The following is a 223,276-nucleotide window of genomic DNA, read 5'->3' as shown; positions in this document are numbered from 1 at the left end:
CGCCCTCGCCGAGGTGGTGGGCCAGCTGGTCGGCGGCCGCGGCGAAGGCGATGACGTAGGTGAGGTCGTAGAGCAGCTCGAGCGGAGTCGGGGCGCGATCCGCCTGCCGCGGGTCGCGCCCCGACATCGGACGGAGTCTGTGACGCAGCTGCTCCTTCAGGTGGGCGGCGAGAGACGGATCGTCCACGGCATGGCCCTCCCCGGTCACCGACCCTGACGCTTCTTGTACGGCTTGGGCTGACCCTTGACGATCGGGGCGCGTCCCTTGCCCTTCGAGGCCTTGGCCTTGCCGCCGGCCGGAGGGACGGGCTTGCTCGCAGGCGGAGGCTCCGCGGCGATGCGCTCGCGTGCTTCGACGAGCAGCAGGTCGCCGGCAGGAGTCAGTCGCGTCTCGCCCTCGCGCCGGAACAGCGGCGCGCCGACGTCGGCCTCGAGCTTCTCGATCGACGAGTACAAGGCCGGAAGGGGGATGCCGAGGGCATCGGCCGCGCGGGGAAAGTGGCGGTGCTCGGCGACGGCGACGAATCGCACCAGCTGAGTGATGTTCACATCGACCTCTTCCGTCGTCCGATGCGGCGAGGCATCCAGGCTATCCGTGGTCAGGCCGGCGGATGCTCCGCGAGCCAGGCGTCGGCCAGGCGCCGCGGCGCACGGTCGAGCCATGCGTCGACGATGAGCTCCTCGAGCTCGTCGGGATCGATGGCGGCGAGGCGGATGAGGACGGCGGGGTAGCCGTCGAAGTGGGAGACGGTGAAGAAGCGATCGGGCCCCGAGACGAGCAGCGCCTGCTTAACGCCCTCGTGCTCGACCCGTACCGCCGCGATCTCACCGCTGGGCGCCGGGGTGCCGAGCTCGTCGAGCTCGGTGCGGCGCAGCGGCCGCTCCCACACGAACCCCCTGTCGTGCACGCGCCACATGCGCATCCCCCACGCCGGCTTCATGATCACGTCGGGAAGGGACTCGGCGATGCGCACCACGTCGTCGAGGGTCGCCATGGCGACAGCGTAGGCGACGTCGCGGTCGGCGTCTGCCCGGTCAGGTCGAGACGTCGTTCTCGATCTCTTCCGCGAGGTCGTCGATCGACTCCGGGCGGAGGTCCACGCCGACCTCATCCAGCCGCTCTTCGAGCACGTGGGTGACGTCGTCTTCGACCTGGCCGTGACGCACCTCGTCGCGCACGTCCTCGACGACGCGCTCGACGGTCTCGGCCTCGTCCCGCTCGGGGGTGCTGTTGTCGTTCGCATCCGTAGTCATACCTCGATGCTCCGTCACCGCCGTCGCCGGAGGATGCCCCTTGACGCGCGCGCCGCCGGCGTCCTCACCCGGGGAGGCTCAGGGTCCCGAGCGCGGGGCGGGGGAGGGCGGGTGCGCGGCGAACGACATCGACGAATCTCGGATGCGGCCGAACGTGCGCGAGCCCGGGGGTGTCCACAGCAGCACGATCAGCGCCAGCACGAACGCGCCGGTGATCGCCGCGCCGAGGTCGCTGACGTCCAGCCCGATCCACAGGGCGGCATCCAGCAGCAGGATCGCGCCGAGCTCGACGGTCGCGATCAGGCGGGACAGGGCGCTGCCGCGTCGCAGCCCTGTCGCCACAGCGAGCAGGAGCAGCCCCGCGAGGGTGATGCCCGCGCCGATCATCGACACCGCGAGGATCTCACGATCGGTCGTCTCGCCGTACCGGTCGAGCAGCACCAGGATGCCGAGCCCCGCGGTGAGCAGCCCTGTGGTGTAGACGAGCACGGCGACCACGGTCGCGATCGCCCCTCCCGCGCCGCGGTGCGGCCGCGCTGCGACGGCGGTCGCTGTGGCGCCGCGGCCGAGGACCAACCGGTGGTGGGCGAACCGCACGACCTCGATGCCGGCGACCATGACGATCGCGATGCCGGTGAGCGCCGCGGCGAGTCGGGGGCCGGGGTCCACCAACTGGAAGAACTGTGTCGCGAACGGGATCGTGAACACGCCCACGAGGCCGATGAACATCGCTCCGACCACGGCGACCTTGTAGCGATTGAGGGGGCGCGACAGCACGGACAGCACCCAGATGCCGACGACGGCGAGGATCACGGTCGCCCCGGTGCGCAGCTGCTCCTCCTCCACGTCCAGCCCCTGGGCGACGAACGTGTACCAGGTCAGGCCGAGCGCGACGATGATGCCGGCGGGGATCGCAAACGACAGCGACCGGCGGAGGAAGCCGGGGATGTAGCGCTGCGTGTTCGGAAGCAGGGCGAGGAAGAACGCCGGGATGCCGATCGTCAGCCCGTCGGTGATCGACAACTGGCGCGGCAGGAACGGGAACTCCAGCACGAGGGCGCCGAACAGGAGGGCCAGCCCGGTGGCGTAGACGGTCTTGGTGAGGAACAGCATCGAGACGCGCTCGATGTTCGCGATCGCCTGCCGGCCCTCGGCGACGACATCGGGAAGGTGCGCGAAGCTGCTGTCCAGCAGCACGAGCCGGGCCACGGCCTTGGTCGCCGCCGACCCGGAGTTCATCGCGATGCCGATATCGGCCGTCTTGATCGCCAGGGCGTCGTTGACCCCGTCGCCGGTCATCGCCACGGTGTGGCCGCGGCTCTGCAGCGCCCGCACCATCCGCTCCTTCTGCTCGGGGGTCACGCGCCCGAAGACGCTGTGCTGCTCGAGCACCTCAGCCAGCTCCGCGTCGTCATCGGGGAGTGTGCGCGCGTCGAACCCGTCGGCGACGTCCATGCCGACCTCCCGCGCGATGGCGGCCACCGTCCGCGGGTTGTCCCCGGAGATCACGCGGATGCCGACGTCCTGCTGACGGAAGTACGCCAGCGTCTGCGCGGCATCCGGGCGTACCTGTTCCTGGAAGGTCAGCACCGCCACCGGCTCCACGCCGCCGGGCAGACGCTGGGCGTCGACGTCGTCCTCGGTGAGGCTCTCCGCGGTGCGGGCGAGCACGAGCGTACGCCGCCCGGTATCGGCCAGGCGCGTCACCGTGCGGCCGAGCTCGGTCGTGCCGGAGGTCGCGGCATCACCGAAGACCATCTCGGGCGCCCCGAGCACCCACGTGCCGGCGGTGGAGGAGAACGACACCGCGCTCCATTTGCGCGCCGAGGAGAACGGGATGTACTCCGCCGCCTCGAGCGGTGCGGCGACGGGGTAGGCATCGCGCATCGCCCGGGCGGTGGCGTTGGCGTCGGCGGATGCCGCGTACCACGCCAGCGCCGCCTGCCAGCCGTCGACCGGCGCGAGGGGGTGGGCCTCGTCGAACCCGATCTCGCCGAGGGTGAGCGTGCCGGTCTTGTCGAGGCAGATGACATCGACGCGGGCCAGCCCCTCCACCGCGGGGAGCTCGTTGACGAGCACCTGACGTCGAGCGAGCTTCACGGCGCCCACGGCGAACGCGATGCTCGTCATGAGGACGAGACCGAGCGGGATCATGGCCGTCAGCGACGCGATCGTGTTGACGACGGCCTGCACCCAGGCGCCGTCGGTGAACACGGTGCCGTATCCGCCCGCCACCTGCACCTGCGCGTTGAAGACCAGCAGCCCGATCGGGCCGATGCCCCAGCCCACCCAGGTGAGAACGCGGTTGATCGACGTGCGCAGCTCGCTGGCCACGAGCGAGAAGCGTCGGGCCTCCCCGGCGAAGCGGTTGGCGTACGAGTCGGCTCCCACCCTCGTGACGCGGGCCGTTCCTTCCCCCGCGACGACGATGGAGCCCGACAACGCCTCGTCGCCCGTCGACTTGGCCACCGGGTCGGACTCTCCGGTCAGCATCGACTCGTCGATCTCCAGGCCGCGGCCGCCGATCATCTCGGCGTCGGCGGGCACCTGATCGCCCGCGCGCAGCACGAGCACGTCGTCGAGCACGACATCGCCGGGTGCGATCTCGGCTTCTTCGCCGGAGCGCAGCACCCGCGCGCGGGGCGCATTCAGAAGAGCGAGGCGATCGAGGGCGGCCTTCGCGCGGAACTCCTGGACGCATCCGATGATCGCGTTCGCGAACGCGGCGAACCCGAACAGCGCGTCCTGCCAGCGGCCCACGAGAAACAGCACGAAGAAGCATCCGAAGACGATGCCGTTGAAGAGCGTGAAGACGTTGGCGCGCACGATGTGCCAGGCACTGCGACTGGAATCGGGCGTGAAGGCGTTGGTCTTCCCGGCCGACACGCGCTCGGCTACCTCGGCGGGCGAAAGTCCGGTCGTCGGCGCGAGTACCTGATCCACGCGCTCAATCTATCGACCGGGTCGCCGTCGCGTCGGGGATCCGGACTATCGTGCCGACATGGCGATCGACGACGCTCTCCTGGCCTGGCTGCTCGGAACCGACCCTGCGCTGCGATGGCAGGTCGAGCGCGACCTGGCGGGCGCGCCGGCGGAGGTGTGGCAGGCCACACGCTCGCGCGTCGTGCGGGAGGGTTTCGGCGCGCGACTGCTCGCCGCGCAGGACGCGGACGGTCAGTGGGCGGGCGGCGCGTACTTCCCTGCCGGTTATCTCGACAGCCCGGAGGCGAACGAACCGGGCCAGCCGTGGATCGCCACGACCTGGGCGCTGCATGATCTTCGCGAGTGGGGGGCGGATGCGGCGGCCCTCGGCGATACGGCGGAGCGACTGGACCGCAACAGCCGGTGGGAGTACGACGATCTGCCCTACTGGGGCGGGGAGGTCGACGTCTGCATCAACGCCTGGACGCTCGCCGCCGGCGCGTGGCTCGGCGCGGACGTCTCGCGTCTGGTCGGATGGTTCCCGGCGCATCGCCTGGCCGACGGCGGTTGGAACTGCGAGGCGGAGGAGGGGAGATCCGACCGGTCGTCGTTCCACTCGACCCTGAACGCGCTCCGCGGGATGCTGGCGTACGAGCGGCTCACGGGGGAGGGGTCGGTGCGGGAGGCCCGACTCCGCGGCGAGGAGTATCTGCTCGAACGGCGCCTGATGTACCGGTCGAGCACCGGTGACGTGGTCGGCGACTTCGTCACGCGCTTCGTCTACCCGAACCGGCACCGCTACAGCGCGCTCGCCGCGCTCGACTACTTCCGGGACGCGTCCCTGCTGGACGGGCGCACTCCCGACCCGAGACTGACCGAGGCGGTCGAGGTCGTGCGGGCTGCGCGACAGCCTGACGGCACCTGGCTGCAGACGACCCCGCTGGCCGGACGCACCTGGTTCGACGTCGACGTGGCAGAAGGGCTCCCCTCGCCGTGGCTGACGCTGCGCGGCACCCGGGTGCTCGAATGGTGGGACGCGGCTAGAGCGAAGTCATGACCGCGGTCGCGACGGCGAAGGCTGCCCCCGCCAGCAGTGCGGCACTGACGAGCAAGCCGCCCAGCATCGCCAGGGCGGTGCCGCCGATCGCGAGAAGACCCGCGGCGAGCGGCGACATGGGCCGCCGGGCGGAGACGGGCGAAGGGGCGGTGGCAGTGGCGTGCATCACACTTCGACGGTAGGAAAGGCCCGATTGCGCCGCATCCGTCCGGAGTCTCGATCGCCTACATCCGCAGGATGACGCACGACGCCGCAGGGCCGGCGTGTTACGCCCCGCGACGCGGACCGTGCAGCCCTCCGGCGTCCCTGGCTGAATGGAGGACGCCCCGAGCTCACGCGCCCCCGCGCGCGAGCGACACACAGCAGCCAGCCATCGGAGTCCCGACATGACTGAACCCACTTCCAGCCGTTCCGAGATCGACGCGCACCTCGCTTCCCGGCGCTCCCGCCGGCGCATCGGCATCATCGTGGGAGCGGTGGCCGTCGCCGTCATCGCGGCCGCCGCCATCGTGTGGGCCGTCGTCGCGAACTCGTCGTCCAGCAGCGCCACCGCGGGCGGTGAGGCCGAGCTCATTCCGCTCCGCATCGCCGACACCGCCCAGAGCGACTTCCAGGACGCGATCGTCGAGGTCGGACGCGAGAAGGGTCTCGCGATCGAGTTCATCAACTTCGACGACCCCTACCTGCCCAACACCGCGCTGGTCGAGGGCGAGGTCGATGCGAACTCCTTCCAGCACGTCGCCTGGCTGAGTCAGTTCAACAAGGAGAACGACGCCGACATCACGCCGGTCTTCTCCACCGTCATCAGTGCGTGGGGGCTGTTCTCCGATGACCACGCCAGCGCCGCGGACATCCCGGACGGTGCGCGCATCGCCGTTCCGGATGACCCGGCGAACTTCTCCCGTGCGCTGTTCATCCTCGAGACGGCGGGTGTGATCGAGGTCGCCGATGACGCCGGCGTCTTCCCGACGGAGGAGGACATCGAGGCGAACGACCGCAACATCGAGCTCGTCCGCATCGCCCACGAATCCGTGCAGACCGCGTACACCGACCCCACGATCGCCGCGGTGGTCATCGCCACCGACGACTTCGACCCCGCCTTGGAGATCACCAGTGCCGACGCGCTGCAGCTCGAAGACTCCTCCGCCTCGAGCTCCAGCCCGTACGTCATCGTGGTCGCCACCACCGCCGACAACGTCGACAACCCGGCATTCACGCTTCTCGAGGAGACCTACCGCGACGACCGCGTCGTGGCAGCGCTCGAAGAGGAGAAGCGCGGTGAGGCGACGATCGTGGAGCTTCCGGTCGAGGACCTCCGCAGCGCGCTCGCCGAGCTGACCGCGCAGTAAGCCGCGCGAAGCGGATGACCGACCGCATTCGACTGACCGGGGTCACGAAGGACTTCGTGGTCAAGGGTGTCGCGTCGCGCGCGCTCGACTCGATCGACCTGACCGTGAGCGCCGGGGAGATCTACGGCCTCATCGGCCGATCCGGGGCAGGCAAGTCGACCCTCCTGCGCATGATCAATGCGCTGGAGCGGCCCACCTCCGGCACCGTGCTCGTCGACGGCGTCGACGTGGGTGCGCTCGGCGCGGATGAGCTGCGGCGCCTGCGGCACTCGATCGGGATGGTCTTCCAGCAGTTCAGTCTGTGGAATTCGCGCACCGTGTTCGGCAACATCGCGACGCCGCTCAGGCTCGCCGGGTGGTCGAACGACGCCATCCGCGACCGGGTGGCCGAGCTGCTGGACTTCGTCGGCCTCGGCGGCAAGGCGTTCGCGCGGCCGCGCCAGCTCTCGGGAGGTCAGAAGCAGCGGGTCGGCATCGCACGGGCCATCGCCACCCGCCCGTCGATCCTCCTCGCCGACGAGGCCACGAGTGCGCTGGACCCGCAGACGACCACCGACATCGTCGATCTGCTGCGTTCGGTCAACCAGGAGTTCGGCATCACGATCGTCGTCGTCACCCACGAGATGGACGTGGTGAGCCGGCTCGCCGACCGTCTGTCGATCCTCAGCGACGGACGCGTGGTCGAAACCGGAGAGATCCATCAGGTCCTCGCGCGACCGCAGCATCCGGTGAGCGCATCGCTGGTCGGCTCCTACACGCGCACCGTGCTCACGGGTACCGAGCAGGCGGCGCTGGCGACCGCGTACCCCGGGCGCCACATCTCGGTCTTCGTCGACGAGAAGGTCGCCGCCGACCCCGTCATCAGCCGCTTGGCCCGGGCGAACGACGTCGACTTCACCGTTGTGCAGGGCGGTGTCGCGCGCGTGAAGAACCAGCCGTACGGGCAGCTGAGTCTCGCCCTGCACGGTTCGGAGACCGACATCGACCGGTTCGTGACCCAGCTGTCGGAGGAGGCGGAGGTGACGACGTGGTGACGGCACTGATCGACATCGAATCCGACGTGCCCCGCGTCGCACGGGCGCTTTTCGAGACGCTCTACATGGTGACGATCTCGTTCTTCTTCGCGGCGATCATCGGGCTGATCCTCGGCATCTTCCTCTACGCCACCCGGCCCGGCCAGCTGTTGCACAGCCGCGTCGCCCACACGCTTCTCAACATCGTCGTCAACACGCTGCGCCCGATCCCCTTCATCATCCTGCTCATCGCCCTGACACCGCTCACCCGCGCCCTCATCGGAACCAGCATCGGCCCCTCCGCGGCGATCCTGCCCCTCACGATCGCCGCATCCGTCGGCATCGCGCGCGTGGCCGAGTCGAACCTCGTAGCCGTCGACCCGGGGGTGGTCGAGGCGGCGACCGCGTTCGGCGCGCGACCGCTGCACATCCTCTTCGGCTTCGTCGTCCGCGAGGCGTTCGGCCCGCTGCTGCTGTCGCTGACGTTCATCTTCGTCGCGCTCATCGACGCCACCGCGGTGGCGGGGGCCGTGGGCGGCGGCGGCCTCGGAAACCTCGCGCTCACCTACGGCTACCAGCGATTCGACTATGCCATCATGCTGCTGATCATCCTCGTGCTCATCGGACTGGTGCAGCTCGTGCAGTTCCTGGGCAATCGCCTCGCCCGCCGGTTCATCGACTGATGGCCGCGGTCCCTCCTTCCCGCTCGCTCGCCGTCATCGGCGGGGGAGTGGTGGGACTGTCGGTCGCCGCGGCCGCGGCCGACGGGTGGCGCGTCGTCGTGATCGACGCGGCCGACGACGTGTGCGCCGTCGCCAGCGGCGCGAGCTTCGCGTGGGCGAACGCCGACGCGAAGGTCGCCGGGAGCTACGCGGCGCTGAGCCGCGCCGCGCTGGATCGTCATCGTGACCTGTCCGCCGCGGCGAGCGAGCCCTGGTACCGCCCACTGCCGGCCCGCGTCGATGGGCGGATCGTCGAGGAGGGCGGAATCGTCGAGGTGGCGGCGTTCGCCCGGTCCCACGTCGGGCGCATCCGCGCTGCCGGAGGCGCGGTCCGCACGCGAACGCGCGTCACGCGCCTCGCCCAGACGCCGAGCGGTGCCTCCCTCGTCCTCGATGGTCGGCAAGAGCTGCGGGTCGACCGGGTGGTCGTGGCCGCCGGATGCGACACGCCGAAGCTGCTCGCCGATCTCGGCGCGGTGCCGCCGGCGGTCGGTTCCGCGACCGGGCCGCGCGGCTTCGTCGTGCGGGCTCGCCGCACCGATGCCGCCGCGGTCGAGGTGCGCCTGGGCGAGCGGTTCTCGGTGCGCCCGGAGACCGATCGGCTGATCCTCCTGCAATCGCGCGCCCTCGAGCGCGATCTCGATGCCGAGGGCGTGCCCTTCTCGGCCTCGGCGGTGTGGCCCCGCATCCGGAGCGAAGCGGCCGCCGCCGGCTTCGACGTCGCCGACGCTGATCTCGTGTCCGTCGCGAGTGCGACCCGACCGGCGACCACCGACGGCCTCCCCGTCGTGGGCGAGGTGACACCGGGGGTGCACGTCGTGCTCGCGCACAGCGGGGTGACCCTCGCCCCTCTTCTGGGCGAGCTGGCCGCCGCGGGGCTCGACGATGGTGACCCGCACGCCGCCTCGCCCCTGCGCCCCGATCGACCGATTCCCCCCGATGACCTTCCGAAGGAGTTCCCCTCATGACCTCTGCCGACCGCGGCGACCTTCCCGGCGCGAGCGCCCTGCTGGCGGGCCTGCCCTCCCGGCAGGGGTTCGGCGACGCGAGCCTCATCCGCCACCGACCCGGCAGCATCGACCTGGGCGGTGGCAACCCCGACACCTCCGTGGTCCCCGTGGAGCTCTACCGCGATGCGGTCCGCGACCTCACCGAGCACCCGGGGTTCGCCGCTTCCCTGCGTTATGTGCCGGCCGCGGGCATCCCCGAGCTGCGCGCGTGGCTCGCCGAGCGGGAGGGTGTCGACGACTCGCGGATCCTCGTGACCGCGGGAGGCACACACGGTCTGGCCCTCGCCGTGCTCGCCTCGTTGGACCCGGGGGACCTGATCCTCGTCGATGACCCCGTGTACCCGCTCTTCCTCCGCATCCTGGACCTCGTCCCGGTTCGCGTCGAGCCGTTGCGCGTGCGGGACGACGGCGTCGACATCGACGATCTCGAACGGCGCCTGCGCGCGGGCCTCCGCCCACGGGCGCTCTTCACGGTGCCGACGTTTCACAACCCGACCGGCGCGTCGCTTGCGGTCGGCGGCGCGCGACGCCTGGCCGACCTGGCCGAGAGGTACGGCTTCACGCTCATCCTCGATGACCCGTACCGCGAGGTGTCGTTCACGCCCCGCCCGGGTGCGAAGCGGTCATCGGCCACCGAGTCCGACAGGGTGGTCGCCGTCAACGCCTTCTCGAAGACCCTGGGACCGGCGCTGCGGCTCGGATGGATGGTGGTGCCGGCGGACCTGAGCGAGCAGTACGTCAAGCTCCGCAACCGCCTCGACGGGCAGACGAGCGGGGTTCTGCAGGAGATGGTGCTGCGGATCGTGCGCCGTCCCGAGTACGACGCCGGCCTGCGGTCAGCCGGCGAGGTGTACGCCGGCAAGGCGGCCCTCCTCGCGGAGGCGCTCACCGACGCCTTCGCGGATGAGATCTCGTTCACGGCGCCGACCGGCGGGTTCTTCCTCTGGGCGCGACTGCACGGCGACATCGATTTCTCGCGGCTGCATGATCTCGCACAGGACGAGGGCGTCTTCTACCAGCGCGGCGAGTGGTTCGCCGTCGACGACGACGCGCACCTGCGCGGATTCGTGCGGCTGTCCTTCAGCGAGCAGTCCCCGGCCGACCTCCGGGAGGGCGTCGATCGTCTTCGTCGAGCCTGGCTGCGCGTACGCGGTTGACGTCCGACGCTATGCTCCCCGGTATGCACCGGATCTTCCGTATGCCCGTCGCGAAGGTGTATCCGCTCTACGTCCAGAAGGTGGAGCGCAAAGGCCGGACCCGGGACGAGCTCGATCAGACCATCGCGTGGCTCACCGGCTACGACGAGGAGACGCTGCAGCGCTTCCTCGACGCCGGCAGCGACTTCGAGGAGTTCTTCGCCGGGGCCGACCTCAATCCCGCCGCATCGGCGATCACCGGCGTCATCTGCGGCGTGCGCGTCGAGGACATCGACGATCCCCTCATGCAGAAGATCCGCTACCTCGACAAGCTCGTCGACGAGCTGGCCCGGGGAAAGAAGATGACGAGCATCCTCCGGTCGCCGGAGGTCGCCGCGCCGGGCGAACGACACGCGTGAGGTGAGCGCCGCGCGGTCACCGAACGCCGATTCGGACGACCGTGCCGGCTCCGGCTCGCGAGACGCACGGCATCATGCAGCTGCCGCTCGCCCGTTCCTCGGCATCGAGGATGTGATCGCGGTGCTCGATGTCCCCGGCGAGGACGGGAACCTCGCACGTGCCGCAGTCGCCCCGCCGGCACGAGTAGAGCATCGGCACGCCGGCACCCAGCAGCGCGTCGAGCATCGTCGTGCCGGCATCGACACGGATGCGCCGCCCATCGAACACCTCGACGTCGAAGGGTCGATCGCCTGCACGACCGGCCTCCGTGAATCGCTCGCTGCGGAGTCGGTCGCCCAGGCCCATGAGCTCGAGGTCCCGCAGCAGAGGACCGGGGCCGCAGGCGTAGACGGCGGCGTCGTGGAATCGGTCGGCCGCGAGAGTCTCCGTGATCCAGGACGACACGTTCCGTCGTCCGTCCCGGAGGGACTCGTGCACGACGGCATCGGGGACGAGCGCGCGCAGCTCGGCCACGAACGGCAGGTGCCTGCGCTCGCGGCCGAGGTAGAGCACTCGCACGGCCGTCCCCGCGGCCACGGCGGCGTCGATCATCGACATCAGCGGAGTGATGCCGATGCCGCCGGCGACGAAGACCGCCGCATCCGCCTGGTCGAAGACGAACTCGTCGAACGGTCCCGAGACGACGACGCGGTCGCCCGTCGTGAGATTCTCGTGCACCCATGCCGATCCGCCCCGGCCGCCGCGGTCGTGCCGCACAGCGACGCGGACACCCCCGGACGGGGTCCGGAAGACGACGGAGTACCGGCGGGTGAAACCCGCGAACGCGATCTCGAGGTGGGCGCCGGGCGGCGTCGGCGGGAAGGGTCCGTCGATGTCGAGGCCGACGATGTCGGGCGTGAGGTGATCCACGGCGACGATCTGCCGCGACCCGATCAGCTTCACCGCGCTCGCCCGAGAGCCTCGTCGGCGGCGCGCAGCAGCCTCCCGTCGGCGACGATCTCGCCGGCTGCCTGCACTCGCGGGTACAGCACGCCGTCTCGCTTGAGGTGGTCGATCGATCGGCCGTCCGCACTGCGCGACGCGCGCAGCGCAGCCACGACCGCCGATGCGGCCGCCGAGGGTCGGCGGTCGGGCTGGTCTTCGAGGCGGAGATCGAGCGCCTGCGCTGCCATCAGGAACTCGATGCCGACGACGGTCCGGATGTTCTGCACCACCTGGCGCGCGTGGCGGCCGGCGTTGTTGGCCATCGACACGTGGTCTTCCTGGTTGGCGCACGTGGGAATGGAGTCGACGCTGTCGGGATGCGCGAGGGTCTTGCAGTCGGACACGAGCGCGGCAGCCAGATACTGCGGAAGCATGTACCCGCAGTCAAGGCCGACCTGCTCACTGCGGATCAGCATGTCGGGCAGCCCCCGGTTGAGGCTGCCGTCGTCCAGGCGGAACAGCCGGCGCTCGGCGATGTTGCCGATCTCGGTGACCACGATGGAGAGGAAGTCCGCCGCGATCGCGAGGTACTCCGCGTGGAAGTTCCCGCCGGACACCGCCTTCAGCGAACGGCTCAGTTGCGGAAAGATCAGCGGATTGTCGGTGGCCGCGGTGATCTCGTTCTCGACGATCGTGCGCACGAAGGCGAGCGTGTCGACGACGGGACCGAGCACCTGCGGCACGCAGCGCAGCGAGTAGGAGTCCTGCGGGGGCTGACGTACGGGATCGACGTCGCGGCCGCCGTCGACGAGGGCGCTGCCCTCGAGCAGTTCGCGAAGACGTGACGCGACCGCGATCTGCCCGCGCTGGCCGCGGGCGTCGTGGAGCTCGGCGATGAAGGCGTCGCCGAAGCCCAGGAGCGCTTCGATCGACATCGCCGCGGCGACCTGAGCGTGGGCGAGGAGGTTCTCGGCGTCGGCGAGGGCGAGGGCGACCTGCGCGCACGAGAACGAGGTGCCGTTCAGCAGCGCCAGACCATCCTTCGCCTGCACCCGGATGCGGGTGATCCCGGCGGCGGCCATCGCTTCGGCGCCGGAAAGCGTGCGGCCGTCGTAGTCCGCTGTGCCCGATTCATCGGGATCGACGTCGCACATGACGAGGGCGATGTGGGCCAGCGGGATGAGATCTCCGGATGCCCCGAGGGAGCCGTATTCCGGGACGACCGGGGTGACGCCGCGCTCGAGCATCGCCAGCAGGCAGTGCACGAGCTCGGCGCGGACGCCGGAGGTGCCACGGGCAAGGCTCGCGGCACGAATGGCCATCGTCGCGCGCACCGTGTCGAGCGGGGCATCCGCGCCGACCCCGGAGGCGTTGGAGAGGATGAGACGTCGCGACAGCTCTGCGGCGTCGTCGGGATCCTCGAAGGCCGCCCGCCCCGCGAGCGATCCGAATCCGGTGTTGATGCTGTACACCGGCGGGATGCTCTCGCCCCGCCGCATCCCGTCGATGAGCCCATCGACCCACTGCGCGCTGTCGGCCATGGCGTCGTCGAGCTCGTGGGCCTCCAGCACTGCTCGGCCGCGCGCGACGGCGACGAGGCCTTCCAGATCGAGGGTGCTCAGTCCCACGCGCGGGAGGGGGAGGGTCTCAACGGTCATCGTTCCTGCTCTTTCGTTCGTTTCGAAGTCGGCGGGCATCCAGGTCGGCCCACTCGGTAAGGCTCTGAGCGAGATCGTCGGCGGCCCGCATCAGCGACGTGCGGGCGAGGCGGATCCACTCCGGACGGTCGCAGCGGCTCTCGGGTCCGGCGACGTTCAGAGAGCAGACCACCTCGCCGAGATACGACACCGGCACGGCGACGGACACCGACCCGGGGTCGAGCTCCCCGCGCGACACGGCCCACCCTGAGACCCGCGTCTGCGCGAGGGCGGCGAGAAGCTGGTCCCGGCGGAGGGTGCGGGCAGTGTAGGCGGGAAGGTCGCCGTCGAGAACGCGCTCGGCCACGCGAGCGGGTGCACCCGCGAGAAGGACGCGCTGGCCGGCCCCCGCGTGCAGCGGCAGCAGCTCGCCCACCGCGAAGCTGTACTTCATCGATCGATCGGGCTCCGCCCGCCGCAGGCACAGCGCATGACTGCCGACCCGGACGATCAGCACGCAGGTCTCGCCGGTCTCCTCGACGACCGCCCGCAGCAGCGCGGGGGCGGTCTCGGCGAGGAAGGAGTGCACGTAACTGCTGCCCCCGAGCTGGAGCAATCTGCGGCCGGGCCGGCACTGCCCGCCGTCGACGGCGAGGAAGCCGGCGTCTTCCAGCTGGCGGACGTATCGGTAGACGCTGCTCACGGGGAGGCCGGTCCTGTCCGCGACGGCGCGCACCGAGGCATCGCCGGCTGCCGCGACGACTTCCAAGATCGCGAGGCCGCGCTCGATCGATGATGTCGTCATGATCCCTCCTTCGCGGCCGTCGACGGATGCGCTCAGTCTGCGTGCATCCTCGTCCTCGGCCGTAACCTCATTCTCACCACGTGAGAACCGCGTTGCCGCCGTCGCGTCCGCGGCCCCTACTGTTCGGGCTTATGACCAGCGCCCCCGTCGTGACGGATGATCCCTACTCGATCGACAACCTCGTCGACCCGTACCCCCTCTTCGCGCGCATGCGCGCACTCGGCGGCGTCGTCTTCCTCGAGCGCTATGGCGTGCACGCGTTCTTCTCCGATGCGACATGCCGACGCATTCTGGAGGATTGGCGAACCTTCATCTCCGGAGCGGGTGTGGGTCCCTCCAATCTGCATCACGAGAAAGCGTGGCGGCAGCCGGGAATCCTGGAGACCGACCCGCCCGACCACACGGTGATGCGCGTCGCCATGACCGAGGTGATCTCCCCGAGATCGGTTCGCCGGCTCCGGAAGGACTTCTCCGATTTCGCCCGGACGCTCGTCGACGAGATCGTCGACCGCGGCGCGGTCGATGCCATCACCGATATCGCGCAGGTGTATCCGGTTCGCGTGTTCGGGGACGCCGTGGGGATCCCGCGGGAGGGTCGCGCCGAGAACCTCCTCCCGCTCGGCTCCATGAACTTCGCCACCTTCGGTCCGCGGACGGAGCTCTACGACCGATACTTCCGCGCGGGTGCCGGGACGTCGGAATGGGCGGTGGACAATTGCGCACCGGACAGACTCCGCGGCGACGGGTTGGGCGCGTCGATCTGGGCGCACGTCGACAACGGCGCCATCGACCCCGCGCAGGCGACTCTGCTCGTGCGAGCGATGCTCTCGGCCGGCATCGACACGACGGTCCTGGCGATCGGCAATCTCCTCGTCGAGTTCGCTCGCCATCCCGACGCCTGGCGTGTCGTCCGGGAAGACCGGACCTGGCTGCGCTTCGCCATCGACGAGATGCTGCGCCACGAGTCGCCCTTCCAGTCCTTTTATCGAACGACCGCCGCCGCGACCACGGTCGGGGGAGTCGACCTCGCTGCGGGCGAGAAGGTCGCGCTGTTCATGGGTTCAGCCAATCGCGACGTCGACCGCTGGGGCGACACCGCCGGCGAGTTCGACATCAAGCGCACAGCCGGTGGTCACCTCGCCTTCGGGATGGGCATCCATCAGTGCGTTGGTCAGCCGATCTCCCGACTGGAACTGGAGTGCATCTTCGGGGCTCTCGCCGATCGCGTCGCGGAATGGGAGGTGCGGGACGAGCCCGAGCCGTTCGTCCACACGACGCTCCGAGGGTGGGAGCACCTCCCGGTCCGCGCGGTGGCGGCCTGAGGTCGATACGGTAGAGGCGTCGGCGGCATCCGGATCGGAGGAACATCCATGGCACAGCGTCCGCTCGGTGTGACACTCGTCGCGATCATCGCCTGGCTCAACGGCCTCTTCCAGATCATCGGCGCCATCATCCTCATCATCGCGGGGCTGCTCATCACATGGCCGGCCCTGGTCGGATGGTTCAGTCTGCTGGTCGGCATCGTGACGCTGGTCGTGGGGATCGGGCTCTGGCGCGGCAACGCCACCGCACGCACGATCGCGACGATCGTGTTCATCGTGAACATCGTGCTCGAGGTGCTGGGGCTGTTCTCCGGCGAGACGCTGTGGTCGGCGATCGCCGGGTCGATCCTGTCGATCATCGGGCTGATCCTCCTCTACACGCGTCCGGCTCGCGCGTACTTCGGCTCCTAGCTGCGAGGCCCTCGTGGCCGATCTGGAGATGGTCCGCCTTCCCGGCGGGCAGGTGGAGCTCCACGACGCTCGACGGCGCACGCGCCGCACCGTCGAGCTGGAGCCGTTCGAGATCGCACGGTTCGCCGTCACCCAGGAGCAGCTCGCCGAGATGATCGGCGGAGAATCGACGCATCCCCGGCGGCCCGTTACGGATGTCAGCTGGCTGCGCGCCATCCGCTTCTGCAACGCCGCATCGGAGTGGGAGGGGCTCGACCCGGCATACACGTTCGAGGGCGAGGAGGTCACCTGGCACGTGGATGCGGACGGCTATCGCCTTCCGACCGAAGCGGAGTGGGAGTTCGCCTGCCGGGCGGGATCGACGGGGGCGCACTACGGCCCGTTGCCCGACATCGCCTGGACGAGCGCCGACGGTGTGACGCACCCGATGGACGTGGGCGGGAAGCTGCCGAACCTCCATGGCCTCTTCGACACGCTCGGGAATGTGTGGGAGTGGTGCTGGGACCATCTCGACCCGGCGCGGTACGGCGACTACCGCGTGTTCCGCGGCGGCGGCTTCGCCGATGACGCCCACAGCGTGCGTGCAGGAGTCCGCCGCGGAGGACCGCCGCGCTCGCACTCCGACGACATCGGCTTCCGCGTCGCCCGCGGCGGGTTCGACGCGGATGCCGCGGCACAGGGGTGGTCCAAGGAGGCTGACCGCCGGCGAGGCGATCTCGGCGGGCCGTTGCCCTCGGGGTGGACGCCGCGTCGCTGACCCGGTCTGTCAGCGCTCCGCGAGCGCGGCCAGGACGTCGCCGGACACCCGCTGGGTCGTCCACTCCGCCATCGGTGCGGCGCCCAGAGCGCGGTAGAAGGCGATCGAGGGGGCGTTCCAGTCGAGCACGGTCCACTCCAGGCGGCTGTACCCGCGCTCCACGCACACCGTCGCCAGCGACGCCAGCAGAGCCGTGCCGTACCCGGCGCCGCGGTGACCTTCGTCGACCCACAGATCCTCGAGCCAGACACCGTGGCGCCCGGTCCACGTGGAATACGTCAGGAACCACAGCGCGATACCGACGATCTCGCCGTCCTTTTCGACGACGTGTGCGAACGCCCGGGGATCGGAGACGAAGAGAGTGCCGCGCAGCGCCTCCTCGGTGTTCTCGACGGCGTCGGGCTCTCGCTCGTACACCGCGAGAGCGACGATGCCGGCGAGAATCCCCGCTTCGTCCCCGGGTCGGGCGGCACGCACGGTGGCGCCGTCGGGAAGTTCGCGGGGTTGCATGCCCGCCAGCCTATCCGTCGGCCGCGTGGGCCTTCGATCGGGCCACGAGAAGTGTCAGCGCGCGCTCGACGCTCTGGGAGATCACCTCCGCGGGATCACCGTCGAACTCGTGCAGCTCGGCGTCGACGGCGTCGCCGGATGAGATGCCGATGTACACCGTCCCGGCGGCGTGTCCGTCCTCCGGCTCGGGGCCACCGACGCCGGTGATGGAGACGGCGAGGTCGGCGCCCAGCGTCGCCCGCACACCGTCGGCCATCTGCATGGCGCAGCGGGCCGAGCACGGATCGATGTCGGCATCCACACCGAGCGCGCGATGCTTCGACGACACCTGGTAAGCCACGACGCCGCCGGCGAACCATTCGCTCGCGCCTTCGCCTCGCCCGATGGCGGAGCTGAGTGCTCCGCTGCTGAGCGATTCGGCGACGGCGATCGTCAGTCCGCTGTCGGCGACGACGTGGGCGAGCTCGTCGACGAGGTCCATAGCGCCTCCTCCTCCGTGAACTTCCGACCGTACGCAATGTGCGACGGGCGCCCGACGGGATTGCAACGGTTCGGTTCCGTTTGGTAGCGGGCCGCGAGACCGATCCCTAGCATCGGATCATTGCGTGCCAGGAAGGGGAGATCGTGGCTCGATCCGTTCTTCGGACGTCTCTCGGTGCAAGCGCGCTCGCGCTCGCACTCCTGCTGTCGGCGTGTGCGGGGAGCCCCGGCGCGTCGACGCCGACTCCGACGGCGTCGGTGGCGTCATCGGAGCCCGCGCCATCGCCCTCGGCGGACGTGCCGTCGCCGCCGGTCACCCTTCCGACGGACTGCAGCACGCTGGCGACCGAGCCCACCCGTGCCGAGGCGATCGGCGATCTCACCTTGCAGAGCAACGGCGAGGGCTTCGTCCGCCCGGCGCCGGAGAACGCGCAACTGGCGCTCGGATGCGACTGGATCGTCGGAGACGCCACCGGCATGCTGCTGCTGATCAGCACCGCCGACCCCGCCGCCATCACCGCCGCGGTGCAGACGCTTCCCGCCCAGGGCTACACGTGCCAGGTCTCGGACGACTTCGGCGCCGACTTCTGCGACCTCCCGGGGGCGGGACCCGACACCGAGGAGATGATCGTCGCCCGCGACGACGTCTGGATCTACCTGTCGACCGTCAACCGCAACGGCCGCGCGTTCCTGTCCGAGATCGCGCAGGGCGTCTTCGGCTGATCCGTCATGCCCGAGTCCCCAGAGGTCGAAGCTCTCGCGCTGTTCCTGCGCGAGACGCTCACCGGTGCGCTGGTCGGTGCGACGGAGGTCATCGAGTTCCGCGCGCTGAAGACCCGGTCCCGGCCCCTGAGCGAGCTGGAGGGCGCCACCATCGCCGAAGTACGACGTTTCGGCAAGCACGTCGCGCTCCTGACCGACGGCCCCGCCCTCGTGGTGAGCTTCGGGCGCGCCGGCTGGGCGTCGTGGCGGTTGGACGGGGACTCATCCACCCCTCCCGCAGGCGCTCCGCCGGTCATCGCGACGATCGACTTCCCCGGCCGCGGCGAGCTGGGGTTCACGGATCCCGGGGCCTGGCTGTCGCTCGGCCTCTCGGTCGTCGACGAGCCCGTCGAGGTCGCGGCTGTCGCGAAGCTCGGCCCCGACCCCACGGCTGACGCCTTCTCGCCGGCCGATCTCGACGAGATCGTGATCGGTCGGCGCAAGCAGCTGAAGGCGTTGCTGCAGGAGCAGGAGTCCCTTGCCGGCATCGGGAACGCCTACTCCGACGAGATCCTCCACGCCGCGCAGCTGTCGCCCGTCGAGCACGCGGCGAATCTCGACGCCGCCGAGCGATCCCGTCTCTACGGCGCGATCCGGATGATCCTCGGCCAGGCGTTCGCCGACCGCCGCGGCATCCCGATCGACCGCCAGAAGGCGGCCAAAGTCGCCGCGATGCGCGTGCACGGCCGCACAGGGGAGACATGCCCCGTGTGCGGAGGTGTCGTGCACGACGTGCCCGGATCCCAGGGCGCGGCCCAGTACTGCCCGACGTGCCAGACCGGGGGAGCGCCCCTGGGCGGGTGAGGGGACCCGCTCAGCCGGCCAGGGCCCGGTGCACTGACGCGACCGCGCTCGAGCCTTCCCCGACCGCGGCGGCCACGCGCTTCATCGAACCGCGCCGTACGTCGCCGGCGGCGAACACGCGCGGCACCGAGGTCTCGAAGGGCAGCGGTTCGCGCCCGAGACGTTGCCACGGCCCGACGAGGACGTCGGGGACGATGTCGGTGCCGGTGCGCAGGAATCCGTCCGCGTCCTGGTCGAGACCCGAGAGCCATCCCGTCGCAGGGTCGGCGCCGATGAAGCAGAACAGACCTCGCGCGTCGACATCGCCGACGGCGTCGATCCGCACGCGTTCCAACGATCCGTTGCCCTCCAGGCCGGTGACGTTGGCTCCCGTGAGGACCTCGACGCTGGCGTCCTCGTGCAGACGATCGACGAGGTAGGTCGACATGCGCGTCCCCAGGTCGGTGCCGCGGACGACCAGGCGCACGGGACACCCGTTCGACGCGAGATACAGCGCGGCCTGTCCGGCGGAGTTCGCACCGCCGACCACGACCACCGGATGCTCCTGCACATGCCGCAGTTCGAACTGCGTCGCGGCGTAGTAGATGCCCGCGCCTTCGAAGTCGTTCCAGCGGTCCAGCGGCAGACGTCGATAGGCGGCGCCGGAGGTCACGATCGCGGTGCGCGCGTGGATGATGCGCCCATCGGTCAGCGTGACCTCCAGCCCGTCGTCCGTGCTGCGCAGCTGTGCCGCCTCGCAGGGGGCGTACACCCGCACACCGAACTTGAGCGCTTGGAGGGAGGCCTGTCCGATGAGCTCTCCGCCGCTGACCCCGAAGGGGAAGCCGAGGAAGTTCTCGATGCGAGAGGTTGCCGCGGCCTGCCCACCGGGAGCGACGGCGTCCAGCAGCACCGTGCTGAGCCCCTCCGAGGCGCCGTAGATCGCCGCGGCCAGCCCGGCAGGCCCGCCGCCGATGACGACGAGATCGACCACCTCGTCGGCGTCCCCGTTGTAGCTCAGTCCGAGCCGGTCGGCGACCTCGCCCGGGGTGGCGCGGAGAAGAGGCTCCCCCTGGATGAAGGCGATGGGAAGGTCCCCCGGGGCGACGTTGTGGTGCTCCAGTTTGTAGGTGTCGCCAGGGGTGATCTCGGCGGAGGTGTGCACGAGGTCGAGCCGCTCGGCGAAGCGCTGCAGCGATTCGAACTCCTTCGTCGCTGCGGCCCCCACGAACTTCAAGGTCAAGGCGGCCGGGCCCTTGCGCAGCGACTCGCGGCGCTGCCAGAGCTCGCGCAGGAGGAGGTCGCACAGCTCGTCGTCTTCGCTCATGATGCGTCGGAGATCGGTTCGGCTGACGCGATACACCTGCCCCGACTGCGACACGCGCGCCGACAGGAACGCCCCCTGCCCGTTCAGCAGGCCGAGCTCGCCGAGGAACGAGTGGCGACCGACCGTGTTCAGCACGCTCTCGCCGAGCCACCACAGCGAGTCGCGGACGACGTCCACTTCGGCGGTGTCGACGAGGATCAGGTCGTATTCCCGATCTCCGGAGCGGAAGAGGTAGTCGCCCTCCTCGACCTGTTCGGGGGTGCCGAACGCGATGATGCGCTGCCACTGCGCATCATCGAGCGGCTCGGGCGGCGGCTGGATGGCGGTTTCGTACTGTCCCACGGTGGACAGGCTAGTCCTCCGCGCACGCGCGGGCGTCAGGGAGTCTGATCCTCGTGTTCGCCCTCGGCGATCTCCTCGATGACCTTGTCGTTGAACGCGGGGAGATCATCGGGCGTGCGGCTCGAGACGAGCCCCGCGTCGACGACGACCTCCTCGTCCACCCACGTGGCGCCGGCGTTGCGCAGATCCGTCTGCAGGCTGGGGTAGCTCGTGAGCGTCCGGCCCTCGAGCACGTCGGCTTCGGTGAGGATCCAGCCGCCGTGGCAGATCACTCCGACCGGCTTGTGCTGGGCGAAGAAGTCGCGCGTGAAGCCGACGGACGGCCCGTCCAGACGCAGGTGATCGGCGTTCACCACGCCACCAGGCAGGACGAGCGCGTCGAAGTCCGCCGCATCCGCCACCGTCGACGCGAGATCGACGGCCTGCTCGTGGCCGTTCTTCCCCGTCACCGCCCCCTCGGCCGGCGACACGAGCACGGCGGTCGCGCCGGCCCCGGTCACCGCCTCCCACGGGCTCGTCAACTCGCTGTCCTCGTAGCCGTCCGTGAGCAGGAAGGCGATGCGCTTGCCGGTGAGATCGGTCATGTCCGCTCCTCGCGTGTGTGTCGTCCCTCCACGCTAAGAAGCAGTCCGCCGCGACGCCGGGGGGTTGACGTTCGCGCGAGCGGCGGTCAGTGTGCGGGCGGCGCTCCGACGGGCTGATCGGCGGGCTTGCGGATGAGGAAGGCACCGAGGATGAGCGGCAGCGACACGATGGCGGCGATCACGAACGCCCCGCGGGTGCCCTCCGCCGCGGCCTGCGGCGCCAGCGAGCTCGAGCCGCCGGCGATGGCGGACATGACAGTGATGAGAACAGCGATCCCTGCCGCGCCGGCGACCTGCTGGATCGTGCTCACCACCGCGGAGCCATACGAGTAGAACCGCGGCTCCAACGACCCGAGTGACGCGGTGAACAGCGGGGTGAACGACATCGCCAGCCCCAGCGACAGCACCGTCTGGATCGAGAGGAGGAGCCATACCGGCGCGTCAGCCGTGGCGAAGATCGCGTACATCCAGAGCATTCCGCTCACGACGAAGGCGCCCGGGATGAGGAGCACACGGGTTCCCCACCGGTCGTAGATGCGGCCGATGATCGGCCCGGAGAAGCCCATCGCCAGGGACCCCGGCAGCACGATGAGGCCGGTCTCGGCGGGGGTCAGGCCGTGTCCGTCCTGCAGGTACAGCGGCAGAAGCGTGATCGCGCCGAAGAACGCCAGCGACATGACACCCAGTTGAGCGACGGAGAGCGAGAAGTTGAGCGAGCGGAAGACGCGTAGATCGAGCAGCGCCGCATCCGTCTGCTGCAGTCGCATCTGGCGCCATCCGAAGAGCAGCAGGGCGACGACACCGATGCCGAGGGAGACGCCGAGCGTCACCGGTGAGGGGCCGGAGTCGGGGCCCTCACCGCCGTGCCCGCCGATCTGGCTCAGGCCGAAGACGATGCCGCCGAAGCCGAAAGCCGACAGCACGACCGAGAGGACATCGATGCGGGTGCGCTCGGTCTCGCCGAGGTTGCGGATCCACCGGGCTCCGGCGGCGAGGGAGAGCAACGCGATCGGCAAGACGAGACCGAAGTTCCAGTGCCATCCGACGGTCTGGACGAGGAAGCCCGACACGGTCGGGCCGATCGCCGGGGCGAGCGAGATCACGATGCTGACGCGCCCCATCATCCGGCCGCGCTGATGCGGCGGCACCACGGTCATGAGGGTCGTCATGAGAAGCGGCATCATGATGGCCGTTCCCGACGCCTGGACGACGCGGGCGGCGATGAGCATCTCGAAGCCCACCGAGAAGAAGGCCACGAGCGTCCCCGCGGAGAACAGCGTCATCGCCGCGATGAAGACCTGCCGCGTGGTGAACCGTCGCAGCAGGAACCCGGTGATCGGGATGACCACGGCCATCGTGAGCATGAAAGCCGTGGTCAGCCACTGCGCCGCGACGGCGGTGATGCCGAGATCGCGCATCACATCCGGGATCGCGATGCTCATCGTCGTCTCGTTGAGGATCGCGACGAAGGCGGCGATGAGAAGCAGCCAGACGACGCGGTTCTGGTCGCGCGTGAGGCCCTCCTGCGCGGGGGCGGGAAGGCGGATGCTGTCGGTCTGTGTGGCGGCCACGGATGCTCCTCGTTGTGCGCAGGTGCCAGGTCGCCACCTCGGGTGATGGCAAGCCCTCACGATAACGAGGGCATCCGACAGGGTATTCCCGCGACGGCGGGGGAGAGGGCGGGGCGCACGACACCCGCTCCGCAAGCCTAGCGTGTGCGTCCTCGCGCAGACATAGGCTGACGCGCATGAGCATGCGCGGGATGGGAGGCGGGGGCGGGACCTTCCGCCCCGTCGACTCCGACGCGCAACGCCGCCGGAACGCCGAAGCTCCGCGGGTGCCGCACCTCGGACGTCGCGTCGTGGCGCTGTTCCGCCCCTACGCCGCACGCATCGCCGTGACGGCGTTCCTCGTCGTCGCCGGCGCGGCGGTCGCCGTCATCCCCCCGCTCCTCGTGCAGCGGATCTTCGATGACGGGCTCTTCCCCGTGGGCGGCGGCTCTCCCGACATCCCCCTCCTCATCCGGCTCGTCGTCCTGATGATCGCGCTGTTCCTGCTGTCGGCAGCCCTCGGGGTCGGACAGACGTGGCTGACGGCGACCGTGGGCAACCGCGTCACCGGCGACCTGCGTGTGCGTCTGTTCGAACACCTGCAGTCGATGGAACTGGGCTTTTTCACCCGCACCAAGACCGGAGTCATCCAGTCGCGCCTGCAGAACGATGTCGGCGGCGTGTCGGGGGTGCTGACCAACACCGTCACGAGCATCCTCGGCAACGTCGTGACGGTGGCGGCCTCGCTCGTGGCCATGATCCTCATCGACTGGCGGCTGACGATCATCGCCGTCGTGCTCATGCCCTTCCTCGTCCTCGTCCAGCGGCGCGTGGGTCAGGTGCGCGCGCGGATCGCTGCCGAGACGCAGGAGTCGCTGTCGGAGCTGACCTCCATCACGCAGGAGACCCTCAGCGTGTCGGGCATCCTGCTGTCGAAGTCGTTCAACCGGCAGCGCACCGAGTCCGCCCGGTTCGCCGACGAGAACCGGAATCAGGTGCGCCTGCAAGTGCGCCGGGCGATGAGCGGGCAGGGGTTCTTCGCCGTCGTGCAGGTGCTCATGTCGAGCGTCCCGGCGATCATCTACCTCGTGGCGGGGTATCTCGTCACCGGCGGAGTCGACACCATCACCGCCGGCACGATCGTCGCCTTCACGACGGTGCAGGCGCGGCTGCTGATGCCGCTCATGGGGCTGATGCGCGTCGCGTTGGACGTGCAGACCTCGGCCGCACTTTTCGCCCGCATCTTCGAGTACCTCGACCTGATTCCGGCGATCGCCGACGCCCCGGATGCCATCCCGGTGCGTCGGGCGCCCGGCCCGGTCGGGCGCATCGAGTTCCGCGACGTGGTGTTCCGGTATCCGGATGCGGCGCCCGCGAGCCGTCCGACGCTGGACGGCGTGTCGTTCGTCGCCGAGCCGGGGAGCTCCGTCGCGTTCGTCGGCCCTTCGGGCGCGGGCAAGACGACGATCCTGTATCTGACGCCCCGCCTGTACGAGGCATCCGCGGGGAAGGTGATGTTCGCCGGGGAGGACGTGCGCGCGCTGACGCAGTCGTCGATCATCGACGAGATCGGCATCGTGTCGCAGGAGACCTACCTCTTCCACGCGACGATCCGTGAGAACCTGCGCTACGCCAAGCCCGACGCGACCGACGCCGAGATCGAGGAGGCGTGCCGCGCCGCCAACATCCACCATGTGATCGCGGGGTTCGAGCGCGGATACGACACGGTCGTGGGGGAGCGGGGCTATCGGCTCTCGGGCGGGGAGAAGCAGCGCATCGCGATCGCGCGCGTGCTCCTGAAGGACCCGCCCGTGCTGCTGCTCGATGAGGCCACGAGCGCCCTCGACACCGTCTCGGAGCGCATCGTGCAGGAGGCGATCGACGCCGCCGCACGAGGCCGGACGACGCTGACGATCGCGCATCGGCTGTCCACGGTCGTCGGTGCCGACGTCATCCATGTCGTGGAGGGGGGCCGCATCGTCGAGTCGGGGACGCACGCCAGCCTCCTCGCGGCCGACGGACTCTACGCGAGCCTCGCCGCCGAGCAGCTCGCTGCCGCCCGCGTCATGACCGAGGAGGCCACGGCCGACGGGTAGCCTCGCCACTTGCGTGAATCGGCTGCCATTTCGCGCGCCGAGCCAGCCGATTCACGCAACTCGACGGGCGAGCGCGGCGGTGAGGTCGGCGAAGAACGCCGTGGGGTCGGTGAGGTCGGCCTGGGTCACCGTGAGGTAGGTCCACCCCAGGGCCTCCAGACGCCGGCGACGCGCCAGGTCGCGGCGCCACTGGGCGGGATCGCGGTGATGATCGCCCTCGTACTCGACGGCGATGCGCTGAGCGACATAGGCGAGATCGACGCGAGCGACGAAGACGCCCTCGCTGTCGTAGACCACGTGGTTCACCTCCGGCGCGGGGAGTCCCGCTTCGCACAGGAGCACCCGCAGCTCGGACTCCTTCGGAGACTCCGACCGTTCGTCGAGCAGCTCGAGTGCGCGGCGGAGGAGCGGGGCGAAGCGCTTGTCGGTGCGCGTGAGCACGGCGTGGGTGAGCTCCGTGATCGTGGCGTCGCCCCGTGCGAGGAGGCGGTCGCCCACGGCGACCAGGACCGGCAGGTCCAGGACGGACGCCAGGTCGCAGAAGGTGCGCGCGGGGGTCGTCACGCGCACGCCGTCGACGGAGGTGACGTCGCCCGCCGGCAGGTCGACCTGGTGTCCGCGCGTGGTCTTCCCCTGAGGGGCACGGCGACCCGGCGGGGTGCTGACGTGCAGGATCGGCGAGCGCTCGAGTCGCCACGGGAGCGGCAGGTCCCACAGCAGCGCGGCGGTGGCATGGCTGAAGACAGCGGCCAGCGGCAGCCGCGTCGCGCGGGCGGCGCAGCGTGACGGCAGGTCGTCGACGCCGCGCGGGAGGCGAGTGCCGTAGAACGGCGCGGCGAGGTCGGATGCGCGCGTGCGTGCCCGGGTGACGCCCTCCTTCGCGGAGCGCCGGGTCGAGAATGCCGGATCGAGGAGTCCGGGCGGAAGCTCTCCGGGGGTGCGGGACATCCCTCGACGCTGCCCGTTCTGCACGCCCCGTGCCGGACGAGCGCCATCTCGTGGACAGCATCCGTCACCACGGGGGCTGTGGAGGAGGGACGCCCCCGCCACTTGCGTGAATCGGCTGCCATCTCGGCCGAGATAGCAGCCGATTCACGCCAGACGGGCGGGAGAAAGAGTTACGCGGGAGGGGGGAGCTCGGCCAGGAACGCCTCGACAGCCTCGCCGTAAGCGGGGTCGGGATGCGTCACGGCGATCTCCCGCAGAGGCGGGACGTCGAGGGTGCGGATGAGAGCGATGCGGGCGCGCACGGCCTCCTCGGCGCCGGCGTCCCGGAGGACCTGGATGCCCCCGCGGAGGGCCGCGAGATACTCCTGCACCACCGGGAGTGCGCTCCGCTGCTGCGTGATCGAGCTGCCGTCGGCGCGCTCGCGCCACTCCACCACCACGTCGGGGATCACGTCGAAGGCGCGCGCCTGGGTGTACATCCGCTGCGCGATCACCTGGTCTTCGTACAGACGGCCCTCGGGGAAGCGCAGACCGTGCCGCTGCCAGAAGTCGGTGCGGCTGAGCTTGGACCAGGCGACGATGTTCCCGGATGCGGCCGGGTGAGCGGCCAGCGTCGTCGCCGTGCGGGCGGGATCGGTCGCGGCCGACACCCACGGCTGAACGTCCCCCGCCGCGTACCGACCGGCCGGGTCGGGGCGCAAACGGACGTAGGCGCCCGCCACGAAGTCGCTGCCGGAGGCGTCGAGCATCTCGACCATGCGCTCGAGGGCATGCGGCCGCATCCGGTCGTCCGCATCGAGGAAGCCCAGATACGGCGTGCGCACCAGGTCGAGACCGGTGTTGCGCGCCGCGGACAGACTCCGCTGCTGCCCGTGGGTGACGAAATGGAACCGAGGGTCGGCGGCGGCCGCGTCGGCGAAGATCTGCCGCGTGGGGTCGTCGGGCCCGCCGTCGTGGACGAGGACGGCCCGCCAATCGAGAAAGGTCTGGTCGCGGAGGGACTGGAGCGCTTCGGGGGCGTACCGGGCGATGTCGTGGCCGGGCACGATGACGGTGACGGTTCCGCCCGCCGTCGCGGTCCTCTCGGCGGTCACCCGGCCGATCCTACGGCCGCGACCGAGGCGGCGAGGGCGTCGGCCACCAGTGCGAGCGACTGCGAGAGGGAGCGGGGGAAGGTGAAGCGGACCGCGGTACGGGCGAGGTCGGGGTCGATGCCGATCGCCACAAGCACGTGCGACGGCTCGTCGCTCCCGGCTGCGCACGCGGAGCCGCTCGAGGACACGATGCCGCGTCGTTCGAGCTCGAGCAGGATCGCCTCGCCGCTGGTGCCGGGGAAGACGAAGCTCGCGGTGCCGGGAAGGCGGTGCACGGGATCGCCCGTCAGCCGCGCGGTGGGGAGGAGATCGTGCACGCGCGCGACGAAATCGTCGCGGAGCGCGGTGACCCGGGCGGCTGCCTCCTCCCGCTCCCGCTCGGCGAGCTCGAGTGCGGTCGCGACGGCGACGGCGCCCGCGACGTTCTCCGTGCCCGAGCGACGGCCGCGCTCCTGGCCGCCGCCGTGGAGGAGGGGCTCGAGCGGAATCCGGCCCCGCACGGCGAGCACCCCGGTGCCCTTCGGAGCGCCGAGCTTGTGCCCCGCGATCGAGAGCGCGTCGGCACCGGTCGCCCGCAGGGGCAGCCACCCCGCCGCCTGCACCGCGTCGAGGTGGAGCGGCACGCCGGCGGCGGATGCAGCGGCTGCAAGCGTCGCCGCATCCTGGATCGTGCCGATCTCGTTGTTGGCGTAGCCGACGCTGATCAGCGCCGTGTCGTCGTGCAGCAGGTCGGTGAACGCCGCGGGGTCGATGCGGCCGCCGTCGTCGACGGGGGCGAGATCGACGGTGAAGCCGTGCACCCGCCGCAGGTAGTCGGCCGATTCGAGCAGCGATTCGTGCTCGATCGCCGTCGTGACCACCCGTCGCGCGCCGCGCTGCAGATGCGCGGCGATCGCGATTCCCTTCACGGCGAGGTTGTTGGCCTCCGTGCCGCCCGAGGTGAACACGACGTCGCTCCGCCGCATCCCGAGCACCGCCGCGACGCGGGCGCGCGCATCGGCGAGGGCGGATGCAGCAGCCTCACCCACGGTGTGGTGGCTGGAGGGGTTGCCGAACTCGCGCGTGAGGTACGGCATCATCGCCTCGAGCACCTCGGGGCGCACGGGTGTGGTGGCGGCCGAGTCGAGGTAGAACATGCTCACCGGGGAACGGACTCCGCGTCGATCCCGATGTCCAGCCCCAAGTCCAGCGCGCGGGCGGAGTGGGTGAGAGCCCCGACCGAGATGACATCGACCCCTGTCTCGGCGATGGCGCGCACCGTCTCCAGCGTGACGCCGCCGGAGGCGTCGACGAGAGCCTGCCCCGCGATCCGCTCCACGCCGGCGCGAAGATCGTCGAGCGAGAAGTTGTCGAGCATGACGGTGCCCACCCCCGCCGCGAGGACGGCGTCGATCTGGTCCAGACGATCCACCTCTACCTCGACGTGCGTGGTATGCGGCAGCTGGGCGATCGCCCCCTGCAGGGCGGCGGTGACCGACACGCCCTTCTGCGCGAGCACGGCGAGGTGGTTGTCCTTGGCCATGACCGCGTCCGAGAGCGAGAACCGGTGGTTGTGGCCCCCGCCCATGCGCACCGCGTGCCGTTCGAAGGCGCGCAGGCCCGGCGTCGTCTTGCGGGTGTCGGCGATCCGCGCGCCGGTGTGCGCGACCTCGGCGACGTACTGCGCGGTGAGCGTGGAGATGCCCGACATGCGCTGGACGAAGTTCAGCGCGACTCGCTCCGCCGTCAGAACGCCGCGCGCCGGCCCGATCACAGTGGCCAGGCGCTCGCCGGGGAGGAAGTATGCGCCGTCTTCGACGTGGAGCTGCACGTCTATGCGCGGATCGGTCAGGACGAAGGCGGCCGCGAAGACCTCCCCGCCGCTGAACACCCCCGACTCGCGCGCGACGAGATCCGCGCGCGCGACCGCGCTCTCGACGAGGAGCGTCTCGCTCGTGAGATCGCCCCACGGCGCATCCTCCTCCAGGGCAGCGGCGACGACCCGCTCGATGACGGTGCGGGTCAGCATGCCGCCGCCTCGACGGCTTCGACGGCGGGGGAGGCATCTGGCGCCGCGAATCCCGCTTCCCTTTCGATCGAGGGATCCCCCTCAAGGGCCTCGTCGGAGCGGAAGTGCGCCCCGACCGAGAGGGTGCGGGCGAGGGCCGCGGCGACGACGGCGCGCGCGACGAGGAGCAGATTCGCGTCCTCGTGCTCCCGCAGCGTGCGCGGTGCCGGCAGGTCGGCCGACCACCCGGCGAGCACGTCGGCCGCGCGGCGCAGCCCGGCTCCGGTGCGCTCGAGTCCGGCATCCGTCCACATCAGCCGCTGCAGCGCGGCCCGCGAGAACGCCGTGCCGAACGCAGGCGATTCGCCCGCAACAGGAGAATCCGAGCCCGATCGTCCTGTTTCCGGCGATTCTCCTGCTGCGGGCGCGGGCCATGCACCGGATGCCGCGTCGACGACCACTGCGTCACCGGCCCGCGCCCCGAAGACCGCTGCCTCCAGCAGCGAGTTCGAGGCGAGACGGTTCGCGCCGTGCACGCCCGTGGCCGCCACCTCGCCCACGGCGTAGAGGCCGGGCACGCTCGTCCGGCCATCGAGGTCGGTGACGACGCCGCCCATCAGATAGTGCGCCGCCGGGGTGACGGGGATCGGATCGACAGCCCAGTCGAACCCGCGCTCGCGGACCACGCGATCGATCGTCGGGAAGCGCCCGGCGAGGTGAGCGGCCCCGATGGCAGTGGCATCCAGATGCACCGGGCGCCCGCCCTGCGCCGCCATCGCGCGCGCGATCGCCCGCGCCACGACGTCGCGAGGGGCGAGCTCGCCGTCGGGGTGCGCATCGAACGCGAAACGCCGCCCTTCGTCGTCGATCAGCACCGCGCCCTCGCCGCGAACGGCCTCCGACACGAGGAATGAGTCGCCCGCGGCGAGCACGGTCGGATGGAACTGGACGAACTCGAGGTCGCTCACCGCTGCGCCGGCCCGCATCGCCGCGGCCAGGCCGTCGCCGGTGGCGACCTCCGGGTTGGTGGTGTGCGCATAGAGCTGCCCCGCTCCACCCGTCGCGAGGATCACGGCGTCGGCGTCGACGGTTCGCTCACCCGAATCGGTGAGCAGGCGCACGCCGCGCACTCGGCCCTGGTCGGTGACGAGATCGGCCAGGAACGCGTGCTCGAGCACGGTCGCGCCACTGGTGCGGAGCGCGGCGACGAGCGCGCGCTCGATCTCCGCGCCGGTGGCGTCCCCGCCGGCGTGGAGGATCCGCGCGGCGGAGTGCGCGGCCTCGCGCCCACGGCTCAGCTCGCCGTCGGCAGCGCGGTCGAACGCGACGCCGCGCGCGATGAGCTCGCGGATGCGCGCCGGGGCCTCGGTCACCAGCGTCCGCACGGCGACCTCGTCGGCGAGCCCCGCCGCCGCGGTGAGGGTGTCGCGGATGTGATCCTCGACGCGGTCGTCCCCTCCGAGTACCGCGGCGATCCCGCCCTGCGCGAAGCGGGTGTTGGAGTCGGTGAGCGTGCCCTTCGTGACGATCGTCACCGCGCATCCGCTCTCGGCGGCGTGCAGCGCGGCCAGGAGCCCCGCGATGCCGCTTCCGACGACGATCACCGACGTGTTCATGACGCCTGCTCCCATGCCGCGGCCGGCGCTGCCGGAGGCTTGGCCGCCAGCATCCGCTCGAGGGCGAGGGTGGCCGGCTCGGCGACGGTCGAGGGCACCGTGATGCGGTTCACGACCTCGCCGGCGACGAGCGACTCGAGGATCCACGCGAGGTAGCCCGGGTGGATGCGGTACATCGTCGAGCAGGGGCACACGACCGGGTCGAGGCAGAAGATCTCGTGCTGCGGATGCTCCGCAGCCAGGCGCTGCACGAGGTTGACCTCCGTGCCGATCGCGAAGGTCGTGGGCTCGGAGGCCGCCTCGATCGCCTTGCGGATGTAATCGGTCGAGCCCGACTCGTCTGCTGCGTCGACGACGTCCATCGGGCACTCGGGGTGCACGATCACGCGGACGCCAGGGTGCTCGGCGCGCGCCTTCTCGATCTGGTCGACGCTGAAGCGGCGGTGCACCGAGCAGAAGCCGTGCCACAGGATCACGCGGCTGTCCTCGAGCGTCGCCTCGTCGTTGCCGCCGAGGGGGCGCCGCGGGTTCCACATCGGCATCTGCTCGAGCGGCACGCCCATCGCCTTGGCGGTGTTGCGGCCGAGGTGCTGGTCGGGGAAGAACAGCACGCGGCGGCCGCGCTCGAACGCCCACTCCAGGACGGTCCGCGCGTTCGAGGACGTGCAGACGATGCCGCCGTGGCGGCCCACGAAGCCCTTGATCGCGGCGGAGGAGTTCATGTACGTGACCGGGATCACCGGGACCAGGCCCTCGGCGTCGGGCGTGTCCAGGTCGCCGTAGACCTCTTCGAGCTGCTCCCAGCACTCCTCGACCTGGTCGATGTCGGCCATGTCGGCCATCGAGCACCCGGCCGCCAGGTTCGGCAGGATCACGGCCTGCTCCGGCCGCGAGAGCAGATCGGCGGTCTCCGCCATGAAGTGCACACCGCAGAACACGATCGCCTCGGCGTGCGGGTGGGCTTTGGCGGCGTTCGCGAGCTGGAACGAGTCGCCGACGTAATCGGCGTGGCGCACCACCTCTTCGCGCTGGTAGAAGTGGCCGAGCACGACGACTCGGTCGCCGAGCGTCGCCTTGGCGGCGCGGATGCGCTCGTCCAGGTCATCGGCGGATGCCTCGCGGTAGGCCGCGGGGAGCTCGCCCTGCCGAGGAGAGCCGGTGGGGATGACATCGCCCATCGAGGCGCCCGGTCCGTAGCCCGGGCGGGTGTCGAAGTTCCAGGGACCGGCGGCCAGGTCGGTCGTACAGGTCGCCGACGTCGACGCTCCGGCGACGATCGCCTGGATCTCGTGGTCGACCGAGGGATCGGTCGGCCGAGGCTGCAGCAGAACGGATGTGGCGGGCATGGGAGTTCCGATCAGTCGTGCGTTCGGGTACGAGGACGCGCCGCGGAGGGCGCCGGAGTGCGAAGCGGGCCGCGCTCGGCCAGCTCGACGTCGCGGTTGTAGCGGTACAGGCGGGCGGGCCGGTGGCTGCCGGTACGGAAGCGGTCGGTGGGGATGAGGGTGTCGGAGCTGTCGACCTGGCGGCGGAAGTTCGCCGGGTCGAGGCGGCGGCCGAGGATCGCCTCGTAGACCTCGCGCAGATCGGCCAGCGTGAACGCATCCGGCAGCAGCCCGTGTGCGATGCGGCTGTACCCGACCTTGTTGCGCAGGCGCCACAGCGCGTAGGCGACGATCTCGTTGTGATCGAAGGCGAGCGGCGGAAGCGACGCGGCGTCGAACCACTCGACGTTCTCGGGGGTGTCGCCGGATGCCGCCGACGCGGCGACCTGCGCGTCGACGTCGTCCGAGCGCAGCAGCGCCCAGTAGACGATCGACACGACGCGGCTGGGCGAGCGGTCGACGGCGCCGAACGCGTACAGCTGCTCGAGGTAGCTCGGCGCGAGACCGGTGGTCTCGCGGAGGGTCCGCGAGGCTGCGTTCTCGAGCTCCTCCGTCGCGTCGAGCCATCCGCCCGGGAGCGCCCAGCGCCCCTCGAACGGGTCGCGCGTCCGACGAACGAGCGGGATCACCACGCGCGAGATGTCCTCGCCGGCGCTGCGGCGCAGGCTGAAGATCACCGTCGAGACGGCGACGCGGACGGGGCCCGCTTCAGCGATGGTTTGTGTCATGGTGACCTTTACTCCGCCACCATCATAGTGTCGTGGTGACTCGAAGGGCAAACGCCGCGCGCGGGCGCCTTCTCAGCCACGCGCCGTAGCGTGTCGGATGTGCTGCTGGTCGACATCGTCCTCCTCGTGATCCTCGCGCTCGCCGTGATCACCGGCGTCCGGCGCGGACTGCTGGCTAGCCTCGGGCTGTTCGTCGGACTGGCCCTCGGGGGCGTCGCGGCCTACTGGCTCATGCCGCTCGTCGGCCTCTGGGTGCCGCTGCCGGGGTGGCGGACAGTGGCGGTCGTGGCGACGGGCATCCTCCTGCTGCTCCTGGGCGCCGCGGCGGGCTCGGCCGTCGGGCGCGTGCTGCGCCGCGGGGCGGACCGCATCCGGCTGCGGATCCCCGAGCGCATCCTCGGTGGTGCCGTGAGCCTCGTCGCCGCCGTCCTCGCCGTGTCGTTCGTCGGCGGCGCGCTGGCGGCCACGGGCACCCCCGGGATCTCCAGCGCCGTGGCCTCCTCGACCGTGCTGCGGACGATCGACGCCGCGACGCCGGCTCCGGTGCGGGCGGCGATCGCCGAGCTGCGGGGCTCGGTGTTCGACGAGGGTCTCCCCACACTCGGCCGGCTTCTGGAGCCGTCGATCCCGGCCGCCGCGCCGGATGTGGCTCTCGACGACCCCGCGCTCGCGCAGGCCGGGCGGTCGGTCGCCAAGATCACCGGAGTCGCCTACGCGTGCGGCATCACTGCGAGCGGGAGCGGGTTCGTCGTCGCGCCGGAGACCGTCATCACCAACGCGCACGTGGTGGCGGGAGTCTCGCAGCCCGTGGTCGAGCTCCCGGGTGACGTCGCTCGGGACGGACGCCTGGTCTACTTCGACCCCGTCGACGATCTCGCCGTGATCGCGGTGCCGGGCCTTCGTGCCGAACCGCTCGCCGTCTCACCCACGCTGGCGATCGGCGCGGGGGCTGTCGTGCAGGGATACCCGCACGGCGGACCCTTCACGTCCGGCGCTGCCCAGGTGCTCTCGGTGGGCGTCGTCGGCGTCCCCGACATCTATGAGTCGACGTCGGTGCCACGGGAGATCTACGCCCTCGCTGCCCGGGTGCAGCCGGGGAACTCCGGCGGGCCGCTCCTGACCCCCGACGGGAAGGTCGCGGGAGTGGTGTTCGCGCGCTCGGACGCGGGAGAAGAGGTCGGATATGCGATGACGCCGGCCGAGCTGACACCTGTGCTCGACCAGATCGACACGCTCGACGCCGTCGTCGATGCCGGCTCCTGCACGCGGTGACCGCGCGCTAAGCTGGCCGCGGAGTGCTGCTGTTCGCACGCCGATTCCAACTGAACATCGGCCACGACCCTCGCGGGAGAGCCCCGGTTCCCGGGCACCGAAGGAGCAAGCCTCCCCGCCAATCTCTCAGGTCCGCGTACCGCGCGGGTTTGGCCACTCTGAAAAGCGATCCGGATGCTGCGGCGACCGGATCCGCCGACGGTGAAAGTCGCGGCATCCGCTCGGGTGCCGTTGCGAAGCTCTCAGGCTCATGACAGAGGGGGAGTTCTCAGACACCGTCCGGTGTCTGCCCGACACGCGAACGGGAGAACTCATGACAGACCCCCGTACCACCCCGCTGCACGGGCGCCATGCCGCGCTCGGGGCATCATTCACCGATTTCGGCGGCTGGCTGATGCCCGTGCGGTACAGCTCCGACCTCGCCGAGCATCACGCCGTGCGACAGGCCGCCGGACTCTTCGACATCTCGCACATGGCGGAGTTCGACGTCCGCGGACCCGGCGCGGCCGCGTTTCTGGACTACGCGCTCGCCGGACGGCTGTCGGCACTCGTCGACGACCAGGCGAAGTACTCCCTCGTGCTCGCCGGAGACGGCGGCATCCTCGACGACGTCATCGTCTACCGGCACGCCGACGACCACTACCTGATCATCGCGAACGCGGGAAACCGCGAGGTCGTCGCGACAGCCTTCGCCGAGCGTGCCGATGGATTCGATGTCACCGTGACCGATGAGACCGAGAACACCGCGCTCCTCGCCGTGCAGGGCCCGCGCGCGGAGGAGATCCTCGGAGCGCTCCCCGGTCTGGGAGGCCATTCCGTGCCGCTCGCCGAGCAGAAGTACTACCGCATGGCGCACGCGACCTACACCCCTGCCGGTGGTGAGCCCGTGCCGGTGCACGTCGCGCGCACCGGGTACACCGGTGAAGACGGATTCGAACTCGTCGTCCCCGTCGCCGCGGCCGGCGCGCTGTGGGACGCGTTGCTGTCGGCGGGCGAGCCGCTCGGTCTCGTCCCCGCGGGCCTCGCCGCCCGCGACACGCTGCGCCTGGAGGCCGGCATGCCGCTGTACGGACACGAGCTGGGACGCAGCATCCGCCCCGCCCAGGCGGGACTCGGGCGGGTCGTGGTGGCCGACAAGGAGTCGTTCGTGGGCAAGGACGCGACGGCGGACCCGGATGCACCGGTGCTCGTGGGGCTCGTCTCCGACGGCCGCCGCGCCGGCCGCGCCGGATACGCCGTGCTCGCCGGCGACAAGGTCGTCGGCGAGATCACCAGCGGCGCGCTGAGCCCCACCCTCGGCCACCCCATTGCGATGGCCTTCGTCGCGCCGCGCGCATCCGCGCCCGGCACCGAGCTCGCCCTCGATGTGCGGGGCACCCGCATTCCCGCCACCGTGACCGCCCTGCCCTTCTACCGGAGGAAGAAATGACCGATCTCGATTCTCTTCAGTACACCGCCGAGCACGAGTGGATCGCTCTCGACGGTGACGTCGCCACCGTCGGCATCACCGACTTCGCCGCCGACAAGCTCGGCGATGTCGTGTTCGTCGACCTTCCCGCCGTCGACTCGGGGGTCACCGCCGGTCAGGTGTGCGGCGAGATCGAGTCGACGAAGTCGGTGGGCGAGCTGTACGCGCCGCTGGCCGGCGACGTCATCGCCGCCAACCAGGCCGTCGTCGACGATCCGTCACTGGTGAACTCCGACCCGTACGGTGAGGGATGGCTCGTGAAGATCCGCGTCTCTTCGGTGGCGGACGGCCTGCTCGACCGCGAGGCCTACGTCGCGCTCACGGGTGGCGAGGCGTGACCGGGTCGGCATCCTTCGCCGCCCGGCACATCGGCACCGATGCCGCCGCGCAGCGGCAGATGCTCGACGTGCTCGGGTACGACAGCGTCGACGCGCTCGTGCGCACCGCAGTGCCCGCCTCGATCCAGGCCCTCGAGCGTGCCACGAGCGACATCCCCCCGGCGGCGACGGAGGCCGAGGCGCTCGCGGAGCTGCGCGAGCTCGCCGCGCAGAACCGCACGGCACGCCCCATGATCGGACTCGGCTACTACGACACGTTCACGCCGTCGGTCATCGCGCGGAACGTGCTGGAGAACCCGTCGTGGTACACCGCCTACACGCCGTACCAGCCGGAGATCTCGCAGGGGCGCCTGGAGGCGCTCATCAACTTCCAGACGATGGTGAGCGACCTCACCGGTCTCGACACCGCCAACGCCTCCATGCTCGACGAATCCACCGCCGTCGTGGAGGGGATGCTGCTGGCCCGCCGCGGCTCGAAGTCGCGGTCGAACGTGTTCCTCGTCGACGCCGACACCTTCCCCCAGACGAAGGCGCTGCTGCGCCACCGTGCCGAGGCCGTGGGGATCGAGCTGCGCGAGGTCGATCTCGCGACCCTCCCGGGCGCTGGGCGAGCGCAGTCCGCTCCGGACCCTGAGCGAGCGCAGAGCGCTCCGGACGCTGAGCGAGCGCAGCGAGACGAAGGGGCGCCCGCGCTCGAGGCCTTCGGTGCCTTCATCCAGTACCCCGGCGCCACCGGTCGCGTGTGGGATCCGACCGAGGTGGTGCGCGCGGTGCATGACGCCGGCGGCCTCGTCGTCGCAGGCGCGGACCTGCTCGCCCTCACCCTCCTCCGCTCACCGGGGTCGTTCGGCGCCGATGTCGCGGTCGGCACCACCCAGCGCTTCGGAGTGCCGATGGGCTTCGGCGGCCCCCACGCCGGCTACATGGCCGTGCGCGCGGGGCTCGAGCGGCAGCTGCCCGGGCGCCTCGTGGGAGTGTCGCAGGACGCGGCGGGGCATCCGGCCTATCGGTTGTCGCTGCAGACCCGCGAGCAGCACATCCGCCGGGAGAAGGCGACGTCGAACATCTGCACCGCCCAGGTGCTGCTGGCCGTGATGGCCGCGATGTACGCGGTCTACCACGGCCCCGACGGTCTGCGGGCGATCGCCACCGACGTGGCCCGCAAGGCCGAGGCGCTCGCCGAGACGCTCCGCGGCTACGACCTGACGCTCTCCTCCGACGCGTTCTTCGACACGCTGCGCGTCTCGGTGCCCGGGCGCGCCGAGGACGTCGTCGCGCGTGCTCGCGACCGCGGCTACCAGCTCCTGTGGGTGGACGACGCGACGGTCGGCGTCTCGGTGGACGAGACTACGACCGGCGAAGACCTCGCGGCGGTGGCGGCGGCCTTCGGCGTCGTCGAGACGGGAGATCGGCGTCTCGACTACGCCGACGCGGAGCCGGTGCGCGGTGTCCCCGGGGAGCTGCTCCGCGCCGACGCGTATCTCACGCACCCGGTGTTCTCCTCGCACCGGAGCGAGACGGCGATGATGCGCTACCTCAAGCTCCTCGCCGACCGTGATTACGCGCTGGATCGGGGCATGATCCCGCTCGGATCGTGCACGATGAAGCTCAACGCCGCGACCGAGATGGCCGCGGTGTCGTGGCCCGAGTTCTCACGCGTGCATCCGTTCGCCCCCGAGGCCGACGTGCACGGCTACCTCGCGATGATCGAGCAGCTCGAGCGGTGGCTCGCCGAGGTGACCGGCTACGACGCGGTCTCGCTCCAGCCGAACGCGGGATCGCAGGGCGAGCTCGCCGGGCTCCTCGCCATCCGCGGATACCACCGTGCGAACGGCGACCTCGACCGTGTGGTGTGCCTCATCCCGTCTTCCGCACACGGCACGAACGCGGCATCCGCGGTTCTGGCGGGGATGCGGGTGGTCGTCGTCGCGTGCGACGACGCGGGGAACGTCGACCTCGACGACCTGCGCGCGAAGATCGCGGCGCACGCCGGCGAGCTCGCCGCGCTCATGATCACCTACCCGTCCACCCACGGGGTGTACGAGCACGACGTGGTCGAGATCACGCAGGCCGTGCACGACGCCGGCGGCCAGGTGTACGTCGACGGCGCGAACCTCAACGCGCTGCTCGGATACTCCCGCTTCGGCGACCTGGGCGGCGACGTGTCGCACCTGAATCTGCACAAGACCTTCGCCATCCCGCACGGCGGGGGCGGCCCGGGCGTCGGCCCGGTCGCGGCCAAGGCGCACCTCGTGCCGCACCTGCCGTCGCATCCGTTCTCGCAGCGCGCCGATCACGCCGGTGGGGTCTTCGACGGCGGGCCGGTCTCGGCGGCGCCTCATGGGTCGGCCGGCATCCTGCCGATCTCGTGGGCGTACGTGCGGATGATGGGCGCTGAGGGGCTGCGGGATGCCACCGCGTCCGCCGTCCTCGCCGCGAACTACATCGCCGCGCGGCTGCGGAACCATTTCCCGGTGCTGTACGCCGGCGAGGGAGGCCTCGTCGCGCACGAGTGCATCCTCGACCTCCGCCCGCTGCGGGAGGAGACCGGCGTCACGGTCGACGATGTGGCCAAGCGGCTCATCGACTACGGCTTCCACGCTCCCACCATGTCGTTCCCCGTCGCCGGAACGCTCATGGTCGAGCCGACCGAGTCGGAGGATCTCGGCGAGATCGAGCGCTTCATCGAGGCCATGGTCGCGATCCACGCCGAGGCGCACCGCGTCGCCGCGGGGGAGTGGCCGGCCGACGACAACCCGCTCGTCAACGCGCCGCACACTGCCGAGTCGGTGGTCGCGGGCGAGTGGACGCATCCCTACTCCCGCGAGACGGCGGTGTATCCCGTGCACGCGCTCGTTCGGACGAAGTACTGGCCGCCGGTGCGCCGCATCGACCAGGCCTACGGCGACCGCAACCTCGTCTGCGCCTGCCCGCCCGTGGAGGCCTTCGCCTAGGCCGCTCGTTCCCGCCTCCGCTCGCCCTCCCGGTCGCGCTCCCATTCCGCGAGACTCCATCTGCGCCACGAGACAGCAGCCGCCGCACGCTGTCTCGTGGCGCAGGTGCAGTCTCGCGGTCGGGGTGTGGTCACCGCGGGTGGCCGGAGTGCAGCGCGGCGCGGAGCGAGAAGAGCTCGTCCGTGCGCATCGCGCCGATCGGATGCAGGCCGGCCGCCCCGAGGATGCGGCGTAGCGTCATGGGCTCGAGGCACTCGTTCCAGCTCCACCGGGCGAGGTGATCCAGCGACCGACGCAGTTCGTCCTCGCGCTGCTTCTCCTGCCACACGACCTCCGCGGGATCACCGTATCGGCCGTCGTACTTGATGCGCCCGTCGGCCTCTGCGCCGACGCGCACCCGTGGCCAGTACATGTCGAGCTGGTACTCGCCCTGGGCGGTGGGGATCACGGCCTGGAGCTCAGGGCGCGGAAATCCGAGCCACTCGATCACGGCGCGGCTGACGGACTCCAGCGGTGTCTGGCTCCGTGCGTCGGCGCGATGAAGCGCCCACCGGGCTCTGCGGCGTCCTCGGCTGCTCGCCCGGGCCTCATTGCACGCGACGAGCTGCTCGACCGTGGCGAGCGGGTCCATCCGGAGCACCGCGTCAGCCACGGCGAGAGCCACCGCCGGATGCCGCGACCTGGCCGCGTCGACGGCCACCTCGGCGGGCGCCGTGACGAGGAGACCGCCGATGTCGACGATCGAGCGTGCGTCGACGGTGGTGTGCGTTCGCACGCCGGCGATCTCGCGCGAGGTCGAGGTGGCGCTGAGCACGTGGACGGCAGCCGGTTCGCCGAAGATCGGGAGCCCGAGGAGCGCGGCGGCGGATTCGAACGCGAAGACGGCGTCGGGCTGGATCATCGCCACGGCGTGCACGCGCGCCAGATACCGATCCCACGGTGCGAGTCGGTTCCAGGCTCCCGCGGGTGCGTAGACGCCGGGGCGCACGCTGACCAGCCGGCCGGCCCGCGCCTCCCGGTCCAGCCGCACGCCTGGGCTGTCGCGGGTCACCAGGAGGGGGATCGGGCACGGGGCGTAGTGCGGAGCGAGGGGCAGGACGGGAATCATGCCGCCCAGCATCCGACGGCGGGGCCGCTGCCGATCCCCGGTCGCAGCGGTCCGGTGGACAACGGCCGCATCCGATCGCCTGTGCAGGACGCGCTGGCTGTCAGCGACACTCCACCTGCGCCACGAGACTGCGTCCGGCGGCCGCAGTCTCGTGGCGCGCGTGCAGTCTCGGCGTGGGGGCGCCGTCCCGTGCGCTAGGACGTCGGGGAGGGAGTCGGGGAGGGGGACGGCGTGGAGGCGGGGGCGAAGACGGCGGGCCACAGCGCGGCGGCGAGGGGGTAACCGACGAAGGCGACGACGTCGAGCAGCGTGTGGGCGATCACCAGCGGCAGGATGCGGCCCCACCGCCGATAGCACCAGCCGAAGACGACGCCCATCACGAAGTTTCCGACGATCGCGCCGAAGCCCTGGTACGCGTGATACGCGCCGCGAAGTGCCGCCGTGGCGACGATGATGCTCCACCACGACCACCCGAGACGGCGCAGCCGATCGAAGAGATAGGCGAGGAAGATCACTTCCTCCGTGAGCCCCGCGCGGAGGGCGGAGAGGACGAGGAGCGGCACCACCCACCACGCGGTATCGAGAGGAGACGCCACGACCGCGATGTTGAGGCCCAATATGCGCGAAACGGCATACAGTCCAAGTCCCGGGATGCCGATCACCGCGGCGACCAGCGCGGCCCGGCCGAGATCGCTGCCGAACCGGCGGAAGTCCAAACCGATGCGTCGCAGGGCGTTCGCCCCGGGCTCCCACAGCAGGTAGACCACCAGCGCGACGATCGCCAGCGAGAAAGCGATGTTGAGGAAGCGGTAGACCACATCCCAGATCGCCTCGGCGTCGCGCGTCGGGTTGAGCTGCGTCTGCTGCTGCGACAACGGGGTCGTGCGCAGCGAGGCTCGGACGAGAGACAGGACAGAGTACAGCGCCGACTGCCCGACGCTCACGGCGAGGACGAGACCGATCTCCCACCGCAGCCGCGTGCGGGCAGACCGCCCGCCGGCGAGAGGTGGTTCGACGAAACCTCCGTCGAAAGGGGCGTTCATCGACGGCACGTTGTCAGATTGCCACATATTCCCGGTCCGGAGTTAAGGGTATGTAACGTTTTCCACAGGCCTTTTGACCAGCGATGGTCGTTTACCTATCGTTTCCGTATCCGTGCCCCCCGGACAGGATCGCTTTCGCGGCGCTTTTGCGTGGGCGGGCACATCACCCTTTGCACAGGAGGAAATGTGTCTGAAAGGACATGGCGCACGCGTGCGCTCACAGTCGGAGCCGGCGTCGCAGCTGCGGCGCTCGCGCTCGCCGGCTGCACCACCAGCGGTGGCACGGACGACGGCGGCTCGTCGTCGGAAGGCGGCACCATCACGATCGCGACGACCAACGCCTTCACGTCGTTCAACAGCGACACCCCCGACGCCAACCTCGACACCAACGGCATGGTGGGCTATCTCACCGGCGTCGCGAGCGACCTCGGTCTCGGTGGTTTCCAGCGCCTGGACGCCGACTTCAGCATCTTGCCGAACGAGGACATCGGCACCTACGAGAAGGTCTCCGACGACCCCCTCACGGTGCGCTACACCCTGAAAGAGGGACTGACCTGGTCCGACGGCGAGCCCATCACCGCGGATGACATGCTCGTCGACTGGGCCATCAACTCCGGTTACTACGACGACGGCGTGGTCGACGCGGCCACCGGCGACGTCACCAACGGCGGCACGGTCTACTTCACCCTCGCCGGCAGCACGGCCGGTCTCGACACGACCGCGTTCCCGGAGATCAGCGACGACAACCTGTCGATGACGCTCACCTACTCCGAGCCCTACGTCGACTGGGAGCTGGTGAATCCGATCAACAAGCCCGCTCACGTGCTCGCCGAGAAGGCGGGCGTGTCGACGGAGGAGTTCATCGAGACGCTCAAGTCGATGCCCGAGGGCAACGTCGACGCTCCCGTCGCGCCGAATCCGGTCCTCAAGGCCGCGGCCGACTTCTGGAACACCGGATACGACGTGACGGCGATGCCGACCGACGAGAGCCTGCTAGTTTCCTCCGGGCCGTTCATCGTCACCGACTTCGTGCCGGAGTCCAGCATCACGCTGGAGAAGAACCCCGAGTACAAGGGAGACAAGTCGCCGGCGTACGACCAGCTGATCATCCGCTTCATCGGCGACGCCAACGCGCAGGTGACCGCGCTCCAGAACGGTGAGGTCAACGCGATCCAGCCGCAGCCCTCGGCTGACACGCTGACGGCACTGGAGAACGCCAACGCCACGGTGCACGCCGGCGACCAACTGTCGTACGACCACCTCGACCTGAACTTCACCGGGCCGTTCGCCGACCCGGCCGTTCGCGAGGCCTTCCTCAAGACGATCCCGCGTGAGCAGATCCTCGAGGCCATCATCACCCCGGTGAACCCCGAGGCCGAGGTGCTCAACTCGCAGATCTTCCTGCCGACCGACGGCGACCAGTACAACACCGCGGTCGAGGCGAGCGGATACGACGCCTTCGTCGAGCCCGACATCGAGGGCGCGAAGGCGCTCCTCGCGGGCCAGACCCCGACGGTGCGGATCCTGTACAACACGAACAACCCCAACCGTGTCGACAGCTTCCGTGCGATCCAGCAGTCGGCGTCGGAGGCGGGCTTCATCATTCAGGACGCCGGCTCGCCCGACTGGAGCGAGCTGCTCGGAAGCGGCAGCTACGACGCGTCGATCTTCGGATGGATCTCCCCGGGTGCCGGCAACGCCGCGCTCCCGCAGATCTTCAAGACCAACGGGGGCGGTAACTACAACTACTACTCCAACGCCGAGGTCGACGCGCTGGTGGACGAGAGCCAGGTCACCCTGGACGAGGACCGCCTCGCCGAGATCAAGGTCGAGATCGACGCCGCGACGGCAGCGGACTTCTACGGTCTGCCGCTGTTCCAGCTGCCGGGCTTGTTCGCCGACAACGGGTCCGTGTCGGGCATCGAGTACTTCGGTGGCCAGACCGGAATCGTGTGGAACGCGCAGGACTGGACCCTCGCGGGCTGACCCCCGCGGGGTGACACCCCGGTGAATCCTCGACGGGACGCCGGAGTCGTTACGGCTCCGGCGTCCCGCCTGTTCGCGCTGCGGTGCGGATATCCTTCCCGACACAGGCGCAACGCTGCGTCTGTCGGCCCGATCGAAAGAAGTCACACGCGATGGTGGGATTCGTCCTTCGGCGCATCGCCGTCTCGTTCCTCGTGCTCCTCGCCGCGTCGTTCATCATGTACGTGCTCGCGGCGAACTCGGGGAACCCTCTGCAAGACCTCGAGGGCAGCAACGCCCCCAACCGCGAGCAGCTGATCGCCGCGCGGGTTGCCGCTCTCGACTTGGACGTGCCGCCGGTCCTCCGCTACTTCATGTGGCTCGGCGGGGCCGCCCAGTGCCTCGTCCCCTTCGTCGGCCAGTGCGATCTGGGTCTGACGATCTCGAACGCCCCGGTGACGAGCATCCTGCCGGCGGCGATGGTCTCGACGCTGCAACTGGTCACCGTCTCCTTCCTGGTCGCGATCATCCTGGGCGTCGCGGTGGGAGTCGTCACGGCTCTCCGCCAGTACAGCGGCTTCGACTTCGGCGTGACGCTCCTCAGCTTCTTCCTCTACTCGCTGCCCTCCTTCCTTGTCGCCGTGCTCCTGAAAGAGTTCCTGGCGCTGGACTTCAATGACTTCCTGCAGTCGCAGACGACCATCCCGGTGTGGATCATCGTGGTGCTCAGCCTGGTGAGCGCGATCGTCTGGCAGGCGATGCTCGGCGGCGCACTCCGGCGCCGCCTGGTCGTGGCGGCGATCTCCGGGGCCGCCATGGCCGTGCTCCTGGTGTATTTCGACCTGACCGATTGGTTCCGCCAGCCCGGGTTCGGTCCCCTCGGGCTGCTGCTGCTCATCGGCGGCACGGTCGTGCTGGTGACGGCGCTCATGGCCGGTCTCGAAAATCGTCGCGCGCTCCTGGTGGCAGGGATCAACGGTGCGATCGCGTACGTGTGCTACTTCGCGCTCCAGGGGTTGTTCGACATCTCGACCTTCGGCACGCTGATCATCCTCGGAATCGTCGCCCTCGGGGTCGGCATCGCATCGGGGCTGGTTCTGGGGGGACCCGATCGCGGGATGGCCGCCCGTATCGGCGGCATCGTCGCGGTCGTGTCCGCGAGCTTCGTCGTGCTCGACCGGTACATGCAGTCGTGGCCCGAATACGCCAACAGTCCCCGCATCAACGGGCGACCGATCGCGACCGTCGGCGCCAGCACTCCGGGGTTCAGCGGTGACGTGTGGACCTCCGGTATCGACACGTTCACGCACCTGCTCCTGCCCACCATCGCGCTGCTGCTGATCTCCTTCGCCGGGTACACGAGGTACGCGCGCGCCGGGATGCTCGAGGTGATGAACCAGGACTACATCCGCACCGCGCGGGCCAAGGGCCTGTCGGAGCGGACGGTGGTGATGCGGCACGCGCTCCGCAACACGCTGATCCCGATCGTCACGCTCATCGCCACGGATATCGGCGCACTTCTGGGTGGTGCGGTGATCACCGAGCGGGTCTTCGCGATCAGCGGCATGGGATCGCTGTTCGTCGCGTCCATCCTGCGGGTCGACGTCAATCCCGTCATGGGCTACTTCCTCGTGATCGCCGTCACGGCGATCGTCTTCAACTTCATCGCCGACCTGATGTACGCCGCGCTCGACCCCCGCGTGCGCGTGGTGGCGTGATGGTCGCCCGTTCTCTCTCAGAGGTCATCCGATGACACAGATGCTGCCCGAGCCCGGGCCCACCGAACCCCCCGCCCGGGACGACGCCACCGTCGGAGTGAGCCAGGGGCGTCTCATCCTGCGGCGCTTCCTCGGCAACAGGGTCGCGGTCGTCTCCGGCGTCCTGTTCCTGCTGATCGCCGTGTTCTCCATCTCGGCGATCGGTCTCGGTCCGATCCCGGGCTGGTGGAAGCACAACTACACGTCGCTGAACCCCCAGCTCAACAACGGCGCTCCGACGCTGTCGCTCGTGCCCGAGTGGCTCGGGGGCAGCGGATTCACGCTGGGGGAGCACCCGTTCGGGCAGACCCGCATCGGCATCGACTACTTCGCGATGGTGATGCGCGGCATCCAGAACTCGATCATCGTGATGTTCGTGATCAGCCTGGTGGGCACCCTCATCGGCACGGTCGTCGGCGCGATCGCCGGTTACTACCGCGGGGTGGTGGATTCGATCCTCATGCGCATCACCGATGTGTTCATCGTGATCCCGGTGATCGTCATCGGCGCGGTCGTCGGCCGTACCACCGGGGGCCTGGGAGTGTGGCCGCTGGCGTTCTTCCTGGCGATGATCTCCTGGATGGTGATCGCGCGCCTGGTTCGCGCGGAGTTCCTGAGCCTGCGCGAGCGGGAGTTCGTCGAGGCCGCGCGGGTCGCCGGCGCCAGCGACGCGCGCATCATCTTCAAGCACATCCTGCCGAATGCGATCGGCGTCGTGATCGTCGCCGCGACCCTGCTGGCAGCGGCCGCGATCCTCCTGGAGACGGCGCTGAGCTTCCTCCAGCTCGGCGTGCGTCCGCCCGACGTGTCACTCGGCCTCATCATCTCCGACAACCAGTCGGCGTTCCAGACCCGCCCGTGGCTGTTCTGGTGGCCCGCGGTGTTCATCGTGCTGCTCGCGCTCCTGATCAACTTCGTCGGCGACGGGCTGCGAGACGCATTCGACCCGCGGCAGAAGCGCTTCTCGCTGCGGCGCACGAAGGAGCAGGTCGACATCGCCCGCCCGCCGGCTGCGGACGGCGTGCAGATGGATGCGAGCGGACGACTCGGGGGGACCCTGTGACGGTCGTCGTCGAAACCTCCCGGCACGCCTCAGACGAGGAGGACCGCCGCGACCAGCGCGCCCGCGCCGAGCACGATCGCCGCGACCGTCGCGACCCGCGCCCGCACGACGACACGCGCGGAGTCGGCCACGCCGAGCTCGATCCGGCCGCTGTCGCGCAACTGCTCCCATCGCCCGCGCACGAGGGCGGCGGCAGACCCCGAGTCGGTGGACGGCAGATCGCCGGGGCGCACGCCCGGGGCCGTCGGCGACTCGGAACGGCGCTCGGCACGCGCCGCGCGGACGGCGCCGAGCGCACCCGGAGCGGGGGCGCCGGTCGCACTGATGCGGCGGCCGGGCGTGTGCAGCTGCAGCGCGTACCGGGTGTCCACGTGGATGAGGGCTGCCCACGGCACGCGGTACTCGGCGACGATGTTCGCCACGTGCACCTCGTCGTCGTCGACGGCGATGTACGGGGCCCACAGCAGCGCCCACACGAGCGCGGCGCCGCCGAGCGAGCCCAGCAGCAGCGCCGGTGCGGCCGCGGCCGCACCGGGCGTCAGGAGCGTGCCCGCCGCGACCGCGGCCAGCAGCACCCACGCCACGATGCTGAGCACCCGATTGAACGTCGATCGGAACACGATCCGCGGCATCCGTTCATTCTCCCATTTCCCGGCGTCTCGCTCGGCGAGACGGGAAGGACTCCCGCATGACCACTCCGGCACACAACGCCGTTCCCGCCCTGGAGATGACCGACGTCAGTGTCGACTTCGCCGTGGACGACGCCTGGGTTCCCGCGGCGAAGCACCTCAGCTACACGATCGCGCGCGGTCAGGTCGTCGCCGTCGTGGGCGAGTCGGGATCGGGCAAGAGCGCGAGCTCGATGGCGATTCTCGACCTGCTGCCCCGCAACAGCCGAGTGCGCGGCAGCATCCGGGTCAACGGCCGGGAGATCACCGGGCTGTCGCCGCGTCAGCTCCGCCAGCTGCGCGGTCCCGAGGTCGCGGCGATCTTCCAGGAGCCGATGACCGCACTGAACCCCGTCCTCACCGTCGGGTTCCAGATCATCGAGGCACTGCGCGCCCACACGTCGATGAGCCCCTCGGAGGCCCGGGTCCGGGCGATCGAGCTGCTCGGCCTCGTCGGGCTTCCCGACCCCGAGAAGGCGTTCGCCTCATATCCGCATCAGCTCTCGGGCGGTCAGCGCCAGCGTGCCATGATCGCGCAGTCGGTGAGCCTGGACCCCGCCCTGCTCATCGCGGATGAGCCGACGACGGCGCTCGACGTGACGGTCCAGGCCGAGATCCTCGACCTGATCCGCGACCTCCGGGACCGCCTGAACTCCGCCATCCTCCTCATCACCCACGACATGGGCGTCGTCGCCGACCTCGCCGACTGGATCGTCGTGATGAAGGACGGCGAGATCGTCGAGCAGGGCGATGTCGCCCAGGTGCTCGGCGACCCGCAGCAGCCGTACACGCAGGAGCTCCTCGCCGCCGTCCCCCGCCTGGGAGCCGGCACCGGAGAGCACGGCGCGGTGGACGTCGTGGAGAGCCTCGCCCACGCGGTCGAGGAGGCGGAGATGGGGATCGCCGAGGAGACGATCGCGCAGGCGGCCGCCGCGCCCGAGATCGCCAAGCCCGTCCTCCAGCTCGACGGCGTGTCGATCGAGTACGGCAAGCGTCGCCGGGTCGCGGCGTTCCGCGCCGTGGATGACGTCACGCTCGGGATCGCCGAGGGCGAGATCGTCGGGCTCGTCGGTGAGTCGGGGTCGGGCAAGTCGACGATCGGGCGCGCCGCGATCGGGCTTCAGCCGATCGCCGAGGGGCGACTGGTCGTCGACGGCATCGACATCAGCTCCGGTGCGCGCAAAGTGGTCGGATCGCTCCGCCGCAAGGTCGGCATCGTCTTCCAGGATCCGTCGTCGTCGCTCAACCCCCGTCTGCCCATCGGTGAGAGCATCGGCGAGCCGCTGCTGCTGGCCGGGGAGGCGAAGGGGAAGGACCTGGACCGCCGGGTCGAGACACTGCTCGACGAGGTCCGGCTGCCCCGGAACTATCGCAACCGCTACCCGCACGAGCTCTCCGGCGGCCAGAAGCAGCGCGTGGGCATCGCCCGCGCCCTCGCGCTCAAGCCGAGACTCCTCGTCGCCGACGAGCCCACCAGCGCCCTCGACGTGTCGGTGCAGGCGCGGGTGCTGGAGCTTCTCATAGAGCTGCAGCGCGAGCACCGATTCGCGTGCCTGTTCATCAGTCACGACCTGGCCGTCGTCGACGCGATGGCCGACCGGATCGTGGTGCTTCACCGTGGCCGGATCGCGGAGCAGGGCACCCGCGACGAGATCCTCCGCAATCCCAAGGAGCCGTACACCCAGCGCCTCATCGCGGCGATCCCGGTGCCCGACCCCGAAGTGCAGGCCGAGCGCCGTGCGCTGCGTCGGCAGCTCCTCGCGGCGGAGGGCGAGACGTCCTGACGGGGGAGGCGACCGGAGGCCACCGCGCGCGGCGGTAGAATGGTAGACGCTCGATTCCGGGCGCTCTCCCAAAACCCTCAAGGACACCGTCATGGCGCACGCCCTCCGCCCCGACCTTCGGAACGTGGCCATCGTCGCGCACGTCGACCACGGCAAGACGACCCTGGTCGACGCGATGCTCCGGCAGACGGGCTCGTTCGGCGAGCATGCCCACGTCGAGGAGCGCGCGATGGACTCCAACGACCTGGAGCGCGAGAAGGGGATCACGATCCTCGCGAAGAACACCGCGATCACGTACAACGGCGTTCACACCGACGTCCCCGTGACGATCAACGTCATCGACACCCCGGGCCACGCCGACTTCGGCGGCGAGGTCGAGCGCGGTCTGTCGATGGTCGACGGCGTGGTGCTGCTCGTGGATGCCTCGGAGGGCCCGCTGCCGCAGACGCGCTTCGTGCTGCGCAAGGCCCTCGAGGCCAAGCTCCCGGTGATCCTGCTGGTGAACAAGACCGACCGCCCCGACGCCCGCATCGCCGAGGTGGAGGAGGAGAGCCACGATCTGCTCCTCGGCCTCGCCTCGGATCTCTCGGACGACGTTCCCGACCTCGATGTCGACGCGCTGCTGGACGTCCCGGTCGTCTATGCCTCCGGGCGCGCCGGTGCGGCGTCGCGCAACCGCCCCGCGAACGGCGAGCTCCCCGACAACGACGATCTCGAGCCCCTGTTCGGCGCGATCCTCGAGCACGTGCCTGCGCCGTCGTACGACGATGAGGCGCCGCTGCAGGCGTGGGTGACGAACCTCGACTCGAGCCCCTTCCTGGGCCGCCTCGCGCTGCTGCGCGTCTTCAACGGGACGCTCCGCAAGGGCCAGACTGTCGCGTGGGTCCGCCACGACGGCACGACGGCCAACGCCCGCATCACCGAGCTGATGAAGACACGCGCCCTCGAGCGCTATCCGGCCGATTCCGCGGGACCCGGCGACATCGTCGCCATCGCGGGTTTCCCCGACATCACCATCGGCGAGACGATCGCCGATCCGGATGATGTGCGTCCGCTGCCGCAGATCCACGTCGACGAGCCGGCGATCTCGATGACGATCGGCACCAACACGTCGCCGCTGGCCGGCAAGGTGAAGGGCCACAAGCTCACCGCGCGCATGGTGAAGGACCGCCTCGATCGCGAACTGATCGGCAACGTCTCGCTCAAGGTCGTCGACATCGGGCGACCGGATGCGTGGGAGGTGCAGGGCCGCGGTGAGCTGGCTCTCGCGATCCTCGTCGAGAACATGCGCCGCGAAGGCTTCGAGTTGACCGTGGGGAAGCCTCAGGTCGTCACGAAGAAGGTGGACGGGAAGACGCACGAGCCGTTCGAGCACCTCACGATCGACGCCCCCGAAGAGTACCTCGGCGCCATCACGCAGCTGCTGGCGACTCGCAAGGGCCGCATGGAGTCGATGACCAACCATGGCACCGGGTGGGTGCGGATGGAGTTCATCGTCCCCTCGCGCGGGCTCATCGGATTCCGCACCGAGTTCCTCACCACCACCCGCGGCACCGGCATCGCCAACGCCATCTCCCACGGCTACGAGCCGTGGGCCGGGCAGATCGTGACGCGTCAGAACGGCTCCATCGTCGCCGACCGCTCGGGCGTCGTGACGCCGTTCGCCATCATCGCGCTGCAGGAGCGCATGTCGTTCTTCGTGCAGCCGACCGAAGAGGTCTACGAGGGCATGGTCATCGGCGAGAACTCCCGCAACGACGACATGGACGTGAACATCACCAAGGAGAAGAAGCTGACCAACATGCGTCAGTCCACCTCCGACACGTTCGAGTCGATGACGCCGCCGCGGCAGCTCTCGCTCGAAGAGAGCCTGGAGTTCGCCCGCGAGGACGAGTGCGTCGAGGTGACGCCGGAGAAGGTCCGCATCCGCAAGGTGGTCCTGGATGCGACCGAGCGCGGCCGCGCGACGGCACGCCTGAAGCGTCAGGACGCCAACGTCTGATCGCGTGCGCGGACGCTACCGCGACTCGGAGATCAGGACCGCGCGAGTGCCCGGGACCAACGCCTCGAAGACGTGCGGCGCGTCGCCGGGGTACGAGAGGTAATCGCCGGGGGAGAGCGTGAACGGCTCGCCGGCGGGGCCGACGCGCGCCGCGCCCGAGGCGAGGATCACGTGTTCGATCGTGCCGGGGGAGTGGGGGGCCGAGCGCCGCGGCTCGCCCGGCTCGGCGGTGATCAGGTAGATGTCCCGTCGCGCGCGATGCGGACTCGCCGACAGCAGGGTGGCGAGATACGGCGCGGACGCGGAGCGGATGCCGCCGCCGTCGGCCGCACGGACGAGGGTCGGCGCATGCGCACCGTCATCGACGAACGTGGAGAACGGGATGTCCATGGCCGTCGCCAGCGCCCACAGCGTTTCGACGCTGGGGTTGCCGCCTCCCGACTCCAGCTGTGACACCGTCGCCTTGGAAACGCCCGCCTGGCGAGCCAGCTCCGACACCGAGAGCGCATGCGCCTCCCGCTCGCGCCGCAGGGCAGCGCCGATCCGCAGACTGAGCGTCGTCATGTGTTCATTATGGTGAACGATCGTTCGACTTGACAACCGACTGTGGCGCGCTCACGCTAGCTTCGTGGCCCCCGACTCCGACGCATCCGACGAGCATCGCCGCGCCGCCCGACAGGGTCTGGCGGTCTCGCTGGCGACGTCGGCGTACGGCATCTCGTTCGGCGCGCTGTCGGTCGCGGCGGGCCTGGACGTCTGGCAGACGTGCGTGCTGAGTCTTCTCATGTTCACGGGAGGATCGCAGTACGCGTTCGTCGGCGTCATCGCCGCGGGCGGCGTCGCCGCGGCGCCGGCTGCGATCGCGTCGTCCGCTCTCCTGGGCGTACGAAACGCCGCCTACGCCATCCGGATGGGACCGATCATCGGACCCCGCGTCTGGCAGCGCGTCGCGGCGGCGCAGTTCACCATCGACGAGTCCACCGCCGTCGCGCTCGCCCAGAGCGAGCCACGCGCGCGGCGCGTGGGCTTCTGGGTCACCGGCATCGGGATCTATGTCGGCTGGAACCTCTCCACCCTGGCCGGTGCGCTCCTCGGCGACGTACTGGGCGACCCCCGGCAATACGGCCTGGATGCGGCGGCGGCGGCCGCTTTCCTCGCGCTCCTGTGGCCGCGGCTGCGGGGACGGCAGGCGCTCGCGGTCGGCGCAGCGGCCGCCGTCGTCGCCACGGTGCTGACGCCCGCGCTCATGCCCGGGCTGCCGGTGATCATCGCGGCGGCCGTCGCTGTCGTCGTCGGCTGGTTCAACTGGCTCGGTGGGGCCCCGCAGGCCGAACCCGACGACGTCCCCGAACGAGGAGGGCTGCCGTGACGCTGTGGAACGCGATCCTGCTCGCCGCCGTGATCTGCGTGGCCGTGAAAGCGGTGGGGTATGCCGTTCCCGCCCGCTGGCTGGAAGCCCCTCGGCCCGCCCGGATCGCCGACCTCCTCACCGTCGCCCTCCTGGCGGCGCTCGTCGCGGTGCAGAGCCTCGCATCGGGACAGTCCATCGCGCTGGACGCGCGCATCCCGGCCGTGCTGGTCGCGGCGGGCCTCCTCGCGCTGCGGGCGCCGTTCCTCGTGGTCGTGCTCGCGGCCGCCGCCGTCGCCGCCCTGCTGCGCCTGTGGGGCTGGGCGGCGTGAAGAGCCGCTCGTTCGCGAGGGGTCGCGACATGCGGGAAGTCCCGCGACGGCTGCCGCGTGTCGCGACCCCTCGCGGCGCGAGGACGCCCGCCTAGACTGTCGCGGTGGCATCCCCGGTCTCGACCCTCCTCGCCCGCGCCCTGACGTGGGTGTTCTCGCTCGCGATCGGGGCCGTGTACGGCACCGCGGCGACGGTCGCCCACGCGTTCCGGTGGGGCGTGGTGCCGATCGGCCTCCTGCTCGCCATCCTCGGGACCGGCGCGCTCCTGATCTCCTTCCGCGCTCTCACCGCCGATCGGTGGACGGCCCTGGCGGCAGGGCTCGGCGTCATTCTCGCGACGTGGGTCTTCAGCATGGTGGGTCCGGGCGGATCGGCCATCGTCGCTCCGGCGACGGCGGCGACGGAGTGGATCCCGGTCACCTGGACGATCGCGGTGCCTCTCCTGGTGGCTCTCGTCGTCGCGTGGCCCGACCTCTCGTCGGTGCGGGCCGAGCGCACCCGCACGCGCACGTAGACTGAACGTGTGACGTATGTGATCGCCCTCCCGTGCGTGGATGTGAAAGACCGCGCCTGCATCGACGAGTGCCCGGTCGACTGCATCTACGAAGGCGAACGCTCGCTCTACATCCACCCCGACGAGTGCGTCGACTGCGGCGCGTGCGAGCCGGTCTGCCCGGTCGAGGCGATCTACTACGAGGACGACCTTCCCGAGGAATGGTCCGACTACTACAAGGCGAACGTCGAGTTCTTCGACGACGTGGGCTCGCCCGGCGGAGCCGCGAAGGTCGGAGTGATCCACAAGGATCACCCGGTCATCGCCGTCCTGCCTCCCCAGGGCGAGTGAGCGCCGCCTGATGGGCGTCGCCGATCTCGACGATTACCCCTGGGACGCCGTCGCCCCTTACGCGGAGAAGGCGCGACGGCATCCGGATGGCATCGTCGATCTGTCCATCGGGTCGCCCGTGGACCCCACGCCCGGCGTCATCGCGGCCGCGCTCTCGTCGGCGACCGACGCCCACGCCTACCCGCTGACCGCCGGATCACCGGGGCTGCGCGAAGCGATCGTGGAGTGGTACGCCCGGCGGCGGGGCGTGCCCGACCTCCCGGTAGACGCGGTGATCCCCACCGTCGGGTCGAAGGAGCTCGTGGCGCTGCTGCCGCTTCTCCTCGGTCTCGGACCGGGGGATGTGGTCGTTCACCCCAGGGCGGCGTACCCGACCTACGAGGTCGGCGCGCGGCTGGTGGATGCGACACCGCTGGCCGCGGACGACCCGGCGTCCTGGCCGGACGGCACCCGCCTGGTGTGGCTGAACTCGCCCGGCAACCCCGACGGCCGGGTGCGGGATGTGGCGGCGCTGCGCGCGGCCGTGCAGCGCGCGCGGGAGCTGGGCGCAGTCCTCGCAGCCGACGAGTGCTACGCGGAGCTGGGGTGGGAGGAGCCCTGGCGCACCGAGCGCATCCCCAGCGTGCTCGATCCCGCCGTCACCGCCGGCGACCTGACGGGGGTCCTCTCGGCGTACTCGCTCAGCAAGCAGTCCAACCTCGCCGGCTACCGCGCGGCCTTCCTCGCGGGGGATCCGGCCATCGTGACCCGCGTGCTCACCGCGCGCCGGCACCTCGGGCTGATGCCGCCGGCGCCTGTGCAGGCAGCGATGGTGGTCGCCCTCGGCGACGACGAGCACGTCGACGTCCAGCGGGAGAGGTACCGGCGCCGGCGCGATCTGCTCAAGCCCGCGCTGGAAGCGGCAGGCTTCCGGATCGACGCGAGCGAGGCAGGGCTGTACCTCTGGGCGACCGAGGGTCGCGACGCGTGGGACAGCCTCGACCGCCTGGCGGAGCTCGGCATCCTCGCCGGGCCGGGCTCCTTCTATGGAACGCACTATCCGCAGCACATCCGCGTCTCGCTGACCGCGTCGGACGAGCGCGTGCGATCGGCGAGCGATCGCTTGCGCGCGGCCGGGGCACCTTAGCGAGAATCTCCATCGGATGCGGTGATCCTTTGTCGGTGTCCGAGATACCTTCTGGCGCCTACTAGGCTGTAGGAGCACGGGGATGTGGTCACCAAGCCGCGTCTTTTCCGTGTCTTCCCGGCGCGGGAAACGTGCTTCCGGGTCGAGGATCGGACCGCGATCAGAAATCGCAAGGAGGCGCAGTGAGCGAATCGGGAATCGAGCAGGAGAAGGCCACCCTCACCGTCGGAGGCCGCACGGCCGAGTTCCCCGTGCTCGCCGGCACCGATGGGGTCCCGAGCGTCGACATCGCCAGCTTCACCCGTCAGACCGGCCACACGACGCTCGACTACGGATTCGTGAACACCGCGTCGACGAAGTCCGCGATCACGTTCATCGACGGCGACCAGGGCATTCTCCGCTATCGCGGATACCCGATCGAACAGCTCGCGAAGAACAGCACCTACCTCGAGGTGGCGTGGCTCCTCATCTACGGCGAGCTCCCTACCGCCGACGAGCTGGCCAGCTTCGACGACCGCATCCGTCGCCACACCCTGCTGCACGAAGACCTCAAGCGCTTCTTCTCCGCCCTCCCGCACACCGCCCACCCGATGTCGGTGCTGTCGGCGGCGACCGCGGCGCTGTCGACCTACTACGAGCGCGAGTCCGACCCGCACAACCCGGAGTTCGTCGAGCTGAACACGGTGCGGATGCTCGCGAAGCTCCCCGTGATCGCCGCCTACGCCCACAAGAAGAGCGTCGGGCAGGCCTTCCTCTACCCCGACAACTCCCTCGGGTTCGTCGAGAACTTCCTGAAGCTCAACTTCGGGGTCCTCAGCGAGGACTACGAGGTCAACCCCGTGATGGCGAAGGCCCTCGAGCGCCTCCTGATCCTCCACGAGGACCACGAGCAGAACGCCTCCACGTCCACCGTGCGCCTGGTCGGTTCGACCGGGGCCAACCAGTTCTCCTCCATCTCCGCGGGCATCAACGCCCTCTACGGACCGCTGCACGGCGGCGCGAACGAGGCCGTCCTCGACATGCTCGGCCGCATCCAGGAGTCGGGCGAGAGCGTCGAGCGGTTCGTGGAGCGGGTGAAGAACAAGGAGGAGGGAGTCAAGCTCATGGGCTTCGGCCACCGCGTCTACAAGAACTACGACCCCCGCGCCAAGCTCGTGAAGGAGTCGGCCGACGAGGTGCTCGAGGCTCTCGGCGTGAGCGACCCTCTCCTCGACCTCGCCAAGCAGCTCGAGGAGATCGCGCTCAACGACGACTACTTCAAGGAGCGCCGGCTCTACCCGAACGTCGACTTCTACACCGGCGTGATCTACAAGGCGATGGGCTTCCCGACGCGCATGTTCACGGTGCTCTTCGCGATCGGACGCCTGCCCGGATGGCTCGCGCACTGGCGCGAGATGCAGTACGACCCGCAGACGAAGATCGGCCGCCCGCAGCAGTTGTACGTCGGTGCACCCCAGCGCGACTACCCCGGGGTCGCCTGACATCATGCCGCGCCTGCTGGTGCGTCCGCCCTCGCCGGCACTCGCCGGCGGCGAGGTGACGCACCTCGAGCGGGTGCCCGTGGACGCGGAGCTCGCGCGGGCGCAGTGGACCGCGTACGTCGAGGTGTTCCGCGATCGCGGATGGCGCGTGACCGAGGTCCCCGCCAGCGACGAGCACCCCGACGGCGTCTTCGTGGAGGATGTCGTCGTCGTCTTCGGCGAGGTCGCCGTGCTGTGTCGCGCCGGTGCTCCGTCGCGCCGCGGCGAGGCCGCGTCGGTGCATCCGGTGCTGTCGCTGCAGGCACTGGAGGTCGTGGAGATCACCACGCCGGCGACCCTCGACGGCGGCGACGTTCTGAAGATCGGGCGCACCGCGTACGTCGGTCGCTCCGCGCGGACCAACTCGCACGCCGTCGCACAGCTGCGGAGCGTTCTGGAGCCGCGGGGATGGCGCGTCCTCGAGGTGCCCGTCACCCGGGTTCTTCATCTGAAGTCGGCGGTCACGGCGCTTGCGGACGGCACCGTTATCGGCTTCCCGCCGCTCGTGGACGATCCGACCCTCTTCGACGCCTTCCTCCCGGTTCCCGAGGCGCACGGCAACGCCGTCGTGGTTCTGGATGACACGTCAGTCCTGCTGTCGGCCGGTGCGCCCCGCACCGCCGAGCTCCTTCGCGCACGGGGGCTCGACGTCGTGACGACGCCGGTGAGCGAGTTCGAGAAGCTCGAGGGTTGCGTGACCTGCCTGTCGGTGCGCATCCGCGATCGTTCCTGAGAACAGGAGAATCGCCGGCGACAGGATTCGATCGGCCGTAGCGATCCTGGCGTCGGCGGATCTCCTGTTCCGGGCGGCGGGTCAGGCGTGCAGCGCGTCGTTCAGTGTGACACCCACGCCCGCGCGAGGCGTCGCCTCGACCGCACCCGTCAGCGAGTTGCGGCGGAAGAGCAGGCCGGGGCGTCCGGAGAGCGCCTCGCCCTTGACCCACGGATGCTCCGATTCCTCGCCGCGCAGCACGATCTTCGTACCGGCAGTGACGTACAGGCCCGCCTCCACGACGCAGTCGTCGCCCAGTGAGATGCCGATGCCGGCGTTCGCGCCGAGGAGGGTGCGCGCGCCGATCGTGACGCGGTGCGTGCCGCCGCCGGAAAGGGTGCCCATGACCGAGGCGCCGCCGCCGATGTCGCTGCCGTCGCCGACGACCACGCCCTGGGAGATGCGCCCCTCGACCATGGATGCGCCGAGCGTCCCGGCGTTGTAGTTGACGAAACCCTCGTGCATGACCGTCGTGCCGGGGGAGAGGTACGCACCGAGGCGTACGCGCGAGGCGTCGGCGATGCGCACGCCGGGCGGGGTGAGGTAGTCCAGCAGCCGCGGGAACTTGTCCAGCCCCTGCACTTGCACGCCCTCGCGCAGGAGCGTGGGGCGCAGTCGAGTGAGGTCATCCGGGTGCATCGGACCCGCCGTCGTCCACGCGACATTGGGCAGCTGCGCGAAGATGCCGTCGAGGTTGACGTCATTGGGACGGACGAGCCGGTGAGAGAGCGCGTGAAGCCGCAGGTACGCGTCGGGCGTGCTCGCCGGCGTCGCGTCCAGGTCGATCTCGACGACCACGGCGTCGACGGTGACGGCACGACGCGGGTCGGGGACGGCCAGCTGGTCGAGCCAGGCCGGCGGGATCGCCGGGTCGAGACCCGAGGGCAGGCGACCGGCGGTGGGCTCGGGGTACCACGTGTCCAGGATGGTGCCGTTCTCGGCCGTCGTGGCCAGTCCCCATCCCCACACCCAGCGGTTCTCACTCATGCCTTCCACGGTACCGGCATCCCGCGTGCGCCCCTGCGCCCGCTCGGTAGGATCGGACGATGCCTGTCCTGGATCTGCGCGCCTCCGCCGTCGAGCTCACGCGCGCGCTGTGCGACCTGCCGAGCGTGTCGGGCGAGGAGCGCGAGCTGGCCGACGCCATCGCGGCGGCGATCGGCGGCCTGACGCACCTCGAGGTCTTCCGAGACGGCGACACGATCGTCGCGCGCACGAACCTGGGGCGCTCGCAGCGCGTCGTCATCGCCGGTCACATCGACACCGTGCCGATCCACCACAACGTGCCGACGCGGAACATCGAGGTCGACGGCGCGCCGTACCTCTGGGGTCGGGGAACCGTCGACATGAAGGCCGGCGTCGCGGTGCAGCTGAAGCTCGCCGCCGAGCTGACCGACCCGCGGGTCGACATCACCTGGATGTGGTACGACCACGAAGAGGTGGCGGCCGAACTCAACGGCCTCACGCGCCTGGCCGGCGTCCGCCCCGACCTGTTCGCCGGCGACTTCGCCATCCTGGGCGAGCCCTCGAACGGTCAGGTCGAGGGCGGATGCAACGGCAACCTCCGCGCGGTGGTGAGAACGACGGGCGTGCGCGCCCACAGCGCAAGGTCCTGGGTCGGCGAGAACGCCATCCACAAGGCCGCGCCGGTGCTCTCCCGGCTGGCGGAGTACCGCGCGCGGGAGGTCGAGGTGGAGGGTCTGGTCTACCGCGAGGGCCTCAACGCCGTCCGGATCTCGGGCGGGGTCGCCGGCAACGTCATCCCCGACGCCTGTGAGGTCGAGGTCAACTACCGCTTCGCCCCCAGCCGCAGCGCGGAGGAGGCCATCCGTATCGTGCACGACGTCTTCGCCGGGTTCGAGGTGGAGGTGGTCGACCTCGCCATCGGCGCGCGCCCCGGCCTCGACGCGCCGCTGGCTCGGGAGTTCGTCGCCGCCGTCGGCGCCGAACCCCGACCGAAATACGGCTGGACCGACGTCGCACGATTCTCCGCGATGGGGGTGCCGGCCGTGAACTACGGCCCTGGCGACCCGCACCTCGCCCACCACGACGAGGAGCGGGTTCCCCTCGCCCAGATCGACGACGTCGAGCGTGGCCTGCGAGCGTGGCTGACGGCGTCCTGAGCGGCGTGCGGCGGCTGCCCGCGCCGGTCGCGATCGGTCTGGTCTACGTCGCCGCCCGTCTCGTCACGACGGTGTTCCTGCTCGTCGCGGCCGACCTCTCCGAGGCGGGATCACGCTTCGGCGCCGACGCGACGATCGGCGATCTCGCGCTCGGGTGGGACGCGCAGTGGTACTGGTTCGTCGCGGTGAACGGGTATCCGGCCGAGCTGCCGCTCACCGCATCCGGGCAGGTCGCAGAGAACCAGTGGGCGTTCATGCCGGTGTACGCGTATCTGGCGGCTGCGGTCGGGGCGGTGCTGGGGTCATGGGGCGCCGGCGCGGTCGTGGTGTCTCTGGCGGCGGGATACGGCGCGTGCGTGGCCCTTCACGCACTGCTGCGGACGCGCTTGGACGCGGCGGCGGCATTGTGGGCTGTCGCGTTCTTCGCGGCCGGACCGCTCGGCGCCCTCTTCCAGGTGGGCTACGCGGAGGCGCTTTTCGTCTTCTTCCTGCTGCTGGCTCTGTGGTGCCTCGTTCGGCGCCAGTACGGCTGGATGTACATCCTGATCCCGGTCATGGGCTTCACGCGACCGGGTGTGCTCGCGTTCGCGCTGCTGTTGGGGCTCGTCGGGCTGTGGCGGATCGCGCGTCGTCGCCGCGAGCCTCTCCCACGCGCGGAGGTCGTGCATCTGGTCGCCCTGGCGGCTCTCGCGACGGCCACCGGATTCGCGTGGCAACTGATCGCCGGCCTGGTCACCGGGGACATCGGTTCCTACCTCGCGACGGAGCTGGCCTGGCGGCGCAACTGGATCCCGGATGCCGCCGGTGGATTCGTGCCGTTCGAGGGCGTGATCGCCGCGTCGGGTTTCTGGTTCCGCATATGGGGACTTCCCGACGCGCTCGGGTACGTCGCACTCGCACTGCTCGTCACGGGATCAGCGGCCGCCCTGCTGTTCGAGCGGCACGTGCGCCTGCTCGGGGTGGAGATCCGCCTCTGGTCGGCGAGCTACCTGCTGTACCTTCTGGCGGTGTTCTTCCCGCAGTCGAGCATCTTCCGGTTGCTGCTCCCACTCGCCCCGTTGACGGGTGCGCTGGCCGCACCGCGGTCGACGATGTGGCGCGTTTCGGTCCTCGGGGCGGGTCTGATCGCCCAATGGGGGTGGATCTACGGGATGTATGCGCGGGGGAACACGTTCTGGCTCATCCCCTGACCTGTGGGCTGGGCGGCTTCCGACCGATGCGCACGATAAACTGGGAGAGACCTATGACGAAAGGGAGCCCGCGATGGCAGCCATGAAGCCGCGAACCGGTGACGGACCGATGGAGGCCGTGAAGGAGGGGCGTCTCATCATCGTCCGTGTACCCCTGGAAGGTGGAGGCCGCCTGGTCGTCTCGGTGAACGATGCCGAGGCGAAGGAACTCTACGATGTGCTCGGCGAGGTGGTCGGCGCCTGACGCCCCGCTTCGAACGATGACGGCCGGTCCGAGAGGGCCGGCCGTCGCCGTGTCCGGCGTCAGCGCGGGTCGGCCAGCGTCGTCAGCTGCAGGAGGCCCTCGCCCGAGGTCGACAGTGCGCCGATGACGGCGGGGGAGGACTGCGTCTCCTGGATGAGCGAGCGGTACGCGGTCGTCAGCGAATCACGGCGAACCGGGTCTGCCACGGCGCCGCCGGCGAGGACGCGGGGCACGAGCACCGTTCCGCCGGCGCGCACCAGGCGGAGGCCGTGCTCGACGTACTCGATGACGCCCTCCGGCTCGGCGTCGACGAACACGATGTCGTACGACGCCTCGTTCATGCGGGGGAGGACGTCGGCGGCTCGACCGGTGATGAAGCGGGCGCGCGCGGCGGGTATCCGCGCCTCCGCGAACGCCGCCCGCGCAGCGCCGAGGTGCTCGGGCTCGCTGTCGATCGTCGTCAGCGTCGCGCGGGGCGAGCCGTGCAGCAGCCACAGTCCGGAGACGCCACCGCCCGTGCCGATCTCGACGATGTTGAGAGCGCGGGATGCCGCCGCCAGCAGGGCCGTCTGCGCACCGACCGGCGGGCTGATCGGATCGGCGCCGAGCTCGAGCGCGTGGGCACGAGCTCGCGCGATGTGCTCCGGTTCCACCGTCGCCTCGAGCACGAATCGTTGATTCGCATCAGAACCGCTCATCCCGACCTCCGCCGCCAGCGTACGCGGCGTTCTCCACCCGGCGACTGAGGCGCGACGGGTAACCTGAAGTCATGTTCTTCGGGCTCACGATCGAGAAGCTGCTGGTGATCGGTGTGATCGCAGCGCTCCTGATCGGGCCCGAGCGTCTGCCGCGATATGCGGAAGGCCTCGCACGTTTCGCCCGTCGCGCGCGGGAGATGCTTCAGGGCGCCCGTTCGCGCATGCGCGAGGAGATGGGGCCCGACTTCGACGACGTCGACTGGCGCAAGCTCGACCCCCGCCAGTACGACCCTCGCCGCATCATCCGCGAGGCTCTGCTGGATGACGCGCCCGTCGCGACCGTCCGTGCCGCCGGTGCCGCCGGCGCTGCGGCAGCGGCAGGTGCGCCGCCCACGGCGCCGACGCCGTTCCGTGCCGGCGACCCGCCGCCGTTCGACTCCGAAGCCACCTGACGTCCGCGGCCGGCGCTGCCTCGCTGTGCCTCTGCGGGGTGAGAGGCGGTCGCAGGCCGGCCTGACCACCATGTCGTCGCAGCCTCTCTGCTCGGCGACGTTACGGGAATGCGAGCGGTGCCGCCCCCCACGTCGCCCGGTCGGCGGCATCGAGGTCGCTGACGACCGAGTCGACGCGGTCGATGCGCAGCGACCGCCGATCGGGGGCGGTGTACGCAGGCCATGCCGGGCCGGTGTCGGCGTCGGGCGTGCCGGTCGTCGCGAATCGCCGCCACCGCTGCTGCATCCGTGCGGACAGCGCGCGGCCGGTACGCAATCCGCCCAGGCGGAAGGTGATGTCCTTCGGGCCGCCGACGAGGTTCCCCCACACGTAGGGCAGCTCGGTGCCATGGCTCGCGCCGATCCCGAGGAGGCGGAGCATCGGGGTGGCCCAGTCGAAGCGGTAGAGGTAGGTCGGGGCGACGGCGCTGTGGCCCTCGGCGATCCACACCGCGGGCATCCGGAACGCCAGGTCGCGGGAGATCGCCGGGCCCCGCGCTGACGAGCGGAGCCCGGCGTAGGCGGCAGCGATCTCGGCGTCGTCGGGCACCTCGAGCTCGGGCCGCTCCGCGCGGAGGTCGGCGGTCATCTCGGCCAGCGCCGTGGCACTGACCGGCAGCAGCGGGGACTTGACCCGGGTGAACAGCGACGTCTCGTCGGCATTGGTGCCGAGAAGGAGCGGGACGGGGTGGGCGTCGCCGCGGGAGTAGACCGTCACGGGATGCTCCGGCACGAGGACGCCGTCGACCACCGGGGCGAACGCGAGGGTTCCCGGCTCGCTGACCGGGATCTCGGAGAACAGCTCCATGCCCGCGGCGGTCACCTGTGCTGCGGGGAGGCCCCGCAGCGCCTCGGCGTCATCGGCTCCCAGTTTCTCGAGCAGCTGCCGGGCGATGCGTTCGGAGCGGTCCTGGTCGTACACCGACGTGGCCGGCGACGACTCCGCGATCGCGCGGACGAACAGTCCTCGCGCCGCCGGGACGGTCAGGAGCGTCGTGACGATGCCGCCGCCGGCGGACTCGCCGAAGATCGTGACGGCTCCGGGATCACCGCCGAACCGTGCGATGTTGTCCTGGACCCAGCGCAGCGCCGCCACGACGTCGTGGAGCGCGGGGTTCGCATCGAACCGGCCGGGCTCGCCCAGGCGGGAGAGGTCGGCGAAACCGAGCGCGCCGACGCGGTAGTCGATCGTGACGAGCACGACCTCGCCGGTGTTCACGAGCGCGCGCCCGTCGTACATGTGCTGGGCGGAGCAGCCGAACATGTAGGCCCCGCCGTGGATCCAGACCATCACCGGGCGACGCTCGTCCGCCCCCACGGCGGCCGATGCCCACACGTTCAGAAAGAGGCAGTCCTCGTCCTGGCGGACGTCGGGGGGCATCAGGATGACTGCGTTGCGTGGCTGCACCGACGCGGGCGCGAAGCGCGTGGCATCCGCCGGTTCCGTCCAGGGCTCGGGCGGCTGCGGCGCCCGCCACCGTCGTTCGCCGACGGGCGGTGCCGCGTAGCGGATGCCGCGGAACACCCTGACCCCGTCCTCGATGGCTCCGCGAACCGGCCCGTACGTCGTCTCGACGACCTCATCCGTCACACTGGTCACCCTATGGGCACATCGCCGCGGGGCCGGGGTGCGCAACTCCTCAAGAATGGGGCGGCGGGGGCCGATTCCGCCCGGTTTGGGCGGGTTCGGCGCTGGTTTGAGGAGTTGTGCAGCGGGCTGAGCCGCCGGGCCTGCGGCCGGGGCGCGCGAGGGCGGGGTGCGCAACTCCCGGGCACCGACCGGGCCTGCGGTCGCGGACGCGCACGAGGGCCGGGGTGCGCAACTCCTCAAGAACGGGGCGGCCGGGGCCGATTCGGCCCGATTTCGGGCGGATTCGGGCGGGGTTTGAGGAGTTGTGCAGACTTGTGTCGCGCGCAGCTGGCGAGCGTGGGTCCGTGACGGGGACGAGGCGGCGTGCACAACTCCTCAAGAATCGGCCGGCTGGGCCCGGTTCGGCCGGCTGAGGAGCGGGGTTTGAGGAGTTGTGTCGGCGGGTGAGCCGCGCCACCACCGCGGGGATCACCGGGGGGAGAAGGGCAGCGGGCGGCCGGCGAGCGAGCGCGGACGCGTCGCGAGCGCGGCGGCGAGATCCTCGATCGCGCGGGCGGCGGGATCGGTCGGATCCGACACGACGACGGGCGCGCCGATGTCACCACCCGTGCGCAGCGCCGGGCTGAGCGGGATCGCCACGAGGAGCGGCACCGCCTCGTCCGCGCTGGTCAGCCGCGCCGCGACTTCGGCACCGCCGCCGGCGCCGAACAGGTCCAGCACCGTGCCGTCGGGGAGCGTCATCGGCGACATGTTCTCCACGACGCCGACCACACGCTGCCCGCTCTGGCGCGCCACGAGGCCGCTGCGCACGGCGACGTCGGCGGCCGCCGGTTGCGGTGTCGTGACGACGAGCACCTCGGCAGAGGGGAGGAGCTGACCGACGGAGATCGCGACGTCGCCGGTGCCGGGCGGCATGTCGAGCAGCAGCACGTCGAGATCGCCGAAGAAGACGTCGGTGAGGAATTGCTGCACCGTGCGGTGGAGCATGGGCCCCCGCCACGCCACGGCCCCCGTCGCATCCGCACCGGGGCGACGGAGGAACATGCCGATGGAGATGACCTTCACTCCGTAGGCGACCGGCGGCAGCATGAGGTCGTCGATGCGCGTGGGCGACGGCGGCAGGCCGTCGTCGTCGACCAGGCCGAGAAGCCCCGGAATCGAGAACCCGTGCACGTCGGCGTCAACGAGACCGACCCGCAACCCGCGGGCTGCGAGCGCGACGGCGAGGTTGGCGGTGACGGTGGACTTCCCCACGCCGCCCTTGCCGCTGGTCACCGCGATCACCCGGGTCAGGGAGTCGGGACCGAACGGCATCGTCCGCGCGGCGCGACCGCCCCGGAGTCGAGTCGTGAGCGCAGCGCGCTCGTCAGGCGTCATGACGCCGACGCGCAGCTCGACCCCGGCGATCCCGGGGACGGCGGCGGCCGCCTCGCGCACGTCGCGTTCGATGCGGTCGGCAGCGGGGCACCCGACGATCGTCAACGCGATGCCGACGGAGGCGATGGCGCCGGACACGTCGATCTCGCGCAGCATGTCGAGCTCGGCCAGCGGTCGCCGCAGCTCGGGATCGGACACGGCCCCCACGGCCGCCCGGACGGCTTCGGCCAGGGCCGCATCCGTCACGGGGCGGATGCTTCGCGCTCCGGCTGGTCCAGCTCCTTGAGGAGCGCCTTCAGCTCGGAGCGCAGCGTGTCCTTCGTCAGCACGCCGTCGCTCATGTCACGCACCGCCATCCGCAGGGCCACGATCTCCCGCGCGAGGTACTCGGTGTCGGCGAGGTTGCGCTCTGCCCGCTGACGGTCCTGCTCGATCTGCACGCGGTCGCGGTCGTCCTGACGGTTCTGGGCCAGCAGGATGAGCGGCGCCGCGTACGACGCCTGCAGCGAGAGCACGAGGGTGAGGACGGTGAAGCCGAACTCCTGCGAGTCGAACCGGAGGAAGACCGGCCCGAACGTGTTCCACAGGATCCAGCTCACGCAGAACACCGACAGACCCAGAAGGAACGCCGGCGTCCCCATGTTCCGGGCGATCCACTCGGTGAAGCGGCCGAACCGGTCCCGCGAGGGCTGCGGGGTGCGCGGTGCGAGCATGCCGCCGCGCCCGCGGGGTGCGTCGAGGGAGGCGCTGTTGCGTGGCTGTCGGGCCATCATCGCCTCCGGAGGATCGTCGTGGGTATGGTCTGGGTGGCGGTCGGTCGCACGGTACGACGGGGTCTCGGATCATCCCCGTCGTGCGAACGCCAGTCCTCGGGGAGCAGGTAGTCGAGCATGTCGTCCACGCTGACCGCGCCGACGAGGCGATGTGCGGCGTCCACGACGGGGAGCGAGACGAGGTCGTAGCTGGCGAGGAGGCGCGCGACCTCCGCCGCCGAGGCCGTGGCCGGCACCGGTTCGAGGGTGTCGTCGATGATCGCGCCCAGACGCTCGTGCGGCGGGTAGCGCAGCATCCGCTGGAAGTGCACGGTGCCGAGGAGGCGCCCGGTCGGCGTCTCATACGGCGGGAGGGTGACGAAGACGGATGCGGCCAGCGCCGGGTGCAGCTCGTGCCGGCGGATGAGAGCGAGCGCTTCGGCGACCGTCGCGTCGGCGGAGAGCACGATGGGCTCGGGCGTCATGAGACCGCCGGCGGTGTCGGGGCTGTACTTCAGCAGCGCACGGACGTCGTCGGCCTCTTCGGGCTCCATCAGGTCGAGGAGCTGCTCGAGGCGCTTCTCCGGCAGCTGGCCGAGGAGGTCGGCGGCGTCGTCGGGCTCCATCGCATCGAGGATGTCGGCGGCGCGCTCATCGCCGAGGCGCTCGAGGATGTGCACCTGCTCGTCCTCGGGCATCTCCTCGAGGGCGTCGGCGAGCCGGTCGTCGGAAAGCTCCTCGGCCACCTCGAGCAGGCGTTCCTCCGGGAGGTCGAGCAGCGTGTTGGCGAGATCGGCGGGCTTCAGGTCGGCGTAGGTCGCGACCAGCTGCTCGGCGGACTGCGCCTCACCCGGCGTCTGCTGCTCGCGCACGTCGGCCCACGACGCGAACGTGGTGGGGCCCTTCGCGAAGGGGGATGCGCTGGTCTTCGGACGCCGCAGGAACAGCTGCCCCACGTCCCACTCGCCGAGGCGGCTGCGCTCGATCGCGACGTCTTCGATGACGGCGTCGCCGGAGCCGTCGTTGAGGAACACACGGCGCCCGACGAGCTCGGACAGCACGCGCACCTCGCCGCCGCGCTGTTGGAAGCGGCGCACATTGATGAGGCCGGTCGTGATCACCTGTCCGCTCGCGATCGAGGTGACGCGTCCGATGGATAGGAAGACGTGCCGGCGGCCGGGGATCTCCACGACGAGGCCGACCACGCGAGGCGGGTCGGCGGCGCGGTAGATGACGACCACGTCGCGCACTCTGCCCAGCCGATCGCCGGCAGGGTCGAACACCGCGCACCCGGCCAGGCGCGCGACGAAGACCCTCTGCGTGCTCACGCTCCCAGCGTAGTCCCGGGCACCCCCGAGACCGGTGCGCGCGAGGCCGCGTGCCAAGATGGACAGATGAGCATGCTCGGTGGTCGCGTCCCTCCTGGCCGCGAGTCGGTGGGGGAGACCGTCGCCGCCTACCCGACGTATGAGGCTGCGCAGAAGGCGGTCTCCGCCCTGATCGCGGCCGAGATCCCCGCGCGCGACATCGCGATCGTCGGGCAGGATCTGCGCTCCGTCGAGCGGGTCACGGGGCGGCTCGGCTACGCCACTGCGGCCCGGTCGGGTGCCGTCAACGGACTCTTCCTCGGCCTGCTCTTCGCCTTCATCTTCGTCCTGGGCACGCCCACGGTGCAGATCGCCGTCTTCCTGGGCGTTCTGCTGGTCGGCATCGCGATCGGCATGATCTTCAGCCTCGTGATGTACTCCATCGTCCGTCGTCGCCGCGATTTCGCGTCGGTCATGCAGGTGACCGCCGAGCGGTACGAGGTGTGCGTCCTGCCGACGAGCCTGGCCCGCGCACGCTCCACGCTGGGGCCGGTGACGCAGGTCGCCGCCCCGCCTCGCCCGGAGCCGGAAGACGCCGAGCCGCCGCGGTACGGCGAGCGTCTCCCCGCCCCCGGCCCGGATGCTCCGTCGTCGCCGGGCGGTGCGCCCGAGCCGGCGACGCCGGCGCCGTCAACCGATGAGCCGCCGGCTCCGGGACCGACGGCCGCAGACCCCGAGCAGCCCCCGCGGTACGGAGAGCGTCGCAGCGGATGACGGCGGAGTCCGTCGGCATCGCCGTCGAGCTGCCGGCGGGACCGGTGACCGTGCCCGCGGACTACGCCCGTCCGCCCGGTGCGAGGGCAACGATCGCGCTCACCCACGGCGCGGGTTCAGGGCGCGAGCATCCGTTCCTCGTCGGCCTCGCCTCCGCGCTGAACGATGCCGGCCTCGCGACGCTGCGCTTCGATCTGCCCTATCGGGCTGCCGGACGCCGGATGCCGGGGCCGCCGGCGCACGCCGTCGCGGCATGGCGCGACGCGATGGCCTGGCTCGAGGCCGCCGCGGCGCCGGGACCTCTCTGGGCATCCGGAAAGTCCTACGGCGGGCGCATGGCGTCCGTGGCCGCCGCGGAGCGGGCGATCGCCCCGGCAGGCCTGGTGTACCTCGGCTATCCGCTGCATCCGCCGGGGCAGCCGGACAAGGCCCGCACCGCCCACCTTCCCGACGTCCTCCCTCCGCAGCTGTTTCTGTCGGGGACGGGCGACCCTTTCGTGGACCCGCATTCCCAACTCGAGGAGGCGGTCGCGGCGTGTCGTCAGGCCCGCCTCGTGTGGATCGAGGGCGGCAACCACTCCTTCGAGGTGAAGGGTCGCCGGCGTCCCGCCGCGGAGATCGGCGCCGCGCTCGCCGAACACGTCGCGGCGTTCGTCGGCGAACTGTCCTGACGGCGTCAGCCGGAGCGTCCGCCTCGGGCGATCCAGGCTTCGACCTCGTCGGCCGTGCGCGGAAGCGCCGCGGAGAGGTTGACGGGGCCGTCGACGGTCATGAGGATGTCGTCCTCGATGCGCACGCCGATCCCGCGGTACTCGGCCGGGACCGTGAGGTCGTCGGTCTGGAAGTACAGCCCGGGCTCGATCGTGAACACCATGCCGGGTTCGAGCTCCCCGTCGTAGTACATGTCGCGTCGCGCCTGTGCGCAGTCGTGCACGTCCAGGCCCAGGTGATGGCTCGTGCCGTGCACCATGTACCGCCGGTGCTGTCCGCCGGTGTCGGCATCCAGCGCCTCCTCCGCCGTCACCGGGAGGAGACCCCATTCTGCGACGCGGCGCGCGATGACCTCCATGGCCGCTTCGTGGACGCGCCGGAACTTCACCCCCGGCCTGGCCGTGCGGAAGGCGGCGTCGGCTGCCTCACGCACGGTCTCGTAGACCTTCCGCTGCACGTCCGTGAACCGGCCGTCGACGGGGATGGTGCGGGTGATGTCGGCCGTGTAGAGGCTCTCGACCTCCACCCCGGCGTCGATGAGGATGAGGTCGCCGGGGAGCACGGCGCCGTCGTTGCGGGTCCAGTGCAGGTAGCACGCGTGCGGCCCCGAGGCGGCGATCGTGTCGTAGCCCTCGGTGTTGCCGTCGGTGCGCGCCCGGGTGTGGAAGACGCCCTCGACGACCCGTTCGCCGCGCGGGGAGGCGATGATGCGAGGGAGGTCGGCGATGATGTCGTCGAACCCCCGCGCGGTGACGTCGACGGCCGACTGCAGCTGCGCGATCTCGAAGTCGTCCTTCACCAGGCGCAGCTCGGAGACGAAGCGTGTGAGGTCGGGATCCTCGTCGAGCACGAGGTCGTCCTCGCGCGGCTCGAACGTGTCGATGTGCGCGGTCGGGAGGTCGAGATCGGCCGACACCGCCGACAGCGCCGGGCGCGGACCGATCCAGAACTCGCCGATGGACGCGTCGGCGTAGAACTCCGCAGTCGTGCGGTCGGCGCGCTCGCGGAAGTAGAGCGTCACATCGTGGCCGCCTTCGCGCGGGTCGAAGACGAGCACGGCGCCCGGCTCGGCATCCGCCCCCCACGCGGTGAGGTGGGCGAAGGCGGAATGCGCGCGGAAAGGGTAGTCGGTGTCGTTGCTGCGCTGCTTGGCGTCGCCCGCGGGGAGCACGAGCCGCGCGCCGGGGAAGGCTCGGGACACCGCGTCTCGGCGCCGGGAGGCCTCGACGGCCCCCGCGCGGCACGGCGGGGTCGATTCGGGACGGTCGGCCCAGCCCTCGGAGATCGACTCGAGGAAGCCCTGCGGAAACGGCTGACGGCGGTTCGTGACGGTCGTCGCCGCGGCCGTGGTCTCGGTGGTCGTGTCGCTCGTGGCGGTACCGCTGTCGGCTGGAATGTCCATGCCCTCCAGTCTGTCACCGGGCGGCGCGACGATCACCCGCCGGCCGGCTCCAACTGCACCACCAGGGGACGGTGATCGCTTCCGGAGCCGTCGAGCGACTTGAGAACCGCCGAACCGGTCGGACGCCACTCGGGCGAGACGAGGATGTGGTCGATCGGTGCGCCGAGGAGCGTCGGAACCCGGGTCGACCAGGTCCCCACGCCACCGTTGCCGGTCTCAGATGCGGCGTCGTGGCACCGGCCGAGCACACCTCCGTCGACGCCGAGGCCGTCCATGTGATCGATAGTGGCGTTGAAATCGCCCGCGAGGATGACGTTCGCGCTGGCGCACTGGTCGGCCAGCCACCGGAGATCGTTCGCCCAGCTGTCCATGTAGTCCTGGCGCGGAGCGACCGCGTGCGCCGCGACAACGATGGGCCCCTCGCCGTCGACGGGCATCGCAACGGCACTCGGGACGGTGGAGGTGTTGCTGGAGCCGTCCTGCGACGATTCGATGACGGCGTAGTCGCCGAGCTCGGGGGAGATGAGGAGGGTCGTCGACGTCGCATCCCACCCGTCGACGCCGTACTCGCCGTAGGCGGCATGATGCGCCCACATCGGGCTGCCGCGGTCGCGCATCGCGATCGCCACCTGCTCGCCGGTCTCGATCGTCGTCTCGGGCAGCGTCACGATGTCGGCAGCCATCGCTATCGCGATCTGCGCGATCGTGTCGGCCGTCGTGGCCGACCCGGCCGTGTTCCACGTGAGGACTCGGATGGCGCCGGGGGTCTTCTCGGGAAGAGTGTCGCTGCCTGAGCCGCGGGCGACGAGGATGCCGGCGTTGGCGACGCCGGCGAGGAGGGCGATGACGGCCAGCGTCAGCGCGAAGGCGCGCAGCGGCCGCGCCAGCGCAAGGAGGAGCGCGAGGAGGAACGCCGCGCCGAAGGCCAGTGCCAGCGGCCCGCGGAAGGCGATCACCTGGGCCACGGGGAAGGTGCGTTCGAGGTGGAGCAGCTGCGGCCACGTCAGCACCATCGCGGCGACGGCGCAGGCACCGGCTACGAGAACGGCCAGCACGCGACGCACGCCGCCGACTCTAGAACAGCACCCTGGGAGATCGGCGGGCGCGACGCCGAGGAGGCCCGATCCGCCGCGCTACGCTCGGGGGGTGCAGTCGCGTCCCCGTTTCGAAGGTCCCAGCGACCTGCACCTGCATTCGTCCGCATCCGACGGCACCGAACCGCCGGCGGAGGTGATGGCGGCGGCGCACCGCGCCGGCCTTCGCACCGTCGCCCTCACGGACCACGACACGACGCAGGGATGGGCCGAGGCCGCCGACGCCGCGACGTCGCTGGGGATGACGTTCATTCCCGGCATGGAGCTGTCGGCGCGGCACCAGTGGCGAAGCATCCATCTGCTCGCCTACCTCATCGACCCCGACGACGTCGAGCTGCGTGCGCTCACCGATCGCATCCGCGCCTCGCGCCTGGACCGCGCGCGATTGATGGCCGACCGCATCGGCGAGGACTACGACCTCGGCTGGGACGACATCCTCGAGCAGACCTCCGACGGTGCCACCGTCGGGCGCCCCCACATCGCGGATGCGCTCGTGGCGCGCGGCGTCGTCCGCGATCGGACGGAAGCCTTCGCCGGCATCCTCAGCCCGCAGGGCGATTACTACGTCGCGCTGTACGCCCCCGATCCGGTCACCGCCGTGACGCTGCTCTCTCGCGCCGGGGGCGTGCCGATCATCGCCCATCCAGCCGGACGCGCCGGGCTTCTCCCCGACCCGCTGCTGTCGGACATGCTCGCCGCAGGGCTGGCGGGATTCGAGCTCGGCCATCGGGAGAACCGCGCCGGGGCGACGCGGTCGCTGCGGCGCGTCGCCGATGAGCGGGATCTCATCGTCACCGGGTCCAGCGACTACCACGGGCTGGGCAAGCCCAATCAGCCGGGGGAGAACACGACGAGTGACGCGATGGTCGCCCGCATCCTCGCCGCGGGCACGGGGAGCGCTCCGGTCTACCCCTAGCGTGCGGGCGGGCGTCGGGAACAGGCGAAACGCCCGAAACAGGACGAAACCGCCCTGAACATTCCTGTTCTGGGCGGTTCTCCTGATACCGGTCAGGCGGCGGGAGCGCCGTCGGCGCGCGATCCGCCGCGGCGACGACGGCGCCGGCGCGGCGCGGAGTTGCCGTCGTGATGCTCCTTGCCGCCGCCGTCGTGCGTGCCGGCACCCGCAGGACCGGCCGTCGGTGCCGACTCGCCGGACTCGCCGCCCGAGCGCCGGCGACGACGCTGGCGCGGGGCATCCGCGGACGCCTCGGCGGGCTTCTTCGCGGCGGGTCGCTCTGACGACGCCTTCGGCGCCGTCACCAGGCGGCCCTTGGTGCCCTCGGGGATGTCGAGGTCGGTGTACAGGTGCGGGCTGGACGAGTACGTCTCGACCGGCTCGGGCTGGCCGAACTCGAGCGCCCGGTTGATGAGCGCCCACTTGTGCAGGTCGTCCCAGTCGACGAACGTCACGGCGATACCGGTCTTGCCCGCGCGGCCGGTGCGGCCGGCGCGGTGGAGGTAGGCCTTCTCGTCGTCGGGGATGGTGTGGTTGATGACGTGGGTGACGTCGTCGACGTCGATGCCGCGGGCGGCGACGTCGGTGGCGATGAGCACGTCCTTCTTGCCGGCCTTGAACGCCGCCATCGACCGTTCGCGGGCCTCCTGGCTCATGTCGCCGTGCACCGCCGCGACGTTGAAGCCGCGGTCGCCGAGCTCGTCCATCAGTTTCTGCGCTGCGCGCTTGGTGCGCGTGAAGATGACAGTCTTGCCGCGGCCGTCGGCCTGCAGGATACGGGCGATGACCTCGTCCTTGTCCAGCGAGTGCGCGCGATAGACGAGGTGACGGATGTTGGCCTGCGTGAGGCCCTCGTCGGGGTCGGTGGCGCGGATGTGGATCGGGTTCGACATGAACCGGCGCGCGAGCGTCACGATCAGGCCCGGCATCGTGGCCGAGAAGAGCTGCGTGTGACGCACCGCCGGCAGCTTGGTGAAGATCTTCTCGATGTCGGGGAGGAAGCCGAGATCGAGCATCTTGTCGGCCTCGTCGAGGACGACCTCGGTCGCGTGCGAGAGGTCGAGGAGCCGCTGGTTGTTCAGGTCGATGAGGCGCCCCGGGGTGCCCACGACGATCTGCGCGCCCGCCTTGAGCTGGTCGATCTGGCCCTCGTAGGCCTTTCCGCCGTAGATCGCCACGACGCTCGTCGCGCGGTTCGAGGTCAGCATGTCCATGTCCTCGTACACCTGTACCGCGAGCTCACGTGTCGGCACGACGATGAGCGCCTTCACTCCGGGGGCGGGGTCGAGGCCGAGGCGCTGGACAACGGGGATGCCGAACCCGAAGGTCTTGCCCGTTCCCGTTTTCGCCTGGCCGATGATGTCCTGGCCGGGGAGCCCCAGCGGGATCGTCTGCTCCTGGATGGGAAAGGCGTCCACGATGCCCTTCGACGCGAGCGCGTCGACGATGTCCTGGTCCACGCCGAGTTCGGCGAAGGTCGTCACGATAATGCCTGTCCGGCGGTGCGAAGCCGCCTTGGTAGAGGGTCCACGCCCTTCCACTCAGCCACAGGCGCGGGTCCCCGATCCGATGCCGGGGTGCTTCCAGGATACCGGCACGACGCGCGCGACCCGTGCGCCTAGGCTGTACCCCGTGTTCGAGTGGTTGCGTCGGCGTCGCCGCCCCGAGGGGCGCACGATCACGCTGCGTTCGCGCGGCGACTTCGGAGAGGCGACCCGCGTCGATTTCGAGGAGCTGGCCCCGGATGCCGACACCTACCTCGGACAGGCCGCCTACCTGCAGCTGGGCTTCTTCGAGACGCTGAGCGAACTGATCGCTTCGACGCCCGAGCTGGCCCAGAAGGAGGCGCTCTCACGAGCCGCCGGCGCCGCCCTGCGCAAGCACGAGGAGCTCGTCGCGCTGATCCGCGAGCGCGGCGGCGACCCGACGGCGGTCATGCTGCCCTTCCGGGAGGAGCTCGATGGCTTCCGCCGCGCCACGCACGGCTCCCGCCCGCAGGAGACGATGCTCTCGGTGCACATCACGGCCGGCATGCTCGACGACTTCTACCTCGCGCTGTCGTCGAGCTACGGCGACACCGGACGCCGTGTCGCTCGCATCCTGCAGGCGGACGATGACCGATCGGCCATCGTCGAGATCACGCAGCAGACGATCGCGAGCGACCCCGAGTGGGCGGCGCTCCTGGCCCTCTGGGGGCGCCGACTGGTGGGGGACACGCTTCTCGTCGCGCGTTCGGCGCTTCGCTCGCGCGCCCTCGACGCGGCCGAGGAGGCGCGCGTGGAGCCGGTCTTCACGGAGCTGATGGGCGCGCACGCCCGTCGGATGGACGCGATGGGCCTCGCGGCCTGAGCCGAGCATCCGCGACCGAGCATCGTGTCGCCGAGAGTGCACGGGATTCGGTGCACCCTCGCCGAGGCGATGCGCTCTCGGCGCAGGGAGCGCGTCAGCGCACGCGCAGTCGAGCGCGCGCGTCGGCGTCGCGTCGCGCCCGCGAAGCCGCGAGCGAGAACACGACCGGGATCGTCACCACCGCAGGGACGACGAGCGCCGCGAGCCACAGGAGCGGATTGTCCACGGCCAGCCCGAGCCACGTCAGCACGGTCCATGCCACCGCGGCGGATGCGGCGCCGACGAGCGGCGCGAGAGCCACTCCGCGGGTCAGGCGCTGCGGGGCGACGTAGTGCACCGCGAGGCCCACCACCGCGCCGAGGATGATTCCGAGCAGGATCTGCACGGGCTCAGGCCACGAATCCGACGCGGCGGGACTCCTCCGTGCCGATCTCGATGAAAGCGATGCCGGCGGTGGGCACGATGTAGGCGTTGCCCTTGCTGTCGGTGAAGTTCACGTGCGTGGCGGAGGCGTCCAGAGCTGCGGCGACGGCCTTCTTCACGTCGTCTGCCGACTCCGAGGTCTCGAAGTTGAGCTCGCGGCCGGTGTTCGCGATTCCGATGCGGATCTCCACGGATACTGCCTTCCTGCCGGGGTCCTCCCGGCGCCTCTGCAAGAACTCTATCCGGCCGCGCACACCGCCCGGCCGGGCGCGCAACGCTCTGGGCGAACGACGTCGGAGGCGGCCGGTAGCGTAGCCCGCATGGCATCGGAGGACGTGTTCGTCGCGGACACCGACCTGGATGCCGTGCAGCGCCGCGTCGCCGCGTTCCCGGTCGATGCATCCGGCGTCGTGGTCGGTGCTCCGGGGTCGGGGAAGACGGCGTCGCTGGTGGCCCGTGTGCGTCGGCTCGTGGCATCCGGCGCCGACCCCGACACGCTCCTGGTCCTCACCCCCACGCGCGCGGGTGCGACGGCCATGCGCGATCCGCTGGGCCTCGCTGTCGCCCGCGCGACCGCCGGTCCGCTCGCCCGGTCGCTGGCCTCCTTCGCCTACCACCTGGTGCGCGGCGCCGAAGTGCACGCGGGGGGCGAGCCGCCTCAGCTGCTGACGGGCGCCGACGAAGATCAGATCGTGCAGGACCTCCTCGCCGGCGACGCGGAGGACGAAGCGGCCGGTCTCGTGCGGTGGCCGGAGGATCTGGGACCCGGGATCCGCGCGACACGGGGGTTTCGCAGCGAGGTGCGCGCGTTCCTCGCCGAGTGTACGACGCTCGGGATCGGCGCCGACGCCCTGGACCGTCTCGCCGCGCAGCGCGGCGTTCCGGTGTGGCACGCGCTCGCCGCGTTCCAACGCGACTACGCGCAGGTGCGCTCCGACATGCGCGGCGCGCACCGCGACGCGGCCGGGCTCGTTCGCGAGGCGATCGAGATCCTGACCGCGGCGCCGGCCGGTGCCGCGGTGCTCGGACGGTTCGCGGGTCTGCGAGCGATCCTCGTCGACGACGCGCAGGAGCTCACCGCCGGGGGAGTCGAACTCCTCCGGGCATGCCGTGCCCGCGGTATCGGCGTGGTGGCGTGGGGCGACCCCGATGTCGGATCCGGCACCTTCCGCGGCGCCACCCCCGACAACTTCGCGCGCCTGGCCGGGGACCTCGGCGACATCACGGTGCTCGACACCGCCCACCGCGGCACGCCCGTCCTCGTCGATCTCGTCCGCTCCGTCACCTCGCGTATCGGCGCCGCCGGGGTCGTCGCCCACCGGCGGCCGCCCTCCGGGGCGGACCCCGACGGATCGGTGCGCACCTACCTCGTGCGGTCCCCGGCGGAGGAGTTCGACGCACTCGCCCGGATGCTGCGCGAGAGGCACGTGCTCGACGGGGTGCCGTGGCGGGAGTGCGCGATCATCGCGCACGACTCCCGCCAGGTGGCGGCGTTGGAGGCCGAGCTCGCGGCGCGGGACGTGCCCTCCCGGGCGAGCGGCTCGGGGCCGGCGCTGGGGTCGCAGCGCCCGGTGCGCGACCTGCTCGACGTCGTGGAGCTGGCGTTGCTCGATCCGGCCGATTGGACGGCCGAGATGGTCTCCGATGCGCTCCTGGGGGTTTTCGGCGGGTTGGATCCCGTCGAGCTGCGACGCCTCCGGATGCTGCTGCGATCGGCCGAGGTGTCGGCGGGGGGAGAGCGGACGCCGGCCGAGATGCTCGTGTCGGGGATGCGGCATCCGATCGAGTTCGAGATGCTCGACACCCGCGAGGCCCGCGGTGCCGCCCGTTTCGCCGGTACTCTCGCCGCTCTGCGCGAGCAGCTGACGGAGCAGGCGACCGCTCATGAGCTGATGTGGACCGTGTGGGAGCGCAGCGGCCTGCAGCCCCCGTGGCGCGAGGCGGCCGCCGCAAACGGTCCGCTGGCGGCGCAGGCCGGTCGTGACCTCGACGCCGTGGTCGCGCTCTTCCAAGCGGCGAAGCGCTTCGGCGAGCGCCAGCCGGGGGAGCCGGCCGCCACGTTCGTGCGCGCAGTGCGCGACAGCGACGTCGCCGAGGATCGCCTGGACGATCCGGCACGCGTCGATGCGGTGCACGTGCTGACGCCGGCGGCGGCGGCCGGGCGCTCCTTCGACACCGTGCTCATCGCGGGCCTGCAAGACGGCGTGTGGCCCAACACGCGCCTGCGCGGCAGCATGCTGCAGACCTGGCGTCTGGCGGACGCGGTCCTGCGGCCCGACGCTCCCGATGCCGACACCGGGGACCGTCGACGCCAGGCGCTGCACGACGAGCTGCGGCTGTTCGCCCGATCGCTCTCCCGCGCCCGTTCGCGCGTGATCGTGACGGCGGTGGACGACGACAACACCGGCCCGAGCGTGCTCTTCGAGATGCTCCCGGCCCCCGAGCCGGTGTCGGCGCTGCCGGAGCATCCGCTGTCGCTGCGCGGACTGGTCGCGCAGCACCGCCGGACGCTCACCGCACCGCGGGCAGCGGTCGCTGAGCGACGGCACGCCGCCGCGCAGCTCGCCCTCCTCGCCGCCGCCGACGTCCCCGGCGCCGATCCGACGCAGTGGTACGGGATGCTGGCACCCACCTCCACGGCGCCGCTGCGCGACCTCGACCGCGAGGCCGTGCGCGTGTCGCCCTCTCGCCTCCATGCCCTGGAGGAGTGCCAGCTCGACTGGGTCATCGCCGACCTCGGCGGGGATCGGCAGAGCACGACGGCCGGCATCGGCACCGTGCTCCACGCCGCGCTGGAATCCGTCGACTCCGGCGACGAGGAGGCGCTCTGGGCAGCCGTGGAGTCGCGCTGGAGCGAGCTCGAGTTCGAGGCAGCCTGGCGCGAGCGTGCCGAGCGTGTGCGCGCACGAGACCTCGTCCGCCGACTGGCGCTGTATCTCCGTCGATTCGAGGCCGAGGGAGGCAAGCTGGTCGCCGCAGAACGCCACTTCGAGGTCCCCATCCCCGTCTCGGATGCCGGTGCTCACGGCGCCGTGCTCAGCGGCGACATCGACCGCGTCGAGGTCGCCGCCGACGGATCAGTGTTCATCGTCGACCTCAAGACGGGCAAGAGCGAGCCGCAGACCGCCGCCAAAGTCGCCGACCATCCGCAGCTCGCCGCCTACCAGCTCGCGCACGAGGCCGGAGCCATCGAAGCGGTCGCCGGCATGCCCGCGGGAGGGGCGAAGCTCCTGGTCCTGCGCCCCACCGCGGCCACCGCGGACTATGTCACGCCCACGCAGCCGCCCTTCGACGACGAGCAGCGCGCGGCCTTCGTCTCCCGCATCGATGCCGCCGTGACGGTCATGCGGGGGACGTCGTTCGCCGCTGCCTACGAAGAGCACTGCCGCGACGAATACTCCTATGGCCTGTGTCGCATCCACACCATCTCGGCGGTGAGCGCGTCGTGAGCGCCGCCCTCTCGGCCGCGACGATCGCGGCCGCCCTCGGGCAGTTCCCGCCCACCGCGGAGCAGGTCGCCGTCATCGAGGCCTCCCTGGAGCCGGCGCTCGTGGTGGCCGGTGCGGGAAGCGGCAAGACCGAGACGATGGCCGGGCGCGTCGTATGGCTCGTGGCGAACGGACTCGTCCGCCGCGACGAGGTGCTGGGCTTGACGTTCACGCGCAAGGCCGCGGGCGAGCTGGCCGAGCGCATCGCGCGACGGTTGCAGCGGCTGAGCGAGTTCGAACATCGCGGGCTCCTGCCGCGTCTCCCCGAGCTGCACGCCGCCGGAGAGCTCGATGTCCTCGCCACCCTCGGCGAGGGAGCGCGCGCCGACGCCGAGCGACGACGGATCCTCGACGGACTCGCCCAACGACAGGGCACCGTGGGGGCGGAGGACGACGGCAATGAGATGCTGCACCGACCGACGGTGTCGACGTACAACAGCTTCGCCGACGCGATCGTGCGTGAGCACGGGGTGCGGATCGGCCGGGACTCGGAAGCGGCTGTCCTGTCGGAGTCGGCCGCCTGGCTCCTCATGCGCCGCGTCGTCTTCGCCTCCGACGACCCGCGGCTCGAGGAACGCACCGAGGCGCCGCGCTCCATCATCGACGCGGCCCTTCGGATCGCGCGCGACGGCGTCGACAACCTCGTCGATCTCGACGCCCTCGCCGCCTTTCCTGCGGCGTTCGCCGCCGTTTCGGATCTCCCCTCCGCGCGCACCGGGACCGGCGTGCTCAAGCCCGTCGAGACCGCCGTCGGCAAGGTCGGGGCGCTGGGGATGCTGGCCGATCTCGCGCGCGACTACGCGCGTGAGAAGGATCGCCTCGGCGTGATGGATTTCGCCGACCAGGTCGCGGGCGCGCTGTCGATCGTGCGCGGGCACCCCGGCGTCGCGGAGGAGATCCGTGCGCGCTACCGCGTGGTGCTCCTGGACGAGTACCAGGACACCTCCGTCGTGCAGACCGACCTGCTCGGAACACTGTTCGCCGGGACGGGGGTCATGGCGGTCGGCGACCCGCATCAGGCGATCTACGCGTGGCGCGGCGCGAGCGCCGGCAATCTCGCGGGCTTCCCGGCCGCGTTCGCCTCGGATGGCTCGTGCCTGCGCTACTCCTTGCTCACCAGCTGGCGTAACAGCGCCCGGGTCCTCGATGCGGCCAATGCGGTGCTCGCCCCCCTCGCGCGGGGGTCGGCGGTGAGCGTCGAAGAGCTGCGCCCCCGCCCGAACGCCCCGGAGGGAGAGATCACCGTCGTGTTCGAGCGCGACCTCGACGCGGAGGCCGATCGGGTCGCCGAGTGGTTCGCGGGCATCCGGGCCGCGCGTGCCGCGGACGGACGGCCCACGACCGGGGCGGTCCTGTTCCGCAGCAAGAAGCACATGGTGCGCTTCGGCGATGCGCTCGGCGCGCGCGGCATCCCGCACCGCATCCTGGGCCTCGGCGGACTGCTGTCCACCCCCGAGGTCGTGGACGTCGTCGCCGCCCTCCGCGTGCTGAGTGACCCGGACGCCGGTTCCCCTCTGCTGCGGCTCCTCGCCGGGCCCCGCTGGGCAATCGGTCTGGCAGATCTTCGCGCCCTGGCGCTCCTCGCGCGTCGTCTGGCCACGCACGACGCCGCACTGCAGCCGCTCGGGGCCGATGTCGCGGAGCGGTTGCGCGCGATTCCGGGCGCCGATCGCGCATCGCTCGTGGACGCCCTCGACTTCGTCGCCCGCCAGCCCGACGACCACTCCTGGCTCGCGGATTTCACCGCGCAGGCCCGCGCCCGCCTGCGAAACGCCGGGTCGGTCTTCGCGAGTCTCCGCCGCGCCGCCGGCGCCCCGATCCCCGAGCTGATCCGTCTCATCGAGGGGGAGCTGCGATTGGACCTGGAGCTGGCGTCGAACGAATCGCGGGGCCCGGCGCGCATCGCCTCGGCACAGCTGCGGGCGTTCGTCGATGAGATCTCCGGGTTCCTCGCCGCCGACGAGAGCGGTTCGATAGCGAGCCTCGTGGCCTGGCTCGACCACGCCGAGAAGCTCGACGAGTTCGCGCCGCGCACCGAGCCGCCCGAGGACGACGTGGTGCAGCTGCTGACCATCCACGGGTCCAAGGGCTTGGAATGGGACGCGGTCGCCGTCGTCCGACTGGTGACCGACGAGCTTCCGTCCCTGGCGCGTGACACCGCGGGCTGGCTGGGGTTCGGCATCCTCCCCACCGATTTCCGCGGCGATCGAGCGTGGTTGCCGGAACTGGCCTGGCGCAGTGCCACCACCCAGCAGGAGCTGAAGGCGGCGATCGACGCCTACGTCGCGGCCAACCGGGCGCGTCAGCTGGCGGAGGACCGGCGCCTGGCGTACGTCGCGCTCACGCGGGCGCGTGACCTGCTGCTGTTGTCGGGGTCGAGCTGGGCCGGCACGAAGCGTCCCCGCTCTCGGAGCGACTTCCTCCGCGACGTGGCCGACGCGCTCGATCTGGAGCTGCCTGCCGAGGACGCCGGCGACAACCCCTACGTCGGGGAGCGGCGACTCCTGTCGTGGCCCCTGGATGCGCTCGGCGCCCGTCGCCCGGCTGTCGCCGCGGCGGCGGCAGAGGTGGCCGCCGCCCGGTCGCGTCCGCTTCCCGCGCCGGATCCCGAGACCGAGCTGCTCCTCGCCGAGCGCGCCGCCCGGCTGCGTCCCGGCGAGAGAGCGGCGCCCGTGCGGATCCCCGCATCCCGGTACAAGGAGTACGTGGGCGACTATGCGGCCGCCGTGCAGGCGCTGGACCGCCCGATGCCGGAGCGTCCCTACCGTCAGACGCGCCTGGGGACCCTCTTCCACGCGTGGGTCGAGCAACGCTCCGGTCTGGTCGGGGGAGGGACGGGGCTCGACGATCCGCTGTGGGGCGACGACGAGACGCCCGAGGCGTCACCGGCGGATACCGCCGACCTGGCGCGGCTGCAGGCGAACTTCGAGCGGTCCGAGTGGGCGGCGTTGCAGCCGCTGGAGGTCGAGACCGAGATCGACTACGTCACCGACGACCTCGACGGGCGGCCGCACATCGTCATCTGCAAGCTCGACGCGGTGTACCGTCGCGGCGACCGCATCGAGATCGTCGACTGGAAGACCGGCCGGCCCCCCGCGACGCCCGCGGAACGCCGCGAGCGGATGCTGCAGCTCGAGCTGTATCGGGAGGCCTACGCGCAGCGGCACGGCGTGGCGAGGGAGAACATCGACGTTGCGCTGTTCTACGTCGCCGACGAGCTCATCCTCCGGAGCTGACCCGCGATTCGCCGTCGCGGTTCCACCACTGCAGCGCCGCCCGCGAGGCACGCTCCGCCTCGTCCTCCAGCGCGCTCGCGTTCGCGTCGGCGGCGTCCTCCCCCTGGGGGTCGTCGTCGCGATCGATGGGGAAGCCGACGACGTCGATCGGCGCGGTGGAGGTGTCCTCCGGAGAACGGAGTCCGTCGAGCCCGAAGTCGGGTGCGTCCGCGTCCTCGCCGGTCCGGCCGCGGTCTCGCTCCGCCGCGAGGAACAGCGAGAGCATCTCGGGGTCGTATGTGTCGGTCTGCATCGACGTGACCGGTGCCGCGTCGGTCTCGGGCATCTGCTCGGCGAATGCCAGGGCGGAATCGACATCGACGGGCGTATCGGGGATGAGGCGATCTCCGCGCACACCGTCTGCGAGAGCCTGCAGCAGGGCGACGGCGTCGTCGATCACCGTCTCGTCTCCGCTTTCGACGCCGTGGACCAGCCAGCGCGCGAACTCCAGTTCGGCGTACAGACGCGCGCGCTCGCGGACCAGGCCGTCCGGGGCCCGGCTGGCGTCGGCGGCGTACCCCGAGAACACGTCGTCCGCTGCCTCCGGGGCCGACGCCAGCCACCGGAGGTCCACCGCCGGGTCGCCGACCGAGAGGCCGGACCACTCCAGCACGCCCGTCACCCGGACGCCCTCGCCCTCGTCCTCGAGGAGGAACGACGACGACGTCGCCCCACCCAGCACGACGGCGGACTCGAACCGCCAGAGCTCGTCGTCCTCGAACGCGCGACGCCACCGCTCGGCGAGGCCCTCAGGCGCGCGTCGAGTGCTCTCCACCCGATCGAGGAGCCTCGCGACGTCGTCGCGCACCTGGGACGGCGTGCGGACGGGAAGGCCGTCCGTGCGCACGATCGACGGCGGCAGCGCGTGGACGGCGGCCAGAGCGGCACCGAGAGCCGGGGCGATGCCGGCGCCTTTCGGGACATGGGGCGGCTCGACCCGATAGCCCGGGAGGTAGTCCACGACGAGGACGCGCGCGGCGCCCGAACCCGTCTCCCCCCAGATCTCCGGCGCGCGGAAGGGCAGCAGTGCGCGTACACCCGGAGTGAGGGCGACCAGCGCGCGGGACTCGGCGGCCAGATCGCGCGCGGAGTCCTCGGTCGCGGGCATCCGCACGACTCCGCGCCGGCCGTCTTCGAGCTTCACGACGGCGGCATCGAAGCGACCGGTGCCGCGCTCGGTGAGCGGGCCTGCTCCCACGACCACGGCACGAGGAAGAGCGGCCGTCACCGACGCGGCTAGAGTGAAGGGTGAGCGTGCCATGCGCCCAGGGTAGGACGGGCACGCGGTCCCGCCCCCGCGCCACGCCTGTGAGAGAGGTACTCGATGACGGCTCCCGCGGCGGCCTCCGTCCCTCCTTCCCTGGGCCCGGTCGACCGGTCCCCGACCGAGCGGATGGGTGAGGACCTGATCACCCGCGCGGCCGCCGAGCCACGAACTGTCGTGCTCGTCGTGCGCGGGGACGCGACGCCGCTGGTGAGCGGCGGGCTCGTCGGGTATCCGGTTCCCGAGGTCCCGGACGACGCCGAATACGCCTTCCTCGGGCGACGCCCCGACGGCTCGGCGATCCTGCTCGCGGCCTTCCCGCCCGACCGTGAGGACCCGGTGCCCGCAGAGGCGTGGGGGATCCTCCGCACGATCGGAGGCGATCTGCCCCCCGAGGACGCCGGGCTCCTGGTGACCGCCGTCGCACTGGGCCGGTGGTTGGTGGACGCGCCCTACTGCCCTGCCTGCGGGACGCGCATGCGCGTGCACCACGCCGGCTGGGCCCGGTCCTGTCCGAACTGCGGGCGCGAGCACTTTCCGCGCACCGATCCTGCCGTCATCGTCGCCGTGACCCGCGCCGATGACCCCGACCTGCTGCTGCTGGGCTCGAACGCCCTGTGGGGTCCCGACCGGTACTCGTGCTTCGCAGGCTTCGCCGAGGCGGGCGAATCGCTCGAGGACGCCGTCGTCCGGGAGGTCAGGGAGGAGGCGGGGGTCACGGTCACCGACCTGCGCTACCGCGGCTCGCAGGGGTGGCCCTACCCGCGGTCCCTCATGCTCGGGTTCACGGCCGTGGCGATCTCCGCCGATCTCGCCGAGGCCGACGGCGAGGAGATCCTCGAGGTGCGCTGGTTCACGCGCGCCGAGATCGGCGCAGCTTTGGAGGGACGCAGCGATCTGCAGCTGCCGGGGCCGGCCTCGATCGCCTCGCGTCTCATCCGCGGGTGGTACGAGGGAGCGGCGTGAGCGCCCTCGACGGGCTCGACGACTCCCAGCGCGCCGCCGCGTCGGCGCTGCGCGGCCCGGTGTGCGTCCTGGCCGGCGCCGGGACGGGGAAGACCCGCGTGATCACGCACCGGATCGCGCACGGCGTCGACACCGGCGCATACTCGCCCGGACGCGTGATGGCGGTGACCTTCACGGCGAAGGCCGCGGGCGAGATGCGGGGGCGGCTGCGCGCGCTCGGCGTCGAGGGCGTGGCGGCCCGCACGTTCCACGCCACGGCGCTGGCGCAGCTGAACTACTTCTGGCCGACGGTGGCGGGCGACTCGGCGCCGAGCATCGTCGACAACAAGGTGAAGCTCCTGGCTCATGCGGCCGACGGCCTCCGGCTGTCGCTGGACACTCCGACCCTCCGCGACGTCGCGTCGGGGATCGAGTGGCGGAAGGTCACCCTCCGCAGCATCGACGCGTACGCGCGCGACCGGCCCACGGGGATCGGTCGCCTCGACGTTCAGCAGATCGCAGACCTGCAGCGTGCATACGAGAAACTGAAGGACGAGCGGCGCCAGATGGACTTCGAGGACGTCCTCCTCGCGTGCGCCGGGATGCTGGAAGCCGAGCCGCAGGTGACCCAGCAGGTGCGCGAGCAGTACCGCCACTTCACCGTCGACGAGTTCCAGGACGTCTCCCCGCTGCAGGAGCGCCTGCTGCGGCTGTGGCTCGGAGACCGCCGGGACCTGTGCGTCGTCGGAGACGCCAGTCAGACGATCTACTCCTTCGCGGGTGCCGACGCGCGTTTCCTCCTCGAGTTCGAGCGCACCTTCGAGGATGCGCAGGTGTTCCGCCTGCAGACGAACTACCGCTCGGCGGGTGCGGTCCTCGACGTCGCCAACGCCCTGATGCGGGGGCGCCCCGGCGCGCTCGAACTCGCTCCGGCCCGAACCGACGCCACCGCTGTGACACCGGTCGTGCGGTCCTTCGACGACGACGAGGCCGAGGCCGCGGGCGTCGCCGCCTCGATCGCATCCGCCGTTGCGTCGGGGGTCTCCCCTTCCGAGATCGCCGTGCTGTACCGATCCCACGCGCAGTCCGCGCTGCTTCTGAACGCGCTCTCCCGGGCCGGCATCGCCGCCGCCGTCCTCGGTGGGCGACGATTCTTCGACCAGCCCGAGATCCGTCAGGCCGTGCTGGCGCTGCGGGCGGCCACGGTCGCCCCTCTGGAGACCGATTTCCTGACGACGGTACGGGACGTGCTCCGCTCCCTGGGTCTGACAGACGAGCCGCCTCCCGCGGGAGGCGCCCTCCGCGACGCGTGGGAGACCCGCGCGGCGCTGCTGCGCCTGGCGGAGGATGCCCCGGCGCAGGCGACGCTGCGGACCTTCACCGACGACCTCCTGGCGCGCGCGAAGGATCAGCACGAGCCGAAGACGCGCACCGTGACACTCTCGACGTTGCACGCGGCGAAGGGCCTGGAGTGGCCCCACGTGCACATGGTCGGGATGAGCGAGGGGCTTCTTCCCATCTCGTACGCGACCCGATTCGAAGACGTCGACGAGGAGCGCCGGCTGGCCTACGTGGGAATCACGCGGGCCGGGCGAACGCTGTCGGTGAGCTGGTCTCGGGGACGCGGGCGGACGGAGCGGGCTCCGTCCCGGTTCCTCCGAGAGATCGGCAACCGCAGTCTGCGTGAGGCGGATGCGTCCGCCACACCCGGTGCGGGTCGTTCGCGTTCAGTCGCACCGAGCGGTTCGGGGCCGGGTCGCTGAGCAGCTGAGCTGCCGCGCGTGCCGCTTCCACCGCGAAGTCGAGGTCGACGGCACACGCCCGGCCGAGGAGCTGACTCGCCACCGTCGGCCACGCCGCGTCGGCATCGCGCGCGAAGGCCGCGTCGCAGGCCAGGCACGAGGTCTCTCCGGGGCGCACCAGCGGACCGATGCGCGCACCGGCGTCATCGAACACGATCGGCAGGTGGGGGAGATCCGCTGCGACGAGCGCGGCGGCGCGCGCGGGCTCGACCAGGTGCGCGGCGAGCAGCACGACGATGCGCCCGCGCCGCGCCTGCTGTGCGGTGTCTTCGGGCCATCGTGCGATCTCAACATCGGCGCCGGCTCGTCTCATCGCTCGAGCGGCGGTGGCGACGAGGGAAGGCTCGACGCGACGTGTGGCCTGCAGCAGCACGCGGACGGGGGCGGTCGGCTTGGCGAGGACCGGCTGCAGATCCGCCAGGAGCGCGTCGGCCTCGGCGGGCCGGATGCGCCGTGACGTCAGGAGCGCGGCGAACTCCAGGTCGGACACCCCGCCGGTCAGATCATGCAGGAGCTGTAGCTCCCACGGCTGCGGGTCTTCCAGACGCGCGACGTCGGCGACACCGAACTGCAGCGTAGTGGCGTCGCGCCACAGCGGGGGATGGGCGGGGTCCAGGCGCAGCATGGCCCGATTGTCGCGCGCACCGCCGCGCGCCGTGGCCCATTCTCCACACCCCACCGCCGCTGGTGGGTCATCGCGGCGGTGGGGAGGAGGGTCACACCGGTCGGGGGTCCTCTCCGGATGCGTCACCGTCGCCGTCGCCGTGGACGGGCGGCTGCTGCCCGCTCTCCTCAGCCAGCAGCTGGGCCAGAGCGTCGTCCATCTCGTCCTGCGCGGGTGCCTCGCCGCGCGCCTGCGCGGTCAGACGTGCGACCAGCGCCGCGGGATCGTCGATGTCCTCGGCCGTCGGCATGAGGTCGGGGTAGTCCCACAGCGCATCCCGCGCCTGCACGCCCACCGCGTCGGTCACCGCGCGCCACATCGCTGCGGCCTCGCGCATCCGCCGGGGGCGCAGTTCGAGCCCGACCAGGGACCCGAGGGCCTGTTCCGCGGGGCCGCCCACGGCGCGCCGGCGTCGCACGGCCTCGGCGATCCGCTCGGCCGAGGGCAGGCGCGAGGTCGCCGCCTCGGTGACCACGTCCACCCAGCCCTCGATGGTGGCGAGCAGATTCTCCAGGCGCGTGAGCGCGGCGGTCTGCTCTTCGGAGCGGGCGGGAAGCAGTGCCCCGCTCTCCAGTGCTCGCCGCAGCTCCTCCGGCTCCGAGGGATCGAAGCGGGAGGCGAGTTCTTCCAGGGCATCGGTGTCGACGTGGATGCCGGCCGCGAAATCGCGGACCTGGGCGATGACGTGCAGCCGCAGCCATCGGGCGTGGCGGAAGAGCCGCGCGTGCGCGAGCTCGCGGGTTGCAAGGTACAGCGCGAGCTGATCGTCCGGGATCTCCAGGTCGCGCCCGAAGTCGGCGAAGTTCTGCGGCAGGATCGCCGCGTCACCGGCGGGCATCACCGGGATGCCGACGTCACCGCCGCTGACGACCTCCGTCGAGAGACGACCGACCACGTGGCCCAGCTGCGTGGCGAAGAGCGATCCGCCCACGGTGCGCATGATGCGTCCCGCGCCGGCGATCATCTCCTGCATGTCCTCGGGGGCCTGCGCACGGAGGGCGGAGGTGAGCGCGTCGGCGATGCTCGTGGCGACCGGCTCCGCCAGCTCTTGCCACACCGGCATCGTCGCCTCCACCCAGGCGCCCCGCGTGAGCGCGCGCGCGGGGGCGGGGAGCTCGGAGATCGTGGTCGCCTCACTCAGCCACAGGGTGGCCAGCGTCACCGCCTGATCGAGGTCGGTGCGCTGCCCGTCGGTCACGCCGCGGTCGCTCTGGTTGGCGATGTGCAGCGCCTGACGTTGGGCGAGGTCCCACGCGATGCCGTCGTCCGACCCAGAGAAAGCCCCTTGGAGGTGTCGCATCATCGTCTGCATGGTCGCCGGGTCGATGGGCATGCCCGACAGCCGCGAGAGCTGTTCGGGGTCGATCGCGCCGCTCTCACCCGAGAGCATCCGGCGCAGCAGCTCTTGGAACTCCTCCTCGGGACTCCGGTCGTCGTCTGCCACTTCAGCCGCCTTTCAGCCCCGTTCGGGACGTGCGATCTACGCTAGTCGCACGCATTCCTCGCACTTCCCGGCAGGACCTCTCGTCCCTTACGCCGGTCGCGAACGACCAGGCGAAGAAGAAAGGTCCCTCGTGGCGCTGTTCGACGAGAACACGACGGTTGCGCCGGCACCCCGTCGCCGGTGGAGCCGAGGCACGGTGTTCGGGCTGTGGGCGCTCGCCGTCGCACTCGTGGCGCTCCTCGTCATGACGTTCCTGCCGACGGCCTACGTCATCCAGCAGCCCGGGCCCGTCTACAACACCCTCGGCACCGCGCAGAACGCCGACGGCGAGGAGGTGCCCCTCATCTCCGTCGACGACGCCGAGACCTTCGCCCCCGAGGGGGCGCTGGACCTCCTGACCGTGCAGGTGGTCGGCAACCCCGATCGTCGGCCGTCGTGGTTCGAGTTGGCGCAGGCCTGGTTCGACCCCTCGCGCGCCGTGTTGCCGATCGACCGGGTCTTCCCGCCCGGTCAGACCACCGAGCAGCGCAACGAGGAGAACGCCGCCCTCATGGTGGACTCGCAGCAGGAGGCAACGGCGGCAGCGCTCACCGAGCTCGGGTACGAGCTGTCTCCGGCCATCACCGTGCATTCGCTCCTGGACGATTCGGCGGCGGAGGGCATCCTCGAGCCGGACGACGTCCTGCTGGCCGTCGACGGGGAGCCCGTGAGCGAGGCGCAGCAGGTCCGCGACGCCGTGGCGGCCGCGGAGGACGACCCCGTCGTCTTCACGATCCAGCGCGACGGCGAGGAGCGGCAGGTGTCGGTCACGCCGCGAGAGGTGGAGACCGCCGAGGGGCCGGAGTGGCTCGTCGGCGTCGCCCTCATCGCCGACTACGACTTCCCCGTCGACGTGACGATCCAGCTCGACAACGTGGGGGGTCCGAGCGCGGGGATGATGTTCGCGCTGGGGATCATCGACGTGCTGACACCCGGCGACCTCACCGGCGACCGGCGATTCGCGGGCACCGGCACCATCGACGCCGAGGGGACGGTCGGACCCATCGGAGGCATCCGCCAGAAGCTGTACGGTGCGCAGCGTGCCGGGGCGGAGTTCTTCCTCGCGCCGCAGGCCAACTGCAACGAGGTCGTCGGGCATGTGCCCGACGGACTGCAGGTCTTCGCCATCGTCGATCTCGACGACGCGCTCTCGGTGCTCGAGGCGGTCCGCGGCGGAGACGACCTGGGCGCTCTGCCCACCTGCACGGCGGGCTGACGCATTCCGCATATGGCATCCACGGCTTACCCCCAGACCGCGCTGCCTAGGATGGAGGGGTGACCACGACGTCTGCGCCGAAACCGGCCACGCCCCACCGTTCCCGACGCATCATCGCGATCACGCTGGCGATCATCGCGGTGCTCGTGGTCGCGTTCTTCGTCTTCGCCAACCTTTACGCCGACTGGCTCTGGTACGCGCAGCTCGACTTCACCTCGGTGCTGACCACGCAGTGGATCGCGCGAGTGATGATGTTCGCCATCGGATTCCTCGCCATGGCGATCCCGGTGTGGGTGACGATCCAGCTCGCCTACCGGCTCCGTCCGGTCTACGCGCGACTGAGCTCGCAGCTCGATCGGTATCAGGAGGTCGTCGAGCCGCTGCGCCGACTGGCCATGTGGGGCATCCCCATCTTCTTCGGATTCTTCGCCGGCTTCGCGGCATCCGCGCAGTGGGAGACCACCTGGCTGTGGTTCAACGGCGTGGCCACCGACCAGACCGACCCGCAGTTCGGACTGGATACCGGCTTCTACCTGTTCGCGATGCCGTTCTACGGCGCCGTGCTGGGCTTCGTGTCGGCGGTGGTGCTGGTGTGCCTTCTGCTGACCGCGCTCGTGGCGTACCTGTACGGATCGGTGCGCGTCGGTCAGCGGGAGCTGCGGATCTCCAAGGCGGCGCGCATCCAGCTGGCGGTGCTGGCCGGCGTGTATCTGCTGGTGCAGGGTGCGAGCCTCTTCCTCGACCGCTACCGCACGCTCGTCGAGGCGGGGGAGCGCATCACCGGTCCGGGATACACGGGCGTCAACGCCGTCATCCCGGGTCAGACGATCCTGGCCATCATCGCGGTGCTGGTCGCGCTTCTCTTCTTCGTGACCGCCGTCATCGGCCGCTGGCGGTACCCGCTGATCGCGACCGCCCTGCTCGTCGTCTCGGCGATCGTGCTCGGAATCGGATACCCGTGGGTGGTGACGACCTTCCAGGTGCGCCCCAACACGCTGCAGCTGGAGAGCGAGTACTACCAGCGCAACATCGACGGGACCAAGGACGCCTACGGCATCGCCGATCTCGAGAAGGAGGACTTCACCGCCGAGACCACCGCCGAAGCGGGTCAGCTGCGGGCGGATGCGGCCACCACGGCGCAGATCCGGATCATGGACCCGGCGATCATCGGCCCGACCGTGCGCCAGCTCGAGCAGTACCGCGCCTACTACCAGTTCCCCGATGTCCTCGACGTCGACCGCTACGACATCGACGGTCAGTCGCAGGACACCATCGTGGCGGTGCGTGAGCTGAACATGGGCCAGCTGTCCGATGCCGGCACCTGGCAGAACACCACGCTCGTCTACACCCACGGCTACGGCATGGTGGCCGCGGCGGGCAACGAGCGCACCAGCGACGGGGATCCGGTCTTCCTCGAGCAGGCGATCCCCGCCACCGGATTCCTGTCCGAGCGCGACTTCGAGCCGCGCGTCTACTTCGGCGAATACTCGCCCGACTACTCGATCGTCGGCGCGCCGGAGGGCACGGAGCCCATCGAGCTGGACTATCCGATCGGCAGCGACGGGGGCAGCGACACCCGCACGACCTTCACCGGCGACGGCGGGCCGAGCGTGGGCAACGCCTTCAGCCGGCTCATCTACGCCCTGAAGTTCCAGTCCGAGCAGATCCTGTTCTCGGACGCCGTCAACGAGGACTCGCAGATCCTCTACGACCGCGATCCCATCACGCGCGTGGAGAAGGTCGCCCCGTACCTGACGCTGGACAGCGACCCCTACCCGACAGTGGTCGACGGACGCATCAAGTGGGTCGTCGACGGCTACACCACGAGCGCCAACTACCCGTACTCGCGCGGCGTCAGCCTGTCGCAGGCCATCACCGACTCGACCAACCCCGCCCCGCGGTACGCCCTCGATCAGATCAACTACATCCGCAACTCCGTGAAGGCGACAGTCGACGCGTACGACGGCAGCGTGACGCTGTACGCCTGGGACGACCAGGACCCGGTGCTGCAGGCGTGGCAGAACATCTATCCGTCGACGCTCGAGCCGTACAGCGAGATGTCGGCGGAGCTCATGAGTCACGTCCGTTACCCCACCGACCTGTTCAAGGTGCAGCGCGCGATGCTGGGTGTCTACCACGTCGATGACGCTCGCTCCTTCATCCAGCGCGACAATGCGTGGGCGACGCCCGATGACCCGCAGAGCAGCGAGCGACTGCAGCCGCCGTACTACCTGACGATGCAGATGCCGGGCCAGGAGGCGCCGACGTACTCGATGTTCACGACGTTCATCCCGTCGTCGCAGGGCAACAGCCGCAACGTGCTGACGGGGTATCTGGCGGTCGATTCCAACGCGGGAGCCGAGGAGGGCGTGAAGAGCCCCGACTACGGCAAGCTCCGCATGCTCGTGATCGACTCCGCCACAACGGTGCCGGGGCCCGGACAGGTGCAGAACACGTTCGACTCCGACACGGCCGTGTCGAGCCAGATCAACATCCTGCAACAGGGGCAGTCGGAGGTGCTCAACGGCAACCTGCTGACCTTGCCGGTCGGTGGCGGACTGCTTTACGTGCAGCCCGTGTTCGTGCAGTCCTCCGGCGGCACGCAGCTGCCGCAGCTGAGGCGCGTGCTGGTCGCGTTCGGTGACCAGATCGCCTTCGAGGACACGCTCAACGAGGCCCTCGACGTGTTGTTCGGCGGCGACTCCGGCGCCGACACCGGCGACGGCGAGGTGATCCCGGAGGACCCGGATCAGCAGCCCACCGAACCGACCGACCCCGGCACGGAGCCCGAGACGCCGGATGTGCCCGTCGGTGAGTACGAGGCCGCCCTGCAGGAGGCGCGGCAGGCGCTGCTGGACCGGCAGGCCGCCCTGCAGGCGGGCGACTTCGCCGCCTTCGGCGAGGCTGACGCACGCCTCACCGCGGCGGTGGAGCGACTGCTGGCCCTCGAGGACGACGCCGCGCAGGGCTGATACCCGAGCCGCTCAGGGCGTTCGCAGCGCCTCCCAGATGAGCAACACGGTGGCGCCGAATCCGGCCAACTGGTTCACCCAGAGGAATCGGCGCCACCCGGTCGTGGCCCGATCTGCGGTGTCATCGGTCACGTTGCGGTACGGCCAGACGACGGCGAGGTAGGGGACGACCAGGAGGGCGGCCAGCGGCCCCGGCCACGCGGTCACGAGCATCGCGAGGCCGGCCGCGGCGTAGCATCCGAGGGCGAACCGCACCGTCCACCGTGCGCTTCGAGCCGTCGCGATGGACGCGATCCCCGCCGCACGGTCGGCGGCGACATCCTGCACCGCCCCGAAGGCATGAGAGGCGATGCCCCACAACGCGAACGCGCCCACGATGACGCCCAGCTGCCACGTCCACGTCGCCCCCGCCAGGACGAGGCCGTATACCGCGGGAGAGAAGAAGTGGATGCTGCTGGTGACGGAGTCGGCGAACGGCCGCTCCTTGAGCCGAAGCGGCGGCGCCGAGTAGAACACGACGAAGAAGAGGCTTGCGGCGAGCACGAGCCACGACAGCGGCGATCCCAGGAGAACGAGCGCGACGACGAACGGCGCGCACGTGAGGGCCGCCGCCCACAGCGTCACGCGATGCATCCGGCGATCGAGCACCGCCCCGTGGGCGCCGCCCTTCCGCGGATTGCGGAGGTCGGACTCGTAATCGAACACGTCGTTGATCCCGTACATCGCCAGGTTGTACGGGATGAGGAAGAAGATCGTGCCGAGGATCAGGGTCAGATCGACGTGCCGCGTCGTCAGGATGTACGCCGCCGCGAACGGGTAGGCGGTGTTGATCCAGCTGACGGGACGCGACGATACGAACAGCTCCCGCACGACCGCGGAGGGGGACAGGGCGGGAGTGCTCATGCGGTTCGCCGCGGTCGGTGCACGAGGGCGAAGACCGCCGGCACACCGAAGGCCGCACACAGCGGATAGGCGAAGTCCTCGACGGGCGCGAGACCGATGCGAAGGCCGGAGAGATGCTCGGGCGGGTACGTGAACAGATCGGCGGCGATCATGAGGTTGTCGAAGACGGCGGTGAGGAGAAGCAGGACCACGGCCGCGCCCGCGGACGCGATCAGGCGGCGCCGGATGCCCGGCCGCAGCGCCGACACCGCTGTGACCGCGGCGGTCGCGGCGAGGAACGGCAGGACGATGAGCGCGTAGGTCATTCGGTGGCCTCTCGCCGCGCGACCACCCTGCGGTCCACGCCCGCCCACGCCACCAGGGCGAGGTAGGACAGGAACGCCAGGAACACCGGTTCTTCCAGCGGAAGGTGAGGCGCCAGATCGACGCCGAGCAGCAACGGGCTCGCCCCCTTCACGAAGACGCTGGTGACGATGCCGGCGGCGTCCCAGATCAGGAAGAACGCCGTGCCGATCGCGACGGCGACCAGCGTGGCCCACGGTGCGCGCTTCGCGATGAGCCCGAGCCGGAGGTCGAGGGTCAGCGTTCCCGCGAAGGAGACAGCGAGCGCCAGCAGGTAGAGACCCGGCACCTCACACCGCCGTGCGCGCCGGCTCGGCGACCGGCCCCGCCGAGGCGTCCCCTCGCAGACGCTTCAGCACGAGCTCCGCCGAGATGAGACACATGGGCAGACCGATCCCCGGGAGTGCGGAGGTGCCGGCGTAGAAGAGGCCCTCGACGCGGCGGGAGGCGTTCCGCGGCCGGAAGACGGCGCTCTGGCGAAGGGTGTGGGAGAGGCCGAGCGCGTTGCCGCGCCAGGAGTTCAAGTCGTCCGCGAAGTCGCCCGGCGCGATGGTGCGCCGCACCACGATCCGCTCGGCGAGGTCGGGGATGCCCGCCCACGCGGAGATCTGGGCGATCACCTCGTCGGCCGCCGCCTCGATCGCGGCGTCCCCGGCACCGTCCACCCCGCCGTGCCCCAGACCGGGATCGGCGGGCACGGGCACGAGCACGAACAGGTTCTCCATGCCGGCGGGGGCCACCGTGTCATCGGTCGCGCTCGGGCGGCAGACGTACAGGGACGCGGGGGAGGGGATGCGCGCGTCGCGTCCGAAGATGGCCTCGAAGTTCTCCCGCCACTGCGAGGCGAACAGCAGCGAGTGGTGCGCGAGCTCGGGCAGCCGGCCTCGCACGCCGAGGAGGACGAGGAGCGCACCGGGACTCGGCGTCCGCGAGCGCCACCACTTCTCGGGGTAGGTGCGGTCGGCGGCATCCGCGAGCAGCGTCGTCTCGGTGTGGTGCAGATCGGCAGTGGACACCACGAGGTCGGCGGGGATCACCTCGCCGCCGGTCAGACGCACCCCGCGCGTGCGCCCGCCCTCGACGAGGATCGTCTCGACGGGCGCGGATGTGCGGATGCGCGCCCCCCGCTCCGCGGCGAGGCGCGCGATCGCCGCGATGATCGAGGTGAAGCCGCCGCGGGGGTAGAGCACGCCGTCGTCGAGATCGAGATGGCTCATGAGGTGGTAGAGGCTCGGGACGCCGTACGGCGAGCCTCCCAGGAACACCGCGGGATACTCGAGGATCTGCCGCAGCCGAGGATCCGAGAAGCGCGGTTCGACGTAGCCGGCGAGGCTGCGCATGAGAAGCGGCAGCAGCCGGGGCATCCGCCGCAGGAGCGCCGGGTCGCGAAGGCCCGCGGTCGTGAGGTACGGATCGTAGAGGAACCGGGTCACGGCCAGCTGGTACGCGTCCGCGGCCGAGTCGAGGTAGGCGTCGAGGCGGGCTCCCGCTCCCGGCTCGACGCCGTCGAAGAGGGCGGTCGCCTCCTGGCGTCCCGACGTGACGTCCAGCGGGGCGGTCCCCTCTCCCGAGAACACGCGGTACGCCGGCCGCAACGGCACGAGATCCAGCTCCTCGGCCGCGCTCGTGCCCAGGAGCGCGAAGAAGTGGTCGAAGACCTCGGGCATCAGGTACCAGCTCGGGCCGGTGTCGAAGCGGAAGCCGTCGGACTCCCAGGAGCCCGCGCGTCCACCCAGGTCGTCACGAGCCTCGCACACCGTGACGTCGTGTCCCTCGGAGGCCAGCAGGGCCGCGGTGGCGAGCCCCGCGATCCCGCCTCCGACGACGACGACGCCGGTCACCGGATGCTCCGTCTGGGCCGGGACGTGATCACGGCGCGAGCGGCGATGGCGGCCTTCACCGGGTCGGGCACGCGGACCCGTCGCTGACGGGTCGACGTGCGGCGCAAGCGCCGCGACAGTTCCGCGAAGAGATCGTGCGCGGTGCTGACGGCGCGCCGGCAGTCGGCGGGGAGACGGGGAATCGCCGCGGCGGCGACGGCGAGATCCGCATCGATGCGATCGAGGACCTCGACCCGCCGGCTCCCCTCGACCGCGCCGCCGAGGTAGTCCCGCCCGAGCCGGCCGGCGTCGTCGTCGAGATCGCGGAGGAAGTTGACATCTTGGAACGCCGCGCCCAGCCGCCGGGCGCCCTCGACGAGCTCCGGGGATGCGGGAGCCGGGCGCGCGGCCCCGGCGTTGACGAACGCCTGCAAGCACATCAGGCCCACGACCTCGGCCGACCCGTACACGTACGCGTCGTGCGATCGGGCGTCGTGCCGCGCGGTGTCGATGTCGGTGCGCATCGAGGCGAAGAACGGCGCGATGAGGTCTTCGCCGATCCCGCACTCGCGCGCGGTTCCGGCGAACGCGTGCACGATCAGGTTGGCGCTGAAGCCCCGCTCGATCGCCGCCGACGTCTCGCGCTCCAGCGCGTCCAGCACCTCACGCTCGCGGTCGGGGCTGAGGCCGGCGTCGGCCGCCGGTCCGTCGACCACCTCGTCAGCGACCCGGACCAGGGCGTAGATGTTGCGGACGTGCGGTCGCGGCCGAGGGCCCAGAAGCCGGCAGGCGAGACCGAAAGACGTGGAGTAGCCGGAGATCACCGCCGCGGCCGCGTCGCGAGCGGTGCGGTCGTAGAGCTCCAGGCCGGTCGGTGTACGGCTCACGGGATCCTCGCCTGCACGGCATCGACGAGGTCGAGGAGCATGGCGCGTGCGGCATCCGGTAGCAGCGAGTCGAGAACGAGCCCGCGCGCCTCCGCCAGTGTCTCGTGCACGAGGCGCTCCAACCGCTCGCGCGCGCCGGAGGCTGCCAGCGCGTGCTGCGCTGCACGCACCGCCACCGGGCCCGTTCGCGCCCGGGCGAGGGCGTCGCTCACTTCGGGCCAGCGGTCGCTCTCCCGTGCCAGAGCGATGAGAGGGGTGCGCTTGGCCTCGCGCAGATCGCCGCCCTCGCCGCGTCCGGCGACGTCGGCTGCGCCGAATGCCCCGATGAGGTCGTCGACGAGCTGGAAGGCGAGACCGAGCTGCCCGCCCACGCGCGAGAGCGTGGTGCGGGTCGTCCCGGGTGCGCCGGCGAGGAGAGCCCCCGCGACCAGGGGTGCCGAGAACGAGTAGACCGCCGTCTTGTTGGCGGTGGCGACGAGGATGGCATCGGAGGCGACGCCGTGCTCGGCGGCGACGGCGTTCTCGACGTCTGCCAGCTCCCCGGCGGCGGAGACCACGACGGCGTCGTCGACGAGGGCGAGGAGATCCGCCCGCGTCTCGGCGGGCACGTCTGCCAGCGCGACGAGACGGATGGCCTCGTGCAGGAGCAGGTCTCCGGCGAGGATCGCCGCCGCGTCGCCGAGGAGCGCGGCACCCTTCTCGTCGGCCCCGAGTGTGCGGCCCCGCACGCGGAACTCCCCCCCGACGTTGGGGACGCCACGGCGTTCGATGTCGTGGTCGATGACGTCGTCGTGCACGACGAACGCGGTGTGGAGCAATTCGAAGGCCGCGGCGACCGGATAGACGGCTCCCGCGTCGCGGGATCCGCCCAGCGACTCGTAGGCGGCCACCACGAGGGTCGGTCGGAAGCGTTTGCCGCCCTCCGCGGCATGGTGGATCGCGGCCCCGAGGGCGGTCGCGGACGCGTCGAGCTGCCCCATCCGCGTCCGGATCCGCGTCAGCGCCTCGCCGATGGCGCGGTCGATGGCCTCGCGCGTCGCCGGGGCCGTGGCCACCGTGATCATGAGGCGCGTCGACGGGCCCGGGGCGCGCCGAAGAGGCGGAGCTGCTCCGCCTGGAGGACCAGCCAGGGGCTGAACGCCCATGGCGTCGCATCCAGTGCGGTCGCGAGATCGACGGGGTCGACCCACTCCGCGTCGACGACTTCGAGCGGGTTGAGCTCGGGCTCCTGGGACGTGCGGGCGGTGTAGACGGGGCAGATCTCGTGCTCCACGATGCCGTTGACATCGGTGGCACGGTAACGGAACAGGGGGAGGGCCAGCTGCAGGTCGTCGAGCTCGAGCCCGAGTTCGTGGGACGCGCGTCGACGGACGGCGGAGATCACCGGCTCGGCCGGCCGCGGGTGCCCGCAGAACGAGTTCGTCCAGACGCCCGGCCAGGTCGTCTTGCCCAGCGCCCGGCGTGTCACGAGCACCTGACCGTCGCCGTTGACGACGTGGCACGAGAATGCCAGGTGCAGAGCGGTGTCGGTTCCGTGCACACTGCTCTTGGGGGCAGTCCCGATCTCCCGGCCGTCGTCGTCCAGGAGAACGACATATTCGGTCTCGATCACTGCGCCTCCTATTTGCTAGTTTAGCTAGCGATTGTCCAAGACTATACAAGTGAGGGGAGGGAGTGTCCACGGTGACTCACCCGGTCGTCCGACCCGACATCTCCAGGCCCGCCGTCACGGATGCGCTGCGCGCGGTCCGGGCGTTCAGCGACGCGATGGATCGCATGAACGGCGGCATGAAGGACGACATGGACATGAACTCCACCGATCTGGCCGCCCTCCGGATGCTGATCGTGCGCGAGCAGCGGGGCGAATCGGTGAGTCCGCACGACATGGCGCGGCACCTGCGCATCTCGACGGCGTCGACGACGAAGCTGCTGGACCGCCTCACCGCCTCCGGGCACGTGGAGCGTCGCCCGCATCCGCATGACCGCCGCGCGCGTGTGGTCGTGCTGACCGAGCACTCCCGCCGCGAGTTCTACCGGTACTTCGGGGCCCATCTGGCCGCGATGAGCGCGGTGGCCGACACCTACTCCGACGAGGAGCTGCGGGCCATCGCGCGCTTCATCGGAGAGCTGGCCGAAGCCGTCGATCCTGGCTGAGAGGTCAGCGATCCGTACCGCCGCGCACGGCTCGCGCGATGATCGATGCCGCGGGGATGTGCCCGGCGGCCAGTATCGCGGCCGCGCCGGCCACCCACGGGTTCGCCAGCAGCGCCGCCCCCGAAGCGAAGGCGACGACGGGGAGGATCGCCATCGGCACGGGGACGCGCCACCACGGCGCATAGAGCGTCTCGCTCCGCCGACCCCGGCGCAGATAACGCGCCCAGAGTGCGTAATACGCCACGACAGCGGCCGCGGTGGGGACGGACCAGCCCCACGACGGCCGGCCGCCGACGGTGATCGCGGGCACGACGAGGCACAGGGCCTGACCGGCGCGTTCCAGAACGCCGAGCGGCCAGGCCGGTCGCACCGGAGGGAGGGGTCGGCGCGGGGGAGCCACGACGAGGATGAGGTTGGGCGCGAGCACGGCCAGGGAGATCGCGAGACCGAGCGGCGAGAACCCCACATCCGAAGGTTACCGGCCGCAGGGCGCCGGACCCGGGACGACCGGCACAACGAGGGAACGGCGCCCCTGGGCGGGACGCCGTTCCTTCGTTTTTCGTTGCGGGGACAGGATTTGAACCTGCGACCTCTGGGTTATGAGCCCAGCGAGCTACCGAGCTGCTCCACCCCGCGGCACAAGAAGAAAGCCTAGCACGGATCCGAGGAGGTCGCCTCTCACGGCAGGTGCCCCGTTGCTCCGGAAGCCTCGCCACCGGGAGGATGTGCACCATGAGCTCCACACGCGACGCCGGCCCGCGCGACGACCAGGCCGACGGCCGGGACGAGTCGCCGGCCGAACGAGCCGACCGCAACTGGAACGAGGTGCTGCAGGAGCTGAGGGTGCTGCAGACCGGCACTCAGATCCTCACGGGCTTTCTGCTGGCTCTGGCCTTCCAGCCCGCTTTCGCGGACCTCGACGGCACCCAACGGGTGCTCTATCTGTGCCTGGTCGTGCTCTCGGCGCTGAGCGCGACAGTGGCGCTGGCTCCTGTCGCGCTGCATCGCCTGGTCTTCCGGCGCCGCGCCAAGGCCTCCGTCGTCCGGTACGGCCACTGGGCCCTCATCACGGCGCTGGGAACGGTGGCGCTCCTGCTCGCGGGGGTCGTGGCGTTCGTGTTCGACGTCGTGCTCGACTGGACCGCCGCGGCGGTGGCTGCCGGCTCGCTCGGCGCGCTGATTCTCGTACTGTGGATCGTGGTGCCGGTGGCGATCCGGCTGCAGCGCGGGGAAGGGCGGGACGTATGACGGCGGAGACGATCGGCGTCGCCGTCGCGCAGTTCGCGCCGACGACCTCGCCCGAGACGAACCTCGAGGTCATCGGCGACCTCACGGCGCGGGCTGCATCGCGTGGCGCGCGCGTGGTGCTGTTTCCGGAGTACTCGAGCTATTTCATCGATCCCTTCGACGCCTCCCTCGCCGAGCACGCGCAGGACGTCGTCGGCCCGTTCACGGACGGTCTCCGGCGCCTGGCTGACGCGCACGACGTCACGATCGCCGCGGGACTGCTCGAGCGGGGCGACGACGTCGCGCGCGTGCGCAACACCGTCGTGGCCGTCGATCGCGGCGGCGTCGTCGCCACCTACCGCAAGCTCCACCTGTACGACGCGTTCGGGCAGCGGGAGTCGGACTGGGTGCAGGCCGGCGAGATCGCCGCGCCCGAGACTTTCGTCGTCGGCGGACTGCGGTTCGCGCTGATGACCTGCTACGACCTGCGTTTCCCGGAGGTGGCTCGCACCCTCGCGGATGCGGGCGCCGAGGTCGTGCTCGTCGCCGCGGAATGGGTGCGAGGCCCGCTGAAGGAACATCACTGGCGCACCCTCCTCCAGGCCCGCGCGATCGAGAACACGCTGTTCGTCGCCGCGGCCGATCATCCGCCGCCGCTCGGGGTGGGGCACTCGCTCCTCGTCGACCCGCAGGGCGTCGTCACGGCCGCGGTGGGGACGGGCACCGACGTGGCCGTCGCCCATCTCGATCCCGAGGCGATCGGGCGGGTCCGACGGGTCAACCCGGCTCTGAAGCTGCGGCGTTACCGCGTCGAGCCGATCTGATCAGCTCGAAAGGGCGGCGAGACGCGTCACGGCCTCTTCGAGCACGTCGGTGCGCTTGCACGCCGCGAACCGCACGAGCGTGCGGTACTGCTCCCGGTGCGCCGGCGTGACGAAGGCGCTGAAGGGGACGCCGACGACCCCGGCGCGATCGGGCAGTGCGCGGCAGAATTCGGTCGCGTCCGCAGCGCCGACGCCGGCGGCATCGGCGACCGTGAAGTATGAGCCGGCCGGGACGGGGACGTCGAACCCGGCCTCGCGCAGACCCCGACCGAGAAGATCGCGTTTCTCCCGCAATGTCTGCGCGATCCCCGCGTAGAAGTCGTCGGGCAGGCGCAGCGCGGTGGCGATGGCGGGCTGGAACGGGCTGCCGTTGACGTAGGTCAGGAACTGTTTGACCGACAGCGCGACCGAGACCAGGTCGGCGGGGCCGGAGAGCCATCCGATCTTCCACCCGGTGACGGAGAACGTCTTGCCGGCAGAGGAGATCGAGAGTGTGCGCTCCCACGCGCCCGGCAACGTCGCGATGGGCACGTGCGGCTCGTCGAAGACGAGATGCTCGTACACCTCGTCGGTGACGATGATCGCCTCGTGCCGCGTCGCCAGCTCGACGATCGTGTCCCGCACCTCGGCGGTGAACACCGAGCCGGTGGGGTTGTGCGGATCGTTCACCAGGATCACGCGCGTGCGGTCGGTGACGGCCGCGGCGAGCTCGTCGAGGTCAGGCTGGAACGCGGGCCAGCGCAGCGGCACGGGGACGAGCCGCGCTCCGGCCAGCGCGACGACGGCCGCATAGGAGTCGTAGAACGGCTCGAACACCACCACCTCGTCGTCGGGTCCGTCGATGAGGGCGAGCAGCGCGGCGGCGAGAGCCTCGGTGGCTCCGGCGGTGACGACGATGTCGCGGTGCGGATCGAGGTGCAGCCCGTAGAACCGTCGCTGGTGCTCGGCGATGGCCGTGAGAAGGTCGGCGAAACCCCGCCCCGGCGGATACTGATTGACGCCGTGCGAGATCGCGTCGCGGGCGGCTTCGAGCATGACGGCAGGGCCGTCTTCATCCGGGAAGCCCTGCCCCAGATTGACCGCGCCGGTTTTCGCCGCAAGGGCGCTCATCTCGGCGAAGATGGTAGGAGTGGCGGTGCCATCGGACGCCCGCAAGCCGGCACCTTCGGCGGCGCGGCGCCAGGCGCCGGGAATCTCTCGCATCCCCCTCACGCTAGTCGCATAGACGGATCCCATTTCCCCCATAGATAACCCACAGCAACCGGAGCCACGCTGGATCTCGCTTGGCAGAAGGAGCACTCATGAGCGACAACGCGGGCGATCGCCCCGAAGACCAGGTCCCGGCGCCTCAGGCGCAGGACACCCCGACCGAGAACATCGCCGGCACCGAGCAGGCCGCCCCGACGCCTCAGGCTCCGCCTCTCGGCTGGCAGGCGCCGCGTCCGCCCTACCCGGGGCCCGTCCCGCAGGGCACCTACGGGGTTCCGCCGCGTCAGGCGTATGCCGGCCACTCCGCAGGCGCGGCTTTCGGACCGTCAGCGACGGCGAGTCACCCGACGCAGCCCACGCTGCCGCTCTCATCCGAGACGACGACGACGCCGCCCCGCCGCTCCGGCGCCGGCAAGGTCGTCGGTCTGATCGTCGCCGCCGCACTGGTGGGCGGGGCGGCAGGCCTCGGGGGCGCGTACGCCGGGGTGAGCCTGTGGGGAGGGTCGGAATCCGGTCCCGTCGCGGGTCCGCAGACCGTCACCGTGAACAACACCGACGACGTCACGGCCACGACGGCGATCGCGGCGAAGGTGGTCCCGAGCGTCGTGACGATCAGCGCATCCAGCGACGGGGGAGGAGGAACCGGCTCCGGAGTGATCCTCAGCGAGGACGGGTACGTCGTCACGAACACCCACGTGGTCACGCTCGACGGGCAGACCGGCGACGCGACCATCACGGCGACCACCTCGGATGGTCGCGTCTTCGACGCCGAGATCATCGGCACCGATCCGATTTACGACCTCGCGGTCATCAAGCTCACGGATGCCTCGGACCTCACGCCGATCGAGTTCGCCGACTCCGACGAGTTGAACGTCGGCGACGGGACGGTGGCCGTGGGCGCGCCGCTCGGTCTCTCCAACACGGTCACGACAGGGATCGTGAGCGCGCTGAACCGGTCCATCCAGGTGGCCTCTTCGGCGGCGCCCGACGAGACCGAAGAAGACCAGCCGCCCCAGGGCGAGAGCCAGGAGAGCCCCTTCTTCTTCGACTTCGGACAGGGCCAGCCCTCGCAGGGATCGGGGGAATCGATCGCGATCTCGGTCATCCAGACGGACGCGGCGATCAACCCCGGCAACTCCGGCGGCGCGCTGGTCGACTCCGACGGTCACCTCATCGGCATCAATGTGGCGATCGCGTCGGCGGGCGGCTCCTCGGGCGGCCAGGCCGGCAACATCGGCGTCGGCTTCGCGATCCCGTCCGCGGTCGCGGAGCGCGTCGCGCAGGAGATCATCGACAGCGGCTCGGCGACGCACGGCCTGCTGGGCGCCTCCGTGCAGCCGGCTTCGGCGGTGGAGGATGCGGAGATCGCCGGTGCGTACATCGCGGAGGTCGTCTCGGGCGGCGCGGCCGAGCAGGCCGGTCTGCAGGAGGGTGACATCGTGACGGGCTTCGACGGCAAGCCGATCACCGACTCGATCGACCTCACCGCCCAGGTGCGCGCTCTGGCGGCCGGCGCCAGCGCGGAGCTGACCTTCGTCCGCGGCGGCGAGTCGCGGACGGTGGACGTGACCCTCGGCGAGCTGGGCGCGTAGCTCCGGATTCCCGGCGCCACCCCGCGATAGAGTCGCGGGGTGGCGCCATTTTCCTTCGGCGCGGGAAATGCGCGGAAGATCCTGAGCATCCCGCTCTATGCCTTCGGCCGGCTCGCCACCGCCGTCATCCCCCGCACGCAGGACCTGTGGGTGTTCGGATGCGCGGTAGGGATCGCCGATGGCGCCCTCGCCCTCTGGCGGCAGGCGGCCGCGGATCGGGTGAAGGCGGTGTGGCTCGTCGCCTCCGACGCCGAGGCTCGGGAGGCGGAGGCGTACGGTATCCCGCACGCCCGCAAGACGGGTCTGCGCGGCTTCTGGCTGACGGCGCGAGCGCGAGTCGTCGTCGTCACGCACGGGTTCGGGGATGTCAACCGCTACGGGGTGACCGGGGCGTTCATCGTGCAGTTGTGGCACGGCATCCCGCTCAAGCGGATCGGGCTGGATTCCCCCGAGACCGTGCGAAGCGGAATCCTGCCGGGGTCCGGCCTCATCCGCGCGTTCCTCCGGGGCGCGTACGCGCGCACGACCGCGCGCATCCGGTTCCTGCCGGCGGCCTCGCACCTCATCCGGGGGCGGCTGGAGTCCGCATTCGGTCTCCCCTCGACGCGGGTGCACGTCACCGGCGAGCCTCGCGTGGACGTGCTGTCCCAAGGAACGCCCGCCGGGCGCAGCGCGCTCGCGCGGGAGGGCATCGAACGCGCGACGGGACCGCTTCCCGTGGGTGCCAGAACCGTGCTGTACGCACCCACCTGGCGTGATGGAGCGCCCGATCCGGCGATCCCGTCGGCACAGGAGTGGCGCACGATCCTCGCGGTGCTCGAGCACCGCAACGCCGTCCTCCTCGTGCGGTCCCATCCGCTGGGGGCGGGGGAGTACCAGCCGCCGGTCCCGTCTGATCGTGTTCGCGGACTCGGCAGTGCCCGGGTCGCCGACGTCACCCCGCTCCTCCCCGGTGTGGACGTGCTCGTCACCGACTACTCGTCGCTGGCGTTCGACGCCGGGCTGGTACCGCTGCCGGTGCTGTATTTCGCACCTGACCTGGAGGAATACCGCGCGCGGCGCGGCATGTACGGGCGGTATGCCGACGTGGCGGGCGACGACGCCGCCGTGTCGTGGGCGACGGTGTGCGAGCAGCTGGACGCGGTCCTGGCGGACCCGGCGGAGCGGACGGCGCGATCGTTCGCTCTGAGCGAACGTGTTCATGCGTACCGCGACGGGCGCAATACCGAGAGAGTGTACGAAGCGATCCGCGCCGCGCTGCGTGGTTCGAGAGGAGTCGCATGACCGAGGTCCGTTTCTTCGTCGCCGACGACGGTCTCGCGACAGCCGAGGTCTCCGGCACGGGCCTCCGGCCGGCTGCGGTGAGCCTCGTCGGCCGCCGCGCCCGCGTCGAGGCCCGCCTCACGGGGCGCGGCCGCACGTGGCGTGCGGTCCTTCCTCTTCGGGCCTCCCGCTGGGGCGGTCCGTCGCTTCCCCTCCCGGTGGGAGCATACGAACTGCGTATCGACCCCGCCGAGGGGACGGATGCGGAACGCCCCGACGGAACCGTCCCCGTCACTCAGCTCGGCACCCTCCGGGCCGAGTGGGACGGTGAGCGCGTGCTGATCGGACCGCCGATCGATCCGGCGTACGACTCCGGCGAGGGGCAGGACGCCCTGGAGCGCCGGTACGCCGCGGGTCGCGAGGAACTCGAGAACGCGGTGTTCTTCGAGAGCTTCTACGGTCGTAACGTCAGCGACAACCCGCTGGCGATCGATCGCGAGCTGGCGCGTCGCGCGCCCGACGTCGTGCGTTACTGGAGTGTGGTCGATCTGTCGGTGCAGGTGCCCGACGGTGCGGTCCCGGTGGTCGAGGGAAGCCCGGAGTGGTGGCGCGCGCGGGGGGCTTCGCGGCTCCTCGTCGTGAACGACTGGATGCGGCGCCGCTTCGCCCGTCGGCCCGGGCAGGTGGTGCTGCAGACCTGGCACGGCACGCCGCTCAAGCGCCTGGCGCTGCATCGCCCGGGGTTCGACCCGCGCCGCGCGGCCGCGGTGATCAAGGAGTCGCGGCGCTGGGACGTGCTGTTGGCTCAGAACGCCTACGCGGAGCGGATCCTCCGCAAGGCCTACGCGTTCTTCCGACGTCCGATCTGGGTCGAGGGGCATCCGCGCAACGACTCGCTCCATACCGACGACGGTGCGGCGACCCGACGTACGCTCGGCGTCGCGCCCGGCGAGCGGGTGCTCCTCTACGCGCCGACATGGCGGGACGACCGGGACGAGATCGTCGATTTCGTCGATCCGGCGGCCCTCGCCCGGGATCTCGACGCCGTCGTCCTGGTGCGCGGCCACTCGCGCACCCTCCTGCCGGGCAAGGATGCGGCCGGGGCGCGGGTCATAGACGTCACGGGGTTCCCCGACACCGGTCGTCTCCTCGCCGCCGCTGACGCACTCATCACCGATTACTCGTCGGTGATGTTCGATTTCAGCGTCACCGGAAAGCCGATGTACTTCCTCGTCCCCGACATCGAGCACTACCGCGGCGAGTTGCGCGGCTTCTACTTCGATCTGGCCGATGCCGCGCCGGGCCCGCTGGTGCGATCGCAGGCCGAGCTGGTGGACGCGGTGCGGGCTGCCGATGCCGACGCGTACGCCGATCGCTACGCTCGATGGCGGCGGCTGTTCAACGCTTTGGACGATGGTCACGCCGCGGAGCGCGTGGTGGCGCGGATCCTCGATCAGGGGTACGTGCGCGGACCGGAGTGACGCTCACGGCAGCGGCGTGTTGCGCCCTCCCAGGCGAGAGGTGTCGACGGTGTCGCGCGCGCGGGTGACGAGCCCGGCCAGGAATCCCGACCCCCATGCGACGTGCATCGTGGGCAGGACGGCGACCGTCCAGAGCTTGTCGCGCCACCCTTTGCCGCCGCCTCGACCCGCGGCGACCGCCGCCACGAGGACCGCGTAAGCGGCGACGGGTGCGTACACGATGCTCGCCATCAGCGCCCAGACGCCGGTGAGCACGCGGGTGACCTGCAGCGCGGCGACGACGACCGCGAGCGCCGCGATGGCGACGAGCGCCGGCGGAGCGAAGAATCGGAGCGAGTTGCGGCGCCCGTAGCGGCGCACCAGCTCGCCGCGCCAGGCACCGGTCGCACGGAACTGCCGCGCCAGGCGGACCCAGCTCTCGCGCGGCCAGTACACGACCGACAGCTGCGGGTCGAACCACACGCGGTAGCCGGCGCGTCGGATGCGGAGGTTCAGCTCCCAGTCCTCGCCGCGGCGGATCGTCTCGTCGAAGTAGCCGACCTCTTCGAGCACCGCGCGGCGCATCACGCCGAGATAGGCCGATTCCGCCTCGCCCTCCCGGGTGCCGCCGTGGTACGCCCCGCCGCCCAGGCCGATCGGGGAGTTGTACGCGCGGGCGACGGCGCGCTGGAAGGGCGTGCGCCCGTCGGCCCGCATCACCCCGCCCACGTTCGCGGCGCGGACGCGGGCGAGGGTCGCCAGCGCCCGACGCGTGTAGTCCGGGGACAGCTCCGAATGGGCATCGACCCGCACGATGGTCGGATGGGAGCCGGCGCGGATCGCGCGATTGAGCCCGACGGGGATGTCTGCGGCGGGATTGTCGACGAGGCGGATGCGGTCGTCCGAGGCCGCGAGGTCCCGCGCGATGTCATCGGTGCGGTCGGAGGAGGGGCCGAGTGCCAGGACGAGCTCGACGGGACCCGGCACGTCCTGGGCCAGGACGGTCTCGACCGCGCGACGCAGGTACGCCTCCTCGTTCAGCACCGGCATCACGAAGGTAACGCCGGCGTCGTCCGGGGGGACCGGCGCGTCTTTGCGGGTCCGGTCGACGACGTGCATCCGTCGATCATGTCATGGCCCGCTGGGTAGGCTGGAAGGATGCGACCGTTAGGCGACGTGAAGCTCGCATGGAACCTCCTGCGCAAGGGCGTCGCGAACCGATCGGCCCTGGCGGCCGTGCGCCGGGAGGTCGCCGCGTCGCCGCCGCATCCGCCCCATCACTACCGCGTGGCCGTGTACTTCGCCGACGGGGCGGTGAACATGTACCAGATGCGCCAGTGGTACAAGCCGCTCGCCGACCTGGCCGAGCGGTGGCCCGTCGTGGTGCTCGCGCGTTCGGCGTTCGGTGCGAGAGCGCTCCTGGCCGAGGACGCACCGCCGGTGGCGTTCGTGCCGTCGGTGACCGACCTCGAACGGTTCCTCGCGTCGCAGGACATCCGCGTCGTGCTGTACGTCAATCAGAACACCCGCAACTTCCAGATGTTCCGGTACGGCCACCGCTGGCACGTGTTCATCAACCACGGCGAGTCGGACAAGATGTACATGACGACGAACCAGTTCAAGGCGTACGACTACGCCTTCGTCGCCGGGGACGCCGCGCGCGAGCGGCTCGCGCGCGTGCTGTGGGACTACGACCTCGACGCCCGCACCTTCGCGATCGGCCGTCCGCAGGCCGACCACTACTCCGGCGTCCTGCCGTACACGCCGGATGATCGCACCGTCGTGTTGTATGCGCCGACGTGGGAGGGTGACCGGCCGTCGGCCCTCTACGGCTCGATCCGCTCCCATGGCGAGGCCCTCGTGTCGGCCCTGCTCGCGACGGGGCGCCACCGGGTGATCTACCGCCCGCATCCGCGCTCAGGGGTGATCGAACCGGAGTACGGCGCGGCGAACCGGCGCATCATCGCCGCGCTCGCGGCGGCGAACGCGGCCGACCCCGGCGCACAGCACGTCTACGACGACGGACCTGAGCTGGGCTGGCAGCTGGCTGCCGCGGACCTCGCCGTCGTCGACATCTCCGCGATGGTCTACGACCGGCTCGCAGCCGACAAGCCGCTCCTGGTCACACGGCCGGTCGCGCCCGAGGCGGCCGTGGACACGCACGGGTATCTCTCGGCGTGCGAGTGGCTGTACGCCGCGGACGCCCCGGCGATCGTCGCGGAGGCCGATCGCGTGCTGGAGGACCCGGAATCGGTGGCCCGCCTGCGCTCCTGGGTGCAGCACTACTTCGGGGACACTACCCCCGGGGCGGCGACGGCGCGTTTCGCCGCCGCGATCGACACCCTCATGCAGCGATGGGACGCGTGGCATTCGCGACCCGGGGCGGAGGAGGACGTCGACGATCCCGACGACCTCCCCCTCGACGAGGACTGATCAGCTCGCCGTCATGCGTCGCACGGCCCCCAGCGGGATCGGCAGCCATCCGGGGCGATTGCGGGCCTCGTACACCGTCTCGTACAGCGCCTTGTCGAGCTCGAAGGCTCGGACGAGGACGGGATCGAGCGGTGTCGCCGCGGCCGACGCGGCGTATCCCTCCAGGAAGCCGCGGCGCGCCGCTGCTTCCCACGCCCGGCGGTCCTCCGCCGGGGCGGAGGGAACCGAGTCCGCGGCGTACGCGAAGGAGCGCAGCATCCCGGCGACGTCGCGGATGGCGAAATCCGGTTCGCGGCGCTCGTCCATCGGACGCAACGGCTCGCCTTCGAAATCCAGCAGCACCCATCCGCGACCGGGCACCTCGAGCACCTGACCGAGGTGCAGGTCGCCGTGGACGCGCTGGAGCAGCGGCCACGGCGTCTCGAGCGCGTGGTCGAACACGGCCGTGACCCCGCCGGCGACGGCATCGAGGTCGGGCACCGCTTGACGGGCCGCGTCCCAGCGGGAGCGCCATCCAGCCGCCACCCGTGCCCTGTCGTCGTCGGTCGCCGAGCGCGTGGGGAACAACCGCGCCAGGGCGGCGTGCATGCCGGCGACGGCGCTCCCCAGTTCGACCGCCTGGTCGTGGAAGTCGACGCCGTTCTCGGCTGAGCGCAGCGCGACGCGCCAGGCGTCCTCGACGCCGGGGAAGAACTCCTGGGCGAACGCCAGCGAGCCGGACACGATGCCGGGGTGCCGGGGATCGCGCCACACGCCCGACACCGTCCCGATCAGCGGCGGGACCGTCCGCAGGCCGGCGTCGCCCAGGGCGGCCTGGATCTCGATGTCGGGGTTCACCCCCGGATGCACCTGGCGGAAGACCTTGCAGATCAGCGGGGCCGTGCCGTGCGGGCGGTAGATGATCGACGTGTTCGACTGCTCGCCCTCCAGGACGGCGGCCGGAGCCTCCGCGGGCCAGGTGTGCGCGGCGGCGGGTTCTGCCGCGAGCGGGCCGTCCTCGCCCGCCACGGCGCCGCCCGCGGTCAGCTGCGAGTACAGCAGGGCCTGGAAGTACGGGTCGGCGGTCCCGTCGGTGAGGCTCCGTCCGTCGACCGACGCGATCGCGCCGGAGACGGCGCCCTCGTGCCAGACGACGGGCACCTGGTAGACGACGGTGTCGGTACCGCCGGAGTCGGCGACCAGAAGCACGACAGCGCGTGCGCGGGGCGCCCTGCCGACCTCCCACTCCGCGACGGCGCGCAGAACGGGCTGCGTGCCCTTGCCCGCGAACCACCGCTGACGCGGCATCCATTCCTGCAGATGCGGCAAGGTGCTATCCATGCCGGGAGGCTATCGATCCTCGCTCTGCGAAGGCGGGGGATTGCCCTCGGCGTCGTCGTCATGAGATGGGCCGCCGGGGAGGGCGCGGCGGGCGCGCCGCGTCGCCGTGCCGACCGATCGACCGACGCCCGCGATGCCGCGAAGGGCCGACGCTGTCGCACCGGCGACCGAGTCGCCGACGCGGCGGGCACCGGCGACGGCCGAGTGTTCCACGCGGCGCGCACCGTCGCGCGGTTCGAGGTCGCGGGGGAGGATCGCGGGCGGAGCGCCGAACGCGCGCCGAGACCCGACGAGCACGCGGCGCCCGAGGATGTGATTGCCGGCACCGCCGATGGCGGCGCCGATGCCGAACGGGAGCGCCTTGCCCACCCAGGACGCTCCGCCGCGAGCGGCGAACTGCCGGATGAACGTGGCTTTGAGCCGGTCGACGACGGGGCCGACCGCCGCTCGCGGCAACGTCTTGGTGACGAGGTCGCCCCAGTAGCCCGCGCGTGTCGGCCCTCGGCCCACGGCCTGCCCTGCCAGTTGAGCGAGCAGATCGACGCCCTCCTTGCCGAGCATGAGGGTGAGGACGAGCGCTCGCGCGCGATCGGGGTCCTCGACCGCGACGCCGTGGACCTCGGCGACCGACTGTGCGAACAGCGTGGTCGCCTCGAGGAACGCGACAGTCTCGACCCCGCTGAGCGCCAGCGTCACGCCCGTCCCGATCCCGGGGACCACGGCGGTGGCTCCGACCGCGGCTCCTCCGGCGGTGACCGCGCTGAGATAGCGTCGCTCGAGGATCCGCAGGATGTCGGAGGGTGCAGCATCCGGGTGGCGCAGGCGGATGCTGCGCAGATGCGCGAGCACGACCGGCCGCTGGATCGCCAGGACTCGATCGAGCATCCGGATGGCATGCGGGTGCTCTTCCGACCCGGGCGGAGGGAGGCCGCCCGACCAGGGCGAATCGTCGGGCAGCGAATGGATGCGATGCACCTTGTCGCTCATCGCAGCGAGCCTCCGTCCGCCGGCTGCGTGCCGGGCGGGTGCGTCACACGAAGTGGTTGGCGCGCTCGAGGTCTTCGGCGAAGTCGACCTCGACGGCGTACAGATCGGAGATGTCGAGAGGCTCGAGACGCACGCCGTCCTCCGTGATCGCCAGCTCGAGGCCGCGCTCGAAGTAGTCCTGGTCGTTCACGCGGGCGAGCTGGCGCTGGAACGCCTTCTTGTCGCGCGCCGAGATGTAGTTGATCCCCACCGCTTCGCCGATGCCGCCCACGACGACCTTCGAGAGCTCCTTGATGAAGCCCTCGGCGTCGACGGTGTACTTGACCTCTTCGTCGCTGACCTTGGCGGTGTTCACCGTGACGAAGGACTGGTCGCGCTCCATGAGCGGCAGCGCGCGGCCGAGGACACGAGGGTCGAAGACGACGTCGCCGTTCATCCACAGCACGCCGCCCTTGCCGGTCTGGGCGAGTGCCCGAAGAAGGCTCTTGGACGTGTTGGTCTGGTCGTAGCGCTCGTTGTAGACGTAGTCGGCGTCGGGGAAGGCATCGACGATGGTCTCGGCGCGATAGCCCACGACAGTGAGGATGCGAGCCTCGCGACCGAAGGCGGCGCGGATGTTGTCGTGCTGCTGGCGCATGATGCTGCGTCCGTCGCTCAGTTCGGTGAGCGGCTTGGGCAGGCTGCGCCCGAGACGCGAGCCGAGCCCGGCGGCGAGGATGACGATCTGAGGGGACACTGTTGCTCCTGGGGTTGGTTCACTTCCGGTTCACCGGAAAGCCACTCCTTTGTGCGACCTTCATGGTAGCGATGCTCCCTGGAAGCCTGCACAATGCGCGGCAGCCGTTGCCGATTCGTGATCCATGGTGTAGCTGCTGGGAAGGTGGCGGGAGCGGCTCGGAGTGTCGCCGCGACTTGATAGTTTGGACCGATGACAGCCTCCCTTCCGCTGCCTGAGAACCTTCCCCCGGATTCCGACGGCGAGGGCACCTCGAGCGCGGAATCGACGGCGCCCCCCACGCCTCGCCGGACACCTGCTCGCAAGGCCCCCGCGAAGAAGCCGCCCGCAGCGCCGAAGACGGCGGAAGACGCGGCCCCGGCGAGTGCCGACACTCCGAAGCCCTCGAGCCCGCGCACGTCGACGTCCAAGAGCACCGCGGCGCGGAAGCCCGCGGCGACGAAGACGACGGCTGCCCGCACACCGGCCACGACGAAGACGACCGCGTCGAAGTCCACCGCCGCGAAGTCATCCGCCGCCAAAGCGACGACCCCGCGGGCGACGGGGGCGAAGACGGCGTCCGCCCCGGCCGGCGCCAAGAAGCCTGCGCCGCGGCCATCGGCGGCCAAGCGGCCGGCAGCGCCGCGAGCGACGGCAGCCGCGCCCGCTGCGGCGAACGCGCCCGCAAACGCCGACGTCGTGTCCGCGCCCGCCGCGCCTCCGGTTCCTCCTCCGCCGCCGCTTCCGGACCACATCCTCATCCCGCCACTGCCTCCGCTGCCCCCGCTGCCCGCGACCGCCTCGTCCACGGGAGACGCGGTCGCCACGGACGAGCCGGCGCATCCCGGGAACGAGCCCGCCGCGTCGGCGGACGCCGCGGGGGAGCCTGAGGCTCTCGTCGGGACGGATCCCGAGGTCCCGTCGATCGTCGAGACGGATTCCGAGGTCCCGCCTGTCGAGACGGAATCCGAGATCACGCCGGACGTCGAGACGGAAGCCGGGATCGACGCAGGCGTCGAGCCGGCGCGGGAGATCACGCCGGACGTCGAGACGGAAGCCGGGATCGACGCGCTCGTCGCGACCGCCCCGGGCATCGGGACCCCCGCCCACGATGGCCCCGTCGAGGAGGTGCCCGCGGTGATCGTCGCGGACTCCCGTGCCGAGCCCGAGGCCGAGCCGGAGCAGCTCGAGGTCGAGCCGGAGGCGGTCGCCCTGGGAGAATCCGGACGGCCGACGCGTGAGCCGCTGGGCACTGAACCGGAACCCGCGCACCCGCGGGAGGCGGCTCCCGTCCTCGTTCCCGCCGACGCGCCCGAAGACGCCGCGGCTCCGATCGGTGCTTCCGATGTGCCTGCGCTCGCGCTGACGGGGGTGGCGAAGTCCTTCGGTGCGACAGTCGCCGTCGACGGCGTCGACCTGTCGGTGCCGGCCGGGTCGTTCTACGGCATCGTCGGACCGAACGGGGCCGGGAAGACGACGACCCTGTCGATGATCGCGGGTCTGCTCCGCGCCGACTCCGGCAGCATCGCCGTCAACGGCATCGACGTGCGCGCCGACCCCGCCCGCGCCAAGCGGGCCATGGGGGTTCTTCCCGACCGGTTGCGCACCTTCGACCGCCTGACCGGTCGGCAGCTGCTGTATTACTACGGCGTGCTGCGCGGACTGTCGTCGGCGGTCGTCGAGAGCCGCATCAGCGATCTGGCGCGCGCGTTCGACCTCGTCGAAGCGCTCGGCAGGCCGGTGTCCGACTACTCCGCCGGTATGACGAAGAAGGTGATGCTGGCCGGCGCGATGATCCACTCACCCCGGCTGCTCGTGCTCGACGAGCCCTTCGAGTCGGTCGACCCGGTCTCCAGCGCGGTCATCCTCGACATCCTGGGCACCTACGTGCAGCACGGCGGCACGGTCATCCTGTCGAGCCATGGCATGGAGCTCGTCGAGCGCGTCTGCACGCGCGTCGCGGTGCTCGTGGCAGGCCAGGTGCTCGCCGAGGGCACCGTCGACGAGGTGCGCGGCGCGGGCACGCTCCAGGAGCGCTTCCTCGAGCTGGCCGGCGGTCTCGGCGACGTGGAGGGTCTCGAGTGGCTGCACACGTTCTCCGACTGAGGCTCGCGTCACTCCTCGGCGCCCTCCGCGGCGACCGTCGCCATCAGATCCGGATGGTGATCGGTCTCGTCGTGCTCGTCGCCGCGGTCGGGGCGGCCTGCGTCGCCGTCCTGAGTCTGCGCGACTCGTCCGCGGCGGTCGCCGAAGTGGTGACGGTCCTCGGCGGTTCCGCCATCACCCTCGGCTTCGCCCTGGCGCCCCTCTTCCTCGGGGCCACCGATCCGCTGGACCCGCGCCGTTTCGCGGTGACCGGGCTCTCGCCGGGCCCGCTCTCGGCCGTCCTGGCTCTCGTGGGCCTTGTGAGCGTCCCGGTGCTCGTCGTCCTTGCCCTCGCCGTCTCCGCCGCCGTCATGTGGCGTGACCAGGGGACCGCCCCCGGACTCGGAGCGGTCTCGGTGCTGCTGAGCATCCTCATCTGCTCCCTGCTGGCCCGTGTGAGCGAGGCGATCGCGGCGCTCGTCGTCCGGCAGCGACGCTCGCGAGAGCTGACCAGCGTGTTCCTCGTCGCGATCGTCGTCGTGGTCGTTTCCGTCGGCGTCTTCCTCGCCTCGCTCGAATGGCGGGGGGCGGTGCCGGTGCAGCTGCGCGAAGCCGCTCACGTGCTCGCTCTCACGCCGCTCGGTGCCGCGTGGTCGATCCCCGCGACCGCACAGGCGGCATGGGGCGCCGGCCTCGCGATCGCGTTGACGACCGTGGTCGTGCTCGCGCTCCTGTGGGTCGTCCTGGTGATCCGGATGCTGACCACCATCGAGCGGCCCGTCGCGGTGCGCGAGCGCGGCGGGCTGGGGTGGTTCGCCGTCGCGCCCGGGACGCCCGGCGGGGCGATCGCCGCGCGCAGCCTCGTCTACTGGCTGCGCGACCGCCGCTACCTCGTCAACGTGGCAGTCATCCCGTTCGCCGCTGTTCTCACTGTCGTCCCCCTGGTGATCGCGGGAGTGCCGTGGCAGGTCGTCGTCCTCGTGCCGGTGCCGCTGATGGCGCTGTTCTTCGGATGGCTGCCGCACAACGACGTCGCCTACGACTCCACGGCGGTGTGGATGCATCTGGCCAGCGGCGTGCGCGGCTCGGCGGATCGCATCGGGCGCCTCGTCCCCATCGTCCTCATCGGCCTCCCCATCCTCGCCATCGCCGTGTCGGTCGCCACCGCGCTGCACGGACGGTGGGCGATCCTGCCCGCCCTCGCCGGCGTCTGTGCGGCGCTGTTCCTCTCCGGTCTCGGGCTGTCGAGCATCGCCTCGGCAGCCGCGCCATACGCGGTGTCCCGGCCCGGGGACAGCCCCTTCCAGCAGCCGCAGCGCACCGGATCCGGGGGAGTCATCGCCCAGGCGCTCGTCATGGTCGGGGCGATCGTGCTCAGCGCACCGACGCTGTGGTTGGCCTGGCTCGCCCTCACCGAGAACGTCGCCTATGCAACATCCGCGCTGTGGGGCGGGCTCATCGGGGGCATCATCGTCCTCGCCGCCGGCATCGCCATCGGCTCCGCCGTCTTCACCCGCCGCGGCGATCGCATCATGGAGTTCGCCGAAGCATCCTGAGGTCGCCCGTCCCGACCACTCCGGCCGGTCCGCCGCTACACTGGCACATCATGAGCACGCCCATCGAGCAGCCCGACCAGGGCGGCATCGCCACTCTCGACCGCGAGCTGGAAGAGCTCATCCGCGAGGAGAACGTCGAGCCGGGCGATCACGAGCGGTTCTCGCACTACGTCAAGAAGGACAAGATCCTCGAGTCCGCTCTCACCGGCAAGCCCGTGCGAGCGCTGTGCGGCAAGAAGTGGACTCCGGGGCGCGATCCGGAGAAGTTCCCGGTGTGCCCGACCTGCAAAGAGATCTACGAGTCGCTGCAGAGCTGACGTTCACTCGGCGTCGCGAAAGATCGTCGGGATCGCCGGATCGGATCGGCTGAGCGCGAGCGCCTGCACCGGCAGCTCCTCGCGTACCCGCGCGTGATGGGCACGAGCCGCCGCCACGCCCTGCGGTCCTTCGAACGACGCGTCAGTCTCGCCCGCGACCACCAGCGGTACCTGAAGCGCCCGCGCATCCGGATGCTCGGAAGAACGTGCGGGCCCTTCGAACCCGTCCGAGACCACGACGAGCTCCGTCGTCGCGACGCCGTCGTCGCGGGTGCGGAAAGCGGCCTTCCGCCCGCCACGCGAGGCCTTGTCGGCGGATGTCTTCGCCACGGCCTGCCACGCACCGTCGGAGTGCTGGCGAGCGACGAGCTTGAACACCATCCCGGCCGTGGGAGTCCCCGAGCCGGTCACGAGCGATGTCCCCACGCCGTAGGAATCGACGGGGGAGGCGGCCAGCGCCGCAATGGCGAACTCGTCGAGGTCGCTGGTGACCGTGATGCGGGTATCCGTGGCTCCGAGCTCATCCAGGAGGACACGGACGTCGGCGGCCACGGTGGGAAGGTCGCCGGAGTCCAGGCGCACGCCGCCGAGCCCGGTGCCCGCCACCCGCACCGCGGTCTCGACGCCGGAGCGGATGTCGTAGGTGTCGACGAGGAGCGTCGTGCCGGCCCCCAGCGCCGCCACCTGGGAGCGGAAGGCGTCCTCCTCGGTGTCGTGCAGAAGCGTCCACGCGTGGGCGGCGGTGCCCATGGTGGGAACACCCCAGCGTCGACCGGCGGCGAGGTTGCTCGTCGCGGCGAAGCCCGCGATGTACGCCGCGCGAGCGGCGGCGATCGCGGAGCCCTCACCGGCGCGGCGCGATCCCATCTCCGCGAGCGGCCGGTCGCCGGCGGCGACGCTCATGCGCGCAGCGGCGGTCGCGATCGCGGAGTCGTGATTGAGCACCGAGAGCACGAGCGTCTCGAGGATGACCGCCTCGGCGAACGTCCCCTCGAGGGTGAGGATCGGCGAACCCGGGAAGTACAGCTCGCCCTCCCGATAGCCCTGGATGTCCCCGCCGAAACGGTAGTCGGCGAGATAGTCGAGCGTGCCGGCGTCCACGATCCGCTCGTCGCGGAGGAACCGCAACTCGTCGTCGCCGAAGCGGAAATCGCGCACGAGCGACAGCAGTCTTCCCGTCCCCGCCACGACGCCGAAGCGGCGGGCGCCGGGGAGCCGGCGGGCGAACACCTCGAAGACGCAGCGCCGGTCGGCCGTGCCGTCGCGGAGCGCGGCATCCAGCATCGTCAGCTCGTAACGGTCGGTGTGCAAGGCGGTGCTCGCGCTCATGCGGTCACCCTACCGATCGCGGCAGTCGGGAGGATCCGCACGGACGCTCCGGGTAGGGTGGCATGTCGTGACGAACGCGCCGATCGGGATCTTCGACTCCGGCGTGGGCGGCCTTACCGTCGCGCGAGCCGTATCGGCCCAGTTGCCGAGGGAGTCGATCCTGTACGTCGGTGACACCGCCCGCTCGCCGTACGGACCGAAGCCGATCGCCGACGTCCGGCGCTATTCGCTGGAGGTCCTCGACTCGCTGGTCGAGCAGGGTGTGAAGATGCTCGTCATCGCGTGCAACACCGCATCCGCCGCCATGCTCCGCGACGCACGGGAGCGTTACGACGTCCCGGTCGTCGAGGTCATCGGCCCGGCTGTCCGCACCGCCATGTCGACCACCCGCAACGGCCGCATCGGTGTCATCGGCACGGAGGGGACGATCTCCTCCGGCGCGTACCAGGACATGCTCGAGGTGAACGAGCGCCTGACGGTCTTCGCTCAGGCGTGCCCCCGTTTCGTCGAATTCGTGGAGGCCGGCGAGACCGATTCCGCCGACGTGCTGAGCCTCGCCGAGCAGTACCTCTCGCCGTTGCGCCACGCCGGCGTCGACACGCTCGTGCTCGGTTGCACGCACTACCCGTTCCTCGAGGGCGCCATCAGCTATGTGATGGGACCCGACGTCAGCCTCGTCTCCAGTGACACCGAGACGGCGAAGGATGTGTACCGCCAGCTCGTGAGCCGCGACCTGCTCGCCGATGCGGACGCGGTCCCCACTCACGTGTACGAGGCGACGGGCGACTCGGCGGAGGAGTTCGTCCGACTCGCGCACCGCCTCATGGGCCGCGAGGTGCGAGACGTGCAACTGGTTCAGACCGGCGCCATCGACCTGCCGCGCTGACGCGCATTCCCGGAAGTTCGCAGGGAAACTCCGCCCGAAACCTGCTGAACTGGAAGCTACCCGAAAAAGGAAGTAACCCGATGACCGATTTCACCCGTGCTGACGGCCGCGCCGTCGACGAGCTCCGCCCCGTGACCATCGAGAGAGGCTGGTCCAATCACGCCGAAGGATCGGCGCTGATCAGCTTCGGTCACACCCGGGTGCTCTGCACCGCCTCCTTCACCAATGGTGTGCCGCGCTGGCTCACCGGGAAGGGCAAGGGCTGGGTGACGGCCGAGTACGCGATGCTGCCGCGCGCCACCAACACCCGCAACGACCGCGAGAGCATCAAGGGCCGTGTCGGGGGGCGCACTCACGAGATCTCCCGCCTCATCGGCCGCGCCCTGCGCGCGGTGGTGGACACGAAGGCCCTCGGCGAGAACACCATCGTGATCGACTGCGATGTGCTGCAGGCCGACGGCGGCACCCGCACGGCAGCCATCACGGGCGCCTACGTCGCCCTGGCAGACGCGATCGCCTGGGGCAAGGAGCGCAAGTTCATCGCGCAGCGATCGGAGGTGCTGTTCGATTCGGTCTCGGCCATCTCCGTCGGCATCGTCGACAGCACGCCCCTGCTTGACCTCGCCTATGTCGAAGACGTCCGCGCGGGAACCGACATGAACGTCGTCGTCACCGGGCGCGGGCTCTTCGTGGAGGTGCAGGGGACAGCCGAGGGCGCACCGTTCGACAAGAGCGAGCTCGACCGTCTGCTCGAGCTGGGAGTGACCGGATGCGCCGGCCTCCGCGACGCGCAGGCCGCAGCCCTCGCGGGGCCTGCCGAGTGAGCTCGGGCGCGCGTCGGCGGATCGTCCTCGCCACGCACAATCCGCACAAGGTCGCGGAGTTCCAGGCTCTGGTCGCGAGTGTGCGCAGCGATCTCGATGTCGTCCCCTACGACGGGCCGGAGCCCGTCGAGGACGGGGTCACCTTCGCGCAGAACGCCCTGATCAAGGCGCGCGCCGCCGCGGCGCACACCCGTCTTCCCGCGCTCGCCGACGACTCCGGCATCTGCGTCGACGTCCTCGGCGGCGCGCCCGGGGTGTTCTCGGCGTACTGGGCAGGCCACGCCAAGGACGCGGGGGCCAACCTCGAGCTGCTCCTCGACCAGCTCTCCGATGTCGCCGATCCGCACCGCACCGCGCAGTTCGTCTCGACGATCGCTCTCGTCACCCCGGGCGGCGGGGCGGAGACGGTCGAGGGCCGCTGGCCCGGGCGACTGGCGCGCGCCGCATCCGGAGCCGGAGGCTTCGGGTACGACCCGGTCTTCATCCCGGACGGCCAGGAGGAGGGCGCCCAGCGCACGGTCGGCGAGTGGTCGGCCGAGGAGAAGAACGCGCACTCCCACCGGGCGCGCGCGTTCGCGGCACTGCAGCCGTTGCTCGAGCGGCTCTGACCCGTCGTCGGTTACGGTCGGAGCCATGACCTCGCCCACCGTGACCATCGTCATCCCCGCCTACAACGAGGAGGCGACCATCCGGCACTGTCTGGTGGCGGCCGCCTCGCAGACCGTGCCGGCGGAGGAGATCCTGGTCGTCGACAATCGCTCGACCGACGGTACGCGCGCGGCGGTCGAGGCTATGTCGGCGGCGTTTCCGGATGCGCACATCCGCCTCATCTCGCAGAACGCCGAGCAGGGCATCACTCCGACCCGCAACGCCGGATTCGATGCCGCGAGCGGGGAGGTGCTCGGGCGCATCGACGCGGACTCGGCGATCATGCCGGACTGGGTCGAACAGGTGAAGCGGGCGTTCGCCACGGGGGATTTCGTCGCCGCGTCGGGGCCCGTCGAGTACTACGACATGCCGCTGCGCGGCTTCGGGCATCAGGCCGACGACGCGTTCCGAAAGATCCAGGTGAAGCTCGCCGGGAACTATGTCTTCCTCTTCGGAAGCAACATGGCGCTGACCAAGGACGCGTGGCTGCAGGTGCGCGACGACGTGTGCCCGGATCGGGAGGACCTCATGCACGAGGACCTCGACCTGGCCGTGCACCTGGCGATGAAGGGCCTGAAGATCGGTTACGTCTCCGCCATGGTGGCCGGCATGTCGGCCCGGCGGCTCGACGACGCCCCACGCGATTTCCGGTTCTACGTCGACCGCTTCGAGCGCACCTACGCCGCGCACGGCATCCACGACGTCCGGTTGCTCGCGCCCATGGCGGTGTTCCTCGGCATCTATCCGGCGCTTCACCTGGAGCGCGAGGTGCAGGCGAAGCTCGCCGAACATCCGCGGTGACCATCGGCGCCGTCCACAGATTCGGAGAGGCGACCCGGATACGGACGCGTCGGTCTTCAGCATCCGAATCCGGCGTCGATCTCCGAATCCGCGACGGTCGCGTGGCACGGTGTTGAGAATCAGCATCGTTCCCGAGTACGGCGGAGGACGGACGCCGCCTCGTCCGGAGTCGTAGCCTGGCTGTATGCACGATCACGCGCCCGGCATCCGCGGGGGGAGCAACCGCCGGTTGCTGGCGATCTCCCTCGCGATCACCTGCGTCGTGCTGGTCGTGCAGATCGTCGGCGCGGCGCTCTCGGGCTCGCTCGCCCTGCTCGCCGACGCGGCGCACATGTTCACCGATGCGGCGGCCCTCGTGATCGCGTTGATCGCCAGCACGGTCGCTGCGCGACCCGCGAACGACCGGCGGACGTACGGGTATCAGCGCGCCGAGGTGTTCGGCGCGCTCGCCAACGGCGTGATCCTCGTCGCCCTCGCGATCTGGGTCGGCATCGAGGCCGTCATGCGCCTGCTGAACCCGGGCGAGGCGGAGGTCTCGGGCGGACTGATGCTCGTCGTCGCGATCGTCGGACTCGTCGCCAACGCCGTCGCGCTGTGGCTCCTCGGCCGCGCCCAGCGCACCAGCATCAACGTGCGCGGCGCCTACCTCGAGGTGCTCGGCGACCTGCTCGGATCGGCCGCGGTCATCGTGGCGGCGATCGTGATCGTCGCGACGGGGTGGGCGCCCGCCGACGCGCTCGCGTCGCTTCTGATCGCGGCGATGATCGTGCCGCGGGCGATCGGACTGCTGCGCGAGGTCACCTCGGTGCTGGGGGAGTCCACTCCCCAGGGCATGCACGTGCAGGAGATCCGCGACCACATCCTCGCCACGCCCGGAGTCGTCGACGTCCACGACGTGCACGTCTGGCAGCTCACGCGCGGCGCCCCCGTCTTCAGCGCGCACGTCGTGGTCGACGATGCGACGCTTCGCGACGGTCGCGCCGGCGGCATCCTGGCGTCCCTCCAGGGATGCATGAGTGATCACTTCGACGTCGAGCACTCGACCTTCCAGCTGGAACCGGCCGGACACATCGAGCACGACGACGCCCGCCACGCCTGAGGTCTCACGACTCGCGGACGACCTCGTCGGGTGTCTTGTCGGGGCGCAGGCCCCGCCACCGGGAGTGTCGCAGGATGCCGCCGGGGGTGAACTCGGCGAACTCCACCTCCCCGACGAGTTCGGGGCGCACCCACAGCGCGTCGCGCGCATCCGGAGCCGGAACGTCGATGAACGGGCTGTCGGGCGTCCGCAGCGGCGTGAGCCGGCCGAGCAGATCGGCGAGCGTCGCCTCGCTGAAGCCGGTGCCCACGCGGCCGGCGTAGGCGAGTCCGCCTTCGCCGGGGATCCCCAGGAGCAGGGAGCCGATGGTGCCGCCGCGGTTGCCGCGCCCGGGGCGGATCCCGCCGATCACCACCTCCTGGGTGCGGGTGAGCTTGACCTTCAGCCAGTGCTCCGAGCGGATGCCGCGCCGATAGGTCGACGTGGGGTCCTTCACCACGATCCCCTCCAGACCGAAGCTGCCGCTGGCGGTGAGGGCGCCGTCGACGTCGTCGAAGACGGGCGGGAGCACGAGTGGTTCGCCGACCCCGGCGAGAAGCTGCTCAAGTGCGGTGCGACGCTCTTCGAGGGAGAGCGACGTCAGGTCGTCACCGCCGCGCACCAGGATGTCGAACACGAAGTACTTCACGGGCGTGCGTTCGGCCTCACGGGCGATCTCGCGCGGCTTGACGAGATTCATCCGGGTCTGGAGGAGGGGGAAGCTCGGACGCCCGCGGGAGTCGAGGGCCACGATCTCGCCGTCGAGGACCACCGGGTCGGGTCCGAGTCCGAGGTCGACCGCCGTCAGGTCGGGGTAGGCGGCGGTCATGTCGTTGCCGCTGCGGGCGCGCAGGTGCAGGCGGGATCCGTCCCAGACCGCGACCGCGCGGATGCCGTCCCACTTCACCTCGACCCACGCCTGGTCCGCCCAGCGTCGGGCCGACGCGCGCGCGATGCCCGGGGATGCCGAGGTCGCGAGCATCGGACGCAGCTCGGCGCGCGGCGGCAGCGTCGTCTCACCCGGCGGCGATGCCTTCGCGGCGCGCGGGACATCGGCCGAGGGGCGGGCACGAGGGGCTTCCGTGCCCGCGTCCGGGGCGGTCGCCCGCGGCATCGGAGAGCCTCCGTCGGGCTCGGTCGGGACGACCGGGGCGCCGTCGGGCTGCGGATGACCCGCCGCATCCGTCTTCATGCGATGCAGCAGCCACGTCGACTTCTCCCCGGACCCGTCGGTGCGGATGAGCGCGAGGCGCACGCGGCCGAGAGGCCCGCCGGCCCGCCCCTCGAGCGTGAAGATCACCTCGTCGTCGCGCCACTTCTCGAGCTCGTAGCGGCCCTCGTCCCAGATCGTCATGACACCCGCCCCGTACTGGCCCGCGGGGATCTCGCCCGAGAACGTGGCGTACTCGAGCGGGTGGTCCTCGGTCTGCACGGCGAGGTTGTTGCGGGCCGCCGTCGCCGGCACGCCGCGGGGGACGGCCCAGCTCGCCAGGACGCCGTCGCGCTCGAGTCGGAGGTCCCAGTGCAGGCGCGAGGCGTGGTGCTCCTGGATGACGAAGCGGGGAAGACCGTCGGATGCGGTGGCGCCCAGCGGGTTCGCCGGAACCGGCTCGGGTGTCGACCCCGCCGTGCGTTTGGCGATGTAGACGCTCAGCGGCCCGTCGCCGGCCGACCGCGCCCCCGCGTGGAATCCGAGCGGGCTCATCGGGTCGCCGAGCTCACCGGCGCGCTCGAGCACCTCGGTGAACAGCAGATGCCGCAGCCCCGGGTCCTCGAGCTCCTCCCACGTGCGCGGCGCGGCCACGGTGGGGGCCTCACGACCGCGCAGCGAATAGGGCGCGATCGTCGTCTTCGAGCCGTTGTTCTGACTCCAGTCGATGAACACCTTCCCCGGCCGCGCGGACTTCGCCATCTGGCTGACCACGAGGTCGGGCGAATCGGCCTCGATGGCCCGGGCGAGCTCCTTGGCGAAGGCGGTGATGGCGTCACTGGACTGCTCACCCGGGAGCGGCGCGTACAGGTGGATACCCTTGCTGCCGCTGGTCACCGGGTAGGTGTCCATGCCCATGTCCGTGAGGATGGCCCGCGCGTGGCGGGCCACTTCGGCGCACTCCGCGAGCCCGACGCCGGGCCCGGGATCCAGGTCCAGCACGAGGCGGTCGGGGTGACCGCGTCCGCCGTCGGGGGCGAAGCGCCACTGCGGGACGTGGAGCTCGAGACTCGCCACCTGCGCGAGGTAGACGAGGGTGGGCACGTCGCCGATGAGCGGATAATCCTTCGGACCCGACGAGTGGGGGATCGGATGCCGCTGCACCCAGGACGGCGCACCGGCCTCCAGGTCTTTGGCGAAGAACGACATGCCCGGAGCATCCGGAGTACCCACCCCGTCGGGCCACCGCTTGCGGGTGACCGGACGCCCGGTGACGTGCGGGATGAGCCAGGGCGCGATACGCGTGTAGTAGGCGATGACCTCGCCCTTCGTGGTCCCGGTCTCGGGATACAACACCTTGTCGAGGTTGGTGATGCGCAGCCGGCGGCCGTCGATGCGCACCGTCTGATCGCCCGCGGCCATGTGCACCACCGTATCCGTGTCGGCGCAAGGGGATAGCCGGGACGGGTGTGACAGGTGTGTACTGGTGAGATGAGGTCGATCTGGAAGGGCGCGCTGACGTTCGGGCTCGTCAACGTGCCGGTGAAGGTGTACTCCGCGACGGAGGATCACGACGTTCCCCTGCATCAGGTGCACAACAAGGACGGCGGCCGCATCCGGTACCAGCGCATCTGCGAGGTCGACGGCGAGGTGGTGCCGTACTCCGACATCGACCGTGCGTATGACGACGGAGAGCGCACCGTCGTTCTCACGAAGGACGACTTCGATGCGCTGCCCTCCGAGCGCAGCCGTGAGATCGACGTCGTCGAGTTCGTGCCCACCGAGCAGGTCGACCCGCTGACGTTCGACAAGGCGTACTACCTCGAGCCCGACTCCGCCTCGCCGAAGGCGTACGTGCTGCTGCGGCGCACGCTCGAGCAGACGGACCGCACCGCGATCGTGCGATTCTCGCTGCGGCAGAAGACGCGCCTGGCGGCCCTGCGCGTACGCGGCGACGTGCTCGTGCTGCAGACGCTCCTGTGGTCCGATGAGGTGCGCGAGGCGGCGTTCCCCTCGCTCGACGAGTCGGTGCGCATCTCGGCGAAGGAGCTGGAGATGTCGGCGGCTCTCGTCGACAGTTTCGCCAAGGACTTCGACCCCGAGGAGTTCACGGACGAGTATCAGGCGGAATTGCGGACCCTGATCGACGCGAAGCTCGAGCAGGGCGACGCGGTCGACACCGCCGCGACGTTCGGCGAGACCGAGGACGCGGATTCCGGCGGCGAGGTGATCGACCTCATGGAAGCGCTTCGCGCGAGCGTGGAACGCAGTCGCGCGGCCCGCAGCGGCGGCGGCACGAAGACGGAGGAGGCGAAGAGCTCCGGTACGAAGAGCTCGTCGTCGAAGGCCTCCTCGTCGAAGCCGGCGGCCAAGTCGACCAAGAGCGCGTCGACCAAGGCCGCGTCCGCGAAGACGTCCACGGCCAAGAAGAAGACCGCGAAGGCCTCCTGAGCCCTCAGGCTCCGGGCGTCTGCCCGTCGTGGCGCGGGCGGCCGTCGTGGTCGAAGACCTCCGGGTCGAGGACGAGCGCCTGCGCCTCCTGCGCGTCGGTCTCGGGGTCGCCACCGTGCGGCGCGCGCTTGGCGCGGGCGCGCTCGCGGAAGTAGTGGAAGGCCACGAAGGCGATGGTGCCGGCGACGGCGACGAGCAGGATCACGTCGATGTACTCCGCGACGAAATCACCGACGTAGGGGATGAGCCCGATCAGATACCCGCCCACGGTCAGGCCGAAGCCCCAGATCACCGCGCCGACGAGGTTGTAGAGCGTGTACTTCCACTTGTTCATGTGCCCGACGCCGGCGGCGATGGGGGCGAACGTGCGGACGACGGGGACGAAGCGCGCCAAGATCACAGTGAGCGCGCCGAAGCGCTCGAAGAACGCGTTGGTGCGTTCGACATTCCGCACGCTGAAGATCCCCGACTCCTTCCGCTCGAAGATCGCGGGGCCTGCCTTGTGGCCGATGTAGTACCCGACCTCGCCGCCGATGAAGGCGGCCAGGCCGATCAGCAGCCCGACCCACCACACGTTGATCCCGAACACTCCGTGGGGCGCCGCCGCAGACGGATGAGACAGCAGCCCGGCCATGATGAGCAGCGTGTCGCCGGGCAACAGGAACCCGATGAGCAGCCCGGTCTCGGCGAAGATGATGAGGCACACCACCAGCAGCGCCCACGGTCCCGCCGCGGTGATGATCGCCTCGGGGTCGAGCCAGGGGATGAGAGCGGCTTGGGTGATCACACGGAGTCCCGTCGTTCGGTCGGCGGATGGAGCGGGCGCGAAAGCGCCGCCGTGCGGAAGGTGGGACTTGAACCCACACGCCCGGAGGCACAGGAACCTAAATCCTGCGTGTCTGCCAATTTCACCACTCCCGCGGGTGGAATCAGTCTAGGCGTGCGGGGGTTCGGCGACCCTGGGGGTCAGCCCCCGATCCCTCGCGGGCCCGGCCGGTGCTGCCGGGGAAGCGTGAGCCGGCGTGGCAAGGTGGTCGCATGGTGAGTCTTGCGGAGGTCGCCAAGCGCGCCGGGGTGGGCACCGGTACGGCGTCGAGAGCGCTCAGCGGCAGGGGCTCCGTCGACGAGGCGACGCGGCAGCGGGTGCTGGTGGCCGCCGAAGAGCTCCGGTATCGCGGCAACGCGGCCGCGCGTGCGCTCCGGGAGCGCCGCAGCCGAATGGTGGGGCTGCTGCTGCCCGACCTCGACAACGAGTTCTACACCGCCGCGGCGGAGGTCCTCCAGAGCGAGGTGGCAGCGGCTGGCTATCAGCTCATCGTCGCGCAGACGAGCACTCGTCTGGGGGATGAGCGACGAGCGTGGGAGAGCATGCTGCGCTCCGGCGTCGACGGGGTGGTGCACGTCCCGGTCGACCCGAGCGCCCCCGTGCCGACGGAGCTTCCGGTGGTCCAGCTGAACCGCCGGTCCGACGACGGCGAGATTCCCGCTGTCCTCACCAACGACGCGGAAGGCGTCGAACAGCTCACGCGGCTCGTCCTCGAGGCAGGTCACCGCGATATCGCTCTGCTCGTCGGCTCCCTCGAGTACAGCACCTCGCGCGAACGACTCGAGGGCTTTCGCCGTGCGATCCGTGCCGCCGGCATCCGCGAGGTCCCGATCGTCGACCCGCCGCCAGGCGCTCGCGCGCGCGTCGTCCACGCCGACCTGAGCATCGAGGCGGGCATCGCTGCTTTCGCCTTGCTGGAGGGCGACGCTCCCACGGCCGTGCTGGCGCTCAACAGCCGTCTGCTCCTGGGAGTCCTGGCGAGCTGCCAGAGACGCGGGCTCCGCGTGCCCGAGGACGTCTCCATCGCGGGGATGGGAGATCCCGTCTGGTATGCGGTATGGTCTCCGGCCATCACGACCTTCTCCCCGCCGCTGGCCGAGATGGGTCGCCGCGCCGGCCGCGAGATCCTCGCGCTGATCGAGCATGGGGACGATCGTGACGCGATGACCCCGCCGGTGCGCTTGGCCGGGGAGCTCATCATCCGCGATTCGATCGTCTCCCGCTGAGCTCGACAGCGGGCGGATGCTGAACGCACTCGAAGAGCGGTCTTGACATGACGTGGAATCCATTCCATTATGGGAACGTGGAATCCATTCCACTCCTATCGTTCCTCGTATCGAAAGCGCTCCATGTCGCCCTTTTCCCTCCTCCTCCAGGTCGCCGGCCCGAGCGCGCACGCTCGCATCTGGTCGGCGGAGTCGTCGGTGGAAGGCTGGCTCGCCTTCGAACGCGCACTGGCGTTGGCGCAGGCCGAAGCCGGGATCATCGATCGGTCGGATGCCCGAGCGATCGCCGCCGCTGCGGTGAAGGAGACGATCGACGCCGAGGAGTTGTGGACCTCGGCGCGCCTGGTCGGGTACCCGATCCTCGGGCTCGTGCGTCAGATCGCCCGCGCGATCTCAGGATCGGCGGCCGGACGTGTGCACTACGGCGCGACCACGCAGGATGTGATGGACACCGCCGTGGCTCTGCAGATGCAGCGTTCGCTGGTCGAGTTCGACCGAGGTCTCGCGCGGCTGGGCGACGGCGTGGTGCGCGTCGTCGAGGAGCATCGTGTCACGGTGATGGCCGCGCGCACTCACGCGCAGCAGGCCGTGCCCACCACGTTCGGCGCCACGATGTCGACCTTCCTCGCACAACTCGCGGCCCTGCGAGTCAGGATCGCCGAAGCCCTGCCCCGCATCGGGATCGTGTCGCTGTACGGGGCGGGGGGAACCAGCGCGGCGTACGGGCCTTCTTCCGCCGCGCTGCGCCGAGATGTCGCCGAGCGCCTCGGCCTCGGTGTGCGGGACGTGCCCTGGCATGTCGACCGCAGCTCACTCGCCGAGTTCGGATGGCTCTGCAGCAACGTCGCCGCCACCTGCGCGCGACTCGCCCGCAACGTCATCGACCTTTCGCGCACCGAGGTCGGGGAGGTGTCCGAGCGCTTCGCCGCCCACCGTGGGGCCTCATCCACGATGCCTCAGAAGACGAACCCGATCTCGTCCGAGATCATCGTGGGCCTGGCGGCGTCGGCCGCCGCGCTGACCGGCGCACTCTCGCGCGTGCAGGAGGCCGGACACGAGCGGGCAGCGGGGGAGTGGCAGATCGAATGGCACATCCTGCCGCAGCTGGCGGAGCTCGCCGGATGCGCGCTCGCCGAGTCCGCTGATCTCGTCGCGGGACTCCAGGTCGACGTCGCGCGGATGCGGGACAACCTCAGCCAAGATGGCGGACTGGTCATGGCCGAGGCGGTGATGATCCGACTCGCCGACAGCTTGGGGCAAGCTCCGGCACACGACCTGGTCTACCGCGCCTCTCGTCGCGCTCGGCAAGACGGCATCGCGCTGCATGGGGCGCTGACGATCGAGCGAGAGGCCGCCGGGACAACAGTCGAACATTTCGAGTTCGGCGTCGAGGACTACCTCGGCGAGGCAGGCGACATCTGCGACGTCGCGATCACCCAGTGGGCAGCGCTCCCCGGCGCGTCTGACATGCCTCCGCCCGAGCCGGCCGCGCTGGCCCACCCCTGAGACGAACGAACCCTCCGGCACCCGGCCGGACGGGCACAATGAAGAGGAGACACTGATGTCCATGACGAAGAGCAGCGCGGCGAAGGCGCCGCCAACGCCCATGAAGGTGGCGCTGGCGAGCTTCATCGGCACGACCATCGAGTGGTACGACTACCTCGTCTTCGGGGCAGCCACGGTTCTGATCTTGAACCCCCTGTTCTTCCCGTCGGAGGACCCGTCCATCAGCAGCCTGGCCGGATTCGGTGCGATCGCCGTGGCGTTCATCGCCCGCCCGCTGGGCGGCATCTTCTTCGGCCATTTCGGTGACCGGATCGGCCGCAAACGTCTGCTCGTGCTCTCGCTGGTGATGATGGGGCTGGGCACCTTTCTGGTGGGACTTCTTCCGACCTACGACCAGATCGGCATGTGGGCGCCGATCCTGCTCGTCACCCTTCGGTTCTTCCAGGGCTTCGCCGTCGGTGGTGAATGGGGCGGTGCTGTTCTGATGTCGCTCGAGCACGCACCACCCAAGCGCCGCGCGTTCTACGCCAGCTTCCCGCAGGCCGGCGTCCCGGCCGGTGTCGTCCTCTCCACCGGTGCGGTCATGATCGTCACGCAGGTCTTCTCCGAGGAGACGCTGCTGGCATGGGGATGGCGGTTGCCCTTCCTCGCCTCTGCGCTGCTGGTGGCCGTGGGCCTCTACATCCGACTCTCCGTCACCGAGTCGCCGGAGTTCCTGGCCAGCAAGGAGAAGCTCGATCTCCCCAAGGTTCCGATCGGTTCGGTGTTGAAGAATCACAAGCGAGCGGTCGTCTCGGGGATGCTGGTGAACCTCGCGCCGAACGGCATCTTCTACATCGCCAGCACGTTCTTCCTCTCCTATGCGACCGTCACACTCGGGATGCCCCGCGAGCTCGTGCTGGTCGCCCTCACCTGCGCCGCCGCGCTCGAGGTGGCCACACTGCCGCTGGTGACGACGCTGGCCGACCGCTGGACGCCGCGAGCATTCGTCATGGCGACCTCGGCACTGGTCGCCGTGGGAGCATTGCCGGTCTTCCTGCTGATCAACACGGGCACGGTCGGCGGGCTGTTCGCCGCCTACCTCCTCGCCCTCCCGATCCTGCACGCCGCCGCCTACGGGGTCAGCGCCGGGTTCATCGCTGAGCTGTTCCCGCCGGAGGTGCGGTACACCGGAGCGTCGATGTCGTACCAGTTCGGTGGAATCCTCTCCTCCGCGCCTGTCCCGATCATCGCTGCGGTGCTGCTCGACACCACAGGCACCTCGACCTCGATCGCGCTCTACCTCATGGTGGCGTGTGCGATCGGCATCGCCGCGGCTTATTGGTCGCCCTCGCGGCGTCGTGCTCGTGTGGTCGCCCGGGCGGCCGCGGAGCTTCCGGCCGAAGAGGTGAGCGCCCCGTGATCGTCACCGCCGCAGTCCTGGAGAACCTGCAGAACGCGAGTCCCTACGCTCAGTCTCGCCCGGTACGGCTGGTCGAGATCGAGCAGCAGGCCCCGGGTCCGGGTGAGGTGCTCATCCGGATGGAGGCCGCGGGACTGTGTCACTCCGATCTGTCGAGGGTCGACGGCAACCGTGTCGGCGTCGTGCCCGTCGTCCTGGGACACGAAGGCTGCGGCCGGGTGGTCGCGCGGGGTGAGGGCGTTGAAGACCTCGAGATCGGTCAGAAGGTGACGACGCTCTTCCACGGCCGGTGCGGACGCTGCGAGACGTGCCGCGCGGGCCAGTGGTCGCTGTGCCCGGAGGGCCTGCGCACCGCCGCGGAGGGCTCGCTTCTGGGCGGCGTGCGCCGGATGCGGCAGGGTGGGGTCGACCTGCACCATCATGCCGGCGTCTCGGCCTTCGCGGATCACGCCGTCGTCAACCGGCAATCGGTCGTGCCGATCCCCGATGCCATTCCCAGCGACGTCGGAGCGCTGCTCGGATGCGCCATCCTCACCGGCGGTGGCGCCGTCCGCAACGCGGGGCGGGTGCGTCCCGGTGACGAGGTGGCTGTCGTCGGACTCGGCGGAGTGGGCTTGGCCGCCGCGATGGTCGCGGCCGGGTACGGCGCTCGCGTCACCGGTATCGACCCGTCGCCGCGGGTGCAGGCGATGGCGCGAGCAGTCGGTGTGGCGGCGGTACGCACGCCCGACGAGGTGGTCGACTCCGGCGCCTCGTACGACTTGGTCGTCGAAGCCGTCGGACGTCCCGAGGCCCTCACCGCGGCCATCGGCCTGACCAACCCCGGGGGACGGACGGTGACCGTCGGGTTGCCGCATCCGTCCGCCACCATCACCCTGTCGCCGGCGATGCTCGTGCTGGAGGCGCGGTCCCTCATCGGCTCGTACTTCGGATCGGGCGACCCCTCGCAGGACATCGCCGAGTACGCGGAGATGTACCTGAGCGGAAAGCTGCCGATCGACGAGCTCATCAGTGAGCACATCCGGCTCGACCAGATCAACGACGCCCTGGACGTCCTCGCCGCGGGCGGTGCGGCGCGCCAGGTGATCGTCTTCGACTAAGACTCGCCAGTGGAGAAGAACATGACACACACGACCACCACACCCACCATCCTCGCCGAGGTCCCCACCGGCCTGTGGATCGGCGGCCGCTCCGTCGATGCGGACTCCGGTGAGACCTTCGCCGTCGAGAACCCTGCGAACGGCGAGATCCTCTGCCGTGTCGCCGACGCCCGCGAGGCCGAGTCGCTTCGAGCACTCGACGCCGCCGCATCGGCACAGGAGGCGTGGGCGGCGACGACTCCCCGCGAACGGTCGGAGATCCTTCGCCGTGCCTACGACATGATCGTCGCTCGCACCGACGAGATCGCCGAGCTCATCACTCTGGAGATGGGCAAGTCCGTCGCGGAATCGCGCGGCGAAGTGGCCTACGGCGCGGACTTCCTGCGCTGGTTCTCCGAGGAGGCGGTGCGCATCACCGGCACGTTCGGGGCGAACCCGACCGGTCCCGGTCGCATCGCCACCATCCGCCAGCCGGTCGGTCCGTGCCTGCTGATCACCCCCTGGAACGTGCCGCTGGCCATGGCCACGCGCAAGGTCGGCCCCGCGCTGGCCGCCGGATGCACCGTGGTGCTCAAGCCCGCCGCGCAGACGCCGCTGACGTCGCTGCTGTTCGCGCGGATCATGCGGGAGGCGGGGCTTCCTGACGGCGTGCTCAACGTCGTCACCACCACGCGGCCCGAGACGGTCTCGGTGCCGCTGATGAGCGACCCGCGCCTGCGGAAGGTCTCGTTCACCGGGTCGACGCCGGTGGGGCGGCTGCTGCTGCGCACTGCCGCCGACCAGGTGCTGCGCACATCGATGGAGCTCGGAGGGAACGCGCCGTTCATCGTGTGCGCCGACGCCGATCTCGATGCAGCGGTCAAGGGCGCGTTGATCGCCAAGATGCGCAACGTCGGCGAGGCCTGCATCGCCGCCAATCGGTTCTACGTGCACGAGGACGTCGCCGACGAGTTCGTCGATCGCTTGGTGACCGCGCTGTCCCAGCTGCAGGTCGGCGACGGGATGGAGCCGGGAACCGACGTGGGGCCGCTCATCGACGGTACGCAGCGCGCCAAGGTGGCCGCTCTCGTCGACGACGCCGTCGCGCACGGCGCCACCGTCGCGCTCGGCGGCACGGTCCCGGATGCCCCGGGGTACTTCTACCCGCCGACCGTGCTGCAGAATGTCTCACCGGAATGCCGGATGAGCAGCGAGGAGATCTTCGGTCCCGTCGCGCCGGTGACGACGTTCCGCGATGACGCCGAGGCGCTGCGCCTTGCCAACGCGACCGAGTTCGGCCTGGTGAGCTACGTCTTCACGCAGGACTTCACTCGGGCGCTGTGGTTCTCCGAGAAGCTGGAATCCGGGATGGTCGGTCTCAACCGCGGCTTCATCTCGAACGCGGCGGCTCCGTTCGGCGGCGTCAAGCAGTCGGGCCTCGGACGCGAAGGCGGCGCCGAAGGCATTGCGGAGTACTTGGAGACGAAGTACATCGCCATGGGGCCGGAATGAGTGCCGGGGTGCGGTGGGAGCACGACTTCGCCGGCGCGGTGGCGGTGCCCGACGAGGCGCTGTGGGGCGCACAGACGCAGCGCGCGCGCGACGCGTTCACGATGAGTTCGCTGCGCCTCCCGTCGTCGTACGTGCACGTGCTGGGGTCGCTCAAGCGTGCCGCCGCCCTCGCAAACGACGAGCTCGGCCTCCTCGACCCCGTGATAGCCGGGGCTGTCGTGCGCGCTGCGGGGGAGGTGGCATCCGGTCGCCATGACAGCCAGTTCGACATCGACCTGTTCCAGACGGGGAGCGGGACGAACATGAACATGAACGCCAACGAGGTGATCGCCAACCGCGCGAACCAGATCCTCGGGCACCCGCTCGGCGGCAAGCATCCGGTGCATCCCAACGACCACGTGAACCTGGGGCAGTCGTCCAACGACGTCACACCCACGGTGATCCACGTCGCCGCTCTCGTCGAGATCGAGCGGCGCCTCGTTCCCGCGCTGGAGCGGCTGCTGGAGTCCCTGCGTGCGACCGCGCAGCGCACCGCGGGAGTGGTCAAGACCGGCCGCACCCATCTGCAGGACGCCGTTCCCATCCGGCTCGGCCAGGAGTTCGACGGGTACGCCGGTCAGATCAAGCGGGGGCTCCGTCGTCTCCGGGCCGCCGCCGAGGGCCTGGCGGAGGTCGCGCTCGGGGGCACGGCGATCGGCACGGGGCTCAACACGCATCCGGCCTTCGCCACTCTGACGCTCGGACATCTCTCGCGCGAATACGGGGTCGAGGTGCGCGAGACCGACGGGCATTTCCAGGCGCAGAACACCGTCGACGAGGTGGTTTTCGCATCCGGCGCGCTCCGGACCATCGCGGTGAGCATTCTGAAGATCGCCGAAGACATCCGGTGGATGGTCAGCGGCCCGCAGGCGGGCTTCGCCGAGATCACGGTCGATCCGCTCGGTATGGGCTCCTCGATCATGCCCGGCAAGACCAACCCCGTGATCGCCGAGGCCACTCTCCAGGTCGTCGCGAAGGTGTTGGGCAACGATGCGACCATCGCTGCGGCCAGCGGTCGCGGCAACTTCGAGATCATCGTGACGTCGCCCGTCGTCGCGCACGCACTCTTGGAGTCGATCGACATCCTCGCCGGGGCGTCCACGGTACTCGCGGAGCGATGCATCGACAGCGTCGAGCCGACTGAGCGGGGTCCGCAGCAGGTGCAGAGGGTGGCGATGCTCGCCACGGCGCTGTCGCCTCTCGTCGGGTACGAGCGGGCGGCGGAGATCATGAAGGCCGCGGCCACCTCGGGGCGAGCGGTTCTGGACGTCGCTCGCGAGGAGCTCGACATCCCCGACGACATCCTCCGGCGTGTCCTCGATCCGGCGTCGATGGCGGGCTGGCACGGCTTCGCGCCGGGGGACGAACGCGGGTTCATGAGCGCGCACGTCGAGGACGCGGCGCGCGCCTGACAGTTCTCCCGCTGCCACGCGGCGGGACCGTCCGCGACTAGGGCTGTGGAGAACTTCGACGCGCCGGGGCGGTCGTTTGCGAGGATTCCCGCATGAGTCTCGCCTTCGCCCCGACGGGTTCGGCGACCGCCGTGGTCGCCGACCGGGTGCGTGAGCGGCTGCGAGCCGAGCAGACCGACCCCACCCGCGAGCCGGAGCTGGCCGCGCGCATCGCGCACAGCGAGGTGCGGCGGCACAACGACTACGCCCTCGCCCGCGGCCTCTCGCCGATCGACGACGAGGCGGGGTGCGTGCGAGACGTGCTCGCGCAGGTCTCGGGATTCGGTCCCCTCCAGGCGTACCTCGACGACCCCACGGTCGAGGAGTTGTGGATCAACGCGCCCGACCGGGTGTTCGTCGCACGAGGGGGCTCCGCCGAGCGCGTTCCGCTCGTCCTCACCGACGCGGTCATCCGCGATCTCGTCGAACGGATGCTGCACAGCAGCGGGCGGAGGGTCGACCTCAGCCAGCCGTTCGTCGACGCGTCGCTTCCCGATGGATCCCGGCTGCACGTCGTGATCCCCGACATCACCCGCGCGCACTGGGCCGTCAACATCCGCAAGTTCCTGCCGCTGTTCCGCGACCTCGACGCTCTCGTGCGAACCGGCTCGATCGACCACGATGCCGCGGCGTACCTCGGTCGTGCGATGAGGGACGGGCGCAGCATCGTCGTGTCGGGGCCGACCCACGCGGGAAAGACGACGCTCCTCGGCGCCCTGGTGGCAGCCGCCGCGCCGGCGCAGCGGATCGTGACGGTGGAGGAGACGTTCGAGCTGGCCGTGGACGCGCCCGATGTGGTGGGGATGCAGGGGCGTCAACCGAGTCTCGAGGGGACGGGTGAGGTGACCCTGCGTCGCCTCGTGAAAGAGGCGCTGCGGATGCGGCCCGACCGCCTCGTCGTCGGCGAGGTGCGCGACGCCGAGGCTCTCGATCTCGTGCTCGCGCTGAATACCGGTGTGCCGTGCGCGGCGACCATCCACGCCAATTCCGCCCCCGAGGCCCTCGTGAAGCTCGCGTCCCTCCCGCTGCTGGCCGGGCGCAACATCGACGCCGCGTTCGTGACGGCGGCCGTCGCGCGCTCGGTCGACGTCGTGGCGCACTGCGAGCGCCGCCAGGACGGCCGTCGGCGAGTGGTCGAGATCGTCGAACCGACCGGACGCGTCCTCGGCGATGCGCCCGAGGTACGGCGGGTCTTCCCTCGGAGCGCGCGATGACACTGCTTCTCGGCGCGACATTGGCCGCCGGGATGCTGCTCACCCTCTCTCCGTGGCTGTGGCCGGCCGGCACTGTCTCATCCCCCGCACCGGCGGCGGCGACCGGAGCGCTTCCGCGGCTTCTGGAGGCGGCAGGCTTCGCGTCCGTGCGCCCTCGCGTGCTGGTCCTGGTGTCGGCGATGGTCGCGGTGCTCACGGCGGCGACCGCGTGGCTCGTCACCGGCGTCCTCGCCTTCGCCGCCGTCGCCGCGATCGCGGGTGCGGCCGCGCCCCTCGGCTGGCTGCGCGCTCGCCGCTCGCGGCTGCTGCGCTCCCGGCGCGCACTCTGGCCCGACGTGTGCGATCTGCTCATCGCCTCCGTGCGTGCGGGCATGTCGCTGCCCGACGCCGTCGCGAGCCTGGCAGCGTCCGCGCCCCCGCCGCTGCGCCCGGCCTTCGCGGCGTTCGCGCGTGATATCGACGCATCCGGCCATTTCGATTCCAGCGTGCAGCGCCTCAAGACGGCCCTGGCAGACCCCGTCGCCGACCGGATCGTCGAGACGCTCCGGATGGCGCGGCAAGTCGGCGGCACGGAGTTGACGACGGTGCTGCGTGCCCTGGCATCGTCTGTGCGGGCCGACGCGACGCTGCGCGGAGAAGTGGAGGCTCGGCAGTCCTGGATCCGCGGCGCAGCGGTTCTCGGCGTCGTGGCGCCGTGGGTCATCCTCGTGCTGCTGGCTCTGCGTCCGGAGGGCGCTCGCGCCTACGGCAGCCCCGAAGGTGTCGGATTGATCCTTGCGGGAGCCGTGGTCTCGGTCGTCGCCTTCCGTCTCATGCTGCGCATCGGCCGGCTCCCCGAACCGCGGCGGTGGTTCGGATGACCCCCGGCATCGTGACCGAGACCGCGATGGCGGTGCTGCTGGGCACGACCTTCGGCATCGGAGTGTGCCTCCTCGCCTCGCTCGCGCCGCGCGTGAGCGCTCCGAGTCTGTCGCGTCGTATTGCTCCGTACCTCCGCGACGTCACCGACCCGCGGGGGCTCGGTCCGGCATTGTCGCCCGTACCCACGATCCGAGAGGCACTCGCCCAGGCGCTGGGGCGTCTGGCCCGCACCATCGGCGGCTCCTCGGCTGTGGACAGGCGCCTGCGCCAAGCGGGCTGGGGAATCGACGCCAACACCTTCCGCGGCCGGCAGCTCGTGTGGGCTCTCGCCGGGCTCGGCGCCGGCGGCGTCATCGTCGTGGTGGTCGCGATGGCCGGCAGTCTCACGCCCGGCGCGGTACTTGTCGCGCCGGTTCTCGCCGGGGTGGCCGCGGTGCTGGCCGACACCCGCCTGACGTGGGCCGCCCGCGCGCGAACGCGGCGCATCGAAGAGGAACTCCCGACGGTCCTGGACTTCCTGGCACTGTGCCTGTCCGCCGGTGAGGGCATCGTCGACTCGTTGCGCCGGGTCGGCGCCGTCGGCTCGGGCGAACTCACCGCCGAGCTGCGGACCACGATGCTCGCCGTCGGAACGGGCCAACCGCTTCCCGAGGCTCTCCTAAGTCTCGGGAAGCGACTCGATGTGCCGGCGCTGTCACGGTCTCTCGACCATCTCGTCGCGGCGCTCGAGAGGGGGGCTCCTCTCGCCCAGGTGCTCCACGCGCAAGCCGCCGACGCGCGGGAAGAGGCCAAGCGTGCGCTCATCGAGCAGTCGGGTCGCAAGGAGATCCTCATGCTCATCCCGCTGGTCTTCCTCATCCTCCCGCTGAGCGTGCTGTACGCGGTCTTCCCGGGAGTCTTCCTGCTTCGACTCGGTATCGGCTGACACAGCCGGGAAAGGAGGGCGCACGTGCAACCGATTCAGATGTGGCGACGCCTACGCACGGCCTGGGGCAATGCGCTCGCCGATGAGCGAGGGGACGTGCCCGGCTGGGTGCTCATCACGCTCATGACGGCCGGCCTGGTCGTGGTGATCTGGGCCCTCGCCGGCCCCGCTCTGGCGCAGCTGTTCGAGCAGGCGATCTCGCGGGTGTCGGGCCTGTAGGCATGGCAGAGCGCCGGCGGATGCGACCCGCCCGGCTCGTGCAGGCGCTTTCGGACGACGCCGGGTCGAGTCCGGTCGAGTTCGTGCTCGTCGGCGCGCTCCTGACGCTCCTCACCATCGGCGTGATGCAGCTCGGCGTCGCCGTGTACGTGCGCAACGTCGTCCACGATGCGGCGGTCGAGGGCGCCTTCCACGCGGCGCTTGCCGACACGACTCTGAGCGACGGCGCTGAGCGCACCCGGCAGATCGTGGCCCGGTCGGTCGGCGAGTCGTACGCGTCCGACGTCGCGGTCACCGAGAGAGCCTCCGCATCGGGCCCGTCGGTGCGGGTCACCGTGCGCACGACGCTCCCGCTCCTCGGGCTTCTCGGGGCCGAGCGCGTTCTGGAGGTGAGCGCGGATGCGCCCGTCGAGACGCTGGAGTGAGGCGATCGGCCTCCGTGACGACACCGGGTCGGCGGCGCTGGAATTCATCTTCGCCGGGCTGCTCTTGCTGGTCCCGGTGGTGTACCTGGTGGTCGCCCTCGGCCAGATCCAGGGGCAGACGCTCGGAGCCGAGGCCGGGGCCCGCCACATCGCGCGGGCGATGTCGACGGCCGCGGGTCCCGCCGAGGCCGACGAGCGAGCCCGGGTCATCCTGGCCACCGTCATCGACGAGTACGGTCTCGAAGCCGACGGCGTCGACCTCGACATCCGGTGCGCCGAGGGAGCCCCCGCCTGTCCGTCCGCCGGCGCGACGGTGATCGTCACCGTCCGCACCGCCGTCTCGCTGCCGCTCGTCCCCCCGGTCCTGCAGCTCGACCGGTTGGCGACGGTCCCCATCGAGGCGACGGCGGTGCAGAAGATCTCCCGGTTCTGGAGCGACGGATGAAGCGGCTCGACGATGAGGGGAGTGTCCTGCTTCTGACGATCGGCTACGCGGTCCTGGCGCTCGTCCTGGTCCTCGTATGCGTGAACGCGACGAGCCTGTATCTCGCGCAGAAGCGCCTCGACGCCGTCGCGGATGCCGCCGCTCTCGCCGCGGCCGACGGCTTCACTCTGACCGTCGTCGGGGGAGAGGCGCGAGCCGATCTATCCGCCGCCGAGCTGCGGGATCAGGCGCAGGAGATCATCGATGTGATGGGCGAGGCAACGCTGGTGTCGGCGTCCAGCCCCGACGGCGTCTCGGCGCGCGTCAGCCTCTCGGCAACGTGGCACCCCCCGATCCTCACGATGTTCGTGCCGGCGGGGATCGAGCTGGGCGCGACCGCGACGAGCCGCAACGCCCTCCGCTGACCCAGCGCGCGGCAGGGCATATCGCGGCATCCGGCGACCCCGGCGGCGATCTGGGCCGAGCCTGCTGCGGGGCGAACGCGGCGCATGTCGCCCATTGTTGTGTCGTGCTGCGCTTGACGTCTGCCGGTCACGACAGATATAAAAGTGATGTCACTTTCACTTCAAGGGAGAACGATGACGGATCTCGACCCGGTGTGGATCATCGATGGCGTGCGGTCGCCTTTCGGCCGATTCGGAGGCGGTCTGCGCGATGTGTCCGTCGTGGATCTGGCGCAGCAGACCTTGCGGGGTGTTCTCCGACGCGCGGACTGGTCGGTCGACGACGTCTCAGAGCTCAACGCGGGAATGGCCATGATCGAGGGCGGTCTCATGGTGCCGGCGCGGCAGTACGCGGTCGCCGCGGGATTCCCGGACACGCTTCCGACGTTGTCGATCGACCGGGCATGCTGCTCCGGCATGACGACGGTGGGTCTGGGGTGGCGGGCCATCCGCGACGGAGCGCATTCGACCGTCGCTCTCGGGATCGAGTCGATGAGCCAGACCCCACGGCTTCTTCACGAGACGCGGTGGGGTTCGAAGCGCGGCGACCTCGTCGTCGAGGACCTTCTCATGCTGCGCAACCCGCTGGCCGGGGGGCAATCGATCGCCCGTACCGCGGGCGAGGAGGCCGTTCGTCGCGGAGTGGGGCGCGAGGAGCAGGACGCGTGGGCGGCGCAGAGTCACGCCCGATACTTCGCGGCGCTCTCCGAGGGGTTCTTCGACGACGAGATCATCCCGATCACCACCCCGAAGGGCGACCTCGCCGCCGATGAGCAGCCGCGAGCAGACAGCGCCCTCGAGAAGCTCGCGCAGCTCACCCCGGTGTATGGCGGACCGACGGTGACGGCGGGAAACGCCCCGGGACTCAACGACGGAGCCGTCGCTCTCGTGCTCGCGGGCTCCCGGGCCGTCGGCGACCGAACGCCTCTCGCACGGGTGCACTCGTATGTGCAGATGGCAGGAGCCCCGACGTCGTCGGTCTTCCTGCCCGGGCTCGCCATCGCGCGAATCCTGGATGAGGCTGGGCTCACTGCGCGCGACGTCGACGTGATCGAGATCAACGAGGCGTTCGCGGCCACGGCCGCCGTCAGTGTCAAAACGCTCGCCGATGGGGACGAGGGGCTCGCCGTGCACCTGGCCGAGCGCACGAACATGAACGGCGGGGCGGTAGCCATCGGCCACCCCACGGGTGCGAGCGGGGCGCGTCTCGTGCTCACTGCGGCCCGCCAACTGCAGCGCACCGGCGGCCGCTGGGCGGTCGCCGCTATCTGCGGCGGGTTCGGTCAGACGGATGCGGTGCTCCTCGAGGCCGTACGGTGACCATCATGAGTGCCGCCGATATCGGCTCCTTTCCGCGTGCGGCGATGAGTGATCCGCCGAGGACGAAGCCGATGCAGTCCACCGTCCCGAGCGTGCAGCTCACCGTGGCGCAGCTGTTCGCTCGCGCCGAGCGGCAATTCCCCCAGAAGCGCATCTTCTCGGCTGCTCCCGGTGAGGCGACGGTGACCTACGCCGAATGGGCGCATCGCACCCGTCGCTTGATGGCGGCGCTGCGCTCGCTGCGGCTGAGTCCCGGCGCGCGCGTGGGGACCTTCGCCTACAACACGCTCCGTCACTTCGAGATCAGCTTCGCCGCGCCGCTGGCCGGCTACGTCTTCCATCCCATCAACGTGCGGTTGCCCGACGACCAGCTGAAGTACATCGTGAACGATGCCGAAGACGAAGTGCTGTTCGTCGATCGCGCGCTCCTGCCCCGCCTCACGGCGCACCTGAGCGAGTTCCCGACGGTCCGGCGGCTCATCGTCATGGGTGACGGCACGGACTCGGGGAGGGATCGCCACGGCGTTCCGGAGCACGTCGTCGTCGACGAGTACGACGAGCTCATCGCTCGAAGAGAACTCGGCGGCATCGATCCCGGAGGAGAGGAACTCGCTGCGACCGTCTGCTACACGAGCGGAACGACCGGGCGACCACGCGGAGTCGTGCACTCCCACCGCGCGATCTGGCTGCATTCCCTCGCTCTGCTGCAGGTCGACGGTCCCGCGATCGGCGAGCGGGACACCGTGCTCCCGTTGGTGCCGTTCTTCCACGCGAACGCCTGGGATCTCGGCTACGCCGCCGCAGCAACGGGGGCAGATCTGGTGATGCCCGGGCCCGACGGCTCCGGCCCGGGCATCGCCGCACTGTTTCCCCGGTTCGGCGTCACGATCGCGACCGCGGTACCGGCGGTATGGTCGCGCGTGCTCCCCGAACTCACTGCGGAGACCTCGAGAAGCATCCGGATGCTGTGCTCGGGCGGCAGCGCGGTGCCGGAACGCCTGAGCGAGCGCTGTCGCGATCTCACGGGGCGGCCGATCATGCAGGTGTGGGGGATGACCGAGACGGCCGCCTTCGCATCGATGAGCCGTACGCGCCCACATCTCGGCGACGATCAGGACGCGAGTCGAACGGTCGCCGTGTCGCAGGGCATCCCGATCGCGGGAGTGGAGGCACGTATCGTCCGCGAAGGGACGCTCGAGGAGCTGCCCTGGGACGGGACCGCGGTGGGGGAGCTGCAGTGCCGGGGGCCGTGGGTCACCAGCCACTATCACGGAGAAGGGCCGGGCGAGTCGAGCACCGCGGACGGCTGGTTCCGCACCGGCGACTCGGCCGCGATCGACGCCGACGGCTACATCCGCCTCAAAGATCGCCTCAAAGACCTCATCAAGTCGGGGGGCGAGTGGGTGCCGTCTGTGGAGGTCGAAGCCGCTTTGCAGCAGCACCCCGACGTCGACATCGTCGGCGTCATCGGGGTGCCGTCCGCCCGGTGGGACGAGCGGCCGATAGCGATCGTCTCGCTCGTGCAGGGCGGCCGGATCGGCCCCGACGAGCTCAGGGAATGGCTGCGTCCACGGCTGGCGAAGCTGTGGATCCCCGACGAAGTGCACATCGTCTCCGATCTGCCCCTCACCTCCCTGGGCAAGGTCGACAAGAAGCAGCTCCGATCGCTCTACGCGCAGGAGACCCGCCCCTGAGCGCCGGTCCCGTCTGACATCCCGTACGCGCGGCGGGGTGGACCCATCACGTCCACCCCGCAGTCGCGGCGCGCCCACACGCGTCCCACCCGGACTCGCTTCGACACAGAAAGATCCTCATGGTCCGCTTCCATCGCCGCGATCAGCTCGCGGTCATCACACTCGACAATCCCGAGGTGCGCAACGCGATCGACAACGACGCGGCCCTCGCCATCGAGGGATACCTCGACGAGATAGAGCAAGACGAATCGATCTGGGCCGCTCTCATCACCGGCGCCGGGACGGTGTTCTGCGCCGGCGCCAACATCAAGGCGATGGCCGATGGTGGCCGTCCGGCACGCACCCAGCGCGGCGGGTTCGCAGGCGTTGCGGATCGGGAGCGGCTCAAGCCCCTCATCGCCGCCGTCAACGGTCCCGCGCTGGCGGGAGGATTCGAGATCGTCCTGGCGTGCGATCTCGTCGTCGCATCGACGTCCGCCTCCTTCGGCTTGAGCGAGGTCAAGCGCTCGATGGTCGCCGCTGCCGGCGGCCTCTTCCACCTTCCGAGGGCAGTCCCGAAGAACGTGGCGATGCAGATCGCCCTCACCGGCGATCCCATCGACGCGGACCGTGCATACGGGCTCGGACTCGTGAACGAGGTCGTCGCGCCCGACGATCTGATGCCGACCGCTTTCGACGTGGCCGACCGGGTGTGCGCGAACGCGCCTCTCGCCGTGCGTGAGACCCGGAGACTCCTCCTCGAAGGTCTCGACCTCGACGAAGAGGAAGCGAAGGCGAGCGCCGAAGCGAGTATGGCTCGCATCCGGGAGACCGACGACTACAAGGAGGGCTCCCGCGCCTTCCTGGAGAAGCGCCGCCCCCGCTGGGGTGCCTCATGAAGCGACGCGACTCGACCCCCCAGACGTTGTTCGGGATGTTCGGTGTGGAGACGTTGCTGTCGGCCGAGGACTCCGACGTTCGCGCCCGCACCCAGCAGTACGTCGACGAGCGGATCCGGCCGAACATCGGGGCGTGGTTCGAGTCGGAGTCGACACCCGTGCGCGACGTCATGCGTGAGCTCGGAGCACTCGGACTGCTCGGCATGCACCTCGACGGGTACGGATGCGCCGGATCGAGCGCGACAGCCTACGGCATGGCCTGCCTCGAGCTCGAGGCCGGGGATTCCGGCATCCGCACGCTCGTGTCGGTGCAAGGTTCCCTCGCCATGCACGCCATCTGGAAATGGGGGTCGGTCGCCCAGAAGGAGGAGTGGCTTCCTCGGATGGCGCGCGGCGAGGCCATCGGATGCTTCGGCGTGACCGAACCCGACTTCGGCTCCGACCCCGGCGGCATGCGGACATTCGCGCGGCGGGACGGCGACGACTGGGTGCTCACCGGCAGCAAGAAGTGGATCTCTCTCGCCTCTGTCGCCGACGTCGCGATCATCTGGGCGCGCACCGACGACCGCATCCGCGGGTTCGTGGTCCCGACGGACACGCCCGGATTCACCGCTCGCGACATCCACGGCAAGCTCTCCCTGCGCGCCGCACCCACGGGTGAGATCACGATGCAGGACGTGCGGCTGCCCGCATCCGCGGTTCTCCCCGACGCCCAGGGACTGTCCGGACCTCTCGCATGCCTGAATGCGGCGCGGTTCGGCATCATCTTCGGTGCGCTCGGCGCCGCGCGCGACTGCATCGAGAGCACGGTGGAGTATTCGCTCGGCCGGGAGATCTTCGACAAGCCGCTCGCGGGCTACCAGACGACCCAGACCAAGCTCGCCGACATGGCCGTCGAGTTCGGCAAGGCGATCATCCTCGCTCTGCACTTCGGCCGACTCGTCGACTCCGGGTCGCTGCTCCGGCCGGAGCAGGTGAGCGCCGGAAAGCTCAACAGCGTACGGACGGCCCTCGCCATCGCCCGGGAATGCCGCACGATTCTCGGCGCCAACGGGGTCAGCCTCGCGTATCCCGCTTTGCGTCACGCCAACAATCTCGAGTCGGTCCTCACGTACGAGGGCACCTCCGAGGTGCATCAGCTCATCATCGGCCAATCCTTGACCGGACTCGCCGCCTTCCGTTGACCCGCAATAACCATCCATCTAGAGAAGAGTGAGTGACAAATGATCACGCGTGATCCGGCAACGACGCCGGCGACAGACCTGAGGCGACGCCTCATCGCGGTCGGCGTCGGCAATTTCATCGAGTGGTACGACTTCGCGATCTACGGCTTCTTCGCCGTGGCGATCGGCGCGAACTTCTTCCCCAGCGGCGACCCGACTGCATCGTTGCTCTCGACCCTCGCCGTCTACGGCGTCGCATTCCTGATGCGGCCCCTCGGAGGTTTCGTCATCGGTGCGATCGGCGACCGTCGCGGCCGGCGATTCGCGCTCGTCTTCTCCGTCACGATGATGGGGCTCGCGACGGCACTCATCGCGTTCCTGCCCAACTTCGCCACGATCGGCATCGCGGCCCCCATCATCCTCGTGCTGCTCCGCGGCCTTCAGGGGTTCTCCGCCGGCGGGGAGTACACCGGCTCGACGGCGTTCCTCGTCGAGAACTCCTCACCCCAGCGTCGAGGGCTCACCGCGAGCATCATCCCCTTCACCGGCGCCATCGCTGTGGCCGCCGGAGCGGGGACGGCCCTGCTCATCGCGAACCTGCCCGCAGACGCCGTGTTGAGCTGGGGATGGCGGCTGCCTTTCCTGACGGCGCTCCCGCTGACCCTTCTGGGGCTGTACCTGCGCTTGAAGCTGGAAGACACCGAGGTCTTCCGTGAGCTGAAGGCGGAGGGTGCCGTCGTCACGGCGCCGATCCGAACCGTCATGACGAGCAACGCGAAGGCCCTCGCGGTGGCTTTCGGCCTGTCAGCGATCACGGTGCTCGGGTTCTACTACCTCGCTGCGTACGCGGTGAACTACCTTCTTGTCACCGTCGCGATGGCGCCGCCCACGGCGCTGACCGTCGTCGGCATCGGGGCTCTCGTGTACGCGTGCTTCTGTCCGCTCATGGGGAGCCTGTCCGATCGGATCGGGCGCAGGCCGGTCTCCCTCATCGGCGGAATCGGGCTCGCGTTGTTCTCCGTCCCGGCCTTCCTCCTCATGCTGACCGGCAATCCGTTCCTCGCCGTGTTGGGGATGCTGCTCTTCGGGGTCTTCCAGGCGATGCACATCTCGACGACCACCGTCATGTTCATCGAGCTCTTCCCCGCGGAGACCCGCCTCACCGGAAGCTCGATCGGCTACAACCTCGCTGCGGCCATCGTCGCGGGTCCCGGCCCACTCATCGCGGCGGCGCTCGCCGCGGTCTCGGCCGGCCTGCCCGCGCTGTACATGGCCGTCGTCGCGGCCGTCTGCACGGGACTGCTGTTTCGATCTCTCCCCGAGACGCGGTGGAACGACATCAGCGCGAACTCCGGCGCTACGAGCGAGCCGACGGATGCGGCTCGCACCGCCCCCACGTCGCGTGAGGTCGGACGGGGCTGGTGACGGAGCTCGGCGTGCCGTGTGCCCGTGCGGCACGCCGAGCTTTCTCCCGGGCGGCGCGGCGGACGAGACTGTGGGATGATAGTGACCTCAGTTTCGTGTGAGGAGCTCGATGTGACGACCGGCGTCTCTCCGCGCACCCCCGTGCGCGAGGCCCCCTCCAAGAAGGGGCGCGAAACCCGCGCCCGGATCCTGGAGTCGGGACGCGAGGTGCTGCGCCGGCGCGGCTACTTCGGCGCCACGGTAGCGGAGATCGCGCAGGAGAGCGGGCTCGCGCTCGGAAGCGTCTATCGGTACTTCGGCGACAAGGACGACCTCTTCCTCGAGATCCTCGAGGAACTCGTCGAGACGCTGTACTCCTCCGTCTCGGGCACGTGGGTCAAAGGGCAGGTCCGTGAATCCCTCCGCGAGTCGTCGCTTCGCTATCTGACGACCTATTACGCCAACCGACACCTGATCGCCGGCCTTCTCGAGATGTCCGCGGCGGTTCCGGCGTGCGCGGAGCGATGGTGGCTTCTTCGGCAGCGGACTTTTCAGCGCAAGGCCGAGTACGTGCGTCGCGCCGCGCCCACCGACCTCGATCCCCAGCTCGCCGCGGTCGCACTCGCCACGATGGTGGAGCAGCTCGCGTTCCACTGGTACATCGAGTCGGAGAGGCACAACGGCGCGGCTCCCAGCCTCGAACAGGGCGCGGACGTGGTGAGCGGCATCTGGTATCGGGCGCTGTACAGCTCCGCTTCGGATTGAGCGCGCGCAGCTCCAGCCGATCCGCTCATCGTGTGACTCAGCGCGCCGGCGACCGCGGGACGAAGCGCGGAACCCACCGGACGAAGCCCGCCGCGCCGAGCAACCCGATCACCCCGACGACAGCCGTCGCCACCGACAGCGACATCAGCGCCGTGACGGCCGAGACGATCAACGGCGCGACCGCGCCGCCCGCATCCGTGAGGGTGCGCCACGAGCTGAGGAAGGGGGCCGGGTCGGCCGCCGGGGCGACGTCGGCGCCGAGGGTGAGGAGAATCCCGCTCGACAGCCCGTTGCCGACCCCGAGCACGGCGCCGAACATCGCGAACCACATCGCGGCCTGGTCGCTCGCGTGCGTGAGCGACAGGGCGAGAAAGCCCGCCGCCATGAGCAGCATGGCCGGAAGGGCCGCCCACAGCCGCCCGAAGCGGTCCATGACCTGTCCGCTGGCGTAGAACAGCGCGAAGTCGATGGCGCCCGACACGCCTACGACGATCGCGATCGTCTGCGCGTCGAGGCCGATCGACACGCCCCACAGCGGCAGCACCGCCTGTCGCGCCGAGCGGACCGCGGAGAGGGATGCCGCAGCCAGGCCCAGACGCGCCAGCACCCCTCGGTAGCGCCACAGGGTGCGGAAGACCCCCTCGCGGCCGGCGACGGGTATGGAGCCCGTCACGGCCTCACCGCTGTCTTCAGCGGCGCCGACATCTCGCTGCGGCGCTGCCTGCTCCTCCGCCGCGAGCACGGCCTCCGGGTCGCGGCCCACGAGCACCAGCACGATGGCGGCGGCGAGCGTCACGGCGAAGAACCAGATCGAGGCGTGCTCGTCGCCGAAGATCGACAGCAGCGCCGCCGACGCGAACGGCCCGATGAACATCCCCAGGCGGAACGTACCGCCCAGGAGCGACAGCGCCCGCGCGCGAAAGGCCAGCGGTACGCGGGTGGTCATGAAGGAGTGCCGGGCGAGACCGAAGGCGGCTGCGCAGAAGCCGATCAGGAACACGGCGGCGGCGAACACCGCCAGGTTCGGCGCGAGCGCCAGGGCGACGATCCCCCCGAGCGCGACGATGCCGGCCCCGGCCATCGTCGGACGCTCGCCGAAGCGGGCGACCGCCCAGCCGGCGGGGAGGTTGCCGCACAGCTGCCCCACGACGAGGGCGGCGGCGACGAGCGCTGCGACGGCGACATCCGCCCCCAGCTGGTACGCGATCACCGGGATGAGCGGGATGACAGCGCCCTCGCCGAGGGCGAACAGCAGCGTCGGTCCGTAGATCATCGGTGCGAAGCGCACCAGCACCTGCCGCGGGGAATCTGCCACCATCCGACCCTAGTTCCGCCCTTAGCACCGGATGCTCCGGCGACGGAGGCGGGTCGCACCGGCGGTAGGCTGAGTCGTCATGCTCGAATTCGATCCCTCCGCCGACATCCAGGCTCTACGCTCCACGTTCGGCGACATCAAGGCCGTCGTCGATGTCGACGGCCTTCAGGCCGAGATCGCGCGGCTGAGCGAAGAGGCCGGCGCCCCCGATCTGTGGGACGACGTGGACAAGGCGCAGAAGGTCACGAGCGCCCTCAGCCACCGACAGTCCGAACTGAAGCGCGTCACCGACATCGAGTCCCGCCTCGACGACCTCGACGTCATGGTCGAGCTCGCGCACGAGATGGACGATGAGGATGCCGCCGACGAGGCGCGTCGCGAGCTCGCCGAGCTCGAGGACGTCATCGGCCAGCTCGAGGTGCAGACCCTTCTCGACGGTGAGTACGACGAGCGATCGGCGGTCGTCACCATCCGCTCGGGAGCCGGCGGCGACGACGCCACCGACTTCGCCGAGATGCTCCTGCGGATGTACCTCCGCTGGGCCGAGCGTCACAAGTACCCCGTGAAGATCATGGACACCTCCTACGCCGAGGGCGCCGGCATCAAGTCGGCGACCTTCGAGATCGACGCGCCGTACGCATACGGCACGCTCTCGGTAGAGGCCGGAACGCACCGTCTCGCGCGGATCAGCCCCTTCGGGTCGGCCGACAAGCGGCAGACGAGTTTCGCCGCCGTCGAGGTCATCCCCGTCATGGAGGAGGCCGTCGAGGTCGAGATCCCCGAGGGTGACCTGCGCGTGGACGTCTTCCGCTCATCGGGACCCGGGGGGCAGTCGGTCAACACCACGGATTCGGCCGTGCGCCTGACTCACCTTCCGACCGGCATCGTCGTGTCGATGCAGAACGAGAAGTCGCAGATCCAGAACCGCGCCGCCGCGATGCGGGTGCTGCAGACCCGCCTTCTCCTCCTCAAGCGCGAAGAGGAAGCGGCCAAGAAGAAGGAGCTCGCCGGCACGATCACCGCGAGCTGGGGCGATCAGATGCGGTCGTACTTCCTCTACGGGCAGCAGCTCGTGAAGGACCTCCGCACCGGGTACGAGGTCGGCAACCCCGCGTCCGTGTTCGATGGCGACCTGGACGGCCTCATCGCCGCGGGCATCCGCTGGCGCAAGCGCAAAGACGACGACTGACCCCGCGCGACTTGCGTGAATCGGCTGCTATTTCGATCGAAATAGCAGCCGATTCACGCAAGTGGGGGCGCATCGGATGTCGGGAGGCGCCGATACGGTGAGCGCATGACTCTCCGCCTGGTCGAACTCGACTCCGAGAACCTTCCGGCGGTGGTGCGCATCCCGCCCGCCGTGGGGGAGAAGGCTTATGTCGCCCCCGTGGTGTTCTCGATCGCCGAGGCCTACGTGACGCCGACGGCATGGCCCCGCGCGATCGTCGACGACGACGAGGTCGTCGGCTTCGTCATGGCGAACTGGGATCCCGACAACGAGATCGAGGCGTTCCGCGGCGGCATCTGGCGATTGAACGTCGCGGAGGCGGCGAAGGGGCGGGGGATCGGGCGGTTCGCCGTCGAACAGGTCGCCGACGAGGCCCGACGCCGCGGCTACGAGCGCATCACCGTCCTGTGGGACCCCGCCCCCGACGGACCCGAGCAGTTCTACCTCCGCGTGGGTTTCCGCCCCGGCGGTGAGCTGTTCGGCGAGACCGTGGGCGTGCTCGCGCTGTAGCGCCATCCGCTCGACCGGATCGTCCGGGACGGGCGCGTCCTGCGGGCCACGGATGCACCGGCACTTAGGCTCAATGCGCCATGATCCGGTTCGAAAACGTCAGCAAGCGGTACCGCGGCACCTCACGACCCGCTCTGGACGATGTGGATTTCGAGGTGCAACGCGGAGAGTTCGTGTTCCTCGTGGGTGCTTCCGGCTCCGGGAAGTCCTCCTGCCTGCGGCTGATCCTTCGCGAGGAGACGCCGTCCAAAGGACGCGTCGTCGTGCTCGGCCGTGACCTTCGCACGCTGTCCAACCGCAAAGTCCCGTACTTCCGGCGCCACGTCGGCGCGGTGTTCCAGGACTTCCGGCTCCTGCCGACCAAGACGGTGTTCCAAAACGTCGCCTTCACCCTGCAGGTCACCGGATCATCGCGCGCCTTCACCCAGCAGGCTGTGCCCGAGGTGCTCGCACTCGTGGGTCTTGCCGGCAAGGAGAAGCGCTTTCCGCACGAGCTCTCCGGCGGTGAGCAGCAGCGCGTCGCCATCGCGCGCGCTCTCGTTAACCGTCCGCAGGTGCTGCTGGCCGACGAGCCCACCGGAAATCTCGACCCGGGGACCTCGATCGACATCATGCAGCTGCTGGCCCGCATCAACGCCGGCGGCACGACGGTGGTCATGGCCACCCATGAGGCAGGCTTCGTCGACCAGATGCAGCGGCGCGTGATCGAGCTTCAGAACGGGCAGATGGTTCGTGACGAGCGCCACGGCGGGTACGGCGACACGTCGAGCCTGCCGCGCCTGAAGCCCGAGGTCGAAAAGGGTGCAGCGGCCGTGGCCGCCCTCACCGCCGTGCTCGAGGTGCAGCGCGAGGTCGCCGGCGCGGTGCCGGCCGCCGACGCCGCACTGCAGACGGCCGCCGCCGAGCTCGCCCCGGTCGCCGCCGATGCGCTCGGGCCCGAGATCACGCGGGCGGCCGCGGATGACAGCGCCCCGGCAGCATCCGGTGCTTCCTCCGGCCCGTCGGCCGAGCCGCGCTCTGCGCCCGAACCCTCGACGCACACACGGCCGGTCGCGGTGAACCTCCCCGAGGTGAACGTGGATGAGCTGGGCCTCGCCGACCGTCTGGGCCTCGACGACCGCAACGACGAAGTGGGGCCCACCTCGTGAGGGTCGGCCTGATTCTCTCGGAGGCGTTCTCGGGCCTTCGCCGAAACGCCTCGATGGTCATCTCGGTCGTGCTCGTCACGTTCGTCTCGCTGACCTTCGTCGGCGCCGCCATGCTCATGCAGATGCAGATCGGCAAGATGCAGGAGTTCTGGAAGGACCGCGCGCAGGTGGCTGTGCACATGTGCACGAGCCTGTCCGAGAGCGATACCTGCGTGGACGGCGTCGCAAGCGATGAGCAGATCGAGGCGGTGCGGACCACGCTCGAGGGCGACGCCATTGCCCCTCTCATCCGTGACTACCGCTTCGTGACGGCCGACCAGGCCTACGAAGACGCGCTCGCGCAACTCGGGGAGGATTACGCCGATATCCTCACCCCCGACCAGATCAACGCGAGCTTCTTCATCAACCTGATCGATCAGAGCCAGGCCGACGTCATCGCCGAGGCGTTCGGCGGCCAGGCGGGTGTCGAAGAGGTCACCGACCAGATGCAGTACCTCGAGCCGTTGTTCTCGGCGCTGACGGTCGCGACCTACATCGCCATCGGCATCGCGGTGCTCATGCTGATCGCTGCGGTGCTCCTCATCGGGACGACCATCCGTCTCTCCGCGTTCGCGCGACGACGGGAGATCGGCATCATGCGGCTCGTGGGGGCCTCGAACCGCTTCATCCAGACGCCGTTCGTGCTCGAGGGCGTTCTCGCCGCGCTCATCGGGTCCGCGCTCGCGAGCGCCGCGGTATGGGCGATCGTGAACTTCGGCGTCGACGACTATCTCCGCAACCGAATCACGTTCGTCACCACGTGGGTGGGGGCCGCCGACATCGCCCTGGTCGTCCCGATCATCATCGTCATCGGCGTCGTCCTCGCGGCTCTGTCGGCCGGATTCGCCATCCGTCGCTGGCTCCGCACCTGACCGGCGCACCGAGCCCGGCCCTCAGCCTTGTAGACTGAACGGCTGCATATGCCCGACGATGCCGGAGGAGGTGGGACATGCCTCGCGAGAAGGGCGAGAAGCTGGTCGCGACCAACCGTCGCGCCCGTCACGACTACGACATCGAGAAGACGTACGAGGCGGGCATGGTGCTCACCGGCACCGAGGTGAAGTCGCTCCGCCAGGGGCGCGCGAACCTCACTGACGGTTATGCCTACGTCGACGGTGGCGAGGTGTTCCTCGACGCCGTGCACATCCCCGAGTACTCCCAGGGGCACTGGACGAACCACTCGGCCAAGCGCACCCGCAAGCTTCTGCTGCACAAGGACGAGATCATCAAGATCTCGCACGCTGTCTCGGCGGGCGGATACACCCTCGTGCCGCTTCGGCTGTACTTCGCCGACGGCCGGGCGAAGGTCGAGATCGGCGTTGCCAAGGGCAAGCGCGAATACGAGAAGCGTCAGACGATCCGCGAGCGCGAAGACAAGCGTGAGGCCGAGCGCGCGATGCGCAGCCGTAATCGCCTCGGCGAGTAATCGCCTCAGCGGGCGAGGAACCGCGCCTCGACAGCGGCCGCGACGACGATGTCTGCCGGCTGCAGCGCGAGCGTGGGGGCGGATGCATCCACCGCCATCGCCCGCAGCATCCGCGGAGGCTGATCGGCCTTCGGCAGCAGAAGCCCGGCGTCGGCCATCTCCAGCGGTGAGACCGACTCCAGGCCGAGCGCCTCGGCATACGCGCGGGCTCGTTCCACCGCAACGTGGACGGCCTCGGCGGCGACGTGCCGCTCCACCTCGGCGCGGGTCTCGGGCGACAGCTCCCACCGCACGTCGGTGATCTGCACCTCTTCGGTGTCGGCGCTCTCGCCCACCCACCACGACAGCGCGGCGAAGTCGCCGAAGGTCGCTGAGATTTCGATCGAGGCGTGGTGCACGGGAGGGAGCTGACGTCCTTCGCTGTTCCAGGGGCGCTCCGACCACACCGAGACGCGGTTGCTCGACCACTCGATCACCTCACCCGAGCGCTGGTGCGCGATGAGGTCGTCCCGGAGCGGCTCGGCGCGACCGGTGACGCGTTCGACGACTCTGCCGCGCTCGGGGCCATCGGCCCGCACGGCGAGCTGCAGCACGGCCCGCTCGGGTGCGACGCTTCGTTCCTTCTCGCCGCGGACGGTGACGATGACCTCGCTCATGCCGCGAGCATACGGTGCGATGTGCGAACGGCACCGGCCAACATTCCGGATGCTTCGGCGTCGGAGGCGCGCGCGACGCCCTCTGGGAGCTGCTGAGCCGATCGGTCCGGAATGTTGTCCCGGATCCGGCCGGGAATGCGTGGCGCGTCAGTCGGGGAAGATCTGACCGACCGGCAGGCGCTTCTCGGCCTGGAAGGCGTCTTCGGTGCGACCGGCGGCCCAGTAGGCCGACAGCGACAAGTCGGACCGGGCGACCCCGCGCTCCGCGAGCATCGGCCGCAGCGCCTTCATCGCCTCTCGCTCGCCGTGCGCGAAGACCTGCACGCGCCCCGCGGGCCAGTCGAGAGACGAGACGGCCGCTACGAGACGCGTGCCGGGCGAGCCGTGCGCCTCCTCCACCCACGAGACGTCTCCCGAGAGCGGGAGGCGGTGCTCCTCCGAGCGCGTCTCGATGATCGTGCGTACGGGAACGTGCGGATGCGCCGCCGCCAACGCCGCCCCGATCGCCGGCAGTGCCGATTCGTCGCCGATGAGGACGAGCTCATCGGCGCTCGCGTCGGGGGAGAACCCGCCGCCGGGGGACGACATCGTCAGGCCGTCGCCGGGCGACGCCGCTGCGGCCCAGGGGCCCGCCACTCCGCTGTCGCCGTGGACGACGAAGTCGATGTCGAGCGTGCCAGCCTGGGCGTCGACGCCCCGGATCGTGTACGTGCGCATGCTCGGAAGCTCTTCGAACGCAACGGTCTCACGGAGCTCCGCAAGGTTGTAGGGCGGAGTGAGCGCGCTGCCGGCCGGCGGGAAGAACAGCTTGGCGTACTTGTCGGTCTCAGAGCGGTCGGGAAAGTCCGCGAAGCCTGGTCCGCCCAGCGTCACCCGCACGAGACCGGGCGTGAGCCACGTGGTCCGCACCACCTCGAGCGTGATCTGGACTGCGGGGCGGCGAGCGGGAGCGGCAGAAGTCACCCTCTCATCGTACGAAGAGCGTGTGCTTCGGAATGACATGACCGCCGTATCCGTTGTAGTCTGTAATGCTCGGATGCTTCGGCATCCGGGATGGCAATTCCACAGTGTGACAGCGGCCCTCCTTCGGAGGATCACGGGGATGATCGGTTTCGACATCGCCTGCGAATTCGCGTGAAGCGGGCCGAGGACACAGGGTTATCTCGTAAACGATCCCTGTAAACCAATAAGTGCCGAACAAAAGCGCACTGAGTTCGCCCTCGCTGCCTAAGCGAGCCTGAACTCCGTCAGACCGTAGGTGTTCCCGCTACGGACCCTGGCGTCATCTAGGGGACTTGCTGAGCGGTGGCGTCTGGACGCCGCTCGGGACTCTTCCCAGGCTGGGCTCGTCGACTTAGGTGTCTGTGACAAAGGTCGGAGCCGAGCAGAACGTCTGCACAGACTGCGCCCGGAGAATCCGCGATATCCCAGCGATGGACGGGGGTTCGATTCCCCCCATCTCCACGAACCGCTGTCACAGAGGAGGGCCCGAGAGCCGCGGAATCACGCGGCTCTCGGGCCCTTCTCGTTCCTGGGGGTTGCCATTCGCCCGCAATTCGCCCACGCATTCGGCGTCGTCGCGCCCCGGTAGGCGATCACGATGTCGACCCGATCACCGACTCGCGTCCCGGCGAGGGATGACGTCGCCCTGTGCCCCGCCCCGAGATAATCGCCAGCATGTATGGGCACCGAATCGCGCGCTGGGAAAAGGTCACCGAGTGGCCCCTCACGATCGCCGCCATCCTCTTCCTCGTCTCGTATGCGGTCCAGATCCTCGCTCGCCCCGATGGATTGCTCAGCGCCGCCTGCGAGATCGTCTTGTGGGCGACGTGGTTCGTCTTCGCCATCGACTACGCCACGCGGCTCGTGATCACCGAGCACCGCTGGCGGTGGTTCTACCGGCACCTGCTCGATCTGGCGATCGTCGTGCTGCCGATGCTCCGACCATTGAGGCTGATGCGGTTCCTCACGGTGCTGGCGATTCTCGGTCGCGGAACCGGCACGCTGCTACGCGGTCGGGTCGTCGTCTACACCGTCGGCGCCACCGTCCTCGTCGTGTTCATCGCTGCCCTCGCCGTGCTGGACGCCGAACGCAGCGCCGGCGGCGACATCACGACCTTCGGCGATGCCGTGTGGTGGTCGTTCGTCACGATCACGACCGTGGGATACGGCGACTATTACCCGATCACCATCGCAGGCCGCATCGCGGCGGTGGGGCTCATGATCGGGGGGATCGCGTTGATCGGTGTGGTCACGGCGACCCTTGCGTCGTGGATCGTCGAACGAGTCGCCGACCAGGCCACGAAGACCACGACCGCCACCGAGCGTCAGGTCGAGGAGCTGCGGCAGGAGATCCACGAACTCAAGGACATGATCCGGGAACTGCGGCCCGCAGCGTAAGCGGCGGACGGCCCGCCCGCTCCGAGAAGCCGGCGGCGCCGCACGAGCTGCCGCCACGAGATACTGGATGCATGTCGTCTTCTGTCGAACGCCGCTCCAACCCGACCGCGTGGGCCGCCTTCTGGTTCGGGCTTGCCGGCCTCGTGCTCATGCCCATCCCGCTGTTCATCGGGCTGATCCTCGGGGGCGGGCTGTCGATCGTCGCCGCGATCTTCGGGGTGATCGCCCTGCTCAAGGGCCTGGCCCGCAGCGGCAAGGGGATCGCGCCGGTCGTCTTCGCCGCGATCTTTATCGCGCTGACCTGGGGCGGCATCTCCATCGGCGGCGGCATCGTCTGGTAGACGGCCGCGCTCACGCGACGCTCAGGCGAACGGGGCGCCGATCCGCTCGGCGCGAGGGTCATCGCCGTGTTACGACCGGGGCCGTTCGACCAGGAGAAGACTCTGCTTCGTGTCGGCGAGGGTCACGAAGCCGTCTCCGAAGAAGTAGGTGAATCCGTATCCCTCTTCATCGGGTGCGATGGCGGTCTCGGCGCTTTCCGTGATGTATGAGCCGCCCTCGCCCTCCTCGCGTCGCCATCCGCTGCCGAGCAGCTCCGACTGGGCAGCATCCGCGTCGGCCTCGCTGATGGGCGCCCACCCGAAGACCTGCACATGATCGGTGGCGACGCTGTAGTCGCCCCAGGTGCAGAGGATGCCGTCGGGGACCTCTTGCGAACCGATGCGGAAGATGTCCGCTTTGGCGGTCCACCCGACCGACGCGAACTCCTCGACGACCGTCTCGGGGATGATCGTCTCGCAGGTGGCCTCGACGGCGTCGGCTTCACCCTCGGATGGCGTCGGAGCGGGGGAGGTCGGAACCGCGGTGGGCGGGGCGGGCGTGGTGGGCGTTGTCTCGGGAGTGTTGCTGCTGCCGCATGCGGCCAAGAGCGCAACGGACAGGAGGATGGCGGCGCCCGCAGACGCGCGTCGAGCGGTCATACCGATGCTCCTGTCGTCGGTCCGTCGGCCAGGCGGAGAATGCCGAGGATCGCGTCGTGCAACACGCCGTTGGTGGCCAGCGACGACCCCGCGGTAAGCGAGCCGCTGCCGTCATAGGCGGTGAACCGTCCGCCGGCCTCGGTGACGATCGGCGCGAGCGCGGCGATGTCGTACTCCTTCACTCCGAACTCCGCGACCATCTCCAAGCGCCCTTCCGCCAGCCACATGTAGGGGAGGGCGTCGCCGTATCCCCGGTCGCGCCACACCCTCGTCGTCAGGTGGAGCAGCGCCGGCAGATGACCGGCCTCGTCCCACTGCTCGATGCTCTGGAAGCTGATGCTCGCCCGCTCGAGGTCGGAGACGTCGGAGACCCGGATGCGGCGGCTGCCGCTATCGGGCGTGTTCGTCCACGCGCCTGCGCCCTCGGCCGCCCACCAGCGCCGCCCGATCGCCGGCTGGCTGACGACGCCGACGCGAGGAGTGCCGTCGATCGAGAGCGCGAGCAGGGTCGCCCACACCGGGATTCCTCGCAGATAGTTGTGGGTGCCGTCGATCGGATCGATCACCCAGCGGCGGGAGGCCGAGCCAGCCGTACCGAACTCCTCGCCGAGCACCGCGTCGTCGGGACGCTCGGCCTCCAGGAGCGCGCGGATGGCGCGTTCGGTGTCGAGATCGGCCTCCGTCACGAACGACGCGTCGGGCTTGGCGCTGACGTCGAGGTCGGCGGCGTCGAAGCGCCCCATCGCCACCGCGTCGGCGGCATCCGCCAGCTTCAGTGCGAGGGCGAGGTCGTCGGCGAAGGGGCCCGTGAGGAAGGGGAGCGCGTCGGCGGGGGGCACGTCGTCCAGGATACCGGCGACGCTTGCGCGATTCGCGGCGGCGACGACAGAGATGGTAACGTTGACCCTCGGTTCGCCGGGTTCTCGCCAACCCGGCGCATCACGCACCTCTAGCTCAATCGGCAGAGCAACTGACTCTTAATCAGTGGGTTCTGGGTTCGAGTCCCAGGGGGTGCACCACCGAGAAACGCCCGGTCCGACCGCTATTGGTCAGGCCGGGCGTTTCGCTTCTGCTGGGCACTGAGTGCTGACCGTCACCCAATGCCGCGGACCGGAGTGCCTGTCGTCGTGGTTCGGGAGAGGCGAGCGTGCGTATCCCCCTCTCGACGGAGGCCGGTGAACGATCGGCGCGCTACCGTCGAACGATGACGCATCCCGAAGGGAAACCGACGCAGCTCGCGGTCTGGTACTTCATCGCCGCGACCTTCATCTTCGCCGCTCCCTCGTTCTTCTATGAGAACCTGCCGGCCTGGATGCGGATCGGACTGTTCATCGTGGGCCTGATCGTTGTCGCGGCCGGAGGCTGGCAACTTGCCAGGGAACTGAGGCGCCCGAAGGTTGAGCGGGACCTCCCGCCCACGTCGTGATCGCACCCGCAGTGCCTGTCGACGACCGTTCTAGCCCTGATCGGTCCGCGTCACAACCGTAGGGGTAGTGGTCCGCGACGTGAGGAGGGCGAGTCGCGCGGCGCTGTCGCTGCCGAGATCAGGGTGATAGATCACGAGAGCGAGAGAGTGCAGCGTGTCGCCCAGGATGAGCTTCTCGCGGTTGAGCGTGATGCCGCCGACCAGCGGGTGTTCGATCGTCAGCGGCCAGCTCTGGCGGGGCTCCACATCGCTCCGCGCCCAGAGATCGCGAAACCGATCGCTGGCGCGTGAGAGCTCTCCGACAAGCTCCGCGAACCGCGGATCGTCGGTGTCCGCGCCGACCGAGCGGCGGAAGCCGGCCACCAGTCGCGCGCTGGTGTCATCCCAGTCGGCGTACAACGCGCGCTCGTCGGGGTCGAGGAACACGTCGAGCAGGCGGTTGCGGCCGGGAGCGAGCCGCGGAGAGAGCGCGGTGGCGAAAGGATTCGCGGCGAGCACGTCGAGGAAGCGCCCCTCGACGAACGCGGGCATCGTCAGTGACGCGAGGAGCTTGCGGGTGCCGTCGGGGACGGTCTCCCGTCCCGATCTCCTCCGCGAGCGCGACGGATGCTGCTCCGCGAGCGAGAGCAGATATCGCGTGCCCGTCGCATCGAGGCCGAAGACGCGGGCGAGGGCTTCGAGAACCTGCGGGGAGGGCCGGCGGTCGCGCCCCTGCTCGAGGCGGAGGTAGTAGTCCGCGCTGATACCGGCCAGGAGCGCGACCTCCGATCGCCGGAGACCGGGGACACGTCGGTTGGGTCCGCCGGGGAGTCCCACCTCCTCGGGCGAGACCCGGGAGCGGAGCGCGCGCAGGTGTTCGCCGAGGAGGTTCTCGCCCGCCGTCATGCTCGCAGTCTAGGTCGGTGGGCCCATCCGTCCATCGTGGTCCTGCGAGGACCACTGTCCGCAGGGCATACCCGCGCGCCCGAGGGCCGTTCGAGCATGGATGACGGAGTGAGCGCGACCGACCGCATCCGGGTTCGGCGCGTCGAGGACCCCTGCCGATCGTGGGGGAGAAGGAGAGCATGATGAGCGGTCTTGCCGTGGTGACGGGGGCATCGTCGGGGATCGGCCGTGAGTTCGCTCGCCGCTTCGCCTCTCAGGGCGTCGACCTGATCGTGGTGGGTCGACGAGCGGGGCGGTTGGGAGAGCTCGCGGGCGAATTCCCCGACGTGCGCGTGCAGAGCGTCGCGGCAGATCTCGCCACCCGGGAAGGAATCCAGGGCGTACTCCGGGCGGTGGGAGATCAACCCGTCACGGTCCTGGTGAACAACGCAGGCGTGGCGCACTACAAGCCGTTCATCGAACTTCCCGAGGAGGAGGCCGAGGAGCTCGTGGGGGTCAAGGTGCTCGCCCCGACGCTTCTGACCCGCGCGATCGCGCCGGGGATGGTGCGCCGCGGGGCCGGACAGGTCATCAACCTCGCGGGGATGATCGCCTTCAGCGGTCCCGCCTCGCTCGAGCAGGTCGCGCTCCGCCGCGCGGTGTACGCGTCGGGCCTGGCCTACGTCGTCGCGCTGTCGCAGACACTCCACGCCGAACTGTCACCGCACGGCGTCACGGTGCAGGTCGTCGTACCCGGGGTGGTGGCCACGGAGTTCCACGAGCGGCAGGGCCTCGATCTCAGTGCCGTCCCGCGGATGAGCGCCGCCGACGTCGTGACGGCCAGCCTTCGCGGGATGGAGCTGGGGGAGACCGTGACGGCTCCGGGCGTCGAGCACGCGGAACTGCTTCGCGCGGTGTTCGAGGCCGACCTCGCGGCGTTCGGCGCGCAGTCTCCCCAGCTGGCGTCGCGCTACCGCACGTGAGCGCGATCCGGCGGGGTCGACGGCGCCGTTGGGAGCGTCAGGCTGCGTCCCCGATGAGAACAGCGGCGCCCTCTTCTGCCGCATCCGCCTCACGACGGTCGATGCGAGTGAGTGTGCGGCGCCCGAGGGCCAGGACGACAGCGGCGACGAGCACGGATGCAGCGGCGACCAGGTACGGCACCGTTGCGTTGAAGGCATGCCATAGGAGCGCGGCGAGGGGAGGGGCCGCGGCGCCCCCGAGGAACCGCACCGCCGAGTACGCCGAGCTCGCGACCGGCCGGGGGAGGTCGGTGGCCTCCATGACCGATTCGGTGAGGATCGTGTTCATGAGGCCCAGGAGCAGCCCGCCCACGACGATGCAGACGACGAGCGCGCCAGGGACGGCGACGACGAGCCCTGCGACGACGAGGTCGACCGCGAGGGCGGGGAGCACCACGAGCATGGCCGTGCTGCGCGGCATCCGTCGCAGGAGAAGAGGAGCGCCCCACACGCTCGTGATCGCCAGCGCGACTCCCCAGCCGAAGAACGTCAGTCCGATGCCCATCGCACCGAAGCCGAGCGGGAACGGCGAGAACGCCAACAGCACGAAGAAGCCGATGTTGTAGAACAGGGCCGCGCCGGCGAGCACGGCGAGTGCCGGACGTCGAAGCGCACGAAACGGCGCCGAGAAAGGGATGCGCACCCGGGGGCCCTTCGGCCCACGCAGGAGCACGGCTACCGCGACGAACGCGATCGCCATGAGAGCGACCACACCGAAAAACGGCCCGCGCCAGCTGACCTCGCCGAGGAGGCCACCCAGGAGCGGTCCGATGGCGATGCCGAGCCCGAGGGCCGCCTCGTACAGCATGATCGCCGCGGCGCTGCCGCCGGCCGCCGCTCCCACGATGGAGGCGAGCGCGGTCGAGATGAACAGCGCGTTGCCCAGCCCCCAGCCCGCGCGGAAGCCGATGATCGCGTCGACCGAGCCGCTCAGCGCGCACAGCAGCGCGAATGCGAGCACGAGCGCGAGGCCGACCAGGAGCGTCGCCTTCGCGCCGATGCGGCTGGATATCCAGCTCGTCAGGAGCATGGCGAGACCCGTCACGAGCAGGTAGCTCGTGAAGAGGAGCTCGGTCTCGGTCGGTGTCGCCTCGAGCGAATCGGCGATGGCGGGGAGGATCGGGTCGACCAGTCCGATTCCCATGAAGGCGACGACGCAGGCGAACGCGACCGCCCACACCTGGGCGGGCTGGCGCCAGACGCTGACGCCGCCGCTCACCGCGCGCTCCCGGTCATGAGTGCCGGCTCCGCCGTCGTGGCGGAGGTGAGGATGGTGGCCGCGGCGCGGATGGAGTCCCACTCCACTTCGTCCAGGTGCGCGAAGTGCGGCGCGAGCGCGTCCCTGAGCTGCCGCTGCCACGAGGTGTAGGCGTCTCTGCCGACGTCGGTCACCGAGACGACCTGGACGCGCGCGTCCGCAGCATCCACTCGGCGTTCCACGAGGCCGGCCTCATCGAGTTGCCCGACCAGTCGCGTCATGCCCGGCTGACTGACGCGGCTTCGCACCGCGAGGTCGCCCACGCGGGAGGGTCCGCCGTCGATGAGCAGCTTCAGCGTGCGCCACTGCGCCGCGGGCGCGTCGTTCTTCGTCTCGAGCGCCGCGATGCGTGTCACCGCGTGCGCGGCGACGATCAACTGCAGCAGGTCATCCTCATGGGTCACTCCAGAAGTATACCTGTGTTATATACCCTTGCTATGTTTCACGCGGGACGCGTGTCGACGGTCAGCACGCGACGCCGGAACACCCACCGGTCATCGAGCCGGACGATCTCGTCGTCGTATCGCCCGCTCATCTCCATGACGGGGGCCGCTGCCTCCCAGCCGCCGCGAAGCATCAGCAGATACGCCTCGCCGATGACGAGCCCCGCCTGCTCCCGGAAGGCGACGTTCGTCGTGACATGACGCGTGTAGCCGCCCGAACGCGCTCCGTAGGAGTCGGCGACGGCGTGGAACGCCTCGCTGCCCGCGGTCACCTGTGAGCGATAGGGGATCTCGAGACTTCCGTCAGGGGTGAAGCAGGCGGCCCACGCCGCCCCGTCCGCGCGGTCGATGGCGTGGGTGTACCGCATGTAGAGGTCGTGGATGTCGAGGCGGTCCTCCACGGACAGGCTCATCGGGTCGACTCCGACCTGCTGCTCATAGAGATGACGGCACGCCCGGTGATCGTGCCCGCAGCAAGGTCCCGGTAGGCGGTGTCGGCCTCATCCAGTGTGTACCGCCGGGTGATGAGGGATTCGACGTCGAACGCGCCGTCAGCGGCGAGTTTGACCACCTCCGGCAGGTCTGTGCGGGTGCGTGCACCGAACGAGCCCACGATCTCGTATCCGCGTCGCACGAGAGGGGTGATCTCGATGGATGCCTCGGCGCCGGCGGGAGCGATGCCGATGGCCACCATCCGTCCGCCATCGCCGAGCATTCCGACGGCTTGTCGGAACGTGACCGGGTTGCCGAGGGCCTCGAAGGCCACGTCGACTCCGCCGCCGGAGATCGCGCGCACCTGTTCCACCGGATCGCCGACTCGGGCGTCGACCGTGTCGGTCGCGCCCAGCGCCGCCGCGTTCTCGAGCTTCTCGGCCGCGATATCGACAGCGATGATCCGGGTCGCGCCGGCCGCCTTCGCCATGGGGATGAGACTGGAGCCGATTCCGCCGGCCCCCACGATCACGACCGAGCTGCCCGGTGTGACGCGACCCTGGCGGAAGGTCGCGCCGTAGGCCGTGAGGCCGGCGCATCCGAGGATGGCGCTGGACTCGGGGTCGAGCCCTTCCGGAGCGCGCGTGAGGGCGGAGGCGGGGACGACGGCGTACTCCGCCAGGCCACCCATCGAGTACATCGCGAGGAACGATCCGTCGGGCATCCGGAGGCGGCTGGTTCCGTCGTAGAGAGTGCCACGGAGGCGATTGTGAGCGAAGAAGTTCGCGCACAGGTCGTCGCGTCCTCGCCTGCAGGCATCGCAGGTCGTGCACGGCATGATGAATCCGCCGACCACGACGTCTCCGACCGACAGGCCGGCGTCGTCCAGCCCTTCGCCGAGAGCGGCGATCCGGCCGGAGATCTCGTGCCCCATGACCGCGGGGCGCGGGAAGGCCACCTCGCCCTTGATGACGTGGAGGTCGGTGTGGCACACGCCGCACGCGATCACCTCCACCAGGACCTCGCCGGCCTGGGGCTGCGGTGTGTCGATCTCCATCAATTCGAGGCGGGGTTCGCCGTCGGCGAGGACAGCGGCCCTCATGGTCTTCGGGATGCTCATGCCCACTCCTTCGTCGCCGGATCCGAACGCGACCGATAGCCGCCGGTTGCTATGATATTTGATACACGATCAAGGAGCGATGTGGAAACTACACACGACGGGGCGTCCCGCGGAGTCCTCGACGGCATCAAGGTGGTCGACTTCACCCACATCTTCTCGGGCCCGCACGCGACGCAGATCCTCGGTGACCTCGGTGCCGATGTCGTGAAGGTCGAACGCGTCGGTGGTGGCGATCCCGCACGTCGGTACGGCCAGGGAGTCGGGGACGACGGTATGGGCGCGTCCTTCATCGCTCTGAACCGCAACAAGCGGAGCATCCAGCTCGATCTCGGCTCCGAGGAGGGTCGGGAGATCGCACACACTCTCGTGCGGGAGGCGGACGTCCTCGTCCAGAACTTCAAGACCGGCCAGATGGCGCGGTGGGGGCTGGACTACGAGAGCGTGCATGCCATGAATCCGCGCCTGGTCTACGCGTCGATCTCCGGCTTCGGCGGAGAAGGCCCCCTGGCCGAGCGGGCGGCCAACGACCTCGTGATCCAGGCCTACAGCGGACTGCTGAGCTTCACAGGCGAGCCCGGCGGCGGCCCGGTCCGTGTGGGGACGGCGGTGGCCGACCTCACGGCGGGTACGAATTCCGCCCTCGGGATCCTCGCGGCGCTGTTCGCGCGTGAGCGGTCGGGTCAGGGACAGCACGTGCAGACCTCGATGCTCGAGGGCATGGTCAGCATGCTCAACTACTTCTTCGTCGAGTACTGGCAGAAGGGCACGGTGCCCGAGCGGCTGGGGACGGCCAACCGTCTCGGAATCCCCAACCAGGCGTTTCCGACGCAGGACGGCTGGATCGTCATCTCGAATGCCAATGAACCGATGTGGCAACGGTGCTGCACCGCTCTGGACATCCCCGACGTCGCGTCCGATCCGCGCTTCAGCTCACTGGCCCACCGCTATGCCCACACCGTCGAGCTCGTGGAGACCGTGTCTGCGGCGACGCGGAAGCTGACGACCGAGGAGGCGCTTCGCCGGCTGGGCGAAGCATCCGTGTCGTCCGGCCCCATCAACGATCTGCCCGCCGTCGCCGGGGACGAGCAGCTTGCCGCACTCGGCATGTTCTTCGACGTGCCGGTCGGGCCCGAAGGGGAGAGCAGGGTCGTCGGATCCCCCTTCTCGCTCTCGGATTCGCCCCTCGTCGCCCGGCGCGGCGTACCGGAGCTGGGCGCGGACGCGAAGGAGGTTCTGAGCGAGCTGGGTTGGGACGACGCTTCCATCGAGGAGCTCCATCAGCGTGGCGTCATATGAGTTGGATGCTTTATCAAAGATATTTGATAAACGTGTGTATGCTCTCCTCATCGGATGCGCTCGACATCCGTCTCTGACAGAAAGGAAGCCCGTGCTTACGAAGAAGTGGGCGATCACGGGAGCAGCGCTAGCGCTCCTCGCACTGACCGGATGCGCTGGAACCAGCGGTGGTGACGACAACGGCGAGACCAACGGCGGGGGCCCCAGCGGCGACCCCGTCGTGCTGTCGATGCTCGCCCCGCTGTCGGGCGCGTTCGCTGACACCGGCGCACAGATCGAATTCGGCGCCCAGGTCGCCGTCGACGAGATCAACGCCGCCGGCGGCGTCCTCGAGCGACCGCTGGAGATCACCAAGAGCGACACGGCCGACGGCGCTCAGGCGTCGGTCCAGGCCGTGCGCGACTCCGTGTCCGAGGGGCACGACCTCATGTTCGGTGAGCTCTCCAGCGCCAATTGCCTCGCGCTCGCTCCGCTGGTCGACGAGCTCGGCGCGTCCTTCGTCACCACGACGTGCACGAACGACGACCTCACGGGTGTCGATGGCGCCGAAGCGCCCTTCGAGCGCTTCTTCCGCGTCGGCGCGACGAGCGAGCAGGACATGCTGGCTCTGGCACGCACGATGTACGAAGCGGCCCCGGATGTCACCACCTATGACGTGTTCGCGTTCGACTACGTCTCGGGTCACCTGCAGTGGGAGCAGTTCTCCCAGGAGCTCGAGGCTCAGGGCATGGACCTGAGCGCGGACGTGCAGTACTTCGTCCCGCTCGACGAGCAGAACTACACTTCGCAGATCTCCGCCCTCGCCGGCGCGTCGAAGGACGGCGAGAAGCGCGGCCTGTACCTGGGCACGTACGGTTCGGGCACCTCGTCGTTCATCAACCAGGCGACGCAGTACGACCTGTTCGCGAACTACGACGTCGTGGTGAACTCCGGCAGCTACTGGCCGATCGCCACGTCGCTCGGCGGCTCGGCGCCGGAGATCTACAACGGGTACGACTACAACTACCTCGCCTACGACACCGAGGAGAACACCGCGTTCGTCGAGGCATACCAGGAGCTCGCCGGCACGGTCCCCGACTCGTGGGGCTACCAGGGGTACCTCGCCGTCAAGGCCTACGCGGCCGCGATCGAAGAGGCCGGCGACACTTCGGCAGACGCCGTCGTCGAGGCTTTGAAGACCGTCTCCTTCACCACGCCGCAGGGCGAGTACACGATCGACGGCACGACTCATCAGGGCTCGGCGAACATCGTCGTGACCCACACCGTCGGCGACGCCGCCGAGGACACCGGCGTGAAGGTGCTCGAGTCCTACGTCGTCCCGTACGAGGACACCACCAAGTAAGTCCCGCCGTTCCCCGCCCCGCGTCGCGAGGGCGGGGAACGGACCTCGTTCCTCCCGGCCTCAGCCTCAACCCAGGAGTAGAGCAGTGACTCAACTCATCACGGCCATCGTGAACGGCCTCGCCCTCGGCGTGCCGCTGTTCCTCGTCGCGAGCGGCCTGACCCTCATCTACGGAGTCATGGGGGTGCTGAACTTCGCGCACGGCGCGATCTTCGCGCTCGGCGCCTACATCGTGGCGAGCCTCCTGGGCGGCCACACCGTCGGGCTCGCCGCCTTCCTGGTCGCCGCCCTCGCCGGCGCCATCATCGTGGGGGCCCTCGGGCTCGCGAGCGAACGAACGATCTTCACTCGGCTGTACGACAAGGGCCATGTCATCAACCTGCTGGCCTCGTACGCCCTCATGCTGATGCTCGACGGCGCGATCATCCTCGTCTTCGGCCCCGGCATCTACCAGACTCGCACGCCTCAGGAGCTCACGGCGCCGCTGCACATGGGCGGCGTCATCCTCCCGTCCTACGCCGTCTTCCTGGTGATCATCGGCCTCGTTGTCGCCGTGGCGCTGTGGTGGATGCTCGACCGCACGATGGTCGGGGTGCGCATCCGCGCTGTCGCCCATGACCGCGTCACCGCGGCCGCGCTGGGTGTGCGCACCCGCGGGGTCGGGGCAGGCGTGTTCTTTCTCGGCACCGCGCTGGCTGGTCTCGCCGGTGCCCTCGCCGCCCCGCAGCTGACCGTGGCCCCCGGCCTCGACGCCGTCTACATCATCCAGTCCTTCATCGTCGTCATCGTCGGCGGCCTCGGGTCGATCTGGGGAGCGATGACCGCGGCCATCGGTCTCGGGCTGATCAACAGCTTCCTCATCACGTACGCGCCCGGCTGGGAGTCGTACGGCATGTACATCGCCATCGCCATCGTGCTGCTCGTGCGTCCGCAGGGCCTGTTCGGCCGGGCGAAGCTGCAGGGAGCCTGACATGGTCAACACGAACACGACCACGCTCATCAAATCCGTCGACCGCCCTTCGCCGGCGGCGCGGATCCAGTCCATCGCCGGACGCTTCGACGTGATCCTCGTCGTGGCCATCCTGGGTGTCGTCATCGCGTTGACGCGTGGCAACATCCAGTTCCTGGCCGGCACGATCGCGATCTACGCCCTCTACGCGCTGGCCACCAACATGCTCGTCGGATGGCTGGGCATCGTCACGTTCGGGTCGGCGGCGTACTTCGGTGCCGGCGCGTACTTCGTCGCTCTGATGCGCGAGATCGAGCTCAACCCGCTGCTTCTGCTGCTGCTGGCCGGCATCGTCGGCGCCGTCCTCGCCGCGTTCTTCTCGGCCCTCACCATCCGGGTGAACGGAATCGCCCTGACGATGCTCACCCTGGTGTTCGGCCAGATTCTCTACCAGCTGCTCTTCTCGTTCGGCTTCCTCGGCGGTGACGACGGAATCGCCGGCGTGCCCTCGGGCGAGCTCTTCGGCCTGCGCCTCGCTCGGCCCGAGAACTTCTGGATCTACGTGGTCGTCGTCGTGGGAGTGTGCCTGCTCGCCATCAAGGCGATCTACCGCTCGTCCTTCGGACGCAGTGTGCTCGCTGTGCACGACGACCCCCTCCGGGCGGACGCGCTCGGGATCCCGCTGAAGCGGGTGCGCGTCATGGTGTTCGTCCTCGCCGGGTTCTTCTCCGCGATCGCCGGAGCGCTCCTCACCCAGCAGCAAGGCATCGTCACCAGCGAGAGCCTTCACTGGCTCACGTCGGGGAACGTGCTCATCATGTGTCTCATCGGCGGCACGGCGAGCTTCTGGGGGCCGGTCATCGGCGCCGGGGTGCTGCTGGTCCTCGAGACCCAGCTCTTCCGCGGGATCAGCTACTCGTCGCTGTTCATCGGACTCATCCTCCTCGCGGTGGTCATGGTGTTCCGGGGCGGCATCGCCGGTCTCCCCAAGCAGGTGCAGGGGTGGGTGCACGGTGCACGCGTACGCGGGTCGGCACGGAAGGAGCGTTCGTCGTGAGTGCAGCACTGCTCGAGGTGCAGGGGATCGGCAAGTCGTACGACGGCGTCCCCGCGGTGTCGGACATCTCCTTCTCCGTGACCCCCGGTGAGACGCTCGCTGTGATCGGGCCCAACGGAGCGGGCAAGTCGACGATGTTCGGGGTCGTGGCGGGGGAACACCGCGCCAGCGCGGGCACCATCCGGTTCCGGGGGGAGTACGTCACGAACTGGCGGGCGAGCAGACTCGCCCGGGCAGGCCTCAGCCGCACCTTTCAGGTAGCGCGGTTCTTCCCCAGCCGCACGGTGGAGGAGAACATCGCGCTGGCGCTGGCGGCGAAGGACGGCTGGTACAACCGTCTGTTCGACTCGTTCGACCGCTCGGTTCGGCGTCGCCGGGACGACCTCGATTCGGCGATGGAGCGACTGCGCCTGACAGCCGTCGCCCGCCGGGCGGCCGCGGATCTGCCGCAGGGAGACCGCAAGCGTCTCGAGCTCGCGATGGCGATCGCGCAGGACCCCGTGCTGCTGTTACTGGACGAGCCGACCGCCGGCATGTCGAACGAGGACTGCGACATCACCGTCGATCTCATCCACGAGATCAAGCGGCAGGACGCTGATCTGGCGATCGTCATGACGGGCCACGACATGCACGTGCTCCTGGCCGTGGCCACGAGGGTGCTCCTCATGGCCGAGGGGCGGACTGTTCTGGACGGCGACCCCGAAACCGTGCGCTCCAGCCCGCAGGCGCGGCAACTCTATCTGGGAGAAGACGTATGACGACCGCGCTGGCCTTCCGCGATGTGAACGCCTTCTACGGACCTGCGCAGGCGTTGTTCGGGATGCAGTTGACCGTCGGCGCGGGGGAGACCGTCGCGCTCCTCGGTCGCAACGGCGCCGGGAAGACGACCACGATGCGCGCGGCCATGAACATCCTGGTGCGCCGCACCGGCGAGATCGATGTGCTCGGCGAGCCGGCGAAGGGGACGAGCGACCGGATCGCGCGCCGCGGCGTGGGCTGGGTGCCCGACGATCGACGCATCTTCCCGACCCTCACCGTGAGGGAGAACCTGCTTCTCGCGCAGAAGTCGGCGCGGGCGAAGGATCGGGAGCCGGTCGAGTTCGACGAGGTGCTCGAGATCCTGCCGATCATGAAGCGGCTGATCGACCGCCGGGGATCGGCGCTGTCCGGCGGCGAGCAGCAGGCTGTCGCGATCGCGCGTGCCATCGTGGCGCGGCCCCGCCTGCTGCTGCTCGACGAGCCCACCGAGGGACTCGCGCCCGTGATCGTCGAGGAGCTGCAGCGAGCGGTCGCCGACCTCCCCGGCCGCTTCGGCATGTCGATCCTCCTGGCCGAACAGAACCTCGCCTTCGTGCAGAGCATCGCGCAGCAGGTGCTGGTCCTCGAGACCGGGCGACTCGTCTACAGCGGCACGGCGGCGGAGTTCGCGGCCGACCCGTCGATCCGCGAACGGTTCCTCGCGATCGGCTCCGCGTGAGCGCACCCGTCGTCGCCGAGCTCGCCGGTGCGGCGGCCGGGATGAGGTGGGCCGCCATGTCGGAGGCCTCGCGCGATCGCGCCCGCGTCGTGTTCCTCGACACGGTCGCAGGCATGGTCGGAGGGCTTCGCAGCACGCTGCACCCGCGCTGGCGGAACGTGCTCGGTGGCACTGACGGCCCTGCGACGGTCTTCGGATCAGCCCGCCCGGGCGCGGTCGCTGACGCGGTGTTCTTCAATGCGACGCTTCCGACCGTGCTGCAGCTGGACGAGGGGTATCGCGTCTCGCGCGGGCACCCGGCGATCCATGTCGTGCCCGTCGCGCTGGCAGTCGGAGAGCAGCTCGACCGGTCGCTCGCCGATGTGTTGACGGCAGTGGCAGCGGGTTACGAGGTCGCGGCGCGGGTGGGCGTCGCAATGGGAGGCACGCGAGCGCACATCCACCCGCACGGCAATTGGGGTGCCGTCGGTGCTGCGGTCACGGCCGCGTGGTTGTACGCCGACGCGGATGCGGCGGCGATCGGCCGGGCGATCGACATCGCCGCGGGCGTCGCGGGGATGCACGATCGCCGCGCCGCGGCCGAGGGGGCGGGCATGCACCACCTCTGGGCGGCGACGGGGGCCCACACCGGCCTGATGGCCGGAGCGGCCTCCGCCGCCGGAGCAGAGGCGGTGGAGGGCGCGCTGGTGGACTTCCTCCTCGAGCACGCCGGCGCCGCTCCTGACCCGGCCCTCCTCACGCAGGGCATCCGACACGGTGCCTTCGCCCCGCTGGCGATCGACACGGGCTACATCAAGTTCTGGGCGGCCTGCGGCCACACTCACACCGCCATCGGCGCGGCTCTGGAGATCACCGGTTCGGCAGGGGCGATCGACGCCGACCGCATCGCTGACGTGGAGGTACGGACTTTCCGAGCCGCCGCGTCACTGGATCGGACGGACGCGCGCAACGCGCTCGCTGCGCGCTTCAGCATCCCCTTCACGGTCGCGGCCGCCTTGACGACCGGGGTGTTCACCGAGGAGTCCGTCGACGACGCCGCCTTGGACGCGCTGCGCGACGTCGCAGCGCGCGTGCGCGTGATCCACGATCCATCGATGGACGCCGGCTACCCCGTGGAGGGGCGCCCGCTGGCTATGACGGTACGGCTGAGCAACGGGAAGCTGCTGCGCGCCGACGGCCTGCTGTCGCCCGGTGACCCTGAGCTCCCTCCCACCCCCGACATGCTCGACGCCAAGGCCGCGCGGCTGTTCGAACGGGGCCGAGAAGGCCGCGGTGCAGACCTCGTCGCGGAGTATCGCGAGCTGGATGCGGACACCCCCGTGCAAACCTGGACGCGCACGCTGCGGGCCGGATGGAACGAAGGAGAAGACGTTGAGCGCTGATGAGGTCCTGTGGACCATCGAACCGGTGTGTTTCGGGGAGTTCCCTGCCCTCGAGCAGTCGGCCTTCACGTACATGCGAGGCTTCGGCGAGAAGTTCTCGGCGCCGTCGATCGGATTCGTCCTCAAGAGCGATGTCGCCACGGTCCTCGTCGACACAGGCCCCGGCGACCAGTCGGGCGATCGTGGTCTTCACTCGCCGTGGACGCAGTCGACCGATCAGCGCATCGAGACGGCTCTGCGCTCGGTCGGGGTCGAGGCGAGCGACCTCGAGCACGTGGTCCTCTCGCACCTGCACTACGACCACTGTTCGAACCTGTCGCTGTTCCCCCGCGCCACTTTCGTGGTCCAGGCCGAGGCGCACTTTCGACTCCGCGATCTACCCCGAGGTCTGACATGCGCGTGATCGTCACCGACGACTGGGAGCACGCCGCGCTGTCCGCGACGGAATGGGGCGACCTCGGCTCGGACGTCTCGGTAGAGGCGATCGGGGAGCACCTGGATGCAGCCCGCCTCGCCGATCGCCTGGCCGGCGCCGACGTGGTCGTCGCCATGCGGGAGCGGACGCGATGGGATGCGGCGTTGATCTCCCGTTTGCCCGACCTCCGCCTCCTCATCACGACGGGGGCCGCGAATGCCGCCATCGATCTCGCGGCGTGCGCGGCCCACGGCATCACGGTGTGCGGCACCCGATCACATCCCGGCAGCGCGGCAGAACTGACGTGGGCTCTGATCCTCGCCGCGGCGCGGCGGCTCGATCGCGTCTTCCCCGCAATGGCGGAGGGCTGGCCCAGCTCGGTCGGGACGGCCCTCCACGGTCGCACCCTCGGATTGCTGGGACTCGGGCGCGTCGGGGGCACCGTGGCCCGCGTCGGGGCGGCCTTCGGCATGGAGGTCGTCGCGTGGACGCCCACCCTCAATGCCGCGCGCGCCGCGGAGTACGGCGCGCGCGCGGTTCGCCGCGACGAGGTGGTCGAGTCGGCGCATTTCCTGTCGCTCCACCTCCCGCTGACGGCGACCACCGCGCGCACCGTCGGCGCCGCCGATTTCGCCCGTATGCGCGCGGACGCGTGGCTGGTCAACTCGTCGCGCGCGGGCATCGTCGACACCGGCGCGCTGCGAGCCGCGCTGGAGGCGGGTTCGATAGCGGGCGCGGCGCTGGACGTCTTCGACGAGGAGCCCCTCGGACGCGACTCGTTCCTGCGCGGGCGCAGCGACGTCATCCTGACGCCTCACCTCGGTTACGTCACCGACTCCGCCTTCCGCGTGTGGTTCGCCGATGTGGTCGAAGACATCAGAGCGTGGCGTGGTGGGGAGCCGATTCGCGTTCTCGAGTGAAGAGCGTGGCTCAATTGCTGATAATGTATCAAATATCACGTAAGGGATCGTATGAGCTATCACACTCTTGAGCTGGCGCTCGAAGAGGGCGTGCTGACCATCGCCATGAACCGGCCGAAGGTCAACGCCCAGAACTTCCAGATGCGCGAGGAGCTCGTCCGCGCCTTCGATGCCGCCAGCGCCGACGACGCCGTCCGCGCGGTGATCCTGACCGGGAGGGGCGCCGTCTTCTCTGCCGGGGCCGACATCAAGGAGCGCGGCGCGCTCACCGAGGCACCGGACGTCTACCTGGCGCACAACCGCGTCACCCGGGAGAGCTTCTACGCTCCCGCCGACTGCGAAAAGCCCGTGATCGCCGCTCTCAACGGTCCGGCCATCGGCGCGGGGTACGCCCTCGCCGCCATGTGCGACATCCTGATCGCGTCGGAGGACGCATGGGTCCAGATGCCCGAGATCGATCGCGGGCTGCTCGGGGGAGTGCAGTTCTTGCGTCAGCACTTCTCGCGCTCACGGTCGCGTCTGCTCTTCTTCACGGGTCGTCGCATCGACGCCGCCGAGATGTACCGCATCGGCGTCATCGACGAGGTCGTCGCTCCGGGACAACTCCTGGACACCGCCCGCGCGATCGCCGCCGAGATCGCGCGCAAGAGCCCGCTCGTGGTTCGGCGCGCCAAAGCGACCTTCACCGCGGTCGAAGGAATGACCCTTCGCGACGGTTACCGGTACGAGCAGACGCAGACGTACGCGCTCGCGCAGAGCGAGGACGCCGCGGAGGCGCGCGCCGCCTTCCTCGAGGGGCGCGAGCCGCGCTACACGGGAAAATGAGCGCCCCCATGCTGGAAGGACGCACCGCCGTCATCACGGGCGCCGCCGACGGGCTCGGATGGGCCATGGCACAACGCTTCGCGAGCGAGGGGGCGCGGATCGTGGTCGCCGACCTTCGCGCCGACCTCGCGCGCCAGCGCGTGAACGCGCTGCGGGAAGGCGGCGCCGAAGCCTCGTTCTTCGCGGTGGATGTCACGGACGAGGCCGCCGTGGACGCCCTGTTCGCGCACGCCGGAGCGGAGTTCGGGGGAGTCGACGTCCTCTGCAACAACGCCGGGGTCACCCGCGACTCGGTGCTGCGAAAGATGTCGCTCGACGATTTCCGGCTCGTCTTGGACGTGCACCTGCAGGGTGCGTGGCTGTGCACGCGGGCGGCGGTGGCCAGCATGCGCGACACGGGATCGCGGGGGTCGATCATCAACATGTCGTCGATCGCGGGCAAGGTCGGAAACCCCGGGCAGACGAACTACTCGACCGCGAAGGCCGGAATGGTCGGCTTGACGAAGGCGACGGCCAAAGAGGTCGCCCGCTACGGGATCCGCGTCAACGCCATCGCCCCGGGCCTCATCCGCACGGCGATGACGGAGCAGATGGACCAGGCCGTCCTCGCTGAGTCCGTCGCCAGCGTGCCCCTCGGCCGCATCGGCGAACCCGGAGACGTCGCCGACGTCGCCCTCTTTCTCGCCAGCGACCTCTCCTCCTACATGACCGGCTGCCTCCTCGAGGTGACCGGGGGAAGGCATATGTAGCATGTCCGACCTTTCGAGCGCGCCGCCGGTGCAGGGCGAGATCTTCAGCCTGGGCGCCAAGAAGATGACGCGCGAGCGGATGCGGTGGTACTGCGATGCGCTGGAGACCACCGCGCGCGCCGACGGCACCTTCGTCGTGGCCGAGCCGACGATCCACTCCGACGACGACTTCGCCCGCAATCAGGGCCTGCCGGGGATCATCGCCGACGGCATGCTCTCGACGAACTACCTCTCGAGTCTGCTGTACCGCCGATTCGGAATGGACTACCTGTTCTCGGGGGAGCTGGATACGAAGTTCATCCGGCCGGTGTACGAGGACGAGATCGTCACCGCCTACGGGCGCGTGACGGAGATCGACGGTGATCGGGTCGAACTCGAGCTGTGGTGCGAGGTCGGCCCTGGCAAGAAGTGCACGGTCGGACGCGGGAGCGTCCGGATGGGGGCGGCAGCATGACGTTGGGAAGATATACGAGCGATCTCGAGGTCGGTGACCGGCTCGAGCCCGTCCGCTACGTGATGACCCCGTTCGTGGTGCGCGAGTACTGCCACGGCATGGACGAGTTCGACGAGCGCTTCCATTCGGCGACGGACGAGGGCGCACAGCTCGCACCGCCGACGCTCGCGCACATCGACAAGATCCGGCTGTACCAGCACAATTGCCCCGGCGGCAGCGGACCCGATGCGCGGATCCACTACCGGTTCCGGACGCGCCATCACCGCCCGGTGCCGGTGGGCGCCGAGCTGGAGGCGCGCGGCGAAGTGATCGCCAAGGAGGAGCGACGCGGACGCCTGCACATGGACATGGCGATCACCGTGCATGTGGCCGAGACCGGCGAGCTGGTCACCGAGGCGTGGGACACGGTCATTCTGAACATGCGGAGCACGTCATGACGGGCAACATCGCACCGGCGCTCCGGTCTCTCTTCTTCGAGGACCTCTCCCCGGGCGACACCTTCCTCAGCACGGGACGCACGGTCACCGAGGCCGACGTGGTCAACTTCGCCGGGCTGAGCGGCGATTTCAATCAGATCCATCTGGACGCGCACGCCGCTCAGTCATCGATGTACGGCCAGAGGGTGGCCTACGGCGTGCTCGGCCTGTCGATGGCGACGGGGCTCTTGGACCGCATCGGGGTCTTCCGCGAATCGATGGCGGCGATGCTCGAGATCGAATCGTGGCGGTTCGTCTCGCCGGTGTTCATCGGAGACACGGTCCGTCTTCGTCTCACGATCGAGGATCTGCGCCTGACCAGCCGCGGGGACCGGGGCGTGGTCCGCCGCCGTCTGGAACTTCTCAATCAACGCGACGAGGTCGTGCAGAGCGGAATCATCACGGTGATGGTGCTGTGCCGGTCGGCCGCGCTCACGAGCGCCGATGAGTGAGCGCCGCCGCGCCCACTCACTCGTCCGCGGACGCCGCTTCGGTGTCCCAGAAGCCCTGTCGCTCGAGCACGCGCACCGCCTGATCCCCCGTCGTGCGGAAGTGCTTCACCAGTCCGGCCGACGCCGCGTCGCCGTCTCCTGCGCGAAGGGCCGCGAGGATCTCGTCGTGCTCGGCGATGGCGGTTTCCTTCCACTCCCACTCCACCGGTTGCGCGAAGAACGCGCTGGGCATGTTCTGGGACAGCAGACGAAGCACGGAACGCAGCCGCCGGCTGGCGCCACCGCGGTTGATGGCCTGGTGGAAGGCGTAGTTGAGGCGGTCGTGCTCGTGCGCGTCGTCCGTGGCGCGCATCTGACGCTGGATGTCCTCGAGCTGGCCGAGCAGCTCGGCGTCGCCGCTCGTGGCGACGCGCCCGGCCGCGATCCCGGAGAGCTGCCCGTACATGGCGTAGTGGTCGCGGATGTCGTCGCGCTCGAGCTGCGCGACGTACACCCCGCGGCGCGCGATCGCCTCGACGAGCCCCTCGGTCTCGAGAGTGATGAGCGCCTCACGGACGGGAAGGCGGGAGACGCCGAGGTCGGTCGCGACGGCATCCTGATCGATGCGCTGCCCCGGGCGGAGCTCACCGGACAGGATGAGGTCGCGCACGTGCTGCGCGACCTCCTGCTTGAGGTTGCCCCGTGCGCGGGTGTGCACAGCCTGCGACGTCATACGACATTCTCGCCGTCTGCTCGAATGAGCGATCAGGAACCGTTGATAATTGATACCGACGCATCGGTGCGCCCGATGCTATCGCACGGGAGCGCGCAGTGACCGCATATCTCGACTGGATCCGCGCGCTCGCCCGGCAGAGCTGGGAACGAGGCGCGCCCGAGCTCGGCACGCTGTCGCGCGTCGACGCCGACGCCCGGATCCGTGGCGTGCAGGCGGTTCACTCCGGTGAGGTCATCTCGCTCTCCCTCCCACTCGTGGCAGGCCCCTCGGTGCGGGGCGATGGGCGGCCGGCCTTCGAGATCGAGCGCTTCTATCAACGCGAGCCGGTCGGCGTCTACACCGACGCCGCCATCGGCACGGCGACCGACCACGTGCGCCTGGACGCACACGGAATCGACAACACGCATATCGACGCGCTCACCCACACCACCGTGGACGACCTCTGGTACGGCGGCGGTTCTGTGGACGACGAGAGCCCGGCGCACCTCGGCGCACTAGCGGCCGCCGGCGTCGTCTCCCGGGGGATCTATCTCGATCTCGCCGCCAGCAAGGGCGGTGCGTGGGTACCCACATCCGACCCGGTGTCTGCGGACGACCTCGAGCGCGCGCTCGCGGCGTCCGGTCAGGCTCTGCAGGCGGGCGACGTCCTGCTCCTGGACCTCGGCCGGGACAGATTCGTCGCGGCAGGAGGGGGAGTGCGCGCGGCCGAGCGTCCCGGCATCGGAGAATCCGGCGCCCGGTGGATCGCCGAGCAGCCGGTGGGAGCGGTGGCCTGGGACTTCCTCGACGCCAAGCTCGCCTCCGAGACGCCGGCATCCGTGCACCTGCTGAACTGGGCGATCGGTCTCGTGCTGATCGACAACTGCGATTTCTCCCGTGCGCGCGGGGCTCTCGTGCGCAACGCGAACGCGGCCCTCCTGATGACGGCGCCCCTCGCCATCGCGGAGGCGACGGGCGGCAACGTCAATCCCTTGGTGATGGTGTGAGGAGGAGCGGCATGGAGTTCACGGACGCGACGATCATCGTCAGCGGCGCTGCGGGAGGAATAGGGGCGGGCGTCGCCGCGCACCTCGCCGCTCTCGGCGCGCGCGTTCACGGGCTGGATCTCGATCCGCGCGTGGCCGACACGGCGCCCGCGACGGGCGTCGTCGGGCACGTCGTCGACGTCTCCGACGGGGACGCCGTCGATGCCGTCGTCGAGCGGATCTCGCGCGAGGCTGGCGCGATCGACGCCCTGGTCAACGCCGCGGGCGTCGTCCGCCGCGCCCCCTTCGCCGACATGCCGAGAGAGGATCTGGACCTGATGTGGCGGGTGAACGTCTTGGGGACGATCCTGCTCAGCCAGTCCGTCGCGCGGAGGATGATCGCGGCCGGAACCCCGGGTGCCATCGTCAACGTCGCCTCGGTCGCTGCCGAGCACGTCGGTCCCGGCAGCACGGCCTATGCGACGACGAAGGGGGCCGTCGTGTCCTTCACTCGCGGCGCGGCGGTATCGCTCGCCGCGCACGGCATCCGTGTGAACGCCGTCTCGCCCGGCCCCGTCGAGACGCCGATGAACGCCGACCTCCGCGATGACCCCGCGTACATGTCACGCATGCTCTCGCGTATCCCCTTGGGCCGACAGGGCGGCGTCTCCGACATCGCCTCGACGGTCGCGTTCCTCTGCGGCGCGGGCGCCGGCTGGATCACCGGCGAGATCATCCGCGTCGACGGCGGAGTCTCGGTGCTCCGCTGAACCACAACCACCAGGCCTCTCTCGAGGCACCGTCCTCAACCCAGAATCGGAGAACATCGATGGACAACCCGCAGCTGCCGGTCATCGGCCATTGGATCGACGGACAAGAGCAGTCGCGACCGGATGGCCCGACCGCTCCCGTGCACAATCCCGCCACGGGCGCCGTCACCGGCCACGTGGCCCTCGCCGACGACTCCGAGATCGCCGCCGCTGTCGCATCCGCTCAGCGCGGGTTCCTCATTTGGAGCGGGTACTCGATGGCGAAGCGACAGGCGGTCCTGTTCGCGTTCCGCGAACTGCTCAATCGACGCAAGCCCGAGCTGGCTGCTCTCATCACGGCCGAGCACGGCAAAGTGCTCTCCGACGCGATGGGCGAGATACAGCGTGGCCAGGAGGTCGTCGAACTCGCCTGCGGCTTCCCCCACCTCGTGAAGGGCGCCTACAGCGAGAACGCCTCGACCGGCATCGACGTGTACAGCCTCCGGCAGCCACTGGGCGTCGTGGGGATCATCAGTCCGTTCAACTTCCCCGCCATGGTGCCGATGTGGTTCTTCCCGATCGCCATCGCTGCCGGCAACGCGGTGATCCTCAAGCCGAGCGAGAAGGACCCGAGCGCCGCGCTGTGGATGGCCGGACTGTGGAAGGAGGCGGGACTTCCCGACGGCGTCTTCACCGTTCTGCAGGGCGACAAACGGGCCGTCGACGGACTCCTGGACGCTCCCGAGGTCCAGTCACTCTCCTTCGTCGGCTCGACGCCGATCGCGCAGTACATCTATCAGCGTGCCGCCGCGAACGGCAAGCGCGTCCAGGCGCTCGGCGGGGCCAAGAATCACATGCTCGTCCTCCCCGACGCCGACCCCGACCTCGTCGCCGATGCCGCCGTCAACGCCGGTTACGGGGCGGCAGGCGAACGCTGCATGGCGATCTCGGTCGTGCTGGCCGTGGAGCCGGTCGCGGACGAGCTGATCGAGCGCATCCGACAGCGCATCGACGGTCTCCGCATCGGCGACGGCGCGGGCGGACCCGACGGCGAGCCGCACATGGGGCCGCTCATCACGCGAGAGCATCGCGACAAGGTGTCCGGGTACGTGGATCTCGCTGAGAGGGACGGCGCGCGGGTGGTCGTCGACGGCCGTGGCGTCTCGGTCGACGGACTCGAGGACGGCTTCTGGTTCGGCCCGACCCTCCTCGACCGAGTGCCGACGAGCTCGCGCGCCTATCAGGAGGAGATCTTCGGACCGGTGCTCTCGGTCGTTCGTGTCGCGTCCTTCCAGGAGGGGGTCGACCTCATCAACTCTGGACAGTTCGGAAACGGCACCGCGATCTTCACGAACGACGGGGGCGCTGCGCGGCGGTTCCAGCACGAGGTGCAGGTCGGGATGATCGGCATCAACGTGCCGATCCCCGTGCCGGTGGCCTACCACTCGTTCGGCGGGTGGAAGGCGTCCCTTTTCGGTGACGCGAAGGCCTACGGCGTGCACGGCTTCGACTTCTTCACCCGCGAGAAGGCGGTCACGAGCCTCTGGCTCGACCCGGCGAAGCACGGCGGCATCAACCTCGGGTTCCCGCAGAACGACTGAGGATGGTGACGCGGCGGGGGAGCGGGGAGCGTGTGCCACCCCTGCTCCCGCGCCGGCGCACGGGGCCGGCGGTGTGGCCGGGGTGAGCGGGTCAGCGCTTGACGCGCTCGCGCAGCAGCTTCTGCTCCTTGCCGGAGACGGGCGAGTCCGTCGCGACGAGGCGTCCGCGTCCGGCGCGACGGGTGTCCACGACGCTGCCGACCGCCAGGGCGAGGGTGATGCCCCAGCTGAGCCAGGCCAGCGCCTGGCGCCACGTGAACGGGTCGTTGCTGCGAAGGCTCCGCAGCAACGTCAGTCCGCCGGTGATCGCGCTGAGAAGCCCGGTGCCGAAGAGGTACTTGCGCATGCACCCACGCTATCGGTGGGAAGGATAGCGCGAGCGGGCTTGACACCGCACCGCCCCGGGAGCCGCGCCTCTCCGCTGTTAGCCTGGCTCTGCCCACGAAGCGAGGAGACCGTGTGACTCAGGCAGATTTCGTCGTCGTCGCCAACCGTCTCCCCGTTGACCGCGTCGCGGATGCCGACGCTTCCGGCGAGCCCTGGCGTCGTTCGCCCGGCGGGCTGGTGACCGCGCTCGAGCCGGTCATGCGCAAAGCCAGCGGCGCGTGGGTCGGATGGCCGGGTCAGGCCGACCTCGACGTCGAGCCGTTCGAGTTCGAGGGGACCTTCCTCGTGCCGGTCGCGCTGTCGGCCGAAGACGTCGAGAACTACTACGAAGGCTTCTCCAACGACACCATCTGGCCGCTCTATCACGACGTGATCGCCGCGCCCCGGTTCAAGCGTCAGTGGTGGGAGGCGTACGTCAGCGTCAATCAGCGGTTCGCGGATGCGGCGGCCGAGGCGGCGGCACCGAACGCGATCGTGTGGGTGCAGGACTATCAGCTGCAACTGGTTCCGAAGCTGCTCCGCGAGGCGCGACCGGACGTCACCATCGGATACTTCCACCACATCCCCTTCCCCGCCTACGGCCTGTATTCGCAGCTGCCGTGGCGGCGCCAGGTGCTCGAAGGGCTCCTCGGGGCGGACGTGATCGGATTCCAGCGGGTCGCCGATGCGGGAAACTTCGCCCGCGCCGTCCGCAGACAGCTCCGGTACGAGACCAAGGCGTCGGGCATCACCGTCCCCGACGCCGCCGGCGGCACGCGCATGGCGCTGGCCAAGGCGTTTCCGATCTCGATCGACGCGGACTCCTACATCGAACTCGCCCAGCGGCCCGAGATCCAGGCGCGCGCCGCGGAGATCCGCGAGAGCCTCGGCAACCCCAAGAAGATCCTTCTCGGCGTGGACCGCCTGGACTACACCAAGGGCATCCGCCACCGGCTGAAGGCCTTCGGCGAGCTGCTGGAGGACGGCCACATCTCGGTGGACGACGTCACGCTGGTGCAGGTCGCCAGCCCGAGCCGCGAGCGCGTCGAGGCCTACGTGCAGCTGCGCGACGAGATCGAGCTGACCGTCGGCCGCATCAACGGCGATTACGACACCATGGACCACACCGCCATCCGGTACCTTCATCAGGCCTACCCGCGGGAGGAGATGGTGGCGCTCTTCCTTGCCGCGGACGTCATGCTCGTCACGGCGCTGCGCGACGGGATGAACCTCGTGGCCAAGGAGTACGTCGCGAGTCGCGTCGACAACCGCGGAGTCCTCGTGCTGAGCGAGTTCGCCGGCGCCGCCGACGAGCTCGGCAGCGCGATCCGCATCAACCCCCACGACATCGACGGACTGAAGGACGCCATCATGCGCGCCATCGAGATGCCCGGCGCCGAGCAGGGACGCCGGATGCGGGCGCTGCGGCGCCGCGTGCGCGAGCACGACGTCGAGGACTGGTCGCAGGACTTCCTCGATGCGCTCGCCGCATTCCACAACGGCCCCACGGCGGTGTCGTCGTGAGCACGACGGTCGCCGAAGACACGCTCGAGCCCCTGGCGCGGACGCCGCGGCTCCTCGTCGCCCTGGATTTCGACGGGACGCTCGCGCCGCTGGAGAACGAGCCCATGGACGCGCGGATGCTGCCGGCGGCACGCACCGCGGTCGAGGAGCTCGCCGCACTCCCCGAGACGGTCGTCGCGCTGGTCTCCGGACGCAGCCTCGTCGACCTCCGCGCGATCGCCGAGCACCGCGACGACTCCTCGCTCTGGCTCGCCGGCTCGCACGGCGCGGAGTACTGGGAGCCAGGCTCGGGTGCCATCGAGCCCGACGACGCGCCCGCCGACGTCGCGCTCCGCGATCGGCTACGACGGCACGCCGAGGAGGCCACCGCGGGCCTGGAGGGCGTGTGGATCGAGCCGAAGACGTTCGGCCTCGGCGTCCACACCCGCAAGGCCACGGCGGCGGCGGCATCCGAAGCGCACCGACTGGTCGACGCGATCGTCTCGGACGAGGCCCCGCACTGGCGTCGACGCACCGGGCACAACATCGTCGAGTACGCCTTCCGTCACGAGGGGAAGGACAGCGCCGTGCGGACGCTTCGCGAGCGCACGCACGCCACGGCGGTGCTCTTCGCCGGCGACGACACGACCGACGAGGACGCCCTCCGAAGCTTGGGCACGGGCGACCTCGGGGTCCGGGTCGGCGCGGGGGAGACGTCGGCCTCCGTAACCGTGGCCGACATCGCGGCGTTCGCCGAGCTGCTGGCGCTGCTCGCGGCTCTGCGGGGTTCGCAGCGGCAATAGACTGCGAGAATGCCCGACAGCACCATCGACATCAAACCGCGCAGCCGCGCGGTGACCGACGGAATCGAAGCCACGACCTCGCGCGGGATGCTCCGCGGCGTCGGTATGGGCGACGAGGACTGGGACAAACCGCAGATCGGCATCGCGTCGAGCTGGAACGAGATCACCCCGTGCAATCTGAGCCTCGATCGGCTCGCGCAGGGCGCGAAAGAGGGCGTGCACGCCGGCGGCGGTTATCCGCTGCAGTTCGGGACCATCTCGGTGTCGGACGGGATCTCGATGGGGCACGAGGGCATGCATTTCTCCCTCGTCTCGCGAGAGGTCATCGCCGACTCCGTCGAGACGGTCATGATGGCCGAGCGCCTCGACGGATCGGTCCTGCTGGCCGGATGCGACAAGTCGATCCCGGGCATGCTGATGGCCTCCGCGCGCCTCGACCTGTCGAGCGTCTTCCTCTACGCCGGCTCCATCGCGCCCGGCTGGGTGAAGCTGTCGGACGGCACCGAGAAGGAGATCACGATCATCGACTCCTTCGAGGGCGTCGGTGCATGCCTCGCGGGTCGCATGAGCGAGGCCGACCTCAAGCGCATCGAGTGCGCCTTCGCCCCCGGCGAGGGTGCCTGCGGCGGCATGTACACCGCCAACACCATGGCCTCGGTGGCCGAGGCCCTCGGGCTGAGCCTTCCCGGGTCGGCCGCGCCGCCGTCGGCCGACCGTCGCCGTGACTACTTCGCGCACCGCTCCGGCGAGGCTGTCGTGAACCTCCTGCGCCTCGGCATCACGACGCGCGACATCCTCACCAAGGAGGCCTTCGAGAACGCCATCGCGCTCGCGATGGCGCTCGGTGGGTCCACGAACGTCGTCCTCCACCTCCTGGCGATCGCCCGTGAGGCAGAGGTCGAGCTGTCCCTCCACGACTTCAACCGCATCGGTGACAAGGTGCCGCACGTGGCCGACATGAAGCCCTTCGGCAAGTACGTCATGAACGACGTCGACCGTCAGGGCGGCATCCCCGTCGTCCTGAAGGCGATGCTCGACGAGGGTCTCCTGCACGGGGACGCGCTCACCGTCACCGGCAAGACGCTCGCGGAGAACCTTCGCGACCTCAACCCCGACCCCGTCGACGGCGATGTCATCCACCGCTTCGACGACCCGATCCACGCCACCGGCGGCATCACGATCCTGCACGGGTCGGTCGCCCCCGAAGGGGCCGTGGTGAAGACCGCCGGATTCGACGCGGCGGTGTTCGAAGGACCCGCGCGGGTGTTCGAGCGCGAGCGTGCCGCGATGGACGCGTTGGAGGCGGGTGAGATCGCCGCCGGCGACGTCGTCGTGATCCGTTACGAGGGCCCCAAGGGCGGCCCCGGCATGCGCGAGATGCTCGCGATCACCGCCGCCATCAAGGGCGCGGGGCTCGGAAAAGATGTACTACTCTTGACGGACGGTCGATTCTCCGGCGGCACAACCGGCCTGTGCATCGGCCACATAGCACCCGAAGCGGTGGACGGTGGTCCTATCGCCTTCGTGCGCGATGGTGATCTGATACGGGTCGATATCGCGGCTCGCACTCTCGACCTACTCGTCGATGAGGCCGAGCTGAGTTCCCGCCGAGAAGGCTGGGAACCGCTTCCCCCGCGCTATACCCGTGGCGTCCTGGCCAAGTACTCCAAGCTCGTGCGCTCCGCTGCCGAAGGCGCGGTCACGGGCTGACCCGGCCCCTGTCATCCATCTCTCGTTGCGAGGACCTTCCATGCCCGCCGAAACCGCTCCGGCCGTTCCCCGGCCACCCGCACGCTCCTCCGCTGCGCCGATCCTCACCGGCGCGCAGGCTGTCGTCCGCTCGCTCGAGATGCTCGGTGTCACCGACGTCTTCGGGTTGCCCGGCGGTGCCATCATCGAGGTCTACGACCCGCTCCTGGACACCTCCGAGGTGCGCCACATCCTCGTGCGCCACGAGCAGGGCGCCGGGCACGCTGCGGAGGGCTACGCCGCCGCATCCGGGCGCGTGGGCGTGGCCATCGCGACCTCCGGTCCTGGCGCGACGAACCTCGTCACCGCGATCGCCGATGCCTACATGGACTCCGTGCCGATCGTCTGCATCACCGGTCAGGTGTTCTCGACCCTCATGGGAACTGACGCCTTCCAGGAGGCCGACATCGTCGGCATCACCATGCCGATCACGAAGCACTCCATCCTGGTCAAGCGTGCCGAGGAGATCCCCGGCGCGATCGCCGCGGCCTTCGAGATCGCCGGCACCGGCCGCCCCGGACCGGTGCTCGTGGACATCACCAAGGACGCGCAGCAGGCCCAGGCGCCGTTCGTGTGGCCACCCAAGATCGACCTGCCCGGCTACCGTCCGGTGACCAAGGCGCACGGCAAGCAGATCCAGGCCGCCGCTCAGCTGCTCGCGCACGCCGAGAAGCCGGTGCTGTACGTCGGCGGTGGCGTCATCCGCTCCGGCGCGTCCGAGGAGCTGCTGGCCTTCGCCGAGGCCACGGGCGCGCCCGTGGTGACGACCCTCATGGCCCGCGGCGCGTTCCCCGACTCGCACGCGCAGCACCTCGGCATGCCCGGGATGCACGGCACGGTACCCGCCGTGCTCTCGCTGCAGGAGGCCGATCTGCTCATCTCCCTCGGCGCCCGCTTCGATGACCGCGTCACGGGGAAGGCCGCTCTGTTCGCGCCCAATGCGCAGGTGGTGCATGTCGACATCGACCCGGCCGAGATCTCCAAGATCCGCACGGCCGACGTCCCGATCGTGGGCGACCTGAAGGACGTGCTGGTCGACCTGCAGGCGGCGTACGCCGACGTCACCGGCGGGAGCAAGCGCAGCCTCGACGACTGGTGGTCGTACCTCGACGGCCTGCGCGCGGAGTTCCCGCTCGGCTACACCCCGCCCAGCGACGGCCTGATGTCGCCGCAGTACGTCATCCAGCGGATCGGCGAGCTGACCGGCCCCGAGGGCGTCTATGCCGCCGGCGTCGGGCAGCACCAGATGTGGGCGGCGCAGTTCATCAAGTACGAGCGGCCCAACTCGTGGCTGAACTCCGGCGGCGCGGGCACCATGGGCTACGCCGTGCCCGCCGCCATGGGCGCGAAGGTGGCCGAGCCCGACCGCCAGGTGTGGGCGATCGACGGTGACGGATGCTTCCAGATGACCAACCAGGAGCTCGCCACCTGCGTCATCAACAACATCCCGATCAAGGTCGCGATCATCAACAACTCCTCGCTGGGGATGGTCCGGCAGTGGCAGACGCTGCTCTACGACGGCCGGCACTCCCACACCGACCTGAACACCGGACACGGCACCATCCGCATCCCCGACTTCGTCAAGCTCGCCGAGGCCTACGGCTGCCTCGCGCTGCGGGTGGAGAAGGAAGAGGATGTCGACGCGGCGATCCGCACGGCGCTCGAGACCAACGACCGGCCCGTCGTGATCGACTTCGTCGTGAGCGCCGATGCCATGGTGTGGCCGATGGTCCAGCAGGGCAAGAGCAACAGCCTCATCCAGTACGCGCGCGACCACGCCCCGGCGTTCGATCAGGAGGATTGACATGCCCAGTCACGTGCTGAGCCTCCTGGTGGAGGACAAACCCGGTCTGCTCACCCGCGTGGCGGGGCTCTTCGCCCGCCGCGGGTTCAACATCACGTCGCTCGCGGTGGGCGTCACGGAGATCCCCGGGCTGTCGCGCATCACCGTGGCGGTGGACGTCGAGGATCTACCCCTCGAGCAGGTCACGAAGCAGCTCAACAAGCTGATCAACGTCATCAAGATCGTCGAGCTCGACCCCGCGTCATCCGTCCAGCGCGAGCACATGCTCGTGAAGGTGCGCGCCGACAACGCCTCGCGCTCGCACGTCCTCGAGGTCGTGAACCTCTTCCGCGCCTCCGTGGTCGACTACGCACCGGACGCGCTCGTGGTGGAGATCACGGGCGACAAGGGCAAGGTCGACGCGTTCCTGCGCGCCGTCGAGCCCTTCGGCATCCGGGAGCTCGCCCAGTCGGGTCTCGTCGCCATCGGCCGCGGCGGCAAGAGCATCAGCGAGCGCGTGCTCCGCAACTGACATCCACTTCGCAACGACACAACCAAGGAGAACACCCCATGGCAGAGATCTTCTACGACGACGACGCCGACCTCTCAATCATCCAGGGCAAGAAGGTCGCGATCGTCGGCTACGGCTCGCAGGGCCACGCGCACGCGCAGAACCTCCGCGACTCCGGCGTGCAGGTGGCCATCGCGCTGAAGGACGGTTCGAAGTCGACCGCCAAGGCGCAGGAGGACGGGTTCGAGGTGCTCTCGGTCGCGGATGCGACGGAGTGGGCCGACCTGATCATGATCCTGGCGCCCGACCAGCACCAGCGCGGAATCTACAGCGACTCGATCAAGGACAAGCTGACGCCCGGCAAGACCCTCGCGTTCGCGCACGGGTTCAACATCCGCTTCGGCTACATCGACGCGCCCGAGGGCGTCGACGTCATCCTCATCGCCCCCAAGGCCCCCGGCCACACCGTGCGTCGTGAGTTCGTCGCCGGGCGCGGCATCCCCGACATCATCGCGGTCGAGCGCGACGCGTCCGGTTCGGCGTGGGCGACCGCCCTGTCGTACGCCAAGGCCATCGGCGGCACGCGTGCGGGCGTCATCAAGACGACGTTCACCGAAGAGACCGAGACCGACCTCTTCGGCGAGCAGGCCGTGCTGTGCGGTGGCATGAGCCACCTCGTGCAGTACGGGTTCGAGACGCTCACCGAAGCCGGCTACCAGCCCGAGATCGCCTACTTCGAGGTGCTGCACGAGCTGAAGCTCATCGTCGACCTCATGTGGGAGGGCGGCATCGCCAAGCAGCGCTGGTCGATCTCCGACACCGCGGAGTACGGCGACTACGTCTCGGGCCCGCGCGTCATCGACGAGCGCGTCAAGGAGAACATGCAGGGCGTGCTCGCCGACATCCAATCGGGCGCGTTCGCAAAGCGCTTCATCGCCGACCAGGACGCCGGTGCTCCCGAGTTCCTCGCCCTGCGCGAGAAGGAGGCGCAGCACCCGATCGAGACCGTCGGCAAGGAGCTGCGCTCGCTCTTCGCGTGGAAGCAGGCCGACAGCGACTACGTCGAGGGAAGCGCCGCGCGCTGACCCCCTCTTCACAACTGCGAGGGGTCGCGACACGCCGCACGGTCCGCCGTGCTCGCCGCGTGTTGCGACCCCTCGCGGCCGTTCTAGGGTGGGCGGATGCAGACCGACCCGGATGTTCCGACCTCACTCGGACTGGATGACTGGCTCGCGCGCCTCGCGGCGCCCACCGGCGCCCCCGGCGGCGGTTCGGCCGCGGGCGTGCTCATGGCGATCGCGGCGGCGCTGCTGCACATGGTCTGCGCGTACACCCCCGACGAGCCGCGCGCGGCCGCGGCGGCCGAGCGGGTGGGGGCCCTGCGTGGGGAGTCGCTCTCGGCCGCCCGGCTGGACGGCGTCCGCTCGGTCGCGCTGGGTACGGCGTTGCGGGAAGACACGCCCGACCGCGACGCGGCGATCACCGCTGCCGCGTCAGCGGCGGCCGCCTCCTCCGCCGGCCTCGCGGAGATCGGCGTCGCGCTCACGGCCGAGCTGCGCGTCATCGCCGAGGTCGGCAACCGCGCCTATGCCGCCGACACGGCCGTCGCGGGCGAGTCGTTGCGGGCGGGGATCGGCGCCGCCCTGGTGAATCTGCGGTCGAACCTGAAGCTCGCCGCCGCGCACGCCGACGCGTCGCATCCGGCCGCGGAGGACTCGGGGAGTGCGGCCGCCGTCGACCGTGCGGAGCATGCGCGCACCGCCGTCGACGCCGTGCTCGCGGCGCTGGCCGCCTGACTCCTCTCGGCGGCGTGGTGCGGACCCATAGGCTGGGGGAGTGAGCACCGGACGCGACGACGACGCCCTCTCGTGGGACGGTGACGAGGATCCGACGCTCGACGGCGGCCGTGCCCGCCCCGCGACGCCGGAGTCGTCGCCCTCCGAACCGCTGCCGAAGGGGTTCACTCCGGTCGGCCGGGGGAGTCGTGCGGCGCGTGCCGCGCAGACGGCGGCCGACGAAGCCGTCGAGCCCACGCCCCTCGGCAATGTCGCGCTGGTGGCGCTCGGCATGATCGCCGCCGCGCTGCTGCTCTTCGCCGTGGGCTGGCTGATCGTGAGCTTGCGGCTCCAGGCCGTGCAGGGAAACCTGCCGGTTCCCGCGCCCACGCTCGTCGGCATCACGCTGGCCGCGGCGGCCGCCCCGCTGGTGTGGTTCGTCACCGTGTACGCGCTGACCCGGCACGCGCGCACGTGGGTGCGCTTCGTGTGGCTTCTCGCCGGCGTCGTCCTGCTCGTCCCGTGGCCCTTTCTCGCGACGGGGGCGTTCGCATGACCGCCCAACCTTCGCGCCGGACGCGCCCCACGTGGGTGACGGTGACCGTGGCCGCGCTGTTCGGACTGTTCTTCGCGTTCCTCGTGTGGAGCGCGGTGGATCTGCTCATCCAGCAGGCGGCGGGCCCCCTGGGTCTCAACGGCCTCGGATGGTCCGTGCACCTGCTCCCCGTGATCTTCCCGATGGTCGCCTTCGGTGTCGCCTTCGGGCTCGGATGGCGTCGCCCGCTCGGCGCGTTCGCCCTGATCCTCGCCGCCGGGCTGGGGGTCGCCGCGGTGTTCTGGGTGAACATCCTGGCGTACGCGGTCACATCGTTCGCCCTCTACGGCGGCTGACGCACGCCGTCACACGGTCGGAGAGCCTCCCGGGCCCACGCTAGGCTGGCGAAAGCCCGCCCCCTCGTGTGCGGCGCGGCACCCCTCTCACCCGTGTGCACTCCGAAGGATCCACCTGTGACGAAGCCCGTCGTCCTCATCGCCGAAGAACTCTCACCCGCGACGATCGAGGCCCTCGGCCCCGACTTCGACGTGCGAACCGTCGACGGCACCGACCGCCCGGCGCTGCTGTCGGCACTGTCCGACGCGAACGCCATCCTCGTGCGCTCCGCCACGAAGGTCGACGCCGAGGCACTGGCCGCGGCGCCGTCTCTGAAGGTGATCGCGCGCGCCGGCGTCGGTCTCGACAACGTCGACATCAAGGCCGCCACCGCGGCCGGCGTCATGGTCGTCAACGCCCCGACCTCCAACATCGTGTCGGCGGCGGAGCTCACCGTCGGGCACATCCTGAGCCTGGCCCGCCGGATCCCCGCCGCGCACGCCTCGCTCGCCCAGGGCCAGTGGAAGCGCAGCGCGTTCACCGGCACCGAGCTGTTCGAGAAGACGGTCGGCATCGTCGGCCTCGGCCGCATCGGCGCTCTCATCGCCGCCCGCCTCCAGGCGTTCGACATGCGCGTGGTCGCCTACGACCCGTATGTCACGAGCGCCCGCGCGCAGCAGCTCGGCGTGCAGCTGCTCACGCTGGACGAGCTCCTCGAGCAGGCCGACTTCCTCACCATACACATGCCGAAGACGCCCGAGACCACCGGCATGATCGGAATCGATCAGCTGCGCCGGATGAAGCGCACCGCGTACGTCGTCAACGTCGCGCGCGGCGGCCTCATCGACGAGGACGCGCTGTACAAGGCGCTCACCACGAACGAGATCGCCGGAGCGGGCCTCGACGTGTTCAGCACAGAGCCCCCGGTCGAGGACGGACCCGCCCGCCGCCTGCTGGATCTGCCGAACGTCGTGGTCACTCCGCACCTGGGCGCCAGCACCGAAGAGGCGCAGGAGAAGGCGGGCGTCTCGGTAGCGCGCTCGGTCAAGCTCGCCCTCGAAGGCGATCTGGTACCGGATGCGGTGAACGTCGCCGGTGGCGAGATCGATCCGTTCGTCCGCCCCGGCATCGCGCTGGTGGAAAAGCTCGGGCAGTTCTTCAGCGGGCTGGCCGAAAGCGCCCTCACGAGCCTTGACATCGAGGTGCGCGGGGAGCTCGCGGCGTACGACGTAAGCGTCTACCGCCTCGCAGCTTTGAAGGGCATCTTCAGCCGCATCGTGAGCGAGAGCGTCTCGTACGTCAACGCGCCGCTGTTCGCCGAGCAGCGGGGCGTCGAGACCCGGCTGATCGTGGAAGCGGAGAGCCCGCTGTACCGCAACATCACGATCCTCCGCGGAACGCTCGCCGACGGCTCCGTGCTGACCGTGGCCGGCACGCTGGCCGGCACCCGTATGGTTCCCAAGGTCGTCGAGATCAACGGCTACGACATCGAGGTGCCCCTCGAGCGGTACCACGTCGTCATGCGCTACCCCGACCGCCCCGGCATCGTGGCGATCTACGGCCAGAAGCTCGGCAACGCCGACATCAACATCGCGGGCCTGCAGGTCGCACCGGATGACACCGGGCGTGCGCTGTCGGTGCTGACCGTCGACTCGCGCGTGCCCGAGGAGATCCTCGATGAGATGCGCGCTGCCGTCGGCGGCGACCTCTTCCGTCAGATCGAGATCACCGAGGAGTGACCCCGGCCGCCGACCGCACGAGCGCGATGAGCGCGTCGAGCTCGTCGGCCGAGGGAGTGGGCCCCGGGACCGACCCGACCGCCAGCGCATTATTGAAATAGAGCCCGTCGCTCACCAGCATGACCAGCTGAAGAGCGGTCTCGTCGCGCGTGTGCGGGCGGATGGTGTCTTCCCACAGCTCCCGGATGCGCCGAAGGGCGGCGACGGCGGCGGCGTTCCCGTTCTGCGCCAGACGTGAGACGGCGACGATCGCGAGGTCCAGGGGAGTGCCGGTGTTGAGCGACGTGCGGACGAAAGCTGCGACGGGCCCCTCCGGCGACTCCGACATCTCTGCCACGTCCTCACCGGCGAGGAGCTCCATCCGCTCGATGAGCCCTGCCTCCAGAGCCTCCTTCGACGCGAAGTGGTAGAGCAGCCCACCCTTGGACACCCCGGCGGCGCGGGCTGTTGCGTCCATCGTCGCGGCGCGTTCACCGTCGGCGGCGAGGATCTGCGCGAAGGCGTCGAGAACGCTCTCCCGCGCCCGCGGCGGACGACTCATGGCGGCTCCCTTTCTGACAGCGGTGATCTGTTACTATACCGTCTGGACGGTTAAGAAAAGACGATTGCACCTCATGCTCAACACCACGGACCCTACTTCCACCCTGACCACAGTGCGCGCCGACTGGCGCGGGTGGGCCGCACTGGCGGTGCTGATGCTGCCCGTTCTGCTCGTCTCGGTCGACAACACCGTGCTGAGTTTCGCGCTCCCCGCCATCGCGCTCGACCTGGAGCCGACGAGCATCCAGCAGCTCTGGATCATCGACGCCTATCCGCTCGTGCTTGCGAGCCTGCTCGTGACCATGGGAACCCTCGGTGACCGCTTCGGGCGCCGGCGGATGCTGCTCATCGGCGCGACCGGATTCGCTCTCGTCTCCGCCCTCGCCGCGTTCGCCCCCTCGGCGACCCTCCTCATCGCCGCCCGCGCGCTGATGGGGGTGTTCGGCGCGATGCTGATGCCGTCGACCCTGTCGTCCCTGCGGGCGATCTTCCGTGACCGCGATCAGCGGCGTGTCGCCATCGCGGTGTGGGCGGCGGGGTTCTCCGCCGGCTCCGCCCTCGGGCCGATCGTCGGCGGGATCCTCCTCGAGCACTTCGCATGGGGCTCGGTGTTCCTTCTCTCGGTGCCGGTGCTCATCCCGCTCCTGGTGCTCGCACCGCTCCTCGTCCCGGAGAGCCGTGACCCGAACCCCGGACGCGTCGACCTGATCAGCATCGGGCTGTCGCTGGCGACGATGATCCCGATCGTCTACGGCATCAAGGAGCTCGCGGTCGAGGGCATCGCCAGCCCCGCCCCGGTGCTCTTCGCCGTCGGTCTGCTGTTCGGCGCCCTCTTCGTGCGCCGGCAGCTGCGCCTTCCCGTCCCGATGCTGGACATGTCGCTCTTCCGTCAGGGCACCTTCTCGGGCGCGATCGTGGTGAACCTGTTGAGCGTGGTCGGGCTGGTCGGGTTCTTGTACTTCGTCGCGCAGCATCTGCAGCTGGTGGTGGGGCTCACGCCGCTTCAGGCGGGCCTCGCGCTCGTCCCCGGGCTCGTCGCCATGATCTTCTCCGGGCTCCTCGTCGTGCCGGTCGCCCGTCGACATCCCGCTCGGGTCATCGTTCCGGCAGCGCTCGGCTTCTCGGTGGTCGCCTACATCATGGTGGCGTTCGGGACGGCGGAGCTGCCGATCCTCGTCACGGCGTTCGTCGCCCTCGGGATCGGGATCGGCGCCGCCGAGACCGTCTCGAACGAGCTCATCCTCTCCAGCGCGCCGTCCGCGAAGGCCGGTGCGGCAAGCGCCGTCTCGGAGACCGCCTACGAGTTGGGCGCCGTGCTCGGCACCGCCATCCTCGGCGGCATCCTCACCGCGCTGTACCGAGCGCAGCTCGTGCTGCCCGCCGGACTCCCGGATGCCGCGGCGGACGCTGCCCGGGAGACGCTCGCCGGCGCGGTCGCCGCATCCGAAACCCTCCCCGCGGACGTCGGCGCGGCACTCCGCGACGCCGCTGCACACGCCTTCGACTCCGGGGTGGTCGTCACGGCGCTGATCGGCGCCGTGCTCATCGTCGTGGCCGGGGTCGTCGCGGCCACTACCCTGGGAGCATCCCGAGGCGCATCGAAGAGCTGACGCGCCGAACCCTGACAAGGAGTGTCATGTCGCGCGTCGTGAAGCTGGCCGTCATCCCGGGTGACGGCATCGGACCCGAGGTCATCGGCGAGGCCGTGAAGGTGCTGGAGGCCGTCACGGCGGTCTCGGATGTCACCTTCGAGCGCACGGAGTTCTCTCTTGGGGCGGCGCGCTACCTCGAGACCGGCGACACGCTCACCGACGACGACCTCGATGCGATCCGCGCCCACGACGCCATCCTCCTCGGCGCCGTCGGGGGTGTCCCGGGGGACCCGCGCCTGAAGGACGCGAACATCGAACGCGGCCTCCTGCTCAGGCTCCGCTTCGCGCTGGACCACTACGTGAACCTCCGCCCGGCCAGGCTGTACGCGGGCGCTCCCGGCCCGCTCGCCGAGCCCGGCGAGGTCGACTTCGTGGTCGTCCGTGAGGGCACGGAAGGGCCGTATGTCGGCAACGGTGGCTCGATCCGGCAGGGGACGCCGCACGAGATCGCCAACGAGACGTCGGTCAACACCGCCTTCGGCGTCGAGCGGGTCGTGCGATACGCGTTCGCGCTGGCGGAGCGGCGACGCAAGAAGCTGACACTCGTGCACAAGACGAACGTGCTGGTGCACGCCGGCGGCATCTGGAAGCGCGTCGTCGACGAAGTCGCCGCGGAGTACCCCGACGTGGCCGTAGACTATGCCCACGTCGACGCGGCCACGATCTACCTGGTCACGAACCCGAGCCGCTTCGATGTGATCGTCACGGACAACCTCTTCGGCGACATCCTCACGGACCTGGCCGGCGCCATCACCGGTGGCATCGGCCTCGCAGCCTCGGGAAACATCAACCCCGACGGCGCCTTCCCGTCGATGTTCGAGCCCGTGCACGGCTCGGCGCCCGACATCGCGGGGCAGCAGAAAGCCGACCCCACCGCGGCCATCCTCTCGGTCGCGCTGCTTCTCGACTCGCTCGGCCTCCGCGACGAAGCCGCTCGTGTCACGCGCGCGGTGGAGGACGACATCGACACCCGCCGCGGCACCGCCCGCACGACATCGCAGATCGGCGACTCGATCGCCGCTCGACTCCGGGTCTAATCTGAGTCGAGCGGTTACCGCCGCACTCCTGATAGGACGAACATGACCCTCATCGACACCGATCCCGACACCGGCCTCGACCCGCTCGAGTTCGCCGTCACGCGCAACCTCACCGCCAAGTCGCCGGCTCAGCGCGAGCAGATCCTCGCCAACCCCGGCTTCGGCACGAACTTCACCGACCACATGGTCGACATCTGCTGGTCGGTGAACGGCGGATGGCACCGGCCCCGCGTCTCCCCGTACGGCCCGATCTCGCTCGACCCGGCCGCGGCCGTGCTGCACTACGGCCAGGAGGTGTTCGAGGGCATCAAGGCGTACCGTCACGCCGACGGCTCCGTCCACACGTTCCGTCCCGACCAGAACGGCCGCCGCCTGCAGCGCAGCGCCCGCCGTCTCGCGCTCCCCGAGCTGCCGGTGCCGTACTTCATCCAGTCGTTGCGCGAACTCATCGCCATCGACGGCGACTGGGTGCCCTCCGGCGAGGACCAGAGCCTGTACCTGCGCCCCTTCATGTTCGCCAAGGAGGCCTTCCTCGGCGTGCGCCCCGCGCACAAGGTCGCGTACTACCTGATCGCCAGCCCCGCAGGCGCCTACTTCAAGGGCGGCGTGAACCCGGTGTCGATCTGGCTGAGCGAGGATTACGCCCGCGCGGGCAAGGGCGGCACCGGAGCGGCCAAGACCGGCGGCAACTATGCCTCGAGTCTGTTGCCGCAGTCCGAGGCCTACGAGCACGAGTGCGACCAGGTCGTCTTCCTCGACGAGAAGCGCAACGTCGAAGAGCTCGGCGGGATGAACGTCATCTTCGTCTACAAGGACGGCACGCTCGTCACGCCCGAGTCCGACAGCATCCTCGAGGGCATCACGCGCGACTCGATCCTGCAGCTCGCGAAGGATCGCGGTCACAAGGTCGAGGGCCGCGCCGTCTCGCTCGACGAGTGGCGCCAGGGGGTCGCATCCGGCGACATCACCGAGGTGTTCGCGTGCGGCACCGCCGCCGTCGTGACACCGATCGGTGTGCTCAAGGGCAAGGACTTCTTCGACGAGCAGCCCACCGGCACGCTCGCCCTGGAGCTGCGCAAAGAGCTCACCGACATCCAGTACGGCCGCATCGAAGACCGGCACGGCTGGCTGCTGCGCCTCGACGCCTGACGGTTCGTCTCGCCTCCTCGCTCGGCGGCGGGGGCAGACTAGACCGCGAGACTGCACGTGCACCACGAGACTGCGTCCGCCGGATGCTGTCTCGTGGCGGCGGTGCAGTCTCGCGGTGCGGCGTTGCCCCGCTGAGTAGGCTGAACCGGTGAAGATCGCGCGGTTCAGCCACCAGGACGCCATCCGTTACGGCATCGTCGACGACGGCGAGCTCGTCGTCCTCGCGGGCGACCCTCTGTTCGCCGGCTTCGACACCACGGGGGAGCGGGTGCCGCTCGGCGATGCGGTGCTGCTGGCGCCGGTGATCCCCCGCTCCAAGGTCGTGTGCGTCGGCAAGAACTACGCCGACCATGCCGCCGAGATGGGCGGCGAGGCCCCCGCCGAGCCGCTCCTGTTCCTCAAGCCCAACACGGCCGTCATCGGTACGGGCGACGTCATCGTGCGGCCGCCGCAGTCGCAGAACACGCACTTCGAAGGCGAGCTCGCGGCCGTCATCGGCCGGATCGCCAAGAACGTCCCCGCGGAGCGGGCAGACGAGTACGTCTTCGGCTACACCGTGGCCAACGACGTCACCGCCCGAGACCTGCAGCGCAGCGACGGCCAGTGGTCGCGGGCGAAGGGCTTCGACACGTTCTGCCCGCTCGGGCCGGTCATCGAGACCGAGTTCGACGCCGCATCCGCCGTCGTCACGACCCGCCTGAACGGCGAAGTGAAGCAAGAGGCGCCTCTGAGCGACATGATCCACTCCGTCGCCGACATCATCGCGTACGCCTCGGCCGCCTTCACCCTGCTCCCCGGCGACGTGATCCTCACCGGTACGCCGGCCGGCGTAGGCCCGTTCGGCGCGGGCGACACGATCGAGGTCGAGGTCACGGGCATCGGCGTGCTGCGCAATCCGGCCAGGGATGCCTGACACCGCTGCTTCCGACTCCCTCGACGTCCGTCGTATCCAGCGCCGCACCGTCGCGGTGCTGGCCACTGCGCAGGTGCTCGGCGGCGTGAGCTTCGGAGCGACGCTGTCGCTCGGCGTGCTGCTGGCCGCCAACGTTTCCGGAGACGACTCGGTCGCCGGTCTCGCCACGGCGGCCGTCACCTTCGGCACCGCTGTGCTGGCGATTCCGCTCGCGGCGCTGGCGCGCCGCCGCGGTCGGCGCATCAGCCTCACCTCCGGGATGCTGATCGCCCTCCTCGGCGTCCTCCTGGTGTTCGCGGCGACGGGTGCGCGCTCGTTCCCGCTGCTCCTGGCCGCCTTCGCGCTCATCGGCGCGGGGCAGGCGGCCAACCTGCAGTCCCGTTTCGCCGCGATCGACCTCGCCGACGACGCCTCCCGCGGACGCGCGCTCTCGTTGGTGGTGTGGGCGACGACGATCGGCGTTGTGCTCGGCCCGAACCTCGTCGGACCGGGGGAGGCCCTCGGAGCCCAGTTCGCCCTCCCGACGCTCACGGGGCCGTATGTCTTCACGATCGTGGGGCAGATCCTCGCCGTGGTGGTCTACCTCGTGGCGCTCCGTCCCGATCCGCTCCTCCTCGCCCAGCGCCTGGCGATCCGGTCGCGGCACGAGGCGGCGGCATCCGGAGTCGCGCACGAGGACCGCCCGGGCGTTGCCCGCTACGCCATCTTCGCGGTCGCCGCGGCGCACGCCGTCATGGTCTCGGTCATGGCGATGACTCCCGTGCATCTGCTGCACCACGGTGCGTCGTTGTCGGTCATCGGATTCACCATCAGCCTTCACGTGGCGGGGATGTACGCGCTTTCTCCGGTGTTCGGCATCCTCGCCGACCGCCTGGGGCGCGGTGCCACCGTGCTCGTCGGGCAGACTCTCCTCGCGGCCGCTCTCGTGACGGCGGCCGCGGGTGCCGAGAGCATGGCGGCCGTCACCGCGGCGCTCGTGCTTCTCGGGCTCGGCTGGAGTGCGACGACCGTCGCGGGGTCGGCTCTTCTGACCGAGGCGTCGGGGGAGGGCGTGCGTACCCGCCGACAGGGCATCAGCGACTTCACGATGAGCATGGTCGGAGCCGTGGGCGCCGTGTGGGCCGGTCTCGTCCTCGGGGGCATCGGATACGCCGGATTGGCGACGGTCGCGCTGATCCTGGTCGCGGCGGTGTGCGTCGGCGCTGCGCTGACTCTCAGGACGCGAGGGCGCGAAGTGCGGAGTCCACGTCCTCGTCATCGTTGAAGAGGTGGAAGGCCACCCGCGCACGCCCCGCGCGTCCGGAGGCGACGATGCCGGCTCCGCGAAGCCGCTCCAGCGCCTCGCCGGCAGCATCCGGCCACGTGACGATGGCCGATTCGCGCTCGGGCGCCGGAAGCTCCAGCCCCTCGCGGAAGGCGCGTGCCAGGGCGGTGACGTGCGCGTGAAGCTCGAGGGCATCGACGTCCGAGAAGAGAGCGAGGGCCGGGGCTGCTCCTACGAACGCCTGCCACGACGGGGACACGTCGAAGCGACGGGCGGCAGGGGCCAGCACGGCTTCGCCGCCGTAGCACGAGGCCCACGGATCGTCGCCGGCGTACCAGCCGGCCTGCACCGGTCTCAGATGATCGCGGAACTCTCGCCGCACGGTGAGGAACGCCACGCCACGAGGAGCGCACAGCCACTTGTACGCGTGACACACGGTCACGTCGAAGTCGCCCGCGTCCACCGGCAGCCAGCCCGCCGCCTGCGTCAGATCGCAGAGCGTTCGCGCACCGGCTGCGGAGGCTGCCGCGCGGATCGCCGCCGCATCCGCGATCTCCCCGGTCGCGGATTGCACGAGTGAGAAGGCGACCAGCCAGACATCCGGGGCGACCGCGGCGGCCAGCTCGGCCAGCGGAGCCGTCCGCACGCGGATGCCGCGGCCGGCATGGACGAAGGGGAGCACCACCGAGGCGAAATCTCCCTCGGGGCACAAGACGACGGCGTCGTCGGGGATCGACGCGGCGATCAGCGACACGGCGACCGACGTCTGCGCCGCCAGCGCGACGTCGTCGACACCCACCCCCACCAGCCGCGCGTAGGACGAGCGCGATTCCTCGACGGCTCGCGACGCCGCGGCGATGTCGGGGCGTCCGGATGCTGCGCGCTGCAGGTCGGCCGTGACCGCGGCGACCGTCCCTCGAGGCGGGAGGCCCAGCGTGCAGGCCGCGAGATACCCGCGGCCCCCGGTGAACTCGGCACGAGCCGACGCGAGGGATGATCGAGCACCGGTCATGGAGCCAGCATCCTCCCGTCCGAAGCATTGCACCACGCCAGGTGATCAATGGAATCCATGCCGCCTCGTTATGCTTTCGCCATGACCGACGCCCCGATGATCGACGACTCGGTCGACGCGCACGCTCTCCGCGTGGTGAAAGCCCTCGCCGACCACGGTTCCGTCACGGCGGCCGCGGTCGCCCTGGGATACAGTCAGCCGGCCGTCAGCCAGCAGCTCCGTCGCCTCGAGCGGCGCGTGGGGCTGCCGCTTCTCGAGCGCGTGGGGAGGGGCGTCCGTCTGACCGAGGCGGGGCAGGTTCTCGCGCGCCACGCGGCGACGGTGACCACGGCCCTCGACGCTGCGGCCGGGGATCTCGCCGAACTGCGCGGGCAACGCGCGGGTCGGGTGCGCATCGCTGCGTTCCCCTCGGCTTCGTCCGCGGTGGTTCCGCGCGTGATCGCTGCCGTCACGGCGCAGCGGCCGGGCGTGACCATCGGGTTCATCGAGCTCGAGCCGCCGGAGGCGATCGCGGCGGTCCGCGAGGGCCGCGCCGACGTCGCCCTCACGTTCAGCTATGCCGGCGATCGTCGGGATGCAGCCGCCGAGGGGACCTCCGGCCTGTCTGTGTCGACGATCGGGTCCGACGATGTGCACGTGGTCGTCCCGACGCAGCATCCGCTGGCCGACCGCACGCGCGTGCGGCTCCAGGACCTCCGCGGCGAGCGATGGATCGCCGGCTGCCCGCAGTGTCGAGGGCATCTGCTCGAGGCCTGCAAGCGGGCCGGGTTCGAGCCCGAGATCGCGTTCGAGACCGACAATTTCGTCGCGGTGGAGAGCCTCGTCGCGCAAGGGGTGGGGGTCGCGATCCTCCCCGGGATGGCCGTCGCGTCGTTGCCGCTGCTGACCGGTGTCGCGGCGCCCCGCCTCCCCGACGCCGAGGCGCGCGCGCTGCACGTCGTCACGGCGCGCGGGGCGGAGCATGTTCCGGCCGTGCGCACGACTCTGGATGCGATCGTCCGCACCCTCACCGCCGAGGGGAGCGCCGGCGCGGCGAACTAGACTCGGACCCGATGCCTTCCTCGCCCGATCCCCGCACCACGACCGCCACCGGCGCCGACATCCGCGTGCGCTTCTGTCCGTCGCCGACCGGCCTGCCGCACGTCGGGCTCATCCGCACGGCGCTGTTCAACTGGGCGTATGCCCGCCATCACGGTGGAAAGCTCGTCTTCCGCATCGAAGACACCGATGCCGCGCGCGACAGCGAGGAGAGCTATCTGCAGCTGCTCGACGCGCTCCGTTGGCTGCAGATCGACTGGGACGAGGGCGTCGAGGTCGGCGGGCCGCACGCTCCGTACCGCCAGTCGCAGCGTCACGACATCTACCGCGACGTGCTCGACAAGCTCGTCGCATCCGGCGCGGTCTACGAGAGCTACTCCACCGCGGAAGAGATCGACGCGCGCAACGAGGCGAACGGCCGCGCGAAGCAGCTCGGCTACGACAACCATGATCGCGATCTGACGGACGAGCAGAAGGCGGCGTTCCGGGCGGCGGGCCGAGAACCTGCGTGGCGGCTTCGTGTTCCCGATGAGGATCTCACGTACGTCGACCTCATCCGGGGTGCGGTGACGTTCCCCGCCGGCACGTTCCCCGACTTCGTGATCGTCCGCGCCGGGGGAGTGCCGCTGTACACCTTCGTGAACCCGGTCGACGATGCGCTCATGGGCATCACCCATGTCATCCGGGGCGAGGACCTGATGCCGTCCACGGCCCGCCAGCTGGCCCTCTACCAGGCGCTGATCAACGCCGGCGTCACCGAGTTCGTGCCGCGGTTCGGCCACATGCCGCTCGTGCTGGGGGAGACGGGCAACAAGAAGCTCTCCAAGCGCGACCCGAAGGCCGATCTGTTCCTGCAGCGGGAGAAGGGCTTCATCCACGAGGGGCTGCTGAACTACCTCGCGCTTCTCGGATGGTCGTTGGCTCCCGACCGTGATGTGTTCTCGCTCGAGGAGCTCGTCGCGGCCTTCGACATCGCCGACGTGAACCCGAACCCTGCCCGGTTCGATCAGACCAAGGCGGAGTCGATCAACGGCGACCACATCCGGATGCTGGGCGCCGACGACTTCGCGGCGCGCATCGTCCCGTACCTGGCCGACGCCGGCCTGGTCGACGCCGTCCCGACCCCCGAGCAGACGGCGACCATCGCCGCCGCCGCGCCCCTCGTGCAGGAGCGGGTGCAGCTGCTCGGCCAGGTGCCGGGGATGCTGGCCTTCCTCTTCCGCAGCGAGGTGACCTACGAGGACGACGCGATGAAGGGGCTGCCCGCCAACGCCGGCGAGGTGCTGGTCGCCTCCGTCGCAGCGCTCGAGCTGGTGCCCGAGACCGAGTTCACGGCCGCCGCGGTGCAGGAGGCGCTGTCGCATGCCCTCGTCGAAGAGCTCGGGCTGAAGCCGCGTGTCGCCTACGGTCCTCCGCGTGTGGCGCTCACGGGACGGCGGGTGTCGCCGCCGCTTTTCGAGTCGATGGAGCTGCTCGGCAAGGCCGAGACGATCCGCCGCCTCGGGGGGCTTGTCACGCACCTCGCTGCCTGAGCGCAGACGACGCGCGCGGGCACTCGGCCGGTTTGGCGGCCCTCCGGGCGTCGTCTAGACTGGATCGTCGGCACCGCTTCGGTTGTGTCCGGTGGGGTATGGTGTAATTGGCAACACGGCTGATTCTGGTTCAGTTGTTCTTGGTTCGAGTCCAGGTACCCCAGCAAGCGATTCGTTGAGTTTCCGCAGTCACTGCATACTCCGAAGCATCCGGTCAGGGCCGAGCCGTCGCTAACGAAGGACGCGGTAGCGGAGGTGGGTCTCGCTCGCGAAGGCCGAGGTCTCGACGCGCTCGAGTTCGATGCGCTGACCCAAGCCGGCAAACAGGGAGATCCCCTCGCCGAGCAGCACCGGTGCGACGTCGAGGTGGAGCTCGTCGACGAGGCCGAGCTGGAGGCACTGTCGTGAGATGCTCCCGCCCAGGAGGCTCACCCACTTATCGCCGGCCGAGGCCTTCGCTAGCTCTACGGCCTGGGCGATGTCGTCGACCACGAAGGTGTACGTCACGCCGTCGCGCTCGATCGGATCGTGAGGGCTGTGGGTCATCAGGTAGACCGGCACCTTCAACATTCCACCGTACGGGATTTCACCATCCTCGATGGTCTGCGTTCGGTTCGCTCCTCCGACAACGGCGCCGATGCGCTCGACGACAGCGTTGACGACGTCGTCGTCTTCGGGAGCGGCGGGCCGGCCGAACATCCAATCGACGCTGCCGTTCGGGTCTGCGAGGAACCCATCGAGGCTGATGGTCGCGTGGACGATCACGTGGGCCATGAGATCTCCTTCACTCCTGCTGTTGCGGCGATGAGGACCCTTTCCCGTCGCAGAACCGCTTTCGCTTGTCTCTGTCCTAGCAGAGTGCGTGCGATGCGCAACTCTGGCCGCACGCGGCAGGGGGCACGTCCAGCGATTGCAGCGCGATTTGCTCCCAGCGGAACATGGGCAAGCGCGGGCACGTCGCTGACGTTACTGGCTACGCGAACATTTGGCGCAGCACGTCGAGGTCGCCAGCATCGAGCGCGTTCGCGATGACGTCAGCCTCGGCCGGGTCGGGATACAGCGCGCGTAGCTCGTTCGTGAAGATGTCACGCATTTGGTTGACATCGCCCGCCCAGGCAGCGGCGCTCATCGCTTCGACCGCGAGCTGGTAGGGAATCTGCTGGTAGCCGGCCTCAGCGCTCCGTGGGTTGAAGTACTCCACCCACGGGACCGAGCTGTCAGGAGCCAGCAGCAGTACCTCGCCAGGCTGGATCGTACGCGTGTGATTGAGGGTCGCGATAGTCAGCGCGTTTGCGATGCAGAACCGGTCACCGATCGCGTACAGCGCGTCACCGGGCTCGACCGTGTACGTCTTTACGTTGCCTTCCGCATCCAGGCCCGCCGTCCCCCGTGCAAGCTCGTTGACTCCCCGGTCGATCAGGTGGCCGTTGATGCTGGCGCGTCCGCCGCCTACGTGAAGCCAGCGCGTCTCCTCGCACCCTGCTGGGCCGTTCTCTGGGATCGCCGTGCCGTTGCCGACATACACGTACCCATCGCCCGACTCGCCCTGCATCCGCTTCTCGACCGCGGCGTCATCGCTCACCACTGAATCCAGCTCGGGCGACTCCTCGGTCGGGGCGGAGTTCGCCCATGACGAGACCACGCCGGCCACCGAAGCGACAGCGGGGGCAGCGAGGACGACGAGGCCGCCAACGACGAGTACGGCGGCTCCCAGGGTGACCCTGCCAGCGAGGCTCATGTCGCCACCATATTGGGCTGGCAGTCCGCGTGCCAGCACTGGTGAACCGCGGGGTCGGACCTCACACGTAGGCGTCGCGCGTTGGGTCGAACACGCCGGAGCCCACCAGCCAGTCCCGTGCGGATGCGGTCGTCAACCGTGCCACCCGGAAGGCCACCCCAATCCGCCCCAGCTCGGAACACCTGCCGGGCGTGAACGTGTCGTCGGCACCCTCACACACGACCAGATCGATCTCGAGCGCCGGATCGAAGATCTGACGCAAATCGATGAGGCCGCTGTTCGGGAATGAACCCGCTACTTCACACGGCGACCCCCGTAACCCGGCAGCCAGGCGTTCGCGGGGGCGGTGTAAGCACGGTGTCAAGGGCTGGCTGGCCGGCCGGCGGGTTCGTTAGACAGGGCTCAACGCCTGGGGGTGTGTGAGATGAGTCCGCGGTGGGCCGGTGTCGGGCTGATGCTCGTGAGCGTCGCCTTAGGGGCTGTCGCGGGCTGGGCGATCACGGATGCCCGCTGGTCGATCGCGGCCGCACTCGCGTTAACTGCCGCGACGATCGGGATGAGTGTGGGTGCCCTCTGGTTGCGGCGCCCATCGTGGGCCGACAAGACGTGGCCACCTGCGGGGCCGGAGCTCTCAGATACCGTCAGGGTGCGACGCTTCCTGCGTGTGCTCGGGACCATATTCCTCGCCCCGGTCCCGGTGCTTGTCGCACTGCTGGTCTGGGTTGCCGCGGATCCGGAGGTCCCGCGGGGAAGGGTGATCTTCTTCGGGCTGGCGGCGGTGTTGTACGCCGCGATCGGCATCGTGCTCCTCCGCCGCAGCTTCCAGAGTGGGTCCGGCGTGGTAGCTCACTTGTCGCACACGCAACACCCGTCCACTGCGGCCGATGACCGTGAGGAAGAAGTCGGCTGGCGGGCACTGGGGCCTCGGGCGGGCGGGTTCCATCTCCTCCTAGCGGGTGCATCATCGGTGTTCGCGCTGGTGTTCGTTGCGACGCTGCCGATGCAGATCCTCTCCCGCGTGGACGACGCGGTCATGCTCTTCGTCTGGTTGGGTCTCTTCGCGGCGGTGGCAGCGGTGGTGATTGTCGTTGTCGTTCGCCGTGCGGCCCCGCGCGTTCTTGTGAATGAGAAGGAGTCGAGGATTCGCGCGGGTAAGCGTGAAGCGGCGTGGTCCGAGCTGACCAGTGCAGAGCTGGTGGCGAGCGCGCCGCTGCCTGGATCGGAGCGGACCATCATCGTCGTGCTGCACGGGGCTGACGGTTTCCGCGCGCCGATCATGGTGCGCCGGCGTGAAGCGCTCACTCTCACCGATGCGGAGACGGCACTGGCGGCTCGGATCGTGGACGCATCCGCGGTCGAGTTGCCGCGCGCGAAAGAGGACCCGCACGGCAGGTTCTCCCGACAGCTGTATCCGAGCCACCTCACGAAGCAGCAAGCCCGAGAACTCATCGAGGACCCGCCCGCTGCCGCAGACCCACTCCCGGTCCAGACCGCACGTACCTGACTAATCGCCAGCGCCGTCCGGTCGGGCGGGAGCCGACTCCTGTGCGAGGCGTGTGCGGCGTCGCTGCCGCACCCAACCGACGATGATGAACACGATCATGACAGTGAGACCGACTGTCACCGCACCGTCGACCATCCACCCGGGAAGACCGAGCGCGTAGAACCCGCGACCGCTCGTCGGGCTCATCCGACGCTCCTCATCCAGCAGGAGGAACACGTTGATGACCAGCAGTGCGGGCAGGAAGATCAGTCCGGTCACCCGCACGCTGTTCTGAAGGCTGCGGTCGAGGTTTTCGTAACGCTTGGCCACACCAACACCTTGGAACGCCCCCCGGCTGACGTCGAGGTGTTGCGCGGACCACGGGTACCGATGTAGGTCCCGGACAGGCCGCCGGAACAGCAGCGGCGCTAGACGGATGTGCGTTCTGTCTGCCCATTCCGGTTCCTCGTCCGGGCAATGCGCGAGGGTGCGCGGCGGGTTTCCCCTCGGTCCGCGGCCGTTTCGGGTAGGACGCCCGACTTGGGGACCGCGGCTCCAAGGGTGCTAGAAGATGTGCGCATCGCAGGATGCGAGGAACTTCTCACGGCGATGCTGAAGCTGGCGGTAGACGGTGGCGCGGGAGACACTGAGTAGTTCCGCGATCTCGGTCTGGGTGTACTCGCCTCGATCGTGCACCTCGAACAGCGGGGCCCGCTGGGTCTTCGACAGCTTCGGCTGCTTTCCCTTCAGCCTCCCCTTGGCGCGGGCGACGCCCATCCCTTCCCTGGTGCGCATGCTGATCAGATCCCGCTCGAACTCCGCCACCATGGCGAGCACGTTGAACAGCAGGCGACCGACGGGATCGGTGGGATCGTACCGGTTCCCGCCGAGGCTGAGTGCGACGCCTTTCGACGTCAGTTCATCCGCGATCTCGCGCGCATCTCTCAGCGACCGGGCGAGCCGGTCGAGTTTCGTCACGACGAGAGTGTCACCGCTTCGCACCGCTGCAAGCGCCTCCCGCAATCCTCGTCGGGCGCGATTCGCGCCGGTCATGCCGTGGTCGACGTAGATGTGCGCGTCCTGAACGCCCAAACGCAGCAGTGCGTCGCGTTGAGCGGTGAGGTCCTGATCCGTGGTCGAGACCCTGGCGTATCCAATCTGTATTCCATCCATAGGCCCAGCGTCGTGCCGCGCCACTGACGACACACGATGAGGATCCTCATGCGGGCGTTGCGCGGTGAAGGGTCCGCTTCATGCAAGCGAGGTCAAGATGTTAACCCCTCCATGTAGTCGTCCCGCGTTAGAGTGCCGACGTCGCCGTTGTAGTCGAAGAGATCGCCCGATGCGACCGCGCCGGCGTTGCAACCACTTCGCGCGTGCTCCGAAATAGCATCGGGACATCCGACGTAGCCTGAATCGGTGGAGATGGATGACGACGAGCTCAGACGCATTTCTGAGTTCCTTGAAGCGCGAGTGCAGAGACCGGATGCGCAAGAATACGTTCATGCCAGCCGCGCCCGCCTGGAATCGATCGGCGAGCTACTTGACAGTGTGAAGATCGTCCCCGGGGGGCGGGCGTTCGCCGTTGATCGGCATTTCCATGAGACCTTCCTCCCGTCGGACATGGTGCGGACTCAACTTCGCCTGGCACAGCACTACATCGAATCTGCCTGCGGCGGTGGCGCGCCGGCTCTTACTTCATTCGTTGTGCTCAGAGTCGCGATCGAGTGCATGGCGACGGCGCACTGGCTCATCGCGGACCCTTCGGTCCGTGGCAGGGTCGAACGATTCCTCAAGCGGATGTGGTGGGACACCGAGAGCGCCGTTGATATGGCGGTTGCTGCGGACGCGGATCCCAATCTCAGCGCGGTGTACGACCTTGAAGAAACGATTCATGAGATCGCTGAGCCGATTAAGGGACTTGACCCGGAGAAGGTGACGACGTCCAAGAGAGTGGCGCTGAGCGGCATCGTTCAGGATGCTAGCCGCGCTGTGCGACCGAGCTACCCGACTTTGATGCACTCATGCTGGATGGCGTGCGCAGGTGTGTCTCACGGGAACATCCCGATCTCAGCTGGGATGGGTGTTGAGCCGCATGCGGTTCGGAACCCTGCGGAGCATCCGATGAGCATGAATGTGTACGCGAACTTCGTTGAGATCGCCGTGACTGGTCTGCAAACCACAGTCGAGTTGTTCATGCTGTACGCAGCGGAGGAGCATCAGAACCGGCGCCCCGTGAACTGATGGCGGCGGCGGTAGAACACCGTCCCGCGAACGGGAGATCATGAGTTCAAGATGATCCCCATCCGAACCGTGCCCGAATCGGGGACCTGGGTGGGCGGCCGCTCTTGGGTCCGCGCGTTCAGTTCCGGTGTAATCCGTGCTTACGCGTGTCCAGGGCTTCGTGCGGTCCACCGGCGCACGGATTCTCCTCGCCGCTCAACGGGACATCGGCCCAACCGAACGAACCATTGGATTAGAGTGCGGGCATGGCTGATCACGCTGGTTCGACTCCACCGCAGCGGTCGACGGGCGACCCCAGTGGAGCGAAGAAGACAGAGTGGTCTGATGGCGAGCGCGCTGATTGGGTTCAATTGGCCTATCAAGCCGGGATGGAAAGCGTGAAGGCGCAACGGGAAGAGCTGAGTGCTATGCGCACCCGAGCGCTTGCATTCACGGCGTTCATTGCGACTACCACTGGATTTCTAGTTGGCGCCGGGCTCAGCGCCGACGTAGTCCGCGACGATGGCTTTTATGCGCTGACGATCGCCGGATCAGTTTGCTTCGCCGTGCTGGCGATTCTTCTGGTGTTCGCAGTCGCTCCGTTCTTCCAGTTCAAGTTCATTCTCAAGCCAGATGACCTGATGGAATGGATGGAAGGGTCTGAGCGCGCCCCATCGCGGACTTGGGCACTGCGCGCGCTCGCGACTGACACGGTTCCCGCGATGATCAAAATGAACGAACGATCCCTAACCTGGATCCGCTGGCTCTATCGAGCGATCCTCGTATTCTCCTTGACTACGCTGACCATTTGGGTCGCTGTCGTATGGATGTATAGGTGAGCCCCGGGTCGCCGCCTGACCAGGAGCCACAGGCAGATCCAGCGCCCGAGCCCTGGAGGCCGCCGAATGATCCGGCACCCCCCAGCCGAACCGGGGTACGGCACTCGGCGTCCACTCGCACAACAACGAAGACGGAGCTCGTGGCGAGCATCGCCTCCGCGACTGGTCAGAGCCAAGCGGCGGTCTCGGCGATACTCGACACTCTGTTCTCGACCGTTTCTGAGGCTGTGGCGAGAGGGTCTAAAGTCTCTATCCCTGGATGGATTTCGTTCGAGCAGGTCGCGACGTCCGCACGGACTGGAAGAAACCCCCAGACAGGTGAGGAGATCCGCGTCGCCGCTGCCAAACGAGTGAAGGTGACCGCAGGCAGCAAACTAAAGGCCAGCGTCCGCTAGGCGTGTATCTGAGCCCGCGCTCGCTTGAAAGGACCGGGGTTCGCGCTCGAGGCTAAGTTCCTGACCATCCCCCTGCGGGCAGTGCGCGGCGAGGGGAGTGCGTAGGCATTGCCGCGCGCGGGTCCGTGACACTGCCGATGTTCCGCCGCGAGCATCGAGGCGATAGAGGTGTCGACGAACCGCTCGATTCAGACGTACAGTGCGCTCATCGGTGTACTCCTCGGTGCCAGACTTCGAACGTTGTCTAGCTCGGAAAACTCGTTCCCAGGATGATTCGCCAGAGCCGCTTCGCCTCGGCGTGATCTCCGCGGGCCTCGCCCTCATTCGCCTTGCGGGCTCGAGACGCAGCGGTGTTGAGTGCGCCGATGAGTTCCTGCCTAGAGGTATAGGTGAGGTAACTGCTGAGGGAGCCACCTTGGCCGCCAGGGTCATTCACGTCGAGCCAGCCGGGGGCCCATTCGAAGAACTTCTGCATCGCATCGCGGTAGTTGCTACCGAGCTTCCCGAAGACCATGCCGGCCACGGTCTCGAGGTGGAACGAACGGAACCGCTTTGAGTGCGCTCGATTCCAAGCTTTGAGCAGGCGCACGATCGGTGCAAGGTGGTAGCCGAGTTCTTTACTCTTGTTGCTGAACCAGCTGTTGGCGACGGTGGGAGCGGTCGAGATCCAGCCGCCTGAGCCGTTCGGCAGCCAGTAGACGTTGTTGCCTTGATGGAAGACGGGCGCTACGTCTACGTGACCGCCCGTCTGGAAGAACACGCGGACTGCTTGACCCCTTGTTCCGACCTGCTGGATCAGCGTTCCCGCGTAGGCCTGACGCACCCTGTAGATGAAGGCCTGCGAATCATTCCAGTACTTCCTCTGCCAGACCCCCTTCTCGTCGGAGAACACGGCCAGGACATCGATGTCGTCTATCGGCCTGATGATCGTTCCCTTTGCGGCGGACCCCATGAGGATCCCTCCCCAGTAGGGCATGTCGGATGTTGAGGGGAATGCCTCCTCAAGGTTCTTATTGACCGATGTCTTTCGCGCCGGGATGTGCGTGTTCTTCTGATACTCGGTCGCAGTGATGTCCTCGAGGAACTTCGCGAATGCCTGTGCCGTCGTCAGCGTCATTGGTTCTTCCTCCGGAGTCGCTTGGAGGCGGCGTGCATCGCGGCCTCATTGCGGTTGCGCGTGATCTTGTACAGCCAGTCCGGGACCTGCGGGGTCGTGCGCCTCAGGTCGTAGAGCTGGGTCTGCCACGAGATGAGCTCCTGCCCCATGATCGGCTCGCCATCCTCAAGGCGTGACTCGATCGTGCGAGCGAGGTCGGCCCGGTCTTGCGCCGCACGCCACGTACTCCGCAGATAGTCGGCTACGTCCATAACGGCCGGCAGGACGGGGAAGAGCACGCCAAGCAGGATCAAGCCAAATGCAAGACCACTGAGCGCGCTCCATGTGAGCAGAACGGCTAGCCACACCACGGTAACGATCGCCCAGACGGTGACAGCGGTGCGAATCAGCCGATCAGTGTACGAGGCGTTGGCGCGCTGCGCGATTGCGATCGTCTCGGATCCGGGGTGGCTCGGATCTATGTCGTACCAATGGACGAGCCGCTCATGGCTCGCAGCGGCGTGCAGGCCCTGCTTGTCGCGAACGAGTAACTCGATCTCTTCGACAGTCGGGCGCGAAGCGCGCTCGATCGTCTCCGGCATCTGGAAGATGTAGAGATCGACTTCCTCTTGGACCGCCGCCGCTTTCGTCATCGTTCGAACCTCCGCCGCAGTGAGGAACGTGCGGCCCACAAAAAGCCAGATGCCCGTGATCGCGCCGACTGCGACCGCGGATCCCGGAATGAGTATCGAAATGAACGGGGCTGCGACACCCAGAATCAGCAGCCCAATCCACCGCGCTGCCTGCCAGCGCTTCGCTCGGGTGTACAGACGACGCTGCGCGAGGAGCAGGCGAAGCGCCTCGTCGTCGTTCTGTCGAGTCGCGATCGAGGCACTCGACGGCGGCGTGTAGTCCTGGCTCATCGTCGCGACTTCACCGGTTGAAGAGCAGCTTCAATTGCTCAATCGCTTTGTCATGATCGTCCGCCAGGTGGTACGTCAGCGCGCGTTTAGAGCGCAGCACAGCGGTATCGAGCTTGGGCAGTGCGTCCGTTTTCGTTGCATCTGACGAGCACGACCCGAAGCGTGAACCCAGTCCTGTCGGATCATTCATTGATGCGAGTTCGATGCTCTGAAGATGTTTGAGCGCGTAGTGCAGGTCGATGATCGGAACGTAGGCCGTTTCCTCGCTCAGGAACTTCGCCGCCCGCATCTCGAGGTAGCAGGACGACACCGGCACGTTCCGTTTGTACTTCCAGATCTTGAGGTGTCGTGCAAGCTTCTTTGCTCCACCGCCGCTGTGCTTCGCGTTGATCTCGTTGACGTACTTGTTGTGTTCCTCTGGAAAGCTCTTCATCCAGCCGCCCCGTGGGTCGGCGATCATGTAGCCGCCTCCCGAGCTGATGTATCCAGGAACGACTTCGACGATCCCGTCCGAGAAGTGGCACACCACAGCCGGTTGACGAATAGTGATGGTTGTCGAGGTGAAGCGTGCCTGCAGCGCCTCCTTCACTTTGGTGAGCATGGTCAACGCCGATGTCGGCTGAATCCCCTTGAGCGATACCAAGTAGTCGGCGTCGCTGTACTGCCAGACCCCAGTGCCATGCCGGAGGGAGCCGATCTCGAACATGCGGTACACGCCGAGCACGTAATCGAGGCGTGCCTGGATGGAGGACTTGTGTCCCTTGGCTCCGTCGAACTGTGAGGCCGTGGGTGTGAAGAGTGACGTCAGGTCATTGAGCCATGAGGTTGCGGTAGCCGCCATCAGGCACCTGTCTCCTCTCGAAGACCGAGCACGTCGCGCGCTGTCTCCGTGATGTGTGCAGGATCTGCGACGGGGACGTCGATTTCTCCTGTGAATACCTCGTTGTGGTCTCGAGCTGTGAGCTGCCACGTTCCATGAATCGACGTGAGTGACGCATCCGCAACGACCAGCACAAATTCCTCGTCCTCGGATTCGTGCGTCCCAAGCGGGCGAAGCTCTCCGATGTCGAGATCAAGATCAACCGAACCGCCGTTCCGGAAGCTCACCGACGGTGCGACGTACGTGCCCGGGATGGACGGTTGCATGTACCCGAGGTTTGCGTAGTTCGAGATCCCGAGGTCGCGTTGTCGCGGGCCCCACATTCGAGGTGGACGCGGCAGTTCTAGGCTCGACATATTGTCGGCCCATTCGGGATCGACGTAGTCATAGGCGAACACGTCGCCTTCAAGGTGGAGCTTCAGCTCGACGTCGTGGAAGAACGTCGTCGTCCGGTTTGTGACCCTCACGATTATTGGAGTTAGCTGGCTCGCTGCGATTCGTGGCGCAGCAGCGCCCCAAGCATTGCGGAACTGCGCCTCCCATGAGTCGATCGAAGCCCGATAAGCGTCCTCGGTTCGCTCTTCCGGAATCATCATTGCGTTTGCGACCTGCGACATGCCCTGGATGCGGGGCGAGAGGGCGGCGAACCCGCGCACGCCCGTCGCGAGATCAGCGAGGCTCCCCGGAGCCAGCGGTTCCTTGACAGGTGGCTCTTCCACTGGCAGCGCAGCGATCAATCGCGTTCGCTCGCGGTCCACATATGCTTCGACCGTGCGATCAGCGTCGAGCGAGACAGGCGAAACATCGCCGACTAGCTCGACGCGAAAATCAACTTCAATTTTCGGTGACGCCGCGCCCCGCGCAACCAACAGGTCGAACTCGTCTGCGTTCGCCTCGCGTGTCTCGCCGTCCGCCCGAATGTAGATCCGTCCGCTCGTGAGCGACTCGCCGTTGCTACGACAAGGGAATGGGGCCTGGCCAAGCTGAGGCGGATCGACGATGACGATCAGAACCTGCTTGCTTGACCCTTCGATTGGCACCCATACGACGTCCCATCGCGGGCCAGCAGCGCCGACGTACTGCTGAACAACCTTGGCGATCTCCATCATCTCTACAGGCGGGATGCCCGTGATGGAACCGAATGCGACGCCGATGAGCATGGCGGCGTACCCCTCGAACGCGGTGGCTGCCGTCTCAGGCAGTCGGTTCGCGGCACCGAGAATGAACTTGGCGATCTTCTCTTTGTCCTTCTTAGTGGACAAGTCGAGGGTGCTCTTCAGTTCGAGATAGTGACGTTCGGCAAGATCACCTTGTTCTGCCACAGCTTCGACAAGTCCCTGAGCTGCGAGAACGCCTCGAGGCGCCTGCGAAATGTCGAGGCCCGTCATTCGCCGTGCTCCCCCGCGATCACGATGCGCTCACCTGCTGCGGGTTGAGGAGCCTGTCCCCGTTGAGGTGAATCATGTGCGTCGGACTAGAGGCACACCACGCCTCGGTCTCCCACGCGACGTCTGCCAACGTCTGATATGGCGTGCAATACTGCCGCAGCGCAGCTTGCTCCGCTGAATCCATGGCCGCGAGGGCGGGCTTGCGTCGCGCTTCAGCGCGATCAATCAGGCACATGTTCAGAGCGTACCGACGGCTTCCGACTTGATCATCGCAGTATCAATCGCGGCGCCAGCACTCGGGGGTGCGGCTCGAGGGTCAGACAGCGCCGACGGGAGGGGCCGCGATCGAAGCCAGCGCGGCAACTGTCGCTAAGCCACCGCCGAAGAGGCCGTGCAAACCTACGTACGCGACCGAGCTCGTCCGGAGAGCGGTCCCTATCCAGGCGTTGCTCGGTTGATGGACCCGCGTGCGCTCAGGATTGCCACACTGACGCTTCTCGGCAGCGTGTCCGAGAGAATCGGGGCATGGACGTCGAAACGCTGGCCGTGAACGAGATCAGCACCCTTATGGCTGAGTGCCCTCATCTGGTCCCGACCATCACGACCAATGACAAGACCCCTTTTACCGATGGTCACGTCGACATGTACGAGGGACTGAGCAGGGCTAAGTCCGGCTGGGTGGGTCGGATAGCGGTGCAGGTCAAGGGGCGCCGCACCAACGCTAGAGGACGGTTCAACACCATCTTCAAGATCTCACGTGCCGACTTGGCGGCGTTCCAGCAGCAGGGCGGCGTGGTGTTCTTTCTCGTATACGTCGATCCGAAGTCTGGCCGGCGCCACCCGCTGTATCGTGTCCTGTCACCGTTCGGCGTTCGAGACATTCTGGACGCCAGTCCGGAAGGTGGTGCGGACATCGCGGTGGAGCTCAGCCCACTTCCTCGCGACAGCGCCTCCGTAGAACGAATCCTGTACATCGCGCTGAAGTCGCAGGAGCAGCGCCTATCTGTCGGGTTTGATCCGTCTCTCATCAACGAGGGCACAAGCATCAGCATCTACGTCATCGACGCGCCGTCCTTCGACGCCCCGCTCACCCTGTCTTCCGAGAAGGGTGACTCTGTGCTCGTGCTGAACACGTCGAACGGCATGGCGCTGCCGATGCCGGGTGAGCTGACGTTGTTCCCACCCTCCTACCTTCCGCGCGAGATGGAGACGACGGTGACTGCCGGAGACATCACCTTCGACCGCCCCACGGTGAAGCAGATCGGGGACCGCTCCTTCGAGGTGACGTTGTCGAGAGGTCTGAGCCTAGTGACCACCGGTTCCGACGGAGAGCAGTCCACTGCCGTCACTCTCAGCCCGGTCGGCAACCTGGTGGAGAGGGTCAAGGACATCAGCTTCTACCTGGGACTCACCGGTGGTCGCTCCTTGAGCATCGACGGGAAGAACACGCGGTTCAACTTCTCCGACGACCCCGACGATGCACGGCTGCGTGAGTACCTCGGGACTCTGCAGAAGGTCGTCGCGGTGTTCGACACACTCCACATTGACCCCGACCTCGTGGAACTAACCGACATCACCCCTGAGCAGGTTCGAGCGCTCCTGCACATGCACCATTCCCTCGTCGAGGGTAAGCATCTCAACGCAGCCAACGGCCAGCCGGGGCTGCTGTTCCAAGCCATCGCGCAATGGCAGGTGGCGCTCCTCGTATTGCCTGCCGACAAGCCGGGATCCTGGGACTACGGGGACCCGTTCGCCCCCGAGCACCAGCACCGTTACCGCGTACACCGCAAGAACCTAGACGGCACCCTGGAGCCGTGCTCGGCAACGGCGTTCGACATTCTCGGTGACGAATTCCCCAACGTGCTCAACCTTCATCTCTCCGACATCACCGCGCCGTACGATGTGATTGCAGATCTGCCGGACACCATCACCCTCGCGAACATGCGTGTGCTCGCGCTCATCAAAGCGGCAGATGCGATACCGCAACGGAGGGTCGCGTTCCTGGATGCGGCGGCAGCGCTGAATGAGTGGTTGATTTCGGTGGACGGTGACCAGGAACACCACCTCATCAACCGCTGGCAGGTCCTGCACCGCCGGGATGCTTTGGGAAGTGAGCAGCGCGCTGCCATCCGCGGACTGCGCCGAAGCGTCGCCTTCGCGGGTCACCCTCGCGCTGACGAGGTAGATGCGCTCTGTGCGATTCTGCTCGGTGACGTCGAAGACACGGCCCAGGCTCTCGCCCGTCTGACCGAGAAGGAGCTCGCGCAGGTGAAGGACTATCCCATCTGGGCGCTGGTCCCCGACCGCTGACGCTCACCGACCGACAGCCGTAACCTGATATAGACAGCGGCTGTCGAGCGCGCCGAAGTCGGGGCGACCAACGGCTCTGGAGCGCGACCCGATCGAGCGGAAGCGGGTCGCTGTGCGTGCGAGGGCCGCTGGTTGGCCGGCCAGCTGCCATCCCGGCTCGGTCGTCGAGTGGTGGGTGCGCGTATGCGGCGCCCGATGGAGTGCACGCTGGTCGTCCCTAGTTCGATCTATAGCGGTCTCCGATCCTCGGCTCTCGCCAGCACCGCTTCCAGCGCGGCGAGCCGTGCGGCGGGACGTCCGGTGATCTCGGCGATCGTGAGGTGATCCCCGACGAGGCTCGGATCATCGGCGAGCTCTAAGAGCACGTCGTTCATCGCAGCGCGAAGCTCGGGGTGCTCATCGTCTCCGACGTCGATCGCATCGCTCGGCGCGAGCGGAAGAAGGATGAGGACATCGACCGTGGTCAGGGCTGCGGTGGTGAGGGCGCTCGCGCGCTGGAGAAATTCGCTGTCGAGCGAAACGCCCGTCAGCTCTGCCCTGGCGAGCAGATATGCCAGGAAATCCAGCGGGCCACGCTCTGCGATCAGATCTCCGTCGGGTGCCTCGTTGCTCAGGCGCCCTGCCGCGATGCGCAACTGGGAGGCGAAGAGTGCGGCGCCGGGCGCGTCGATCGTCTCGTCGACGAGCTCGAACGGGTCGGGCAGCACGGTAAATTCGGGGTGCCTCAGCGAAAAGTCCGAGATCAGGGTGCTCTTGCCACTGGCGTGGGTACCCGACACGACGATGCGCACGGGGCGAGGATACCGGGCGCGGGCTCGCCCTGGGATCAGAGGTGGAGCGCTCCGATATGCACCGGGTCCCGCCACCGTCGGGCGTGCCGCCATCGGCGCAGCGTGAGGCGCTCGGCGCGAAGCTCGAGACCCGGCTGGTTGCCCGCCCGGCCGATCTTGGCCAGCGCGTTGGCAAGGTGCACGGCGCCGGCCCGCTTGGCGGCGGCGTCGTCGGCGATGAGTTCGATGAGCAGGAGAGTGGCGCGCCGCAGGTGACGGCCGGCGCGGAGAGCGCGCGGCAGGCAAAGAGCGCTGAGCTCGGCGATCCGTACCGCCCACCCGTGGCGCAGGCGCAGGTGCGTGGCCTCGTGGGCGATCACCGCACGCAACTCGGCGGGGCTCAGGAGCTCGCGCAGGCGCGTCGAGACCAGAATCTGCGGCTTCCGAGCCGGGACGGCGACCGCTGAAGGCGCGGCGGAATCGACCCACACCAGGGTGTACCCGCGATGCTGCTCGCGTGACACGGCGATCGATCGCAGCTCATCGATCGCCCCGCGCTGCGAGTCCGCGAGCGGCTCGGCAGAGACCCAGACGAATCCGATGACGGCGCCGACGGCGCCGAGCTGCATCCAGGCCAAGAGCGTCACGGTGATCGCCTGACCGGTATCGCTCGACGGCGCAGCAGCCAATGCTTCGAGGATGATCGCCGCGATGGATGACACAGTGAGCGCCGCACCGGCACCGACGGCGGCGAACCACAAGGCCAGAGCCGTGCGCGGATGGTGGACCTGCCAGTGTCCCGCGGTCAGGGCCAGTGGCGCGAGGATCAGCAGCGTCACCGCCGCCACGAGAAGTGCCGCCGCGATCGGCATCGTCAGTGCCGCTTGCCCTTCGAGGACCCGTCGATCGCTGCGCGGAGCAGGGCGAGGTCGTCGGCCTCCAGGTTGCCGGCGAAACGCAGCAGCGCGGCGCGTCGGTCGCCGGCGTCGTCGAGGGCGGCCAGCATCGAGGCGCCGGCGTGCTCGTCGTCGGAGTGTGCGGCCCGGAAGCTCTGTTTGCGAGGAGAGATGCCGGCGCGAACGACCTCGCCCTTCTTGTGGAGCCTGTCGAGCGCCGTGAGCAAGGTCGTGTGCGCGGGGACCGGATCGGAGAATGCCTCCTGGATCTGGCGGGCGCCGAGGGGCTCCGGGGCAGCACGCAGGATCCGCAGAATCTGACCTTCGAGCTCTCCGCGTTCCCGGGTGCGTTCGCCGGCCATTCGTCCTCCCCGCAGCGAATCTCGCGCCGTCGCGCGCGGACTCTATCTCTACGTAATGTAGTGGACGGGATCCCGGACTGTATTCTACGTCATGTAGAGTTACAGATCGTGAACAGACGACGCTCCCCCCTCCTCGCCGCCACGATGCTGACGCTGGCTCTGACGGGGTGCGCCGGCCCCAGCGGAACTGCATCGCCGAACTCGAGCGTCGATCCCGACTATGGGACGCGCTCCGTCACGGATTGCACCGGAGCCACCTCGACGTTCACCTCGGCGCCGGAGCGCGTCGCGACGGTGACGACGAGCGTGTTGGAGATCCTGCTGGCTCTCGGGCTCGAGGATCGGATCGTGGGCGTGCAGGCGGTGGCGCCGGGTGCCTTCCCTGCTGACCTCCAGGCCGTCGCAGACACCTTTCCGAAGCTCGGCGGCGAGTACGTGCCCGGGGATTTCGTCCCGGTCCAGCGCGAGGAGCTGCTGTCGGTCGAGCCGGACTTCGTCGTGGGGGGATGGGCTTCGAACTTCGACTCCTCGCTCGGAGCCCTCTCGCAGGACGAGCTCGCCGAGAGGGGCGTCCCCTCCTACTTCGCGCTGGCGGCCTCGTGCGCACGCACCGAGCCGGTGACCGACCTGTCCGCGGTCTATGCCGACATCGAGAACTACGGCACGATCTTCGACGTCGAGGAGGAAGCCGCCGCCCTCATCGACGACATGAAGGCCACCGTCGACGGCGTCCAGGAGAAGCTCGGCGATGTCGACCCCCCGCGTGTCTTCACCTACAGTCTCGAAGACGGCGGGGCGAAGGCCTACTCCGCCGGCAACCAGTTCCTCGGCAACGCCATCATCCAGCTGGCCGGGGGAGAGAACATCTTCGCCGACACGGATGCGGTCTACGGCAACGCCGGCTGGGAAGAGGTCGTGGCGCGTGATCCCGAGGTGATCGTCCTCGAGGTGTTCGGCAAGCCCACCGAGGCCGCCTTCGACGAGGCGGTCCAGCGCGCGAAGGACTTCTTCACCACCGACCCGGCGCTGCAGGACATCACCGCGGTGCGGGAGGGCAACTTCGTGCCGATGATCGACGAGGCCTATTACGTGGGAGGGGTCCGCAACGCGGAGGCGGTGGAGATCCTCGCCAGGGCCTTCCACCCCGACGTCTTCGCCGAGTGAGGCGCGCTCTCGGGTCGAGCGTGCGTCGGATCGGACCGGCGCCCGTACTGCTCGGTCTGTCGGTCGCCGGTGTGGTGTTCGTTCTGGTGGCCGTGGGGGTGGGGGCCTCCGTCATCCCGGTCACGACGGTGGGGGAGCTGCTCTTCTATCGGATGACGGGCATCGGGGATCCGTCGCACTGGAGCCTGGCGCAGGACGACATCGTGTGGAATCTGCGTCTGCCGCGGGTGGTGCTCGCGGTGATGGTGGGGGCGTCGCTCTCGGTGGTGGGAGTGGTCGCGCAGGCGGTCATGCGCAATCCGCTGGCCGATCCGTTCGTCCTCGGCATATCGCCGGGTGCGGCGATGGGCGCCGTCGCCTGGCTCGTGCTCGGATCCGGCGCGTTCGGCGCGCTCCCGGTCGGGCTGGCCGCCTTCGCCGGCGCGATGCTCGCGATGCTCGCCGTGGGCGCGTACGTGCGGGGTACCGGCTCGTTCACTTCGAGTCGGCTCGTCCTGGCGGGCATCGTCATCGGCACGGGCTTCGCGGGGGTGACGAACTTTCTCATCTTCGCCGCCCGTGACTCCGCCACGACGCACTCCGCGCTGTTCTGGCTGTGGGGGAGCCTCGCTGGTGCGCGGTGGGACCAGCTGCCCGTCCCGGCCGTCGCGCTCGTCGTGGGCATCGCGGTGGTCGTATTCTCGTGGCGGCCGCTGAACGCACTGCTGCTCGGCGATGCGACCGCCGCCGCGCTGGGAATCCGCCCGCATCGCGTCCGCATCCGGATGTACGTCGTGGCGGCGGTCCTCACGGGTCTCGCAGTCGCCCTGGCGGGCGTGATCGCGTTCGTCGGCCTGATCGTGCCGCATGCCGCGCGACTGCTCGTCGGCAACGACCATCGTCGCCTCGTGCCCGTCAGCGCCGTTCTCGGGGCGGTCTTCCTCGTCGCTGTCGACCTCTTCAGCCGCACCATCCTGCCGCCGGATGAGCTCCCGATCGGGGTCGTGACCGCCGTCCTCGGCGCGCCGGCGTTTCTCGCCCTCCTCGCGCGGCGCCGTTCCGGGTTCGGCGCGTCATGAGTCCTCTCTCCTCGCCGGTGGTGCTCGACGTCGCGGGGCTCACCGTCGTCCGCAGCGGCCGGGTGCTCCTAGACCAGGTGAGCTTCTCGGCGTCGCGGGGTGAGGTGGTCGGGATCGTTGGGCCGAACGGCGCCGGCAAGTCGACGCTGCTGGGCTGTCTCTATCGCCACGTGGACTATCGGGACGGCAGCATCCGCGTCGACGGTCAGGAGCTGCGGATGCTGCCCCGCGCGGAGAGTGCGCGGCTGATAGCCGCGATGCCTCAGGACACCGCCGTGGAATTCGACCTGACCGTCGAGGAGATCGTCAGCGCGGGGACGATCCCGCACCGGCGCGCGGACCGCGCCCGCAGCCGCGACGTGGTGGAGGAGACGCTCGCCCGCGTGGATCTCGTCGGGATGCGGGACCGCAGCGTCGCGACGCTCTCCGGTGGGGAACGGCAGCGCGCGCTCCTCGGACGGACGCTCGCCCAGAACGCGCCCATCCTCGTTCTCGACGAGCCGACGAATCACCTCGACCTCGCCCACCAGGAGCAGCTGCTCGGGCTCGTGCATCAGCATCCCGGCACCTCGATCATCGCCATCCACGACCTCAACCTGGCCGCGGAGTACTGCGACCGCATCGTCGTGATGAGTCGCGGACGAGTCGTGGCGTGCGGGCCGCCCGCGGAGGTGATGACAGCGGAGATGCTGGCCGAGGTCTTCGCGGTGACGGCACAGATCATCCCGCATCCGCAGAGCGGCCGGCCGCATTTGCTCCTGGACTCACCGCGAGGCGGACGTGCTCCCCGCTGACCGGCGATCCTGTCGTCTGCGGGTGGCGCGCGCGACGAGGAAGAGGAGCGAGCCCACCGCGACGTAGGCGAGCGCGCCCAGCCACACCGTCCAGCTCTGCTGCGTGAGGAGCACGATGCTCGCGAGGATGGCCAGGACTGGGAAGACACGCGGAACGTGGAAGTGCGGGTGATCCACCTTGTCCTTCTTGAGCACGAGGACGCTGACGTTCGCCGAGAGGAAGACGAGGAGCAGCAGGAGCACCGTCGTCTCGGCGAGGGTCGCGACGTCGCCGAGGAAGGTCAGCACGATGGCGGCACCCGCCACCACCACGATCGCGACCCACGGGGTGCGACGGTTCGGGAGCACGCGCCCGAAAGCGCTCGGCAGAAGCTCGGACTCCGCCAGCCCGTAGCCGACGCGGCTGGCCATGACCATGAACAGCAGCGCGCCGTTGGCGATCGCCACCAGCGCTATCAGGCTGAACAGCCACTCCGGCACCGCCAGTCCGCTCTCCTTGACCACCTCGAGGAGGGGGCCGGTCGACTCGGCGAGCTGGTCGAGGGGCACGACGATCACGGCGCCCAGCGCGATAAGGAGGTAGACCACTGCGGCGGTCGCCAGCGCCGCGAACAGCGCCCGCGGGTAGGCCTTCGAGGGGTTCTTCACCTCTTCTGCCATGTTCGCCGCGGCCTCGAACCCGAGGAACGAGAAGAAGGCGATGATCGAGGCGGCGAAGGCACCCTGCAGCGGCGGGACGTCGGGCGCGAACTCGGTCAGGCGCGACGGATCGCCGCCACCATTTCCGAACACGATCGCAGCGAGAACGATGATGATTACGAGCCCGCTCACCTCGATGATGGATGCCACCAGGTTCGCCCCAAGCGATTCCTTCACGCCGCGCAGATTGATGAGCATCAGCAGCAGCAGGAACACCACAGCGACCGGTGCCGACGGCACATCGATGAGCGCATTGAGGTAGTCGCCCGCGAAGGCGTTCGCCAGCGAGGCCGCTGTCGTGATGCCCGACGCCATCATGAGGAAGCCGACGAGGAACGAGAGGTACGGCACGCGAAAAGCGCGGTCCACGTACCGTGCGGCGCCGCCGGCATGCGGGTATTTCGTGATTAGTTCCGCGTACGTGCCGGCGGTGAGAAGCGCCACGCCCAGCGCGATGAGGAGGGGGAGCCAGATGACCCCGCCCACATCCTTCGACATCGACCCGACCAGCGTGTAGATGCCCGCGCCGAGGGTGTCGCCGACGATGAAGGCGTACAGGAGCCAAACCCCGACCGCCCGCTTCAGCTTTCCGCTGTCGGCACCCGATGATGTCGTCGCTTGCGTCGCCATGCGATCACTTCAGCGGGCGCGGCTCTCCCGACACAAGCACCTGACCGGAGAGGTGCGGATGCCGTAAAGTAGCGCGGTCGGTCTGGGTCAGCGCAGATGCTGGAACGGCGTCTCCACGCGCACGAACGGCCACTCACGGCCGATCCAGCGGGGCACGAAGTCGTCGACGGCGCGACGGACGCCGGGGTCGACCTCTTCGCCCACCCACCACGAGACCTCGGCTGCCGGCTGCTCTGCGGCATCGGCGAGGGGGTCGATGTAGACGCATCCGAACAGCGCCGACTCGTCTGCGGGGAGGACGGCGTAGTTGAACGACTCGTGGGTGACCATCTCGGCCGCGTGCCGTGCCAGGTCTTCTCGGTCGGCCTCACGGGTGATCGTCGCGACGGGCCATCCCCACGCTTCCCCGTACATCCGCCACAGCATCTCGCGGTTGGCGGCGAGGGCGATCATGTCGATATCGACATCGGCCGCGCGGATCGGCCGGAGGTGCACGGCGGCCGTCACGTCCGCGCGCAGGGGGTGCGAGAAGTCGGGGGGAAGCCATCCGGTACCGGTCATCGCTGCTCCTCTACGGGTCTGCCCCCAGCTTCGGGCTCGCTCCGGCGCTGGCCGGTACGCCGCGCGGAGATCGATAATGAACGCATGGACGCGCGGGCGCTGAGCCCCGACGAGGCTCGAGAGCTCGCCGCTCTGCGCGCACGGGCGTACGGTCCGGAGCCCGACATCGCCGACGACGCCCGCGCGCTGCAGCGGCTGCGAGACCTGGAATCAGCGGCGCACGGTCCCGGGGCGACGACATCGGCTCACCACGACGAGGACCCCGCCCTGACGCGGGCGACCGGCTCCCGGTCTCGGGCGCCCGACACACCGACACCTGAGAGCGACACGATGACCGCGGTGCCGTCGGAGCCGGTCGTCACGGTCTCGGCCGCGCCGACGCCCTCGCGTTTCATCCGGCTCATGCGCAACGGCTGGCTCGTCGCCGCTGTCGCGGTCGTGGCCGCAGCGGCGACTGTCTGGGGCGTGCTGCAGGCGGTGGCACCGCGATCGGACCTCGTCCTCGGCCTCGTCTCGACCGGAGGCGAAGGCTCGGAGGAGTTCGCTCGGCCGAGCTTCCTCGACGCGCAGGACTTCGATCTCCGCGAGGTGCAGCGTTACGAGGCGTACGGCCCCCTCGACCTCTGGCTCGCCGTCGCCGCCTCAGGAGACCGATGCCTGCTCGTCGATGCAGACGAATACGGCATCGTCGGCGTCAGCTGTACTCCACCGGATCTCGATCCGATCGTCGACGTGCGCATCTGGCGAGGAATGAGACGCGACATCTTCGGCGAATTCGCCGTCAACACCGTGCTGCGCTTTCAGTACCGGGACGGTCGTGTCCACCTCTGGGTGCGTTCGCCCAGCGAGACGTGAGCGCGGATGCTGCGAGTCCCGCAGGACGCGGCATCCGGGCGTTCACAGATCGGCCGCGTCGCCCGGGTCCAGCGTCAGGAACTGCCCCCCGTTCTGCTCCGTCGCCCACTGCAGCCGGGCGCGTCCCATGTCCCGGCCGGCCACCGACAGCGTCATGTCGTGCGTGCCGAAGGCCCGGCGCGGCTTGACGGCGAGGACGAAGTCCATCGCGTCGCCGATCTTCAGCCACGGAGCGCCGACAGGCGCCGCGAGAAGCTGCACATCGGCTCCCTTCGGCACCGCGTACGAGTCGCCGGGATAGTAGAACTCGTCGTTCACCAGCACCCCGACGTTGTCGACGATCGGGATCGATTCGTGGATGACGGCGTGGCGGCCACCGAAGAACTCCAGCCGGAACGGATCGAGGGTGACAGTGTCGCCCGGATTGACGACTGTGATGTCGTAGGCGGCCGCGGCCTTCGCGACGCCCTCCGGGGCGAAGACCGGGACGCCCCCGGTCGCCTTCAGAATGCGGTCGAGATGCTCGGGCGTCCAGTGGTCGGGATGCTCGTGAGTGATCACGATCCCGACGACATTTCCGAGGTCGGACAGGGGCGTGGTGAAGACGCCGGGGTCGATGAGGAGGGAGGATCCCGACACATCCACACGCAGGGCGGCGTGCTCGAACTTGGTCACTCGCATAGGGCGAGTCAACCCGTCCCGAGCGGTCCGGGCAACCGCGGCGGCGCGGGCCGTCCCGATTTTGCCGACCCTTCCGGCCATGGCATAATCGAACGGTTGCCTGACGGCCCCATCGTATAGCGGCCTAGTACGCCGCCCTCTCACGGCGGTAACGCGGGTTCGAATCCCGCTGGGGTCACCAACACGATGAAAGCCCGTCCGCACGGACGGGCTTTCATCGTTTCGGGCGGTCGGAGACAGTTCGGTCAGCGCTCGAGGTAGCGGCGCACCGCTTCTGCGGCGGTGGCGTGGTCAAGGACATCCGGCTCGCCGGACATCGTGATCGTGCCCACGAGCTCGCCCCGTACGCGGAGCGGGATCGCACCGCCGTGAGCCCGCAGAGTGTCGTGATCCACCCCCTCGAGTCGTTCGAACGGCGTCCCCGCTTCGAGGTGCCGGAGCTTCACCAGGAGGGAGGGTTCGCCGAACTCCTCCGCCACAGCCGCCTTGCCCGCTAACCACGGGTCGTTGCCCGGACCCGTCGTGCCGAGCTTGGCCTGGAAGACCACGTCGCCGTGCAGCACGATCCGCACGGCAAGATTCAGCCCGCGCTCATCGATCACCTCGACGGCGGTCAACCCGAGGTCGACAGCGGCGTCGTTGTCGAAGCGGGCGACGTCTAAGACGGGCTCCGATTCGATGTCGGCGGCGGTGTAGACGGGGAGTTCGTCTCGCGATGCGGCTGCGGCGCTCATGTGGATCCTCCGGTCGGTGCTGGTTTTCGAGTCGATGCCATTGTGGGGCACGGCTCAGACGTAGTCGTTCGCCGCGACCACGCCGATGGGGGAGTCGACGATCTCGTGCCAGAGCACCGCGATGCCGGCGTCCAGAGATTCGGCCTGCTGTGCCCGTACCGCGATGCGCCGGGCGAGGAGAGCGTAGTCGTCGCATCCGGCGACGAAGACCACCGTCACGACGACCGACCGGCCGCACTCCCACTCGAGACGGGCGTGCAGTCGCCTCGCCGCGGCGTCCCAGTCATCCCTTGCCTCCGCCGCTTCCGGCAGCCGATCCACCAGAAGCATGAGATGGTCGAGTCGGCGCAGGCGCCGGGCGAGGGCCGCGCTGCGGTCTGCGAGCTCGCGCCATCGTCGACGGCGATCGGTGCGCGTGTGCACGTCCGATGCATCGACCCCGACGACCGCGGCGCGATGTCCGCCCCAGACGTCCTCCGGTCTGGCGAACCGCTCGGCTGTCATGACGGCGGGAAGCTCCTGCACGCAGGGCAGGCGATCCCCGAGCAGCGCGAGCATCGGCGACTCCGATTCCGGGCCGGTGACGCCGGCGCCGGCGTCAGGACTTGTCGGCGCGACTCTGGCATGCGACGCACGTGCGGGCATGGGGCAGCACCTCCAATCGCTCCGCGGGGATCGTGGCCCCGCATCCGGTGCACACGCCGTACGACCCGTCGGCCAGCCGCTCCAGGGCGGCGACGATCTGGTCGATCGTCCTCTGCGTGGCAACCGACGTGGCGTACGCCACGGGGTCCACGTTCGGGATGGCACGGGGAGCGAGCTCGCGGAGGATGCCCTGGCGTTCGATCAGCTGGAGCTCGAGGGTGCGGCGCGCAGCCTCGAGGTCGATGTCGCCGACGGGGAGGGCGTTCGGGCCGGTCATGAAGACGTTCCTTTCGGAGTGGCGGTGGGCGGAGGCCGACCTGGGGGGGGCGAAAAAAGAAACGCGCCGCAGAAGCGACGCGCTGGCGACCGGACGAGCCGGAGGAAGAAGCTCGAGGTGGCGGCGCGCGCAGGGCAAGGCGGCGGGTCATCGCGGGGGAGAAGGGCATAGCCTCACCGTAGCCCGCTCTGAGAAAAAGGCAAGTCAGATGGTTTTTTCCGCCCGGCGACGACCGGTGGGCGTTCACCGCGTCCCCCGGGACACCCGGTGGTCGCGTAGCGTGGAGGAGAGCGGGAGGAGATGCGATGCGCATCGTGCAGTCATCGGATTGGCGTGATGGGATCCCGTTCGACACCCCGATGCCGGCAGAGGATGCTGCGCCGGGCGACCCGGCACGCTGCTTCCGGTGCGGGGCCGGGTCAGAGCCCCTCCCGCGCGCCTCCCTGTGGGTGGTGAAGCACCGGCACCCCACTCACCATGGCGGGTATGTGCGGTTCTACTGCTCCGCTCATGCCCCCGTAGCCCCGCCGGCGCCAGCGGCGGTGGCGTCCGCCCGACCGTCACGGTCGGCAGCGCGTGCGCCGCGCCGCGAGGCTCCCGTCCGTAGGCCTGCCGCCACCGACGTCACGCGGTCGATGTGCCCCGACTGCTTCGTGGAGGTCTCCGCGACCGGCGAGTGCGGGATGTGCGGACGCCAGGTCGGCTGATCATTCCGGCGGCGGGGTCGTCCGGGTGCGCCGCGAGCGCCGGATGCGACGGAGCAGTGCCACGACGCCCCACGTGATGGCAGCGGCCACCGCCAGGACGCCCAGCCAGGGCAACAGGAAACCGAACGCGATCACGATGCCGTTGAGCGTTGCGACAAGACCGTTCCACCCCGCGGCGACCCCGTCGCCGAATCCGGCGGGGTCGGCCTCGACCGGAGACGACGCGGGCACGAGCTGCACGCTGAGGCTCGACAGGTCGATCTGCCCCTCGAGCCACGCCAGCTGCTGACGGTCGGCTTCGAGGGTCGCCTGGCGTTCGGACAGCGCGGTCTCGGCGGCGAGGAGATCGGCCACGTCGGCAGCCTGGGCCATGAGCTCGGTGAGGCGGGCGACCGACGCCTCCGACGCCGCGATCCGCGCGCGCACATCGATCGCCTGGTCGGTCACGTCCTGCCGTGAAACCGTCGACGAGGTGACCTCGCCGATCTCGCGCAGCTCCGCGATCGCGTCGTCGAGCTGATCGGCCGGAACCCGCACGCTGACCCACCCGGCACCGGTGCCGGGATACGGCGCGGGGCCGACGATCATCCCGGACTCGGGAGAGCCGCCGACGGCGACGTCACCGGACGAACCGATGCTGAGCGATTCCACGTAGCCGCCGCGCGCCTGTGCCCGCTGCGCGACCTGCTCGGCGGCAGCGGCCACGTCGCCGACGACAACGGTCGCCGACCCGGTCGAGATGACGTCGCGCTGCCCGGTCGCAGCGTCTGCGGCGCCGACGGCCGAGTCGGCCTCGGCGCCGGCGCCGGCGCGGCCATCGAGAGGGACCTGTGGCGCCAGCTCGACGCCACCCTCCGGTGTGGTCGGGGCGGAATCGCCCGCCGAGGAGGCACCGCCCAGCGACGACGTGACGCTCGGTGCGATCACCGCGGCGACGACGATGACCGCGGCGGCTGACGCGCCGATCGCCCAGCCGCGTGCGCGCCGGCGGCGCGACGACCGTCGATCCTCGGCAATGCGGCCGAACACGTCTCGTTCGATGGCCGCGATCCGGACGTCGTCGAGCTCGGGCAGGGTCGGGGGCTGGGTGGTGTTCATGCCTTCTCCGTCTCGGTGACAGCGGTCCGCACACGGGTGCGGATGCGAGAGAGACGGTTGCGGACGACGGCGTGGGTCACGCCCAGCTGCGCGGCGGCGGCCTCGTACGCGAAGCCCTCCGCCACGCACAGGCGGAAGATGTCCCGGTCGAGGGGAGCGAGCCCGGCCACCTCGTCGAGGATCGCGTCGACGGTGGCTGCGTCGATCACCTGTTGCTCGATGTCGACGGTGCCGGGCAGCTGGTCGTCCACGGGAGCGAGGCGTCGACGATCGCGCTCACGCGCGCGCAGTCGATTGGCCGATTGGAGGCGGCAGATGGTCGCCAGCCACGGCAGCAGCGACTGTCCCTGCAGCTGAAGCCGGGAGATCTTCTGCCAGGCGACTACGAAGGTCTCCTGCGTCACATCCTCCGCGTCCGTCGGATTGCCGAGCAAGCGGTGCGCGATCCAGTACACGGGTCGTACGTAGGAGCGATAGAGCGTACGAAAGGCGAACTCCGAGCCGCTGGCGGCATGCGCCACGAGCGTCGCGTCATCGACCAGTTCCTCGGCCATGTCATCCGTCCCCCGATGGTGACGTGTCACCGCCGGTTCATTGTCTCTCACTACTCAGGTGTCCGACGGGGGAGGATCGTCTCAGATCGATACCGAAGTCGTGCGCGGGGTCGACGCTACAATCGGGCCACCCCCTACCCCCGGAAGGCCCCATGGACCTGGAACTGCCGTTGTGGTTTGAGATCGGCGCTTTGGTGGTGTTGTCGCTGGTTTTGGTGGGGGATTTGTTGTTGATTTTGCGGCG

The 223,276-nt window shown here is 69.8% G+C and carries 218 protein-coding genes, 5 tRNA genes, 1 other RNA gene, 1 pseudogene and 2 riboswitches (1 of these 227 cut by a window edge); of the genes and pseudogenes, 134 read left to right on the top strand and 91 right to left on the bottom strand.

The annotated features are described in order from the left end of the window. The 5 genes from ACTU3I_RS15555 to ACTU3I_RS15535 all read right to left on the bottom strand — a co-directional run. Window positions 1-127 carry the beginning of a low temperature requirement protein A gene (locus ACTU3I_RS15555; protein ID WP_442926621.1) on the bottom strand. It extends 1,064 nt beyond the left edge of the window, so the window shows 127 of its 1,191 coding nt (coding positions 1-127); the start codon lies at window positions 125-127; its stop codon lies off the left edge, out of view. A gap of 77 nt (window positions 128-204) precedes the next feature. Further along, window positions 205-549, bottom strand: a complete 345-nt coding sequence (locus ACTU3I_RS15550) for a LysR family transcriptional regulator (protein ID WP_442926620.1) — start codon at window positions 547-549, stop codon at window positions 205-207. Between the two features lie 50 nt (window positions 550-599). Further along, complete coding sequence (locus ACTU3I_RS15545; protein WP_442926619.1) at window positions 600-995, bottom strand: MmcQ/YjbR family DNA-binding protein; 396 nt, start codon at window positions 993-995, stop codon at window positions 600-602. A gap of 40 nt (window positions 996-1,035) precedes the next feature. Further along, a complete protein-coding gene (locus tag ACTU3I_RS15540; protein ID WP_442926618.1) occupies window positions 1,036-1,254 on the bottom strand; it encodes a hypothetical protein in 219 nt (72 codons plus the stop codon). A 78-nt stretch (window positions 1,255-1,332) separates the two neighbouring features. After that, complete coding sequence (locus ACTU3I_RS15535; RefSeq protein WP_442926617.1) at window positions 1,333-4,197, bottom strand: HAD-IC family P-type ATPase; 2,865 nt, start codon at window positions 4,195-4,197, stop codon at window positions 1,333-1,335. Between the two features lie 58 nt (window positions 4,198-4,255). Between ACTU3I_RS15535 and ACTU3I_RS15530 the strand changes: the two genes are divergently transcribed. Further along, a complete protein-coding gene (locus ACTU3I_RS15530; protein WP_442926616.1) occupies window positions 4,256-5,233 on the top strand; it encodes a squalene cyclase in 978 nt (325 codons plus the stop codon). Here ACTU3I_RS15530 and ACTU3I_RS15525 read toward each other — a convergent pair. Continuing rightward, complete coding sequence (locus ACTU3I_RS15525) at window positions 5,217-5,399, bottom strand: hypothetical protein (protein ID WP_442926615.1); 183 nt, start codon at window positions 5,397-5,399, stop codon at window positions 5,217-5,219. The two genes, ACTU3I_RS15530 and ACTU3I_RS15525, sit on opposite strands and share 17 nt — an antisense overlap. 220 nt (window positions 5,400-5,619) lie before the next feature. Between ACTU3I_RS15525 and ACTU3I_RS15520 the strand changes: the two genes are divergently transcribed. Genes ACTU3I_RS15520 through ACTU3I_RS15495 form a run of 6 tightly spaced genes read left to right on the top strand, consistent with a single transcriptional unit; the run spans window position 5,620 to window position 10,882 of the window. Then, complete coding sequence (locus ACTU3I_RS15520) at window positions 5,620-6,582, top strand: MetQ/NlpA family ABC transporter substrate-binding protein (RefSeq protein WP_442926614.1); 963 nt, start codon at window positions 5,620-5,622, stop codon at window positions 6,580-6,582. A 14-nt stretch (window positions 6,583-6,596) separates the two neighbouring features. Further along, the gene (locus ACTU3I_RS15515) at window positions 6,597-7,616 is read left to right on the top strand and encodes a methionine ABC transporter ATP-binding protein (protein WP_442926613.1); all 1,020 of its coding nucleotides are present in this window, start codon (window positions 6,597-6,599) and stop codon (window positions 7,614-7,616) included. Beyond that, the gene (locus tag ACTU3I_RS15510; protein WP_442926612.1) at window positions 7,610-8,278 is read left to right on the top strand and encodes a methionine ABC transporter permease; all 669 of its coding nucleotides are present in this window, start codon (window positions 7,610-7,612) and stop codon (window positions 8,276-8,278) included. The genes ACTU3I_RS15515 and ACTU3I_RS15510 overlap by 7 nt, the downstream gene beginning before the upstream one ends. Next, complete coding sequence (locus ACTU3I_RS15505) at window positions 8,278-9,285, top strand: NAD(P)/FAD-dependent oxidoreductase (protein WP_442926611.1); 1,008 nt, start codon at window positions 8,278-8,280, stop codon at window positions 9,283-9,285. Before ACTU3I_RS15510 ends, ACTU3I_RS15505 begins: the two co-directional genes overlap by 1 nt. Continuing rightward, on the top strand, window positions 9,282-10,484 hold the full coding sequence (locus tag ACTU3I_RS15500) for an aminotransferase-like domain-containing protein (RefSeq protein ID WP_442926610.1): 1,203 nt from the start codon (window positions 9,282-9,284) through the stop codon (window positions 10,482-10,484). The genes ACTU3I_RS15505 and ACTU3I_RS15500 overlap by 4 nt, the downstream gene beginning before the upstream one ends. Window positions 10,485-10,507: 23 nt before the next feature. Beyond that, on the top strand, window positions 10,508-10,882 hold the full coding sequence (locus ACTU3I_RS15495; RefSeq protein WP_442926609.1) for a DUF2200 domain-containing protein: 375 nt from the start codon (window positions 10,508-10,510) through the stop codon (window positions 10,880-10,882). Between the two features lie 16 nt (window positions 10,883-10,898). On the opposite strand, the gene ACTU3I_RS15490 is transcribed toward ACTU3I_RS15495, so the two are convergent. The 3 genes from ACTU3I_RS15490 to ACTU3I_RS15480 are packed head-to-tail and all read right to left on the bottom strand — an operon-like array spanning window position 10,899 to window position 14,249. Further along, window positions 10,899-11,825: a PDR/VanB family oxidoreductase gene (locus ACTU3I_RS15490; protein ID WP_442926608.1), complete on the bottom strand. Its 927-nt coding sequence runs from the start codon at window positions 11,823-11,825 to the stop codon at window positions 10,899-10,901. Further along, window positions 11,822-13,465 carry an HAL/PAL/TAL family ammonia-lyase gene (locus tag ACTU3I_RS15485; protein ID WP_442926607.1) on the bottom strand — a complete coding sequence of 548 codons (1,644 nt, stop codon included), beginning with the start codon at window positions 13,463-13,465 and terminating at the stop codon, window positions 11,822-11,824. Before ACTU3I_RS15485 ends, ACTU3I_RS15490 begins: the two co-directional genes overlap by 4 nt. Continuing rightward, window positions 13,455-14,249, bottom strand: a complete 795-nt coding sequence (locus ACTU3I_RS15480; RefSeq protein WP_442926606.1) for an IclR family transcriptional regulator — start codon at window positions 14,247-14,249, stop codon at window positions 13,455-13,457. Before ACTU3I_RS15480 ends, ACTU3I_RS15485 begins: the two co-directional genes overlap by 11 nt. Window positions 14,250-14,380: 131 nt before the next feature. Between ACTU3I_RS15480 and ACTU3I_RS15475 the strand changes: the two genes are divergently transcribed. Genes ACTU3I_RS15475 through ACTU3I_RS15465 form a run of 3 tightly spaced genes read left to right on the top strand, consistent with a single transcriptional unit; the run spans window position 14,381 to window position 16,739 of the window. Continuing rightward, window positions 14,381-15,571 carry a cytochrome P450 gene (locus ACTU3I_RS15475; RefSeq protein WP_442926605.1) on the top strand — a complete coding sequence of 397 codons (1,191 nt, stop codon included), beginning with the start codon at window positions 14,381-14,383 and terminating at the stop codon, window positions 15,569-15,571. 48 nt (window positions 15,572-15,619) lie between these two features. Beyond that, window positions 15,620-15,982 (top strand): hypothetical protein, encoded by a 363-nt coding sequence (locus tag ACTU3I_RS15470; RefSeq protein ID WP_442926604.1) that lies wholly within the window; start codon window positions 15,620-15,622, stop codon window positions 15,980-15,982. Between the two features lie 28 nt (window positions 15,983-16,010). Next, window positions 16,011-16,739 (top strand): formylglycine-generating enzyme family protein, encoded by a 729-nt coding sequence (locus ACTU3I_RS15465; protein WP_442926832.1) that lies wholly within the window; start codon window positions 16,011-16,013, stop codon window positions 16,737-16,739. Between the two features lie 9 nt (window positions 16,740-16,748). Here the strand turns inward: ACTU3I_RS15465 and ACTU3I_RS15460 are convergent, their stop codons facing one another. Together ACTU3I_RS15460 and ACTU3I_RS15455 are read right to left on the bottom strand one after the other, a co-directional pair. Further along, on the bottom strand, window positions 16,749-17,249 hold the full coding sequence (locus tag ACTU3I_RS15460; RefSeq protein ID WP_442926603.1) for a GNAT family N-acetyltransferase: 501 nt from the start codon (window positions 17,247-17,249) through the stop codon (window positions 16,749-16,751). Between the two features lie 10 nt (window positions 17,250-17,259). Further along, complete coding sequence (locus ACTU3I_RS15455; protein ID WP_442926602.1) at window positions 17,260-17,730, bottom strand: CinA family protein; 471 nt, start codon at window positions 17,728-17,730, stop codon at window positions 17,260-17,262. A gap of 143 nt (window positions 17,731-17,873) precedes the next feature. On the opposite strand from ACTU3I_RS15455, the gene ACTU3I_RS15450 reads away from it, so the two are divergent. Together ACTU3I_RS15450 and ACTU3I_RS15445 are read left to right on the top strand one after the other, a co-directional pair. Next, window positions 17,874-18,452, top strand: coding sequence for a hypothetical protein (locus tag ACTU3I_RS15450; RefSeq protein ID WP_442926601.1), 579 nt, complete (start codon window positions 17,874-17,876; stop codon window positions 18,450-18,452). A gap of 6 nt (window positions 18,453-18,458) precedes the next feature. Beyond that, window positions 18,459-19,295, top strand: coding sequence for a DNA-formamidopyrimidine glycosylase family protein (locus ACTU3I_RS15445; RefSeq protein WP_442926600.1), 837 nt, complete (start codon window positions 18,459-18,461; stop codon window positions 19,293-19,295). 10 nt (window positions 19,296-19,305) lie between these two features. On the opposite strand, the gene ACTU3I_RS15440 is transcribed toward ACTU3I_RS15445, so the two are convergent. From ACTU3I_RS15440 to ACTU3I_RS15430, 3 genes are all read right to left on the bottom strand, one after another. Continuing rightward, window positions 19,306-20,943: an FAD-dependent oxidoreductase gene (locus ACTU3I_RS15440; protein ID WP_442926599.1), complete on the bottom strand. Its 1,638-nt coding sequence runs from the start codon at window positions 20,941-20,943 to the stop codon at window positions 19,306-19,308. Between the two features lie 35 nt (window positions 20,944-20,978). Beyond that, entirely contained in the window at window positions 20,979-21,527 is a 549-nt protein-coding gene (locus tag ACTU3I_RS15435; protein WP_442926598.1) for a type 1 glutamine amidotransferase domain-containing protein, read from the bottom strand. A gap of 86 nt (window positions 21,528-21,613) precedes the next feature. Beyond that, a complete protein-coding gene (locus tag ACTU3I_RS15430) occupies window positions 21,614-23,098 on the bottom strand; it encodes a DHA2 family efflux MFS transporter permease subunit (protein ID WP_442926597.1) in 1,485 nt (494 codons plus the stop codon). A gap of 182 nt (window positions 23,099-23,280) precedes the next feature. Here ACTU3I_RS15430 and ACTU3I_RS15425 point away from each other — a divergent pair, with 182 nt between their 5' ends. After that, a complete protein-coding gene (locus tag ACTU3I_RS15425; RefSeq protein ID WP_442926831.1) occupies window positions 23,281-25,173 on the top strand; it encodes an ABC transporter ATP-binding protein in 1,893 nt (630 codons plus the stop codon). A gap of 51 nt (window positions 25,174-25,224) precedes the next feature. On the opposite strand, the gene ACTU3I_RS15420 is transcribed toward ACTU3I_RS15425, so the two are convergent. The 7 genes from ACTU3I_RS15420 to ACTU3I_RS15390 form a co-directional block, all read right to left on the bottom strand. Next, entirely contained in the window at window positions 25,225-26,121 is an 897-nt protein-coding gene (locus ACTU3I_RS15420; RefSeq protein WP_442926596.1) for a hypothetical protein, read from the bottom strand. A 170-nt stretch (window positions 26,122-26,291) separates the two neighbouring features. Then, the gene (locus ACTU3I_RS15415; RefSeq protein ID WP_442926595.1) at window positions 26,292-27,215 is read right to left on the bottom strand and encodes a glycosyltransferase family 2 protein; all 924 of its coding nucleotides are present in this window, start codon (window positions 27,213-27,215) and stop codon (window positions 26,292-26,294) included. Continuing rightward, window positions 27,212-28,351 (bottom strand): cysteine desulfurase family protein, encoded by a 1,140-nt coding sequence (locus ACTU3I_RS15410; RefSeq protein ID WP_442926594.1) that lies wholly within the window; start codon window positions 28,349-28,351, stop codon window positions 27,212-27,214. Before ACTU3I_RS15410 ends, ACTU3I_RS15415 begins: the two co-directional genes overlap by 4 nt. A gap of 2 nt (window positions 28,352-28,353) precedes the next feature. After that, the gene (gene nadC / locus ACTU3I_RS15405) at window positions 28,354-29,223 is read right to left on the bottom strand and encodes a carboxylating nicotinate-nucleotide diphosphorylase (RefSeq protein WP_442926593.1); all 870 of its coding nucleotides are present in this window, start codon (window positions 29,221-29,223) and stop codon (window positions 28,354-28,356) included. Further along, window positions 29,217-30,818 (bottom strand): L-aspartate oxidase, encoded by a 1,602-nt coding sequence (gene nadB, locus ACTU3I_RS15400; RefSeq protein WP_442926592.1) that lies wholly within the window; start codon window positions 30,816-30,818, stop codon window positions 29,217-29,219. Before nadB ends, nadC begins: the two co-directional genes overlap by 7 nt. Then, window positions 30,815-32,164 carry a quinolinate synthase NadA gene (nadA, locus tag ACTU3I_RS15395; protein WP_442926591.1) on the bottom strand — a complete coding sequence of 450 codons (1,350 nt, stop codon included), beginning with the start codon at window positions 32,162-32,164 and terminating at the stop codon, window positions 30,815-30,817. The genes nadB and nadA overlap by 4 nt, the downstream gene beginning before the upstream one ends. A gap of 11 nt (window positions 32,165-32,175) precedes the next feature. Continuing rightward, the gene (locus ACTU3I_RS15390) at window positions 32,176-32,931 is read right to left on the bottom strand and encodes an NUDIX hydrolase (RefSeq protein WP_442926590.1); all 756 of its coding nucleotides are present in this window, start codon (window positions 32,929-32,931) and stop codon (window positions 32,176-32,178) included. Window positions 32,932-33,030: 99 nt separating this feature from the next. On the opposite strand from ACTU3I_RS15390, the gene ACTU3I_RS15385 reads away from it, so the two are divergent. From ACTU3I_RS15385 to gcvP, 4 genes are all read left to right on the top strand, one after another. Continuing rightward, window positions 33,031-34,203, top strand: a complete 1,173-nt coding sequence (locus ACTU3I_RS15385; protein WP_442926589.1) for a MarP family serine protease — start codon at window positions 33,031-33,033, stop codon at window positions 34,201-34,203. Window positions 34,204-34,266: 63 nt separating this feature from the next. Further along, a riboswitch (glycine riboswitch) is annotated at window positions 34,267-34,355 on the top strand. A gap of 1 nt (window position 34,356) precedes the next feature. Continuing rightward, a riboswitch (glycine riboswitch) is annotated at window positions 34,357-34,467 on the top strand. Window positions 34,468-34,516: 49 nt separating this feature from the next. Continuing rightward, window positions 34,517-35,632 carry a glycine cleavage system aminomethyltransferase GcvT gene (gene gcvT / locus ACTU3I_RS15380; RefSeq protein ID WP_442926588.1) on the top strand — a complete coding sequence of 372 codons (1,116 nt, stop codon included), beginning with the start codon at window positions 34,517-34,519 and terminating at the stop codon, window positions 35,630-35,632. After that, complete coding sequence (gene gcvH / locus ACTU3I_RS15375; RefSeq protein WP_442926587.1) at window positions 35,629-36,009, top strand: glycine cleavage system protein GcvH; 381 nt, start codon at window positions 35,629-35,631, stop codon at window positions 36,007-36,009. The genes gcvT and gcvH overlap by 4 nt, the downstream gene beginning before the upstream one ends. Before the next feature lie 59 nt (window positions 36,010-36,068). Continuing rightward, window positions 36,069-38,963 carry an aminomethyl-transferring glycine dehydrogenase gene (gcvP, locus tag ACTU3I_RS15370; protein WP_442926830.1) on the top strand — a complete coding sequence of 965 codons (2,895 nt, stop codon included), beginning with the start codon at window positions 36,069-36,071 and terminating at the stop codon, window positions 38,961-38,963. Between the two features lie 130 nt (window positions 38,964-39,093). Here gcvP and ACTU3I_RS15365 read toward each other — a convergent pair whose 3' ends face one another. Next, window positions 39,094-40,071: a hypothetical protein gene (locus ACTU3I_RS15365; RefSeq protein ID WP_442926586.1), complete on the bottom strand. Its 978-nt coding sequence runs from the start codon at window positions 40,069-40,071 to the stop codon at window positions 39,094-39,096. A gap of 194 nt (window positions 40,072-40,265) precedes the next feature. After that, complete coding sequence (locus ACTU3I_RS15360; protein WP_442926585.1) at window positions 40,266-41,114, bottom strand: CPBP family intramembrane glutamic endopeptidase; 849 nt, start codon at window positions 41,112-41,114, stop codon at window positions 40,266-40,268. 186 nt (window positions 41,115-41,300) lie between these two features. Here ACTU3I_RS15360 and ACTU3I_RS15355 point away from each other — a divergent pair, with 186 nt between their 5' ends. The 3 genes from ACTU3I_RS15355 to ACTU3I_RS15345 all read left to right on the top strand — a co-directional run bounded on the left by ACTU3I_RS15355 (window position 41,301) and on the right by ACTU3I_RS15345 (window position 45,899). Beyond that, window positions 41,301-43,100 (top strand): ABC transporter family substrate-binding protein, encoded by a 1,800-nt coding sequence (locus ACTU3I_RS15355; RefSeq protein WP_442926584.1) that lies wholly within the window; start codon window positions 41,301-41,303, stop codon window positions 43,098-43,100. A gap of 152 nt (window positions 43,101-43,252) precedes the next feature. Continuing rightward, window positions 43,253-44,797 (top strand): ABC transporter permease, encoded by a 1,545-nt coding sequence (locus ACTU3I_RS15350; RefSeq protein WP_442926583.1) that lies wholly within the window; start codon window positions 43,253-43,255, stop codon window positions 44,795-44,797. Between the two features lie 40 nt (window positions 44,798-44,837). Further along, on the top strand, window positions 44,838-45,899 hold the full coding sequence (locus ACTU3I_RS15345) for an ABC transporter permease (protein WP_442926829.1): 1,062 nt from the start codon (window positions 44,838-44,840) through the stop codon (window positions 45,897-45,899). Window positions 45,900-45,928: 29 nt separating this feature from the next. Here the strand turns inward: ACTU3I_RS15345 and ACTU3I_RS15340 are convergent, their stop codons facing one another. Further along, on the bottom strand, window positions 45,929-46,531 hold the full coding sequence (locus ACTU3I_RS15340) for a PH domain-containing protein (protein WP_442926582.1): 603 nt from the start codon (window positions 46,529-46,531) through the stop codon (window positions 45,929-45,931). Between the two features lie 56 nt (window positions 46,532-46,587). Between ACTU3I_RS15340 and ACTU3I_RS15335 the strand changes: the two genes are divergently transcribed. Together ACTU3I_RS15335 and typA are read left to right on the top strand one after the other, a co-directional pair. Beyond that, complete coding sequence (locus tag ACTU3I_RS15335) at window positions 46,588-48,351, top strand: ABC transporter ATP-binding protein (protein ID WP_442926581.1); 1,764 nt, start codon at window positions 46,588-46,590, stop codon at window positions 48,349-48,351. 91 nt (window positions 48,352-48,442) lie between these two features. Continuing rightward, a complete protein-coding gene (typA, locus tag ACTU3I_RS15330) occupies window positions 48,443-50,353 on the top strand; it encodes a translational GTPase TypA (RefSeq protein ID WP_442926580.1) in 1,911 nt (636 codons plus the stop codon). A 15-nt stretch (window positions 50,354-50,368) separates the two neighbouring features. On the opposite strand, the gene ACTU3I_RS15325 is transcribed toward typA, so the two are convergent. After that, window positions 50,369-50,917: a helix-turn-helix domain-containing protein gene (locus ACTU3I_RS15325; RefSeq protein ID WP_442926579.1), complete on the bottom strand. Its 549-nt coding sequence runs from the start codon at window positions 50,915-50,917 to the stop codon at window positions 50,369-50,371. Between the two features lie 64 nt (window positions 50,918-50,981). Between ACTU3I_RS15325 and ACTU3I_RS15320 the strand changes: the two genes are divergently transcribed. From ACTU3I_RS15320 to ddaH, 7 genes are all read left to right on the top strand, one after another. Then, complete coding sequence (locus ACTU3I_RS15320) at window positions 50,982-51,722, top strand: AzlC family ABC transporter permease (protein WP_442926578.1); 741 nt, start codon at window positions 50,982-50,984, stop codon at window positions 51,720-51,722. Continuing rightward, complete coding sequence (locus ACTU3I_RS15315) at window positions 51,719-52,033, top strand: AzlD domain-containing protein (protein ID WP_442926577.1); 315 nt, start codon at window positions 51,719-51,721, stop codon at window positions 52,031-52,033. The genes ACTU3I_RS15320 and ACTU3I_RS15315 overlap by 4 nt, the downstream gene beginning before the upstream one ends. Window positions 52,034-52,137: 104 nt before the next feature. Further along, entirely contained in the window at window positions 52,138-52,548 is a 411-nt protein-coding gene (locus tag ACTU3I_RS15310; RefSeq protein ID WP_442926576.1) for a histidinol dehydrogenase, read from the top strand. Between the two features lie 9 nt (window positions 52,549-52,557). Next, window positions 52,558-52,878: a ferredoxin gene (gene fdxA, locus ACTU3I_RS15305; protein WP_442926575.1), complete on the top strand. Its 321-nt coding sequence runs from the start codon at window positions 52,558-52,560 to the stop codon at window positions 52,876-52,878. Between the two features lie 10 nt (window positions 52,879-52,888). After that, window positions 52,889-54,004, top strand: coding sequence for a succinyldiaminopimelate transaminase (gene dapC / locus ACTU3I_RS15300; RefSeq protein ID WP_442926574.1), 1,116 nt, complete (start codon window positions 52,889-52,891; stop codon window positions 54,002-54,004). A 182-nt stretch (window positions 54,005-54,186) separates the two neighbouring features. Continuing rightward, the gene (locus ACTU3I_RS15295; protein ID WP_442926573.1) at window positions 54,187-55,485 is read left to right on the top strand and encodes a citrate synthase; all 1,299 of its coding nucleotides are present in this window, start codon (window positions 54,187-54,189) and stop codon (window positions 55,483-55,485) included. A 4-nt stretch (window positions 55,486-55,489) separates the two neighbouring features. Continuing rightward, window positions 55,490-56,257, top strand: coding sequence for a dimethylargininase (gene ddaH, locus ACTU3I_RS15290; protein WP_442926572.1), 768 nt, complete (start codon window positions 55,490-55,492; stop codon window positions 56,255-56,257). 81 nt (window positions 56,258-56,338) lie between these two features. Here ddaH and dapD read toward each other — a convergent pair whose 3' ends face one another. Continuing rightward, window positions 56,339-57,283 (bottom strand): 2,3,4,5-tetrahydropyridine-2,6-dicarboxylate N-succinyltransferase, encoded by a 945-nt coding sequence (dapD, locus tag ACTU3I_RS15285; RefSeq protein WP_442926571.1) that lies wholly within the window; start codon window positions 57,281-57,283, stop codon window positions 56,339-56,341. A gap of 59 nt (window positions 57,284-57,342) precedes the next feature. Between dapD and dapE the strand changes: the two genes are divergently transcribed. The 3 genes from dapE to ACTU3I_RS15270 all read left to right on the top strand — a co-directional run bounded on the left by dapE (window position 57,343) and on the right by ACTU3I_RS15270 (window position 59,853). Next, the gene (gene dapE, locus ACTU3I_RS15280; protein WP_442926570.1) at window positions 57,343-58,419 is read left to right on the top strand and encodes a succinyl-diaminopimelate desuccinylase; all 1,077 of its coding nucleotides are present in this window, start codon (window positions 57,343-57,345) and stop codon (window positions 58,417-58,419) included. After that, complete coding sequence (locus ACTU3I_RS15275; RefSeq protein ID WP_442926569.1) at window positions 58,401-59,609, top strand: hypothetical protein; 1,209 nt, start codon at window positions 58,401-58,403, stop codon at window positions 59,607-59,609. Before dapE ends, ACTU3I_RS15275 begins: the two co-directional genes overlap by 19 nt. 73 nt (window positions 59,610-59,682) lie before the next feature. Continuing rightward, on the top strand, window positions 59,683-59,853 hold the full coding sequence (locus ACTU3I_RS15270) for a DUF3117 domain-containing protein (protein WP_124293549.1): 171 nt from the start codon (window positions 59,683-59,685) through the stop codon (window positions 59,851-59,853). A gap of 59 nt (window positions 59,854-59,912) precedes the next feature. On the opposite strand, the gene ACTU3I_RS15265 is transcribed toward ACTU3I_RS15270, so the two are convergent. Beyond that, window positions 59,913-60,551, bottom strand: coding sequence for an O-methyltransferase (locus ACTU3I_RS15265; protein WP_442926568.1), 639 nt, complete (start codon window positions 60,549-60,551; stop codon window positions 59,913-59,915). 71 nt (window positions 60,552-60,622) lie between these two features. On the opposite strand from ACTU3I_RS15265, the gene ACTU3I_RS15260 reads away from it, so the two are divergent. Continuing rightward, on the top strand, window positions 60,623-61,003 hold the full coding sequence (locus ACTU3I_RS15260; RefSeq protein ID WP_442926567.1) for a Sec-independent protein translocase TatB: 381 nt from the start codon (window positions 60,623-60,625) through the stop codon (window positions 61,001-61,003). Between the two features lie 100 nt (window positions 61,004-61,103). On the opposite strand, the gene ACTU3I_RS15255 is transcribed toward ACTU3I_RS15260, so the two are convergent. From ACTU3I_RS15255 to ACTU3I_RS15240, 4 genes are all read right to left on the bottom strand, one after another. After that, window positions 61,104-62,633, bottom strand: coding sequence for a carboxylesterase/lipase family protein (locus ACTU3I_RS15255; RefSeq protein WP_442926566.1), 1,530 nt, complete (start codon window positions 62,631-62,633; stop codon window positions 61,104-61,106). A gap of 468 nt (window positions 62,634-63,101) precedes the next feature. Next, the gene (locus ACTU3I_RS15250) at window positions 63,102-64,256 is read right to left on the bottom strand and encodes an Mrp/NBP35 family ATP-binding protein (protein ID WP_442926565.1); all 1,155 of its coding nucleotides are present in this window, start codon (window positions 64,254-64,256) and stop codon (window positions 63,102-63,104) included. Beyond that, entirely contained in the window at window positions 64,253-64,780 is a 528-nt protein-coding gene (locus ACTU3I_RS15245) for a DUF1003 domain-containing protein (protein WP_442926564.1), read from the bottom strand. The genes ACTU3I_RS15250 and ACTU3I_RS15245 overlap by 4 nt, the downstream gene beginning before the upstream one ends. Further along, entirely contained in the window at window positions 64,780-66,090 is a 1,311-nt protein-coding gene (locus ACTU3I_RS15240; protein WP_442926563.1) for a magnesium transporter MgtE N-terminal domain-containing protein, read from the bottom strand. Before ACTU3I_RS15240 ends, ACTU3I_RS15245 begins: the two co-directional genes overlap by 1 nt. 66 nt (window positions 66,091-66,156) lie before the next feature. On the opposite strand from ACTU3I_RS15240, the gene ACTU3I_RS15235 reads away from it, so the two are divergent. Together ACTU3I_RS15235 and ACTU3I_RS15230 are read left to right on the top strand one after the other, a co-directional pair. Further along, a complete protein-coding gene (locus ACTU3I_RS15235; RefSeq protein WP_442926562.1) occupies window positions 66,157-66,843 on the top strand; it encodes a general stress protein in 687 nt (228 codons plus the stop codon). Next, entirely contained in the window at window positions 66,840-67,514 is a 675-nt protein-coding gene (locus ACTU3I_RS15230) for an alpha/beta hydrolase family protein (RefSeq protein ID WP_442926561.1), read from the top strand. The genes ACTU3I_RS15235 and ACTU3I_RS15230 overlap by 4 nt, the downstream gene beginning before the upstream one ends. A gap of 5 nt (window positions 67,515-67,519) precedes the next feature. On the opposite strand, the gene ACTU3I_RS15225 is transcribed toward ACTU3I_RS15230, so the two are convergent. Then, window positions 67,520-68,956 carry an aminopeptidase P family protein gene (locus ACTU3I_RS15225; RefSeq protein ID WP_442926560.1) on the bottom strand — a complete coding sequence of 479 codons (1,437 nt, stop codon included), beginning with the start codon at window positions 68,954-68,956 and terminating at the stop codon, window positions 67,520-67,522. A 32-nt stretch (window positions 68,957-68,988) separates the two neighbouring features. Further along, window positions 68,989-70,020 (bottom strand): endonuclease/exonuclease/phosphatase family protein, encoded by a 1,032-nt coding sequence (locus tag ACTU3I_RS15220; protein WP_442926559.1) that lies wholly within the window; start codon window positions 70,018-70,020, stop codon window positions 68,989-68,991. A gap of 82 nt (window positions 70,021-70,102) precedes the next feature. Here ACTU3I_RS15220 and ACTU3I_RS15215 point away from each other — a divergent pair, with 82 nt between their 5' ends. Further along, complete coding sequence (locus ACTU3I_RS15215; protein WP_442926558.1) at window positions 70,103-70,966, top strand: PHP domain-containing protein; 864 nt, start codon at window positions 70,103-70,105, stop codon at window positions 70,964-70,966. 92 nt (window positions 70,967-71,058) lie between these two features. Here ACTU3I_RS15215 and ACTU3I_RS15210 read toward each other — a convergent pair whose 3' ends face one another. Further along, window positions 71,059-72,489, bottom strand: a complete 1,431-nt coding sequence (locus ACTU3I_RS15210) for a DEAD/DEAH box helicase (protein WP_442926557.1) — start codon at window positions 72,487-72,489, stop codon at window positions 71,059-71,061. A gap of 148 nt (window positions 72,490-72,637) precedes the next feature. Here ACTU3I_RS15210 and ACTU3I_RS15205 point away from each other — a divergent pair, with 148 nt between their 5' ends. After that, window positions 72,638-73,354: a ferritin-like fold-containing protein gene (locus tag ACTU3I_RS15205; protein WP_442926556.1), complete on the top strand. Its 717-nt coding sequence runs from the start codon at window positions 72,638-72,640 to the stop codon at window positions 73,352-73,354. Window positions 73,355-73,448: 94 nt separating this feature from the next. Here ACTU3I_RS15205 and ACTU3I_RS15200 read toward each other — a convergent pair whose 3' ends face one another. Continuing rightward, window positions 73,449-73,739, bottom strand: coding sequence for a hypothetical protein (locus tag ACTU3I_RS15200; RefSeq protein WP_442926555.1), 291 nt, complete (start codon window positions 73,737-73,739; stop codon window positions 73,449-73,451). Between the two features lie 4 nt (window positions 73,740-73,743). Beyond that, window positions 73,744-73,968 (bottom strand): DUF3107 domain-containing protein, encoded by a 225-nt coding sequence (locus tag ACTU3I_RS15195; protein ID WP_442926554.1) that lies wholly within the window; start codon window positions 73,966-73,968, stop codon window positions 73,744-73,746. Between the two features lie 129 nt (window positions 73,969-74,097). On the opposite strand from ACTU3I_RS15195, the gene ACTU3I_RS15190 reads away from it, so the two are divergent. Further along, window positions 74,098-77,226, top strand: coding sequence for an ATP-dependent helicase (locus ACTU3I_RS15190; RefSeq protein WP_442926553.1), 3,129 nt, complete (start codon window positions 74,098-74,100; stop codon window positions 77,224-77,226). Continuing rightward, the gene (locus tag ACTU3I_RS15185; RefSeq protein WP_442926552.1) at window positions 77,223-80,501 is read left to right on the top strand and encodes an ATP-dependent DNA helicase; all 3,279 of its coding nucleotides are present in this window, start codon (window positions 77,223-77,225) and stop codon (window positions 80,499-80,501) included. The genes ACTU3I_RS15190 and ACTU3I_RS15185 overlap by 4 nt, the downstream gene beginning before the upstream one ends. Here ACTU3I_RS15185 and ACTU3I_RS15180 read toward each other — a convergent pair. Continuing rightward, window positions 80,485-81,801 (bottom strand): phosphotransferase, encoded by a 1,317-nt coding sequence (locus ACTU3I_RS15180; protein WP_442926551.1) that lies wholly within the window; start codon window positions 81,799-81,801, stop codon window positions 80,485-80,487. The two genes, ACTU3I_RS15185 and ACTU3I_RS15180, sit on opposite strands and share 17 nt — an antisense overlap. A 63-nt stretch (window positions 81,802-81,864) precedes the next feature. On the opposite strand from ACTU3I_RS15180, the gene nudC reads away from it, so the two are divergent. Further along, window positions 81,865-82,770 (top strand): NAD(+) diphosphatase, encoded by a 906-nt coding sequence (nudC, locus tag ACTU3I_RS15175; RefSeq protein ID WP_442926550.1) that lies wholly within the window; start codon window positions 81,865-81,867, stop codon window positions 82,768-82,770. Next, window positions 82,767-84,512, top strand: coding sequence for an ATP-dependent helicase (locus ACTU3I_RS15170; RefSeq protein ID WP_442926549.1), 1,746 nt, complete (start codon window positions 82,767-82,769; stop codon window positions 84,510-84,512). Before nudC ends, ACTU3I_RS15170 begins: the two co-directional genes overlap by 4 nt. Before the next feature lie 755 nt (window positions 84,513-85,267). On the opposite strand, the gene ACTU3I_RS15165 is transcribed toward ACTU3I_RS15170, so the two are convergent. Then, window positions 85,268-86,659, bottom strand: a complete 1,392-nt coding sequence (locus tag ACTU3I_RS15165) for a zinc-dependent metalloprotease (RefSeq protein WP_442926548.1) — start codon at window positions 86,657-86,659, stop codon at window positions 85,268-85,270. Between the two features lie 130 nt (window positions 86,660-86,789). On the opposite strand from ACTU3I_RS15165, the gene ACTU3I_RS15160 reads away from it, so the two are divergent. Both ACTU3I_RS15160 and ACTU3I_RS15155 read left to right on the top strand, forming a co-directional pair. Continuing rightward, on the top strand, window positions 86,790-87,914 hold the full coding sequence (locus tag ACTU3I_RS15160) for a YlbL family protein (protein WP_442926547.1): 1,125 nt from the start codon (window positions 86,790-86,792) through the stop codon (window positions 87,912-87,914). A 59-nt stretch (window positions 87,915-87,973) separates the two neighbouring features. After that, window positions 87,974-90,886 carry a UPF0182 family membrane protein gene (locus ACTU3I_RS15155; RefSeq protein WP_442926546.1) on the top strand — a complete coding sequence of 971 codons (2,913 nt, stop codon included), beginning with the start codon at window positions 87,974-87,976 and terminating at the stop codon, window positions 90,884-90,886. Between the two features lie 12 nt (window positions 90,887-90,898). Here ACTU3I_RS15155 and ACTU3I_RS15150 read toward each other — a convergent pair whose 3' ends face one another. From ACTU3I_RS15150 to idi, 7 genes are read right to left on the bottom strand one after another with little or no spacing between them, the layout of a single operon-like run. Beyond that, window positions 90,899-91,789: a prenyltransferase gene (locus tag ACTU3I_RS15150; protein ID WP_442926545.1), complete on the bottom strand. Its 891-nt coding sequence runs from the start codon at window positions 91,787-91,789 to the stop codon at window positions 90,899-90,901. Next, entirely contained in the window at window positions 91,786-92,094 is a 309-nt protein-coding gene (locus ACTU3I_RS15145; protein ID WP_442926544.1) for a lycopene cyclase domain-containing protein, read from the bottom strand. Before ACTU3I_RS15145 ends, ACTU3I_RS15150 begins: the two co-directional genes overlap by 4 nt. Continuing rightward, the gene (locus tag ACTU3I_RS15140; protein WP_442926543.1) at window positions 92,091-92,420 is read right to left on the bottom strand and encodes a lycopene cyclase domain-containing protein; all 330 of its coding nucleotides are present in this window, start codon (window positions 92,418-92,420) and stop codon (window positions 92,091-92,093) included. Before ACTU3I_RS15140 ends, ACTU3I_RS15145 begins: the two co-directional genes overlap by 4 nt. A gap of 1 nt (window position 92,421) precedes the next feature. Beyond that, a complete protein-coding gene (gene crtI, locus ACTU3I_RS15135) occupies window positions 92,422-93,972 on the bottom strand; it encodes a phytoene desaturase family protein (RefSeq protein WP_442926542.1) in 1,551 nt (516 codons plus the stop codon). After that, entirely contained in the window at window positions 93,969-94,838 is an 870-nt protein-coding gene (locus ACTU3I_RS15130; RefSeq protein ID WP_442926541.1) for a phytoene/squalene synthase family protein, read from the bottom strand. The genes crtI and ACTU3I_RS15130 overlap by 4 nt, the downstream gene beginning before the upstream one ends. Further along, on the bottom strand, window positions 94,835-95,902 hold the full coding sequence (locus tag ACTU3I_RS15125) for a polyprenyl synthetase family protein (RefSeq protein ID WP_442926540.1): 1,068 nt from the start codon (window positions 95,900-95,902) through the stop codon (window positions 94,835-94,837). Before ACTU3I_RS15125 ends, ACTU3I_RS15130 begins: the two co-directional genes overlap by 4 nt. Continuing rightward, window positions 95,899-96,450: an isopentenyl-diphosphate Delta-isomerase gene (idi, locus tag ACTU3I_RS15120; protein ID WP_442926539.1), complete on the bottom strand. Its 552-nt coding sequence runs from the start codon at window positions 96,448-96,450 to the stop codon at window positions 95,899-95,901. Before idi ends, ACTU3I_RS15125 begins: the two co-directional genes overlap by 4 nt. A 71-nt stretch (window positions 96,451-96,521) precedes the next feature. On the opposite strand from idi, the gene ACTU3I_RS15115 reads away from it, so the two are divergent. Further along, window positions 96,522-96,992 carry a MarR family winged helix-turn-helix transcriptional regulator gene (locus tag ACTU3I_RS15115; RefSeq protein ID WP_442926538.1) on the top strand — a complete coding sequence of 157 codons (471 nt, stop codon included), beginning with the start codon at window positions 96,522-96,524 and terminating at the stop codon, window positions 96,990-96,992. Between the two features lie 4 nt (window positions 96,993-96,996). Here ACTU3I_RS15115 and ACTU3I_RS15110 read toward each other — a convergent pair whose 3' ends face one another. Next, the gene (locus ACTU3I_RS15110) at window positions 96,997-97,458 is read right to left on the bottom strand and encodes a hypothetical protein (protein ID WP_442926537.1); all 462 of its coding nucleotides are present in this window, start codon (window positions 97,456-97,458) and stop codon (window positions 96,997-96,999) included. Window positions 97,459-97,554: 96 nt separating this feature from the next. Beyond that, window positions 97,555-97,628: transfer RNA gene (locus ACTU3I_RS15105), tRNA-Met, on the bottom strand. 96 nt (window positions 97,629-97,724) lie between these two features. Here ACTU3I_RS15105 and ACTU3I_RS15100 point away from each other — a divergent pair. Together ACTU3I_RS15100 and ACTU3I_RS15095 are read left to right on the top strand one after the other, a co-directional pair. After that, window positions 97,725-98,240: a DUF6328 family protein gene (locus ACTU3I_RS15100; protein WP_442926536.1), complete on the top strand. Its 516-nt coding sequence runs from the start codon at window positions 97,725-97,727 to the stop codon at window positions 98,238-98,240. Then, window positions 98,237-99,043 carry a carbon-nitrogen hydrolase family protein gene (locus ACTU3I_RS15095; protein ID WP_442926535.1) on the top strand — a complete coding sequence of 269 codons (807 nt, stop codon included), beginning with the start codon at window positions 98,237-98,239 and terminating at the stop codon, window positions 99,041-99,043. Before ACTU3I_RS15100 ends, ACTU3I_RS15095 begins: the two co-directional genes overlap by 4 nt. Here the strand turns inward: ACTU3I_RS15095 and ACTU3I_RS15090 are convergent, their stop codons facing one another. Further along, on the bottom strand, window positions 99,044-100,246 hold the full coding sequence (locus tag ACTU3I_RS15090) for an aminotransferase class I/II-fold pyridoxal phosphate-dependent enzyme (RefSeq protein ID WP_442926534.1): 1,203 nt from the start codon (window positions 100,244-100,246) through the stop codon (window positions 99,044-99,046). Window positions 100,247-100,344: 98 nt separating this feature from the next. Here ACTU3I_RS15090 and ACTU3I_RS15085 point away from each other — a divergent pair, with 98 nt between their 5' ends. Genes ACTU3I_RS15085 through ACTU3I_RS15075 form a run of 3 tightly spaced genes read left to right on the top strand, consistent with a single transcriptional unit; the run spans window position 100,345 to window position 104,588 of the window. Further along, a complete protein-coding gene (locus ACTU3I_RS15085) occupies window positions 100,345-101,844 on the top strand; it encodes a S1C family serine protease (protein ID WP_442926533.1) in 1,500 nt (499 codons plus the stop codon). Between the two features lie 39 nt (window positions 101,845-101,883). Next, on the top strand, window positions 101,884-103,128 hold the full coding sequence (locus tag ACTU3I_RS15080) for a CDP-glycerol glycerophosphotransferase family protein (protein ID WP_442926532.1): 1,245 nt from the start codon (window positions 101,884-101,886) through the stop codon (window positions 103,126-103,128). Then, window positions 103,125-104,588, top strand: coding sequence for a CDP-glycerol glycerophosphotransferase family protein (locus ACTU3I_RS15075; protein WP_442926531.1), 1,464 nt, complete (start codon window positions 103,125-103,127; stop codon window positions 104,586-104,588). The genes ACTU3I_RS15080 and ACTU3I_RS15075 overlap by 4 nt, the downstream gene beginning before the upstream one ends. A gap of 3 nt (window positions 104,589-104,591) precedes the next feature. Here ACTU3I_RS15075 and ACTU3I_RS15070 read toward each other — a convergent pair whose 3' ends face one another. Continuing rightward, complete coding sequence (locus ACTU3I_RS15070) at window positions 104,592-105,686, bottom strand: glycosyltransferase family 2 protein (RefSeq protein ID WP_442926530.1); 1,095 nt, start codon at window positions 105,684-105,686, stop codon at window positions 104,592-104,594. Between the two features lie 39 nt (window positions 105,687-105,725). Here ACTU3I_RS15070 and ACTU3I_RS15065 point away from each other — a divergent pair, with 39 nt between their 5' ends. Next, window positions 105,726-107,000, top strand: a complete 1,275-nt coding sequence (locus tag ACTU3I_RS15065; RefSeq protein WP_442926529.1) for a CDP-glycerol glycerophosphotransferase family protein — start codon at window positions 105,726-105,728, stop codon at window positions 106,998-107,000. On the opposite strand, the gene ACTU3I_RS15060 is transcribed toward ACTU3I_RS15065, so the two are convergent. Genes ACTU3I_RS15060 through ACTU3I_RS15050 form a run of 3 tightly spaced genes read right to left on the bottom strand, consistent with a single transcriptional unit; the run spans window position 107,001 to window position 110,043 of the window. Further along, a complete protein-coding gene (locus ACTU3I_RS15060; protein WP_442926528.1) occupies window positions 107,001-108,320 on the bottom strand; it encodes a maltokinase N-terminal cap-like domain-containing protein in 1,320 nt (439 codons plus the stop codon). It lies immediately after the preceding gene. Between the two features lie 9 nt (window positions 108,321-108,329). Then, the gene (locus tag ACTU3I_RS15055; RefSeq protein ID WP_442926527.1) at window positions 108,330-109,307 is read right to left on the bottom strand and encodes a hypothetical protein; all 978 of its coding nucleotides are present in this window, start codon (window positions 109,305-109,307) and stop codon (window positions 108,330-108,332) included. Between the two features lie 43 nt (window positions 109,308-109,350). Beyond that, window positions 109,351-110,043, bottom strand: a complete 693-nt coding sequence (locus ACTU3I_RS15050; protein WP_442926526.1) for a phosphocholine cytidylyltransferase family protein — start codon at window positions 110,041-110,043, stop codon at window positions 109,351-109,353. Between the two features lie 192 nt (window positions 110,044-110,235). On the opposite strand from ACTU3I_RS15050, the gene ACTU3I_RS15045 reads away from it, so the two are divergent. From ACTU3I_RS15045 to ACTU3I_RS15035, 3 genes are read left to right on the top strand one after another with little or no spacing between them, the layout of a single operon-like run. Further along, on the top strand, window positions 110,236-112,128 hold the full coding sequence (locus ACTU3I_RS15045) for an ATP-binding cassette domain-containing protein (RefSeq protein ID WP_442926525.1): 1,893 nt from the start codon (window positions 110,236-110,238) through the stop codon (window positions 112,126-112,128). Next, a complete protein-coding gene (locus tag ACTU3I_RS15040; protein WP_442926524.1) occupies window positions 112,104-113,663 on the top strand; it encodes a hypothetical protein in 1,560 nt (519 codons plus the stop codon). Before ACTU3I_RS15045 ends, ACTU3I_RS15040 begins: the two co-directional genes overlap by 25 nt. Window positions 113,664-113,713: 50 nt before the next feature. After that, a complete protein-coding gene (locus tag ACTU3I_RS15035; protein ID WP_442926523.1) occupies window positions 113,714-113,980 on the top strand; it encodes a DUF3039 domain-containing protein in 267 nt (88 codons plus the stop codon). A gap of 3 nt (window positions 113,981-113,983) precedes the next feature. Here ACTU3I_RS15035 and ACTU3I_RS15030 read toward each other — a convergent pair whose 3' ends face one another. Next, window positions 113,984-115,309, bottom strand: a complete 1,326-nt coding sequence (locus ACTU3I_RS15030; RefSeq protein WP_442926522.1) for a nicotinate phosphoribosyltransferase — start codon at window positions 115,307-115,309, stop codon at window positions 113,984-113,986. Between the two features lie 67 nt (window positions 115,310-115,376). On the opposite strand from ACTU3I_RS15030, the gene murI reads away from it, so the two are divergent. From murI to ACTU3I_RS15005, 5 genes are all read left to right on the top strand, one after another. After that, window positions 115,377-116,195, top strand: a complete 819-nt coding sequence (gene murI / locus ACTU3I_RS15025; protein WP_442926521.1) for a glutamate racemase — start codon at window positions 115,377-115,379, stop codon at window positions 116,193-116,195. An 80-nt stretch (window positions 116,196-116,275) separates the two neighbouring features. After that, window positions 116,276-117,019 (top strand): ribonuclease PH, encoded by a 744-nt coding sequence (gene rph / locus ACTU3I_RS15020; protein WP_442926520.1) that lies wholly within the window; start codon window positions 116,276-116,278, stop codon window positions 117,017-117,019. Next, a complete protein-coding gene (gene rdgB, locus ACTU3I_RS15015) occupies window positions 116,965-117,627 on the top strand; it encodes an RdgB/HAM1 family non-canonical purine NTP pyrophosphatase (protein WP_442926519.1) in 663 nt (220 codons plus the stop codon). Before rph ends, rdgB begins: the two co-directional genes overlap by 55 nt. Before the next feature lie 25 nt (window positions 117,628-117,652). Beyond that, entirely contained in the window at window positions 117,653-118,468 is an 816-nt protein-coding gene (locus ACTU3I_RS15010; protein ID WP_442926518.1) for a glycosyltransferase, read from the top strand. A 184-nt stretch (window positions 118,469-118,652) separates the two neighbouring features. Next, the gene (locus tag ACTU3I_RS15005; RefSeq protein ID WP_442926517.1) at window positions 118,653-119,567 is read left to right on the top strand and encodes a cation diffusion facilitator family transporter; all 915 of its coding nucleotides are present in this window, start codon (window positions 118,653-118,655) and stop codon (window positions 119,565-119,567) included. A gap of 4 nt (window positions 119,568-119,571) precedes the next feature. On the opposite strand, the gene ACTU3I_RS15000 is transcribed toward ACTU3I_RS15005, so the two are convergent. Continuing rightward, on the bottom strand, window positions 119,572-122,118 hold the full coding sequence (locus ACTU3I_RS15000; RefSeq protein ID WP_442926516.1) for an ATP-dependent DNA ligase: 2,547 nt from the start codon (window positions 122,116-122,118) through the stop codon (window positions 119,572-119,574). Between the two features lie 69 nt (window positions 122,119-122,187). On the opposite strand from ACTU3I_RS15000, the gene ku reads away from it, so the two are divergent. After that, entirely contained in the window at window positions 122,188-123,147 is a 960-nt protein-coding gene (gene ku / locus ACTU3I_RS14995; protein WP_442926515.1) for a non-homologous end joining protein Ku, read from the top strand. A 4-nt stretch (window positions 123,148-123,151) separates the two neighbouring features. On the opposite strand, the gene ACTU3I_RS14990 is transcribed toward ku, so the two are convergent. Both ACTU3I_RS14990 and ACTU3I_RS14985 read right to left on the bottom strand, forming a co-directional pair. Then, window positions 123,152-123,931 (bottom strand): DedA family protein, encoded by a 780-nt coding sequence (locus ACTU3I_RS14990; RefSeq protein WP_442926828.1) that lies wholly within the window; start codon window positions 123,929-123,931, stop codon window positions 123,152-123,154. A 55-nt stretch (window positions 123,932-123,986) separates the two neighbouring features. Next, window positions 123,987-124,068: transfer RNA gene (locus tag ACTU3I_RS14985), tRNA-Leu, on the bottom strand. Window positions 124,069-124,185: 117 nt separating this feature from the next. Between ACTU3I_RS14985 and ACTU3I_RS14980 the strand changes: the two genes are divergently transcribed. From ACTU3I_RS14980 to ACTU3I_RS14890, 19 genes are all read left to right on the top strand, one after another. Continuing rightward, window positions 124,186-125,199, top strand: coding sequence for a LacI family DNA-binding transcriptional regulator (locus tag ACTU3I_RS14980; RefSeq protein WP_442926514.1), 1,014 nt, complete (start codon window positions 124,186-124,188; stop codon window positions 125,197-125,199). Between the two features lie 123 nt (window positions 125,200-125,322). Continuing rightward, a complete protein-coding gene (locus ACTU3I_RS14975) occupies window positions 125,323-126,705 on the top strand; it encodes a lyase family protein (protein WP_442926513.1) in 1,383 nt (460 codons plus the stop codon). 61 nt (window positions 126,706-126,766) lie between these two features. Continuing rightward, a complete protein-coding gene (locus tag ACTU3I_RS14970) occupies window positions 126,767-128,107 on the top strand; it encodes an MFS transporter (protein ID WP_442926512.1) in 1,341 nt (446 codons plus the stop codon). Next, entirely contained in the window at window positions 128,104-129,207 is a 1,104-nt protein-coding gene (locus ACTU3I_RS14965; RefSeq protein ID WP_442926511.1) for an alcohol dehydrogenase catalytic domain-containing protein, read from the top strand. The genes ACTU3I_RS14970 and ACTU3I_RS14965 overlap by 4 nt, the downstream gene beginning before the upstream one ends. A 21-nt stretch (window positions 129,208-129,228) precedes the next feature. Further along, window positions 129,229-130,698 (top strand): NAD-dependent succinate-semialdehyde dehydrogenase, encoded by a 1,470-nt coding sequence (locus tag ACTU3I_RS14960; RefSeq protein ID WP_442926510.1) that lies wholly within the window; start codon window positions 129,229-129,231, stop codon window positions 130,696-130,698. After that, entirely contained in the window at window positions 130,695-132,149 is a 1,455-nt protein-coding gene (locus ACTU3I_RS14955) for a class II fumarate hydratase (protein ID WP_442926509.1), read from the top strand. The genes ACTU3I_RS14960 and ACTU3I_RS14955 overlap by 4 nt, the downstream gene beginning before the upstream one ends. A gap of 92 nt (window positions 132,150-132,241) precedes the next feature. Next, window positions 132,242-133,402: a CpaF family protein gene (locus tag ACTU3I_RS14950; RefSeq protein WP_442926508.1), complete on the top strand. Its 1,161-nt coding sequence runs from the start codon at window positions 132,242-132,244 to the stop codon at window positions 133,400-133,402. Beyond that, complete coding sequence (locus ACTU3I_RS14945) at window positions 133,399-134,262, top strand: type II secretion system F family protein (protein ID WP_442926507.1); 864 nt, start codon at window positions 133,399-133,401, stop codon at window positions 134,260-134,262. The genes ACTU3I_RS14950 and ACTU3I_RS14945 overlap by 4 nt, the downstream gene beginning before the upstream one ends. Next, window positions 134,259-135,188, top strand: a complete 930-nt coding sequence (locus tag ACTU3I_RS14940) for a type II secretion system F family protein (RefSeq protein ID WP_442926506.1) — start codon at window positions 134,259-134,261, stop codon at window positions 135,186-135,188. The genes ACTU3I_RS14945 and ACTU3I_RS14940 overlap by 4 nt, the downstream gene beginning before the upstream one ends. A gap of 39 nt (window positions 135,189-135,227) precedes the next feature. After that, window positions 135,228-135,407 carry a hypothetical protein gene (locus ACTU3I_RS14935; protein WP_442926827.1) on the top strand — a complete coding sequence of 60 codons (180 nt, stop codon included), beginning with the start codon at window positions 135,228-135,230 and terminating at the stop codon, window positions 135,405-135,407. 2 nt (window positions 135,408-135,409) lie between these two features. After that, complete coding sequence (locus ACTU3I_RS14930; protein ID WP_442926505.1) at window positions 135,410-135,832, top strand: TadE/TadG family type IV pilus assembly protein; 423 nt, start codon at window positions 135,410-135,412, stop codon at window positions 135,830-135,832. Then, the gene (locus ACTU3I_RS14925) at window positions 135,807-136,277 is read left to right on the top strand and encodes a TadE family protein (RefSeq protein WP_442926504.1); all 471 of its coding nucleotides are present in this window, start codon (window positions 135,807-135,809) and stop codon (window positions 136,275-136,277) included. Before ACTU3I_RS14930 ends, ACTU3I_RS14925 begins: the two co-directional genes overlap by 26 nt. Further along, window positions 136,274-136,681, top strand: a complete 408-nt coding sequence (locus ACTU3I_RS14920) for a pilus assembly protein TadG-related protein (protein ID WP_442926503.1) — start codon at window positions 136,274-136,276, stop codon at window positions 136,679-136,681. The genes ACTU3I_RS14925 and ACTU3I_RS14920 overlap by 4 nt, the downstream gene beginning before the upstream one ends. 174 nt (window positions 136,682-136,855) lie before the next feature. Further along, on the top strand, window positions 136,856-138,040 hold the full coding sequence (locus ACTU3I_RS14915; protein ID WP_442926502.1) for a thiolase family protein: 1,185 nt from the start codon (window positions 136,856-136,858) through the stop codon (window positions 138,038-138,040). 5 nt (window positions 138,041-138,045) lie between these two features. Next, on the top strand, window positions 138,046-139,734 hold the full coding sequence (locus ACTU3I_RS14910) for a long-chain-fatty-acid--CoA ligase (RefSeq protein WP_442926501.1): 1,689 nt from the start codon (window positions 138,046-138,048) through the stop codon (window positions 139,732-139,734). 119 nt (window positions 139,735-139,853) lie between these two features. Then, window positions 139,854-140,612: an enoyl-CoA hydratase-related protein gene (locus tag ACTU3I_RS14905; RefSeq protein WP_442926500.1), complete on the top strand. Its 759-nt coding sequence runs from the start codon at window positions 139,854-139,856 to the stop codon at window positions 140,610-140,612. Next, window positions 140,609-141,796, top strand: a complete 1,188-nt coding sequence (locus tag ACTU3I_RS14900; protein WP_442926499.1) for an acyl-CoA dehydrogenase family protein — start codon at window positions 140,609-140,611, stop codon at window positions 141,794-141,796. The genes ACTU3I_RS14905 and ACTU3I_RS14900 overlap by 4 nt, the downstream gene beginning before the upstream one ends. A 39-nt stretch (window positions 141,797-141,835) precedes the next feature. Further along, a complete protein-coding gene (locus ACTU3I_RS14895; RefSeq protein ID WP_442926498.1) occupies window positions 141,836-143,200 on the top strand; it encodes an MFS transporter in 1,365 nt (454 codons plus the stop codon). A 111-nt stretch (window positions 143,201-143,311) separates the two neighbouring features. Next, entirely contained in the window at window positions 143,312-143,944 is a 633-nt protein-coding gene (locus ACTU3I_RS14890) for a TetR/AcrR family transcriptional regulator (RefSeq protein WP_442926497.1), read from the top strand. Window positions 143,945-143,981: 37 nt separating this feature from the next. Here the strand turns inward: ACTU3I_RS14890 and ACTU3I_RS14885 are convergent, their stop codons facing one another. Continuing rightward, on the bottom strand, window positions 143,982-145,262 hold the full coding sequence (locus ACTU3I_RS14885) for an MFS transporter (protein WP_442926496.1): 1,281 nt from the start codon (window positions 145,260-145,262) through the stop codon (window positions 143,982-143,984). Window positions 145,263-145,338: 76 nt separating this feature from the next. Between ACTU3I_RS14885 and prfB the strand changes: the two genes are divergently transcribed. The 5 genes from prfB (at window position 145,339) to smpB (ending at window position 149,610) form a co-directional block, all read left to right on the top strand. After that, a complete protein-coding gene (gene prfB / locus ACTU3I_RS14880) occupies window positions 145,339-146,448 on the top strand; it encodes a peptide chain release factor 2 (protein ID WP_442926495.1) in 1,110 nt (369 codons plus the stop codon). Window positions 146,449-146,553: 105 nt separating this feature from the next. Further along, window positions 146,554-146,997, top strand: a complete 444-nt coding sequence (locus ACTU3I_RS14875; RefSeq protein ID WP_442926494.1) for a GNAT family N-acetyltransferase — start codon at window positions 146,554-146,556, stop codon at window positions 146,995-146,997. Window positions 146,998-147,077: 80 nt separating this feature from the next. Beyond that, complete coding sequence (ftsE, locus tag ACTU3I_RS14870; protein ID WP_442926493.1) at window positions 147,078-148,145, top strand: cell division ATP-binding protein FtsE; 1,068 nt, start codon at window positions 147,078-147,080, stop codon at window positions 148,143-148,145. Next, the gene (ftsX, locus tag ACTU3I_RS14865; protein ID WP_442926492.1) at window positions 148,142-149,056 is read left to right on the top strand and encodes a permease-like cell division protein FtsX; all 915 of its coding nucleotides are present in this window, start codon (window positions 148,142-148,144) and stop codon (window positions 149,054-149,056) included. The genes ftsE and ftsX overlap by 4 nt, the downstream gene beginning before the upstream one ends. A gap of 77 nt (window positions 149,057-149,133) precedes the next feature. After that, window positions 149,134-149,610 carry an SsrA-binding protein SmpB gene (smpB, locus tag ACTU3I_RS14860; protein ID WP_442926491.1) on the top strand — a complete coding sequence of 159 codons (477 nt, stop codon included), beginning with the start codon at window positions 149,134-149,136 and terminating at the stop codon, window positions 149,608-149,610. A 5-nt stretch (window positions 149,611-149,615) separates the two neighbouring features. Here the strand turns inward: smpB and ACTU3I_RS14855 are convergent, their stop codons facing one another. Then, a complete protein-coding gene (locus tag ACTU3I_RS14855) occupies window positions 149,616-150,266 on the bottom strand; it encodes an SIMPL domain-containing protein (protein ID WP_442926490.1) in 651 nt (216 codons plus the stop codon). A 147-nt stretch (window positions 150,267-150,413) separates the two neighbouring features. After that, window positions 150,414-151,229, bottom strand: a complete 816-nt coding sequence (locus tag ACTU3I_RS14850; protein ID WP_442926489.1) for a siderophore-interacting protein — start codon at window positions 151,227-151,229, stop codon at window positions 150,414-150,416. A gap of 135 nt (window positions 151,230-151,364) precedes the next feature. Between ACTU3I_RS14850 and ssrA the strand changes: the two genes are divergently transcribed. The 3 genes from ssrA (at window position 151,365) to ACTU3I_RS14835 (ending at window position 153,007) form a co-directional block, all read left to right on the top strand. After that, window positions 151,365-151,733: a transfer-messenger RNA gene (gene ssrA / locus ACTU3I_RS14845) on the top strand. 210 nt (window positions 151,734-151,943) lie between these two features. After that, window positions 151,944-152,666, top strand: coding sequence for a potassium channel family protein (locus ACTU3I_RS14840; RefSeq protein ID WP_442926488.1), 723 nt, complete (start codon window positions 151,944-151,946; stop codon window positions 152,664-152,666). Window positions 152,667-152,737: 71 nt separating this feature from the next. Further along, entirely contained in the window at window positions 152,738-153,007 is a 270-nt protein-coding gene (locus ACTU3I_RS14835; RefSeq protein WP_442926487.1) for a hypothetical protein, read from the top strand. 69 nt (window positions 153,008-153,076) lie between these two features. Here the strand turns inward: ACTU3I_RS14835 and ACTU3I_RS14830 are convergent, their stop codons facing one another. After that, entirely contained in the window at window positions 153,077-153,646 is a 570-nt protein-coding gene (locus tag ACTU3I_RS14830) for a hypothetical protein (protein ID WP_442926486.1), read from the bottom strand. Continuing rightward, entirely contained in the window at window positions 153,643-154,485 is an 843-nt protein-coding gene (locus tag ACTU3I_RS14825) for an inositol monophosphatase family protein (protein WP_442926485.1), read from the bottom strand. Before ACTU3I_RS14825 ends, ACTU3I_RS14830 begins: the two co-directional genes overlap by 4 nt. 104 nt (window positions 154,486-154,589) lie before the next feature. On the opposite strand from ACTU3I_RS14825, the gene ACTU3I_RS14820 reads away from it, so the two are divergent. Beyond that, a tRNA-Lys gene (locus ACTU3I_RS14820) sits at window positions 154,590-154,665 on the top strand. Between the two features lie 185 nt (window positions 154,666-154,850). Further along, window positions 154,851-155,072, top strand: coding sequence for a hypothetical protein (locus ACTU3I_RS14815; protein ID WP_442926484.1), 222 nt, complete (start codon window positions 154,851-154,853; stop codon window positions 155,070-155,072). 30 nt (window positions 155,073-155,102) lie between these two features. Here ACTU3I_RS14815 and ACTU3I_RS14810 read toward each other — a convergent pair whose 3' ends face one another. Further along, entirely contained in the window at window positions 155,103-155,957 is an 855-nt protein-coding gene (locus ACTU3I_RS14810; protein ID WP_442926483.1) for a helix-turn-helix domain-containing protein, read from the bottom strand. Between the two features lie 182 nt (window positions 155,958-156,139). On the opposite strand from ACTU3I_RS14810, the gene ACTU3I_RS14805 reads away from it, so the two are divergent. After that, window positions 156,140-156,919 carry an SDR family NAD(P)-dependent oxidoreductase gene (locus ACTU3I_RS14805; protein ID WP_442926482.1) on the top strand — a complete coding sequence of 260 codons (780 nt, stop codon included), beginning with the start codon at window positions 156,140-156,142 and terminating at the stop codon, window positions 156,917-156,919. A 37-nt stretch (window positions 156,920-156,956) separates the two neighbouring features. Here ACTU3I_RS14805 and ACTU3I_RS14800 read toward each other — a convergent pair whose 3' ends face one another. The 4 genes from ACTU3I_RS14800 to ACTU3I_RS14785 are packed head-to-tail and all read right to left on the bottom strand — an operon-like array spanning window position 156,957 to window position 160,211. Further along, a complete protein-coding gene (locus ACTU3I_RS14800; RefSeq protein ID WP_442926481.1) occupies window positions 156,957-158,177 on the bottom strand; it encodes an MFS transporter in 1,221 nt (406 codons plus the stop codon). Next, a complete protein-coding gene (locus ACTU3I_RS14795) occupies window positions 158,174-158,620 on the bottom strand; it encodes a MarR family winged helix-turn-helix transcriptional regulator (RefSeq protein WP_442926480.1) in 447 nt (148 codons plus the stop codon). Before ACTU3I_RS14795 ends, ACTU3I_RS14800 begins: the two co-directional genes overlap by 4 nt. A gap of 38 nt (window positions 158,621-158,658) precedes the next feature. Further along, window positions 158,659-159,072 carry a nuclear transport factor 2 family protein gene (locus tag ACTU3I_RS14790; RefSeq protein WP_442926479.1) on the bottom strand — a complete coding sequence of 138 codons (414 nt, stop codon included), beginning with the start codon at window positions 159,070-159,072 and terminating at the stop codon, window positions 158,659-158,661. After that, entirely contained in the window at window positions 159,069-160,211 is a 1,143-nt protein-coding gene (locus tag ACTU3I_RS14785) for a zinc-binding dehydrogenase (RefSeq protein WP_442926478.1), read from the bottom strand. Before ACTU3I_RS14785 ends, ACTU3I_RS14790 begins: the two co-directional genes overlap by 4 nt. 81 nt (window positions 160,212-160,292) lie before the next feature. Here ACTU3I_RS14785 and ACTU3I_RS14780 point away from each other — a divergent pair, with 81 nt between their 5' ends. The 14 genes from ACTU3I_RS14780 to ACTU3I_RS14715 all read left to right on the top strand — a co-directional run bounded on the left by ACTU3I_RS14780 (window position 160,293) and on the right by ACTU3I_RS14715 (window position 172,005). Beyond that, window positions 160,293-161,507: a CaiB/BaiF CoA transferase family protein gene (locus ACTU3I_RS14780; RefSeq protein WP_442926477.1), complete on the top strand. Its 1,215-nt coding sequence runs from the start codon at window positions 160,293-160,295 to the stop codon at window positions 161,505-161,507. A 91-nt stretch (window positions 161,508-161,598) separates the two neighbouring features. Then, on the top strand, window positions 161,599-162,849 hold the full coding sequence (locus ACTU3I_RS14775) for an ABC transporter substrate-binding protein (RefSeq protein WP_442926476.1): 1,251 nt from the start codon (window positions 161,599-161,601) through the stop codon (window positions 162,847-162,849). Window positions 162,850-162,934: 85 nt separating this feature from the next. Next, a complete protein-coding gene (locus ACTU3I_RS14770; RefSeq protein ID WP_442926475.1) occupies window positions 162,935-163,819 on the top strand; it encodes a branched-chain amino acid ABC transporter permease in 885 nt (294 codons plus the stop codon). 1 nt (window position 163,820) lies between these two features. Next, entirely contained in the window at window positions 163,821-164,855 is a 1,035-nt protein-coding gene (locus ACTU3I_RS14765; protein WP_442926474.1) for a branched-chain amino acid ABC transporter permease, read from the top strand. Continuing rightward, window positions 164,852-165,613 carry an ABC transporter ATP-binding protein gene (locus ACTU3I_RS14760; RefSeq protein WP_442926473.1) on the top strand — a complete coding sequence of 254 codons (762 nt, stop codon included), beginning with the start codon at window positions 164,852-164,854 and terminating at the stop codon, window positions 165,611-165,613. The genes ACTU3I_RS14765 and ACTU3I_RS14760 overlap by 4 nt, the downstream gene beginning before the upstream one ends. Further along, window positions 165,610-166,332: an ABC transporter ATP-binding protein gene (locus ACTU3I_RS14755; protein ID WP_442926472.1), complete on the top strand. Its 723-nt coding sequence runs from the start codon at window positions 165,610-165,612 to the stop codon at window positions 166,330-166,332. Before ACTU3I_RS14760 ends, ACTU3I_RS14755 begins: the two co-directional genes overlap by 4 nt. After that, window positions 166,329-167,714, top strand: a complete 1,386-nt coding sequence (locus ACTU3I_RS14750; RefSeq protein WP_442926471.1) for an MmgE/PrpD family protein — start codon at window positions 166,329-166,331, stop codon at window positions 167,712-167,714. Before ACTU3I_RS14755 ends, ACTU3I_RS14750 begins: the two co-directional genes overlap by 4 nt. Further along, window positions 167,704-168,117 carry an MBL fold metallo-hydrolase gene (locus ACTU3I_RS14745; protein WP_442926470.1) on the top strand — a complete coding sequence of 138 codons (414 nt, stop codon included), beginning with the start codon at window positions 167,704-167,706 and terminating at the stop codon, window positions 168,115-168,117. Before ACTU3I_RS14750 ends, ACTU3I_RS14745 begins: the two co-directional genes overlap by 11 nt. Further along, window positions 168,108-169,049 carry an NAD(P)-dependent oxidoreductase gene (locus tag ACTU3I_RS14740; RefSeq protein ID WP_442926469.1) on the top strand — a complete coding sequence of 314 codons (942 nt, stop codon included), beginning with the start codon at window positions 168,108-168,110 and terminating at the stop codon, window positions 169,047-169,049. The genes ACTU3I_RS14745 and ACTU3I_RS14740 overlap by 10 nt, the downstream gene beginning before the upstream one ends. Window positions 169,050-169,100: 51 nt before the next feature. Then, the gene (locus tag ACTU3I_RS14735; protein WP_442926468.1) at window positions 169,101-169,874 is read left to right on the top strand and encodes an enoyl-CoA hydratase/isomerase family protein; all 774 of its coding nucleotides are present in this window, start codon (window positions 169,101-169,103) and stop codon (window positions 169,872-169,874) included. Next, window positions 169,871-170,623, top strand: coding sequence for a 3-oxoacyl-ACP reductase FabG (gene fabG, locus ACTU3I_RS14730; RefSeq protein ID WP_442926467.1), 753 nt, complete (start codon window positions 169,871-169,873; stop codon window positions 170,621-170,623). The genes ACTU3I_RS14735 and fabG overlap by 4 nt, the downstream gene beginning before the upstream one ends. Before the next feature lies 1 nt (window position 170,624). Beyond that, window positions 170,625-171,077, top strand: coding sequence for a MaoC family dehydratase (locus ACTU3I_RS14725; RefSeq protein ID WP_442926466.1), 453 nt, complete (start codon window positions 170,625-170,627; stop codon window positions 171,075-171,077). After that, complete coding sequence (locus ACTU3I_RS14720; protein WP_442926465.1) at window positions 171,074-171,514, top strand: hypothetical protein; 441 nt, start codon at window positions 171,074-171,076, stop codon at window positions 171,512-171,514. The genes ACTU3I_RS14725 and ACTU3I_RS14720 overlap by 4 nt, the downstream gene beginning before the upstream one ends. Continuing rightward, window positions 171,511-172,005: a MaoC/PaaZ C-terminal domain-containing protein gene (locus ACTU3I_RS14715; protein WP_442926464.1), complete on the top strand. Its 495-nt coding sequence runs from the start codon at window positions 171,511-171,513 to the stop codon at window positions 172,003-172,005. Before ACTU3I_RS14720 ends, ACTU3I_RS14715 begins: the two co-directional genes overlap by 4 nt. A gap of 16 nt (window positions 172,006-172,021) precedes the next feature. Here the strand turns inward: ACTU3I_RS14715 and ACTU3I_RS14710 are convergent, their stop codons facing one another. Further along, window positions 172,022-172,717, bottom strand: coding sequence for a GntR family transcriptional regulator (locus tag ACTU3I_RS14710; protein ID WP_442926463.1), 696 nt, complete (start codon window positions 172,715-172,717; stop codon window positions 172,022-172,024). A 98-nt stretch (window positions 172,718-172,815) separates the two neighbouring features. On the opposite strand from ACTU3I_RS14710, the gene ACTU3I_RS14705 reads away from it, so the two are divergent. From ACTU3I_RS14705 to ACTU3I_RS14695, 3 genes are read left to right on the top strand one after another with little or no spacing between them, the layout of a single operon-like run. After that, the gene (locus ACTU3I_RS14705; RefSeq protein WP_442926462.1) at window positions 172,816-173,706 is read left to right on the top strand and encodes a cyclase family protein; all 891 of its coding nucleotides are present in this window, start codon (window positions 172,816-172,818) and stop codon (window positions 173,704-173,706) included. 11 nt (window positions 173,707-173,717) lie between these two features. Further along, window positions 173,718-174,455 (top strand): SDR family NAD(P)-dependent oxidoreductase, encoded by a 738-nt coding sequence (locus ACTU3I_RS14700; protein WP_442926461.1) that lies wholly within the window; start codon window positions 173,718-173,720, stop codon window positions 174,453-174,455. Between the two features lie 59 nt (window positions 174,456-174,514). Then, window positions 174,515-176,035: a CoA-acylating methylmalonate-semialdehyde dehydrogenase gene (locus ACTU3I_RS14695; RefSeq protein WP_442926460.1), complete on the top strand. Its 1,521-nt coding sequence runs from the start codon at window positions 174,515-174,517 to the stop codon at window positions 176,033-176,035. 91 nt (window positions 176,036-176,126) lie between these two features. On the opposite strand, the gene ACTU3I_RS14690 is transcribed toward ACTU3I_RS14695, so the two are convergent. Then, complete coding sequence (locus ACTU3I_RS14690; protein ID WP_442926459.1) at window positions 176,127-176,381, bottom strand: hypothetical protein; 255 nt, start codon at window positions 176,379-176,381, stop codon at window positions 176,127-176,129. A 113-nt stretch (window positions 176,382-176,494) separates the two neighbouring features. Here ACTU3I_RS14690 and otsA point away from each other — a divergent pair, with 113 nt between their 5' ends. From otsA to serA, 10 genes are all read left to right on the top strand, one after another. After that, on the top strand, window positions 176,495-177,925 hold the full coding sequence (gene otsA, locus ACTU3I_RS14685; protein ID WP_442926458.1) for an alpha,alpha-trehalose-phosphate synthase (UDP-forming): 1,431 nt from the start codon (window positions 176,495-176,497) through the stop codon (window positions 177,923-177,925). Continuing rightward, window positions 177,922-178,707 carry a trehalose-phosphatase gene (gene otsB / locus ACTU3I_RS14680; protein WP_442926457.1) on the top strand — a complete coding sequence of 262 codons (786 nt, stop codon included), beginning with the start codon at window positions 177,922-177,924 and terminating at the stop codon, window positions 178,705-178,707. Before otsA ends, otsB begins: the two co-directional genes overlap by 4 nt. Before the next feature lie 9 nt (window positions 178,708-178,716). After that, the gene (gene ilvD, locus ACTU3I_RS14675) at window positions 178,717-180,417 is read left to right on the top strand and encodes a dihydroxy-acid dehydratase (RefSeq protein ID WP_442926456.1); all 1,701 of its coding nucleotides are present in this window, start codon (window positions 178,717-178,719) and stop codon (window positions 180,415-180,417) included. A gap of 40 nt (window positions 180,418-180,457) precedes the next feature. Beyond that, complete coding sequence (locus ACTU3I_RS14670) at window positions 180,458-182,260, top strand: acetolactate synthase large subunit (protein ID WP_442926455.1); 1,803 nt, start codon at window positions 180,458-180,460, stop codon at window positions 182,258-182,260. A 1-nt stretch (window position 182,261) separates the two neighbouring features. Continuing rightward, a complete protein-coding gene (gene ilvN, locus ACTU3I_RS14665) occupies window positions 182,262-182,771 on the top strand; it encodes an acetolactate synthase small subunit (protein WP_442926454.1) in 510 nt (169 codons plus the stop codon). A 38-nt stretch (window positions 182,772-182,809) separates the two neighbouring features. Beyond that, window positions 182,810-183,835, top strand: a complete 1,026-nt coding sequence (ilvC, locus tag ACTU3I_RS14660; protein ID WP_442926453.1) for a ketol-acid reductoisomerase — start codon at window positions 182,810-182,812, stop codon at window positions 183,833-183,835. Between the two features lie 96 nt (window positions 183,836-183,931). Beyond that, entirely contained in the window at window positions 183,932-184,546 is a 615-nt protein-coding gene (locus ACTU3I_RS14655) for a cyclodeaminase/cyclohydrolase family protein (RefSeq protein WP_442926452.1), read from the top strand. A 40-nt stretch (window positions 184,547-184,586) separates the two neighbouring features. After that, entirely contained in the window at window positions 184,587-185,081 is a 495-nt protein-coding gene (locus tag ACTU3I_RS14650) for a DNA polymerase III subunit gamma/tau (protein ID WP_442926451.1), read from the top strand. Next, the gene (locus ACTU3I_RS14645) at window positions 185,078-185,416 is read left to right on the top strand and encodes a bacitracin resistance protein (RefSeq protein WP_442926450.1); all 339 of its coding nucleotides are present in this window, start codon (window positions 185,078-185,080) and stop codon (window positions 185,414-185,416) included. The genes ACTU3I_RS14650 and ACTU3I_RS14645 overlap by 4 nt, the downstream gene beginning before the upstream one ends. A 117-nt stretch (window positions 185,417-185,533) precedes the next feature. Then, window positions 185,534-187,135 (top strand): phosphoglycerate dehydrogenase, encoded by a 1,602-nt coding sequence (serA, locus tag ACTU3I_RS14640; RefSeq protein WP_442926449.1) that lies wholly within the window; start codon window positions 185,534-185,536, stop codon window positions 187,133-187,135. Here the strand turns inward: serA and ACTU3I_RS14635 are convergent. Continuing rightward, window positions 187,122-187,676: a TetR/AcrR family transcriptional regulator gene (locus ACTU3I_RS14635; protein ID WP_442926448.1), complete on the bottom strand. Its 555-nt coding sequence runs from the start codon at window positions 187,674-187,676 to the stop codon at window positions 187,122-187,124. The two genes, serA and ACTU3I_RS14635, sit on opposite strands and share 14 nt — an antisense overlap. A gap of 73 nt (window positions 187,677-187,749) precedes the next feature. On the opposite strand from ACTU3I_RS14635, the gene ACTU3I_RS14630 reads away from it, so the two are divergent. From ACTU3I_RS14630 to ACTU3I_RS14610, 5 genes are all read left to right on the top strand, one after another. Then, window positions 187,750-189,285 carry an MFS transporter gene (locus tag ACTU3I_RS14630; protein WP_442926447.1) on the top strand — a complete coding sequence of 512 codons (1,536 nt, stop codon included), beginning with the start codon at window positions 187,750-187,752 and terminating at the stop codon, window positions 189,283-189,285. 26 nt (window positions 189,286-189,311) lie between these two features. Then, the gene (locus ACTU3I_RS14625; protein ID WP_442926446.1) at window positions 189,312-190,364 is read left to right on the top strand and encodes a 3-isopropylmalate dehydrogenase; all 1,053 of its coding nucleotides are present in this window, start codon (window positions 189,312-189,314) and stop codon (window positions 190,362-190,364) included. A 42-nt stretch (window positions 190,365-190,406) separates the two neighbouring features. Then, on the top strand, window positions 190,407-191,513 hold the full coding sequence (locus tag ACTU3I_RS14620) for a branched-chain amino acid aminotransferase (RefSeq protein WP_442926445.1): 1,107 nt from the start codon (window positions 190,407-190,409) through the stop codon (window positions 191,511-191,513). A 148-nt stretch (window positions 191,514-191,661) separates the two neighbouring features. Beyond that, window positions 191,662-192,426, top strand: a complete 765-nt coding sequence (locus ACTU3I_RS14615; protein ID WP_442926444.1) for a fumarylacetoacetate hydrolase family protein — start codon at window positions 191,662-191,664, stop codon at window positions 192,424-192,426. After that, a complete protein-coding gene (locus ACTU3I_RS14610; protein WP_442926443.1) occupies window positions 192,419-193,690 on the top strand; it encodes an MFS transporter in 1,272 nt (423 codons plus the stop codon). The genes ACTU3I_RS14615 and ACTU3I_RS14610 overlap by 8 nt, the downstream gene beginning before the upstream one ends. On the opposite strand, the gene ACTU3I_RS14605 is transcribed toward ACTU3I_RS14610, so the two are convergent. After that, complete coding sequence (locus ACTU3I_RS14605) at window positions 193,641-194,702, bottom strand: aminotransferase class V-fold PLP-dependent enzyme (protein ID WP_442926442.1); 1,062 nt, start codon at window positions 194,700-194,702, stop codon at window positions 193,641-193,643. The two genes, ACTU3I_RS14610 and ACTU3I_RS14605, sit on opposite strands and share 50 nt — an antisense overlap. A gap of 81 nt (window positions 194,703-194,783) precedes the next feature. On the opposite strand from ACTU3I_RS14605, the gene ACTU3I_RS14600 reads away from it, so the two are divergent. The 3 genes from ACTU3I_RS14600 (at window position 194,784) to ACTU3I_RS14590 (ending at window position 197,436) form a co-directional block, all read left to right on the top strand. Then, window positions 194,784-195,743, top strand: coding sequence for a LysR family transcriptional regulator (locus ACTU3I_RS14600; protein ID WP_442926441.1), 960 nt, complete (start codon window positions 194,784-194,786; stop codon window positions 195,741-195,743). Between the two features lie 11 nt (window positions 195,744-195,754). Further along, window positions 195,755-197,272, top strand: a complete 1,518-nt coding sequence (gltX, locus tag ACTU3I_RS14595) for a glutamate--tRNA ligase (protein ID WP_442926440.1) — start codon at window positions 195,755-195,757, stop codon at window positions 197,270-197,272. Window positions 197,273-197,364: 92 nt separating this feature from the next. Then, window positions 197,365-197,436 (top strand) — tRNA-Gln (locus tag ACTU3I_RS14590). A 67-nt stretch (window positions 197,437-197,503) separates the two neighbouring features. Here the strand turns inward: ACTU3I_RS14590 and ACTU3I_RS14585 are convergent. From ACTU3I_RS14585 to ACTU3I_RS14575, 3 genes are all read right to left on the bottom strand, one after another. Continuing rightward, window positions 197,504-198,046 carry a dihydrofolate reductase family protein gene (locus ACTU3I_RS14585; protein WP_442926439.1) on the bottom strand — a complete coding sequence of 181 codons (543 nt, stop codon included), beginning with the start codon at window positions 198,044-198,046 and terminating at the stop codon, window positions 197,504-197,506. A 199-nt stretch (window positions 198,047-198,245) separates the two neighbouring features. Further along, entirely contained in the window at window positions 198,246-199,010 is a 765-nt protein-coding gene (locus ACTU3I_RS14580; RefSeq protein ID WP_442926438.1) for a hypothetical protein, read from the bottom strand. Window positions 199,011-199,071: 61 nt separating this feature from the next. Then, window positions 199,072-199,272 (bottom strand): hypothetical protein, encoded by a 201-nt coding sequence (locus ACTU3I_RS14575; RefSeq protein ID WP_442926437.1) that lies wholly within the window; start codon window positions 199,270-199,272, stop codon window positions 199,072-199,074. 192 nt (window positions 199,273-199,464) lie between these two features. Here ACTU3I_RS14575 and ACTU3I_RS14570 point away from each other — a divergent pair, with 192 nt between their 5' ends. Further along, a complete protein-coding gene (locus tag ACTU3I_RS14570) occupies window positions 199,465-200,514 on the top strand; it encodes a hypothetical protein (RefSeq protein ID WP_442926436.1) in 1,050 nt (349 codons plus the stop codon). Here ACTU3I_RS14570 and ACTU3I_RS14565 read toward each other — a convergent pair whose 3' ends face one another. After that, entirely contained in the window at window positions 200,515-200,823 is a 309-nt protein-coding gene (locus ACTU3I_RS14565) for a hypothetical protein (protein WP_442926435.1), read from the bottom strand. Window positions 200,824-201,057: 234 nt separating this feature from the next. Continuing rightward, window positions 201,058-201,666, bottom strand: coding sequence for a recombinase family protein (locus ACTU3I_RS14560; RefSeq protein ID WP_442926826.1), 609 nt, complete (start codon window positions 201,664-201,666; stop codon window positions 201,058-201,060). A 246-nt stretch (window positions 201,667-201,912) separates the two neighbouring features. On the opposite strand from ACTU3I_RS14560, the gene ACTU3I_RS14555 reads away from it, so the two are divergent. The 3 genes and pseudogenes from ACTU3I_RS14555 to ACTU3I_RS14545 all read left to right on the top strand — a co-directional run. Continuing rightward, entirely contained in the window at window positions 201,913-202,737 is an 825-nt protein-coding gene (locus ACTU3I_RS14555) for a hypothetical protein (protein WP_442926434.1), read from the top strand. Window positions 202,738-202,982: 245 nt separating this feature from the next. Beyond that, entirely contained in the window at window positions 202,983-203,555 is a 573-nt protein-coding gene (locus ACTU3I_RS14550; RefSeq protein ID WP_442926433.1) for a hypothetical protein, read from the top strand. 125 nt (window positions 203,556-203,680) lie between these two features. Then, window positions 203,681-203,950, top strand: a pseudogene (locus ACTU3I_RS14545) (HU family DNA-binding protein); the annotation flags it as partial. Between the two features lie 244 nt (window positions 203,951-204,194). Here the strand turns inward: ACTU3I_RS14545 and ACTU3I_RS14540 are convergent. Genes ACTU3I_RS14540 through ACTU3I_RS14520 form a run of 5 tightly spaced genes read right to left on the bottom strand, consistent with a single transcriptional unit; the run spans window position 204,195 to window position 208,421 of the window. Beyond that, on the bottom strand, window positions 204,195-205,067 hold the full coding sequence (locus ACTU3I_RS14540; protein ID WP_442926432.1) for an SMODS domain-containing nucleotidyltransferase: 873 nt from the start codon (window positions 205,065-205,067) through the stop codon (window positions 204,195-204,197). Then, window positions 205,064-205,969: an S-4TM family putative pore-forming effector gene (locus ACTU3I_RS14535; RefSeq protein ID WP_442926431.1), complete on the bottom strand. Its 906-nt coding sequence runs from the start codon at window positions 205,967-205,969 to the stop codon at window positions 205,064-205,066. The genes ACTU3I_RS14540 and ACTU3I_RS14535 overlap by 4 nt, the downstream gene beginning before the upstream one ends. A gap of 10 nt (window positions 205,970-205,979) precedes the next feature. Further along, window positions 205,980-206,810 (bottom strand): SMODS domain-containing nucleotidyltransferase, encoded by an 831-nt coding sequence (locus tag ACTU3I_RS14530; RefSeq protein WP_442926430.1) that lies wholly within the window; start codon window positions 206,808-206,810, stop codon window positions 205,980-205,982. Next, the gene (locus ACTU3I_RS14525) at window positions 206,810-208,237 is read right to left on the bottom strand and encodes a hypothetical protein (protein ID WP_442926429.1); all 1,428 of its coding nucleotides are present in this window, start codon (window positions 208,235-208,237) and stop codon (window positions 206,810-206,812) included. The genes ACTU3I_RS14530 and ACTU3I_RS14525 overlap by 1 nt, the downstream gene beginning before the upstream one ends. Before the next feature lie 19 nt (window positions 208,238-208,256). Next, the gene (locus ACTU3I_RS14520) at window positions 208,257-208,421 is read right to left on the bottom strand and encodes a BsuBI/PstI family type II restriction endonuclease (RefSeq protein WP_442926825.1); all 165 of its coding nucleotides are present in this window, start codon (window positions 208,419-208,421) and stop codon (window positions 208,257-208,259) included. Between the two features lie 341 nt (window positions 208,422-208,762). Between ACTU3I_RS14520 and ACTU3I_RS14515 the strand changes: the two genes are divergently transcribed. Further along, a complete protein-coding gene (locus ACTU3I_RS14515) occupies window positions 208,763-210,547 on the top strand; it encodes a hypothetical protein (protein WP_442926428.1) in 1,785 nt (594 codons plus the stop codon). A 227-nt stretch (window positions 210,548-210,774) separates the two neighbouring features. Here ACTU3I_RS14515 and ACTU3I_RS14510 read toward each other — a convergent pair whose 3' ends face one another. Genes ACTU3I_RS14510 through ACTU3I_RS14500 form a run of 3 tightly spaced genes read right to left on the bottom strand, consistent with a single transcriptional unit; the run spans window position 210,775 to window position 212,575 of the window. Then, window positions 210,775-211,338 carry an AAA family ATPase gene (locus ACTU3I_RS14510; RefSeq protein WP_442926427.1) on the bottom strand — a complete coding sequence of 188 codons (564 nt, stop codon included), beginning with the start codon at window positions 211,336-211,338 and terminating at the stop codon, window positions 210,775-210,777. A 35-nt stretch (window positions 211,339-211,373) separates the two neighbouring features. Beyond that, window positions 211,374-212,189, bottom strand: coding sequence for a M56 family metallopeptidase (locus ACTU3I_RS14505; protein WP_442926426.1), 816 nt, complete (start codon window positions 212,187-212,189; stop codon window positions 211,374-211,376). A 2-nt stretch (window positions 212,190-212,191) separates the two neighbouring features. Further along, complete coding sequence (locus tag ACTU3I_RS14500) at window positions 212,192-212,575, bottom strand: BlaI/MecI/CopY family transcriptional regulator (protein ID WP_442926425.1); 384 nt, start codon at window positions 212,573-212,575, stop codon at window positions 212,192-212,194. A 108-nt stretch (window positions 212,576-212,683) separates the two neighbouring features. Between ACTU3I_RS14500 and ACTU3I_RS14495 the strand changes: the two genes are divergently transcribed. The 3 genes from ACTU3I_RS14495 to ACTU3I_RS14485 are packed head-to-tail and all read left to right on the top strand — an operon-like array spanning window position 212,684 to window position 215,591. Next, on the top strand, window positions 212,684-213,739 hold the full coding sequence (locus ACTU3I_RS14495) for an ABC transporter substrate-binding protein (RefSeq protein WP_442926424.1): 1,056 nt from the start codon (window positions 212,684-212,686) through the stop codon (window positions 213,737-213,739). Then, on the top strand, window positions 213,736-214,797 hold the full coding sequence (locus tag ACTU3I_RS14490; RefSeq protein ID WP_442926423.1) for a FecCD family ABC transporter permease: 1,062 nt from the start codon (window positions 213,736-213,738) through the stop codon (window positions 214,795-214,797). Before ACTU3I_RS14495 ends, ACTU3I_RS14490 begins: the two co-directional genes overlap by 4 nt. Next, the gene (locus ACTU3I_RS14485) at window positions 214,794-215,591 is read left to right on the top strand and encodes an ABC transporter ATP-binding protein (RefSeq protein WP_442926422.1); all 798 of its coding nucleotides are present in this window, start codon (window positions 214,794-214,796) and stop codon (window positions 215,589-215,591) included. The genes ACTU3I_RS14490 and ACTU3I_RS14485 overlap by 4 nt, the downstream gene beginning before the upstream one ends. Here ACTU3I_RS14485 and ACTU3I_RS14480 read toward each other — a convergent pair. Beyond that, window positions 215,562-216,920: an APC family permease gene (locus ACTU3I_RS14480; protein ID WP_442926421.1), complete on the bottom strand. Its 1,359-nt coding sequence runs from the start codon at window positions 216,918-216,920 to the stop codon at window positions 215,562-215,564. The genes ACTU3I_RS14485 and ACTU3I_RS14480 overlap by 30 nt on opposite strands. An 87-nt stretch (window positions 216,921-217,007) precedes the next feature. Beyond that, complete coding sequence (locus tag ACTU3I_RS14475) at window positions 217,008-217,481, bottom strand: GNAT family N-acetyltransferase (RefSeq protein WP_442926420.1); 474 nt, start codon at window positions 217,479-217,481, stop codon at window positions 217,008-217,010. A gap of 84 nt (window positions 217,482-217,565) precedes the next feature. Between ACTU3I_RS14475 and ACTU3I_RS14470 the strand changes: the two genes are divergently transcribed. Next, window positions 217,566-218,336: a hypothetical protein gene (locus ACTU3I_RS14470; protein WP_442926419.1), complete on the top strand. Its 771-nt coding sequence runs from the start codon at window positions 217,566-217,568 to the stop codon at window positions 218,334-218,336. Between the two features lie 42 nt (window positions 218,337-218,378). On the opposite strand, the gene ACTU3I_RS14465 is transcribed toward ACTU3I_RS14470, so the two are convergent. Then, window positions 218,379-219,017 (bottom strand): MBL fold metallo-hydrolase, encoded by a 639-nt coding sequence (locus tag ACTU3I_RS14465; protein WP_442926418.1) that lies wholly within the window; start codon window positions 219,015-219,017, stop codon window positions 218,379-218,381. Between the two features lie 105 nt (window positions 219,018-219,122). On the opposite strand from ACTU3I_RS14465, the gene ACTU3I_RS14460 reads away from it, so the two are divergent. Beyond that, a tRNA-Glu gene (locus tag ACTU3I_RS14460) sits at window positions 219,123-219,198 on the top strand. Window positions 219,199-219,262: 64 nt separating this feature from the next. Here the strand turns inward: ACTU3I_RS14460 and ACTU3I_RS14455 are convergent. The 5 genes from ACTU3I_RS14455 to ACTU3I_RS14435 form a co-directional block, all read right to left on the bottom strand. Then, a complete protein-coding gene (locus ACTU3I_RS14455) occupies window positions 219,263-219,751 on the bottom strand; it encodes a heme-degrading domain-containing protein (RefSeq protein WP_442926417.1) in 489 nt (162 codons plus the stop codon). 54 nt (window positions 219,752-219,805) lie between these two features. Beyond that, window positions 219,806-220,396 (bottom strand): hypothetical protein, encoded by a 591-nt coding sequence (locus ACTU3I_RS14450; RefSeq protein ID WP_442926416.1) that lies wholly within the window; start codon window positions 220,394-220,396, stop codon window positions 219,806-219,808. Then, complete coding sequence (locus tag ACTU3I_RS14445) at window positions 220,350-220,673, bottom strand: TraR/DksA family transcriptional regulator (RefSeq protein ID WP_442926415.1); 324 nt, start codon at window positions 220,671-220,673, stop codon at window positions 220,350-220,352. Before ACTU3I_RS14445 ends, ACTU3I_RS14450 begins: the two co-directional genes overlap by 47 nt. 707 nt (window positions 220,674-221,380) lie before the next feature. Next, window positions 221,381-222,478, bottom strand: a complete 1,098-nt coding sequence (locus ACTU3I_RS14440) for a DUF4349 domain-containing protein (RefSeq protein ID WP_442926414.1) — start codon at window positions 222,476-222,478, stop codon at window positions 221,381-221,383. Beyond that, entirely contained in the window at window positions 222,475-223,032 is a 558-nt protein-coding gene (locus ACTU3I_RS14435) for an RNA polymerase sigma factor (protein ID WP_442926413.1), read from the bottom strand. Before ACTU3I_RS14435 ends, ACTU3I_RS14440 begins: the two co-directional genes overlap by 4 nt. Window positions 223,033-223,276: the final 244 nt, after the last annotated feature.

Origin of the sequence: Microbacterium sp. RD1, assembly GCF_052220165.1 — a bacterium.
Classification (GTDB): Bacteria; Actinomycetota; Actinomycetes; order Actinomycetales; family Microbacteriaceae; genus Microbacterium.
This window is presented reverse-complemented; position numbering and strand designations above follow the sequence as displayed.

What these genes read in the sequence shown, in the direction of transcription:
- ACTU3I_RS15545 (WP_442926619.1), bottom strand. Translation starts at nt 995, where the DNA reads ATGGCGACCCTCGACGACGTGGTGCGCATCGCCGAGTCCCTTCCCGAC.
- ACTU3I_RS15540 (WP_442926618.1), bottom strand. Translation starts at nt 1,254, where the DNA reads ATGACTACGGATGCGAACGACAACAGCACCCCCGAGCGGGACGAGGCC.
- ACTU3I_RS15530 (WP_442926616.1), top strand. Translation starts at nt 4,256, where the DNA reads ATGGCGATCGACGACGCTCTCCTGGCCTGGCTGCTCGGAACCGACCCT.
- ACTU3I_RS15525 (WP_442926615.1), bottom strand. Translation starts at nt 5,399, where the DNA reads ATGCACGCCACTGCCACCGCCCCTTCGCCCGTCTCCGCCCGGCGGCCC.
- ACTU3I_RS15520 (WP_442926614.1), top strand. Translation starts at nt 5,620, where the DNA reads ATGACTGAACCCACTTCCAGCCGTTCCGAGATCGACGCGCACCTCGCT.
- ACTU3I_RS15515 (WP_442926613.1), top strand. Translation starts at nt 6,597, where the DNA reads ATGACCGACCGCATTCGACTGACCGGGGTCACGAAGGACTTCGTGGTC.
- ACTU3I_RS15505 (WP_442926611.1), top strand. Translation starts at nt 8,278, where the DNA reads ATGGCCGCGGTCCCTCCTTCCCGCTCGCTCGCCGTCATCGGCGGGGGA.
- ACTU3I_RS15500 (WP_442926610.1), top strand. Translation starts at nt 9,282, where the DNA reads ATGACCTCTGCCGACCGCGGCGACCTTCCCGGCGCGAGCGCCCTGCTG.
- ACTU3I_RS15495 (WP_442926609.1), top strand. Translation starts at nt 10,508, where the DNA reads ATGCACCGGATCTTCCGTATGCCCGTCGCGAAGGTGTATCCGCTCTAC.
- ACTU3I_RS15485 (WP_442926607.1), bottom strand. Translation starts at nt 13,465, where the DNA reads ATGACCGTTGAGACCCTCCCCCTCCCGCGCGTGGGACTGAGCACCCTC.
- ACTU3I_RS15480 (WP_442926606.1), bottom strand. Translation starts at nt 14,249, where the DNA reads ATGACGACATCATCGATCGAGCGCGGCCTCGCGATCTTGGAAGTCGTC.
- ACTU3I_RS15475 (WP_442926605.1), top strand. Translation starts at nt 14,381, where the DNA reads ATGACCAGCGCCCCCGTCGTGACGGATGATCCCTACTCGATCGACAAC.
- ACTU3I_RS15470 (WP_442926604.1), top strand. Translation starts at nt 15,620, where the DNA reads ATGGCACAGCGTCCGCTCGGTGTGACACTCGTCGCGATCATCGCCTGG.
- ACTU3I_RS15465 (WP_442926832.1), top strand. Translation starts at nt 16,011, where the DNA reads ATGGTCCGCCTTCCCGGCGGGCAGGTGGAGCTCCACGACGCTCGACGG.
- ACTU3I_RS15460 (WP_442926603.1), bottom strand. Translation starts at nt 17,249, where the DNA reads ATGCAACCCCGCGAACTTCCCGACGGCGCCACCGTGCGTGCCGCCCGA.
- ACTU3I_RS15455 (WP_442926602.1), bottom strand. Translation starts at nt 17,730, where the DNA reads ATGGACCTCGTCGACGAGCTCGCCCACGTCGTCGCCGACAGCGGACTG.
- ACTU3I_RS15445 (WP_442926600.1), top strand. Translation starts at nt 18,459, where the DNA reads ATGCCCGAGTCCCCAGAGGTCGAAGCTCTCGCGCTGTTCCTGCGCGAG.
- ACTU3I_RS15435 (WP_442926598.1), bottom strand. Translation starts at nt 21,527, where the DNA reads ATGACCGATCTCACCGGCAAGCGCATCGCCTTCCTGCTCACGGACGGC.
- ACTU3I_RS15425 (WP_442926831.1), top strand. Translation starts at nt 23,281, where the DNA reads ATGCGCGGGATGGGAGGCGGGGGCGGGACCTTCCGCCCCGTCGACTCC.
- ACTU3I_RS15420 (WP_442926596.1), bottom strand. Translation starts at nt 26,121, where the DNA reads ATGTCCCGCACCCCCGGAGAGCTTCCGCCCGGACTCCTCGATCCGGCA.
- ACTU3I_RS15410 (WP_442926594.1), bottom strand. Translation starts at nt 28,351, where the DNA reads ATGTTCTACCTCGACTCGGCCGCCACCACACCCGTGCGCCCCGAGGTG.
- nadC (WP_442926593.1), bottom strand. Translation starts at nt 29,223, where the DNA reads ATGCTGACCCGCACCGTCATCGAGCGGGTCGTCGCCGCTGCCCTGGAG.
- nadB (WP_442926592.1), bottom strand. Translation starts at nt 30,818, where the DNA reads ATGAACACGTCGGTGATCGTCGTCGGAAGCGGCATCGCGGGGCTCCTG.
- nadA (WP_442926591.1), bottom strand. Translation starts at nt 32,164, where the DNA reads ATGCCCGCCACATCCGTTCTGCTGCAGCCTCGGCCGACCGATCCCTCG.
- ACTU3I_RS15390 (WP_442926590.1), bottom strand. Translation starts at nt 32,931, where the DNA reads ATGACACAAACCATCGCTGAAGCGGGCCCCGTCCGCGTCGCCGTCTCG.
- gcvT (WP_442926588.1), top strand. Translation starts at nt 34,517, where the DNA reads ATGACAGACCCCCGTACCACCCCGCTGCACGGGCGCCATGCCGCGCTC.
- gcvH (WP_442926587.1), top strand. Translation starts at nt 35,629, where the DNA reads ATGACCGATCTCGATTCTCTTCAGTACACCGCCGAGCACGAGTGGATC.
- gcvP (WP_442926830.1), top strand. Translation starts at nt 36,069, where the DNA reads ATGCTCGACGTGCTCGGGTACGACAGCGTCGACGCGCTCGTGCGCACC.
- ACTU3I_RS15365 (WP_442926586.1), bottom strand. Translation starts at nt 40,071, where the DNA reads ATGATTCCCGTCCTGCCCCTCGCTCCGCACTACGCCCCGTGCCCGATC.
- ACTU3I_RS15360 (WP_442926585.1), bottom strand. Translation starts at nt 41,114, where the DNA reads ATGAACGCCCCTTTCGACGGAGGTTTCGTCGAACCACCTCTCGCCGGC.
- ACTU3I_RS15350 (WP_442926583.1), top strand. Translation starts at nt 43,253, where the DNA reads ATGGTGGGATTCGTCCTTCGGCGCATCGCCGTCTCGTTCCTCGTGCTC.
- ACTU3I_RS15345 (WP_442926829.1), top strand. Translation starts at nt 44,838, where the DNA reads ATGCTGCCCGAGCCCGGGCCCACCGAACCCCCCGCCCGGGACGACGCC.
- ACTU3I_RS15340 (WP_442926582.1), bottom strand. Translation starts at nt 46,531, where the DNA reads ATGCCGCGGATCGTGTTCCGATCGACGTTCAATCGGGTGCTCAGCATC.
- ACTU3I_RS15335 (WP_442926581.1), top strand. Translation starts at nt 46,588, where the DNA reads ATGACCACTCCGGCACACAACGCCGTTCCCGCCCTGGAGATGACCGAC.
- typA (WP_442926580.1), top strand. Translation starts at nt 48,443, where the DNA reads ATGGCGCACGCCCTCCGCCCCGACCTTCGGAACGTGGCCATCGTCGCG.
- ACTU3I_RS15325 (WP_442926579.1), bottom strand. Translation starts at nt 50,917, where the DNA reads ATGACGACGCTCAGTCTGCGGATCGGCGCTGCCCTGCGGCGCGAGCGG.
- dapC (WP_442926574.1), top strand. Translation starts at nt 52,889, where the DNA reads ATGGGCGTCGCCGATCTCGACGATTACCCCTGGGACGCCGTCGCCCCT.
- ddaH (WP_442926572.1), top strand. Translation starts at nt 55,490, where the DNA reads ATGCCGCGCCTGCTGGTGCGTCCGCCCTCGCCGGCACTCGCCGGCGGC.
- dapD (WP_442926571.1), bottom strand. Translation starts at nt 57,283, where the DNA reads ATGAGTGAGAACCGCTGGGTGTGGGGATGGGGACTGGCCACGACGGCC.
- dapE (WP_442926570.1), top strand. Translation starts at nt 57,343, where the DNA reads ATGCCTGTCCTGGATCTGCGCGCCTCCGCCGTCGAGCTCACGCGCGCG.
- ACTU3I_RS15270 (WP_124293549.1), top strand. Translation starts at nt 59,683, where the DNA reads ATGGCAGCCATGAAGCCGCGAACCGGTGACGGACCGATGGAGGCCGTG.
- ACTU3I_RS15265 (WP_442926568.1), bottom strand. Translation starts at nt 60,551, where the DNA reads ATGAGCGGTTCTGATGCGAATCAACGATTCGTGCTCGAGGCGACGGTG.
- ACTU3I_RS15260 (WP_442926567.1), top strand. Translation starts at nt 60,623, where the DNA reads ATGTTCTTCGGGCTCACGATCGAGAAGCTGCTGGTGATCGGTGTGATC.
- ACTU3I_RS15245 (WP_442926564.1), bottom strand. Translation starts at nt 64,780, where the DNA reads ATGGCCCGACAGCCACGCAACAGCGCCTCCCTCGACGCACCCCGCGGG.
- ACTU3I_RS15235 (WP_442926562.1), top strand. Translation starts at nt 66,157, where the DNA reads ATGAGCATGCTCGGTGGTCGCGTCCCTCCTGGCCGCGAGTCGGTGGGG.
- ACTU3I_RS15230 (WP_442926561.1), top strand. Translation starts at nt 66,840, where the DNA reads ATGACGGCGGAGTCCGTCGGCATCGCCGTCGAGCTGCCGGCGGGACCG.
- ACTU3I_RS15225 (WP_442926560.1), bottom strand. Translation starts at nt 68,956, where the DNA reads ATGGACATTCCAGCCGACAGCGGTACCGCCACGAGCGACACGACCACC.
- ACTU3I_RS15190 (WP_442926553.1), top strand. Translation starts at nt 74,098, where the DNA reads ATGGCATCGGAGGACGTGTTCGTCGCGGACACCGACCTGGATGCCGTG.
- ACTU3I_RS15180 (WP_442926551.1), bottom strand. Translation starts at nt 81,801, where the DNA reads ATGGCACGCTCACCCTTCACTCTAGCCGCGTCGGTGACGGCCGCTCTT.
- nudC (WP_442926550.1), top strand. Translation starts at nt 81,865, where the DNA reads ATGACGGCTCCCGCGGCGGCCTCCGTCCCTCCTTCCCTGGGCCCGGTC.
- ACTU3I_RS15150 (WP_442926545.1), bottom strand. Translation starts at nt 91,789, where the DNA reads ATGAGCACTCCCGCCCTGTCCCCCTCCGCGGTCGTGCGGGAGCTGTTC.
- ACTU3I_RS15145 (WP_442926544.1), bottom strand. Translation starts at nt 92,094, where the DNA reads ATGACCTACGCGCTCATCGTCCTGCCGTTCCTCGCCGCGACCGCCGCG.
- ACTU3I_RS15125 (WP_442926540.1), bottom strand. Translation starts at nt 95,902, where the DNA reads ATGATCACGGTGGCCACGGCCCCGGCGACGCGCGAGGCCATCGACCGC.
- ACTU3I_RS15100 (WP_442926536.1), top strand. Translation starts at nt 97,725, where the DNA reads ATGAGCTCCACACGCGACGCCGGCCCGCGCGACGACCAGGCCGACGGC.
- ACTU3I_RS15095 (WP_442926535.1), top strand. Translation starts at nt 98,237, where the DNA reads ATGACGGCGGAGACGATCGGCGTCGCCGTCGCGCAGTTCGCGCCGACG.
- ACTU3I_RS15090 (WP_442926534.1), bottom strand. Translation starts at nt 100,246, where the DNA reads ATGCGAGAGATTCCCGGCGCCTGGCGCCGCGCCGCCGAAGGTGCCGGC.
- ACTU3I_RS15085 (WP_442926533.1), top strand. Translation starts at nt 100,345, where the DNA reads ATGAGCGACAACGCGGGCGATCGCCCCGAAGACCAGGTCCCGGCGCCT.
- ACTU3I_RS15075 (WP_442926531.1), top strand. Translation starts at nt 103,125, where the DNA reads ATGACCGAGGTCCGTTTCTTCGTCGCCGACGACGGTCTCGCGACAGCC.
- ACTU3I_RS15070 (WP_442926530.1), bottom strand. Translation starts at nt 105,686, where the DNA reads ATGCACGTCGTCGACCGGACCCGCAAAGACGCGCCGGTCCCCCCGGAC.
- ACTU3I_RS15065 (WP_442926529.1), top strand. Translation starts at nt 105,726, where the DNA reads ATGCGACCGTTAGGCGACGTGAAGCTCGCATGGAACCTCCTGCGCAAG.
- ACTU3I_RS15060 (WP_442926528.1), bottom strand. Translation starts at nt 108,320, where the DNA reads ATGGATAGCACCTTGCCGCATCTGCAGGAATGGATGCCGCGTCAGCGG.
- ACTU3I_RS15055 (WP_442926527.1), bottom strand. Translation starts at nt 109,307, where the DNA reads ATGAGCGACAAGGTGCATCGCATCCATTCGCTGCCCGACGATTCGCCC.
- ACTU3I_RS15045 (WP_442926525.1), top strand. Translation starts at nt 110,236, where the DNA reads ATGACAGCCTCCCTTCCGCTGCCTGAGAACCTTCCCCCGGATTCCGAC.
- ACTU3I_RS15035 (WP_442926523.1), top strand. Translation starts at nt 113,714, where the DNA reads ATGAGCACGCCCATCGAGCAGCCCGACCAGGGCGGCATCGCCACTCTC.
- ACTU3I_RS15030 (WP_442926522.1), bottom strand. Translation starts at nt 115,309, where the DNA reads ATGAGCGCGAGCACCGCCTTGCACACCGACCGTTACGAGCTGACGATG.
- rph (WP_442926520.1), top strand. Translation starts at nt 116,276, where the DNA reads ATGACCGATTTCACCCGTGCTGACGGCCGCGCCGTCGACGAGCTCCGC.
- rdgB (WP_442926519.1), top strand. Translation starts at nt 116,965, where the DNA reads ATGCGCCGGCCTCCGCGACGCGCAGGCCGCAGCCCTCGCGGGGCCTGC.
- ACTU3I_RS15010 (WP_442926518.1), top strand. Translation starts at nt 117,653, where the DNA reads ATGACCTCGCCCACCGTGACCATCGTCATCCCCGCCTACAACGAGGAG.
- ACTU3I_RS15005 (WP_442926517.1), top strand. Translation starts at nt 118,653, where the DNA reads ATGCACGATCACGCGCCCGGCATCCGCGGGGGGAGCAACCGCCGGTTG.
- ACTU3I_RS15000 (WP_442926516.1), bottom strand. Translation starts at nt 122,118, where the DNA reads ATGGCCGCGGGCGATCAGACGGTGCGCATCGACGGCCGCCGGCTGCGC.
- ku (WP_442926515.1), top strand. Translation starts at nt 122,188, where the DNA reads ATGAGGTCGATCTGGAAGGGCGCGCTGACGTTCGGGCTCGTCAACGTG.
- ACTU3I_RS14980 (WP_442926514.1), top strand. Translation starts at nt 124,186, where the DNA reads ATGGTGAGTCTTGCGGAGGTCGCCAAGCGCGCCGGGGTGGGCACCGGT.
- ACTU3I_RS14975 (WP_442926513.1), top strand. Translation starts at nt 125,323, where the DNA reads ATGTCGCCCTTTTCCCTCCTCCTCCAGGTCGCCGGCCCGAGCGCGCAC.
- ACTU3I_RS14970 (WP_442926512.1), top strand. Translation starts at nt 126,767, where the DNA reads ATGACGAAGAGCAGCGCGGCGAAGGCGCCGCCAACGCCCATGAAGGTG.
- ACTU3I_RS14960 (WP_442926510.1), top strand. Translation starts at nt 129,229, where the DNA reads ATGACACACACGACCACCACACCCACCATCCTCGCCGAGGTCCCCACC.
- ACTU3I_RS14955 (WP_442926509.1), top strand. Translation starts at nt 130,695, where the DNA reads ATGAGTGCCGGGGTGCGGTGGGAGCACGACTTCGCCGGCGCGGTGGCG.
- ACTU3I_RS14950 (WP_442926508.1), top strand. Translation starts at nt 132,242, where the DNA reads ATGAGTCTCGCCTTCGCCCCGACGGGTTCGGCGACCGCCGTGGTCGCC.
- ACTU3I_RS14945 (WP_442926507.1), top strand. Translation starts at nt 133,399, where the DNA reads ATGACACTGCTTCTCGGCGCGACATTGGCCGCCGGGATGCTGCTCACC.
- ACTU3I_RS14940 (WP_442926506.1), top strand. Translation starts at nt 134,259, where the DNA reads ATGACCCCCGGCATCGTGACCGAGACCGCGATGGCGGTGCTGCTGGGC.
- ACTU3I_RS14935 (WP_442926827.1), top strand. Translation starts at nt 135,228, where the DNA reads ATGTGGCGACGCCTACGCACGGCCTGGGGCAATGCGCTCGCCGATGAG.
- ACTU3I_RS14930 (WP_442926505.1), top strand. Translation starts at nt 135,410, where the DNA reads ATGGCAGAGCGCCGGCGGATGCGACCCGCCCGGCTCGTGCAGGCGCTT.
- ACTU3I_RS14925 (WP_442926504.1), top strand. Translation starts at nt 135,807, where the DNA reads ATGCGCCCGTCGAGACGCTGGAGTGAGGCGATCGGCCTCCGTGACGAC.
- ACTU3I_RS14920 (WP_442926503.1), top strand. Translation starts at nt 136,274, where the DNA reads ATGAAGCGGCTCGACGATGAGGGGAGTGTCCTGCTTCTGACGATCGGC.
- ACTU3I_RS14915 (WP_442926502.1), top strand. Translation starts at nt 136,856, where the DNA reads ATGACGGATCTCGACCCGGTGTGGATCATCGATGGCGTGCGGTCGCCT.
- ACTU3I_RS14910 (WP_442926501.1), top strand. Translation starts at nt 138,046, where the DNA reads ATGAGTGCCGCCGATATCGGCTCCTTTCCGCGTGCGGCGATGAGTGAT.
- ACTU3I_RS14905 (WP_442926500.1), top strand. Translation starts at nt 139,854, where the DNA reads ATGGTCCGCTTCCATCGCCGCGATCAGCTCGCGGTCATCACACTCGAC.
- ACTU3I_RS14900 (WP_442926499.1), top strand. Translation starts at nt 140,609, where the DNA reads ATGAAGCGACGCGACTCGACCCCCCAGACGTTGTTCGGGATGTTCGGT.
- ACTU3I_RS14895 (WP_442926498.1), top strand. Translation starts at nt 141,836, where the DNA reads ATGATCACGCGTGATCCGGCAACGACGCCGGCGACAGACCTGAGGCGA.
- ACTU3I_RS14885 (WP_442926496.1), bottom strand. Translation starts at nt 145,262, where the DNA reads ATGGTGGCAGATTCCCCGCGGCAGGTGCTGGTGCGCTTCGCACCGATG.
- prfB (WP_442926495.1), top strand. Translation starts at nt 145,339, where the DNA reads ATGCTCGAATTCGATCCCTCCGCCGACATCCAGGCTCTACGCTCCACG.
- ACTU3I_RS14875 (WP_442926494.1), top strand. Translation starts at nt 146,554, where the DNA reads ATGACTCTCCGCCTGGTCGAACTCGACTCCGAGAACCTTCCGGCGGTG.
- ftsE (WP_442926493.1), top strand. Translation starts at nt 147,078, where the DNA reads ATGATCCGGTTCGAAAACGTCAGCAAGCGGTACCGCGGCACCTCACGA.
- smpB (WP_442926491.1), top strand. Translation starts at nt 149,134, where the DNA reads ATGCCTCGCGAGAAGGGCGAGAAGCTGGTCGCGACCAACCGTCGCGCC.
- ACTU3I_RS14855 (WP_442926490.1), bottom strand. Translation starts at nt 150,266, where the DNA reads ATGAGCGAGGTCATCGTCACCGTCCGCGGCGAGAAGGAACGAAGCGTC.
- ACTU3I_RS14840 (WP_442926488.1), top strand. Translation starts at nt 151,944, where the DNA reads ATGTATGGGCACCGAATCGCGCGCTGGGAAAAGGTCACCGAGTGGCCC.
- ACTU3I_RS14835 (WP_442926487.1), top strand. Translation starts at nt 152,738, where the DNA reads ATGTCGTCTTCTGTCGAACGCCGCTCCAACCCGACCGCGTGGGCCGCC.
- ACTU3I_RS14830 (WP_442926486.1), bottom strand. Translation starts at nt 153,646, where the DNA reads ATGACCGCTCGACGCGCGTCTGCGGGCGCCGCCATCCTCCTGTCCGTT.
- ACTU3I_RS14815 (WP_442926484.1), top strand. Translation starts at nt 154,851, where the DNA reads ATGACGCATCCCGAAGGGAAACCGACGCAGCTCGCGGTCTGGTACTTC.
- ACTU3I_RS14810 (WP_442926483.1), bottom strand. Translation starts at nt 155,957, where the DNA reads ATGACGGCGGGCGAGAACCTCCTCGGCGAACACCTGCGCGCGCTCCGC.
- ACTU3I_RS14805 (WP_442926482.1), top strand. Translation starts at nt 156,140, where the DNA reads ATGAGCGGTCTTGCCGTGGTGACGGGGGCATCGTCGGGGATCGGCCGT.
- ACTU3I_RS14790 (WP_442926479.1), bottom strand. Translation starts at nt 159,072, where the DNA reads ATGAGCCTGTCCGTGGAGGACCGCCTCGACATCCACGACCTCTACATG.
- ACTU3I_RS14785 (WP_442926478.1), bottom strand. Translation starts at nt 160,211, where the DNA reads ATGAGCATCCCGAAGACCATGAGGGCCGCTGTCCTCGCCGACGGCGAA.
- ACTU3I_RS14765 (WP_442926474.1), top strand. Translation starts at nt 163,821, where the DNA reads ATGGTCAACACGAACACGACCACGCTCATCAAATCCGTCGACCGCCCT.
- ACTU3I_RS14755 (WP_442926472.1), top strand. Translation starts at nt 165,610, where the DNA reads ATGACGACCGCGCTGGCCTTCCGCGATGTGAACGCCTTCTACGGACCT.
- ACTU3I_RS14740 (WP_442926469.1), top strand. Translation starts at nt 168,108, where the DNA reads ATGCGCGTGATCGTCACCGACGACTGGGAGCACGCCGCGCTGTCCGCG.
- ACTU3I_RS14735 (WP_442926468.1), top strand. Translation starts at nt 169,101, where the DNA reads ATGAGCTATCACACTCTTGAGCTGGCGCTCGAAGAGGGCGTGCTGACC.
- fabG (WP_442926467.1), top strand. Translation starts at nt 169,871, where the DNA reads ATGAGCGCCCCCATGCTGGAAGGACGCACCGCCGTCATCACGGGCGCC.
- ACTU3I_RS14725 (WP_442926466.1), top strand. Translation starts at nt 170,625, where the DNA reads ATGTCCGACCTTTCGAGCGCGCCGCCGGTGCAGGGCGAGATCTTCAGC.
- ACTU3I_RS14720 (WP_442926465.1), top strand. Translation starts at nt 171,074, where the DNA reads ATGACGTTGGGAAGATATACGAGCGATCTCGAGGTCGGTGACCGGCTC.
- ACTU3I_RS14715 (WP_442926464.1), top strand. Translation starts at nt 171,511, where the DNA reads ATGACGGGCAACATCGCACCGGCGCTCCGGTCTCTCTTCTTCGAGGAC.
- ACTU3I_RS14710 (WP_442926463.1), bottom strand. Translation starts at nt 172,717, where the DNA reads ATGACGTCGCAGGCTGTGCACACCCGCGCACGGGGCAACCTCAAGCAG.
- ACTU3I_RS14700 (WP_442926461.1), top strand. Translation starts at nt 173,718, where the DNA reads ATGGAGTTCACGGACGCGACGATCATCGTCAGCGGCGCTGCGGGAGGA.
- ACTU3I_RS14695 (WP_442926460.1), top strand. Translation starts at nt 174,515, where the DNA reads ATGGACAACCCGCAGCTGCCGGTCATCGGCCATTGGATCGACGGACAA.
- ACTU3I_RS14690 (WP_442926459.1), bottom strand. Translation starts at nt 176,381, where the DNA reads ATGCGCAAGTACCTCTTCGGCACCGGGCTTCTCAGCGCGATCACCGGC.
- ilvD (WP_442926456.1), top strand. Translation starts at nt 178,717, where the DNA reads ATGCCCGACAGCACCATCGACATCAAACCGCGCAGCCGCGCGGTGACC.
- ACTU3I_RS14670 (WP_442926455.1), top strand. Translation starts at nt 180,458, where the DNA reads ATGCCCGCCGAAACCGCTCCGGCCGTTCCCCGGCCACCCGCACGCTCC.
- ilvN (WP_442926454.1), top strand. Translation starts at nt 182,262, where the DNA reads ATGCCCAGTCACGTGCTGAGCCTCCTGGTGGAGGACAAACCCGGTCTG.
- ilvC (WP_442926453.1), top strand. Translation starts at nt 182,810, where the DNA reads ATGGCAGAGATCTTCTACGACGACGACGCCGACCTCTCAATCATCCAG.
- ACTU3I_RS14655 (WP_442926452.1), top strand. Translation starts at nt 183,932, where the DNA reads ATGCAGACCGACCCGGATGTTCCGACCTCACTCGGACTGGATGACTGG.
- ACTU3I_RS14645 (WP_442926450.1), top strand. Translation starts at nt 185,078, where the DNA reads ATGACCGCCCAACCTTCGCGCCGGACGCGCCCCACGTGGGTGACGGTG.
- ACTU3I_RS14635 (WP_442926448.1), bottom strand. Translation starts at nt 187,676, where the DNA reads ATGAGTCGTCCGCCGCGGGCGCGGGAGAGCGTTCTCGACGCCTTCGCG.
- ACTU3I_RS14630 (WP_442926447.1), top strand. Translation starts at nt 187,750, where the DNA reads ATGCTCAACACCACGGACCCTACTTCCACCCTGACCACAGTGCGCGCC.
- ACTU3I_RS14625 (WP_442926446.1), top strand. Translation starts at nt 189,312, where the DNA reads ATGTCGCGCGTCGTGAAGCTGGCCGTCATCCCGGGTGACGGCATCGGA.
- ACTU3I_RS14620 (WP_442926445.1), top strand. Translation starts at nt 190,407, where the DNA reads ATGACCCTCATCGACACCGATCCCGACACCGGCCTCGACCCGCTCGAG.
- ACTU3I_RS14610 (WP_442926443.1), top strand. Translation starts at nt 192,419, where the DNA reads ATGCCTGACACCGCTGCTTCCGACTCCCTCGACGTCCGTCGTATCCAG.
- ACTU3I_RS14605 (WP_442926442.1), bottom strand. Translation starts at nt 194,702, where the DNA reads ATGACCGGTGCTCGATCATCCCTCGCGTCGGCTCGTGCCGAGTTCACC.
- ACTU3I_RS14600 (WP_442926441.1), top strand. Translation starts at nt 194,784, where the DNA reads ATGACCGACGCCCCGATGATCGACGACTCGGTCGACGCGCACGCTCTC.
- gltX (WP_442926440.1), top strand. Translation starts at nt 195,755, where the DNA reads ATGCCTTCCTCGCCCGATCCCCGCACCACGACCGCCACCGGCGCCGAC.
- ACTU3I_RS14585 (WP_442926439.1), bottom strand. Translation starts at nt 198,046, where the DNA reads ATGGCCCACGTGATCGTCCACGCGACCATCAGCCTCGATGGGTTCCTC.
- ACTU3I_RS14580 (WP_442926438.1), bottom strand. Translation starts at nt 199,010, where the DNA reads ATGAGCCTCGCTGGCAGGGTCACCCTGGGAGCCGCCGTACTCGTCGTT.
- ACTU3I_RS14570 (WP_442926436.1), top strand. Translation starts at nt 199,465, where the DNA reads ATGCTCGTGAGCGTCGCCTTAGGGGCTGTCGCGGGCTGGGCGATCACG.
- ACTU3I_RS14560 (WP_442926826.1), bottom strand. Translation starts at nt 201,666, where the DNA reads ATGGATGGAATACAGATTGGATACGCCAGGGTCTCGACCACGGATCAG.
- ACTU3I_RS14550 (WP_442926433.1), top strand. Translation starts at nt 202,983, where the DNA reads ATGGCTGATCACGCTGGTTCGACTCCACCGCAGCGGTCGACGGGCGAC.
- ACTU3I_RS14540 (WP_442926432.1), bottom strand. Translation starts at nt 205,067, where the DNA reads ATGACGCTGACGACGGCACAGGCATTCGCGAAGTTCCTCGAGGACATC.
- ACTU3I_RS14535 (WP_442926431.1), bottom strand. Translation starts at nt 205,969, where the DNA reads ATGAGCCAGGACTACACGCCGCCGTCGAGTGCCTCGATCGCGACTCGA.
- ACTU3I_RS14530 (WP_442926430.1), bottom strand. Translation starts at nt 206,810, where the DNA reads ATGGCGGCTACCGCAACCTCATGGCTCAATGACCTGACGTCACTCTTC.
- ACTU3I_RS14525 (WP_442926429.1), bottom strand. Translation starts at nt 208,237, where the DNA reads ATGACGGGCCTCGACATTTCGCAGGCGCCTCGAGGCGTTCTCGCAGCT.
- ACTU3I_RS14520 (WP_442926825.1), bottom strand. Translation starts at nt 208,421, where the DNA reads ATGGATTCAGCGGAGCAAGCTGCGCTGCGGCAGTATTGCACGCCATAT.
- ACTU3I_RS14515 (WP_442926428.1), top strand. Translation starts at nt 208,763, where the DNA reads ATGGACGTCGAAACGCTGGCCGTGAACGAGATCAGCACCCTTATGGCT.
- ACTU3I_RS14505 (WP_442926426.1), bottom strand. Translation starts at nt 212,189, where the DNA reads ATGCCGATCGCGGCGGCACTTCTCGTGGCGGCGGTGACGCTGCTGATC.
- ACTU3I_RS14500 (WP_442926425.1), bottom strand. Translation starts at nt 212,575, where the DNA reads ATGGCCGGCGAACGCACCCGGGAACGCGGAGAGCTCGAAGGTCAGATT.
- ACTU3I_RS14485 (WP_442926422.1), top strand. Translation starts at nt 214,794, where the DNA reads ATGAGTCCTCTCTCCTCGCCGGTGGTGCTCGACGTCGCGGGGCTCACC.
- ACTU3I_RS14480 (WP_442926421.1), bottom strand. Translation starts at nt 216,920, where the DNA reads ATGGCGACGCAAGCGACGACATCATCGGGTGCCGACAGCGGAAAGCTG.
- ACTU3I_RS14475 (WP_442926420.1), bottom strand. Translation starts at nt 217,481, where the DNA reads ATGACCGGTACCGGATGGCTTCCCCCCGACTTCTCGCACCCCCTGCGC.
- ACTU3I_RS14470 (WP_442926419.1), top strand. Translation starts at nt 217,566, where the DNA reads ATGGACGCGCGGGCGCTGAGCCCCGACGAGGCTCGAGAGCTCGCCGCT.
- ACTU3I_RS14465 (WP_442926418.1), bottom strand. Translation starts at nt 219,017, where the DNA reads ATGCGAGTGACCAAGTTCGAGCACGCCGCCCTGCGTGTGGATGTGTCG.
- ACTU3I_RS14455 (WP_442926417.1), bottom strand. Translation starts at nt 219,751, where the DNA reads ATGAGCGCCGCAGCCGCATCGCGAGACGAACTCCCCGTCTACACCGCC.
- ACTU3I_RS14450 (WP_442926416.1), bottom strand. Translation starts at nt 220,396, where the DNA reads ATGCCCGCACGTGCGTCGCATGCCAGAGTCGCGCCGACAAGTCCTGAC.
- ACTU3I_RS14445 (WP_442926415.1), bottom strand. Translation starts at nt 220,673, where the DNA reads ATGACCGGCCCGAACGCCCTCCCCGTCGGCGACATCGACCTCGAGGCT.
- ACTU3I_RS14440 (WP_442926414.1), bottom strand. Translation starts at nt 222,478, where the DNA reads ATGAACACCACCCAGCCCCCGACCCTGCCCGAGCTCGACGACGTCCGG.
- ACTU3I_RS14435 (WP_442926413.1), bottom strand. Translation starts at nt 223,032, where the DNA reads ATGGCCGAGGAACTGGTCGATGACGCGACGCTCGTGGCGCATGCCGCC.